At 59.3% G+C, this 230,686-nt stretch carries 201 protein-coding genes and 3 tRNA genes (2 of these 204 only partly in view); 106 read left to right on the top strand and 98 right to left on the bottom strand.

The annotated features are described in order from the left end of the window. Positions 1-955: the 5' portion of an SPFH domain-containing protein gene (locus E5J99_RS00245; protein WP_135495694.1), read on the bottom strand. Its footprint begins 86 nt before the window's first position; only the first 955 of its 1,041 coding nucleotides appear in the window; its start codon is at positions 953-955; the stop codon falls past the left edge of the window. Between the two features lie 323 nt (positions 956-1,278). Here E5J99_RS00245 and E5J99_RS00250 point away from each other — a divergent pair, with 323 nt between their 5' ends. From E5J99_RS00250 to E5J99_RS00260, 3 genes are read left to right on the top strand one after another with little or no spacing between them, the layout of a single operon-like run. Next, entirely contained in the window at positions 1,279-2,211 is a 933-nt protein-coding gene (locus tag E5J99_RS00250) for a flavin reductase family protein (RefSeq protein ID WP_135495696.1), read from the top strand. Positions 2,212-2,260: 49 nt separating this feature from the next. Further along, positions 2,261-2,746: a hypothetical protein gene (locus tag E5J99_RS00255; RefSeq protein WP_135495697.1), complete on the top strand. Its 486-nt coding sequence runs from the start codon at positions 2,261-2,263 to the stop codon at positions 2,744-2,746. A 13-nt stretch (positions 2,747-2,759) separates the two neighbouring features. After that, positions 2,760-3,224, top strand: a complete 465-nt coding sequence (locus E5J99_RS00260; RefSeq protein ID WP_135495699.1) for a hypothetical protein — start codon at positions 2,760-2,762, stop codon at positions 3,222-3,224. A 53-nt stretch (positions 3,225-3,277) separates the two neighbouring features. Here E5J99_RS00260 and E5J99_RS00265 read toward each other — a convergent pair whose 3' ends face one another. From E5J99_RS00265 to tsaE, 4 genes are all read right to left on the bottom strand, one after another. Beyond that, positions 3,278-3,679, bottom strand: coding sequence for a hypothetical protein (locus tag E5J99_RS00265; protein ID WP_135495700.1), 402 nt, complete (start codon positions 3,677-3,679; stop codon positions 3,278-3,280). A gap of 102 nt (positions 3,680-3,781) precedes the next feature. Then, a complete protein-coding gene (locus E5J99_RS00270; protein ID WP_135495702.1) occupies positions 3,782-4,240 on the bottom strand; it encodes a hypothetical protein in 459 nt (152 codons plus the stop codon). 109 nt (positions 4,241-4,349) lie between these two features. Further along, positions 4,350-5,576 (bottom strand): alanine dehydrogenase, encoded by a 1,227-nt coding sequence (locus E5J99_RS00275; RefSeq protein ID WP_135495703.1) that lies wholly within the window; start codon positions 5,574-5,576, stop codon positions 4,350-4,352. A 23-nt stretch (positions 5,577-5,599) separates the two neighbouring features. Next, positions 5,600-6,034, bottom strand: coding sequence for a tRNA (adenosine(37)-N6)-threonylcarbamoyltransferase complex ATPase subunit type 1 TsaE (tsaE, locus tag E5J99_RS00280; RefSeq protein ID WP_135495704.1), 435 nt, complete (start codon positions 6,032-6,034; stop codon positions 5,600-5,602). A 108-nt stretch (positions 6,035-6,142) separates the two neighbouring features. Here tsaE and E5J99_RS00285 point away from each other — a divergent pair, with 108 nt between their 5' ends. Then, on the top strand, positions 6,143-7,309 hold the full coding sequence (locus tag E5J99_RS00285) for a serine hydrolase domain-containing protein (RefSeq protein WP_135495706.1): 1,167 nt from the start codon (positions 6,143-6,145) through the stop codon (positions 7,307-7,309). Between the two features lie 1,212 nt (positions 7,310-8,521). Here the strand turns inward: E5J99_RS00285 and E5J99_RS00290 are convergent. After that, on the bottom strand, positions 8,522-9,052 hold the full coding sequence (locus tag E5J99_RS00290) for a hypothetical protein (protein WP_135495708.1): 531 nt from the start codon (positions 9,050-9,052) through the stop codon (positions 8,522-8,524). Positions 9,053-9,166: 114 nt separating this feature from the next. Here E5J99_RS00290 and E5J99_RS00295 point away from each other — a divergent pair, with 114 nt between their 5' ends. The 4 genes from E5J99_RS00295 (at position 9,167) to E5J99_RS00310 (ending at position 14,808) form a co-directional block, all read left to right on the top strand. Continuing rightward, complete coding sequence (locus E5J99_RS00295; RefSeq protein ID WP_135495709.1) at positions 9,167-9,616, top strand: MarR family winged helix-turn-helix transcriptional regulator; 450 nt, start codon at positions 9,167-9,169, stop codon at positions 9,614-9,616. Positions 9,617-9,850: 234 nt separating this feature from the next. Further along, entirely contained in the window at positions 9,851-12,364 is a 2,514-nt protein-coding gene (locus E5J99_RS00300; RefSeq protein ID WP_135495710.1) for a TonB-dependent receptor domain-containing protein, read from the top strand. Between the two features lie 570 nt (positions 12,365-12,934). Continuing rightward, positions 12,935-14,302, top strand: coding sequence for a sigma 54-interacting transcriptional regulator (locus tag E5J99_RS00305; protein ID WP_135495712.1), 1,368 nt, complete (start codon positions 12,935-12,937; stop codon positions 14,300-14,302). Positions 14,303-14,448: 146 nt separating this feature from the next. After that, positions 14,449-14,808, top strand: coding sequence for a hypothetical protein (locus E5J99_RS00310; RefSeq protein WP_135495713.1), 360 nt, complete (start codon positions 14,449-14,451; stop codon positions 14,806-14,808). 172 nt (positions 14,809-14,980) lie between these two features. Here the strand turns inward: E5J99_RS00310 and E5J99_RS00315 are convergent, their stop codons facing one another. The 3 genes from E5J99_RS00315 to E5J99_RS00325 all read right to left on the bottom strand — a co-directional run bounded on the left by E5J99_RS00315 (position 14,981) and on the right by E5J99_RS00325 (position 18,077). After that, a complete protein-coding gene (locus tag E5J99_RS00315) occupies positions 14,981-15,682 on the bottom strand; it encodes a LytR/AlgR family response regulator transcription factor (RefSeq protein ID WP_135495715.1) in 702 nt (233 codons plus the stop codon). Positions 15,683-15,806: 124 nt separating this feature from the next. Then, the gene (locus tag E5J99_RS00320; protein WP_135495717.1) at positions 15,807-16,964 is read right to left on the bottom strand and encodes a sensor histidine kinase; all 1,158 of its coding nucleotides are present in this window, start codon (positions 16,962-16,964) and stop codon (positions 15,807-15,809) included. 6 nt (positions 16,965-16,970) lie between these two features. Further along, positions 16,971-18,077 (bottom strand): sensor histidine kinase, encoded by a 1,107-nt coding sequence (locus E5J99_RS00325; RefSeq protein ID WP_135495718.1) that lies wholly within the window; start codon positions 18,075-18,077, stop codon positions 16,971-16,973. A gap of 126 nt (positions 18,078-18,203) precedes the next feature. Here E5J99_RS00325 and E5J99_RS00330 point away from each other — a divergent pair, with 126 nt between their 5' ends. Then, positions 18,204-19,475, top strand: coding sequence for a hypothetical protein (locus tag E5J99_RS00330; RefSeq protein ID WP_135495720.1), 1,272 nt, complete (start codon positions 18,204-18,206; stop codon positions 19,473-19,475). A gap of 801 nt (positions 19,476-20,276) precedes the next feature. After that, positions 20,277-22,718: an outer membrane beta-barrel protein gene (locus E5J99_RS00335; RefSeq protein WP_135495721.1), complete on the top strand. Its 2,442-nt coding sequence runs from the start codon at positions 20,277-20,279 to the stop codon at positions 22,716-22,718. Positions 22,719-22,981: 263 nt separating this feature from the next. Here the strand turns inward: E5J99_RS00335 and E5J99_RS00340 are convergent, their stop codons facing one another. From E5J99_RS00340 to E5J99_RS00370, 7 genes are all read right to left on the bottom strand, one after another. Further along, entirely contained in the window at positions 22,982-23,806 is an 825-nt protein-coding gene (locus E5J99_RS00340; RefSeq protein ID WP_135495723.1) for an amidohydrolase family protein, read from the bottom strand. A gap of 118 nt (positions 23,807-23,924) precedes the next feature. Next, a complete protein-coding gene (locus E5J99_RS00345; protein ID WP_135495724.1) occupies positions 23,925-25,229 on the bottom strand; it encodes a hypothetical protein in 1,305 nt (434 codons plus the stop codon). After that, entirely contained in the window at positions 25,207-26,322 is a 1,116-nt protein-coding gene (locus tag E5J99_RS00350; RefSeq protein ID WP_135495726.1) for an aminotransferase class I/II-fold pyridoxal phosphate-dependent enzyme, read from the bottom strand. The genes E5J99_RS00345 and E5J99_RS00350 overlap by 23 nt, the downstream gene beginning before the upstream one ends. A gap of 3 nt (positions 26,323-26,325) precedes the next feature. Next, positions 26,326-28,380 carry a hypothetical protein gene (locus tag E5J99_RS00355; protein ID WP_135495727.1) on the bottom strand — a complete coding sequence of 685 codons (2,055 nt, stop codon included), beginning with the start codon at positions 28,378-28,380 and terminating at the stop codon, positions 26,326-26,328. 12 nt (positions 28,381-28,392) lie between these two features. After that, complete coding sequence (locus E5J99_RS00360; protein ID WP_135495728.1) at positions 28,393-29,736, bottom strand: hypothetical protein; 1,344 nt, start codon at positions 29,734-29,736, stop codon at positions 28,393-28,395. Between the two features lie 3 nt (positions 29,737-29,739). Beyond that, complete coding sequence (locus E5J99_RS00365; protein ID WP_135495729.1) at positions 29,740-30,567, bottom strand: hypothetical protein; 828 nt, start codon at positions 30,565-30,567, stop codon at positions 29,740-29,742. Between the two features lie 66 nt (positions 30,568-30,633). Beyond that, a complete protein-coding gene (locus E5J99_RS00370) occupies positions 30,634-31,566 on the bottom strand; it encodes a hypothetical protein (protein ID WP_135495731.1) in 933 nt (310 codons plus the stop codon). Positions 31,567-32,203: 637 nt separating this feature from the next. On the opposite strand from E5J99_RS00370, the gene E5J99_RS00375 reads away from it, so the two are divergent. Next, complete coding sequence (locus tag E5J99_RS00375; protein ID WP_135495732.1) at positions 32,204-33,151, top strand: isoaspartyl peptidase/L-asparaginase family protein; 948 nt, start codon at positions 32,204-32,206, stop codon at positions 33,149-33,151. 4 nt (positions 33,152-33,155) lie between these two features. On the opposite strand, the gene E5J99_RS00380 is transcribed toward E5J99_RS00375, so the two are convergent. Both E5J99_RS00380 and porX read right to left on the bottom strand, forming a co-directional pair. Next, positions 33,156-33,851, bottom strand: coding sequence for an HAD family hydrolase (locus E5J99_RS00380; protein ID WP_135495733.1), 696 nt, complete (start codon positions 33,849-33,851; stop codon positions 33,156-33,158). Between the two features lie 449 nt (positions 33,852-34,300). Continuing rightward, positions 34,301-35,866: a T9SS response regulator signal transducer PorX gene (gene porX / locus E5J99_RS00385; protein ID WP_135495734.1), complete on the bottom strand. Its 1,566-nt coding sequence runs from the start codon at positions 35,864-35,866 to the stop codon at positions 34,301-34,303. A 358-nt stretch (positions 35,867-36,224) separates the two neighbouring features. Between porX and E5J99_RS00390 the strand changes: the two genes are divergently transcribed. From E5J99_RS00390 to E5J99_RS00415, 6 genes are all read left to right on the top strand, one after another. Beyond that, on the top strand, positions 36,225-37,457 hold the full coding sequence (locus E5J99_RS00390) for an HD domain-containing protein (protein ID WP_135495736.1): 1,233 nt from the start codon (positions 36,225-36,227) through the stop codon (positions 37,455-37,457). 134 nt (positions 37,458-37,591) lie between these two features. Continuing rightward, complete coding sequence (gene lpxD, locus E5J99_RS00395) at positions 37,592-38,632, top strand: UDP-3-O-(3-hydroxymyristoyl)glucosamine N-acyltransferase (protein ID WP_135495737.1); 1,041 nt, start codon at positions 37,592-37,594, stop codon at positions 38,630-38,632. Between the two features lie 133 nt (positions 38,633-38,765). Further along, on the top strand, positions 38,766-40,160 hold the full coding sequence (locus E5J99_RS00400) for a bifunctional UDP-3-O-[3-hydroxymyristoyl] N-acetylglucosamine deacetylase/3-hydroxyacyl-ACP dehydratase (RefSeq protein WP_135495738.1): 1,395 nt from the start codon (positions 38,766-38,768) through the stop codon (positions 40,158-40,160). Positions 40,161-40,272: 112 nt separating this feature from the next. Next, complete coding sequence (gene lpxA, locus E5J99_RS00405; RefSeq protein ID WP_135495739.1) at positions 40,273-41,070, top strand: acyl-ACP--UDP-N-acetylglucosamine O-acyltransferase; 798 nt, start codon at positions 40,273-40,275, stop codon at positions 41,068-41,070. Next, positions 41,060-41,692, top strand: a complete 633-nt coding sequence (locus E5J99_RS00410; RefSeq protein ID WP_135495740.1) for an ABC transporter ATP-binding protein — start codon at positions 41,060-41,062, stop codon at positions 41,690-41,692. The genes lpxA and E5J99_RS00410 overlap by 11 nt, the downstream gene beginning before the upstream one ends. A 290-nt stretch (positions 41,693-41,982) precedes the next feature. Further along, positions 41,983-42,336: a hypothetical protein gene (locus E5J99_RS00415; RefSeq protein ID WP_135495741.1), complete on the top strand. Its 354-nt coding sequence runs from the start codon at positions 41,983-41,985 to the stop codon at positions 42,334-42,336. A gap of 91 nt (positions 42,337-42,427) precedes the next feature. On the opposite strand, the gene E5J99_RS00420 is transcribed toward E5J99_RS00415, so the two are convergent. Both E5J99_RS00420 and E5J99_RS00425 read right to left on the bottom strand, forming a co-directional pair. Continuing rightward, positions 42,428-43,201 carry a DUF4197 domain-containing protein gene (locus tag E5J99_RS00420; protein WP_135495742.1) on the bottom strand — a complete coding sequence of 258 codons (774 nt, stop codon included), beginning with the start codon at positions 43,199-43,201 and terminating at the stop codon, positions 42,428-42,430. 158 nt (positions 43,202-43,359) lie between these two features. Continuing rightward, the gene (locus tag E5J99_RS00425; RefSeq protein ID WP_135495743.1) at positions 43,360-44,169 is read right to left on the bottom strand and encodes a DUF4197 domain-containing protein; all 810 of its coding nucleotides are present in this window, start codon (positions 44,167-44,169) and stop codon (positions 43,360-43,362) included. Between the two features lie 99 nt (positions 44,170-44,268). On the opposite strand from E5J99_RS00425, the gene E5J99_RS00430 reads away from it, so the two are divergent. The 3 genes from E5J99_RS00430 to E5J99_RS00440 all read left to right on the top strand — a co-directional run bounded on the left by E5J99_RS00430 (position 44,269) and on the right by E5J99_RS00440 (position 47,357). Further along, on the top strand, positions 44,269-45,522 hold the full coding sequence (locus E5J99_RS00430) for a competence/damage-inducible protein A (protein WP_135495744.1): 1,254 nt from the start codon (positions 44,269-44,271) through the stop codon (positions 45,520-45,522). A 155-nt stretch (positions 45,523-45,677) separates the two neighbouring features. Then, the gene (locus tag E5J99_RS00435) at positions 45,678-47,072 is read left to right on the top strand and encodes a dihydrolipoamide acetyltransferase family protein (protein WP_135495745.1); all 1,395 of its coding nucleotides are present in this window, start codon (positions 45,678-45,680) and stop codon (positions 47,070-47,072) included. Between the two features lie 78 nt (positions 47,073-47,150). Beyond that, positions 47,151-47,357, top strand: a complete 207-nt coding sequence (locus E5J99_RS00440; RefSeq protein ID WP_135495746.1) for a hypothetical protein — start codon at positions 47,151-47,153, stop codon at positions 47,355-47,357. A 109-nt stretch (positions 47,358-47,466) separates the two neighbouring features. Here E5J99_RS00440 and E5J99_RS00445 read toward each other — a convergent pair whose 3' ends face one another. Together E5J99_RS00445 and E5J99_RS00450 are read right to left on the bottom strand one after the other, a co-directional pair. After that, entirely contained in the window at positions 47,467-49,512 is a 2,046-nt protein-coding gene (locus E5J99_RS00445) for a S9 family peptidase (protein ID WP_135495747.1), read from the bottom strand. Positions 49,513-49,742: 230 nt separating this feature from the next. Next, on the bottom strand, positions 49,743-52,373 hold the full coding sequence (locus E5J99_RS00450; protein ID WP_135495748.1) for a valine--tRNA ligase: 2,631 nt from the start codon (positions 52,371-52,373) through the stop codon (positions 49,743-49,745). A 236-nt stretch (positions 52,374-52,609) separates the two neighbouring features. On the opposite strand from E5J99_RS00450, the gene E5J99_RS00455 reads away from it, so the two are divergent. Both E5J99_RS00455 and E5J99_RS00460 read left to right on the top strand, forming a co-directional pair. Then, positions 52,610-53,539: a carbon-nitrogen hydrolase family protein gene (locus E5J99_RS00455; RefSeq protein ID WP_135495749.1), complete on the top strand. Its 930-nt coding sequence runs from the start codon at positions 52,610-52,612 to the stop codon at positions 53,537-53,539. A 70-nt stretch (positions 53,540-53,609) separates the two neighbouring features. Then, complete coding sequence (locus tag E5J99_RS00460; protein WP_135495750.1) at positions 53,610-54,773, top strand: N-acetyl sugar amidotransferase; 1,164 nt, start codon at positions 53,610-53,612, stop codon at positions 54,771-54,773. A gap of 196 nt (positions 54,774-54,969) precedes the next feature. Here E5J99_RS00460 and E5J99_RS00465 read toward each other — a convergent pair whose 3' ends face one another. Then, a complete protein-coding gene (locus E5J99_RS00465) occupies positions 54,970-55,320 on the bottom strand; it encodes a 4Fe-4S binding protein (RefSeq protein ID WP_135495751.1) in 351 nt (116 codons plus the stop codon). Between the two features lie 200 nt (positions 55,321-55,520). Between E5J99_RS00465 and E5J99_RS00470 the strand changes: the two genes are divergently transcribed. Next, complete coding sequence (locus tag E5J99_RS00470; protein WP_135495752.1) at positions 55,521-56,534, top strand: acyl-CoA reductase; 1,014 nt, start codon at positions 55,521-55,523, stop codon at positions 56,532-56,534. A 113-nt stretch (positions 56,535-56,647) separates the two neighbouring features. After that, a complete protein-coding gene (locus E5J99_RS00475) occupies positions 56,648-56,947 on the top strand; it encodes a hypothetical protein (RefSeq protein WP_135495753.1) in 300 nt (99 codons plus the stop codon). Positions 56,948-57,110: 163 nt separating this feature from the next. Here the strand turns inward: E5J99_RS00475 and E5J99_RS00480 are convergent, their stop codons facing one another. From E5J99_RS00480 to E5J99_RS00515, 8 genes are all read right to left on the bottom strand, one after another. Next, positions 57,111-57,983: a nucleoside phosphorylase gene (locus tag E5J99_RS00480; protein WP_135495754.1), complete on the bottom strand. Its 873-nt coding sequence runs from the start codon at positions 57,981-57,983 to the stop codon at positions 57,111-57,113. Positions 57,984-58,139: 156 nt separating this feature from the next. Then, positions 58,140-59,093, bottom strand: coding sequence for an oxygen-dependent tRNA uridine(34) hydroxylase TrhO (gene trhO / locus E5J99_RS00485; RefSeq protein WP_135495755.1), 954 nt, complete (start codon positions 59,091-59,093; stop codon positions 58,140-58,142). A 107-nt stretch (positions 59,094-59,200) separates the two neighbouring features. After that, a complete protein-coding gene (locus E5J99_RS00490; protein WP_135495756.1) occupies positions 59,201-59,833 on the bottom strand; it encodes a NeuD/PglB/VioB family sugar acetyltransferase in 633 nt (210 codons plus the stop codon). Between the two features lie 95 nt (positions 59,834-59,928). Next, the gene (locus tag E5J99_RS00495) at positions 59,929-61,194 is read right to left on the bottom strand and encodes a hypothetical protein (RefSeq protein ID WP_135495757.1); all 1,266 of its coding nucleotides are present in this window, start codon (positions 61,192-61,194) and stop codon (positions 59,929-59,931) included. Next, positions 61,191-62,495 carry a DUF2851 family protein gene (locus E5J99_RS00500; RefSeq protein WP_167851910.1) on the bottom strand — a complete coding sequence of 435 codons (1,305 nt, stop codon included), beginning with the start codon at positions 62,493-62,495 and terminating at the stop codon, positions 61,191-61,193. The genes E5J99_RS00495 and E5J99_RS00500 overlap by 4 nt, the downstream gene beginning before the upstream one ends. 285 nt (positions 62,496-62,780) lie before the next feature. Further along, entirely contained in the window at positions 62,781-63,425 is a 645-nt protein-coding gene (locus E5J99_RS00505; RefSeq protein WP_135495759.1) for a LolA family protein, read from the bottom strand. A 115-nt stretch (positions 63,426-63,540) separates the two neighbouring features. Further along, positions 63,541-66,465 (bottom strand): FtsK/SpoIIIE family DNA translocase, encoded by a 2,925-nt coding sequence (locus E5J99_RS00510; protein ID WP_135495760.1) that lies wholly within the window; start codon positions 66,463-66,465, stop codon positions 63,541-63,543. 75 nt (positions 66,466-66,540) lie between these two features. Beyond that, positions 66,541-68,265 (bottom strand): DUF6044 family protein, encoded by a 1,725-nt coding sequence (locus E5J99_RS00515; protein WP_135495761.1) that lies wholly within the window; start codon positions 68,263-68,265, stop codon positions 66,541-66,543. 138 nt (positions 68,266-68,403) lie between these two features. On the opposite strand from E5J99_RS00515, the gene E5J99_RS00520 reads away from it, so the two are divergent. Next, entirely contained in the window at positions 68,404-68,841 is a 438-nt protein-coding gene (locus tag E5J99_RS00520; RefSeq protein ID WP_135495762.1) for a hypothetical protein, read from the top strand. A 61-nt stretch (positions 68,842-68,902) separates the two neighbouring features. Here E5J99_RS00520 and xerD read toward each other — a convergent pair whose 3' ends face one another. Together xerD and E5J99_RS00530 are read right to left on the bottom strand one after the other, a co-directional pair. Continuing rightward, the gene (gene xerD, locus E5J99_RS00525; RefSeq protein WP_135495763.1) at positions 68,903-69,805 is read right to left on the bottom strand and encodes a site-specific tyrosine recombinase XerD; all 903 of its coding nucleotides are present in this window, start codon (positions 69,803-69,805) and stop codon (positions 68,903-68,905) included. Positions 69,806-69,819: 14 nt separating this feature from the next. Further along, positions 69,820-70,365: a hypothetical protein gene (locus tag E5J99_RS00530; RefSeq protein WP_135495764.1), complete on the bottom strand. Its 546-nt coding sequence runs from the start codon at positions 70,363-70,365 to the stop codon at positions 69,820-69,822. Positions 70,366-70,536: 171 nt separating this feature from the next. Between E5J99_RS00530 and aroQ the strand changes: the two genes are divergently transcribed. From aroQ to E5J99_RS00565, 7 genes are all read left to right on the top strand, one after another. Then, positions 70,537-70,983: a type II 3-dehydroquinate dehydratase gene (aroQ, locus tag E5J99_RS00535; RefSeq protein WP_135495765.1), complete on the top strand. Its 447-nt coding sequence runs from the start codon at positions 70,537-70,539 to the stop codon at positions 70,981-70,983. Between the two features lie 151 nt (positions 70,984-71,134). Next, entirely contained in the window at positions 71,135-72,199 is a 1,065-nt protein-coding gene (locus E5J99_RS00540) for an aminotransferase class V-fold PLP-dependent enzyme (RefSeq protein ID WP_135495766.1), read from the top strand. 109 nt (positions 72,200-72,308) lie between these two features. After that, the gene (locus E5J99_RS00545) at positions 72,309-72,869 is read left to right on the top strand and encodes a MarC family protein (protein ID WP_135495767.1); all 561 of its coding nucleotides are present in this window, start codon (positions 72,309-72,311) and stop codon (positions 72,867-72,869) included. A 139-nt stretch (positions 72,870-73,008) separates the two neighbouring features. Continuing rightward, positions 73,009-73,473, top strand: a complete 465-nt coding sequence (gene rnhA, locus E5J99_RS00550) for a ribonuclease HI (protein ID WP_210114387.1) — start codon at positions 73,009-73,011, stop codon at positions 73,471-73,473. Beyond that, positions 73,470-74,582, top strand: coding sequence for an acyltransferase family protein (locus E5J99_RS00555; protein WP_135495769.1), 1,113 nt, complete (start codon positions 73,470-73,472; stop codon positions 74,580-74,582). Before rnhA ends, E5J99_RS00555 begins: the two co-directional genes overlap by 4 nt. Before the next feature lie 52 nt (positions 74,583-74,634). Then, positions 74,635-75,354, top strand: coding sequence for a hypothetical protein (locus E5J99_RS00560; protein WP_135495770.1), 720 nt, complete (start codon positions 74,635-74,637; stop codon positions 75,352-75,354). Positions 75,355-75,399: 45 nt separating this feature from the next. After that, positions 75,400-76,122 (top strand): tRNA1(Val) (adenine(37)-N6)-methyltransferase, encoded by a 723-nt coding sequence (locus E5J99_RS00565; RefSeq protein ID WP_245318651.1) that lies wholly within the window; start codon positions 75,400-75,402, stop codon positions 76,120-76,122. 12 nt (positions 76,123-76,134) lie between these two features. Here E5J99_RS00565 and E5J99_RS00570 read toward each other — a convergent pair whose 3' ends face one another. From E5J99_RS00570 to E5J99_RS00580, 3 genes are read right to left on the bottom strand one after another with little or no spacing between them, the layout of a single operon-like run. Continuing rightward, positions 76,135-76,848, bottom strand: coding sequence for an ATP-binding cassette domain-containing protein (locus E5J99_RS00570; RefSeq protein WP_135495771.1), 714 nt, complete (start codon positions 76,846-76,848; stop codon positions 76,135-76,137). Beyond that, on the bottom strand, positions 76,841-77,749 hold the full coding sequence (locus tag E5J99_RS00575; protein WP_210114388.1) for a hypothetical protein: 909 nt from the start codon (positions 77,747-77,749) through the stop codon (positions 76,841-76,843). Before E5J99_RS00575 ends, E5J99_RS00570 begins: the two co-directional genes overlap by 8 nt. A 51-nt stretch (positions 77,750-77,800) precedes the next feature. Then, positions 77,801-79,171, bottom strand: a complete 1,371-nt coding sequence (locus tag E5J99_RS00580) for a saccharopine dehydrogenase family protein (RefSeq protein ID WP_135495773.1) — start codon at positions 79,169-79,171, stop codon at positions 77,801-77,803. A gap of 224 nt (positions 79,172-79,395) precedes the next feature. Between E5J99_RS00580 and cdd the strand changes: the two genes are divergently transcribed. Together cdd and E5J99_RS00590 are read left to right on the top strand one after the other, a co-directional pair. Continuing rightward, on the top strand, positions 79,396-79,893 hold the full coding sequence (gene cdd / locus E5J99_RS00585; RefSeq protein WP_135495774.1) for a cytidine deaminase: 498 nt from the start codon (positions 79,396-79,398) through the stop codon (positions 79,891-79,893). Positions 79,894-79,985: 92 nt separating this feature from the next. After that, complete coding sequence (locus E5J99_RS00590; protein ID WP_135495775.1) at positions 79,986-80,651, top strand: alpha/beta hydrolase; 666 nt, start codon at positions 79,986-79,988, stop codon at positions 80,649-80,651. 57 nt (positions 80,652-80,708) lie between these two features. Here E5J99_RS00590 and E5J99_RS00595 read toward each other — a convergent pair whose 3' ends face one another. The 4 genes from E5J99_RS00595 to E5J99_RS00610 form a co-directional block, all read right to left on the bottom strand. Then, positions 80,709-81,458, bottom strand: a complete 750-nt coding sequence (locus E5J99_RS00595) for an SDR family NAD(P)-dependent oxidoreductase (RefSeq protein WP_135495776.1) — start codon at positions 81,456-81,458, stop codon at positions 80,709-80,711. Positions 81,459-81,488: 30 nt separating this feature from the next. Then, the gene (gene porT, locus E5J99_RS00600) at positions 81,489-82,292 is read right to left on the bottom strand and encodes a type IX secretion/gliding motility protein PorT/SprT (protein WP_135495777.1); all 804 of its coding nucleotides are present in this window, start codon (positions 82,290-82,292) and stop codon (positions 81,489-81,491) included. Beyond that, on the bottom strand, positions 82,241-82,966 hold the full coding sequence (gene ubiE, locus E5J99_RS00605) for a bifunctional demethylmenaquinone methyltransferase/2-methoxy-6-polyprenyl-1,4-benzoquinol methylase UbiE (protein ID WP_135495778.1): 726 nt from the start codon (positions 82,964-82,966) through the stop codon (positions 82,241-82,243). The genes porT and ubiE overlap by 52 nt, the downstream gene beginning before the upstream one ends. Before the next feature lie 128 nt (positions 82,967-83,094). Next, positions 83,095-85,200, bottom strand: a complete 2,106-nt coding sequence (locus tag E5J99_RS00610) for an OmpA family protein (RefSeq protein ID WP_245318652.1) — start codon at positions 85,198-85,200, stop codon at positions 83,095-83,097. A gap of 606 nt (positions 85,201-85,806) precedes the next feature. On the opposite strand from E5J99_RS00610, the gene yihA reads away from it, so the two are divergent. The 3 genes from yihA (at position 85,807) to E5J99_RS00625 (ending at position 87,681) form a co-directional block, all read left to right on the top strand. Further along, a complete protein-coding gene (gene yihA, locus E5J99_RS00615) occupies positions 85,807-86,424 on the top strand; it encodes a ribosome biogenesis GTP-binding protein YihA/YsxC (RefSeq protein ID WP_135495779.1) in 618 nt (205 codons plus the stop codon). Between the two features lie 74 nt (positions 86,425-86,498). Then, positions 86,499-86,990, top strand: coding sequence for an energy transducer TonB (locus E5J99_RS00620; RefSeq protein ID WP_135495780.1), 492 nt, complete (start codon positions 86,499-86,501; stop codon positions 86,988-86,990). Positions 86,991-87,021: 31 nt separating this feature from the next. Further along, positions 87,022-87,681, top strand: coding sequence for a DUF5606 family protein (locus tag E5J99_RS00625; RefSeq protein ID WP_135495781.1), 660 nt, complete (start codon positions 87,022-87,024; stop codon positions 87,679-87,681). Between the two features lie 87 nt (positions 87,682-87,768). On the opposite strand, the gene fbp is transcribed toward E5J99_RS00625, so the two are convergent. After that, the gene (gene fbp, locus E5J99_RS00630) at positions 87,769-88,791 is read right to left on the bottom strand and encodes a class 1 fructose-bisphosphatase (protein WP_135495782.1); all 1,023 of its coding nucleotides are present in this window, start codon (positions 88,789-88,791) and stop codon (positions 87,769-87,771) included. A gap of 83 nt (positions 88,792-88,874) precedes the next feature. On the opposite strand from fbp, the gene E5J99_RS00635 reads away from it, so the two are divergent. The 5 genes from E5J99_RS00635 (at position 88,875) to rsgA (ending at position 93,924) form a co-directional block, all read left to right on the top strand. Next, positions 88,875-90,182, top strand: a complete 1,308-nt coding sequence (locus tag E5J99_RS00635; RefSeq protein WP_135495783.1) for an aspartate kinase — start codon at positions 88,875-88,877, stop codon at positions 90,180-90,182. A 107-nt stretch (positions 90,183-90,289) separates the two neighbouring features. Further along, complete coding sequence (locus E5J99_RS00640) at positions 90,290-90,751, top strand: Fur family transcriptional regulator (RefSeq protein ID WP_167851912.1); 462 nt, start codon at positions 90,290-90,292, stop codon at positions 90,749-90,751. Positions 90,752-90,853: 102 nt separating this feature from the next. Next, a complete protein-coding gene (locus E5J99_RS00645) occupies positions 90,854-91,492 on the top strand; it encodes a peroxiredoxin (protein ID WP_135495785.1) in 639 nt (212 codons plus the stop codon). Between the two features lie 122 nt (positions 91,493-91,614). Beyond that, a complete protein-coding gene (locus E5J99_RS00650; RefSeq protein WP_135495786.1) occupies positions 91,615-92,883 on the top strand; it encodes a 3-deoxy-D-manno-octulosonic acid transferase in 1,269 nt (422 codons plus the stop codon). 114 nt (positions 92,884-92,997) lie between these two features. Further along, positions 92,998-93,924: a ribosome small subunit-dependent GTPase A gene (gene rsgA, locus E5J99_RS00655; RefSeq protein ID WP_135495787.1), complete on the top strand. Its 927-nt coding sequence runs from the start codon at positions 92,998-93,000 to the stop codon at positions 93,922-93,924. 350 nt (positions 93,925-94,274) lie between these two features. Here rsgA and E5J99_RS00660 read toward each other — a convergent pair whose 3' ends face one another. Then, on the bottom strand, positions 94,275-94,907 hold the full coding sequence (locus E5J99_RS00660; RefSeq protein WP_135495788.1) for a fasciclin domain-containing protein: 633 nt from the start codon (positions 94,905-94,907) through the stop codon (positions 94,275-94,277). A 195-nt stretch (positions 94,908-95,102) separates the two neighbouring features. Here E5J99_RS00660 and E5J99_RS00665 point away from each other — a divergent pair, with 195 nt between their 5' ends. After that, positions 95,103-95,561, top strand: a complete 459-nt coding sequence (locus E5J99_RS00665; protein WP_135495789.1) for a peptidylprolyl isomerase — start codon at positions 95,103-95,105, stop codon at positions 95,559-95,561. Positions 95,562-96,085: 524 nt separating this feature from the next. Here the strand turns inward: E5J99_RS00665 and E5J99_RS21105 are convergent. The 3 genes from E5J99_RS21105 to E5J99_RS00675 form a co-directional block, all read right to left on the bottom strand. Continuing rightward, a complete protein-coding gene (locus E5J99_RS21105; protein ID WP_167851913.1) occupies positions 96,086-96,253 on the bottom strand; it encodes a hypothetical protein in 168 nt (55 codons plus the stop codon). Between the two features lie 459 nt (positions 96,254-96,712). Further along, a complete protein-coding gene (locus E5J99_RS00670; protein WP_135495790.1) occupies positions 96,713-97,132 on the bottom strand; it encodes a hypothetical protein in 420 nt (139 codons plus the stop codon). A gap of 102 nt (positions 97,133-97,234) precedes the next feature. Beyond that, positions 97,235-97,822, bottom strand: coding sequence for a helix-turn-helix domain-containing protein (locus E5J99_RS00675; RefSeq protein WP_135495791.1), 588 nt, complete (start codon positions 97,820-97,822; stop codon positions 97,235-97,237). Between the two features lie 148 nt (positions 97,823-97,970). Here E5J99_RS00675 and E5J99_RS00680 point away from each other — a divergent pair, with 148 nt between their 5' ends. After that, a complete protein-coding gene (locus tag E5J99_RS00680; RefSeq protein WP_135495792.1) occupies positions 97,971-101,306 on the top strand; it encodes a type ISP restriction/modification enzyme in 3,336 nt (1,111 codons plus the stop codon). A 311-nt stretch (positions 101,307-101,617) separates the two neighbouring features. Here E5J99_RS00680 and E5J99_RS21965 read toward each other — a convergent pair whose 3' ends face one another. The 3 genes from E5J99_RS21965 to E5J99_RS00690 form a co-directional block, all read right to left on the bottom strand. Beyond that, the gene (locus tag E5J99_RS21965) at positions 101,618-101,740 is read right to left on the bottom strand and encodes a hypothetical protein (RefSeq protein WP_262712954.1); all 123 of its coding nucleotides are present in this window, start codon (positions 101,738-101,740) and stop codon (positions 101,618-101,620) included. 127 nt (positions 101,741-101,867) lie between these two features. Beyond that, positions 101,868-103,412 (bottom strand): sigma 54-interacting transcriptional regulator, encoded by a 1,545-nt coding sequence (locus E5J99_RS00685; protein ID WP_135495793.1) that lies wholly within the window; start codon positions 103,410-103,412, stop codon positions 101,868-101,870. A gap of 272 nt (positions 103,413-103,684) precedes the next feature. Then, a complete protein-coding gene (locus E5J99_RS00690; RefSeq protein ID WP_135495794.1) occupies positions 103,685-104,797 on the bottom strand; it encodes a vWA domain-containing protein in 1,113 nt (370 codons plus the stop codon). 180 nt (positions 104,798-104,977) lie between these two features. On the opposite strand from E5J99_RS00690, the gene E5J99_RS00695 reads away from it, so the two are divergent. The 3 genes from E5J99_RS00695 to E5J99_RS00705 all read left to right on the top strand — a co-directional run bounded on the left by E5J99_RS00695 (position 104,978) and on the right by E5J99_RS00705 (position 107,073). Further along, the gene (locus E5J99_RS00695) at positions 104,978-105,259 is read left to right on the top strand and encodes a DUF427 domain-containing protein (protein WP_135495795.1); all 282 of its coding nucleotides are present in this window, start codon (positions 104,978-104,980) and stop codon (positions 105,257-105,259) included. Positions 105,260-105,320: 61 nt separating this feature from the next. Continuing rightward, complete coding sequence (locus E5J99_RS00700) at positions 105,321-105,953, top strand: hypothetical protein (protein ID WP_135495796.1); 633 nt, start codon at positions 105,321-105,323, stop codon at positions 105,951-105,953. Between the two features lie 283 nt (positions 105,954-106,236). Continuing rightward, positions 106,237-107,073, top strand: a complete 837-nt coding sequence (locus tag E5J99_RS00705) for a bifunctional transcriptional activator/DNA repair enzyme AdaA (protein WP_135495797.1) — start codon at positions 106,237-106,239, stop codon at positions 107,071-107,073. Positions 107,074-107,307: 234 nt separating this feature from the next. On the opposite strand, the gene E5J99_RS00710 is transcribed toward E5J99_RS00705, so the two are convergent. Continuing rightward, positions 107,308-108,285 (bottom strand): acyl-ACP desaturase, encoded by a 978-nt coding sequence (locus tag E5J99_RS00710; protein ID WP_135495798.1) that lies wholly within the window; start codon positions 108,283-108,285, stop codon positions 107,308-107,310. A gap of 105 nt (positions 108,286-108,390) precedes the next feature. Next, complete coding sequence (locus E5J99_RS00715; RefSeq protein ID WP_135495799.1) at positions 108,391-110,010, bottom strand: hypothetical protein; 1,620 nt, start codon at positions 110,008-110,010, stop codon at positions 108,391-108,393. Positions 110,011-110,157: 147 nt separating this feature from the next. Here E5J99_RS00715 and E5J99_RS00720 point away from each other — a divergent pair, with 147 nt between their 5' ends. Continuing rightward, the gene (locus E5J99_RS00720; protein WP_167851914.1) at positions 110,158-111,813 is read left to right on the top strand and encodes a glycosyltransferase family 39 protein; all 1,656 of its coding nucleotides are present in this window, start codon (positions 110,158-110,160) and stop codon (positions 111,811-111,813) included. 92 nt (positions 111,814-111,905) lie between these two features. Here E5J99_RS00720 and E5J99_RS00725 read toward each other — a convergent pair whose 3' ends face one another. From E5J99_RS00725 to E5J99_RS00740, 4 genes are all read right to left on the bottom strand, one after another. After that, the gene (locus E5J99_RS00725; protein WP_167851915.1) at positions 111,906-113,723 is read right to left on the bottom strand and encodes a GEVED domain-containing protein; all 1,818 of its coding nucleotides are present in this window, start codon (positions 113,721-113,723) and stop codon (positions 111,906-111,908) included. 657 nt (positions 113,724-114,380) lie between these two features. Continuing rightward, entirely contained in the window at positions 114,381-115,358 is a 978-nt protein-coding gene (locus E5J99_RS00730) for a glycosyltransferase family 2 protein (RefSeq protein ID WP_135495802.1), read from the bottom strand. Positions 115,359-115,364: 6 nt separating this feature from the next. Next, positions 115,365-116,660, bottom strand: a complete 1,296-nt coding sequence (locus E5J99_RS00735; RefSeq protein WP_135495803.1) for an MATE family efflux transporter — start codon at positions 116,658-116,660, stop codon at positions 115,365-115,367. A gap of 156 nt (positions 116,661-116,816) precedes the next feature. Continuing rightward, positions 116,817-117,815: a hypothetical protein gene (locus E5J99_RS00740; RefSeq protein ID WP_135495804.1), complete on the bottom strand. Its 999-nt coding sequence runs from the start codon at positions 117,813-117,815 to the stop codon at positions 116,817-116,819. 143 nt (positions 117,816-117,958) lie between these two features. On the opposite strand from E5J99_RS00740, the gene E5J99_RS00745 reads away from it, so the two are divergent. Further along, on the top strand, positions 117,959-118,870 hold the full coding sequence (locus tag E5J99_RS00745) for a hypothetical protein (RefSeq protein WP_135495805.1): 912 nt from the start codon (positions 117,959-117,961) through the stop codon (positions 118,868-118,870). A 257-nt stretch (positions 118,871-119,127) separates the two neighbouring features. Further along, on the top strand, positions 119,128-120,330 hold the full coding sequence (gene corA / locus E5J99_RS00750; RefSeq protein WP_245318653.1) for a magnesium/cobalt transporter CorA: 1,203 nt from the start codon (positions 119,128-119,130) through the stop codon (positions 120,328-120,330). Positions 120,331-120,540: 210 nt separating this feature from the next. Here corA and E5J99_RS00755 read toward each other — a convergent pair whose 3' ends face one another. Both E5J99_RS00755 and E5J99_RS00760 read right to left on the bottom strand, forming a co-directional pair. Continuing rightward, positions 120,541-123,273 carry a PQQ-binding-like beta-propeller repeat protein gene (locus E5J99_RS00755; RefSeq protein ID WP_135495806.1) on the bottom strand — a complete coding sequence of 911 codons (2,733 nt, stop codon included), beginning with the start codon at positions 123,271-123,273 and terminating at the stop codon, positions 120,541-120,543. 36 nt (positions 123,274-123,309) lie between these two features. After that, a complete protein-coding gene (locus E5J99_RS00760) occupies positions 123,310-123,861 on the bottom strand; it encodes a hypothetical protein (RefSeq protein ID WP_135495807.1) in 552 nt (183 codons plus the stop codon). A gap of 240 nt (positions 123,862-124,101) precedes the next feature. Between E5J99_RS00760 and E5J99_RS00765 the strand changes: the two genes are divergently transcribed. After that, positions 124,102-124,641, top strand: a complete 540-nt coding sequence (locus tag E5J99_RS00765; RefSeq protein WP_135495808.1) for a hypothetical protein — start codon at positions 124,102-124,104, stop codon at positions 124,639-124,641. A 58-nt stretch (positions 124,642-124,699) separates the two neighbouring features. Continuing rightward, positions 124,700-125,260 (top strand): hypothetical protein, encoded by a 561-nt coding sequence (locus tag E5J99_RS00770; protein ID WP_135495809.1) that lies wholly within the window; start codon positions 124,700-124,702, stop codon positions 125,258-125,260. 231 nt (positions 125,261-125,491) lie between these two features. Here E5J99_RS00770 and E5J99_RS00775 read toward each other — a convergent pair whose 3' ends face one another. Continuing rightward, a complete protein-coding gene (locus E5J99_RS00775) occupies positions 125,492-126,433 on the bottom strand; it encodes a hypothetical protein (protein ID WP_135495810.1) in 942 nt (313 codons plus the stop codon). A 323-nt stretch (positions 126,434-126,756) separates the two neighbouring features. On the opposite strand from E5J99_RS00775, the gene E5J99_RS00780 reads away from it, so the two are divergent. Next, positions 126,757-128,256 (top strand): APC family permease, encoded by a 1,500-nt coding sequence (locus tag E5J99_RS00780; RefSeq protein WP_135495811.1) that lies wholly within the window; start codon positions 126,757-126,759, stop codon positions 128,254-128,256. A 91-nt stretch (positions 128,257-128,347) separates the two neighbouring features. Here the strand turns inward: E5J99_RS00780 and E5J99_RS00785 are convergent, their stop codons facing one another. The 4 genes from E5J99_RS00785 to E5J99_RS00800 form a co-directional block, all read right to left on the bottom strand. Then, the gene (locus E5J99_RS00785; protein ID WP_167851916.1) at positions 128,348-129,046 is read right to left on the bottom strand and encodes a carboxypeptidase-like regulatory domain-containing protein; all 699 of its coding nucleotides are present in this window, start codon (positions 129,044-129,046) and stop codon (positions 128,348-128,350) included. Positions 129,047-129,276: 230 nt separating this feature from the next. Then, positions 129,277-129,861, bottom strand: coding sequence for a methyltransferase family protein (locus E5J99_RS00790; protein ID WP_135495813.1), 585 nt, complete (start codon positions 129,859-129,861; stop codon positions 129,277-129,279). 115 nt (positions 129,862-129,976) lie between these two features. Continuing rightward, a complete protein-coding gene (locus tag E5J99_RS00795; RefSeq protein WP_245318654.1) occupies positions 129,977-130,354 on the bottom strand; it encodes a hypothetical protein in 378 nt (125 codons plus the stop codon). A gap of 68 nt (positions 130,355-130,422) precedes the next feature. Beyond that, on the bottom strand, positions 130,423-131,163 hold the full coding sequence (locus E5J99_RS00800; protein ID WP_167851917.1) for a DUF547 domain-containing protein: 741 nt from the start codon (positions 131,161-131,163) through the stop codon (positions 130,423-130,425). 210 nt (positions 131,164-131,373) lie between these two features. Between E5J99_RS00800 and E5J99_RS00805 the strand changes: the two genes are divergently transcribed. The 4 genes from E5J99_RS00805 (at position 131,374) to E5J99_RS00820 (ending at position 135,721) form a co-directional block, all read left to right on the top strand. Then, positions 131,374-132,702 carry an NAD(P)/FAD-dependent oxidoreductase gene (locus E5J99_RS00805; RefSeq protein ID WP_135495815.1) on the top strand — a complete coding sequence of 443 codons (1,329 nt, stop codon included), beginning with the start codon at positions 131,374-131,376 and terminating at the stop codon, positions 132,700-132,702. A 107-nt stretch (positions 132,703-132,809) separates the two neighbouring features. Next, entirely contained in the window at positions 132,810-133,037 is a 228-nt protein-coding gene (locus tag E5J99_RS00810; protein ID WP_135495816.1) for a hypothetical protein, read from the top strand. A gap of 84 nt (positions 133,038-133,121) precedes the next feature. Then, positions 133,122-134,507 carry a 4Fe-4S binding protein gene (locus E5J99_RS00815; RefSeq protein ID WP_135495817.1) on the top strand — a complete coding sequence of 462 codons (1,386 nt, stop codon included), beginning with the start codon at positions 133,122-133,124 and terminating at the stop codon, positions 134,505-134,507. Between the two features lie 5 nt (positions 134,508-134,512). After that, a complete protein-coding gene (locus E5J99_RS00820; protein WP_135495818.1) occupies positions 134,513-135,721 on the top strand; it encodes a formylglycine-generating enzyme family protein in 1,209 nt (402 codons plus the stop codon). Between the two features lie 150 nt (positions 135,722-135,871). Here E5J99_RS00820 and E5J99_RS00825 read toward each other — a convergent pair whose 3' ends face one another. Both E5J99_RS00825 and E5J99_RS00830 read right to left on the bottom strand, forming a co-directional pair. Further along, positions 135,872-136,849: an alpha/beta fold hydrolase gene (locus E5J99_RS00825; protein WP_135495819.1), complete on the bottom strand. Its 978-nt coding sequence runs from the start codon at positions 136,847-136,849 to the stop codon at positions 135,872-135,874. A 145-nt stretch (positions 136,850-136,994) separates the two neighbouring features. Next, positions 136,995-137,453, bottom strand: coding sequence for a peroxiredoxin (locus tag E5J99_RS00830; RefSeq protein WP_135495820.1), 459 nt, complete (start codon positions 137,451-137,453; stop codon positions 136,995-136,997). A 192-nt stretch (positions 137,454-137,645) separates the two neighbouring features. Here E5J99_RS00830 and E5J99_RS00835 point away from each other — a divergent pair, with 192 nt between their 5' ends. From E5J99_RS00835 to E5J99_RS00845, 3 genes are read left to right on the top strand one after another with little or no spacing between them, the layout of a single operon-like run. After that, positions 137,646-138,353 carry a glycosyltransferase family 2 protein gene (locus E5J99_RS00835; protein WP_135495821.1) on the top strand — a complete coding sequence of 236 codons (708 nt, stop codon included), beginning with the start codon at positions 137,646-137,648 and terminating at the stop codon, positions 138,351-138,353. A gap of 49 nt (positions 138,354-138,402) precedes the next feature. Next, positions 138,403-139,878 carry a cellulose synthase family protein gene (locus E5J99_RS00840; RefSeq protein WP_135495822.1) on the top strand — a complete coding sequence of 492 codons (1,476 nt, stop codon included), beginning with the start codon at positions 138,403-138,405 and terminating at the stop codon, positions 139,876-139,878. After that, positions 139,875-141,236, top strand: coding sequence for a hypothetical protein (locus E5J99_RS00845; protein WP_135495823.1), 1,362 nt, complete (start codon positions 139,875-139,877; stop codon positions 141,234-141,236). The genes E5J99_RS00840 and E5J99_RS00845 overlap by 4 nt, the downstream gene beginning before the upstream one ends. Before the next feature lie 53 nt (positions 141,237-141,289). Here E5J99_RS00845 and E5J99_RS00850 read toward each other — a convergent pair whose 3' ends face one another. The 9 genes from E5J99_RS00850 to E5J99_RS00885 form a co-directional block, all read right to left on the bottom strand. Further along, positions 141,290-142,138 carry a hypothetical protein gene (locus tag E5J99_RS00850; protein ID WP_135495824.1) on the bottom strand — a complete coding sequence of 283 codons (849 nt, stop codon included), beginning with the start codon at positions 142,136-142,138 and terminating at the stop codon, positions 141,290-141,292. Positions 142,139-142,265: 127 nt separating this feature from the next. Then, positions 142,266-142,859, bottom strand: coding sequence for a TIGR04282 family arsenosugar biosynthesis glycosyltransferase (locus E5J99_RS00855; protein WP_135495825.1), 594 nt, complete (start codon positions 142,857-142,859; stop codon positions 142,266-142,268). Positions 142,860-142,900: 41 nt separating this feature from the next. Beyond that, positions 142,901-143,419: a rhodanese-like domain-containing protein gene (locus E5J99_RS00860; RefSeq protein WP_135495826.1), complete on the bottom strand. Its 519-nt coding sequence runs from the start codon at positions 143,417-143,419 to the stop codon at positions 142,901-142,903. A 24-nt stretch (positions 143,420-143,443) separates the two neighbouring features. Beyond that, positions 143,444-144,493 (bottom strand): arsenosugar biosynthesis radical SAM (seleno)protein ArsS, encoded by a 1,050-nt coding sequence (gene arsS / locus E5J99_RS00865; protein ID WP_135495827.1) that lies wholly within the window; start codon positions 144,491-144,493, stop codon positions 143,444-143,446. A gap of 108 nt (positions 144,494-144,601) precedes the next feature. Beyond that, entirely contained in the window at positions 144,602-144,940 is a 339-nt protein-coding gene (locus E5J99_RS00870) for an arsenosugar biosynthesis-associated peroxidase-like protein (RefSeq protein WP_135495828.1), read from the bottom strand. A 240-nt stretch (positions 144,941-145,180) separates the two neighbouring features. Further along, positions 145,181-145,588 (bottom strand): heme NO-binding domain-containing protein, encoded by a 408-nt coding sequence (locus E5J99_RS00875; RefSeq protein ID WP_135495829.1) that lies wholly within the window; start codon positions 145,586-145,588, stop codon positions 145,181-145,183. A gap of 12 nt (positions 145,589-145,600) precedes the next feature. After that, entirely contained in the window at positions 145,601-145,726 is a 126-nt protein-coding gene (locus E5J99_RS21970; RefSeq protein WP_262712955.1) for a hypothetical protein, read from the bottom strand. Positions 145,727-145,869: 143 nt separating this feature from the next. Then, positions 145,870-146,727: an anti-sigma factor gene (locus tag E5J99_RS00880; RefSeq protein ID WP_135495830.1), complete on the bottom strand. Its 858-nt coding sequence runs from the start codon at positions 146,725-146,727 to the stop codon at positions 145,870-145,872. Between the two features lie 2 nt (positions 146,728-146,729). Further along, a complete protein-coding gene (locus E5J99_RS00885) occupies positions 146,730-147,287 on the bottom strand; it encodes an RNA polymerase sigma factor (RefSeq protein WP_317128807.1) in 558 nt (185 codons plus the stop codon). 237 nt (positions 147,288-147,524) lie between these two features. Between E5J99_RS00885 and E5J99_RS00890 the strand changes: the two genes are divergently transcribed. After that, positions 147,525-148,922 carry an NAD-dependent succinate-semialdehyde dehydrogenase gene (locus E5J99_RS00890; RefSeq protein WP_135495831.1) on the top strand — a complete coding sequence of 466 codons (1,398 nt, stop codon included), beginning with the start codon at positions 147,525-147,527 and terminating at the stop codon, positions 148,920-148,922. A gap of 541 nt (positions 148,923-149,463) precedes the next feature. Here E5J99_RS00890 and E5J99_RS00895 read toward each other — a convergent pair. The 3 genes from E5J99_RS00895 to E5J99_RS00905 all read right to left on the bottom strand — a co-directional run bounded on the left by E5J99_RS00895 (position 149,464) and on the right by E5J99_RS00905 (position 152,870). Continuing rightward, on the bottom strand, positions 149,464-150,198 hold the full coding sequence (locus E5J99_RS00895) for a YdcF family protein (protein ID WP_167851918.1): 735 nt from the start codon (positions 150,196-150,198) through the stop codon (positions 149,464-149,466). A gap of 399 nt (positions 150,199-150,597) precedes the next feature. Further along, positions 150,598-150,954 (bottom strand): thioredoxin domain-containing protein, encoded by a 357-nt coding sequence (locus E5J99_RS00900; RefSeq protein ID WP_135495833.1) that lies wholly within the window; start codon positions 150,952-150,954, stop codon positions 150,598-150,600. A gap of 131 nt (positions 150,955-151,085) precedes the next feature. Beyond that, positions 151,086-152,870, bottom strand: a complete 1,785-nt coding sequence (locus E5J99_RS00905; RefSeq protein ID WP_135495834.1) for a DUF885 domain-containing protein — start codon at positions 152,868-152,870, stop codon at positions 151,086-151,088. A gap of 283 nt (positions 152,871-153,153) precedes the next feature. Here E5J99_RS00905 and E5J99_RS00910 point away from each other — a divergent pair, with 283 nt between their 5' ends. The 6 genes from E5J99_RS00910 to E5J99_RS00935 all read left to right on the top strand — a co-directional run bounded on the left by E5J99_RS00910 (position 153,154) and on the right by E5J99_RS00935 (position 158,075). Next, a complete protein-coding gene (locus E5J99_RS00910; RefSeq protein ID WP_135495835.1) occupies positions 153,154-153,717 on the top strand; it encodes a helix-turn-helix domain-containing protein in 564 nt (187 codons plus the stop codon). A 35-nt stretch (positions 153,718-153,752) separates the two neighbouring features. Further along, the gene (locus E5J99_RS21715; protein ID WP_135495836.1) at positions 153,753-155,192 is read left to right on the top strand and encodes a DNA/RNA non-specific endonuclease; all 1,440 of its coding nucleotides are present in this window, start codon (positions 153,753-153,755) and stop codon (positions 155,190-155,192) included. Between the two features lie 335 nt (positions 155,193-155,527). Next, positions 155,528-156,088 (top strand): cupin domain-containing protein, encoded by a 561-nt coding sequence (locus tag E5J99_RS00920; RefSeq protein ID WP_135495837.1) that lies wholly within the window; start codon positions 155,528-155,530, stop codon positions 156,086-156,088. 334 nt (positions 156,089-156,422) lie between these two features. Then, positions 156,423-156,914 (top strand): nuclear transport factor 2 family protein, encoded by a 492-nt coding sequence (locus E5J99_RS00925; RefSeq protein ID WP_135495838.1) that lies wholly within the window; start codon positions 156,423-156,425, stop codon positions 156,912-156,914. 125 nt (positions 156,915-157,039) lie between these two features. Continuing rightward, on the top strand, positions 157,040-157,405 hold the full coding sequence (locus E5J99_RS00930) for a hypothetical protein (protein WP_135495839.1): 366 nt from the start codon (positions 157,040-157,042) through the stop codon (positions 157,403-157,405). Between the two features lie 199 nt (positions 157,406-157,604). Further along, positions 157,605-158,075 (top strand): hypothetical protein, encoded by a 471-nt coding sequence (locus E5J99_RS00935; protein WP_135495840.1) that lies wholly within the window; start codon positions 157,605-157,607, stop codon positions 158,073-158,075. Positions 158,076-158,793: 718 nt separating this feature from the next. Here the strand turns inward: E5J99_RS00935 and E5J99_RS22120 are convergent. From E5J99_RS22120 to rsmA, 5 genes are all read right to left on the bottom strand, one after another. Then, positions 158,794-159,675, bottom strand: a complete 882-nt coding sequence (locus E5J99_RS22120) for a nuclease A inhibitor family protein (RefSeq protein WP_135495841.1) — start codon at positions 159,673-159,675, stop codon at positions 158,794-158,796. 142 nt (positions 159,676-159,817) lie between these two features. Further along, entirely contained in the window at positions 159,818-160,291 is a 474-nt protein-coding gene (gene greA, locus E5J99_RS00945) for a transcription elongation factor GreA (RefSeq protein ID WP_135495842.1), read from the bottom strand. A 101-nt stretch (positions 160,292-160,392) separates the two neighbouring features. After that, a complete protein-coding gene (locus E5J99_RS00950) occupies positions 160,393-161,349 on the bottom strand; it encodes an NAD(P)-dependent oxidoreductase (RefSeq protein WP_135495843.1) in 957 nt (318 codons plus the stop codon). A 13-nt stretch (positions 161,350-161,362) separates the two neighbouring features. Continuing rightward, positions 161,363-161,770 (bottom strand): hypothetical protein, encoded by a 408-nt coding sequence (locus tag E5J99_RS00955; RefSeq protein WP_135495844.1) that lies wholly within the window; start codon positions 161,768-161,770, stop codon positions 161,363-161,365. Positions 161,771-161,785: 15 nt separating this feature from the next. Next, positions 161,786-162,643: a 16S rRNA (adenine(1518)-N(6)/adenine(1519)-N(6))-dimethyltransferase RsmA gene (rsmA, locus tag E5J99_RS00960; RefSeq protein WP_135495920.1), complete on the bottom strand. Its 858-nt coding sequence runs from the start codon at positions 162,641-162,643 to the stop codon at positions 161,786-161,788. Positions 162,644-162,831: 188 nt separating this feature from the next. Between rsmA and E5J99_RS00965 the strand changes: the two genes are divergently transcribed. From E5J99_RS00965 to E5J99_RS01020, 12 genes are all read left to right on the top strand, one after another. Continuing rightward, positions 162,832-164,286, top strand: coding sequence for a leucyl aminopeptidase family protein (locus tag E5J99_RS00965; protein ID WP_135495845.1), 1,455 nt, complete (start codon positions 162,832-162,834; stop codon positions 164,284-164,286). Between the two features lie 144 nt (positions 164,287-164,430). Beyond that, entirely contained in the window at positions 164,431-165,492 is a 1,062-nt protein-coding gene (pdxA, locus tag E5J99_RS00970; protein WP_135495846.1) for a 4-hydroxythreonine-4-phosphate dehydrogenase PdxA, read from the top strand. Between the two features lie 129 nt (positions 165,493-165,621). After that, a complete protein-coding gene (locus E5J99_RS00975; protein WP_135495847.1) occupies positions 165,622-165,990 on the top strand; it encodes a helix-turn-helix domain-containing protein in 369 nt (122 codons plus the stop codon). Between the two features lie 100 nt (positions 165,991-166,090). Beyond that, positions 166,091-166,600, top strand: a complete 510-nt coding sequence (locus tag E5J99_RS00980) for a YceD family protein (RefSeq protein ID WP_245318655.1) — start codon at positions 166,091-166,093, stop codon at positions 166,598-166,600. A gap of 49 nt (positions 166,601-166,649) precedes the next feature. Beyond that, complete coding sequence (gene rpmF, locus E5J99_RS00985) at positions 166,650-166,871, top strand: 50S ribosomal protein L32 (protein WP_135495849.1); 222 nt, start codon at positions 166,650-166,652, stop codon at positions 166,869-166,871. Between the two features lie 61 nt (positions 166,872-166,932). Then, positions 166,933-167,874, top strand: a complete 942-nt coding sequence (gene plsX / locus E5J99_RS00990) for a phosphate acyltransferase PlsX (RefSeq protein WP_135495850.1) — start codon at positions 166,933-166,935, stop codon at positions 167,872-167,874. Positions 167,875-167,931: 57 nt separating this feature from the next. After that, complete coding sequence (locus E5J99_RS00995) at positions 167,932-168,945, top strand: beta-ketoacyl-ACP synthase III (protein ID WP_135495851.1); 1,014 nt, start codon at positions 167,932-167,934, stop codon at positions 168,943-168,945. 188 nt (positions 168,946-169,133) lie between these two features. Further along, entirely contained in the window at positions 169,134-169,697 is a 564-nt protein-coding gene (gene efp / locus E5J99_RS01000) for an elongation factor P (protein WP_135495852.1), read from the top strand. A 28-nt stretch (positions 169,698-169,725) separates the two neighbouring features. Further along, a complete protein-coding gene (gene accB / locus E5J99_RS01005; protein ID WP_135495853.1) occupies positions 169,726-170,202 on the top strand; it encodes an acetyl-CoA carboxylase biotin carboxyl carrier protein in 477 nt (158 codons plus the stop codon). A gap of 120 nt (positions 170,203-170,322) precedes the next feature. After that, positions 170,323-171,669 (top strand): acetyl-CoA carboxylase biotin carboxylase subunit, encoded by a 1,347-nt coding sequence (gene accC / locus E5J99_RS01010; protein ID WP_135495854.1) that lies wholly within the window; start codon positions 170,323-170,325, stop codon positions 171,667-171,669. Positions 171,670-172,333: 664 nt separating this feature from the next. Further along, complete coding sequence (locus E5J99_RS01015; RefSeq protein ID WP_135495855.1) at positions 172,334-172,753, top strand: ADP-ribosylglycohydrolase family protein; 420 nt, start codon at positions 172,334-172,336, stop codon at positions 172,751-172,753. Positions 172,754-173,173: 420 nt separating this feature from the next. Then, on the top strand, positions 173,174-174,979 hold the full coding sequence (locus E5J99_RS01020; protein ID WP_167851919.1) for an alpha-amylase: 1,806 nt from the start codon (positions 173,174-173,176) through the stop codon (positions 174,977-174,979). A gap of 424 nt (positions 174,980-175,403) precedes the next feature. Here the strand turns inward: E5J99_RS01020 and E5J99_RS01025 are convergent, their stop codons facing one another. Continuing rightward, positions 175,404-176,504: an ISAs1 family transposase gene (locus E5J99_RS01025; protein WP_135495856.1), complete on the bottom strand. Its 1,101-nt coding sequence runs from the start codon at positions 176,502-176,504 to the stop codon at positions 175,404-175,406. Positions 176,505-176,888: 384 nt separating this feature from the next. After that, positions 176,889-177,470: a DUF3109 family protein gene (locus E5J99_RS01030; protein ID WP_135495857.1), complete on the bottom strand. Its 582-nt coding sequence runs from the start codon at positions 177,468-177,470 to the stop codon at positions 176,889-176,891. 213 nt (positions 177,471-177,683) lie between these two features. On the opposite strand from E5J99_RS01030, the gene E5J99_RS01035 reads away from it, so the two are divergent. The 3 genes from E5J99_RS01035 (at position 177,684) to murA (ending at position 182,129) form a co-directional block, all read left to right on the top strand. Beyond that, the gene (locus tag E5J99_RS01035; protein WP_135495858.1) at positions 177,684-179,930 is read left to right on the top strand and encodes an ATP-dependent helicase; all 2,247 of its coding nucleotides are present in this window, start codon (positions 177,684-177,686) and stop codon (positions 179,928-179,930) included. A gap of 147 nt (positions 179,931-180,077) precedes the next feature. Further along, positions 180,078-180,815 carry a DUF4290 domain-containing protein gene (locus E5J99_RS01040; protein ID WP_135495859.1) on the top strand — a complete coding sequence of 246 codons (738 nt, stop codon included), beginning with the start codon at positions 180,078-180,080 and terminating at the stop codon, positions 180,813-180,815. 9 nt (positions 180,816-180,824) lie between these two features. After that, the gene (gene murA / locus E5J99_RS01045; RefSeq protein WP_135495860.1) at positions 180,825-182,129 is read left to right on the top strand and encodes a UDP-N-acetylglucosamine 1-carboxyvinyltransferase; all 1,305 of its coding nucleotides are present in this window, start codon (positions 180,825-180,827) and stop codon (positions 182,127-182,129) included. Positions 182,130-182,296: 167 nt separating this feature from the next. Here the strand turns inward: murA and E5J99_RS01050 are convergent, their stop codons facing one another. The 8 genes from E5J99_RS01050 to E5J99_RS01085 all read right to left on the bottom strand — a co-directional run bounded on the left by E5J99_RS01050 (position 182,297) and on the right by E5J99_RS01085 (position 192,785). Further along, complete coding sequence (locus E5J99_RS01050; RefSeq protein WP_135495861.1) at positions 182,297-182,632, bottom strand: phage holin family protein; 336 nt, start codon at positions 182,630-182,632, stop codon at positions 182,297-182,299. A 93-nt stretch (positions 182,633-182,725) separates the two neighbouring features. Then, positions 182,726-183,820: an agmatinase family protein gene (locus tag E5J99_RS01055; protein ID WP_135495862.1), complete on the bottom strand. Its 1,095-nt coding sequence runs from the start codon at positions 183,818-183,820 to the stop codon at positions 182,726-182,728. A 135-nt stretch (positions 183,821-183,955) separates the two neighbouring features. Further along, positions 183,956-184,588: a chemotaxis protein CheC gene (locus E5J99_RS01060; protein ID WP_135495863.1), complete on the bottom strand. Its 633-nt coding sequence runs from the start codon at positions 184,586-184,588 to the stop codon at positions 183,956-183,958. Between the two features lie 75 nt (positions 184,589-184,663). Beyond that, positions 184,664-186,301 carry a chemotaxis protein CheA gene (locus tag E5J99_RS01065; RefSeq protein WP_135495864.1) on the bottom strand — a complete coding sequence of 546 codons (1,638 nt, stop codon included), beginning with the start codon at positions 186,299-186,301 and terminating at the stop codon, positions 184,664-184,666. Further along, positions 186,298-187,374: a chemotaxis protein CheB gene (locus tag E5J99_RS01070; protein ID WP_135495865.1), complete on the bottom strand. Its 1,077-nt coding sequence runs from the start codon at positions 187,372-187,374 to the stop codon at positions 186,298-186,300. Before E5J99_RS01070 ends, E5J99_RS01065 begins: the two co-directional genes overlap by 4 nt. A gap of 68 nt (positions 187,375-187,442) precedes the next feature. Then, complete coding sequence (locus E5J99_RS01075; RefSeq protein WP_135495866.1) at positions 187,443-187,826, bottom strand: response regulator; 384 nt, start codon at positions 187,824-187,826, stop codon at positions 187,443-187,445. 46 nt (positions 187,827-187,872) lie between these two features. Then, a complete protein-coding gene (locus E5J99_RS01080; protein ID WP_135495867.1) occupies positions 187,873-188,415 on the bottom strand; it encodes a chemotaxis protein CheW in 543 nt (180 codons plus the stop codon). A gap of 80 nt (positions 188,416-188,495) precedes the next feature. Next, complete coding sequence (locus E5J99_RS01085) at positions 188,496-192,785, bottom strand: methyl-accepting chemotaxis protein (RefSeq protein WP_245318656.1); 4,290 nt, start codon at positions 192,783-192,785, stop codon at positions 188,496-188,498. 475 nt (positions 192,786-193,260) lie between these two features. On the opposite strand from E5J99_RS01085, the gene topA reads away from it, so the two are divergent. The 10 genes from topA (at position 193,261) to E5J99_RS01135 (ending at position 207,734) form a co-directional block, all read left to right on the top strand. Continuing rightward, a complete protein-coding gene (topA, locus tag E5J99_RS01090; RefSeq protein WP_135495868.1) occupies positions 193,261-195,741 on the top strand; it encodes a type I DNA topoisomerase in 2,481 nt (826 codons plus the stop codon). A 156-nt stretch (positions 195,742-195,897) separates the two neighbouring features. Continuing rightward, entirely contained in the window at positions 195,898-196,803 is a 906-nt protein-coding gene (locus E5J99_RS01095; protein WP_135495869.1) for a DUF4846 domain-containing protein, read from the top strand. A gap of 1,090 nt (positions 196,804-197,893) precedes the next feature. Beyond that, a complete protein-coding gene (locus E5J99_RS01100; RefSeq protein ID WP_135495870.1) occupies positions 197,894-198,283 on the top strand; it encodes a hypothetical protein in 390 nt (129 codons plus the stop codon). Positions 198,284-198,409: 126 nt separating this feature from the next. Next, positions 198,410-198,652, top strand: coding sequence for a hypothetical protein (locus tag E5J99_RS01105; protein WP_135495871.1), 243 nt, complete (start codon positions 198,410-198,412; stop codon positions 198,650-198,652). Continuing rightward, positions 198,653-199,282: an RNA polymerase sigma factor gene (locus E5J99_RS01110; RefSeq protein WP_245318657.1), complete on the top strand. Its 630-nt coding sequence runs from the start codon at positions 198,653-198,655 to the stop codon at positions 199,280-199,282. A 97-nt stretch (positions 199,283-199,379) separates the two neighbouring features. Next, on the top strand, positions 199,380-201,464 hold the full coding sequence (locus tag E5J99_RS01115; RefSeq protein ID WP_135495872.1) for a TonB-dependent receptor: 2,085 nt from the start codon (positions 199,380-199,382) through the stop codon (positions 201,462-201,464). 42 nt (positions 201,465-201,506) lie between these two features. Further along, on the top strand, positions 201,507-202,199 hold the full coding sequence (locus E5J99_RS01120) for a DUF4198 domain-containing protein (protein ID WP_135495873.1): 693 nt from the start codon (positions 201,507-201,509) through the stop codon (positions 202,197-202,199). A 446-nt stretch (positions 202,200-202,645) separates the two neighbouring features. Then, positions 202,646-203,344, top strand: a complete 699-nt coding sequence (locus E5J99_RS01125) for an SIR2 family NAD-dependent protein deacylase (protein WP_135495874.1) — start codon at positions 202,646-202,648, stop codon at positions 203,342-203,344. A 38-nt stretch (positions 203,345-203,382) separates the two neighbouring features. Then, complete coding sequence (locus tag E5J99_RS01130) at positions 203,383-203,934, top strand: metal-dependent hydrolase (protein ID WP_135495875.1); 552 nt, start codon at positions 203,383-203,385, stop codon at positions 203,932-203,934. 65 nt (positions 203,935-203,999) lie between these two features. Beyond that, positions 204,000-207,734, top strand: coding sequence for a hypothetical protein (locus E5J99_RS01135; RefSeq protein WP_135495876.1), 3,735 nt, complete (start codon positions 204,000-204,002; stop codon positions 207,732-207,734). A gap of 48 nt (positions 207,735-207,782) precedes the next feature. Here E5J99_RS01135 and E5J99_RS01140 read toward each other — a convergent pair whose 3' ends face one another. Beyond that, positions 207,783-208,514: a hypothetical protein gene (locus tag E5J99_RS01140; protein WP_135495877.1), complete on the bottom strand. Its 732-nt coding sequence runs from the start codon at positions 208,512-208,514 to the stop codon at positions 207,783-207,785. A gap of 205 nt (positions 208,515-208,719) precedes the next feature. Here E5J99_RS01140 and E5J99_RS01145 point away from each other — a divergent pair, with 205 nt between their 5' ends. From E5J99_RS01145 to E5J99_RS01165, 6 genes are all read left to right on the top strand, one after another. Further along, positions 208,720-211,110: a TonB-dependent receptor gene (locus E5J99_RS01145; RefSeq protein WP_135495878.1), complete on the top strand. Its 2,391-nt coding sequence runs from the start codon at positions 208,720-208,722 to the stop codon at positions 211,108-211,110. Between the two features lie 59 nt (positions 211,111-211,169). Beyond that, positions 211,170-211,445 carry a hypothetical protein gene (locus tag E5J99_RS01150; RefSeq protein ID WP_135495879.1) on the top strand — a complete coding sequence of 92 codons (276 nt, stop codon included), beginning with the start codon at positions 211,170-211,172 and terminating at the stop codon, positions 211,443-211,445. A gap of 147 nt (positions 211,446-211,592) precedes the next feature. Then, complete coding sequence (locus tag E5J99_RS21730; protein ID WP_245318658.1) at positions 211,593-212,009, top strand: hypothetical protein; 417 nt, start codon at positions 211,593-211,595, stop codon at positions 212,007-212,009. A gap of 15 nt (positions 212,010-212,024) precedes the next feature. After that, entirely contained in the window at positions 212,025-212,564 is a 540-nt protein-coding gene (locus E5J99_RS21735) for a sensor histidine kinase (RefSeq protein ID WP_262712956.1), read from the top strand. A 139-nt stretch (positions 212,565-212,703) separates the two neighbouring features. After that, positions 212,704-213,507 (top strand): LytR/AlgR family response regulator transcription factor, encoded by an 804-nt coding sequence (locus E5J99_RS01160; RefSeq protein WP_135495880.1) that lies wholly within the window; start codon positions 212,704-212,706, stop codon positions 213,505-213,507. A gap of 84 nt (positions 213,508-213,591) precedes the next feature. Beyond that, positions 213,592-214,578, top strand: a complete 987-nt coding sequence (locus E5J99_RS01165; protein WP_210114389.1) for a Ppx/GppA phosphatase family protein — start codon at positions 213,592-213,594, stop codon at positions 214,576-214,578. Positions 214,579-214,635: 57 nt separating this feature from the next. Here the strand turns inward: E5J99_RS01165 and ppk1 are convergent, their stop codons facing one another. The 3 genes from ppk1 to gyrB all read right to left on the bottom strand — a co-directional run bounded on the left by ppk1 (position 214,636) and on the right by gyrB (position 219,596). After that, positions 214,636-216,966 (bottom strand): polyphosphate kinase 1, encoded by a 2,331-nt coding sequence (ppk1, locus tag E5J99_RS01170; RefSeq protein ID WP_245318659.1) that lies wholly within the window; start codon positions 216,964-216,966, stop codon positions 214,636-214,638. Between the two features lie 60 nt (positions 216,967-217,026). Continuing rightward, the gene (locus E5J99_RS01175) at positions 217,027-217,404 is read right to left on the bottom strand and encodes a RidA family protein (RefSeq protein ID WP_135495881.1); all 378 of its coding nucleotides are present in this window, start codon (positions 217,402-217,404) and stop codon (positions 217,027-217,029) included. Between the two features lie 215 nt (positions 217,405-217,619). After that, positions 217,620-219,596 carry a DNA topoisomerase (ATP-hydrolyzing) subunit B gene (gene gyrB / locus E5J99_RS01180; RefSeq protein ID WP_135495882.1) on the bottom strand — a complete coding sequence of 659 codons (1,977 nt, stop codon included), beginning with the start codon at positions 219,594-219,596 and terminating at the stop codon, positions 217,620-217,622. A gap of 60 nt (positions 219,597-219,656) precedes the next feature. On the opposite strand from gyrB, the gene E5J99_RS21110 reads away from it, so the two are divergent. Continuing rightward, on the top strand, positions 219,657-220,001 hold the full coding sequence (locus E5J99_RS21110) for a hypothetical protein (protein WP_167851920.1): 345 nt from the start codon (positions 219,657-219,659) through the stop codon (positions 219,999-220,001). A 7-nt stretch (positions 220,002-220,008) separates the two neighbouring features. On the opposite strand, the gene E5J99_RS01185 is transcribed toward E5J99_RS21110, so the two are convergent. From E5J99_RS01185 to E5J99_RS01200, 4 genes are all read right to left on the bottom strand, one after another. Next, the gene (locus tag E5J99_RS01185; protein ID WP_135495883.1) at positions 220,009-221,379 is read right to left on the bottom strand and encodes a T9SS type A sorting domain-containing protein; all 1,371 of its coding nucleotides are present in this window, start codon (positions 221,377-221,379) and stop codon (positions 220,009-220,011) included. A 334-nt stretch (positions 221,380-221,713) separates the two neighbouring features. After that, a tRNA-Arg gene (locus E5J99_RS01190) sits at positions 221,714-221,787 on the bottom strand. A 109-nt stretch (positions 221,788-221,896) separates the two neighbouring features. Continuing rightward, positions 221,897-221,970, bottom strand: a tRNA-Pro gene (locus tag E5J99_RS01195). An 89-nt stretch (positions 221,971-222,059) separates the two neighbouring features. Then, positions 222,060-222,150 (bottom strand) — tRNA-Ser (locus E5J99_RS01200). A gap of 259 nt (positions 222,151-222,409) precedes the next feature. Here E5J99_RS01200 and E5J99_RS01205 point away from each other — a divergent pair. The 7 genes from E5J99_RS01205 to E5J99_RS01235 all read left to right on the top strand — a co-directional run. Then, a complete protein-coding gene (locus E5J99_RS01205) occupies positions 222,410-223,321 on the top strand; it encodes a vWA domain-containing protein (protein WP_167851921.1) in 912 nt (303 codons plus the stop codon). After that, positions 223,318-224,301: a tetratricopeptide repeat protein gene (locus tag E5J99_RS01210; protein ID WP_135495885.1), complete on the top strand. Its 984-nt coding sequence runs from the start codon at positions 223,318-223,320 to the stop codon at positions 224,299-224,301. Before E5J99_RS01205 ends, E5J99_RS01210 begins: the two co-directional genes overlap by 4 nt. Positions 224,302-224,475: 174 nt before the next feature. Continuing rightward, entirely contained in the window at positions 224,476-225,657 is a 1,182-nt protein-coding gene (locus E5J99_RS01215; protein WP_210114390.1) for an acetyl-CoA C-acyltransferase, read from the top strand. 191 nt (positions 225,658-225,848) lie between these two features. After that, on the top strand, positions 225,849-227,264 hold the full coding sequence (locus tag E5J99_RS01220) for a toxin-antitoxin system YwqK family antitoxin (RefSeq protein WP_135495886.1): 1,416 nt from the start codon (positions 225,849-225,851) through the stop codon (positions 227,262-227,264). A gap of 579 nt (positions 227,265-227,843) precedes the next feature. Then, positions 227,844-228,245, top strand: a complete 402-nt coding sequence (locus tag E5J99_RS01225) for a carboxypeptidase regulatory-like domain-containing protein (protein WP_135495887.1) — start codon at positions 227,844-227,846, stop codon at positions 228,243-228,245. Between the two features lie 155 nt (positions 228,246-228,400). Beyond that, the gene (locus E5J99_RS01230) at positions 228,401-228,778 is read left to right on the top strand and encodes a hypothetical protein (RefSeq protein WP_135495888.1); all 378 of its coding nucleotides are present in this window, start codon (positions 228,401-228,403) and stop codon (positions 228,776-228,778) included. 459 nt (positions 228,779-229,237) lie between these two features. Beyond that, positions 229,238-230,686, top strand: partial view of an outer membrane beta-barrel family protein gene (locus E5J99_RS01235; RefSeq protein WP_135495889.1) — the 5' portion only. The gene runs 1,011 nt beyond the window's last position; only the first 1,449 of its 2,460 coding nucleotides appear in the window; its start codon is at positions 229,238-229,240; the stop codon falls past the right edge of the window.

The following is a 230,686-nucleotide window of genomic DNA, read 5'->3' on the forward strand; positions in this document are numbered from 1 at the left end:
CGATTTTGGCGGCGTTTTCGGCCAGCTCGCGGAAGGCCAGGGCAATGTTGAACTTGGGGTCGGGGTTGTTGCTGAGGGCCACCAGCAGCTTCCAGTCCATGTCTTTGTAGGGCCGCAGGGTGGTTTCGAGCACGTAGCCGCGGGTATCGGCCTCGCGGCGCTGGTTTTCGGCGTTCTGCTCGATCAGCAATTTGCGCTGCTCTTCCACGGCAATATCGGCCTGCACCTTCATTTCGCGCAGCTTGCGGGTGCTGTCGGCCTGCTGCATCTGCCCCTCGATTTTCTTTTCGGCAATCTGCTTGTTCTTTTCCTCCACCGCAATTTCGGTGTTCAGCTCGCTTTCCTTGATTTTACGCTCCTGCTCCACGGCGAAGTTGCGGCGCTCAAAAATGGCCTGGTCGGCTTCCTGCTGCAGCTTTTCGCGGGTTTCGGTTTCCAGCGCCCGACCCATCTCGGGCGTGGCCTTCACGGCCAGAATATTCACGCCCAGCACCTCGATGCCCAGCAGCCCCACGGCCTTCGACGCGGCCAGCCCCTCCACGATGTTCACCTCAATGGCCTTGGCCGCCCGCATGGCATCCTTCAGCGTGAGGCTCTGCACGAAGGTGGCCGTGGCGGTCTGGGCCTCGTTGATAATGCGCTGGTGGAGCTTTTCCAGGTCGTTTTTCTTGTACACGCCCCGGCTGTCGACGGTGAAATCGAGCACCTCGGCCAGCTGCTTGGGGTTGCCGGCCTTGTAGGTTATCTGGCCCTGAATGGAGACGGTCTGGTAGTCGCGGGTGGTTTCGTTGAAGATGAAGGGCAGGTCGTTGCTACCCATCGGGATGGCCACGATGGAGCTGTTTGGCCCAAAATAATAGAACGACAAACCCCGCCCCTCCTTCACAATGCTGCCATTCTTGTAGTGAATGGCGTAGGTCATCGAATCGAACTGGATATGGTTTATTCCGAACATAGTAGGTGTGGTGAGGAAAGTGGCGCGGCGGTAAAAGTATCCATAGTTGCGAATAGTGTGGGGGTGAGTGCCTGATGAAGAACGTCATGCTGAGCGAAGTCGAAGCATCTCTACCGCTTCGTTGCAGTGCCAATGATTACCACTGCGGTGGAGATGCTTCGACTACGCTTGATGCGCGGAACGCTCAGCATGATGGCCTTTTTCCAACAACGTCAGCACGCGCGATTCCTCAGCTTCGCTCGGAATGACGTCCTGTGACGTTCTGCCAAACAACTATTTGCCTATAAACCCTGAACTTCGCCCGCCAAACCCAGCCCCGCACCATGCCCACTACGCCCACCCCGTTCCGCACCATCGACCCCGCCCTGATCAAGCCCAGCGAGCTGCACCCGTTTCTGGTGGGCGCGGTGGCCCCGCGGCCGGTGGCGTTTGCCAGCACCATCTCGGCCGATGGCAGCGTGAACCTGAGCCCCTACAGCTTCTTCAACTGCTTCGGCTCCAACCCGCCGATTCTGGTGTTTTCGCCCGCCAACCGGGTGCGCGACAACTCGCAGAAGCACACGCTGCAAAACGTGCGCGAGGTGCCCGAAGTCGTCATCCATATCTGCGACTACGCCATGGTCGAGCAGATGTCGCTGGCCAGCACCGAGTACGCAAAGGGCGTGAATGAGTTCGTGAAGGCCGGTTTTACGGAAATACCGAGCCAACGGGTACAGCCGCCGCGCGTGGCCGAAGCCCCCGCCGCCTTCGAGTGCGTGGTGGAGCAAATCATCGAGCTGGGCCAGAACAACGGGGCCGGCAACCTGATTATCTGCCGGGTCGTGCTGGCCCATTTCCGCGAGGATATCGTGCTGCCCAGCGGCCTGGGCATCGACCCGTTCCGGCTCGACGCCATTGCCCGCCTCGGCGGCGACTGGTACTGCCGGGCCTCGGGCAGCAGCCTGTTTGAGGTACCCAAGCCCAATCGCAACATGGGCATCGGCTACGACCAGCTGCCCGCGCACATCCGCAATTCCGACCTGCTCACGGGCAACAACCTGGGCCGCCTGGGCAACATCGAGCACGAAGCCCTGCCCACACCCGCGCAAGTGGAAGCCTTCCGCACCGAGCCGCTGGTAGCCTACACGTTGCATAAATACCGCGAAACTCCTGCGGAGCTGAAGAAGCAGCTGACGCTGCTGGGCCAGCAGCTGCTGGAGCAAGGCAAGCTGCTCGAAGCCTGGAAAGTGCTGCTGCTGGCGGCCGGGACCCAATAGCCGGCTGCTCTGCTGCCTCCTCACCCCATGCCCATCCTCCGCCGATAACATGACCCTGTCGCCCCTGATCCGTCGCAAAGTATGCCTGCTGCTGCTCCTGGTGGCACTCGGGTGCGGCGTGCGCGGCTGTCGCTGGTTTAAGACGCCGGCCCAGCTGTACCGGTTGTTTCTTCACCTGGAGATACCGGCCGAAGCCACGCATTTCGAGGGCAAGGGCAATGATAATCCGCTGCTCGACTTTATGAGCTGGGGTTACTTCACCTACGACCTGGATCGGGTCGCCTGGCAAGAACTGCTCCGGCACAAACAGTTCGCGGCAGCTTCGCCCTGGAACCGGGGGTTCACCCGCATTTCGCCCAAGGATGTTGATGCCTGGCACCTGAAGTACTACAGCGACCTGATTCGCCGCCCCATCACCATCAGCCCGCAGCACACCGTGGCGTACCGGGCCACGTTCTTTCCCTACATTCATACGCTGGTGTATGATTCCACCACGCAGCACGTTCAGCACTTTGTGGCCGGCATGCGCGATTAATAGTGATTGTTCGATGCGCTGGTCGTTTCTGATTGGTCTGCCCCTGTTCAGCAGCTGTACGCCGGCAGCGCCGCACGGGCCGGCCCAGGCTCCCTGTCAGAATGCCACCCTGGCCGGGGACTGGCAGCGGCAAAACCTGCTGCAGTGCCTGTGCCGGAGCATGGGGCCGGCCTGGGTAGCGGACTTCGCGGCCGGACACGGCCAGCTGGTGCTGTATGTGGCGGTGGACCGCAACAGCCGTTTCTACGCCATCGAAAGCTTCTACAGCACATCCGACTCGGCCCGGATAGCTTCCTCCGGCTTTTTGCGGCAGTACCAGGAAAGCCAGGCCACCCCGGCTGCCTGCTGGCCGGCCCCGCAGGGCGCTATCCAGAATACCTACGACACGCTGCGCCTGGATGGCCGCCGCCAGTTGGTCCGGCACTTTACGATACCACTGTTCTGTACTTCAGAAAAACCGTGCGACTGTAGCCAGTAGAAACCTGATTTGGCCGAATGCGTGGACTGAGCAGACGCGACCGGGACAGCTGGCTAGCGCACAATCGTATAGGGCACCCGCACGCGCAGGGTCTGGTAGTAGTCCTCCGTTATCTGCACGGTCACTTTCCCATCCCAGAAAGCGGCGAGGCTGTCCTGCCCCGCCGGAAGCTGGCGGGCCACCGGAAAGCGCACTTTCCCCCGCCCGTCGGAGCTAACCGGAATGGTATCCCCATTTACCTGCATCCATAGGCCTTGCTTCCGGCTGTAACCCGACACCAACAGCAGGTCGGCACTGTAGAGGCCGCCCGCCCGCACGATGCTGGATGCAGGAACGGCCAGCGCCTGTAACCGGTAAAAGTTATCGACTATGCCCCCCACTTTCAGCCGCTCATTCAGCAACGCCTCCACCCCCAGCCGCACGGCCCCGGCCTCCTGCTGGGCTAGGGCGGCCAAAGCTTCGGCAACGGTGGCATCGGCAAACAGGAAGTCCCGGTAGGCACCCTGGCCGGCGGGCAGCAGCCGGGTAGTGCTGGGCTCCCTGACGGCGGCCGGCAGCTAGTCCAACGGGTCCGAAAAGTCTGCGGCTAATGGTTGAGTATAAGCAATGAAGCACCTCAGATGACCATACAAACTATCGGCAGAAGCCGGACCGGCTGCGGCCAGCAGCACGTCGCGCACTGACTGCGGGTCGGCTAGGTTGTCGGGCTCCGTTGCAGCATTGGACTGGTCAAGCAGGGCGGTGCGCATGGCCCGTATCCGCGCCGAAACCGCGTGTGTCCGGGCCAGAATAACCCGCGCCTGCGCCAGCACCTCCAGGTCGCGCGCTTGGTTCCTGTTTTTAACAGCCTCACCCTCAATAGCCCGCACAATTCCTTCCGCTTGCCGCAACAGCCGGTCGTTGGCGCGCTGCTGGGTATCGGCCAACAGCTTAAGGCGCAGCGTGCGCGGGTGGGATCCGGAATGGCAGGAGGCCAGCAGTGTCAATACAATCAGGAGCAGGAAGTGAATACGCATAGCCAGCAAACGATAAAAGCCCACACGAAAGTGCAGGCTCCTAAACTTACCCAATCGTCCCCAAAATCCGACCAGTCCGATAAATCCGGCCGAATCCGTGGTTCAGAATCTAATTCCGCACCGCAATCATCAATCCCAGCTCCTTATACCGCATGTTAAATTTCTTGGCAATGGCGGCATTGGTCAGCGACCCTTTGTAGACGTACACACCGGAGCGGAAATGCTCGTTGGTAAACAGCACCTCGTTGATGCCGCCGTGCTGGCTGATTTCCTGCAGAATAGGCGTGAAGATGTTGCTCAGCGCGTTGGTGGCCGTGCGCGGCACCCGGGAGGCAATGTTGGGCACGCAATAGTGTACTACGTCGTATTTGCGGAACACGGGCTTGCTGTGGCTCGTCATCTCCGAGGTTTCGAAGCAGCCGCCCTGGTCGATGCTGACGTCGATAATGACCGAGCCGGGTGCCATGGAGGCTACTACGCTTTCGGGTACCATAAAGGGAATGCGGCCTTCTTCAGCATTCAATGCTCCAATCACCACATCGGCGCGGCGGATCTGCTGGTTGAGCACGAAGGTGTCGAGCGTACTGGTGTAGAGCGTGGTGCCTAAATTCTGCTTCAGCCGCCGCAGCTTATACAAATGATTATCAAATACTTTCACTTCCGCACCCAGCCCGGTAGCGGCGCGGGCCGCGTACTCGGCCACGGTGCCCGCTCCCAGAATCACGACCTGCGACGGCGGCACCCCCGTGATGCCGCCCAGAATGACACCTTTGCCCTCGTTGGAGCGGGCCAGGTATTCGGCCGCTACCAGCATCACCGTCGAGCCCGCTATTTCGCTCATGGCCCGCACCACCGGCTTGGCCCCCGAGGGGTCCTTAATCAGCTCGAAGCTGATGGCATTCACCTTTTTGCGCAGAATGGACGTTATATATTCCGAGGTCAGGGAGCCGAACTGCAAGGCCGAAATCAGCGTCTGGTTGGACTTGAGGTACTCGATTTCCTCCTGCGTGGGCGGGGCCACTTTCAGGATAATGTCGGCCTCGTAGACCTCTTTCGCAGAGTACGCAATGGTGGCCCCGGCTTCGGAATAGTCGTGGTCGGAGTATTTGCTGGGCTCCCCGGCCCCGCTTTCTATCACCACCTCGTGGCCCTCGTTCACGAGGTGCTTCACGGCTTCGGGCGTCAGGCAGATGCGGTTTTCCTGCAGCGAGGTTTCGCGGGGCAAGCCAATAAAGAGCTTGCGCTTGCGCGTTTCCACGGCCAGCATCGATTCCTGCGTGTAAAACGCGCGGCTGGTCGCCAGCGACTCAAATCCGGGGGGTATTGCTTCGGGCATTGGGCGGATAGTGGTTCAGCGGCTCAGGCTAGCAGCGGCTCCAGACGCAGCAAGCGCGACTCGGGGCCAGTGACGGTGAGCGTGACGAGTAGCCTCTTCGGGGGCAAAAGCGCCTCCACGCGGCTTGGCCACTCTATCAGGCAAAGATAGCCAGAATCGAAGTACTCTAGCGCCCCAATGTTTTCGGCTTCTTCTACATCCTCAATCCGGTAGAAATCGAAGTGGTAGATGGGCTGGTCGCGGGCGTCGCGGTATTCATTCACTAGGGCGAAGGTGGGGCTGCTCACGTCGTCGGGGGCACCCAGCACGGCGCACAAGGCTTTGATGAACGTAGTTTTGCCCGCCCCCATCTCGCCCTCAAGCAAAATGATGGAATGGCCCGCCAGCAGCGGGGCCACCTGCGCGGCCACGGTCGGCAGGGCGGCCAGGGAAGAAATCGGAAATTCGGTCACGGACATGGCAACTGGGTTTAGCGGCCGCAAGTTTAGCATTCCGCGCCGGCTGTACCCAGCTTTCGGCTTCGTAGCTTTAGCGACACGTCGAACGTCCGCTATTCTTTTCGCTCCATGCGCCTGTCCCAAACCCACCTCCTGCTCCTGCTGCTGCCTTTTCTGGCCTGCTCCCGCCTCCCCCAACCCACCGGCCCGGCCGCCACGGCCACGGCGTACTATCCGGGGCCCGGCACCGACTGGCAGCGCCGCTCCCCCGAGCAGGCGGGCCTCGATGCCACCCGGCTCCAGGAGGCCGTCACGTTTGCCCAGCAGCAGGAAACCACCCAGATGACTCCGAATTTCTCCACACAAGAGGAAATATTTGGCAAGCTGCTCGGCCCCATGCCTACCAGCCGGGCCGCCACCAACGGCCTGATTCTGCGCCACGGCTACATCGTGGCCGAGTGGGGCGACACCCAGCGCCCCGACCCTACCTACAGCGTGGCCAAAAGCGTGCTGTCGACGCTGCTGGGCGTGACCATCGAGCGGGGCCTGATCAAGAACATGCAGGACCCCGTGGCCCGCTACATCCACGACGGCGGCTACGATTCGGAGCAGAACCGCACCGTAACCTGGGAGCACCACGCCCGCCAGACCAGTGAGTGGGAAGGCGAGCTATGGGGCAAAAACGCGGATTTTGTAGGTAAGCAAGCATTTGGCAACGGGGAGCGAAAACCCCGCGCCCTCCAGCAGCCCGGCTCCTTCTACGAGTACAACGACGTGCGCGTCAACCGGTTTTCCCTTTCCCTGCTCCAGCTCTGGCGCAAGCCGCTGCCGGAAGTATTCCGCGACGAAATCATGAACCCCATCGGCGCTTCCGACTCCTGGAAGTGGGTGCCCTACACCAACTCCACCGCCCTGATTGACGGCAAGCCCATGGCCTCGGTCAGCGGTGGCACCCGCTGGGGCGGCGGCCTCTGGATCAATGCCCGCGACGAGGCCCGGTTTGGCTACCTGTTTTTGCGCCAGGGCCGGTGGCAAAACCGCCAGCTAGTGCCCAAAACCTGGGTGCAGCAGGCCACCACGCCCGGCCCCGTCGGCCCCGACTACGGCTACCTCTGGTGGCTCAACACCCAGCGCAAAGCCTGGCCCGACGCGCCGGCCAGCAGCTACGCCGCCCTGGGAGCCGGCTCCAACACCATCTGGGTCGACCCCGAACACGACCTCGTTATTGTGTGGCGCTGGCACAACGGCAACCCCAACGAGCTGATTAAGCGGGTGCTGGCGGCGGTGAAGAACTGAGCGCGTGCTCGGGTTTCCGGCCTCCTGCTTAATCTGGCGTCTGCCTATCGACGCATCTCCACCGCCAAACTAAGCGCGCGTCTGGGAATTGGTGGAAACCTCGCTTGCGTCCTGCTGAGCTTGTCGAAGCATCTCTCCCGCTTTGCAGGAGTCGTTCAACAATGCAGTAGAGGTGCTTCGGTAAGCTCAGCAGGACGGTCTTTAGACTTCCTAGACAGCTTCGTTATCTAGTCCTTGTGATGGCCTTAAAGAATCTTTTTATGAAGCATTCTTTCTATGAGAAGCTGAAGCTGTTTAGAAAGTCGGTTCGCCGATGTAGAGACGCATAGTTGCGTCTCGTCGTTGAACGGAAACTGCGGGTATCACCCAACGACGAGACGCAACTATGCGTCTCTACGCCGTTCTGGCGACTTTCTAAACAGCTTTGCTACTAGCCACAGGTAGTATAGCATACCATATACTCCGCCTCCAAATCCAAAACTTAAAACATCAATTACCCTGGATGTGCCGAAAATGGGAAACTCAGTGACAATAGGAAAGTAAATTAAACATGAAGTAATGACCATAGCAACAGTAACTCCTAAAGCAGTCGACACCATCCAATTTGGGCATAAATGCCTGAATACATATTCGTGAATTTTCATAAAAGGAATGTACGCCCACCATCCATACACTAGTATTATAAAAAATGAGTATATGAAATAGGAATAAACTCTCCCTGATTCAGATCCTCTTGAAAAACCCAATAGCAAACAAGACATTGCTAACGCAATATATACCAGCAAAAGGAATTTGAAGAAAAATTTCATAGTACTACATCCAATCTATTATCGACATAGTTTCAGGCTCGCATCAAATGCGGCTCTAGAACAAATCGTTAACCGAGCTACTATTCTATTCACCATGGTTTATGCATTCAACGACTCCTGTAGCCCCAACGCCTAAGCATATATTATCGGACGCAAACGGGTGCGCAGGATAGATATAAATCACACCACTTCCATCCCGAGATTTTAATTTTTGCTTAGCCGGCCCCATGATCTTAAACGCTTGCTGTAACGTCATACCAGGCTGCACTAAATAAGACTGTTGTTGATTGTGCTTGCCCACTCGGGCAGCTGGGCTGAGCCAGGCAAGGCAAGGCAGCAAAAACCTAATAAGACACTAAGAGCCAACCCTGTGACTGCTAATAAAGTTTTGCGCATAATAATATTATGGACAGCGTTGATTTATTAGGCAAGGGTTGGAATTACGGGAACGTTTATTAGGGTCCATGAGAAATTCTTGAAGTAATTCTATAAAACGCGGCCACTTGGAAGTAAGACTGGTGCCATAGTAGTAAAAAAAATCGTAACCCATTTGATTAGAGAAATAATCCTGATGATCATAAGCGCTTGGGTGAGCACCTGCTGCTTGAAAAACCTCTACAGTATTACCAACTCCCATTCCGTAGTAGGCTACTGCTAACATATGCCGACGGTCAATGATACTATCAGGATTCAACGGGTCACGAATATATCTTATCGTCGGTCTCATAGCCAAATTTACTCCAGGCATAATATTCTGATAACCCCGCTGGCCAATCACCTCACAACGGTTCTGTCCCGCGTTGGCTGCCACAAAAGATGCAAGAGTACCAGGAGTGCCTTGTTGGATTTGATCATCAGAATGGATATTCCGGAGTTGTGTACAGTCGTAGGTTGTACACAACTCCGGAGGTGTAGGAGCCGCAGTAAATGCCACAGTAAGGTCGATGTATTCGTAGAGTATGCCACTGCCACTGCCACCATTTTTTCCTTACCGGGCAACCTTCATGATATATCATACATTCATCCATTACTTCTGCTTCATTTGCCCATGCTCTCCCATATTCTATTCTACTCGCTCGACAAAGCCATCAAGCAGTATCGGCGCTTTGCCCAGGCCAACATCGACCGGGCGGGCATTGCCATTACGATTGACCAGTGGCTGGTGCTGCGCGTGATACTGGAGAAGGACGACCTGACCCAAACCGATATCGGGGAGCGGGTATTCAAAGACCAGGCGTCGGTGGCGCGCATCATTCGGTTGCTTACCCAGCGCGGGCTGCTGGCAGCCGAGAGCCTGCCCCACGATGGCCGACGCACCCGGTTGCGCGTCACAGAGGAAGGACAGCGGACTCTGGAGGCCGTGCAGCCTATCGTGCTCAGCAACCGCCAACTAGCCTTGCAAGGCCTGACGGAAGCGGATCAGGCGCTGCTGAGCCAGCTTCTGGACCGCATTTACGTGAACTGCTCCCCTGCTTCAGATTCGGACAACCAGGCGTAAACCGAAAAATACTAATTGAGTAATTTGAATATACGAAATCATTCGTATGTTTGCTACGAAACAATTCGTATTCATTCATATGCTTGCCCGTTGGCCGTGGGCAAGCAGCGGCTTGGGTGAGTTGCCGGGCATTTCGCATGCCTTTTTCCCCTGCCTGGGTGCGGCGCTAATAGCTACCGGCACTGGGTTCCTGACTCGTTTTTGTCCGCGTTAGCCTCTCATTTCTCCTCCCCTATGATACCCTCCGAATCCGGACGGCCACTGCGCCGGTCCTTGCTGCTGCTGTTTGGGCTCCTGTTGCTGGCCCTTCCCACGCTGGCCCAAACCCGGCCGGCCGTGACGGGCCAGCTGACGGCGGCTACCGGCGCGCCCATCGACTTCGCCACCGTGACGCTGCACCGCGCCGCCGACTCGACGGTGGTAAAATCGGAGTTCAGCGACGAGAAAGGCACGTTTCGCTTCGAGCAAACCAGCGCGGGCACCTACCTGGTTTCGGGCGCGCAGGTAGGCTTTGTGCGCACCTGGAGCAAGGCTTTTGCCGTGGGAGCCGAGGTGGTGGCCCTGCCGGTGCTGACGCTGTCGGCCAGCGGCGCTACAACCCTGAAGGAGGTGAAAGTGGTGGGCCAGAAGCCGCTGTTTGAGCGCGAAGCCGACCGCACCATCGTGAACGTGGAAGGCTCGACGCTGGCGGCGGGCAACACGAGCCTGGACGTGCTCAGCCGCTCGCCGGGTGTCACGATAGATGGCAATGACAACATTGGGCTGCGCGGGCGGCAGGGCGTGCTGGTGCTCATTGATGGCAAGCGCCAGCCCATGACGGGCATCGAGTTGGCCGACTACCTGCGGGCGCTGCCGGCCGAACAGCTCAAAAGCATCGAGCTGATTACCAACCCGCCGGCCAAATACGAGGCCCAGGGCAGCGCGGGCATTATTGCCATCAACCTCAAAAAAGACCAGCGCGTGGGCACCAATGGCAGCCTGAGCAGCAGCTACGGGCGGGGCCGCTTCGGCAAGTTCACCTCGGGCCTGACGATGAACCACCGCACCAGGAAAACCAACACCTTCGGCTCCTATACCTACGCCAACCGCCGCAACTACGGGGCCCTGACCATTCACCGCGACTTTTACCGGCCCAGCGATTTGGGCAAGGTCTACGATGGCAGCACCGACCAGGACAACTACAGCGTGGGCCACAACCAGTCGCACAGCTGGAAAGCGGGGCTCGACTACAGCCTTTCGGAGCGCACAGTGCTGGGTGCCACGGCGAACGGACTACAAACGCGCAGCCTCCAGGAAGGCACCAACGTGACTACCCAGACCGATGCCGCCGGCAACCCGCTACGGGGCTATAACTCCACCAACGACCGGGACGCGTCGTTTCCGAACGTGGCGGGCAACCTCAACTTCAAGCACACTTTCAACGACTCGGTGGGCAACCGGGAGCTGACGGCCGACGCCGACTACGCCCGCTACAGCACGCGCCGCCTGCAGTTTCTGGATACCTACTACGACCGAAGTCCTGTGGAGCAGTTCTTTAAGCGCTACGGCAACCAGGATGGGCTGCTCACGATTCAGTCGGTGAAGGCCGACTACACCCACCCCGTGCGCAAGCAGACGCGCCTGGAGGCCGGGGCCAAAGTGAGCTGGGTGTATTCCGACAACGACGTGGAGTTTCGGACACCGTTTGAGCGTGCTGATAAGACGCTGGATCTGAGCACGCTGGCGCGGGACCCGAACACCTCCAACCGCTTCCGCTACGACGAAAACATCAACGCGGCGTATATCAACGTCAACCACACGCTGCCCAAATGGACGCTGCAGGCGGGCCTGCGCGGGGAGCAAACCAGGGGCGTGGGCCGGCAGCATGCGGTGCAGCAGGATGTAAACGCCAACTTCACCCGCAACTACTTCCAGCTGTTTCCCAGCGCGGCCCTGAAGCACACGTTTTCGGACAAGCACGAAACCTCCGCTTCGCTGAGCCGCCGCATCGACCGGCCTTCCTACGGCCAGCTCAACCCGTTCCGCTCCTACATCGACGCGACGACCTACGGCTCGGGCAACCCCGAGCTGCGCCCCCAAACCAGCTACAACGCGGAGCTGACGCACACCTACCACCAGAAATACAGCGTGGGCCTGAGCTACAGCCGCACCGATAACCCCATTGTGGGCACCGTGCAGCCCGATACGGTCAATAGCCGCATTGTGAAATCGACGAGCCAGAACCTGGGCACCCAGCACTACTATGCCCTCACCCTGACGGCCCCCGTGGAGCTGGCCCCGTGGTGGAACGTGTACAACAACGGCATATTCTACTACAGCCGCTTCGTGGGCAGCGTGGCCGGCACCACGCTGGGCAGCAACAATGCGAAGCCGGCTTTCACGCTCAGCAGCAACAGCACCTTCACGCTGGGCAAAGGCTGGGGCGCCGATCTGAACGCGGAGTACCAGTCGCGGGAGCTCTACACCTTCTTCGATACCCGGCCGCGGGGCGAGCTGGCATTTGGAATTCAAAAAAGCCTCTGGGAACGAAAAGGCAACCTGAAGCTGAACGTGACGGATGTTTTCTACACCGGGGCCATCCGGGCCACCTCCACCTACGACAACTACGTGGAGCGCTTCTACCAGCGCGGCGACTTTCGGGTAGCAACGCTGGCCTTCACCTACCGCTTCGGCAACGATAAGCTGGCGCCGTCGCGCCGCCGCAACGGCGGGGCCGAAGACGAGAAGCGCCGGGCCGGCGGCTCCTAGCACCGCTCGCAACGGTTTGTAGGCTTAATTAAGCCATAGACGGAAAATGCCTCAACGGTCATGCTGAGCTTGCCGAAGCATCTCTACCGCTTCGCTTGGTTCCTTCAACGAAGCGAAGCGGTAGAGATGCTTCGGCAAGCTCAGCATGACCGTTTTTTGTCAGTGGGTTTATTTTTCGGATAGACTCTAAGCAAGCCGTAGCCGGAACTATAGAACGTCATGTCGAGCCATAGCGAGACGTGACGTTCGAAGAAGGCCCACCCCCCCAAAACACTATTGACCACAGACCTGGGAAAACCGCAAGCAAGCTGAACGCTGCCCAACACGCTTCTCAGTAGCGTTGGCCCGCTACCACATATTTATGTTACGCTATATGCAGCCCTAATTTCGTATCTTCCTTCTCCCTATTCCGCCACTCCCATCCCCTGCCTTCACGAGTGTTTGTCGCTTGTTGTAAGCAACAAACACCATTTTTAGAAGGCTCCTTGCTGCCCTATTGCAAAGAATGCCGACGGCGGCTGCCGTCGGTGTTGGGTTGGTACGATTTCGTGCCGCTACATCACCTTTGCCATGGCTGAATTCTCTGTGTGGTTCAAACCCTTTACCAGTCAGCCGGCGCGACTGGTAGATATTATCGATGCCCTCGAGTGCGTCGGCATCGACTTGCAGGCCCTGCACCTGGGCGACATGCCTACCGGCGCGGGCATCATTTTCCTGGACCATGAGGCGCCCCTGCCCGAAATACTGGAGAGCCTGGACGCCTTTTCGCTGTACGCCGACACTAGGATTATTGCCGTGGCCGTGGGGCCGCTGCCTACTTCTACCACCTGGGCCTTACTGCGCAGCGGGGTAGTAGAGGTTTTTTCGTGGTTTGAGGTGGAAAAGCCGGTGCAGATTATTCTGTCTCGCCTACGCTACTGGGAAGTAGTAGAGGAGAAAGTAGCCTATCTGCAGCGGCGCATGGTGGGCAACAGCCGGTGTTGGCTGAATACGCTGCGCCAAGTGGTAGACATGGCCCTTTCCAACTGCCAGGTGCTGATAATGGGCGAAAGCGGCACCGGCAAGGAGCTGGTGGCCCAGGAAATTCACCAGCTCGACCCGCGCCCCGACAAGCGCGACTGTGTGGTGGTGGACTGCACCAACCTGATTCCGGGGCTGTCGGGCTCAGAGCTGTTTGGGCACGAAAAGGGCGCTTTCACCAACGCCATCAGCACCCGCGACGGAGCCCTGGCGCTGGCCCACGAGGGCACACTGTTCCTGGACGAGCTGGGCGAGCTGCCGCTGCCGCTGCAGGCCGAGCTGCTGCGGGCCCTGCAGGAAGGCACCTACAAGCGCGTGGGCAGCAACACCTGGCGCAAGGCCCGTTTCCGGCTGGTGAGTGCCACCAACCGCGACCTGCTGGCCGAAGTGCACAAGGGCACCTTTCGCCAGGATTTGTACTACCGCATTTCGGGCTGGACGTGCCAGCTGCCGCCCCTGCGCGAGCGGAAAGAGGACATCGTGGTGCTGGCCGAGCACTTCTTCCGCCAGCAGCACCACATTCAGCAGCCCGTGGACCGGCAGGTGTACGACTTCCTACTCCTGCGCGACTACCCCGGCAACGTGCGCGAATTGCAGCAGCTCATCAACCGTATTGCCAACAAGCACCTCGGCGAAGGCCCCATCACCATCGGCGACATTCCGCGCTCCGACTGGCCCGACTTCGCCCAGCTTGGCTCCACTGTGCCCGGCAGCGAACTGGAAGCCGGCGTAAAGCGCCTGATCTACCAGGGGTTGGGGCTCAAGGAAATAAAGGACCAAGTGACGGAAATAGCCAAGAAAGTAGCGATTCACCACGAAAACGGCAACCTCAAAATGGCCGCCCACCGGCTGGGCTGCAGCGAGAGAATATTGCAGATGCACATGCGCGGCGAGCCGGAAATGACGGTGCAGGAGTAGTGGTTGTTCGCACCAGAGAAGGTCTAGCATGAGCGAACACACTGCACAGTTTTAAAAGTGTCAAGCGGCACTTTTTCACTCTAAAAAATAATGTCATGAAGATTTACACACATCAGATGCGGCATTTTTCATTAGCTCTGCTAGTCATGACTACTTCTTATTGCTCTAATGATAAAATTACTGATGGCGAATATGCTGGCACAGGCACAGAACCATCTCCACCGACATCCAATCCAGAACCCTCAGAGATAATAAAACTCGAAAGGAAATTGGAAAGAGTCAAGGCTTTAATCATGATGAAAGAAAGAGAATACCGAAGCTTTGTAGGCGATGCAAGTATGGCTACTATGCTGGCGACTAACCCCGAATCAAGTTCTGAAGACATAGAACTTGCTCAAGAGAGAGCTCAGTTGTCCTTGAAAGCTGCCGAAGAATGCAAAGCTGAAATGAATAAATTAGAGAAGGAGAAAGAAGAAGTTGAGGAAAATACTCTCACCTTAAAATAAATCAATTACCCCCTAGCACACCATAAAGTTATTTTACTTTCTATTTATAATTATTCAAAAATAACATTGTTCTAATTCCCCAATAAGCTATGAGCACCCAACTTGTTCAGGCCAAGTAGTCACGACCGCAGTAGAGATGCTTCGGCAAGCTCAGCATGACACGCCTACACTTCTAGCTCAGCCCAAAACGCCCCAGCAGCGCCTCCTTGTGCTGCTTACCGATGGGCAGCTTTTCGGGCAAATCGTAAAGTTCCGCCTCGTTGCCGCTGATGGCTTTGATGGCGTCCATGCGCACGATGTAGGACTTCTGGATGCGGGTGAAGCGCTCGGCCGGTAGCTGATCTTCGACGCGGCTCATGCGCAGGCAGGTGATGATGATGCGGTTTTTGAGGATGATTTTGATGTAGTCCTTCATACCCTCGATGTAGTAGATTTCGTCGAACAGCACCCGCTGCAGCGAGTGGCCTTCCTTCACGAACAGGAACTGCGGAGCGACCGGCACCGGGGCGGCCGGGCGGCTGTTGATAATGAGCTGGGCCTTGTTGACGGCTTTCAGGAAGCGCGGAAACGAGACGGGTTTCACGATGTAGTCCAAGGCATCGAGCTCGAAGCCTTCGAGGGCGAAGTTGGGAAAGGCCGTGACAAACACCACGTAGGGCGGATTGTGCAGCGACTTAATGAACTCGATACCGTTGACCTGGGGCATGTTGATGTCGGAGAAAATCAGGTCGACTTTCTGCTGCTGCAGCACCTCCAGCGCCTCGAAGACGTGCTCGCAACTGGCCAGCAGGCTGAGGCTGGGAATCTGGGCAATGTAGCCTTCGAGCAGCTCGCGGGCGAAGGGCTCATCATCGATAATCAGGCAGTTAATCATGAACGTGGGGTGGGTATGCTGTTATAAAAGAATGTCATGCTTCATCTGTCACCCTGAGCAGAGCGAAGGACCTTCCTGCCCTACCCTCCTATGCAGCTTTTGCCAATGAAGCTGTTGAGGAAGTCTAGCTGAACCTATCAGACCGTCCGGCTGACTTCCTCAACAGCTTCATTGGCAAATTTAAGCGGGGTACAGGCGCAGGGCGAGGGCGACGCGGTAGGATTGGTCCTTGGGGTCGAGAGTAAGGTCGTAGTCGGTGGCGGCGTAGTGCAGGGCCAGACGCTTCTGCACGTTGGCAATACCGACGCCGCCAAAGGCCCGGCCCGGTGGGCGTCAGGCTGTTGCTGACTTCAAAGTGCAGCCGCCCGTCGTGTACGGCCAGCGTGATGTGCACCCAGGAAGCGTCGAGGCTGCTGTCGACGCCGTGCTTGAAAGCGTTTTCGACGAAGGGAAAGAACAGCAGCGGCGTGATGCGGTAGTGCGCCAGCGGCCCGGTTTTCTGGTACGTAATACTGACTTTCCGGCCGTAGCGCAGCCGCTCCAGCTCCAGGTAGGCCTCCAGAAACTCGACCTCCTTGCCCAGCGGCACCTGCGCCGCATCCGACTCGTACACCGTGTAGTGCATCAGGTTGGTGAGGTGCTGCACCATGTCGGGGGCGCGCGCATCCTGCTTCACCACCATCGTGTAGATGTTATTGAGCGTGTTGAAGAGAAAGTGCGGGTTGACCTGGGCTTTGAGGAAGCTGACTTCCAGGTTCAGGTTTTCGCGCTGCAAGCGCAGGCTTTGGTTGCTGCTGGTGAGCAAAAACCGGATGAAGCGCACCAGAATCGGGGGCAGGATGGTGACGGAAAAGTCGCTGATGCCCATGCTCACGGCCCGCCACGAAAACACCCCGCCCCAGAGGCCGTAGTCGATGACGCGGTGCATATAGTCGTGGGCGTTGGGCGAAATCAGGCCGTAGGCAGCCAGGCCGGAGTAGTAGAGGTAGGAAATCAGCCCCCAGCCGTAGTAAATAGCCAGCAGCCCCAGGGCCGTGAGCAGCCAGCGGCGGCGCAGCAGCAAGTGGGGCAGCACTACCAGGGAGAAAAAGTAGTAGCCCAGCATGGTAGCCGCCAGGTCCTTCGCCACGAAGCCCCAGGTCACGATGGCCGTTTCCTGCCAGCCGCTGAAAGCCACATATTCGAAAATGACAAACAAGCCCCACCAGAACAGGGGCACCAGCACGCGGCGCAGCGTCGGCGGAAAACCGGGAAAGCGCCAGCCAGAAGCAGTATTTTCCATAGAAAGCTAGGCTAGCACGAGGGTAAGATGAACGTGAACCTGCCCTTCGGCTTCGGTTAGCCGCAACGTATGCTGTCCGGGATACTGCAGCTGCAGGCGCCGCCGGGCAGCGACAATAGCGGGGTCGGTTTCGTAGGGCTGGGGCCAGGGCGCGCCGCTGACGCGGGCCAGGATCAGTTGTAACTCAGTGGCACTGATGCGAATACTACTGCCAATGACTACCGGGCCGGCCGGGGCAGCCTCAACACCCGCAAACAGCCGCTCCAGAAACGGGTGCAGCAGCAGGGGCGCTAGTTGCTGGGTGGTAGCTTCCCCCACCACTTCGTGGGCAATGGTAGTGGTGGCCGGGCTGCGCAGGCGCTCCAGGGCCAGGTAGTCGTCGAGAAACTCCAGCTCCCGGCTCAGCAGTACGCGCTCCGCGTCGGTTTCGTAGAGCGTGTAGCGCATCAGATCGGCCAGGTGCAGCACCACGTCGCCGGCCCGTTTGTCGTGGGTGCGGGTCATGGTAGTGAGGCTGCCGAGCGTGTTGAAGAGAAAGTGCGGGTTGATCTGGGCTTTCAGATAGCTGCGCTCCAGTCGCAGGTAGTCGCGCTCCAGGGCCAGCCGCCGCCGGTCGACGACCAGCGCGTACACCAGGAAGCTCACGATGAGCGGAAAAAGCATGGGGGCCAGCATGCCCACAAACGAGTTCAGCATGCCCGTGAAGCCGGTCAGGTCCTGCCACAGCGTCTCGACGTAGTAGCCGTGCAGTGTGCGCCGCATCACCGGGTCGAGGGCCACGTAGGTTTCGGCGAGGCGGGCGCCGGCATACATCCAGAGGCGAAAGCCATACACCAGCAGCAGGCCGCCGCCCAAGGCCTGCCAGGTGCGCCCCCGCAGCAGCCAGCGCGGAATAATGAGGTAGGTGAGGCTGTTGAAGAGCACGATGGCAAAGCCGATCTGCATCAGCACCAGAGGCCAGATGGGGCCTTCGAAATGGTAGTTGGGGCGGCTGTTCCAGAGAATGTAGAAGGCGCACAGCAGCGCCCACAGCAGCAGCTGCAGCAGCACGGCGGCGGTGCGGGCGCTCAGGTGGTGCCAGCCGGAAGTAAGCCTGGAAGTGCGTTCAGACATAAAAAAAAGCAGACCACTCCGTGCTTTGGTGGTGTGGGGCGAGTACTTGGTCGAATAAACTTCCGACCCTTAAAGCTGCGCAATTTCTTTGTTCCAGATTCTACCACCAACCAAAGAAACCGCCTCATGCTTCGCTCCGCTTCCACCAACCGCCCTGCTTCTGCCGCTTCCTTTACCACTGCTTGCCGCCTGGTGCTGGCCGGCGTGGCGAGCCTGCTGACGAGTGCCACCGCTCAGGCCCAGGACAGCACTATGACGCGCCTGATCCAGAAAAACCAGTTTCCGCTGGTGCAGACCGGGCCGCAGTTTTCGGGCACGGGCTGGGACCAGCTGCAGCAGGAAGTAGCCAAAAGCCAGTTTGTGATGGTGGGCGAAATGCACGGCACGGCCCAGATTCCGCAGTTTACCGGTGCCCTGGCCCAGGTGCTGCAGCCCAAGATCTTCGTGTCCGAAATTGACCGCTACCAGGCCCAGGACCTGAGCCAGCTGGTGGCCCAGCCCGGCGCGCCGGCGGCGTATCTGCAGCAGTACCCGATGAGTTTGTCGTTCTACAGCTGGGCCGAGGAATTTGCCCTGGCCCGCCAGCTGCACGCCCAAAAAGTGCAGCTGCTGGGTATCGACCAGGTGAATGGCTTCACGGTGGGCCGCTTCTACACCCGCCTGGCCGAGCAGAGCAAGCGCAAAGCCACCAAAACCTACCTCCTGCAGCGCGCCGCCGCCTACCAGGCCACCGACCGGGTTGAGATGACGAGCAAGGACCAGAAAATGACGATGATGCACCAGCCCCCATCGGCCCTCGACAGCCTGGTGGCGATGACGCGGCAGGAAAGCCCGGCCGTGCAGCGCATGGTGCAGGAATACGTGAGCAGCATCCGGATTTACCAGACCTCCGCCCAGGCCAGCACGGGCCTGCAGAGCCACAAGGAGCGCATCGGCATGATGAAGCGCAATTTGATGCAGGACCTGCGCCCCTACCAGCCCACGGGCACCGAGGCCCTGCCCAAAATGCTGCTCAAATTCGGCGCGGAGCACGGGGCGCGCAATCTGAGCTTTATCGGCGTGTTCGACGTGGGCAACCTGGTGACGAACCTGGCCGATATGCAAAACCACAAAAGCCTGCACGTAATGGTGCTCGGCAAACAGGGCACCACCACGGCGGGGTTCGACTCCGACATCCGCAAAAACACCCACGCCTACCAGCCCGATGCCGACAATGCCTACAAGCTTTTCTACGACCAGACCACGGCCAGCGCCTGGAACGTGGTTGACCTGCGGCCCCTGCGCCGGGCCCTGCTCGGCCGCAAGCTGCAGGTAGCCGATCTGAAGCTGGAACGGACTATTCTGGGCTACGATTACCTGGTTATCATTCCCCAAACGACTGCCAACCCCGCGTTTTAGCCCCGAAACCAGCACCGCCTTTAGCAGTAGCCCCGATTCGTACCGCGACTATTCTTAGAGTGTGTCTGGAATTTTTCAAACAAGCCAATTCCGTCATGCTGAGCCTGTCGAAGCATCTCTATTGCAATAGTAGACCAGAATTACTTTGGCGGTAGAGATGCTTCGACTTCGCTCAGCATGACACGAAAAGTAAAATCCCAAACACGTTCTTAGCCCGTTATGTATCCCTGAAGCCCGGCCGGACAGCTCATTTGTCCGGCCGGGCTTCAGGACTTGTAGCCTTCAGGCGTAGGCAGAATCCTGCTTCTCGGGTCATGCCTGATCTGGCGTACGCTTGTCGAAGCATCTCTACCGCCGTAGTAATCATCTACTATTGCACGCGAGATGCTTCGACTTCGCTCAGCATGACCCGAGAAACGAAATTCCAAACCCACTGCTAAGAGACTGTTTGAGTTAGTGCTAGAACGGTGTAGAGGCGCATACTCGCGTCTCGTTGTTCGCGCCGCGAGGCCGGTTTTTGTTCAACGACGAGACGCAAGTATGCGTCTCTACCTCGTTTTGGCAGCTCCTGCGCTAACTCAAACCCACTGCTAAGAGCACGGACCACAATGCCGCGCCGGCCGGAACCGAACCCTCACAGCGGCCGTGGTGGGTCGCTGAAGCCCTAAACTCCCGCCCAAAGTGCGGAACAACTCGCGCTTTGGTGGTGCGCGACTTGCACTTGGTCGAATAAACTTCCGGCCGGGCCGGGCCCGCAGTTCCTTTGGTTCAGATTCTTCGCTACCCCAACCGAACCGGCCCATGCTTCACTCCTGCCTCCCCTCCACCGTTGCTGCCGCCGCCCGCCGCTGCGCCCTGCTCGTGCTGGCCGTTCTGCTGACCGCTACCGCCGCCCTGGCCCAGGCCACGCTCACCGGCCAGGCACTCGACCAGCCCACGCGGGAGGCGCTGAGCTTTGCTACCGTCGTGCTGAAAACCACTGACGCGCAGGCTCAGGTACTCCAGTCGGGGCTGGCCGATGCGCAGGGGCGCTTCGCGCTGAAGGCCGTGCAGCCCGGCAGCTACCAGCTCCACATCCTGATGCTGGGCTACGCCACCCATACCCAGGCGGTGACAGTGACGGGGCCGGCGGCCGTGGAGCTGGGCAGCATCGGGCTGGCTCCCAGCACCCAGCACCTGCAGGAAGTAACCGTGACGGGCCAGCGCCAGCTCATCCAGCAGAAGCCCGACCGCGTGGTGATGAACGTGGGCGAAAGCCTGCTCGGGGCCGGCAACGACGCCTACAGCGTTCTGGCCATGGCTCCCTCGGTGCAGCTCATTGAGGGTAAGCTTAGCTTCCGGGGCAAGGGTAACGTGCTCATTCTGCTCAACGGCAAGCGCCTGCCCGGAGCCAACCTGGAAACCGTGCTGGCCAGCATTCCCGGCGACCAGATCGACCGCATCGAGCTGATCAGCAACCCCTCGGCCAAGTACGATGCCGACGCTTCGGGCGGGGTTATCGAGATTTATACCAAGCGCAGCCAGACGCTGGGCTGGACGGCAACCCTGGGCGGCAACCTCAGCCAGGGCCAGCGCACGGGCAGCGGCCTCACCGGCAGCCTGCGCCTGAGTACGCCCAAGCTCGACGTTACCGCCAGCGGCAGCTTCGCTGGCAAAGGCGGCTTCGAGCGCGGCGACTATCAGCGCACGCTCTACCTGGGCAGCACGCCGCAGGCCAGCCTCACGCAGCAGAATGACTTGTCCAAAACCATTCGCGACAACAGCCTCAACACCAGCACTAACTACCACCTTAACCCCGCCGCCACCCTTGGCCTCGACGTGGACCTAAGCCAGAGTAGCCTGACCGGAACGGGCTGGACGCGGGCCGCGCTGACGGAGGCCACCGGCCTCACCCGCAGCCGCGTGGACGAAGACGTGCTGCTGAGCGACGCGTTTTCGAGCTCTACCCTCTTCTACAAGCGCACCCTCGACAGCCTGGGCTCGGCACTGCTGGTCAGCGGCAACTACGCCCGCTTCGACAGCCGCCAGCAGCAAACCTTCCACCAGCGCGTGCAGGGCCCGTGCGACTCGGCCGAAACGGCCACCAGCTTCCAGAATTACATTCCGGCCTCGTACCACATCTACACTGCGGCCACGGACTATACCAAGGTCTGGAATGCCAAAACGCGCCTGGAAGCGGGTTTCAAATACACCGACACCCGCAACGAGAGCCGCCAGCACACCCAGCGGTGGCAGCACGGCGAGTGGCAGGCTCAGGCCGGTAATCAGTTTTCGCAGCTCGGCTACCAGGAGCGCATCGGGGCCGTCTACTTCAGCCTGAACCACAGCATCGGCAAGCTCAGCCTGCAAGCCGGACTGCGGGCCGAACACACGCGCTACCAGGTGCTGCACGGCACCGATTCGAGCTATTTCAACCTATTTCCCAACCTGCGGGCCGACTATCAGGTGTCGGATGCTTACTCCACCTCCCTGGCGTACGCCGAAAACATTCAGCGCCCGGCCTACGAGAGCCTGATTCCGTTTGAGCGGCTGCTGGACAACTACACCTCCTACAAAGGCAACGCCGCGCTGCAGCCCGAATATGCCCGCAGCCTAAGCTGGAACCACTTGTACAACGGCTACGGCCTACAGGTGCAGCATACCGCTACTGCCAACCCCATTTCGTCGGTCTACCTTAATGACGCGCCCAACCAGCGGCTGGTCCAAACCATGCAGAACGTGCGCCAGCGCCACCTGACCAGCGCTACGCTCACCGCGCCACTCGCGCCCGCCAAGGGGTGGAGCATGAGCAACAGCGGCAGCCTCTACCGGCAGGCGCTGCGCTTCCCCAACCCGCTCGACAACGCCGCGCAGTACCACAAACGCCAAACTTACTTCAGCCTCAGCTCCGACAATACCCTGACCCTGGGCCAGGGCTGGACGGCCCGGGTGTACGCGCTCTACAACTCGCCCTCCTTCAGTGGCCTGAACGACTTCGACTCGTATTCCTACGTGTCGGTGGGGGTAAAAAAGGCGTTCTGGGACAAGAAAGCGTCGCTCAAGCTGGATGTCAGCGACTTGTTCTATGGTCTCAATTTCCGGGTATCGTCGAACGTAGTGCCGGTGGTAAACGACGTCATCACCTACAACGATTCGCGGCGCGTACGGCTGTCGTTCACCTACAATTTTGGCAAAACCGACCTCAAGAGCAAGCGCGTCGAAACCTCAGGCAACGCCGCCGAGCGCAGCCGCCTGGGCATGTAGCCAGCCGCCTAAAAACGGAAGAATGGCCGGGCCATGCTGAGCCTACCGAAGCCTCCCTACCGCTGCGTTTTTTAGCCTTCATCTGGCACACGCACAGCAAAGAACCTTTCGCACCTACTCCAACAGCCGCTGCACTCCGCTCGTTGTCGTGAGGCGGCAACGAGCGGAGTGCAGCGGCTTTGGGTTTTTATTAACGTAGCGGAAGTTGCCTCGTGATAGTCAGAATAACCGGCGAGTGAATTTACACCCCGGTCAACCACCCCTCACGTCCGCACCAGCCACGGGTCGCGCCACTCCTGGCGCAGGTCAGCCGCGGGCACCGACACGCGCTGCACCGCCGTGGCCTGCGGCTGCCGGCGCACCTTATCGAGCAGCCCCAGCAGGTTGCCGGCCAGCACCAGCCGGGCCTCCTCGGGGCGCAGGTGCAGGGCCTCAATTTTGGCCAGCTCCACGCCGGGGTGCAGCCAGGGACCATCGGAGCCGAAGAGAAACTTGTGGGCCCCGGCCCGCGCCACGGCCCGCTGCAGAATGTCGAAGCGCCGCACCCCGCTGGTATCGGCGTAGATGTTGGGAAACCGCACCAAATGGTCGATGAGGCCGGCCTGGGCGCGCCAGTCGTCGGAGAAGCTGCCCAGGTGCGGAATGATGAAGCTCACGTCGGGGTACTGCTCGCCCAGCAGCTCCACCACCGATATTTCGCCCACCACATCGTAGAGCACCGGCAGCCGGAACGCGCGGGCCACGTCGCAGATTTCGCGGCTAATGCGCGCATCGAAGCGGTGGCACTTGATACCGCAGAACCCGTACTCCTGCACGGCCGTGGTGACCATTTCCAGCACCCGGCCCCGGTCGCGCTGGGCATGTACGAAGGCAAAGCCGTAGAACCGCTCGGGCTGGGCGTGCACCAAGTGGGCTACCTGGCGGTTGGCCACGGCGTAGTCGGAGTGAAAGGCGGCAAAGAGCACGGTGCGCTGAATGCCTGCCTGCTCGGCCCAGGCCAGGTAGGGCTTCAGCGGCGCGTCGGTGTCCCAGGGGCCGGTGAGGCCGTCGCCTTTGCCGGCGTGGCAGTGGCAGTCGATGATGAGCATGGCTAAGGGCAGGTAGAAAAATCAGGAAGAAACCGGGCGTAGCGCCAGCGGGTAGTTGTAGCGGAGCAGCCTTGCGAACGACATTCGCCACGCCCATCCGAATGCAAGCCGACCACCCTCACAAGGGCCGACCATAGACCCCACGCGGCACCACGGCCAGCGGCAACGACCATGCTACCAGCAACGCCTCATCCAGCCGCCTCGGGTTGTTGCGGATGGACTCCCGAAACACCAGCATTGGGGCTTCGGCGGGGTCATCCAGTTTCGTGCTATCGTCTCCAGGCGTAAGAATCTGCCACCACCCCAGGCCCTGGCGGCGGGCCCGCAGCGCAGGCGCCCGTTGGTTTTCGATGAATACGCCCCGCAAACGCCCCGCGCGCACTTCCGTCAGAATGTTCACGGCCGCGTCCCGGTAGAACGAGTCGGCGCTGCGCGCCATGCGCAGCAGCGCCCGCTGGGCGTGCACATCGAGGTTAGGATGAAGCAGCGCCTGCGGTGTCAGGTCCCGCGCCGTTAGCGGGGCGGCGGGCGGCACCGGCAACATTGGCACCGCGTGTTCCAGCTCGTAGCCTTTGCGCAGGTGGCGGCGCTGGCGGCCTTCCGCTTTGTTGGCCCGAGCCCCGTGCCACTCCGTCCGGTACTGGCTGTAGCTGGTAGCTGGGTCGGGGCCGGGGTAAGCAGTGAGGCGGTCATAGGCGGGGGCTGTAGGCCGGTCCTTCTTTTGGGTACGAATGGGCTGTTTGCCATAAAAGAAGTGACCGGAAATCTGCCGCCCCTGCTCGTCGATGACGTGATAGTGAGGCGCGTCGAGCGGCTGCTTAGCGCCGTGGTGGGCCACCCGGAAACGAAACCGGGCGTTGCTTCTGGTACTGGCGGCATTGCGCCGGGCCGCTTCGGCGGCGGCGGCTCGCTGGGCGGCCCCAGCCGTGGCGTGCAGACTGTTGCCCGTGGAAGGCCGCTGCCCGTCGCCCTCGGGAATACCCGGCGAAGGCAGTGGCGGCCACAACGGCGCGCCGGGCGGCGTTTCGCCCAGCAGCTCATCGAGCACCAGGCTGCCGCCCTCTTCTGCCCGCGACTGGCACCGGTGGCAACCACAGCCGCTCTTGGGACCAGCCGTCAGCTGCCGCAGTTTCTTGCCCAAGTGGTAGCGGCTCAGAAATCGAACCAGTGCCTGCTGGCACGGCCGGCACCCACCCGCAGTAGTAATCAGCAGCATACTACGCACCCGCACCGGAAAGCCCGGCTCGGCGGCAGCCTGGCGGCTGAACCAGCGCATCAGCTGCTGCTCCGGGTGCCCCGCACAGCCGGGGCCGGCCGGCGCGCGGCGCAAGGGCACCCGCAGGGTTTGTCCGCCTTTGGTGTACACGGTGGCAACGGCACTGGCCAAAGCGGGGCCGGCACTACGGGTGAGCGTCATTTTCATGGCCGATGGGAGAAGTAATAGAGGACGAAAACCAGCGGGTGTGGCGCGCCAGAGCAGCAACGCACTCGGTAACGGCTCGGATATCGGCGGCCGAGTGGTCGGCGCGCAGGCAGAACGCCACCTGGGGCACGGTGGGCCGGTGCGTATCGGCCAGCAGTAGCGTCTCAATTCCATGTTGGCGTAGCTGCTGCTGCATACTCAAGGCGGCCGTAGTGCAGGGCAGCAGCAGTTTCTGCACCGGAAACAGGCCGCCCTGCGGGCAAATTCCGGCCGCTGCCAGTGCCCCCCGAAACTGCCTGATGCGCTGGCCAAGGCGCTGCCGGGCTTCGTCGCCGTGGCAGGCATCGTGGCGCAGGGCAGCCCGGGCGACCCAGGCGTGCAGGTTCGAAACCGGACTGGTGTGCACCCGCACGTCGCTGCGCCGCTCGTAGCGGGCCAGCCGGCTGGCGCTACCGGCCAGCACGGCCACCGGCACCCCCAGGCCTTTTGCCAAGGAAGTAATGGTTAGGAGTTTAGCACTCCGCACGCCCACAAACGGCAGGCAGCCCCCGCCCCCGTGGCCCAGCGGGAGCCGGCCAGTGGGAGCGGCACCCAGCACGCCGAATGCCTGCGTGTCATCGAGCAGCAATACGCCGTCGGGGTAAGGCTCAAGCAGGGCCAGATAGTGCGCCAGCGGAGCCGCCCTGGCGGCAGTCAGGTTCCAGCCATCGGTCACGAGCCAGGGTATTTTGCCGCCCTGGCAGTGCGTGTGCAGCAAGTGGAGGAGCTGGGGCAGGTTGTCGGCGGCAAACGGCACCACTGCCAGCCCCCGCAGCAGGGCCCGGGCGCTGCCCCAGTGCCCCACCGGGTACATGTTTCGGTCGATAAAAATAACGGTGGAGCGGGACGGCAGCCGAAACACGTCCCAGAACAGGTGCAGCGTCGACGGGGCCAGCAGGCCGGTTTCCAGGCCCTGCCGCCGGGCTACTTCCCGGGCCACGGCGCGCTGCCAGCACGGCTCGTGCAACGCCGCCGGCTTGCCGAACGTGAGCGGCAAGCCGGCGGGAATCGTCACGGACCGCTCCCCCAGGTACAAGGCGGAGGTAAAGTCCACGGCTTACTCCAGGTAGCCATTGTGGCGGGGCAGCGGCACCCGGCCGGGCAGGGGCTGCCCAAAACCAGGAGACACCAGCGGCCCACTCAGCTGCCGGTTGCGGTGCAGCTGCTGTTGCTGCAACGCCGTTTGGCGCTCAATGAGCTGGGCTGGCTGCAGGTAGCGCTCCTCGTTGTCGGGCATGTTCAGGCGGGCGTCCACGATGTCGGAAGCCAGATCAACGCCGGTCACGGCCTTGTAGGCGTGGATGTAGCGCTGAATTTCCTCGCGCCAGTAGTAGGCCCAGTTGGCGGCATTGGTAGCGCCGGTGGTCGGGCTGTTCCAGGCCCCGTAGCGGATGGAGAGCAGCAGCTGCTCGCCGAAAGCGCCCAGGTCGTGGAAGTGGCTGACGTTGGCCGGATTCCAGCCCTGCAGCTGCTTCATGTTGTCGACGCGGTCCATCCAGGGCTCGGTGTAGGGCACCATGATGCGGCCGCCCAAGAATTCGCGCACCTCGGGCCGGGCCAGCAGCCACTGCTGAGTCAGCATCTCGGCGCGGGCCGTCCAGGGCAGGTCGCCGTACTGGTTGTGGGCTCCCTCGGCCAGCACGAGGTGTACTTCGCGCAGGTGGTTGAGCACCGGGAAGCCGTCGGGAATGACGGTGGTGTAGTTGGCCTGCTGGTAAAACTCCGTGGCGGCCCGCAGCAGACTGTGGAAGCCGCGCAGGAAAAAGGTGCGGTGCTCGGCCACCGGAATGCTTTGCACGGCCCGCCCGATGAGCCCGATACCGTACTCATACTGGTACTCCAGGTTGCGACGGTTCAGCGTCAGGCGGTTGCGCTCATCCTCAATGTAGCCCCACATCAGGTTGCTGAGCGGGCGCAGCGGGTCCAGGTTCAGATTGGCCAGCGGGTCGCCGTGGCCGTTGCCCTGGCGCACGTTCTGAAACCGCAGGCTCAGGGCATTCATCGTCTGCACCAGCCCGCCCTCCTCGTGCCAATACGACCAGATAAGCTCCAGCAGCGGCGGCGCCTGCAGCTTCGACTTCAGAATGCCGTAGCACACATCCACCTGGCTGCCGCCGAAGTCGCTCAGATTCTTGAGCGGCACCTCCGACAGCTTCTCCCGAATCAGCTTGAAATAGGGCAGCACCCGGCCTTCTTCCAGCTCCAGCTGCTCCAGGTATTCCTCGCGCATCTCATTGAGGCTGTTAGCCCCGCCGGGCCCCAGCCGCCGGGCCTCCTCCAGGTTGCGCCGGCGGGAGCTTTTGTTCAGGTTTTTGCTGGTGCCGCTTGCCGGGTTGCCATTCTGAAAATCAGAAGCACTCAGGGCCAGCCCCGACTCCTGCATCAGGTACATCTCGGTGGCATGCTTCAGCATGGCGTAAGAAGCCAGCCGGTTGAACGGCGCAATCGAGGTGGGAGGGGCAGAAAAGTCACCTCTATTGACAGGCTGGGGCCGTTGCACGCACAGGACGCTGTCGACGAAGGCGCGGTAGTGGTTGAAATTGAGCGCCCGATTGCGGATGAGCCCCCACAAGCCCTGGTCGGCGGTTTCTTCCCGCTTGGCCTCGTTCATGGTTACCCGCACCGGCTGCTCCACTTCGCCGTCGCTCACCACCAGCCTGGCCGGTCCAAAATCCAACTGCACGCCATTCGGAACATCCTTCTTATACACGTTACCTTTCACCAGAAAGACCCCCTCCTCTTCCCATTCTTCCGCCTGCCACTGTATCTCAATAACATCTGTGTTGGCGAGCGGGAAGGTAATAGTTGCACCAGGTGTTGTAACATCCGTTAAAACTCCATTCTTGAGAAACATCAGCCTCTCAAACGAGGTGTCATCGTTCCCGGGTATAACCTTTGGCGTGAGCGTAAAAACATTGCCCACAATGGTATACGTGAAGGTAAACACCTGCGCAGCACTGCCTTTTCTCTGATGATCAAAGATCAGATCAATGGAATCAGTATCGCGTAACTCAGCTTCCAGGCTCGATGTCTCGGCACGCAGCTCCAGGGCCAGCACGGCGTTGTCGCCGAGCGAAATCTGGTGGGCGTCAAATCGTATTTCGCGGTTCATGGTCTTTGAGGATTAAGAGGGTGAGAGAAAGCCGCTTCGGCGCGTGGGTGGGTGGCGGCGGGGCGCGGGCGACAGGGCGGGCGCGGGGCGGGCCAGGCAGTAGTTGCGGGCCCGGTTCAGGGCCCAGCGGGTGAGCAGCTGGGTAAGCACCCGCGACTCCTCGCCGGCCGTCATCCGGCCGTCGGCCTTAGCCTGGCCGATGACGGCAAACACCAGCGAAGGGGCGCACTCGTCGCGCAGCGCGGGCCGCACCTGCCATTCCCCGAACAGGGCCTGCAGGTGCTCCGGCTGCCGCTCGGCCACCGGAAACAGATCGGCCAGCGGCTGCCCGCGCAAGGTGGGCGAGCGGTGCCGAACAACCAGCTGCGCAAACTCCGGCAGCAGCGCCAGCAGGGTAGTGATAAGCTGCTGCTTGCCCGCCGGCAGCCCCGTAATCGGGTAGAGCGCCGACCATTGCTCCGTCAGGTCCGTCCACTGCGGATGCGGGTACAGGGCCTCGCCCAGGGCAATGCTCAGACGCACCCGAATCCAGGGAAACGGGTGGGGCCCGTCGGTGCTGATGCGGAACACAAAATAGCTGGGCAGGCTCACCACGCTCATCAGCCCGTAGGTGGCCCCGATGCCGAGGTGGGCCAGGGCCCAGAAGTCCGACAGGATTTCGTTTAGCCAGCGGCTCAGCAGCTGCCAGCCCACCTGCTCGGGCCCGCCCTCTGCCACCCGCTGGTCGATTTCGGCCCGGATGGTGGTGGTCAGGTTTAGCAGCTCGGAGCCCTGGTGGCCCACTTCGTGAATGAGCGACGAGGCAATGCCGCTGCCCACCATTCGCTCCCGCGGAATCTGAATGACCCCCACCGGGTTGTCGTCGCCGCCGGGCAGGCGGGTGCGGGCCCGGCGGATGGCGGCCCCGTGGCCCCGTTCCAGAAAGCACATCAGGGGCGGCGGCTCGTAGTAGTCGCCGGGCAGGTGCAGGGCGTCTTCGGCCAGCACATCGAGGCCGGCCAGCCAGGTGCCCGTGCCGTGCTCCCCGCGCTGGCTGAGCACGTCGGCGAAGATGTCAAACTGGTCGAGCAGGCTGTTGAAGCGCAGCTTAAGCAGCACGTAGCGGGCCTGCGAATGCTCGGCATCCACGCCCTGGCTTTCGGGACTGCGCACCCACTCGATGAAGGTTTTCAGCTTCCGACGCAGGTCGAAGGCGACGTGGGCCAGGTGGCTATTGATGGCTGCCTGCGCCGGGGCCGACACGGCCGCCGCCAGTACCATGGGCGTGCTGAGCGCGAAGGAGCGGACGGTTTGGAGCCGGGTCAGCAGGGCCTGTGCCTCATTGACCAGAAACTGCGTGTCGGCGGCGCGGCGCATCACCTAGAGCTGAATGATAAGCGTGCGGCCCCGGCGCGTCCACATGCCCTGGGCTGCGCCCACGCCATCGTCGTCGTGGCCGTATACATTCTGGCCGAAGCCGTTGCCGTTGGCCCCAAAGTCGGGCTCACTGCCGTTGGCTTCCTGCGGCGCGTAGCCATTGCCGGCATAGCCCCGTGGGGCTGCTCCATAACCGCCGCCGCGCTGGCCGCCGCGCCGCCGCAAGAGCCCTGGTGCGTGCTGGCGGGCGGCTTGCCCAACGGCGTTGCGCAGCAGCATGCGCGGCGCTATTCCCGGCTGCCGACGCTGCATACTGGCTGCCCGGCTCGCGGCCGAGTTAGCAAAGCGCACGTAGGCGCGGGCCATTTCAAACTCCTGATCCTCGGGGCTCAGGCCTTCCAGCTCCAGCTCAAACAGGTTGCTGGCGGCTGAGCCCAGCTTATTGCCTATCATGCCACCCAGGGGCCCGCCGACTAACGAGCCCAACGCGCCGCCGGCAATAGGCAGCGCTTTTTTAGCCACGGTTTTAAGAATATTCCCCAGTCCCCGCCCGACAGATGAGCGGGCAAACCCGCCGATGGCCTTGCCGGCCCCTTTGATGAGCTTGCCCAGAAACATGTTCAGCTCTTGCTCATTGCTGACTTCGAGCAGCTCGTGAGCCAGCTCCATTTCCTGGGTTTCGTTGAGCTCCTGCTCGCCGTTCATTTCGAAGGTTTCGCCGTTCAGCTCACCCATAAATTCGGGGTTGAACTCGTACGTTTCGTTGGAGCCGTACTCCTGCTCCTGGCCGAGACTGGCCTCAAATTCCTGCGCAAATTCGTTGTTATACATGGCTGTGAGATGAGTAGAGGATGGAGAATACTAAGAAAAGAGCCCCGCTCAACGGCGGCCCACCCCTCAGGCGTTGCGCAGCACAATGGCGTTGCCGCGCCGTATCCAGGTGCCGCTGGTAGGGCGCGGCCGACCATTCGGGCCGGCACCCGCAGGACTGGCGGCCACGCGCGCACGTCCGTTGGCGCTGCCAGCGGCAGCCGGCTTGGCACCCTGCGTCAGCAAGCCGGGCGCAAGCTTGGGCACGGAGGCACTGAGCACCTGCTGGCCCAGCTCACCCAGGCTCAGGCCGGGATTCTGCCGCACGGCCTGCTGGGCCCGGCGGGTGACGTCGGTGGCGAAGCGAACGTAGGAGCGCGCTATTTCCAGCTCCTGATTTTCGGGGCTCAGGGTTTCCAGCTCCAGGTTGAAGATGCGCTGGGCATTGTCGGCCACCCAGTTGCCGGCCTGGGTGCCGGCCCAGCCGCCCGCTTTCTGCCCAGCCCAGCTGCCCGCCTTCTGGCCCGCCCAGTTGCCGAGCTTGGCACCAGTGGCTCCAAAGCGCCCCCCCAAAGCCGAGCCCACCTTTCCTCCGACGGAGCCGCCGGCCTGGCCACCGTACTGACTGGCCAGCTGCGGCAGGGTTTTCTTACCAAAGTTGACCAAGTACTGCCCCACGCTGCGGCCCGCCGGTGAGCCGACGAAGCGCGAAGCCGCCCCACCCACGGCTCCCGCCGCCCGGCTCATCAGGCCGCCCAGAAACTGGTTCAGCTCCTGCTCATTGCTGACTTCGAGCAGCTGGTAGGCCATTTCCAGCTCCAGGTTTTCGCCCTGGCTGGCTTCGAATTCCTGGCTGTACTCCTGCCCGAATTCGCCGCTGTATTCCTGGCCGAACTCCTGGCCGAATTCCATTTCCTGGCCGTACTCGCCTTGAGCGCTGTATTCGTAGCCATTTTCGTATTCCCCGGTCAGCAGCGGGCCAGATTCCAGCTCCTGCAAAGTTCGATCGATGTTGTGCATGACTGACAAGTAGTTAGGATGAGAGAAGTATCGACCTCTTAGTATCCAAACCCGGTGCCAGCCTATTCGAAGCCGTTTCCAGCCCGCTGGGGCCAGTGCCGCCGAAACGGGTTTCGCGAAGCCGGAAATCGGACGGACTTTAGCGAAAAGAATTTCGCCGAAGCCCAGCGTGCCGTCCTGTGCCGTAGAGGTACTTGGAGCGGGTTTGGGATTTTACTTTTTGTGTCCTGCTCATCTGGCGTCCGCTTGTCGAAGCATCTCTACCGCAATGCTAAATGGCGTTGTTCCCGAACACAGAGAAAGTGGATTTGGCCGTCATGCTTAGCCTGTCGAAGCATCTCTACCGCTAAACTAACCTGATTACTTTGGCGGTAGAGATGCTTCGACAGGCTCAGCATGACGTTCTTTTTTTATGTCATTTCTAGTTCAGGAACAAGTCTAATGATTACTAGCCCGGTAGAAATGCTTCGACAAGCGGACGCCAGATGAAGCAAGACGCAAACGGGGTTTTTACCAATTCCCAAACACGCTCTTAGTCTCGGCAGTCGCGCCGTCGCCCGGTTTTCAGTTGGAAAAATGTGCGGGTATTCAGACGCATATTTGCGTTTCTCCAGACCTCTCTCATCTACTTCACGCTATGCCCTCAGCCCCGCCTTTCACTATTCTTGTTCATGGCGGCTCGGGCCGACTCTATCCCGAGCCCATGCCGGCGGCTAAAGCAGCGGCGTATTCGGCTAAGCTCACCGAAGCAGCTCAGGCCGGCTACGCGCTTCTCGAGCAAGGCGGTAGCAGCGTGGCAGCCGTGGAAGCCAGCCTCCGTATTCTGGAAGACTCTCCCCTGTTCAATGCCGGGCGGGGCGCGGTATTCTCCCACGACGAAGTGAACGAGCTGGATGCCTCTGTTATGGACGGGGCCACGCTCCGGGCCGGCGCGGTAGCCGGCGTCCGGACCGTGCGCAACCCGATTTCGGCGGCCCGTGCCGTCATGGAGCAGTCGGCTCACGTGCTGCTGACCGGCAGCGGGGCCGACGCCTTCGCGGCGCAGGCCGGCCTGGAAATCGTGGACCCCAGCTGGTTTCGGATTGAGGAACGCTGGGAACAGATCCAACGGGTGAAACAAGCCGAACGACAGCGGGCAGCGGAGCAGCCCGGCCCGCCGCCCGCCAAATACGGCACCGTGGGCGCGGTGGCCCTCGACAAAGCTGGCAACCTAGCGGCGGGCACCTCCACCGGCGGCATGCTCAACAAGAAGTTCGGCCGCGTCGGCGACTCGCCCCTTATCGGGGCCGGCACGTATGCCAACCACTGCTGCGCGGTATCGGGCACCGGCCACGGCGAGTTTTTCATCCGCCACGCCGTGGCCCACGACATTGCCGCGCTGGTCGAATATAAAGGGCTGCCGGTGGCAGAAGCCGCCGCGCTGGTGATGCAGAAAGTAGCCGCAGCCGGCGGAGTAGGCGGCGTAATTGCCCTCGATGCCCAGGGAAATATAGCCATGCCCCACAGCACGGAAGGCTTGTTCTGGGCGTATCGAAAAGCGGATGGCCAAACGCAGGTGAACGTCTGCCACATGATTATCGAGTAGCAGCTTACTGCGCCACCAGCTGCGCCACGCCGGCGCGCAGGGCCGGAATATCCAGCAACCGGCTCACGGTATGCGTAGGCCGCAGCGCCCGGCACTGGTCGTCGTCGCCGAAGCCGAAGGAGACCCAGCAGGAATCGATGCCGCTATTGCGGGCAAACTCCAGGTCGGCGGGCGTATCACCTACCATCAGGATTCGGTGAGCGGGTACCTGCGGAAACCGGGGCTGCACCACGGCGTGGAATACCATGGGGTCGGGCTTTTTGGCTAGCTGCTTTTCCGGCAGGCTGCCGTCGCCGATAACCAGGGCTACGAAGGGCCGCAAGCCGAGTTGCGTCAGCGAGGCTTCGAGCACGGCCGCGCCTTTGTTGCTCAGCACCGCAATGAGAGTGCCCTGCGCGGCAAGCTGGCGAAACAGGGCCAGGGCCCCGGGAAACGGCATCACCAGCGCCTCGGCTTCGTGGACGTAGATACTGCGGTAGGTAATGACCCACTCGGCTACTTCGGCCGTCGGGCGCTCGGGCAATAGTTCCTGCAGCATATCGCCCAGCACCAGGCCCCGGTTTATCATCGTCTGCAGCACCTCGGGCGCGGGGCGCGGCACCTGGTAGTGGTCGAAGGTGCGCTCGAAGCTGTAGGTAATGGCGCGGCGCGTGTCGCAGAGCGTACCGTCGTAATCGAAGAGAAACAGGGAATACGGCATGAAGCTGGGCTACGGGTAAAAGCTTCGTAAGCTACGACGAGCGGGCGGATTGCGGGCTGTGAACACAATTACTTCACTGAACCTGGCTTACGCTACCTTGCTGCCTTGATAGGTACTTGGCCTCGCAAGCTCATATCACTTACACCGCGACATACTGAATCTTGCAGGAAAGTGTACGACTAAGACAGCATTATTTTGCGCTGGAGGGCTCCGATAATTGGAGCGTACCTGCTTTTAAAACCTCGGAAAAGTGGAAGGCGGTACTGGCGTTGGCTGACCATATACGTAAGCTGAATCTACCGCAGCAGTAAACACAACAGCGGCGGGCCTCCGAAGAAACCCGCCGCTGCGAATGTGTCTGTTTAGAAAGTTGCCTGAAATAATCTAAAACGTCATGTCTCCCTGTGGTCGACATGACGTTCTGTTTTACTAAAAATCCTACTCCCGCCCTACGCCTTCGAGGTGAGCGTGATGAACGGGATAATCACCTCTTCGAGCGAGATGCCACCGTGCTGGAACGTGTCCTTGTAGTAGTTCACGTAGTAATTGTAGTTGTTGGGGTAGGCGAAGAAATAGTCGCCGAGCGTAAATACATACGCGGTGCTCACGTTTTCGCGGGGCAGGAAAATGCGCTCCGGCTTGCGCACCACGTACACGTCCTTGTCGGTGAAGCCCAGGTTTTTGCCGTGCTTGTAGCGCAGGTTGGTGTTGGTGTTCCGGTCGCCCACGATTTTGAAGGGGCGCTTCACCCGAATCGTGCCGTGGTCGGTGGTGATGATGAGCTTGCCCTTTTTCTCGGCAATGGTCTGCAGCATCTCATACAAGGGCGAGTGCAGAAACCACGAGCGGGTGATAGAGCGGTACGCCGACTCATCGGCGGCCAGCTCCCGAATCATGGCCATGTCGGTGCGGGCGTGCGAGAGCATATCCACGAAGTTGTAGACGATGACGTTGCACTTATAATTGTTGTGCAGGTTGCTCATCTTGCCCAGCAAGTCTTTGCCGGCCTGCAGGTTGGTCACCTTGTGGTAGCTGAACTTGTGCTTCTGGTTGGCCTTCTGGAACATAATTTCCATGAACTCCGCCTCGTTCAGGTTCTTGCCCTCGTCGTCGTCGTCCGTCACCCACAGGTTGGGGTACTTCTTCTGGATGTCGCCGGGCATCATGCCCGAAAAAATGGCATTGCGGGCGTAGGCCGTGGTAGTGGGCAAGATGGAGTAGTACATTTCCTCCTGGTCCACGGTAAAGAGCTCGGCAATAATGGGCTCCAGAATCTTCCACTGGTCGTAGCGCAGGTTGTCAATCAGCAGGAAGTAGACGGGCGTGTCGCCGGTTTCCTTCAGCAGCGGAAACACGCGCTTCTGAAACAGCTCGTGCGACATCATGGGCGCGTCGTCGGCCTCGTTGTTCACCCACTCCTCGTAGTTCTCCATAATGAACTTACAGAAGTAGTTGTTGGCCTCGTCCTTCTGCATGTTGAAGACTTCGGCCATGCTCTTGCCTTCTGTCTCATCGATTTCCAGCTCCCAGTACACAAGCTTCTTGTACACATCGGCCCACTCGCTCGGGCTCAGCCGGTCGCCGAGCTGCATGCCGAGCTGGCGGAAGTCGCGCTGGTAGCTGCTGTTGGTTTTCTCTGAAATCAGGCGCTTGTTGTCCAGCACCTTTTTCACGGAAAGCAGAATCTGGTTCGGGTTAACGGGCTTGATGAGGTAATCGGCAATCTTGGAGCCGATGGCGTCCTCCATGATGTGCTCCTCCTCACTCTTGGTAATCATGATGACGGGCAGCGTGGGCTTCACGGCCTTGATTTCCGTCAGGGTTTCCAGGCCGGTGAGGCCGGGCATGTTCTCGTCCAGGAACACAATATCGAAGTTCTGCTCCTGCACCTGCTCAATGGCATCGGCCCCGGAGTTGACCCCGGTTACGTCGTAGCCTTTTTCGGTCAGGAAGAGAATATGGGGTTTCAGGAGGTCGATTTCGTCGTCGGCCCAGAGAATGGAGTACCGTTGCATATGGGGATTTTGGGGACTTAAAAAGATAGCGCCAAGCGCTGAGCCAGGCGGTTCAACGAAGCAGCACTCGGCTATAGCCGCTGCCGTCACCGAGTGGACTCCAAAGAGTCCTGGTGGCGCAAGCAGGTTGCAACTGGCGTTTCGTAAGTAGCTTTACTCCCAATCCCTGGTTTTTGGTTCTGAAAAATTACGGCAATCCGATATTCGGCCGCCTAACTCCGCCGTAAAGAAGCCGAAAAATGTTGGTTTGAGTTCCGTTTGTGCGTTTCACGAAGTGCTGCTTCGCGCTTTTGCACCCTATACTATCCTCCCATTCAACGACTCACGAAGTACAGCTTCGCGGTATAGCCTCGCTCCTTTGAACAAAAAGAAAATCTTCAACGACCCGGTGTACGGCTTCGTCACGGTGCCCACCGAGTTGCTGTTCGACCTGATTGAGCACCCTTACTTTCAGCGCCTGCGCCGCATTCAGCAGCTCGGCCTCACCGGTTTCGTATATCCCGGGGCTCTGCACACGCGTTTCCACCACGCCCTGGGTGCCATGCACCTCATGACGCTGGCCCTGCGCACGCTCAAGGACAAAGGCGTCAAGATTTCGGCCAAAGAAGGCGAAGCGGCCCTGATTGCCATCCTGCTCCACGACATTGGCCACGGCCCGCTCTCCCACGCCCTGGAAACGGCCATTTTTCACGAAGTGCCCCACGAGCAGCTCAGCCTGTACCTGATGCAGAAGCTCAACGCCGAGCACGTCGGCCTGCTCGATCTGGCCATCCGCATCTTTCAGGGCAGCTACGAGCGGCCGTTTTTCCACCAGCTCGTGAGCAGCCAGCTCGATATGGATCGGCTCGACTACCTCAACCGTGACTCCTTCTACACCGGCGTGCAGGAAGGCCGCCCCGGTGCCGACCGCCTCATTAAGATGCTCACGGTGGTGGACGAAAAGCTGGTGCTGGAGGAAAAAGCCGTGTACAGCATCGAGAACTTTCTGGTGAGCCGCCGCCTGATGTACTGGCAGGTATACTTGCACAAAACCGTGACCAGCGCCGAGCAGATGATTATCCGCATCGTGCAGCGGGCCCGCGACCTGGTGCGCTCCGGCCACGAGGTGCCCGCCTCCCCCGATCTGCACTTCTTCCTCTCCAAACCCGTCAGCATCCTCGATTTCGAGCAGGATGACACCATTCTGCAGCGCTTCGTGCAGCTCGACGATTCCGACGTGTGGAGCGCCGTGAAAATGTGGGCCACCAACCCCGACAAAGTACTCAGCTACATGTCGCGCAGCATCCTGGACCGTAAGCTGTTCAAGATCATCCTCCAAACCGACCCGTTCGACGACGACTTGGGCCTGGGCATTATCGAATTGATTGCCGAGAAGTTCGACCTCTCTCCCCAGGACGCCAGCCAGCTCATGCTTTCGGGCCGCATCAGCAACAATGCCTACGATGCCGACGGCAAAGACACGATTGACGTGCTGACCAAGGGCGGCCGGGTTATCAACGTGGCCGAAGCCTCCGACCTGCCCAATATCCGGGCTCTGGGCCAGCGCGTCGAGAAGCATTATATCTGCTACCCCAAGGAAATTGCGAGCTAGGACTATAAAAACGTCATTCCTCGACTTCGCTCGGAATGGCGTTCTACTTTTTCTAACTGATTCGCCAGCCACGCTTTGGCTTGCCTTATTTCCCCTGGCATTACCAACAAGGGATATTTCTCTACTTTTGCGCAATGGAATTTACGGTAGGCCAGATTGCGGAAGTGCTGCAGGGTGTCGTCGAGGGCGACGCCACGCCACGCATCGACCGATTGGCAAAAATCGAAGAAGCACAGGCCGGAGCCCTCTCCTTCCTGTCGAATCTGAAGTATGAGGCCCACCTCTACACAACCGGGGCCTCAGCCGTCATCGTGAGCAAGACGCTGGTCGTGAAGCACCCCGTAAGCGCGGCCCTTATTCGCGTCGACGACCCCTATTCCAGCTTTACCACGCTGCTCGAATTCTACCAGCAAGCCACCCGCACCGGCCGGCGCGGCGTAGAGGAGCCCGCTTTTATGGGCAGCAACTCCCACATTGGCGACAACCACTACCGCGGCGCTTTCTCCTATATCGGCCAGAACTGCCGGATCGGCCGCGACGTGGTCATTTTCCCGCAAGCCTACATCGGCGACCGGTGCGTTATCGGCGACGGCACCATTATCTATGCCGGGGCCAAAATTTACGCCGAAACTATCATTGGCGCGCGCTGCACCATCCATGCCGGGGCCGTTATCGGCTCCGACGGCTTCGGTTTCGCCCCCCAGCCCGACGGCTCCTACCGCACCATTCCCCAGATCGGCAACGTGGTGCTGGAAGATAACGTGAGCATCGGGGCCAACACCACCATCGACTGCGCCACGATGGGCTCGACCATTATCCGCGAAGGAGCCAAAATCGACAACCTCGTGCAGGTGGCCCACAACGTCGAAATCGGCCGCCACACGGTGGTAGCGGCCCAAACCGGCATTTCGGGCTCCACCAAAATCGGCGACTTCTGCGTGCTGGCGGGCCAGGCGGGTATTGCCGGTCATCTCACGCTGGCCAACCGCACCACCGTCACGGCCCAGTCGGGCGTGGGCAAGTCGATCAAGGCGGAAGGCATTCTGCTGCAAGGCTCGCCGGCCTTCAGCCTGCGCGACAGTCTGCGGGCCAATGCCGTTTTTCGCCACCTGCCGGAAATGGAGCGCCGCCTGGCCGAACTGGAGCGTGCCGCATCCATGCCGGAAAAGTCCTAGCTTTGCGCCTTGAAAAGCTGCTGGCATTTGGCTGTTAGCTAAAGCCCGCAGCTTTTTTGTTACCGCTGTTTCCCATTATCGACGTTTCCGCCCGTTAGCTAGCAGCTTCCCGCTTGCAGCTCACAGCCCCCCAATGAACGACAAGCAACACACCATTAAGGCCCCTGTGACCGTGAGCGGCATTGGCCTGCACACCGGCGTTTCGGCTACCATGACCTTCTGCCCCGCGCCGGTCAATCATGGCTACAAGTTTCAGCGCATCGATTTGCCCGGCCAGCCCGTTGTCGATGCCGACGTCGACAATGTGGTGGATTTGTCCCGTGGCACCACCATTGAGCAGAACGGCGCCCGCGTGAACACCGTGGAGCACACGCTGGCCGCGCTGGTGGGCTTGCAGCTCGATAACGTGATGATTCAGCTTGATGGTCCCGAGCCGCCCATTATGGATGGCTCGTCCTACGAATTCATCAAAGCTATTCAGGAAGTGGGCCTGCTGGAGCAGAATGCGTTGCGCAACTACTTCGAGATTCCCTCCGAAATACGCTACGTGGATCATGCCCGGGCCGTGGAAATTGCCGCCCTGCCCCTGAACGACTACCGCCTCACGGTGATGGTGGACTACAATTCGCCCGTGCTGGGCTCCCAGCACGCCTCCCTGACGGATATCACCCAGTTTACGGCCGAAATTTCTTCGTCGCGCACCTTTTGCTTTTTGCACGAGCTGGAAGCCCTCTATAAGTCCAACCTCATCAAGGGCGGCGATTTGAGCAATGCCATCGTGGTCGTGGACCGGGTGGTGAGCGACGAGGAGCTGACGGATCTGGCCACCATGCTGGGCAAGCCCAAAGTGGCCGTCAAGAAAGAAGGCATTCTCAACAATGTGGACCTGCGCTACAAGAACGAGCCCGCCCGCCACAAGCTGCTCGACCTGGTAGGTGATCTGGCCCTGGTGGGCCGGCCGCTGAAAGGCCAGATTCTGGCGGCCCGCCCCGGCCACGCGGCCAACGTGGCCTTCGCCAAGAAGATCAAGAAGAAGATGATGGAGGCCAACACCTCCCCCGTGCCGAGCTACGACCCTAGCCGGGAACCAGTGCTGGATATCAACCAGATCAGTCAGATTCTGCCCCACCGCTACCCGTTTCTGCTCATCGACAAGGTGATTCATCTTGATGCCAACACCGTGACGAGCATCAAGAACGTGACCATCAATGAGCCGTTTTTTCCCGGCCATTTCCCCGGCAACCCGGTAATGCCCGGCGTGCTCCAGATTGAGGCCATGGCCCAGACCGGCGGCATTCTGGTGCTCAATACCGTGCCCGATCCGGAGAACTACTGGACTTACTTTTTGGGCATCGAAAACTGTCGCTTCCGCAAGAAAGTTGTGCCCGGCGACACTATCATTTTCCGCTGCCACCTGTTGTCCCCCATCAAGCGCGGCATTGCCAAAATGAAAGGCCAGGCCTTCGTCAACGGCAAAATCGTGATGGAAGCGGAGATGAGCGCGGCCATTGTTCGCAAAGACGCTTAATATTCAGTTAGTAATTAATACGTAAGAATGCATACTTCTCTGACGAAAGGCAGCCCCCGCAACGTTGAGGAAATTCTGGAGTATTAATTCTTGATTACTAATTACCCAACGAATGAACCAGCCGCTCGCCTATATACACCCCGAAGCCAAAATCGCCCAGAACGTGGTAGTGGAGCCTTTCACCACCATCGACAAGGACGTGGAAATCGGGGAAGGCACCTGGATTGGCCCCAATGTGACCATCATGTCGGGAGCCCGCATTGGTAAAAACTGCAAGATTTTCCCTGGGGCCGTCATCGCTGCTATGCCGCAGGACCTCAAGTTTGCGGGGGAGCGCACCACCGTTTATATCGGCGACAACACCGTTATCCGGGAGTGCGTGACCGTGAACCGCGGCACCGTGGACCGGCTCAAGACCGTGGTGGGTGCCAATTGCCTGCTGATGGCCTACGTGCACGTGGCCCACGACTGCGTGATTGGCAACAACTGCGTGCTGGCCAACGGCGTGCAGCTGGCGGGCCATGTCGAAATCGGCGACCATGCCATTATCGGGGGCACCTCCGCCGTGCACCAGTTCGTGAAAGTGGGGCAGCACGCCATGATTTCGGGCGGCTCCCTGATTCGCAAAGACGTGCCGCCGTTCGTGAAGGCGGGCCGGGAGCCGCTGACGTACAGCGGTATCAACTCCATCGGTCTGCGCCGCCGGGGCTTCTCCGACCAGAAGATCAGTGAGATTCAGCAGCTTTACCGGTTGCTGTTCCTGAGTGGGCTCAACAACAACGATGCCCTGGATAAAATTGAGCTGGAGCTGTTGCCTTCCCCGGAGCGCGACGAGGTCGTAAATTTCGTGCGCAACTCGGGTCGGGGTATCATCAAGGGCTACTCCCGCAACGGCAACGGTGCGGATTGAGGCGACCAAGCTCGGGAAGCGCTTCCACCGCGAGTGGATCTTCCGGGGCCTGAACCACACTTTTCACCCCGGTACCGCCACGGCGGTGCTGGGCCCGAACGGCTCGGGCAAAAGCACGCTGCTCAACACCCTCTCCGGCCAGATTCTGCCCACGGAGGGTAGCTTGGTCTATTCTTTTCAGGGTCAGCCGGTAGCGGTAGAGGACGTGCCGCGCCGCTTGGCCTATTGTGCTCCTTACCTGGAGCTGATTGAGGAGCTGACGCTGAGTGAGCTATTGCACTTTCACACCCGCTTCAAGCCGCTACGTCCTGGCATCACTCCAGCCCAGCTGATTGAGCGGATGTACCTGGAGAAGTCACGCCACAAGCTGGTACGCGACTTTTCGTCCGGCATGAAGCAACGACTCAAGCTGGGCCTGGCGCTGTACGCCGATTCGCCCCTGCTGCTGCTCGACGAGCCTACCACAAACCTCGACCGTGCTGGCGTTGCCTGGTACCAGGAGCACGTGCAGGCTACCGTGGCCGGCCGGTTGGTCATCGTCAGCTCCAATGTGCCGGAAGAGTACGCCTTCTGCCAGCACCAGATCAGCGTCACTGATTTCGGTGCCCAGGCTGCCCGCTAAGGGTGTGTGTGAGACGTTTCGGGGTGTTTGCGTGACGGTAGCAGACAATTGGCCTTCCCGCAACTATCAGGGTCAGGCAGCGGTAGAAGTGCTGCCGTTTCCGGGCCCGGAACTTCCATTTGCGCTGATGCAGCACGGGCTGTATGTGCTACTAAGATTTTTTTGAGGCCGGCGGGCAACTTATTTTCTGCCTCAGCAATTAACCCCAAGCGGGTTCCCGCGTATCTTTGCAGCCGAAACCCGCGCGTTTGCCTCTTTCATTTTTTCACTTTTACCGCCCTCGCAAGGCTATGAAACAATACGACGACCTCGACGATGACGACCTGCTCGGTGATGATGACGAGCTGGATACATTCGCCAAAACGGGCGGCAGCAAAACCCGCGGCAACGACGAAGACCGCCTCAGTGCCAAGTATGCCGACTACCTGATGTGGCGCGATACAGGCTCCTCCCACGATGAGGCCCTGGACCTGGCCAGCATGACGGAGGATGAATATACTACCGCCGAAGCGGCCGAAGACCCTGATGGCAGCGGCTTTGCCAGCCTCGACGACGATGACGACTTCGCCGACGACGATGACGACGACTCCTATGGCAGCAGCCGAGGCAGCCGAAGCTCCCGCTATTCTGAAGACGACTACTAAACGCGTTTACACGCCTTAATCACACCCACAAAAAAGCCCCGCTGGTATTTCCGGCGGGGCTTTTTTGTGGGTGTGATTAAGGCGTGTAGCTTCAAGATTTATTGCCGCCGAATACCCGGCGCAACAACTCAGTGGTGCGCGCTACCGGGTTTTCCCGGATGTTTACTTCTTCCTGCGCAATAAGCGTGAACAGACCGCCAATGGCTTTGTCGGTGGCATATTGGGTCAAATCGGTGTTCACCGGCTTCACCATCGGAATCATGTTGTAGCGCGTAGTAAGGTCGGAGTAGTAGCGCGTGGCGTTTACCTTCTCTAACGACTGCCGAATGATGGGCTGGAAGGCCGAGGTGAGTTGGGTAGTGGTAGTACGCTTGAGGTAGGTGGTAGCGGCGTCCTTTTCCCCCGTCAGAATGCCCCAGACGTCTTTAAACGTCAGGCTCTTGATGGCTGACAGGAAAATGGGCTTGGCGCTGCGGGCCGCGTCTTCAGCCCCCCGGTTCAGGGAAAGCTCAAACTTATCGACTTGGGCCCCGAGGCCGATAGCGCGCAGGGAAGTGGCCACGCGCTGGGCATCCGGCGGAAACGGAATCCGAATCAGCCGGTTCAGATAGAAGCCATCCTGTTTGGAGGCTTGGTCCGAGCCTTTCGTAATTCCTTGGCTCAATGCTTCCTTCAGACCCATGGCGGCCTCGTTCTGACTAACGGCTCCGGTTGTTCTGCCGGTCGGTATGGTACCAACTCCGGTGGAGGAGCCAGGCCGGGATTTTAAAATATCCTCCAGCTTGGGAAGGCGAAATTGCGCGGAAGCCGTGAAGCTGACGGCCGTAAGAGCCAGGGTCAACAAAAGAGAATGAGTCTTTTTCATAGAGGTGGAGGAGCAAGAAACCCGGCCAACCCGGCCGACAGTAGCGGCAAGGCACAAACCAGACCAAATTGTTCCGGGCGGGCTTTTTCCCTTTCAGGCACGAAAAAGCCCGCCGGCGGGATGCACCAAGCGGGCTTTTGCAAAATCAGGTGGTTCTTTTACTTGCCGAACGCGCGCTTCAGCGCAGCTGAGCCCCGAGCCGCCGCATTGAGCCGGATACGACCTTCTTCCTCGGCCATGAGTGTGAAGATACCATCCGAGGTTTTCTGGGTGGCATAAGTCGTCAGGTCCGTGTTGATGGCCGTCATCATCGGAATCTTGTTGTAGCGGGCCACCATTTCGCCGTAGAGCTTGGTGGCCCCGGTTTGCTCCAGCGACTGTTGCACGATGGGTTTTAGGGCTGCTACCAACTGGGCTTCGGTGTTGGTGTGCAGATAGAGCGTGGCCGCGTCGGGCTCCCGGGTTGTCACCAGGGCCATAGCGTCGGCGAAGCTCAGATTCTGGATAGCCGTCAGAAATATAGGTTTGGCCTGCAGGGCGGCGGCTTCGGCACCACGGTTCAGAGCGACTTCAAACCGGTCGACCAACGCCCCCAGGCGCAAGCCCCGCAGCGTAGTAGAGACCAGCTCGGCCTCGGGCGGAAACGGGATACGAATGTCGGCGTTGGCATTGAAGCCATCGGCCGAGCCAGCCACCTCGGTAGCGCGGGTGATGCTCTGCGTGAGGGCCTCGCGCAGACCGGTGGTGGCCTCGGGCAGCGTGAGCGGCACGGGAGCCACCACCACAGGCGCAGTTACTTTGGTGGTGGCCTTCACCGTGGTTTTAACCGGCGCTTTGGTTGTTTTTTTGGTCGTGGTTTTCGCTTTGGTAGTGGTAGTTTTGGGCTTGGGTTTGGTTTGAGCCCAAACCACCTGCGAACCTGCCAGACTTACAACCAACGCGGCGACGAGAATACGAAAACGAAGCATAGAGTAGAAAAAGCGAAAAACCTGTCGCCCATAGTGAGCGTCTTATTCGCATTGGCCCCAAATTGCACCAAATTCCCTCTCCTTCCTAACTCCCGGTCCATGTCCCACACTCCAGACGCAGAAATTATCACCATTGGCGACGAGCTCCTGTACGGTCAGGTCGTGGATACCAACTCCGCATTCATGGGCCAGGAGTTGGGCAAGCTCGGCGTGCGGGTACGGCAGATAACCAGCGTTTCCGACCGGGCCGACGAAATCGTGCAGGCCCTGGACGCGGCCCGGCAGCGCGCCCAGGTGGTGCTGATTACCGGCGGCCTGGGCCCGACCAAAGACGACCTTACCAAGAACATTCTGACCGACTACTTCCACACGGAGCTGGTGCTGCACGAAGCTTCTCTGCGCGACGTGGAAGCCATATTTGCCCGCTTCAACCGGCCCATGATGGAAGTGAATCGCCAGCAGGCCTTTCTGCCGGCCACCTGCACGCCGGTGCGCAATGCCGTAGGCACTGCCCCCGGCATGTGGTTCGAAGACCAGGGCGTGGTATTCGTGTCGATGCCTGGCGTGCCCTTCGAGATGAAGCGCATGATGACCGATACGGTGCTACCCCGCCTGAAGCGCCATTTCCAGACGCCACCCATCGAGCATATCGTGGTGCAGACGGTAGGCCTGGGCGAGTCGTTTCTGGCTGATAAAATAGCGGCCTGGGAAGATGCGCTACCAGCCCACATGAAGCTGGCCTATCTGCCGTATCTGGGTGGTGTGCGCCTGCGCCTCACCGGCTCCGATGATGGCCGGCCCGACCTGCGCGGCCGCATGGAAGCCCTGCTACCCGAGCTCCGAGCGCTGCTCGGCGACTATATTTTTGCGGAAGGAGAAGTACCGCTCGAAGCCGCCGTGGGCCAGCTTTTGCGGGAGCATGGCCTCACTCTCGGGACGGCCGAGAGCTGCACCGGCGGCTACATTGCCCACCGGCTGACCAGCGTGGCGGGTAGCTCGGGCTACTTTTTGGGCAGCATTATTTCCTATCATAACGACATCAAGATCAAAGAGCTAGGTGTATCGCCTGAATCTATTGCTACACATGGAGCGGTGAGTGAGGAAGTGGTGCGCCAGATGGCCGAAGGAGCCCGCCAGCGCCTGGGCGTGGATGTTGCCGTTGCTACCAGCGGCATAGCCGGCCCCGACGGCGGCAGCGAGGAAAAACCCGTCGGTACATTCTGGCTGGCCTATGCCGATGCGCACCAGACCATAGCCCGCAAAATCACTTTTAACCGGGGCCGCCAGCTCAACATCGAGTACGCTACTACCAGCGTACTGAACCTGCTACGCCAGAGCTTGCCTAAGCTGTAGAGACAGGCTCGTTCATAGCCCACCGCAGTCTTTTTTCGCCCACCGCTTTATCCGGCTCCTGGTATCTGGCCCTGCTGCCGCGTTCGGCTTAGTGGTTTCTGTTACCTTTGAGGCCTCAATCTCCCACCCAACAACCCCCAACAACCCAATACCGCATGGCACGAGTGGAAATGGTGATGCCCAAAATGGGCGAAAGCATTATGGAAGGCACCGTCCTGAAATGGCTCAAGCAAGTCGGCGACGCCATTGAGCAGGACGAATCGGTGCTGGAAGTGGCAACGGACAAAGTTGATACCGAAGTGCCCGCCATTTATGCTGGGGTATTGCAGGAAATTCTGGTGCAGGAAGGCCAAGTGGTAGCTGTGGGCTCTCCCATTGCTGTTATCGAAACCGAGGCGGCTAGCGCTGGTGCGCCCGCTCCGACGGCCGCCCCGGCCGCTCCCCAGCAAACGCCCGCGCCTTCGTTGAATGGGGCTGAAACAAGCGTACCCTACCTGCCCGAGCTGCACGACCCACAGGCCACGGCCGTGGCCCAGCCCGGCCGCTTCTACTCGCCGCTGGTTCTCAATATTGCCCGCCAGGAAGGAATTTCGATGGGTGATCTGGAGTATCTGCCCGGCACCGGCAAAGAAGGCCGCGTAACCAAGCAGGATATTCTGGCCTACGTGGAAGGCGGCAAAAAGCCCCTGACGCAGGCTGCCCCAGCCACCGTTGCGGCCGCCCCTCAGCCCGCTCCCGCTGCCCCGGCCGTAGCAGCCCCAATACCAGCCGCCGCACCCGCCGCACCCGCCGCGCAACCGGCTGCCACGCCCGCCAGCAAGCCAGCGCCATCCGTGAGCGGCAACAACGAGCTGGTTGAAATGGACCGCATGCGCAAGATGATTGCCCAGCGCATGGTAGACTCAGTTCGTATCTCGCCCCACGTTACTTCTTTCGTGGAAGCCGACGTGACCGAAATCGTCAACTGGCGCAACAAGCACAAGGATGCCTACAAGAAGCGCGAGGGCGAAAATCTGACCTTCACGCCCATCTTCATTCAGGCCGTGGCCCGCGCCATTCAGGACTTTCCGAACATCAACGTATCGGTCGATGGTGACTACATCATCAAGAAGCGCGACATCAACATTGGGGTAGCCGTAGCGTTGCCCTCCGGCAACCTTATCGTACCCGTGATTCACAATGCCGACCAGCTTAACCTCAATGGTCTGAGCAAGCGGATGAACGACCTGGCTACGCGGGCCCGGGCCAACAAGCTTAAGCCGGAAGACCTGGAAGGCGGCACCTACACGCTGAGCAACGTGGGCTCATTCGGCAACGTGATGGGCACGCCCATCATCATGCAGCCCCAGGTCGCCATCATGGCCGTGGGCGCTATCAAGAAGAAGCCAGCCGTCATCGAAACACCACAGGGCGACCTGATCGGCATTCGGCACTTTATGTTCCTCTCGCATAGCTACGACCACCGCGTGGTCGATGGCTCATTGGGCGGTATGTTCGTGCGCAAAGTGGCCGACTACCTGGAGCAGTTCGACCCGAACACAGCTATCTAAGCAGCGCGGGCTACCCCTACCTTTACCGGAACAAGCCCATCAGATTGATGGGCTTTTCTTTTTGATTTTCAGAATTTTATGAAGAACGCTGCTTTCCTCGTTGCCCTCGTGGTATCCCTGGGCCTCATCCTCTACCTCTACCAACAGACTACCCGGTTGGAAGAAGCGCTGCAAATGTCGGAGAAGCGCTTCGCCGACTGTGAGCAGGTCACATTTCAGCTCCAAATGAAGGCCAATGGCAGTGCGCCACGCGGCGCGGCCTCCGATAGGGAGTCCAGAAAATAACCAGTGAACTAACCGAGGCTTCCTATTTTCTGCCCCAGCTGGCAACTACCGAAAAGACCCGCTATAGTCCGTAGCGGGTCTTTTTGGTGAGGCAAAATGAAGAGTATAGCTACGCCTTCGTGCCCAGCAGCAGCAGCATAAAGGCGAACTGCCGGGCCACGTCGTTGATGGACTTGAAGCGGCCCGAGGCGCCGCCGTGCCCGGCGGACATGTCGGTATGCAGCAGCAGCAGGTTGTGGTCGGTCTTCACGGTGCGCAGCTTGGCCACCCACTTGGCGGGCTCGAAGTACTGCACCTGCGAGTCGTGCAGGCCGGTCGTGACGAGCATGTTGGGGTAGGCCTGAGGGCGCACCTGGTCGTAGGGCGAGTAGGAGAGCATGTACTCGTAATACTCCTGCTGGCCGGGGTTGCCCCATTCGTCATACTCGCCGGTCGTGAGCGGGATGCTGGCGTCCATCATCGTCGTCACCACATCCACGAACGGCACCGCGGCCACCACGCCCCGGTAGTACTCGGGGTGCAGATTGACGACGGCCCCCATGAGCAGCCCGCCCGCCGAGCCGCCCAAGGCAAAGAGCTTTTGCGCGGAGGTGTAGTGCTGGTCAAGCAGAAATTTGGCGCAGTCGGTGAAGTCGGTGAAGGTGTTCATCTTCTTGAGCTTCTTGCCGTCTTCGTACCACTGCCGGCCCATTTCCTGCCCGCCCCGGATGTGGCAGATTACGTAGGCAAAGCCGCGGTCGAGCAAGCTCAGACGGGCCGAGCTGAAGGTGGCATCCATAGACAAGCCATAGGAGCCGTAGGCGTACTGCAGCAGCGGAGCGGTGCCATCCTTCTTGAAACCCTTTTTATAGACGATGGACATCGGAATCTTAGTGCCATCGGCGGCAGTAGCCTGCACGCGCTCCGTCACGTAGTCTTCCTTCCGAAAGCTGCCCAGCACGGTCTGCTCCTTCAGCAGCTGCTTGGTGCGGGCGGCCATGCCGTAGTCGTAGGTGGAAGCGGGCGTGGTGAGCGACGTGTAGCCGTAGCGCAGCACGGGCGTATCGAACTCGGGGTTGATGCCGATGCTGGCCGTATAGGTTGGCTCGCCGAAGTTGAGGTAGTGCTCCTGCTTGTCTTGCCAGTGGATGACGCGGAGCTGCAACAGCCCTTCCTGCCGCTCGCCCAGCACGAGGTAGTCTTTGAAGAACTCCATCTGCTCCAGAAATACCGTGGGCCGGTGCGCTATTACCTCCTGCCACGCCGTTTTGGCCGTCTGGGTCACGGGCGTTTTGAGCAGGCGGAAGTTGGGAGCCCCGGCGTTGGAGCGCACATAGAAGTCGGAGCCAAAATGCTCGATGTCGTAGAGGTGGTCGGCTTCGCGGGGCAGAAACACGGTGAAGGCCGCCAGCGGGTTGGCCGCCGCCAGAAACCGGGTTTCCGACGACATGGTGCTACTCACGCTCAGGAAGATGTACTGACGGGACTTGGAACGACTTACACCGGTATAAAACGTGTTGTCCTCTTCCTCATACACCAGCACATCCTGCTCGGGGTCGGTGCCGATGGTATGCCGATACACTCGGTAAGGCAGCAGCGTGGCGGGGTCTTTTGTGGTGTAGAATACCGTTTTGTTGTCGGCAGCCCACACGGCGTCGCCGCTGGCGTTGGCAATCTTTTCGGGATAAAGCTCACCGGTTTTCAGGTTGCGGAAGCGGAGCGTGTAGAGACGGCGGCTTACGGTATCGACGGCGTAGGCCAGTGTCTGGTTGTCGTCGCTCACCTCGTAGCCGCCAATCTGAAAATAGGTTTCACCCTTGCCCATCTCATTGCCGTTGAGCAGCACTTCCTCCGGAGCCGTCAGGTGGCCTTGCTTGCGGCAATAAATCGGGTATTCGCCGCCCTGTTCGTAGCGGGTGTAGTAGTAATAGCCATTGTCGCGGTAGGGCACTGACTCGTCCTGCTCCTTGATGCGGCCCTTTATTTCCTGAAACAACGTGGCCTGCAAGTCTTTCACAGAAGCCAGCTGCTGCTCAGAGTACGCATTTTCGGCGTTCAGGTAGCTGAGCACTTCCGGGTTTTCGCGCTCATTGAGCCAGTAGTAGTTATCGGTGCGCGTGCCGAAAGGCGACACCAGCAGCCTGGGCTTGCTGGCCGCCACGGGGGGCTTGGTCATAGTCGGTTGGGGTGTGGAGGTAGAAGGGTGTGCTTCGGCAATTCCCAGTGCAACAAAACAGCGGCCCGCCAGCCAGGGTTTCAGGTGGTGCATACCAGCAGGCCCTGAGGATGTAGATACACTACTATACCAGTAAAAACATCTGCCGGCGAACCGAAATAGTCGGTGTTCTTCAGAAAGAAAAAGACCGTCCTTGGGCCGGACGGTCTTTTCTACTGTTGGCGTTGTGGCTACAGCGCGGCCAAGCTCTGCTCCAGCGCAAGAATTTTCGCTTCGGCGTCGGTCTGTTTCTGCCGCTCCCGCTCCAGCACATCGACTTTAGCGTTCTGTACAAACTTCTCGTTGCTGAGCTTTTTCACCACTGTGTCGCGGAAGCCCCGGGTATATTCCAGCTCCTTTTCGAGGCGTACTTTCTCGGCACCCAGGTCAATCTGACCTTCCAGCGGCACAAAAAACTCCACCCCACCGGCTATAAAGCCAACCGAGGCGGCCGGAGCTTCCGGCACGAAGCTGATTTCCGACAAGGCGGACAGCTTCCGAATGATGCCGTCATAGTCCTGCAGCAATTCCTTGTCGTCGGTTTTGGCCGCCAGCGTCAGGGGCTTGTTAGGCCCCAGGCCTTTCTGGTTACGAATATTGCGCACCCCGGCCACAATATCCAGGGCCTTCTCCATGCGGGCGAGCAGGTCGGCGCTGCCGGCTACGGGAGCCAGCTTGGGCCAAGACGTCACGCACACGTACTCTTTCGGGCCACGCTCTTTCAGCTCATGCCATATCTCTTCGGTGATGAAGGGCATGAACGGGTGCAGCAGCTTGAGCAGCGTTTCGAGGTAGCCGATGGTGTGCTTCAGCGTTTCGGCATCGATGGGCTGCTGATACACGGGCTTCACCATTTCGAGGTACACCGAGCAGAAATCGTCCCACACCAGCTTGTACACCGTCATCAGCGCGTCGCTCATCCGGAACTTGGCGAAGTGCTCATCCAGCTCGACTACCGTCGCCTGAAGCTTGGCCCCAAACCACTCCACGGCTTTGGCCGAGGCAAACGGCAGGGCAGCATCCACTTCCCAGCCCTGCGTCAGACGGAAGGCGTTCCAGAGCTTGTTGGTGAAGTTGCGGCCCTGCTCCACCAGCTTGATGTCGAAGAGCAGGTCGTTGCCGGCCGGCGACGAAAACAGCATGCCCGTACGCACGCCATCGGCCCCATACTGCGCAATCAGGTCGAGCGGATCGGGCGAGTTGCCGAGCTGCTTGCTCATCTTGCGGCCCTGGTCGTCGCGCACGATACCCGTGAGATACACGTTGCGGAAGGGCACTTCCTTGCGATATTCCAGGCCGGCCATAATCATGCGGGCCACCCAGAAAAACAGGATTTCGGGAGCCGTTACGAGGTCGTTGGTCGGGTAGAAATAGTTGATATCGGCATTGTCGGGGTCCTTGAAGCCATCGAACACCGAAATAGGCCACAGCCACGACGAAAACCAGGTATCGAGCACATCTTCGTCCTGGCGCAGGTCGGTGAGTTGCAGCTCGGCATTGCCGCTTTGCGCGCGGGCCTGCAGCAGCGCCTGTTCCTCGTCCAGGGCCACCACGAACGAGCCATCGGGCAGGTAGTAGGCCGGAATGCGCTGGCCCCACCATAGCTGGCGCGAAATGCACCAGTCGCGCACGTTCTCCATCCACACCCGGTACATGTTCTTGAACTTGGGCGGGTGCAGCTTTATTTCGTCGTTTTCGACCACCTCCAGGGCCTTTTTGGCCATGTGGTCCATCTTGCAGAACCACTGCAGGCTCAGCTTGGGCTCAATCACCGCGCCGGTCCGCTCCGAGGTTTGCAGAATACTGTTGTAGTCCTCGATTTTATCGAGCAGCCCGGCTTCCTGCAAATCCTTGGCAATCTGCTTGCGCACGGCAAAGCGGTCCTGCCCCACGTAGAGCCGGGCGTTGTCGTTGAGCGTGCCGTCGTCGTTGAGTATGTCGATAACGGGCAGGTTGTGCTTCAGCCCCAGCTCGTAGTCGTTCAAATCGTGGGCTGGTGTCACCTTCAGGCCGCCCGTCCCGAAGTCCATCGTCACGTACTCATCCGTGATAATCGGGATTTCGCGGCCCAATAGCGGAATGCGCACGTTCTGCCCGTGCAGGTGCCGGTACCGCTCATCGTTCGGGTTCACGGCCACGGCTACGTCGGCCATAATTGTTTCGGGCCGCGAGGTAGCAATGGTAATAAACTGGTCCTCCTGCCCTACCACGGCATAACGCAGGTAGTACATCTTGGCCAGGGTGTCCTTAGCAATGACTTCCTCATCGGAAATAGCGGTGCGGCCCTGCGGGTCCCAGTTCACCATGCGCACCCCCCGGTAGATCTGGCCTTTCTGGTACAAGTCCACGAACACGCGCAGCACGGCCTGGGTAAGCTCGGGCTCCATCGTGAAGCGCGTCCGGTCCCAGTCGCAGGAAGCACCCAGCTTCTTGAGCTGCTCCAGAATAATACCGCCATATTTCTCCTTCCAGCTCCAGGCATGGGCCAAAAACTGCTCCCGCGTCAGGTCGCGCTTCTCGATGCCCTGCTCCTTGAGCAAAGCAACTACCTTTGCTTCGGTGGCAATGGAGGCGTGGTCGGTGCCGGGCACCCAGCAGGCTTCCTTGCCCTGCATGCGGGCCCGGCGCACCAGCACATCCTGAATCGTATTGTTGAGCATGTGGCCCATATGCAGCACGCCCGTCACGTTGGGCGGCGGAATTACGACCGAGTAGGCGGGCTTGCGCGGGTTGGGCTTGGCTTTGAAAAAGCCCTGCTCCTGCCAGCGCTGATACCATTTGGCTTCGACGTCGGCAGGCGTATAGGTTTTGGCGATGGACATCGTCAAGGGGAAAAGGCGGTTCGGAATAGGGGCAAAAGTAGGAAATTCAAGTTGGGAGGTGAAATTCCCATCGTATATAGTCGGTCGGCGGGCTAAGGTGTTGGCCGGCATTAATATGGTTTTAATCCGTTATGTATATGATTCAAGTTACCTTTGGGGGCGACAAAAAAACCAGGTGAAGGTTTAATCAGATTTTGTTAACTTCTGATAATTTCCCCACTGCCTTCATTGTTTCTATGGCCAAGCTCTTCTCTTTCCTGCACTCCAGGAAGCCAGCGCCAGCGCCAGCTCCTACTGCTCCCCCAACTATCTCTTCCTCAACCGCTACCGTCCGCATTGGCCTGGGTCAGCTGCTGGTCGAGGGCGGGGAGCCGCACCGCAACCTGGAGCGGGCCGCCCAGATGATTGCTGACGCCGCCCATCAAGGCTGCGACCTGATTCTGCTGCCCGAAACCCTGGATTTTGGCTGGACCCACCCCAGCGCCCTGGACGAAGCCCAACCCATTCCCGGCGTCTTCAGCGACCTGCTCTGCCAGGAAGCGCTGCGCAACAACATCATGGTGTGCGCCGGCCTCACCGAGCGCCTCAACGGCCGCACCTACAACGCCGCCATCCTGATCAGCGCCCAGGGCGAAATCCTGACGAAGTACCATAAAATCAACCTGCTTACCGTCGAGCAGCCGTTTTACGCGGTGGGGCAAACGCTGAATGTGGTAGATACGCCGCTGGGTAAAATCGGAGTCAACGTGTGCGCCGACAACTACATCGACGGCCTGTCTATTGGCCACACGCTGGCCCGCATGGGAGCCGAGTTCATCATTGCTCCCGCTTCCTGGACCGTCGATTACTCTATTACGGAAGAAAACGACCCGTATAAGGAGAAATGGATTCGGCCCTTTTCCATTCTGGCCCGGCTCTACAATGTGGCCGTTCTTAGCACTACATCGGTAGGCTACATCGTGGGGGGGCCGTATGAGGGCAAGAAAAGCATCGGCTGCTCCCTGGCCGTCGACGCCTCGGGCGTACGGGCACAGGGGAGTTTCAACGAATTCGCGAGTCAGCTCATCGTGACCGACATTCCACGGCCCGTGCGGCCAGAGCAGGGCACGGCTATCAGCGACATGCTGCGCCGCAAAGGCTACCGTTTCGACGAGCTGCCAGCTTAAGCCGGTCTTTTTTCGTTTCTATCCGTTTCCCACCCAACGCTGTCCTATTGCCTCCACTCTACTCTTTCGTATGACTGACAGCTCCCAACGCTGCACCCGCTGTATTATGGACACTACTGTACCCGGCATCCGCTTCGATGACCAGGGAGAGTGTAATTTTTGCTTACTGCACGACAAAATGGACCGCGCGTTTCCCTTGGGCGACGCTGGGCGGGAGAAAGTGCAGGAAATAGCTGCCGACATCAAGCGCGTGGGCCGGGGCCGGAAGTATGACTGCGTGCTGGGCGTAAGCGGCGGCCGCGACAGCTCGTTTACGCTCTGGTATTGCGTCACGCAGCTGGGGCTGCGCCCGCTGGCGGTGCATTTCAACGACGGCTTCGGCAACCCCGTGGCGGGGGAGAACATGCTGAAGGCCTGCCGGAAGCTGGGCGTCGAAATGCGCACCATCACCTCCGACTGGCGCGAATCCAAAGATTTGAAGATTGCCTTCCTCAAAGCTTCTACGCCCGATATGGAAGAAGGCACCGATGTGGGCATCGCCACGGCCCTCTATGGCGTGGCGGCCAAAGAAGGCGTGCAGCGCATTATCATCGGGCAGTCGTTTCGTACCGAAGGCATCGCGCCACTTTCGTGGAACTACCTCGACGGCAAATACCTCAAAGCCGTGCACAGCCGCTTCGGCTCGGTGCCGCTGCGGCCCTGGTCGCCGGCTGACCCGGGCTTCAATCTGGGCATCAAGGAAATGTTCTACTACGCTTTCGTGCGGCGCATCAAAACCGTGACCCTGCTCTACCACGTCGATTACGTCCGGAGTGAGGTAGACGAGCTGCTGGCCCGGGAGCTGGAGTGGCAGAACCCCGGGGCGCACTACTTCGACGACCTCTACCAAAGCGTTATCTATTACCTGAACCGGACCAAATTCAACATCGACCGGCGTCTGTTCAATTATTCCGCGCTGGTTCGCTCGGGGCAGATGAGCCGCGAAACTGCCCTGAGCCGCACAACCAAAATCAACTCCATCGAAGACCCGCGGGTGATTGAGCTGTGCATCAAGCGCTTGGGTCTCACACGGCCGGAATTCGACCAGATCGTGGCGACTCCGCCCCGCACTTTCCACGACTATCCCAACAACTACCGCCTCATTCGCCGCCTGCGCTGGCCGATCCGGACGCTGAGCCGCATGAACCTGATTCCGGAGTCAGCCTACGACAAGTACTTCAACTGCGGCACGTAACCACACATCATGCTACGCATCGAGCAGCAACGAAGCACTCCACGGACGGCGCGGTTCATTCATCTTCTGCAACTCATTTGACACGGTTGAAGCAGAAAGCCCTTTTTCGTCGCGACGAAAAAGGGCTTTCTGGCTACAGGCTACTGGCCGCTGCACGGAAGACAAATTACGACCTACCTCGCACTAGCACAGATGCTTATGCACCAGCATGCAGCCACTCTTTCTTAGTCAGCAGCTTATCCTGACTTTCGCGGTAGTCGGGGTCGTCGACGCAGCAGTCGACAGGACAAACGGCGGCGCACTGAGGTTCTTCGTGGAAGCCCACGCACTCGGTGCACTTATCTGAGACGATGTAATAATACTCATCCGAAACGGGCGTCTGGGGCGCTGTGCCGGCTACCACTGCGCCGCCATCTACTTGCACCTGTTTCAGCGTGGTGCCGTCGGCCCAGCGCCATTGGGCGCCGCCTTCGTAAATAGCAGTGTTGGGGCATTCTGGTTCGCAGGCACCACAGTTGATGCACTCGTCGGTTATCATGATGGCCATAGCCGTGGTCCTCTGGGTTGGGTGATGCCGTTACTGGCTGTCTGTACTGTACGCAGAAACCGCGTGGGGAGTAAGCCGTACCGACACTGCAAAAGTAGAAACTAACCCGTACTCTTGCGAGTTTTTTAGTTATTCCCTCGCCCGGCCCGGTTTTGCTTCGGCCAGCCCGCCCCGATTCGCTTTTTCTTTGCCTTCCTTCTATGAATCATTCCGACCGCCTGGCCGCGTTTGTGGCCTTGGGCCAGCGCCTGCGCCACCTTTCTGCCGATGAGTTGACCACCCTGGCTTCCCGGGCCCGCAACACCAACAACTGGTTCGACGAGCCCAACGTCACGGCTGCCGTGCGGGGCGTGGCCCAGCTGCTGGCCGAAGACACGCTGCGCACCTGGGCGGGCCGCTACGCCCCCGAGCCCGCCCAGCCCCGGCGCGTAGGCGTGGTGATGGCCGGCAATATCCCGCTCGTAGGCTTCCACGATCTGCTGTGCGTGCTGCTCAGTGGCCACCACCTACTCGCCAAGCCCAGCGCCGACGACAAAGTGCTCATGACCTGGATTGCGCAGGAGCTGACCACGCTGGAGCCGCGCTTTGCCGAGCGTATTGCCTTCGTGGAGCGCCTGAACGAGGCCGACGCCTTCATTGCTACCGGCTCCAATAATACGGCCCGCTACTTCGAATACTACTTCGGCAAGAAGCCAAACCTGATCCGACGCAGCCGCACCAGCCTGGCAATTCTGACGGGCGAGGAAACGCCCGACACGCTGGCCGCTCTAGGTCGCGACATCTTTCAGTACTACGGGCTGGGCTGCCGCAATGTGTCGAAGCTCTACGTGCCCGCCGGCTATTCCTTTACGCCCCTGCTCGATGCGCTGGAGCCCTGGCACACGGTGCTGCAGCACAACCGCTACCAGAACAACTATGACTACAACAAAAGCCTGCTGCTGGTAAACCGCGTGCCACACTTCGACAATGGCTTCCTGCTCGTCACGGAAGGCGGAGCCCTGGTTTCGGCCATTTCGGTACTACACTACGGCACCTACAGCAGCGAGGTCGACCTTATGGACCAGCTAACGGACGTAGCCGAGCAGATCCAATGCATCGTTTCCGACGAGGGACGCTACGCGGGCAGCTTTGCCTTCGGGCAGGCCCAGTCGCCCAAGGTTACCGACTACGCGGATGGCACTGATACTATGGCATTTATGGCGGAAATAGGCTGATTGAAACAGCCGGTAGAACTATAGCAACAACTTGCGTTTTTTTCGTTGATTTTAATTGCATTATTCAAACCATTTCACCAAGTTGAGAGAGTACTTCTCACTCCCCGACCTATATGCACGCGCTTGTACAATCTCCGGAAATCGTAGCCAAGGAAATAATTGGCAGCCTACGCTTCTCTGCCCACGACGTTCTTTCCCTTCCTGCGCAGCAACAGTGGCGGCGCTACGAAGCCGAACGGGCCACTACGCTGGGCAACGGCTACCACAGCAAGGTTGATATTTATTTTCAAACCGCTGATGGTGAGACGAAACGGGTATACACAACGGTGTGGGCCTGCGATGCTGAATACCTGACGCTTAAATCCGGGGCTTCGCTGCCATTGCGCGCCGTAGTAGGCTTTGATTTCTACTAACCGCAGATCATATACCAACTCCAGCGAATATTCACTGCTGCAACAGTTTTCGCTAATAGCACAAAATAAAGCCCCAACCTATACAGGCCGGGGCTTTATTTTGCGAAGTTAATTCACTTTACCAGTAAGGCATACTTGAATTATTCTGCTAATACACTACTCTCTAAATACGGTCGAGCGTCTTCATGATCAAGTCGTTCACGGTGGCTTCGGCATTGGTGGCGAATTCGCCGGTGGCGCGGTTGGCCACAATAGCGTTGAGCGACACTACCTCGTGGCCGAGCATACGGCCCAAAGCATAATAGCCGGCGGTTTCCATTTCAAAGTTGGTGAGGCGGAACTCCCCTTCGGCGCTTTGATGGCGGAAATTCTGAAAGCGGCTGATCAGGTCGGACTGGCGTAGGTCGAGGCGCAGCACGCGGCCCTGCGGCCCATAGAAGCCCGGGCAGGTAAGCGTATTGCCTACCACCATGCCCTGGCCCAGCTGCTCGCGCAGCAAATCGGTGCCGCGCACGCAGTACGGGCGGTAGCTCAGGTCGAGGCTGTGCTGAATGCCCGTGGCAACTTCAATTTCCAGCCCGGTTTCGACGAGCGGATAAAATTGCATCAGCGAGTCGAGGCCCACGGCATGCTCGGTTACCAGGTGCGAGCCAACCGGAATATCGGCCTGCAAGGCACCACTAGTGCCCACGCGCACGATGCGCAGGGTGATGCGCTCTTCCAGGGGGCGCGCCTCCCGGGTGATGAAGTCAATATTGACCAGCGCATCCAGCTCATTGAGCAGAATATCGATGTTGTCGGTGCCCATACCGGTGGAAATTACGGTCAGGCGCTTGCCTTTGTAGTAGCCAACGTGGGTAACAAATTCGCGCTTATGAATCTGGGTTTCGATGGAATCGAAGTGCTGGCTGATCAACGGCACGCGCTCCGGGTCGCCGACGGTGATGATGGTCTCGGAGATATGGTCGGGCAGCAGGTTGAGATGATATACGCTGCCGTCGCGGTTGATGATCAGCTCCGACTCGGGAATAGGCATGGGAAAAAAATTAGGGTGGGAGAATTTGAACGCTAGCCCGGCTCGTCCTCCGGGGTGGAATGCGGGGCGCTGCTTATAACGAAAGAAGCCGGAAACTAGCTAGCAAGCTTCCGGCCTTTTCACTGCGATGCGCCGCAGCATGAATTTTAGGGGGAATTACGCGCTTGGTGGTCGGTACGACAGCAGGCCCTGCTCGGGATTGTAATGGTTGCTGAGCTTAGGATACGTGCCGGTACCATCATACGCCCGTTTTTCCGGGTGTTCGTGGCAGACCGGAGAACAGGCTCCGGCGAGCTGGTGGCTACAGGATTCGCACAGGGCCACGTGGGCATTGCAGTGCGGGTTGGCGCAGTTAATCATGCGGTCGGAAGGCGTGCTGCAGTGGTGGCACTGGCTGATAACGCTCGGGTTGACCCGATTTACGTCGACCGTCACGCGGTTGTCGAACACGTAGCACTTGCCGTCGAAATCTTCCCCGCCGGCTTCGATGCCGTATTTTATAATACCGCCGTGCAGCTGGTACACGTTTTCAAACCCTTGCTCGAGCAGGTAAGCACTGGCTTTTTCGCACTTCACGCCGCCCGTGCAATACGTCAGAATCTTCTTGTCCTTGAACTCCTTCAGTTTTTCGAGCCGCTCGGGAAAGTCCCGAAAGTTCTCCATATCGAGCGTCACGGCATTTTTGAAGCGGCCTACATTGTACTCATAGTCGGAGCGCACGTCCACGACGACGACATCGTCGCGGTCCTTGAGCTCCTTGAATTCCTGAGGCGACAGATGCTGACCGGTCTTTTCGTGGGGCCGCACATGGTGCAGGCTGCTGTGCACGATTTCGGGCTTCACCCGCACATGCAGCTTCTGGAAAGTATGCGCCGGAGCTTCGTCTACTTTGAATTCGAGGGCGGCAAAGCGTGGATCAGCTTTTACCAACTGCATATATTCATCACAGTCAGCCGCGAGGCCCGATACGGTTCCGTTCAGGCCCTCCTGCGCGACAATGACACGCCCAAGCAGCCGCAGCCGCAGGCACAGGCGGTGGTGCTCGTCGCGGAATGCTTCCGGGTCGGAGATGGGCGAGTAGCAGTAGTAGAGTAGAACGCGGTAATCCATCTTTCTTTCAAGTAAGAATCAAGAAGTAGTACATAAGAATTGAAACTGGCCGATTTGCGCGGTGCTGGTTGTCTGCCAAGTATTCATTCCTACTTGTTAGTTCTCAATTAAACCTTAACAGCGGGGTTGCCAAACACCGTCTGGTTGGCGGGCACGTCGGCCACGACTACCGAGCCGGCACCCACGCGGGCCTTGGCTCCTATTTTGACGCCGGCCACCACAATGGCTCCGGAACCGATGAAAGCCTGCTCCTCCACTTTAGCGCCCGAGTTGATGATGGCTCCGGCCCCGATCTGCACGTAGTCGGCTAGCTCGGCCCCTACTTCCACCACGGCGTTGGCCCCAATTAGGCAGCCGTTGCCCAGCTTGGCGTTGCTGGCCACTACCGCGCCAGCACTCACCAGATTGCCGTGGCCCAGCCAGGCGTGTTCGGCCACGCTGGCCCGGGCATGAATAGCATTGACGGGCACAGCCTCGTATTCTTCGCGCAGCATGTTGGTGAGGCTGCGGCGGCTGGCAGTGTCTTCGGTAGCCACGAATACCTCGCACTTCTTACCCAGCAGCTTCAGCAGCTGCTTATCGTCGGTGCTGCCCATCACGGGCACGGTATTCAGCTCCGAGTTCTGCAGCTTGGCATCGTCGTCGAGCAGGCAATAGACGACTACATCATTGCTGGTAAAGGCATCAAGAGCCGTGGTGCCGAGGCTTTGCGCCCCCAGAATAATGACAGGATTTTCCATGAGACAAGTAAGAGCCCGAGGGCTGTGGGGCTGTTAACCAAACCGCAAAGATACAACGACCAGGGAGCCGCAGCAAGCCACCAGCAACCCCAGCGCTACAAACTAAGGTGCCGCAGCCAGCGGGCCGCCACCGGGTTTTGCAAGGCTAGCCACAGCAGGTAAGGCAGCATCACGGAGCGGTAGCGGTTGAGGGTTCCCAGATTAGGCGTACTCAGGCCCAGCAAAGCCGCCAGCGCCAGGCAGTAGAAGCCCAGCACGAGCACCAGGGCGAAAGGCACCTGCCCCGGCTGGCCGCGCGCCACAGCCACGGCCCCACCAACCAGCACCAGCACCAGCAGGATATTTTCCAGCCCGGCCGCCACGTACATCGGAGACAATTCTTCCCACGGCATAGGCCGCACCACGGTGCTTACGATGGCCTTGGGGGTATTTCGCAGGATACTTTCTGCGGTGGGAGCCAAATCGGCATACTCAATGTGGGGCCGGAGCCGGGAGCCCTCGCGCAGGTCAGCGTAGGTACGAATCAGTTGGCCGGTAAACTTATTGAACCGAAAAACCGGACTAATTTCCTGCACGACAGATACCCCGGCTATAAGTAAGGCAGCAAATAAAACCACCTGTAGCCAGCGGCGCCGGGCCCCGCCCAACTGCTGCACCAAGCGGATAAGAGCTAAGCCGCCAATAGCGGCAAAAAGCATAACGGCGAAGAAAAAGCGCATTTTGAAGTGCAGAAATGCCAGCAGCAGCGCTCCTACCACGGTGCCCACCCGGGGAATCTCGGAGCCGTAGAGCCAGCGAATGACCAAGGCGAACAGCCAGGCCCCGCTACCCAGCAAGAGGCATTCTTTGGTCAGGCCGGCGGTCCAATAAACGACCGTAGGCCATAGCAGAAAGGCGACGACTGCGGCTCCCTGGGGCGTTTGCGGAAGCGCCCGGGCTACGGCCGTAGCCAGCTCCCAGGCCCCTATAAACCCGAACAGCGTCACATACAACGCATTCAGCAGCAAGCTACCCAACGAGGCCAGATTCAGTACCGAAAGGACTTTGATGATAAAGAAGGTGTTGGAGTAGCCATGGAAAGTCAGCTCCTGATGCTTGTGCCAGAAAGCATCGCCCGCCAGCGTTAGCAGCCACCGGCCAGGAATATCCCACAGCTGAGAAGTCAGCGCCACCGACCAGCGCTGAAAGTAGTCCGCGTCGTCGCTGAGCAGCAGGCAGCCCACCACGCCGGCTACCATCTTCAACCCCAGCAACGGCAGCAGCAGACGGCCCAGGGGAGAACTATGGTACTGACGGCGGCCCCAGGCCAGCGCCAGCGCCAGCAGCAGCAGATTTAACCCAACGGCGACGACAATTTTCACCGCACCACCAGATTTTGCTGCAAAATGCGGCTGCCAATAGCACAGCGCACACAATGCCGGGGCTGGCAATACGCCCGGCTTAAAGACAGCAGGCCCTGCGAGTCGGCGGCGGAACGGTGGGCAAAGCCTACTGCTTCGTACTGGTCGGTCAGGTAGTTGTGTTCGGCGGGCAACTGCTCCAGAAGGGCCACGGCAGATTCGATAAGCTCGGGTTGGCCCACGTAGCGCGCATAAGCGACGCGCAGGGGCACCACGACGTTGGCAATCAGCAAATGTACGCTGCCGCGACCAAGCGCGGGCACCTTTCCCGGCCGCCCCGGCTGATAATGCTGCCGCCAATAGTCGGAAACGGGCGCGGCGAAGAACTGCTCCAGCACCTGCACGCTGCCGGCCGTGAGCAGGGCATTGAAGAGCACGGGCCGGGCATGCAGTACCGCCGCCAGCTGCGCCAGCCGCACCGTCGGGAAGTTGGCGGGCCGGAGCCGCAGAAAATTCCATTCGTGCGCGGGCAGCGCCGTGGCCGCCAGCTGGTATTTGTGCCGCAAAAACTCGTATTCCCGCCGTAGCTCCTGGATATAGTCGTCAGTGGCCGTGGCTTCGGTTTCGGCCAGAAACCCGGCCTGCCCGAACACCAGCGCTTCCAGCGGGCGCACCTCGTGGCGGTGCCGGCGCACGACGGCCAGCGGCAGGGCTTTGGCCAGCCGGGCCAGCGGCTCACTGTTTTTCTTGAACCCAAAGCCCGCCGCCAGCGCATGGTAGGCCGTGGCCTCCCAGTCATCGCCAAGCTGCGCGTGCACAGCGGTCATAGCGTCGGCTTTCTGCTCCACCCGTTCCAGCAGTGCCCGTTCTACCATCATTGTGCGGGTGATGACGGGCACCTGACTCAGCAGCGCGGCGCAGGGCAACGTAGCCGAAGCAGCCGGCAGCTCCACTAAGTTCCGGTAGGAGTTGACCAGCGACAGGGCAATACGCGGCGCCAAAGCCAGCGTCGGAATACCGGAGCCGTTGGTGCGCTGAATTGCTTGGTCGGCGGTGTAGACAACGTGCAGAATTACCTGGTCATATTTCTTATCGGTCTGGTGCTGGTGGCGCAGCCAGTCGGAGGCCCGCAGGTGAATTTCGACCGCGCCGTTCCACTCTACCTCACCAATCTGGAGGCGGGCATTCAGGAAATCGGGGCCGGCATCGGCGTTGCGGTGGCCGGGCTTGAGCACAGTTATCAGCTCACCGGTTTCCGTGCGCAGGTCGTTTTTGTCGAAATACTGGTGCTGCCAGACATAGTGGAGGAATTCCTCTTTCATAGCGGATTCGTAGGATACAGTAGGACAGGCAACAATCAGAGCATCATGCCTGATCTGGTGTGCGTGCAGCCTGGGCATCTTGCAGGCTGGCATTGCCAAACTAGAGTGTCATTTTAAGCAGCCTCTGCTGACCAGAAACCGCTATTTAGGGAAAGTACTCATTCCCCGGACATCTCCTGCAGGCTTCCCCTGAACCTGCACCATAAAATATACCCCAAACGCAAACCGGCCCGCCCCTGCACGAAGCAGAAGCGGGCCGGACATTTCGGCAGACAGAGCTGGTAGTTAGCGCAAGTCAATCACTTTGACACCTTTATACTTGGCTTTGTCGAAGTTGAAGCTCATGGCGTCCAGCGGCGGATTGGGCTGGAACTTGCGGATGGTGTAGGTGTAGCGGTTGCCGTTCTTCTTAAACATCTTCCAGCTTTTCACCGACTTATCCACCTTACTAACCGTCAAACGCACCTTGAACACCGGATTATCCTTGTTGTCAGGCGACAGCTCGATGACGTCGCACGCTTCCCCGGCCTCTTTGGTTTCCTGGATGTAGGCGTATTTATAACCCTTTTTGTAGAGCGTAAAAATCTGGGTCGGCGAAACCTCCTGCTCCTCGGGGTCAAAATCCGAGATGTTCACCTCGTTTTCGGCCTTCATGTAGGTCCACATGGTCTGGCCGTTGTTGATGACTTCCTGACCGTTGAGCTTGAGGCGGAATTTCTGGCCGCTCACGGTAATATCACCGCTTAGATTCTCTTTTACCTTGGCCGCGTCGTTTTCCAGAGTCTGGGTAAAATTGGCTTTAAAGCCTTTCAGTGCCTGGTATTTGGCACTCATCTGATCCAGAATCTTGCCCGCTTTGGGGTCCTGCTGAGCCGAGGCTGCGTGTACCAGCGTAACCGAGAAGGCGAGCAGGGCGAATACTTTTTTCATTAGGGGAGGGTGGTGTCTTGCTTGAGGGAAGTTAGACGCGAATAGCGGAATTAGGTTTAAGCAGCTCTGCGGAATCATAACCGCGAGGATGCAGCTTTTGTCACACCAGCGCGCACTAACTTTTGGGGAGGCTATTCAACAACTGTTCCAAACTGTATTCATCCGGAATTAACACCTCCCGGGCCTTGCTTCCTTCGAAGGGCCCCACGATGCCGGCATGCTCCAGCTGATCGATGAGGCGGCCAGCACGGTTGTAGCCCAGCTTTAGGCGGCGCTGCAGCAGCGAGGTACTTCCCTGCTGATGGGTCACAATCACGCGGGCGGCTTCCTCAAACATACTGTCGCGTGAGGCGGCGTCGAAGTCTTCCGCGTCGCCGCTGCCGCCGCCGCTCTCCCCTACCACTTCCGGCAGCAGATACGCATCCGGATAGCCTTGCTGCTCACCGATGTAGTCGCAGAGGCGGTCTACTTCGGGCGTGTCGATAAAGGCGCACTGCACCCGGATAATGTCGGAGCCCTGCGAAATCAGCATGTCGCCCTGGCCCACGAGCTGGTCGGCTCCGCCAGCGTCAAGAATCGTGCGCGAGTCAATCTTGGAAGTCACCTTGAAGGAAATCCGGCACGGGAAGTTGGCCTTGATGATACCGGTAATCACGTTGACCGAAGGGCGCTGGGTGGCCACAATCAAGTGAATACCAATGGCCCGGGCCAGCTGGGCGAGACGCGCAATCGGGGTTTCGACTTCCTTGCCGGCCGTCATCATCAGGTCGGCCAGCTCGTCAATTACTAACACGATGAAGGGCATGAAGCGGTGGCCCTTCTTGGGGTTCAGGCGGCGCTCAACGAACTTACGGTTGTACTCCTTCAGATTGCGGCAGCCCGCATCCTTCAGCAAATCGTAGCGCTTGTCCATTTCCATGCACAGCGAGTTGAGCGTATTCACCACCTTTTTAGTATCGGTGATAATGGCTTCCTCGGTATCGGGCAGCTTGGCCAGGAAGTGGCGCTCAATCTTGTTGAAGATGCTCAATTCAACCTTTTTGGGGTCAACGAGCACAAATTTGAGCTGGGCCGGGTGGCGCTTATAGAGCAGCGAAGCCAGAATTACGTTCAGGCCCACCGACTTGCCCTGGCCCGTAGCACCCGCCATGAGCAGGTGGGGCATCTTGGCCAGATCAACTACAAAAACCTCGTTGGTGATGGTGCGGCCGAAGGCAATGGGCAAGTCCATTTCGGTGTTGGCAAACTTCTCGGTGGCGAAAACCGACCGGATGCTCACCATCTCCTTCTTGGTATTGGGCACTTCAATACCGATAGTGCCCTTGCCCGGAATCGGGGCAATGATGCGGATGCCCAACGCGGCCAGGCTCAGGGCAATATCATCTTCCAGACTCTTGATTTTAGAAATACGCACCCCAGCATCGGGCACGATTTCGTAGAGGGTAACCGTGGGCCCGATGGTCGCTTTAATGCTGGCGATATTGATGCCATAGTGCCCCAGCGTCTCCACGATGCGGTCTTTGTTGGCTTCCAACTCTTCTTTGCTGACCTGGGCTTTGGCCACGCCGTAGTCGTTGAGTAGCTCCAGTGTGGGATATTGGTAGCGCGAGAGGTCCAGCGTGGGGTCGTAGTTGACGGCGGGCATGGTTTCCGCATCCTCGTCGTCGTCGGCAATGGCGGCCATATCGGCCCCGGCGGCGGGGTCCAGCTCACCGGGCTTGCTCTGGATCTGCAACGCGGGCACGGCTGTTTCGCGCGGGGCGGGCAAGGGCAGTGTGGCCGGCAGCGGCGCATCATCGTTGGCCAGGTCAGCCATCGATAAGGGCGTAGGAATAGAAGAAGGAGCCATGGACAGGGGCTCCGGGTCGGTGGGCGTTTCAAAGGAGAAGCTCGGACCTTTAGCGGTGCCGCTGGCGGCCGCGCCAGCGGCGGCTACGGTAGCCGAAGCGCTGGCCAGGCCAGCGGCCGCCGGGGCCACCGTAAGCGCCACGGCAGCCGGCGCAGCCCCGAATGCGGGAACCGGCGTGTTGATCGGGCCCGCGGTGACTATGGCGGGCTCCGGCTCGTCATCGTATTCCGGCTCGGTTTCTACTGGCTCGGACTGGGCAGCGGCCACGCCAGGGGTGGCAACCGGGCCGGTGCGGCGCAACGTCATGGCTGGAGCGGGCTCCTCTTCTTCCTCGTCAAACGACGTTTCCGGAGCGGCGGCATACGAGCCACGCTCGTATGCGTTGGCTTGACGACCAGCAACAGGCGCTTCTTCTGGCTCTTCTAGCTCGCTGCGGCGCAGGTTCAGGCTAGTAACGTTGAAGAAATACACCACGAAGGATATCAGCAGGAAGGCCAGCAGCAGCACCGTGCCCCAGCCGATGAGACTATCGAGCCACAGGGCGGCTTCGTAGCCCACGCCACCGCTCAGAAAATCGAGGCTGTGCGCCATGCCGGGGTCGGCATCGGGTGCCTCCAGCGACAGCACCACATAGCCCAGCAGCATGCTCAGCCAGACCATCGAAAACAGGCACAGGGCCAGCACGTAGCTCAGCGAAACCTCGGCACGCCGGAACACGATTTTGTAGCCCAGAAAGAAGACAATGGGAATTACGGCGAAAGCCGCTACGCCGAAGCCTTTGTAAATCAGCAGCTGCGCCACCATGGCCCCCACAAGACCGAGCCAGTTGCCGGATTCCTGACCGGCTTCCTTCACGGGCGTCGTGCTGAGGCCCTCCACTACGCTCTGGTCGGCGTGCCCGGTGAACAGGAACGACACGAAGGCAATGGTGAGGTAGATAGAGCTGAGCAGGAAAAAGAACCCCAGAAACAGCTGAAAGCGCCGGTCGCGCAGGAAGCCAAACACATTGCCCAGCTTGATAGACGGCAGTTTCACGGCCCGGCCCGGAATTTTGGGGGCTGCTTTGGGCGCACTGCGACGCGGCTCGGCGGCCGGCTCAGCGGCCGCACGCGACGGATTGCGCGCCGGCCGGGGCTCATTGCCACGGCCCGGAGCGACGGGAGTAGTTTGCTTGTATGTATTCTTTGCCATTATCCCGCTCTAAAAGGCCAAATCTAGGGAATTTCAGCGGTTGTATGCCTCGCTACGGCCGGACGCGTGCGTTTGCTAGAGCTGCACTTCGTAAAGATACAGGTGCCAGTACGCGTTCCTAGCCGAAAACTCCTGGCGCAAGGCCAATCCGCTACGGGCCGGGCGAACCAGCCGCGCCGCCGACAGCACGTAGCGTCCGCCCAACTGCCGGAAGGCCACCGCATCGAAGGCAAAATCCTCCACGAACCGCGCTGGAAACGCGCCCACCCGAAAATTCTTGCCCAGCTCTGCCGAAAACAGGTAGCACCGATTGCCCCAGGCGTCGAAATAGGACCGTAGCAGCGGGCTTTTGGCCAGCTCGCCGGCAATCAGAGGGCGGAAGGCTTTCTTGTAAGCCAGCGGGTAGTTGTTCTGGTAGCTGTCGAGCGTGTAGAAACCGTTGAGCTGCGCGATGCCAGGCGGAAACCCCAGGCAAGCCAGCCGGGAGCCAGCAATTGGCTGGCCACTGAGCCGCTGCACCGCCACGCCGACTTGCGCAAACAGCGCCGGAGCCACGTAGGCCTGGTAATTGGGTTCCGTAGCCTTTGGGCGGCCCACCAGCTCCCGCATCGTATTGAGCCACTCCGTATTCATGCCCAGGCCAATGAGCAGCTGCAAGGCCACCAGCGCCAGGCGCAGCTTTTTCTGCGGCAACACCTGCAGGCTCAGGGCCAGCACCACAAACCAGAGCAAAGGCGTCAGGAAATGAAACCGGCTCAGGTTGAAGGTGCGCAGCGCCGGAATCGAATCCTGCACCAGCGTCAGCAGCTGCGGATAGAAGCCGCAAAACAGCGCCAGCCCGGCCAGCGCAAGGAGCAGCACCCCCACCTCGCGCCGCCAGCGGTTGCGCGGCCCGTAGGCCAGAGCGGCACCTGCTGCCAGCAGCGCGGCCCCATGAAAGAAGCGGCTGGCGTGATATTGCCCCATAAAGAAATACTGCGCCGACGCTTTCAGACCGGCCATCGTTCCCTGCGGCCCCAGCTGGCTCAGGTCAAACTCCAGGCGGTGCGCCACGAACTGCCTGGCTACCAGCAAGGAATAGAACAGCGGGTATTCGACCACCAGATATACGCCCAGCAGCACCGCCACGCCGCCCACCACGGGCCACGACCAGCGGCGGCCCCGCGCCACATCCCACAGCAGTAGTGTGCCCAATGCCACGGCCACAAACGGCCCCACAAACACGAACATCGACCAGAGGGGAAATGCCGCAATCAGCAGCCAGTCGGGCCAGCGGCCGGCCCCGCGCCGTAAGTTCAGGAAGGCATGCAGCAGCCAGGGCTGGCCCAGAAGGGTGAGCCCATACATGGAATACACCGGCAGCACAGCCCACGCCAAGGCCAGCCCGGCGGCCAGCCGCCGTTCGGAGCGGGCCGGCAGCAGGTGGCGGCGCAGCAGCGCATACATGCCCAAGAGCCCCAGCAGCCGCACCAGCGCCTGTTGCAGCAGATAGGCCGGCAACGGCTCCAGCAGCCCAAACAGCAGAACGGTGCCGCTCAGGCCGGGACGCAGGGCATTGCGCGGCAGCCCATTCATGATGGGGGCCACCACGGTTGTGGCGCGGTAGTCGAGGGCCACGTGGTGGCGGGTGAGCAGGTAGGGAATGGTCAGCTCCACGTCGAGGTTATCGTCGATGGTGACGTAGCTGTGCTCCCGCAGCAGGGCAAACGGCAGCAGAAACAACAGCAGGCCCAGCAGCGCCCAGCCCAACGGACCCGGTAAACGACGAAAAGGATTCGGTGTAGGTGTAGGCGTAGGCATGAGCAGGAAAGGCAGGCCGCAAAAATAGGGGCTGGCTTCTCCCCTCGCGCACCAAACTTTTTTTGGCAACTCCTGTATTTACAAAAGACTATACTTGTTCTAGGGCAAGTACAGCTGCTTGCCCTAGAAATTCAGCGCATGGCCAAGGCTCACGTTTCGCTTACTTCCAGCACCCAAGAGGTGTACTGCGTCGCGCAGTATGAGCCCGCCCGGCAGTGGTTTCGGATTAGCTGGAGCGGCTTCGTCATCAACGATAATGGCGTGACGGGTGCCACGGCGTATCTGGAGCTGTTGCAGGGCATCAACTGCGCACTGCTGCTCAACGACAACAGCCGCGTAACCGGCCCCTGGTTCGACTCCGTCGACTGGCTTCAGCGCATTTGGGCACCACAGGCCGTAGCACTGGGCCTGCGCTACGTGGCTCATGTGCTGCCGGCCAACGATTTCCCCTCGGTGCTACCCGACCCCGACGCCTTCGCCGACCAGTTTGAGCTGCAGATTTTCAGCACCGTAGCCGACGCCGAGCAGTGGCTGGATGCCTGCCACAATTCGCTGCAACAGAACCTCGTAGCCTAGCTGCACTTTATAAAAGCTGGCGATTTCACTCTGGCTTCCGCCCCCTTGTGCGGTGACCCGGCTAACTGCGCGGGTGAAACTCGGTGATAACCTGGCGCAGATAGTCCCGGTCGAGGTGGGTGTAGATTTCAGTGGTGGTGATGCTTTCGTGGCCCAGCATTTCCTGCACGGCCCGCAGGTCGGCCCCGCCTTCGATGAGGTGGGTGGCAAAGCTGTGGCGAAACGTGTGCGGACTTACCGTTTTCTGCACCCCGGCCTTCTCGACCACATCTTTGATGATATTGAAAATCATGACGCGGGACAGATGGGCACCGCGCCGGTTCAGAAACACGAAATCTTCGTGGCCGGGCTGAATATCGAGGTGGCAGCGCACCCCGCTCAGGTAGAAGCCAATGTGCTTCAGCGCGTCGCGGCCAATAGGTACCAGACGCTCCTTGTTGCCCTTGCCCGTCACGCGCACAAAGCCCTGATCGACGTAGAGGTTCGACAGGCGCAGATCGGTCAGCTCCGACACGCGCAGGCCCGAGGAGTAGAGCGTTTCCAGGATGGCGCGGTTGCGGGTGCCTTCGTTGGTGCTCATATCCACGGCTTCCAGCACCAGCGTTACTTCCTCGTAGCTGAGCGTATCGGGCAGCTTGCGACCGGTTTTGGGCGCCTCCAGCGTATCGGTGGGGTCGAGCGTGAGCAGGTCCTCCATAATCAGGAAGCTGTAGAAGGCCTTGATGCCCGACAGCGTGCGGGCCTGCGAGGTGGCGCTCATGCCCAGCTCGCCGAGCCAGGCCAGAAAGTCGCGCAGCAGGCGGGTGGTCACCTGCGTGGGGCGGGCGGGCAGCTTCGAGAGTTCCAGGTACTGGCGCAGCTTGCCGATGTCGCGCACGTAGGCTTCGACGGAGTTGGGCGACAGGGATTTTTCGAGCTGGAGGTAGCCCTCAAACTGCTTGATACTGACAGACCAGGTGGACATTAGCAGAAGGCTGGTTATTTGGCGCGGGCGTCGAAGCGGCCATCTTTCACCCTGATGGTCTTCCCATTGAGCGAAGTAGCCGTAAAGGTGAACGTGCCCGCCACGATGGTAAAATACGTGGTGCTGTTGTTAATAGTAGAGGAACCCTGGCCAACTTTGGTAATCGTAATACTGCCCGACGAGGCCGTATACGCCTCTTTCATGTCGCCGTAGGTTGCCTTGAACCCGCTGCCCACAGCATAAGTACCGGGTTGAATAACGGGCTGGGTGAGGTCAAAGTCAAACCGCGTTTGGAAATTGTCGTCCTCTTGCTCGGCCGAGAGCCGGAAGCTGGTAGTACTGTAGGTGGCCTCCATTTTATCGTCCAGCAAGTGGTCGGTGTAGGGTGTCCAAACTTTATCATCGACCAAACAGCCGAAGGTTTGCTTGCCTTCCTGAGTAGCTTCGGGCAGCTTTATGGCAACCAATTCTTCGGCTTTCTTGCAGCCGGCCCCACCGAGCAGCACCGCCGCCCACAATACCCCAATAAGCCGATAACACATCTGTGGCTGTTTTTTCATAGTACCGCAAGATAGCCCACATACCTGCAGCTTGGCGCCAGCGGCGCACAAAACCCACGAATAGTCCGCTGGTATGCTCCTAAATTGGTTGTGTAATCAGCTTTTCCTGCTGCTTTTTCCCACCTTCGCCGGCCCATTATCCCGCCAACTCTCTTTCGTCTGCCCTGCCACATGCACATTCTGATCCTCAACGGCCCCAACCTCAACCTGCTCGGCCGCCGCGAGCCGGGCATCTACGGCACTCGCTCCTTCGACGACTACTTGCCCGAGCTGCGCGCCGCCTTCCCGGATTTTACGCTGGAGTATTTTCAGTCGAACCACGAAGGAGAGCTGCTCGACAAAATTCACGAGGTGGGCTTCACCTACTACGGCATCGTGTTCAATGCCGGAGCCTACACCCACACCAGCATTGCCCTGGCCGACGCGCTGGCCGCCATCAACACGCCCGTGGTGGAAGTGCACCTATCGAACGTAGCGGCCCGGGAAGAATTTCGGCACAAAAGCCTGATTGGCCGGCACTGCATTGGCAGCATCAGCGGTTTCAAGCTGGATAGCTACCGCTTGGCCCTGCACTACTTCGAAGGCCTGAAGCCCAAGCGCGTCGGCTTCAAGCGGTAGCCTGCAGCCGACGCGAGATGATAAGGTAGCAGGCTGCCGCTTGAAGCCGACGCGCTTGGGCTTCAGGCCCGAGCCGACGTTACCGCGCGTCGGCTGGCCTTCCTGCTCTCTCCTTTCCTACCTTTGCAGCTTCCCTAGCCTCTTTCCACCTATGTATACATTCAATCCTGGCCCGGCGCAGGTGTATCCGGAGCTGCGCGGCTACCTGCAAGATGCCTTCGACGAGGGCTGGCTCTCGGTGCCCCACCGCGGCGAGCGGTTCACGGGCCTGATGCGCCAGACGGTAGCCGACCTGAAAACCAAGCTCAATATCCCGCAGGACTACACGGTCTACTTTCTGAGCTCAGCCACCGAGTGCTGGGAAGTGCTGGCCCAGAGCCTGACACCGAACAAGAGTTTTCACCTGTATAGCGGCGCTTTCGGCGAGAAATGGTTCGAGTATGCCAAAGCGTTGCGCCCGGCCAGCACCAGCCAGCACTTTGGCCTCAACGAGCTGCCGGAAGTGTACACGCTGCCCGTGCCCGCCGATGACACCGACCTGGTCTGCATCACCCAGAACGAAACCTCCAATGCCACGCAGCTGCGCGACGGCTTCATTCTGAACCTTTACAACCGGCTCGGCAACGCCCTGCTGGCCGTAGATGCCACTTCGTCGCTGGGCGGCATTCAGCTCAAATACATCAAGGCCGATATCTGGTTCGGGTCGGTGCAGAAGTGCTTCGGCCTGCCCGCTGGCCTGGGCCTGATGGTGCTGTCGCCGAGAGCCGTGGCGCGCTTCCGCCAGATCAATGAGCGCAGCCATTACAATAGCCTGGTGAGCCAGTACGAAAAGATGCTCAACTTCCAGACCACGCACACGCCCAACGTGCTCGGCATTTATCTACTGAGCCGCGTGCTGCAGGACCGGGAGCCCATCAAGGCCGTGCACCAGCACCTGCTCGACCGCGCCACCAAGCTCTACGACTACTTCGACCAGGCCACCCAGCTCACGCCGCTGGTGCAAAACGCCGAAACCCGCTCCACCACCGTTATCGGCCTGCAGGGTCCGCCGGCGCTGATTGACGAGGTGAAGCGCCGCGCCCTGGCCCAGGGCCTGCAGCTGGGCAACGGCTACGGCACCTGGAAGGCCAGCTCGCTGCGCATCGCTAACTTCCCGGCCATTCCCGACGCGGCCTACGAGCAGCTGGTCCAGTTTTTTGCCCGCGAGTTTGCCTAGCAGCCCGCTGGTGAGCGAGTAACCTATGCTGCGATTCGAGCTGCGGTCTGCCGAACCACTACCCCGCCTGGCGCATCAAGTTGCCGCTTCCACCGTTTCAGCATGTCCCATGTTCAGCCTCAAAGAAATATTTTCGGTTACGCTCACGCTGTTTGCCGTGATTGATATTCTGGGCTCTATCCCGATTATCATTCAGATCCGGCAGCGCGAGGGGAAGATTCACTCCGAAAAAGCCACGCTGGTGGCCGGGATGCTGATGGTGGTGTTTCTGTTTCTGGGCCAGAGCATTCTGAGTTTGTTCGGCGTCGATTACCAGTCGTTTGCCTTGGCGGGTGCCGTTATCATCTTCCTCATCGGCATGGAAATGGTGCTGGGCGTGGAGCTGTTTAAGCACAACCCGGTGGCCGCCAGCGGCTCCATTGTGCCGCTGGCTTTCCCACTCATCGTGGGGGCCGGCACCATGACCACGCTGCTGTCGTTGCGGGCCGCCTACTCGCTGCCCAACGTGCTGGTGGGCATTGGCCTGAACCTGGTGTTCGTATTCATGGTGCTGAAAAGCAGCGCCTGGATTGAGCGCAAGCTGGGCAAAGCCGGCGAAGACATTCTGCGCCGCGTGTTTGGCGTGATCTTGCTGGCCATTGCCATCAAGCTGTTTAAAAGCAATTTCTAATATTTAATCGTCTGTCATGCCGAGCTTGCCGAAGCATCTCTACCGCACTAGTATTTGATTACTAATGCCCACGAAATACTTCGATTGCGCGGGCACTAGAGCAAGCATGACGCTCCTTTCTCCCTTTCTCCTTTCTCCCTTGATTCAGCTTTTTACCGACGGCTCCTCGCGCGGCAACCCCGGCCCCGGCGGCTACGGCGCTATTTTGCGCTACGGCCCCCACGAAAAGGAAATTTCCCAGGGCTTCCGCCTCACCACCAACAACCGCATGGAGCTGCTGGCCGTGATAGTGGGTCTGGAGGCCGTGACGCGCCCCGAAATCCCGGTCCTGGTCACCACCGACTCGAAATACGTGGTCGATGCGGTGGAGAAGAAATGGGTGTTCGGCTGGGTGACTAAGCCCGATTTCGGCAAGAAAGCCAACGAGGACCTCTGGCGGCGATTTCTGAAAATATACCGGCAGCGCACGGTGCAGTTTCGCTGGGTGCGGGGTCACAACGGCCACGCCGAAAACGAGCGGTGCGACCAGCTGGCCGTCTACAGCGCCCTGAACGGCCCGCTGCTGACCGATGAAGGCTACGAGGCCGCCATGGGGCGCGCATGAAACCCACCGCCTATTTCCCCGCCCTCACGGGTTTGCGGGCCGTAGCCGCCTACTGCGTGTTTCTATTTCACTTTCCGCCCCTCGAAGCCACCGGCTCGGAAACGGCGCGGGTGCTGCACGCCGCGTTTCGGGAAGGGCATATCGGCGTTTCCCTGTTCTTTACCCTCAGCGGCTTTCTGATTTGCCAGCGCTACTACCAGCAGTGCTTCACGCGGCAGCAGCTGGTAGCCTACGCCGTGCGGCGCTGGGCCCGGATTTATCCGGTGTTTCTGCTCGTGACCACCATCACGTTTTTCGTGAGCAAGCTCTATGTGGCCGAAAACGCCCTGGAGCTATACGTGGCCAACAGTACGCTGCTCAAAGGCTTTTCGGAGCGGCTGGCTTTCACGGGCATTGTGCAGACGTGGTCGTTGACGGTGGAGGAATGCTTTTATCTGCTGGCGCCGCTGCTGTTTTGGCTGGGTCGCCGCTTCTCGCCCCGCGTGTGGATTGGGGTGGTGGCGGGCTTATTGGCGCTGGGTTGGGCCGGGTATTGCCTGGTGCCGGGGCAACCACTCAGCTTCCAGGCGGGTCATTTTATGCTCGTGGCCACCATTTTCGGGCGCAGCGCGGAGTTTGTGATTGGGGCGGCATTTGCCTTAGCCGTGCGCCCGCGCTCTGGCGGCCGGGCCACGCTGGCCGGCGGCGGGTTGCTGCTGCTGGTCGTGGGGCTGCTCACGGCTATTCAGCTGTATACCGGCAAAGTCAGTATCGACACGCTGCCGGGCGTAGCGGCGAACCACTTGCTGCTGCCGGCAGCTACGGGGCTGCTGCTGGTTGGCCTCACCACGGAAGCCAGCGGGCTACAGCGGTTTCTGAGCACTTCCTCGTTGCAGGTGCTGGGCAAAGCCTCCTATTGCTTCTATCTGATTCACATGGGCATCTGGCACGATTGGCTGACTACCTGGCTGCCCACGGATTTGCCCGCCATGTTGCGCTACAGCGGTATTTTCTCGCTTACCGTGGCCGCTTCCATCGGGCTGTATTATCTGGTTGAAAAGCCCTTGCACCAGCTTATTCTGCGCAAAACGGGCCTTGTCGCTGCCACCCGGCAGCCTGTTCTCTCCTGATGGCCTGCTGCTGCGGTGCCGAGTAGCGGGCTTTTCGTATACTGTCTCCACTATGAAGTATCTTCTTTCGCCGGCGCTGCTGGCCGTATTCGGGTTGGCGGCGTGCCAGCAACAGTTAGAGGCCTCCACACCGGCCCAGGGCCAGCGCATGCCTGTGCAGCGGGCCACAGTGGCGTGCAGCTGCCCGGCCGAAGTACCGATGGCCACCACCGAGCCCGATAGTGTATTCGTGTTTTCTGCCGGCCCGGCGCTGTCGGTGTGTGGCTACAAGGAAACCCGCAAGCGGCAGGAGTTTTTCTCCGAGTTTGCCGTTTCCACCTGCCAGCCCCGCAAAGTCCTGAAGTACTGGGATATCCGGGAGCGGTGCCGCCTGGTTTTCCGCAACGACACGCTGACGGTAGAATCCTTAAAGAACCTGCCGGCGGGCAAAAACTTTACCTATGAGTTCGTCCGCTTCCGCATCGACCAGTTCTACACCGCTCAGGGCCAAGTGCGGCACCAGTCGTTTCTGAACAGGAACCTGCGCCCTTACACGCCGGAAGAAATAGCGCGCGTGAAGCAGGACTACGAAAAAGCTCCGGCGCTGAAAGCAGAAAAGAGCATAGAGCTGGCCAACCGCCTGCTGCTCAGCGCCCTCAGCGGCGACCAGCAGGCGGCCGTTTATTTCCGGCAATTCCCGGGCAAGTTTCCCCTGCCAAGCGCTTACGAAGAAGAATACGCCGACCTGCAGCGCATGCTCCGCGACTGGAACCGGCAGGCCGCTCCCCGCTAAGCCAGGCCCGCTCCTATTCCCGATTTCTACTCGTTCCGCTGCGTATTGGCTACTTCTTATTTCCGCTTCAAGCAGTTTACCATCGAGCAGGACCACTGCGCCATGAAGGTGTGTACCGATGCCTGCGTGCTCGGAGCCGCCGCCGAGCTGGCCGCTGCCACCCGCATTCTGGACGTTGGCACCGGCACCGGTCTGCTCGCCCTGATGGCGGCCCAGCGCAACGCCACGGCCCACATGGAGGCGGTGGAGCTCGAACCCCAGGCAGCGGCCCAGGCGGCAGCCAACGCCGCCCGCAGCCCCTGGGCCGACCGGGTGCGGATACATGCGCTAAGCCTAGCCGCGTTTGCTGCCACAGCGCCCGCACCCTTCGACCATATTCTCTGCAATCCGCCCTTCTTCCGCCATTCCCTTCGCTCGCCCGACGCGGCCCGCACCACCGCCCGCCATGCCGCCCCCGATACACTCTCCTTCGGCGAGCTGGCCGCGTTTGCCGCTACGTTTCTGACTCCCGACGGGCAGCTCACGGTGCTGCTGCCGCCCCCGGAAATGCAGCATTTTGAGCGAGAAGCCTCCCTGGCCGGCTTGTTTGTCGCGTCCCGCCTGATTTTGTGCCACCGCCCTGGCAGCAAGCCGCTACGCCACGTCACCCGCTTCAGCCGCGCAGCCACTGCGGCCCTATCCCAACCTCTACCCATTCACGAAGAGGCGAGTGAGGCGTATTCCGCGCCGTTCCGGGACTTGCTGCGGGACTTTTATCTGGCTTTCTAATAGTAGGCTGGCTTAACTCCGACTTACCGCCGCTGGCAGCAGTTCGGCTACCTGTGCCAGCTTACCCTGGTAGAGTGAATCGAGCAAGTCGGTAGCCAGGGTAGCAAACTCGGTAGCCTGGTAGTGGCGCTGCACCGTACCGCCGGCCAGCAGCGTGATTTCGTCGCAGGTTTCCGTGAGCGTACCTAGTAAGTGGGACGTCAGCAGAATACCGCGCCCCTGCCCGCGCAGGCGCAGCAGAATTTCCTTCAGCAGCAGGTTGGTGCCCATATCGAGGCCATTAAAGGGCTCATCCAGGATGAGGTAGCGAAAATCCTGCACCAGCAGGGCCAGCAAGGCCAGCTTCTTTTTCATGCCCGCCGAATACTCGTCGGCGTACTGATCGAGCGGTAGCTCCAGGAGCGTGTTCCAGGCCGTGAAATCGACCAGCGGGCGGTGGCGGGCCTGCAGGCAAAACTCCAGGTATTCGCGGCCGGTCAGGCGCGGGTAGTAGTAGGGTTCGTAGGGCAGCACGCCCGTATGTTCCCGAATGGCTAGGCCGGTCGTTTCCGTAATCTGGCCGGTGTAGTCCGTCAGCAGCCCGTAGAGGCAATGCAGCAGCGTGGTTTTGCCGGCTCCATTGGCTCCCACCAGCCCGTGAATTGTGCCCGGCCGCAGCTCCAGATTCACTGCTCTTAGCACCTGATGGGCCCCAAAAGCCTTCCCTACTCCCCGAATGCTAAGCATGCCAGTATATTTTTATCTGTTGGTGGCTTTTCCAGATCAAACCCAGGAAAACCGCTACGCTGATGGGGGCATACGCCGCGTTGAGCAGCGGCAACACTGCCACCAGCACGACGCCGCCCTGCGTAAGCCGCACGAGCGTGGGCTGCGGATAAAACGCGTATTTGGCCATTACACCCATCAAAATCACCAATATCCCCCATACCAGCAGGCCCACGCCCCCGGCCCAGCCAGCGGAACCCGCAACGACCAGCGCGAAAAATGGGGCCGCCGTCAGCAGGTACAGCCCCACGGCCAGGCCCAGCTTGCGCCACCGGAAACGCGCCGCGCCGCGCCCGTAAATCGTCACCATCGGCAGCGGCTCGGGAGTGGCGTAGCAGGCAGTTATAAACAGGCTCCAGCCGCCCAGCACCACGGCGGGCACTACCGTGGTGTGCTGCCACAGTGCCCCGGTCAAACCCGCGCTCCATAGCCCCCAGGCCCCCGTTTGCCGGAAGCCACTTACCCATTCGAAGGCTTCGCTGCGGAACACGCTCCGGCGCTGGCGCACAGCCGTAGCAGGCTGCCACAGCGGCACATACGGCACCAGAGCAGTAGCGCCCACCATTGCCAGCGCCGCCGCGAAGTGCCCGAGCCCGAGCAGCATACCCCAGAAAGGCAACAGCCACAAAACGTATTCCACGGACAGCCATTGCCGGAACTCTGGCGAGGCAGTCTGCAAAAAGACCAGATCGGCGCGCTGCCGGTGCCCCGACCAGCACACGAGGGCCCCGGCTACCGGCCACGCCCACTGTAGCGTGGGCCGCGCCAGAAGCAGCTCCAGCACCTTGCCCATTGCCACTACCGCCAGCGCGCCCAGCAGCAACAGCCGCAGCCACCCTACCTCGGCCAGTAAACGGCCCACTACTTTTCGTCGCAACAGTAAATATGCCCGCACACTTTTTGGTCGCTACAGCTACACCTTAGCCTCAGCCGCTGGCTCCAGGCTCACCTCGTGCTCCGTGAAACGGATATCGTAGTGCAGCGCCAGCTCCGCCAGAATGGGCTCATATAGGCTGGCTTGCGTCGGGATAATGACGCCGCGCTCGGCCACCTGCCCCCGCGCCAGCCGCCGCACGGCCATAGCCACCGGCAGACCCACGGTTTTGGCCATGGCCGTATGCCGGGCATCATCGCCGAGCACAACCAGGGAAGAAGTACGCCGGAAATGGGCACCGTTGACCTCAAAATCGAACAGGTGCTGCATCACAATCATATCGTGGTCATCTTCCCGCAGTGCCCATTTCGTAGTAAGCAGGCGCTCCAGCAGCTGGGCCGGCGTGGCGTCGGCCAGGCCGACGGGCGTCGTGGTGAACAGCCCTAACCACGTCAGGCGCTGCATTTCGGCTCCGTCGGCTTCCAAGCCCAAGTATTCTGCCAGCTGTAGCGGTAGGCTCTTGGACCCTTCCACCACCGGCAGATACGACTCCAGAAGCTGTGCCCACGTCATAGTCGCCGCGTTGCCCAGATGCACCGAATCGTCGGTGAGGCCCAGGCGCACCAGGGCCTGCCAGGCGGCGCAATAGCCGGGCCGACGTAGCGTGCCGCGCAACATAGTAGGAACAGCATCGAGGCCGTAGGGCGCGCGGTAGCTGAGCGAATCACGGTTGGCGTAGCCTTCAAACTGACCGTAGCCCGGCACAGTCAGCAGCTCGGGGCGGGCAAATAGCTGTTGGTAGGGAATAAAGCGCGGGTGGCCATTTTCGAGGTATTTGGCGGTGCTCTGGCCCGCTAGCACCACGTTGCGCGGGTTCCAGGTGAACTTGTAGCGCCACGGATTGTCGCCCTCCGAATCGGGAGCCAGCAGGCCGCCGCAGTACGACCGGAAGGCGGTGAGCCGCCCGCCCCGCGCCCGGATATCGGCCAGCGCCTGCATGGCCGACATGTGGTCGAGGCCGGGGTCGAGGCCGCATTCCATCAAAATCAGCACATCGGCTGCTTGCGCTTCTGCATCCAGCAGCCTGATTTCTTCACTCACGTAGCTGGCCGTCACCAAGTGGCGGCCGTGGCGCACACAAGCCCGGGCTACGGGCAGGTGAAACAAGGCCGGCAGCATCGAAATAACGATATCGGCCTGAGCTACCAGCTCGTCCAGCAACTCTTCGCGCTGCATATCGAAGGGCACGGCGCGGGCATATTCGGTATGCGCCGCCAGCACCGGGGCCAAATGGGCCGGATTTACGTCGGCCACCGTGAGCTGCCAGCCCTCAGTAGGCGCATGCTGCAGTAAGTAGTGAATCAGGGAAGAAGCCGAGCGGCCGGCACCAAGCAGCAGAAGACGGGACATACGAGCGGATGGGTGGGGAGGTAAGTCGGCACGAAACTAGGGGTTTGCGCCGCTACTGCCAGAATTTATTCCGCTATTCGCAACGGTCTGTTATCCGGTACCACCACTGATCCGGCCGGAGCTTGACGAATTGCATTCGATAAAAGATAATTGTAGTACATTCACCGCCCCTTCTTTCTCCGGGGCCGCCATTCGGCTTCGGATCTGTTTCTTTTCCTCGCCCGATGGCCTATCCGCTCCATCTGACCATCACCGTAGAGGTGTTGGATTCCGAAGCTGAACTTTCTCCCGCCGAAGCAACCGTCTGGCAACAGGCCCGCGCCGCCACCGACCATTCCTATGCTCCCTACTCCCACTTCCACGTGGGGGCGGCGCTGCTGCTCGACGATGGCAGCGTATTCCGGGGCACAAACCAGGAAAACGCGGCTTATCCTTCCGGCCTCTGCGCCGAGCGGACTGCCCTGTTCGGCCTAGCCGTCAACCAGCCCGAGCGCCACATTGTGGGCATGGCCGTAGCGGCCCGCCCCGCTACTGGCACCTTTGGGCCCGCCATGCCCTGCGGAGCCTGCCGCCAGGTGATGACGGAGTACGAAAACCGCCAGGGCCGCCCCATTCCGTTGCTGTTGCCCGGCCCCGATGGTAGCATCTACCGCTTCCACTCTCTGGCCGACCTGCTCCCCTTCCAGTTCAACGCCGACGATTTACCGAAGACAAAATTGTAAGCAGACGGACTGCTGCAGGTGCTGTTTGGGGCGCGAAACCCGCTTACAGCACCCGGCTTCCACTAGTTGCTTTTGCCCCATTTCTTGTCTTTATGCCAGAATCAGAAGAGCACCAACTGACGGTGAGCCGCACGGCGCGCTACTACCAATCGGGGCAGCTCACGGCCGCTACCCGGCACGTCTGGTTCGTGTGCCACGGCTACGGGCAGTTGGCGGGCTACTTTATCCGCCATTTCCATATCCTGACGCGGCATCATCCGGAAACGGTTGTTGTAGCGCCCGAAGGACTTTCACGCTTTTATCTGAACGGCACCGGCGGCCGTATCGGGGCTACCTGGATGACGCGGGAAGACCGGCTGGCTGAAATCGAAGACTACATAGCTTTCCTCAATCAGCTGGCCGATACCACACTGGCCGCCTGCGCCGCCGATGTACGCGTCACGGTGCTGGGCTTCTCACAAGGAGCCGCTACCGTAAGCCGGTGGCTGGCGCGGGCCCATTTTCGGCCATTGCGCCTCATTCTCTGGGCCGGGGCCTTCCCTGCCGACATGGATTTCACCGTCGCCACTCACTTAGTGCACCAGTTTCCGATTGTGCTCGTTTGCGGCGACCAAGATGAATTCATCAGCGCGGCCGAACTGGCGAAGCAACAGGCTTTTCTACAGCGGCTAGGTGTCGAGCCGGAGCTAATTTACTTCGCTGGCAAGCATGAGCTGAACGCGGCCACATTGCAGTGTTTGCAGCAAGCTGCGCCATAAGAAAGAGCCTCCCCAGCAAATGGAGAGGCTCTGTGGTAGTAAGCACCGTGATAAAAGCTAGTCGCGCCTGATCAATGTAGCGGCTCCCTGCGCCCCGGCAAAAATCGTGACTTCGGCAATGTGAACGTTGGCCGGGCGCGTCACCATGAACTGAATAACTTCGGCAATATCTTCCGGCTTCAGCGGGTCGAAGCCTTGGTATACCTTCGCCGCCCGCTCAGTGTCGCCTTTGAAGCGCACCTGCGAAAATTCAGTTTCCACAGCTCCCGGGTTTACTTCGGCTACCCGAATGTTCAGAGGCAGTAAATCGATGCGCATGGCTTTAGACAGCGCTGCTACGGCCGCTTTGGACGCACAGTATACATTGCCATTGGCATACACCTCGTGCCCGGCAATAGAGCCGATGTTGATGATATGCCCCTGCCGACGCTGCGTCATGCCCGGCAGTATCGCTTGGCTCACATTCAGCAGACCCTTCACATTACTATCCAGCATCGTATCCCAGTCGTGCGGGTCACCTTCCTGAATCGGCCCCAGACCGTGGGCCCCACCCGCGTTGTTCACCAGCACGTCAATCGATTGAAACATGACGGGTAAGCTGGCAACTGCCGCGTCGACGGCAGCCCGGTCGCGCACATCAAAGGTGAGCAGATGCGTGGGCGTGGGAGCGAGCTGCTCGGCCAGCTCCTGCAGCCGCTCACGGCGGCGGCCAGTCAATATCAGCTGAAAACCTACTTGCGCCAAGGCTACGGCCGTGGCCCGGCCAATACCGGAAGAAGCCCCAGTAACAAAGGCGGTGCGAATCATAAAAACTAGCTAGGCCGGTATTGCTACCAGCTATTCGAAATTCAGATACAGCGTCACCGTGTTGCTTTTCATGCTTTGCAAGCTGCGGCTGTATACGTCCTTGTTAGGTTGCAACAGGTTAGAGAGGCCGTTGGAAAAGCGCAGCTCCGGGGCAAACTTGAACAAAGGGTAAAACAGGTCGAGGCCAACGCCATACTCGATAGCAAAGTCGCCGGAAGTCGCCTGTAGCTGGTTGCGCAACGGGTCTTTGCGGCGGTTGCCGACGCTGACGCTCGACTTTACGCCGCCTACCACATACACCCGCGCATTGCGCCGTCGGTCCGACTTGAACTTCACCAGCAGCGGCAAATCAATCTGCGTGCCGCCAATTTCCTGAGTCTGAATAGAGTCGGCGGGCTGGTAGCCGAAGGGTTTAAATTCCACTCGCCGGGTCAGAAAGCTCACTCCCGGCGTAAGCCGCAGGTTGAAATTATCAGCCAGCCGAACATCTCCAATAAAGCCTACCGACAAGCCCGGACTGACCACCGAATTAGCCGATATAGCCGTTCCGTTCTGAATAGCCTGCACGTAAGCCGCCGACTGTTCAATTTTGTAGCGCGAGAAGTTGGGCGCGATATAAAACCCGGGGTGAAACCACTTGTCATCGTAGCCCGGCAGGTTGTTCACCGTAATGGATTTTACCTGCCCGCGACTTCCCCGGCTGGCTCCGGTTTTACTGTTTTTTTGCGCCAGCACCGCCGTGGGCAGCAGGCCAGCCACCAGGGTAGCCACCGCCAGCGCCGCTACTTTTGGGCCGTGTAAATTGAGCTTATACCGAATGTGAGGGGTTGCCATGTAGGATGTTTAAAGCCAACCTGCGTTAGAATGGTCATAAAGCTCTGACCATCCGGAAAGGCCTGCACCGACTCGGGTAGATAGGTGTAGGCAGCGCGGTCCTTGGAAATCAGTTTGCCGAATACCGGCAGAATCTGCTGAAAATAGAAGTTATACGCCTGCTTCATCGGAAAGGCCGTAGGCTTGGAAAATTCCAGAATAACGACTTTGCCGCCCGGGCGCAACACCCGCTGCATCTCAGCCAGCCCCTTCTGTAGGTTCTCGAAGTTACGGACTCCAAACGAAGCCGTGACGGCATCAAAGTGATTATCGGGAAAAGGTAGATTTTCCGAATCACCGAGTTCCAATTGAATCCGGTTCGTCAGCCCTTTCTGCGTCAGCTTGCGCCGCCCTACTTCCAGCATGCCTTCCGAAATATCAACCCCCGTTACGGTCGTTTCCGGCGACAGCCGCAGGCTTTCGATGGCAAAGTCGGCAGTGCCGGTGGCAATATCCAGAATGCGCGCCGGCCGCAAGGCTTGCAGCTCATTCACGGCCTTGCGCCGCCAGTAGATATCGGTACCGGCACTGAGGAAATGATTCAGGAAGTCATATTTACCAGCTATGCTGTTAAACATCTGGGCTACCTGCGACTTTTTGCCGGCAGCATCATCTTTGTAGGGAACAACGGACATACTTCTGTAACGCAGAACGAAGACTTAAAGGCAGAATTGCCCAAACATAACGCTATGCGCCGCATTATGTTGAAAAAAAACGGGCCGGGCAAAATGCCCGGCCCGTTTTGCTCTGTACGCGAAGCGGCTTAGTCGTTGTCCGTCTTCACTTTGGTCTTTTCGCCGTTGGCATCTTTGGTTTTGGCGTCGATCGTACCTTCTTTCGTTTTGGTCTTCGATTCTTCGCCGGCGCTGCCTTTGGTTTTCACTTTTACTTTGTCGCTGTCCTCGTCCACTTTGGTTTTCACCTTCGTGCCGTCGGCCATCTTCACCTTGCTTTTGCCAGGCTGCAACGGAGCGGCTGTGCCCGTGGTAGTAGTACTAGTTGCGCCAGTGCCGGGGCTCATGCCCGCACCGCTACCGGATGTTGTACCACCGCCCGTGTTCATCTTGGGCATGGCTTCACCTTCCTTCAGAATCACTCGGAACTCAACGCGGCGGTTGAGCTGCATGTTCTCGGGCGAGTCGTTGGTAGCATCCGGACGACGCTCACCGTAGCTTACGGTCGTCATGCGGGTTTCAGTAATGCCGTTTTTCTTCAGGTAGTTATACGCTGCATCAGCCCGGTTCTGACCCAATACTACGTTGTACTCATCCGTGTTGCGTGAGTCGCAATGGCCCTCAATCGAGATGTTAACGCCGGGGTTAGACTTCAGAATACCGCTGATGTTGTTCAGCTCCTTGATGGACTCCGGCCGCAGCTTATACTTATCGGTATCGAAGTAAATCTTTTTGAAGGCAAACATGCCGGCACTGGTAGTGTCAACATACGGCACATAGAAGTTCTTCTCGATAATAGTCGAGTCGCTCGTCGATACGGGTACGGCGAATTCTTCAGTCGTGATGTTGGCGCCATCTTTCGAAACCGCTACCTGGTAAGTGCGGCCCGAAAGCACGCTTACCTGATAGTCGCCGGTTTCGGGCTTGGTAACGTCGCGGTAGCTCAGCGCCGTTTTATCGGCCTGCGTACCCGAGAATACCAGCTCTACCCCAGGGATGATGGTGCTGTCGCGCTGCGAGTACACCTTGCCCCGGATGATGGCATTCTTGATGTAGTTGATGGTGTAGATATCTTTTTCGCCGTAGCCACCGATGCGGTAGCTGGACAAATAAGCGTAGCTGCCGTCAGGGCTCAGGCGGTAGTACGTGTCATCATCGGGCGTATTGATGGGGTAACCCATGTTCTCCGGACGGCCCCAGGTGCGGCCTACCGAATCGTACTCCGATTTGAAGATGTCGTAGCCACCCATCGTGTTATGACCACGCGAGCTGAAATACAGTGTTTTGCCGTCCTTGCTCAAGTAGGGGCTGTCGTCGTCGAACGCAGTATTTACCACGCCTCCCAACGACTTAGGAGTACCCCAATCGCCGCCGGCCTGGCGGGTGGCGTAGTAGATATCCAGCGTGTTCAGTTCCGAGAACTTGCTGGTCGAGAAGTAGATGGTCAGGCCGTCGGGCGTGATATAGGCATCCGACTCGAAGGCTTTCGAGTTGATGTTGTTGTTCAATTTCTTAGGCTCGGCCCAGTCGCCACCGGCCTTTTCAGCATAGAAAATGTCGCCATTCTCATCCTGCCGATACATCAGCATCTTGGTGTCATTGTCAAACACCTGAATCGACGCGTCGTGCCCTTTACCATTCAGAGCGCCGCTCAACGAGCGTGGCTTCTCCCAGTTTTCGTCGTCGACGCGCTTGGCTTCGAAAATATCTTCGTAGTACTCACCATCGGCGGCAACGCTCTTGTTCTTCGGGTTGGCCGTGGAGCCAGTAGCACCCGTTACGTTCTCACCGCGGGAGGTGAAGAGCAGCAGCTTGTCATCGTTGGAAATCACGGGGCTGTGCTCCGAGAAAGCCGTGTTGATCGTCGGGCCCAAGTTCTTCACGAAGATATCCTTAGGGCTGTTGAACTGGATTTTTGCGTTTTTGCTGTGCTGAATCAATTGTGCCAGCGAGGCTTTACGCGTATCCTTCTTCTTCAACGTGGTATTGTAGGCCTGAAAGTGGGCAATAGCCTCGTCGAAGTTGTAGTTCAGGTGGTCGACCCGGCCGAGCCAGTACTCCACGTCTTTCGACACCTTAGGTTTGAGCCGCTGCGCCTTATAGATATAGTCGCTGGCTTTTTCCTTATCGAAGGACATGTAAGAGATACCAGCCCGAAACAGGGCCAGTGCGTTGTTCGGCTCCTTAGCCAACACCTGCTCGTAGAAAGGGATGGATGCCCGATAGTTCTCTTGGTCAAAGAACTTGTTTGCAGTCTTTAGCGTCTTGCGAGAGCTCTGGGCCAGCGCAGGCTGGGCCACGGCTGCGGCAAGAGCGAAGGTGCAAGAGGCTTTCAATAACCTTCTGACTAAGTTGTCCATTGTAGGAGGGGTTTGAGAATATAAGGAGTTGCAGGGAGGTTTTGCAGAAAAAGGGCCGCCTGCTGCGGCTGCAAATTTTCAAGAGTTGCCTCTTATACTGAAAACCTGTTCCAGGGTTAAGCCTGCCCGCCGATTTTTCTGGCCAGCAGCGCTAAAAAGTGGCATTAACGCTTTCCAGGAACCAGCTTTGTACTACGGAACTAGGCAAGCTGGGGGCAAAGATAGAAATTTTATAATACGACCTTAGCCGTATCCAATTGTAAAGAAGTTTTACATAATCCTTTGCAAGAAATGACAGCCTCCACGCCGCAATCGGTTAGGGAGCAAAGCGCGCAAATATAGTTGTGCTTTGTAGATTACAAGGATTTATCGTAAAAATTTATGGTCGGTGCGGCCCGCCCAGATCTGCTACCTTTGTAGCCACACCCTAGTTTTTGGCTTATGATTATCCGCGAGGCGAAATTCATGATGAGTAATTCGCGCGTCGACCAGTGTCCGCCGCCGACCTTACCGGAATACGCTTTTATTGGCCGCTCCAATGTTGGGAAGTCATCCTTAATTAATATGCTGACGGAGCACAAGGGGTTGGCTAAAACCTCTTCCTCGCCCGGTAAAACCCAATTAATCAACCACTTCTTAATTAACGAGGATTGGTATTTGGTGGATTTACCCGGTTACGGCTACGCCAAGGTTAGCAAAGATGCCCGCGCAACCTGGGGCAAAATGATTAATTTCTACATGCGTCACCGGGAAAATCTGGCGTGTGTTTTTGTACTCATTGATTCTCGTCACGCGCCTTTGGCTCCCGATTTGGAGTTTATGGAGATGCTCGGCGCGGAAAGCATTCCGTTCGTGCTCGTTTTCACGAAAGCCGATAAGCAGTCTTCTTCCCGCACGCAGCAGAATATCACGGCCTACATTCGGAAGATGCAGGAAAGCTGGGACGAGTTGCCGCGCCATTTTATTACGTCGGCGGAGGAAAAAACAGGCCGCGACGAGGTGCTGAATTTCATTGATGAAATAAACCAGCAATTAGCCCAACAAGCGGATAATGCGTAGATTGGCCCTGTAATTGCCCTGCTCGCCGGCCACCAATTTGTGTGTTACCCTTCTTCTTTTCTTCGGTTTTTTCCATGAAAAAAATCTCATTTATTGTAGTCCTTGGTCTGCTCGCCGGTACCAGCACGGCCTTCGCCCAAAAAACTAAGGTTAAAGTCAAGACCGAGGCTGCAGCACCAGAGCTGGTAGCCCCGGCGGCCGAAGCCACTCCAGCCCCTGCGCCCGCCCCGGGCCACGTCGGCAGAACGATTCCGGTAGCAGAATACTATGAAGGTGGCCAGGAAGGACTGTACACCTTCATTGAAAAAGAGCTGAAGTATCCGATTATGGCGCGCCGCAACCGGATTCAGGGCACCTGCATCGTGAGCTTTACTCTGAATACCGATGGCACTATGGCCGGCATCAAGCTGGTGAAAAATATCGGGGGGGGCTGCGGCGAAGAAGCATTGCGCGTGGTGCGGCTGCTGAAATTTAAAAAGCCCGATTACGCCATCCTGACCAGCCTGCCCATCGTATTTAAGCTTCCGACCCCAGGGCAGGCCGCCGCCGCGGCTGCCACCGAGTAACTTCTGATTTTCTTACCCAACCCTTTTTTCTATGCCCTACGACCTCAAGGAAATTGCCGCTATCAGTGGAATGCCCGGTCTCTATCGGCTGGTGCGTCCTACCCGTGCCGGCGTCATTGTAGAGTCGCTTGATGAGCGCGGCACCCGCTCCGTCGCTTCGGCGCGCAACAAAGTTTCGCTGCTGCACGAAATCTCCATTTACACCCAGGACTACGACCAGACGGTTCCGCTGACGGAGGTATTTGACCGGATCTACCAGAAATTCGGCACTGATCTGACCGTGACCAACAAATCGGAAGACCGGGACCTGGCTACGTTTATGGGCGAGATTATTCCGGACTATGACCGGCAGCGTGTATACATGTCTGATATCAAAAAGCTGGTATCGTGGTACAAGGTCGTGAGCAGCCGCCTAGACTATCAGACGGCCTCAGCTGAAACCGAGCAGCCCGAGGCTGCCCCGGAAGCTGGGGTTGCTGTGGCGGAGTCAGAAGCAAAGCCCAAGGCGTCGAAGAAAACCGCCACGAAAGAATCGACGGAAGCTGGTACGCAACAGGATACCGCCGCCGCTGATGAGACCTTGAGCACTGCTGGGATTATTCCGGCCGAGCAGGAATCTACCGAGCCTATCAACCCTGAGATTACGCAGGATTCAGCTTCGACAAAAAAGTCTAAAAAGAAAGCTGAGTAAGGTTTTATAAGGACCTTACGAGCACAGAAAAGCCCGGCTGATGTATATCGGCCGGGCTTTTCTGTGTGGCGCTGAGAGCTAAGCGGGTTACAGCGCGGCTACCACATCAGAGTACTCAGCGGCCAAAAACTCCTCTGCTTTTTCTACCAGCTCCGTCGAGCCGATAAATAGAGGGCTGCGTTCGTGCATGCCTTTGGGCTCAAGCTCCATGGTGCGGTTGCGGCCGTCGCTCGATTTACCACCGGCCTGCTCTACGATGAAGGCCAGTGAATTGCACTCGTACATGAGGCGCAATTTGCCTTTCGGCGCTTTTTTGGTAGCCGGATACATGTAGATGCCGCCTTTAAGCAGGTTGCGGTGAAAATCGGCAACCAAAGAGCCAATGTAGCGGGCCGAATAGTTCTGCTGCTTGCAGTAGGCGACAAAGGCGGTGGTGCCTTCGGAAAAATGGTCGGAGCTGCCTTCGTTGATGGAGTAGATGGCGCCGGTTTTGGGCGTGGTAATGTGGGGGTGCGAGAGAAAGAACTCGCCCAGCGACGCTTCGTAGGTGAAGCCATTGACGCCATTGCCGGTTGTATAAACCAGCATGGTACTGGAGCCATAAATGACGTAGCCCGCCGCCACCTGATGCGTACCCGTTTGGAGGCAGTCCCGCTCCGTACCCTCGGTGCCTGTCGGCGATACACGACGGTAGATACTGAAGATGGTGCCGATGCTGACGTTGACATCAATATTGGAGGAGCCGTCGAGCGGGTCGATGGCCACTACGTATTTGCCTTGGTTGTTGCCGGTCTGAATCATCTCCTCGTCTTCCTCCGAAATGATGGTGCAGACCTCGCCGCCGTTGCGCAGCGCCCGGATGAAGCGGATGTTGGCAATGACATCGAGCTTCTGCTGGTCTTCGCCCTGCACGTTCTGGCTACCATACGCGCCGGCAATATCAATAAGGCCGGAGCGGTTGATTTCCCGGTTTACAATCTTGGCGGCCAGGGCAATATCGCGCAGCAGCTGCGACAGTTCCCCGGTGGCGTAGGGAAAGTCTTCCTGCTTGCGCATAATAAATCGGTCGAGGGTGGTACCGACGGGCAGAGCCAGTTTATTGTGATCCATGGGGTGGGTGGGTGAGCAGTTGTTTGGGCTTACAAAACTAAGGTTTTTCGCCACATCTGCCGCTGGCTGCCTACTTTTGACCCATGCAGAAACAGCTTCCCCTACACGTGTATAAGTTTGGTGGCGCGTCGACGAAAGACGCGGCAGCCCTTCGCAATCTGGTTCAAATCGTGCGGCAGCATGGCCGCAAAGGCCCATTGCTTATCGTGGTATCGGCCATGGGCAAAACCACCAACGCCCTGGAGGAAATATTTCAGCTGGCTTACACTAGACAAGCGTACGACTCACCGCTGGCTAGTCTGGAGACGTTCCACCGCACGGTTGCACAGGAGCTGTCCTCTGGCTTCGGGCTCCACACGGCAGCCGATATCAAGCAGAAATTCGATGAGACATTCCAGGAGTTGGGCCAGTATTTGGCTGCTGTCGGCCCGAGCCAGGAGTATGATAAGCAATACGACCAAATAGTGAGCTTTGGGGAGCTGCTGTCTTCGCTGTTCATTTCCCTTGTCTTGAACGATACTCAGCCGACGCAGTGGCTGGATTGCCGCCCACTGCTGCGCACTGATGACTGCTGGCGGGAGGGCCGCATCGACTGGGCCCTGACGGAAAGCAGCTTACGCGCCGCAGTGCTGCCCATGCTACAGGGGACAAGCGTAGTAGTCACGCAGGGCTTTTTGGGTGGCACGGCCAACGGCCAGACCACCACGCTAGGCCGGGAAGGCTCCGACTACACCGCCGCCATCTTTGCCTACTGCCTGCGGGCCGAGGCCGTTACCATTTGGAAAGACGTGGCGGGCCTGCTCAACGCGGACCCCAAATTCTTCGCCGACACGGTGCGCTATCCAGAAATCAGCTACCAGGAAACCATCGAAATGGCGTACTACGGCGCTTCCGTCATTCACCCCAAAACCATCAAGCCGCTGGCCGTGCGCCGCATTCCGCTCTTTGTAAAGTCGTTTCTGGACCCGGCGGCGGAAGGCACCCGCATCGGGGACTGCCAGCATGGGCTGCTGGCCCCGGCTTTCATCCGCAAGGACGGACAGTGCCTGATTTCCTTCGAGTCGAAAGACCTGACCTTTATTTCGGAGGAAAACCTGGAGGTAATTTTTGGGGTGCTGGCTCAGGTGCGGCTCAAAATCAATATGATGCAGAACTCGGCCATTTCCTTTTCGGTCTGTACCGACTTTTCGCCCTACCGGCTGGATCGGTTGTTGGAGCAGCTGCGCGACCAGTTCACAATCCGCTACAACAGTAATTTAGAGCTGTATACCATAAAAAATTATGACCACGCCAGCATCCGGCGGCTGACCGAAGGGCGCGAGCTGCTACTGGAGCAGCGCACCCGCCAGACCCTCCAGTTTGTGTGCCGGAACATGGAAACAGGGCAGTAAATCGGGCGTATGTGGCGGAAGCCCAGCACGGGATTTTTTCGGGTTTCTAAACCTTTTTGCCGGGCTATGGCTTCTCCGGTTACTTTTGTGGAGAATCATTCTTACCTGTGACACCTTCTTCTGACCATCTTCATCCCGCTGTCAGCCGGCCCGAGCCGGCTGTTTTGCAGCAGCGTCTGGCCGCAGCGGGGCTGCGGGCCACCCACCAGCGCATCCTGATTCTAGAGAGCCTATTGGTGCTACCCGGCCACCCCACGGCCGAGCAAGTACACCGGCAGGTAATGGCCAACACGCCTACCGTTTCGCTGGGCACGGTGTACAAAACCCTGGATAGCTTCGTGGAAGTGGGCCTGACCAAACGGGTAGCTTCGGCCGATGCCCAGTGCCGGCGCTACGATTCCGATTGCTCGGAACATCACCACCTGTACTGCACGGATACCAAGGAAATCATCGACTATTGCAACCCGCAGCTCGATGCGCTGATTCGCGACTTTTTCGCCAAGCAGGGGCTTGAGAATTTCCAGCCCCACTCCTTCTCGCTACACATCGCCGGCACCCGCGTTTCCTGATAAACCCTGACAAGACGTGCCACTGCGGAGCGGACTTTTCTGCTTCGCAGTGGCCTATTTTTTAATTTTACTCTCCCTTTTCCACTTTTTACTTTTCAACTAATGGCAGTTCTCGTTGGCAAGCGTGCTCCTTCTTTCAAGGCTACGGCCGTAATCGACAGCGAATTTGAGGAGGATTTTTCCCTCGACCGCTACCTGGGCAAGAAGCACGTCATTTTCTATTTCTATCCCGCTGACTTCACCTTCGTGTGCCCCACGGAAATCATTGCGTTTCAGGACCGGCTGGCTGATTTTGAAGCCAAAGGCGTAGCCGTAGTCGGCTGCTCGACCGATACGCACTTCTCCCACTTTGCCTGGCTGCAAACGCCCCGCGACAACGGCGGCATCGAGGGTGTAACTTACCCGCTGGTGGCCGATGCAACCAAAACCATTGCCTCGAACTACGACGTACTGGGCGGTCATTACGATTACAACGAAGTCGGCGAAATGACTTTCGTGGGTTCGCCCCTGGCCTACCGTGGCCTGTTCCTGATTGATAAAGACGGCATTGTGCGCCACCAAGTGGTGAACGACGGTCCACTGGGCCGCAGCATCGACGAAGCCATGCGCATGGTCGACGCGCTGCAGTACTTCGAGGTGAAAGGCGAGGTGTGCCCCGCCAACTGGGAAGAAGGCAAAGAAGGCATGAGCGCCACCCGCGAGGGCGTAGCCAACTACCTGAGCAAGCAGTCGGGGCACTAGCAGCCCTTGCTCACGTGCTGCTCCCTACAAAAGCTCCGGCCCCTGGGTCGGGGCTTTTTTGTGGGGTGTGCGGGAAACCAGCCGGAAGCGGCTAATTTTGCGCCTCATTGATCCTGATCTAGTTGCTTTTCCTCTATACCATTGGCCTTCACCTCTACGCTCTGCTGCTGCGGCTGGTAGCGCCCTTCGTGCCCAAAGCTGCGCAGTGGGTGGCCGGGCGCCGGGGCCTGCTGGCTCACATCCAGCGCACGCTGCAGGCGGATACCGCGCCCCGCGTGTGGTTTCACTGCGCCTCGTTGGGTGAATTTGAGCAGGGTCGCCCGCTGATGGAAGCGTACGCCCAGCGGCACCCGGACCATAAAATCGTGCTGACGTTCTTCTCGCCTTCGGGCTATAGCGTGCGCCAGGGCTGGCCGGGGGCGGCTTACGTCTTCTATCTGCCCCTCGACACCCGCCGCAATGCCCAGGAGTTTCTGGACATTGTGAGGCCCCGGCTGGCGGTGTTCGTGAAGTATGAGTTCTGGCACTATCTGCTGGCGGGCCTGCGGCAGCGCGGCATTCCCACGATCTGCGTATCGGCTATTTTCCGACCCAATCAGGTATTTTTCAAACCCTGGGGTGGTTTCTACCGCCGCATGTTGGGCTGCTTCACGCACCTGTTTACCCAGAACGAGGCGTCGACGCGGCTGCTGGCCCACATCGGGATAACGCAAGCCAGCGTGGCCGGCGACACGCGCTTCGACACGGTGGTGCGCACAGCCCTGGCTGCTCCCGCAGCACTGCCGCTCCTGGAGGCCTTCGTAGCCGATGGTGCCCCGGTGTTCATTATTGGCAGCAGTTGGCCCGACGACCTGCCGATCCTCGCCCCGCTGGTGCAGCGCTACCACGGCCAGCTGCGCTTTGTGGTAGCCACTCACGAAATCAGCGAGGCGAACCTGCGGCTGGTAGAAGCGATGCTGCCCGACCAGGTGGTACGCTACTCGAGGGCTACAGCCACCACGGTAGCCACGCAGCGCGTGCTGCTTATAGACAACGTGGGACTGTTGTCGCAGCTCTACCGCTTTGGCTCCTATGGCTACATCGGGGGGGCTTTTGGCAAAGGACTCCACAACACGCTGGAAGCCGCTGCCTTCGGGCTGCCACTGTTCTTTGGCCCCGCCTACGGTAAGTTTCAGGAAGCTATTGACTTAGTGGAGCTGGGCTGCGCCTTCCCGGTGCGGTCGGGGAAGGAGTTGCAAGCTGCCTTTGCCCGCCTCTACCACGATGAAGTGGCCCGCCTGCGGGTGCAGGACCTCAGCCTGGAGTATGTGCACCAAAAAGCCGGCGCCACCACCCGCATCATGCGGTGGCTGGACGCACAAGTACTGCACCCGGACCGGCTACCTTCGTAAGCCTGCCCGGCATGCTATGTTTAGTTACACTTCAGCCCACGTGGTGAGGCCAGACCTTCGCAGAATCAGCCTACTGGACGAAGGCCTCACCGCACCATTTTCATCCCCTCACTTATGACCGGTATTGTCGTCAAATCAACGGGCTCGTGGTACCTGGTGCGGGAGCCTGGCACGGGCCAGCTGCACCGCTGCCGGCTGCGGGGCAAGTTCAAAAACAAAGGGCTGAAGGTGAGCAATCCGCTGGCGGTGGGCGACCAGGTGGAGTTTACGGTGGAAGAGCAGACCGAAGGCGCGGGCGTGATTCACCACATCGAGCCGCGCCGCAACTACATCATCCGCCGCTCGGTGCACAAGGCCGAGCACGCCCACATCGTGGCCGCCAACCTCGACCAGGCATTGCTGGTCGTGACGCTGGTGTCGCCGGCCACTTCGTTCGGGTTCATCGACCGGTTTCTGGTGACGGCCGAAGCCTACAGCATTCCGGTGACGCTCATTTTCAACAAGACCGACCTCTACGACGCCGACTTATCCGACTACCAGGATCAGATTCTGAAGATGTACCAGCGCACGGGCTACCCCGGCCTGCGCTGCTCGGCGCACTCGGGCGAAGGTATAGCCGAGGTCGATGCCCTGCTCGATGGCAAGGTGTCACTGCTGTCGGGACACTCGGGGGTGGGCAAAAGCACGCTCATCAACGTACTGGTGCCGGATCTGGATATCAAAACGGCGGAAATCAGCGAGTTTTCGGACAAGGGCGTGCACACAACTACGTTCGCCGAAATGCTGGAAGTACGGCCCGGCACTTACCTCATCGACACGCCCGGCATCAAGGAGCTGGGCCTGGTTGATATTCCGCCGGATCAGCTGGCGCACTTCTTCCCCGAGATGCGCGCCCTGCTCAACCAATGCCGCTATCACAACTGCCAGCACGTGCACGAGCCCGACTGCGCCGTGCGCGAAGCCGTGGAAAAAGGCAAGATTGCCTTGCCCCGCTACGACAGCTACGTGAGCATGCTCACGAATGATGATAACCGGCATTAGCCACAGGGTCGGTATTAAAAAAGAACGTCATGTCGACCAACGGTTAGGCTGGCCCGAAACGGTGAAGCTGTTTAGGAAGCCTGGAAATTGACTCTTGAACGTCATGCTGAGCTTGTCGAAGCATCTCGCGTGCACTGGTAATTTGAGTACTACTGCACGCGAGCTGCTTCGACAAGCTCAGCATGACATTTGATAGACTTCCTAAACAGCTTCGGCAGCAAAACAGAACGTCATGTCGACCAACGGGAGACATCTTGCGTGCAATAGTAAAATAATTACTACTCCACGCGAGATGTCTCCCGTTGGTCGACATGACGTTCTGTTTGAGCGGTTGTAGGGCCGCGCCAGGCTTACATGGCCGGAGCGGGCGGCAGCAATACCTGGTCGATAACGTGGGTGACGCCGTTGCTGGAAATAACGTCAGGAATCTGGATGGTAGCGTTGTTGACCATGATTTTACCACCCTTCACCGACACCTTCATTTTTTCGCCGTTCACCGTCGTCAGCTCCTGGCCGTCTTTGAGGTCGGAGGCTACGAGGCGGCCGGCAATTACGTGGTAGGTCAGCACGCCTTTGAGCTTCTCTTTGCTTTCGGGCTTCATAAGGCCGGCCAACGCGCCCTTGGGCAGCTGGATAAAGGCTGAGTTGGTGGGCGCAAATACCGTGAACGGGCCCGGGCCGCTGAGCGTACCGCCCAGGTCGGCCGCCGACACGGCCCGCACCAGCGTGCTGACGCTGGAGGCCTGCACCGCGTTTTGCACGATGTTCTTGTCGGGGGTCATGGCTACGCCGTCTACCATTACGCCCTCGGGCTTGCCCATGCGGGCCGAGTCGGTCATCATGGCGGCCGAGTCGACGGTGGCAATAGCCTCGGTTTCGGCCGTGGCATTCTCGGTGGTTTTGGCGTCGCCGCAGCTGCTCAGGCTGGTAGCCAGTACGGCAGCGCTCAGGGCGAACGAGGCAGAACGAAGGATCTTTTTCATCGGAAAGGGAACGGGGTTAGGGATTGGTTGAGGAAAGTGCGGGAGCAATATCGAAATATTCGTCTTCTACCATAGTTGGCGTGCGTACCAAACCCTGGCAGTAGGCCGGATGTTTAGCCCCTTCCAGAATTGGCTACCTTTGGCCCGGCGCGGCCTGCCGCGCCATTCTCTGTCCACCCATTTACGTTCCGCCGCATGAAAACTGCCGAAATCCACACCAGCAAAGGTGTCATGAAAGTCGAGTTCTTCGAACAAGACGCTCCCAACACCGTGAAAAACTTCACCGACCTGGCCCAGAAAGGCTTCTACGATGGCCTGAAGTTCCACCGCGTCATTCCCAACTTCGTGATTCAGGGCGGCTGCCCCAACTCCCGCGACGGTGCCAAGGGCACGCCCGGCACCGGCGGCCCCGGCTACAAAATTGACTGTGAGCTGAAGGGCGGCAACCAGTACCACGACAAAGGCGTGCTGAGCATGGCCCACGCCGGTCGCAACTCCGGCGGCAGCCAGTTCTTCATCGTCCATAGCCGTGAAAACACTGCCCACCTCGACCGCAACCACACCGTGTTCGGCAAAGTGGTAGAGGGCCTCGACATCATCGACCAGATCAAAGCCAACGACGAGATTCAGAAAATCGTAGTGGCCGAAGCTTAAGAAGCTTTTTGAGTTATTAGAAACGGTCATGCTGAGCTTGCCGAAGCATCTCGCGTGCAATGGTAACTTGATTACTCCTGCACGCGAGATGCTTCGACAAGCTCAGCATGACGTTCTTTTGACTTTCTAAACAGCTTCTACGCTAACAGCGGCTGGTTCAAAGCACCAGATCAAGGAGGATACCCGAACCAGAAAAGCCCGAACCCCTCCCTCCTTCACACAAGAAAGCCGGTCAGTGATGACCGGCTTTCTTGTGTGTTGCAGATAGCGTGTGAAGAAGACTATGGGCCGAAGCCGCTGGCGGGAAAGCCAGGCAGGCTAAAGCGTGAGTACAAGTAGCGGGCAGAGGCGTCAAAAGATTGTAACGCGAAGCGCTGCTTCGCGACCGTTCGCGCTACTTGCCCGGCAAGTGTTGGTACGCGACGTGCTAACGGTCGCGAAGCAGCGCTTCGCGCTACCAGTCATCGCTTGTCCTCAGGCAGGCCCTAGTGTTTCTGAAAAAACCACCGGTTGCCCGCCGCGCTCTACGATTTGTAGGTGGGCCGGTGCACGTGCGGACGACCTTTGGCAACCGACCGGGCATACGGCCGGCGGCCCGACGAAGCGGCTACGGCCGTGGCCCCGGGAGCCAACAAAGCCAAAAACAACACAAGCGAAACAATGCGGCGAACGAAGGCGGAGGCAGTAGACATGGCAGACGACAGCAAAGGAAGCAGAGCGGTTGGGGTAGAAGCATCGGTGGGCCGTGTTGCCTTTCCGATGCTACAAAGCAACACCAGCGTGCCCCGCCGTTTCGCACATGTTGCCCAATAGCCTGTTTTGCTGGCTGAATAAACGGCTTTCGTCTCCGGCCCCGCCCCGGCCCCGCCCCGGCCCCGGCTTGCCCCAGCCAGCCCCCCCCCCCGAACGCAGCAAGGCCTCCCTGCTTGCGCCGGGAGGCCTTGGAGTGTTGCGGATAGGTAGTAGACTTGTTCCTGAATAAAGCGAAACGAAAAAAGAACGTCATGCTGAGCTTGTCGAAGCATCTCGCGTGCAGGAGTACTTATTTTACCAGTGCACGCGAGATGCTTCGACAAGCTCAGCATGACAGCCAAATTTTAGCATCGGCTCCTAATTCAGGAACAAGTCTATAGCGTAACGGGGTGGTGGGGCTAGGCGGCCAGGGTGGCGCGGCGCTCCGTCACTTTGGTTTGGGCGCTGGTAAGCACTGCCACCTGGGCATCTACCTGCTCGGCGTCTACGGCGGCCAGGAAGCGTTCCGCATTGCTGCGGGCGCTGCCCTGGTCGTTGAGGTTGGCGCGGCGGAAAGTGGCGCGGCGCAGCTTGGTTTCGTTCTGCTTGCGCACGTTTTCCGGCAGGTCTGCGGTAGCCAGGATGGTGGTAAAGGCCGTGATTTCGGCTTCTACCCCGGCCAGCAGCGCCTTTACTTTTGCCTTCACCTGCTCGGAGCGGGTATCGGCGTAGTCCAGGTTGGTGTCGCGGTTCTGGTAGCTGGCCAGCTCAGCGGTGAGGTCGTCGAGTACTTCGCCGCACTCGGCTTGGGTGGTGAGGATGCTCAGATCGAGAGCCATAAGGATATAGGTTAAAAGGTGAACTGTGTCAGCCCAGAACGGAGGCGGGCGCTGAATATTAGAAATCGCCTATAAATATTTTTTTGGCCTTGCGCTACCCTTTTAGCTACCCTGCTGCCCCAGCAGCGCGGCCAGGGCAGCGGCTTCTGTTTCCAGGGCCTCCGCCCGCAGGCGCAGCAGGTGGTAGCGGGCCACGTCGGGAGCGTGGTGCAGGGTGGCGTGGGCCTGCTGCTGCCGCTCCAGCAGCCACTGCCGGGTGTGGGCGGCTTCGGCGGGGGTGGTGAGCACGGCGGGCAGGCCGGGGGCCGCCAGCAGGCCCGGCAGCACCGCCTGCCAGCGCCGCGCCTGGGCGTGGATGGCGGCCAGCTTGCCCAGCTCCCGGCGCAGCTTGCCGGCCTGGTGGCGGCAGGCCCGCAGCCGCTCGGTGAGCAGGGCCTCGTCAGGGCTGCCCGGTGGGGCCACCTCGGGCGCGGGGGCAGCGGGCCGGGCCGGGGCCTCGGCGGGCAGCAGCACGGCCAGCGGGTTGAGGCGCAGCAGCACCCGGCCGGTGAGCACCCGGCGGCCAGCTTCGATATCGGCTACGTAGGGTCGGCTGATGCCCAGGTAAGCGGCTAGCTCCTGCTGGTCGAGGCCGAAATACTTGCGCACTTGGGCTATAAGGGTGGTAGAAGGAATGGACTTGCGGGGCACAGGTCAGGGAATTTTTGCAGCTTATTTTTCAAAATGTAAAAAATAAGCTGCAAAACCCACTGGCCTAATAGTCTTTTTTCAGTAAACGTGCACTCCTTGATTCCTTAATGAGGCTGGTAAATGTAGCTTGCAGCTCCACTTTACTATTATGCTTGTGCTCGCTACTTACCTCCACGCTTTGGCTACCATTCGGGCCACCGGCGCTGCTACTCCCGAAACATCATATTATACGCCCCTCGAAAACCTATTCAACGCGGTGGGGGCTGGCCTGAAACCTACCGTGCGGGCCGTGTTTCAGCTCAGCGACCTGGGCGCGGGGCGGCCCGATTTCGGCCTGTTCGCGGCCGGGCAGTTTGAGCGGCCCGCCGATGGCGTATCGTCGCCCGAACGCCGGGCCGGGGCCCTGCCCGAGCGCGGGGCCGGCGAGGTGAAAGGACCCGGCGAGGCGCTGGACAAGCTATTAGCTGGAAAGCAGGTGAGCAAGTATTGGGATAAGTACCGGCAGGTGCTCGTGACTAATCTGCGCCAGTTTGCCTTCGTGGCCGAACTCGATGGTAAACCCCTGCTGCTCGACTCCTTCGAGCTGGCCAAAAATGAGGCCGAGTTCTGGACGATGTGCCACGCGTCCACGCCGCCCCCACCAGCGGTAGCGGCCAGCTTCACGGCATTTTTGGAGCGCTGCCTGCGCCACGCCGCGCCCCTCGACGAGCCCAAGGACCTAGCCTGGTTCCTGGCCGCCTTCGCCCGCGAGGCCCGCCAGCGCCTGGAGCTGGCCGACCCCGCCCACCTTCAGCCCCTGCGCACGGCCCTGGAAGAAACCCTGGGCGTGCGCTTCGACGGCGAAAAGGGCGCCCGCTTCCTGCGCGCCACCGTGGTCCAGACCCTGTTCTATGGCGTGTTCAGCGCCTGGGTGCTCTGGCACCGCGACACGGCCGACGACCCCGAGGCCGCGCCCTTTGCCTGGCGCAACGCCCCCGACTACCTCCAGCTGCCCGTGATGCAGGTGCTCTTTGAGCAGGTGGGCACCACGTCCTTCCTCAAAAACGTGAAGCTGCGCGACCTGCTCGACCGCACCGACCTGGTGCTGGCCCGCGTGAACCGCGCCCGCTTCTTCGGCAAGTTTGCCGAGACCGAGGCCATCCAGTACTTCTACGAGCCCTTTCTGGAAGCCTACGACCCGCAGCTGCGCAAGGAGCTAGGCGTGTGGTACACCCCGCCCGAGGTGGTGCGCTACATGGTGGCCCGCGTAGACTGGGCTCTGCGCACCCAGCTGAATATCCCCGACGGCTTGGCCGATGAGCGCGTGGTGGTGCTGGACCCCTGCTGTGGCACCGGCACCTTCCTGGTAGAGGTGCTGCGCCACCTGGCCGCCGCCCTGGAGGCCCAGGGAGCCGGGGCCCTGCGCGCCGAGCAGCTGCGCAAAGCCGCCACCGAGCGCCTGTTCGGCTTCGAAATCCTCACCGCGCCCTTCGTGGTGGCCCACTTGCAGCTGGGGCTCGCCCTGCGCGAGTTCGGCGCGCCCCTGCCCCCCGAGGCCCGTGCGGCCGTGTACCTCACCAACGCCCTCACCGGCTGGGACCCCGCCAAGCACGAGAAGCAGCTTACTACCTACCCCGCGCTGCGCAAGGAAGCCGAGGCCGCCCGCCACGTTAAGCGCGACGAGCGCATCGTCGTCATCCTGGGCAACCCGCCTTATGATGGCTACGCCGGCCTCAGCGCCGGGGGCTCGGAGGAGGACCGCCTAGCCGAGGCCTACCGCCACCCGCGCCGCACGGCCCCGCCCCAGGGCCAGGGCCTGAACGACCTGTACGTGCGGTTTTTTCGGATGGCCGAGCGCCAGATTGCCGAGCGCACCCGCCAGGGCCTGGTCTGCTTTGTGGCCAACTACTCCTGGCTCGATGGCCTGAGCCACCCCGGCCTGCGCGAGCGGTTTCTGGAAGCCTTCGACGGCATCTGGATTGACAACCTCAACGGCGACAAGTACGCCACCGGCAAAACCACGCCCGACGGCCGCCCCGACCCCAGCGTGTTCAGCACGCCCTTCAACCGCGAGGGCATTCAGGTGGGGGCCGCCGTGTCGCTGCTCGTGCGCGCCCACGACCGCCCCGAGGCCGACGGCGCCGCGCCCGCGTCCGATGCCGTGGTGCACTACCGCGACTTCTGGGGTAAGGACAAGCGCGCCGAGCTGGCCGCCATCGCCGCCGCGCCCGAGCCCACCACCGGCCCCGCCTACCTCGCCCTGCTGCCCAACCCCGCCCTGGGCCTGCCCTTCAAGCCCCGCGCCGTCGCGGATGAATACCTGACGTGGCCCACGCTGCCGCAGGTGTTCCCGGCCAGCTTTCCAGGAGTGAAAACAAGCCGCGACGAGGCTTTGGTGAGCATTGACCGGGCAGAATTGGAAGCGCGAATGCAGCGGTATTTCGACCCGGCCGTGACGGATGCGCAGTTGGAAGCGGAACATTCGCCACTGATGGCTTCCGGCACTGATTTCAATGCAACAAACACTCGTCGGCAACTGCTGCCGCGTGGCTTTCGGCCTGAAAGCGTGATTCCGTTTATGTACCGGCCGCTTGATGTGCGGTGGTTGTATTGGGAAAACGAAACCAAGTTGTTAGACCGAAGCAGACCAGAATATCAGGAGCATATTTTAGAGGGTAACCCTTGGCTTTTCACCACTGCTCGCACTCGCAAGAGTATTGAGCCGCCCATTTATTCTGAGGCGTTGACCGACCTTAACTTGATGGACAGCGGCGCACGCGGCATCCCTCTCTACCTCGCCCCCGACATGCTTTCCGCCGGGGAGCGCCGCCCGAACCTGAGCCACCGGGCCAGCGAGTACCTCACGGCGCTGGGGGCCCCGCCCGAAACCCTGTTCTACCACGCCCTGGCGGTGCTGCACGCCCCCACCTACCGCGAGCAGAACGCCGGGGCCCTGCGCCAGGACTGGCCCCGCCTGCCCCTGCCCGCTTCCCTGGCTGCCCTCGACGCCTCGGCCGCCCTGGGCCGCGAAGTAGCGGCCCTGCTCGACGTGCGCCGGCCGGTGCCCACCGTCACGCACGGCGCCATCCGGCCCGAGCTGCGTGCCATCGGCGCCCCCCAGCGCCGCCCCGGTGCCCCCGATACCGGCCTGCACCCCGCCGAGGGCCATTTCGGCCTGCGCGCCCGCTGGGGCACCCGCTCCAACGGCACCGTGGTGCCCGGCGCCGGCCGCACCACCCCCACCCCCGACCAGCCCGACCACCTCGATATCTGGCTGAATGACGAAGCCTGCTGGGCCGCCGTGCCTGCCGCCGTGTGGGCCACCACCCTCGGCGGCTACCCGGTGCTCAAAAAGTGGCTCAGCTACCGCGCCGCCCCCGTGCTGGGCCGAGACCTCACGATGGATGAGGTGCAGGAGTTCATGCGTTTAGTACGCCGCCTTGCCGCCCTTCTGGCTTTATCGCCCTCACTCAATGCAGCATATAATGCCAGCACTAAAAACTAATAGAAGTTTTGCAGCTTATTTTTTAGCTTTTGAAAAATAAGCTGCAAAAATCTCAGCCTCTCTACACACGCAAACGCCCCGCGCACCTTTCGGTATGCGGGGCGTTTGTAGTAGAACAGTGTAGAGACGCGTATTCGCGTCTCAATCGTTGAATGACAACCGTTCGAACGGCGCGGATGCTGAGACGCAAGTATGCGTCTCTACACGCGTTTAGCTTCGCGCTGCTTATAACCCGAACCTGGCCCGGCCCCAAGCTAAAAGAGCCCGGAACGTCAGACGTTCCGGGCTCTTTTGGCTTGTTGCTGAAGCAGCTATTTCTTCTGCGTTTTCACGGTCTTGCCCGAGGGCTTGTCCTTGATTTCAGTTTCGTTTTCCTTCTCCTTGGCTTTGGTAGCAGGGTCGGTATGCTTCGGAGTGCTGGTGGTATTGGCCATAATATGGAGGTTCTGGTTGTGAAAGAATACCCCATGTACGGCTGCCAAGCCACAATGGCTATGCGTCGGCGGCTATTTTTGGCGGTGGCCACGCGCAGTAGCGCGAAGCAGAGCTTTGTGCTACTACCTACCGGCGCTTGCGGGGCCGCTCCTCTTCCTCATCATCCTCATCCCCTCCGAAGCTGGGCATGGTAAACATCGACGAGAGCAGGTCCTTGAACTGAGTACCGGCTGTGACGCGGTTGCGCGAAATCAGGCTGTGCTCGGCCAGGCCGTGCAGGCAGAACTCCATCAGGAAGAAGGTGGTGTCCTTGTCTTCCTTGGGGTGCAGGAAGCTCACGATGCCGCGCAGGCCGGGCACCTGCTCCAGGGCCTGGTGGTAGTCCTGGTCGGAGCCGTCGTTGAGGACGTCCACGGTGTTGCCGGCCCCAAACCAATCCTGCACCTCTTTGTAGGGGTTCGGGATGGTCTTCTTTTTCTTCTGCTTATCGGGGTCGGGGAAGTAGGTCAGGAAGAGCGTGCGGATGGCTTTGCCCATCAGCTTCTCGGCCACGATGCCGGCTCCCTCCTGCTCGCCTTCGTAGACCAGCTCCACCTTGCCGGTTAGGGCGGGCACGGCGGCCAGGAAGTCGGCAATGCGGACGTAGGTTTTCTTCTCGCCATTGAGCAGGGCGCGCCGTTCGGCCGCGCTGATCAGGCTTTCGTAGGCCGCAATGGTCAGGCGGGCCGATACGCCGCTTTTAGCATCCACGAACTCCGAGGCGCGGGCCTCCACGGCCACTTGCTCCACGAGGTCGTGCATGATTTCGTTGCTCACCACCATGCCCTTTTGCTCGGGCTTGATGCGGGCCTCCTGCTTGGTGATGCGCTTGCCCACCTCGATGCTCTTGGGATAGTGCGTGATGATCTGGGAGTCGATGCGGTCCTTGAGCGGGGTCACGATGGAGCCCCGGTTGGTGTAGTCCTCGGGGTTGGCCGTGAACACAAACTGGATGTCGAGCGGCAGGCGCACCTTGAAGCCCCGAATCTGGATGTCGCCTTCCTGCAGGATGTTGAAGAGCGACACCTGAATGCGGGCCTGCAAGTCGGGCAGCTCGTTAATAACGAATATGCCCCGGTGCGAGCGAGGAATCAGGCCGAAGTGAATGACGCGCTCATCGGAGTAGGGCAGCTTCAGCGTAGCGGCCTTGATGGGGTCAGCGTCGCCGATGAGGTCGGCCACCGATACGTCGGGCGTGGCCAGCTTCTCGGTGTAGCGGTCCGAGCGGTGCATCCAGGCCACGGGCGTGTCGTCGCCTTTTTCGGCAATCAGGGTTTTGGCGAAAATGCTCAGCGGCTGCAGCGGGTCGTCGTTCAGCTCCGAGCCGGCCACCACGGGAATGTACTCGTCGAGCAGGTCCACCATCAGGCGGGCGATGCGCGTTTTGGCCTGTCCGCGCAAGCCCAGCAGGTTGATGTGGTGCATGCTCAGAATAGCGCGCTGCAAGTCCGGAATAACGGTTTCCTCGTAGCCGTAGATGCCGGGAAACACGTCTTCCTTGGCCTGGAGCTTCGCAATCAGGTTGTCGCGCAGCTCCTGCTTCACGGAGCGCGACACGTACCCGGCTTTTTTCAGGGCACCCAGGGTGGTGATAGCCAGTAGTTCGGTGGTCGAGAGCTTGTAATAAGCCATACAGATGGTCAAGGGGAAAATCAGATGAAATACATGTCAACAGGCCGCAGTGCGGAAGGGCCGAGGCTAAAAAATCCGGGCTGTGCTGTCATGCTGAGCTTGTCGAAGCATCTCTACCGCTATGGTATATGATTACTACGGCGGTAGAGATGCTTCGACAAGCTCAGCATGACGTTCAAGAGTCAATTCACAGACTTCCTGAACAGCTTCGACTGCGCGCAGCATGACAGCCTTTCGGGAAAGTCAGTAGCAGCCAGCAGCCCGCGCCGGGGCTACAGCGTTTTGCGGCGATTCTTTTTGTAGTCTTCGAAAATCAGGTGGCCCAGCCCCTTCAGGCCGCTGAAGTAGGCTTTGCCTTGGTTCACCTGCGTAAACTCCTCCACGAACTGCTGTAGATACGGGTCGGAGGCAATCATGAAGGTGGTAATCGGAATTTTGAGGCGGCGGGCAGCGGCGGCCAGGTTCAGCGTCTTGTTCACCACTTTGCGGTCGAGGCCGAAGCTGTTTTTGTAGTAGCCGTTGCCTTCCTTCAGGCAGGTGGGCTTGCCGTCCGTTATCATGAAAATCTGCTTGTTGGCCGTTTTGCGCTTGCGCAGCAGGTCCATGGCCAGCTCCAGGCCCGCCACCGTGTTGGTGTGGTAGGGCCCCACTTCCAGATACGGCAAGTCCTTGACCTTGATTTCCCAGGCGTCGTTGCCAAACACAATCACGTCCAGAAAATCCTTGGGGTACTTCTGCTTCACCAGCTCGGCCAGGGCCATGGCTACCTTCTTGGCGGGCGTGATGCGGTCCTCGCCGTAGAGAATCATGGAGTGCGAGATGTCAATCATCAGCACGGTGCTGGTCTGGGTTTTGTGCTCGGTTTCGCGCACTTCCAGGTCGCCCTCGGCCAGCATAAAGTCGTCGCCACTCTCGCCGAAGCCGTGGTTGAGCTGGGCGTTGCGGATGCTTTCCGTCATCGAAATCTGGTCGAGCGAGTCGCCGAAGCGGAAGTCGCGGATATCGGTGCTCAGCTCGTCGCCCTGGCCGGTCTGGGGCGTGCGGTGGTTGCCGGAGTTACCCTTTTTGAGCTTGCCGAAGATTTCCTCCAGCGCACTCTTGCGGATACCCTGCTCGGTTTTGGGCGTAATCTTAAACGAGCCCAGTTCCTGCTCATTCTCATCGATGTAGCCCTTTTTCTTCAGGTCGTCGATGAAGTTGCCCATCCCGTAGTCGTTATCGGTCAGGCCGTATTGTTTGTCCAGCTCATTGAGCCAGGAAAGGGCCTCCGCCACGTCGCCGGACGTGATGGTGACCAGTTGCATGAATAGTTTAAACAGTGTCTCGAAGCCTTTCTCGGACGACTCTTCGGGCACGAAATCCCGGAAACGAAAACCTGCAGACATATACGTTGGGATTGAAGCGTGATAACAATAGGGCGGGCGGCAATGTTCATTGGGGAGATTTCCGAGCTCAATGCCTGGGTTTTGTACTTCCCAAGTGGCTATTATTGCCCCCTGGGTGCCTACCAAGGCCCTGCATTTTCCGTTCTCAGCTCTTTGTTCTCACCTCTCAGCTCTATTCTTATGAAAGCCATCTGGAACGATACGGTAATTGCCGAAAGTACCGATACGGTTGTTGTCGAAAACAACCACTATTTTCCTGCCGACGCCATCAAGCGCGAATTCTTCGAGGATAGCATTGCCCAGACTTCCTGCCCCTGGAAAGGCCGGGCCAGCTACTATTCGGTGCGCGTAAACGGCGAGCTGAACAAAGATGCCGCCTGGTACTACCCCGAGCCCAAAGACGCGGCCCAGGAAATCAGGAACCGCGTAGCGTTCTGGAAAGGCGTAAAGGTGGTGGAGTAAGCGGCGCTATCTTTAACGGCGCAGTCGCCGTATAGCGCACACATTCCTCTTTCCGCTTTTCATGCCTAGTTTTTCCCGCATCCTGCTGGCTGCTTTTCTGCTAACCAGCGCCGCCAGCTGCGACAGTACCCGCGAAACCACCACCGGCCAGCCCAATCCCACGGCTAGCACTACTCCTGCTCCCACTCCGCCGCCCGGCTTCCGCAAAGCGCTGACGGCCGCCCCCTACACGTTCATCGTCAGCTCCTCGGGGCCGCTGGGGCAGCGCCAGCTACAGGTGCGGGCCGAGCAGGATGGCCAGGAACTGACCACAGCCCAGGATACGATTCTGGGTGAGGTGACCGACGCCCGCCTGGTGAAGCTCACGGCCGGCTCCGGCCACGAGCTGTTGGTGTTTGTGCAGGGGGCGGGCAGCGGCTCCTACGGGGAAGTACGCGGCTATTGGTTCGGGGGCCAGGATTGGGAACGACTAACCGTGCCCCCGCTGTCGGCAACGGCCGCCCGTGGCTACCAGGGCCAGGATACGTACCGGGTTCAGGGCCGCGAGCTGGTGCGCTCCTTCCCTATCTATGCCGCCAGCGACGCCAACTGCTGCCCCAGCGGCGGCACCCGCACCATGCGCTACGTGCTGCCCGAGCAAAGCCTCACCTTCCGGCAAGCCAGCCTGGTGAACGAAGCCCCGGCAGCGCTATAGTGCAGGATATGGCCTGCACTTCGGTGTCATGCCCGGTCCGGCAGCCGCCTGTCAAAATACTGCGTGTGCTGACATTACGGAGAAAACGACGTCCTGCTGCTCGTGTTGAAGCACCTCTACCGCCACAGTAATTATATTCTGGCGGTAGAGGTGTTTCAACTACGCAGACGCAAGGATAAGCAGGACACTGCCGCTACTTCTCACCAGGCCGCATAAGTGCGCAAGATTCGGGTGTGGGTGGGCGGGCTACGGGTGTAGCTTTGGCTACTAATCCGCTTCAGCCATGACCGATTACCAACGCATTGCCGCCGCTATCGGCTACATTCAGCAGCACTTCCGGGAACAGCCCAGCTTGGAACAGATGGCCGAGCAAGCTCACTGGAGCCCGTTTCACTTCCAGCGCAAATTTCAGGAATGGGCGGGCGTGAGCCCCAAGAAATTCTTGCAGTACGTGAGTGTGGAATACGCCAAAAAGCTACTCCGGCAGCAGCTTTCCGTGGCTGAGGCCACGCATGAAACCGGCCTTTCGGGCACCAGCCGCCTCCACGACCTGTTCGTGACGCTGGAGGCTATGACGCCGGGCGAATACCGCCAAGGCGGCGCGGCCCTCACTATCACCTACAGCTTTGGCGAAAGCCAGTTCGGGCCGTATCTGGTGGCCTCCACGCCCAAAGGAATCTGCTGCCTGCACTTCGCCGACGATGCCGACCTAGCCCTGGCCGAGCTGCGTCAGGAATGGCCGCAGGCCACGCTGCTGGCTGAAATGACAGCGGAGCATACGCAGGTAGCCCGATTCTTTGCCCGCGAGGTTGGCCCCGGCGACCGGCTGCACTTACATCTGAAAGGCACCGATTTCCAGCTGAAAGTGTGGAAATCCCTGCTGCGTATTCCCGAGGGCCGGCTTGCCACCTACGCCGGGCTGGCTGCCGAGGCTGGCCACGGCCCGGCGGTGCGGGCCGTGGGCACGGCCATCGGGGCCAACCCGGTAGGCTACCTGATTCCCTGCCACCGCGTGATTCGCAACACTGGAGACCTGGGCCAGTACCGCTGGGGCCCGACGCGCAAAGCCGCGCTGTTAGGCTGGGAAGCGGCCCGGACTAGTTCGTTGACACTTATTTAAGAGCGTGTTTGGGAATTGTCATGCTGAGCTTGTCGAAGCATCTCTACCGCAGTAGTAATCAATTTACTGTGGCGGTAGAGATGCTTCGGCAAGCTCAGCATGACGTTCTGACGACTTCCTAAACAGCTTCAAGGTCACCGATCAGAACAAAGAAAGGCCCGACGGAAATTTCCGTCGGGCCTTTCTTTGTTCTGATCGGTGGTTGAGTGTTGCGCAGCAAATTGCTGGTTACTGTTACTCAATCCACTTGAACTTGTATTCCAGCTTGGGCACCGGCATGCGGTCGGCTACGCGACGCAGGCGGTTGGGCAGGGCCATGATATAGTCGCGGGCTTTCTCGGCGGCTCCGTTCAGGTCCGATACCTGGTCGAGCTTCCAAGTGGTAATGAGGCTCTCCAGAATGTCGGTATAATCCTGACTGGTGTAGACGCCCAGGCGCTGAGCGGCGTCGGTGAAGTGGCCAAAGGTTTTGCCCATTTCCACGCCCATCTCGCGCATGTAGTGCGCCGGCATCACGATTTTCTTGCGCATCATGTCCTCGAAGGCCAGCATCATTTCCGAAGGATCAACCTCGAAAATCTTGTCAACGAAGGTCTGATACACGCGGGCATGCCGGGCTTCGTCGCCGGCAATCATGCCGCAGATTTTGGACAGCTGCGCGTCGCCCGCTTTGCGGGCCAGCGTCCCCACGCGACGATGCGAGAGGTTGGTGGCCGCTTCCTGGTAGCTGGTGTAAATGAAGGCCCGATACGGGTCGTGGGCAGTACCCAAGTCAAAGCCGTCGGCAATCAGGTAATGGGTGCTGACCTCGAACTCGCGCATGTTCACGCGGCCCGACAGGTACAAGTAGCGGTTGAGCAGGTCGCCGTGGCGATTCTCCTCCGCCGTCCAGCCCCTGATCCACTGAGCCCAGCCGTTGTCAGGGTCGCGGTTCAGATCGTCGAGTTGGTGAAACCAAGCTTCGTAATTAGGCAGTGCTTCCTCTGTGATAGTGTCGCCAATGAGCACTGCTAACAGGTCGTAGCTCAGCCCTTTCGCGCTTTCGCGCAAGTCCCGGACTTCGTCAAAGAATGTATCGGAGCGGGAGTCAGGAAGAAAATCGGTGGGTTGCCAGCTGTCGTCTACCTTTTTGAGAAAGCCGTCAATATTTTCTTTTAGAAAGGATTCGAGATGCTGGAGCACCTCCGAGCGGGAGGCCACAGTTGCAATCATAGGAGGAGGAAAGAAGGGATTTCGGGGTCAAATGTAGGCATTCGACAAGCACAGATACGTAAAACAGACTCGCTTGGCTGCTTATAAAATTTTGGCATTTTACCTTTATTCCAGCCGCTCGATATTTATCGTGTACTGTTGAGGTAGATAGCCACTCGTCTGCGCGGTGGCAGCCACGGGCCGAATAATGACTCGCCAGCCTCTGGAAGCCAGATACGCCGATAGCCACGGCACAACCCCGGGGGTAAGCCACCACTGCGTTTGGCCACGGGCAGCCAAGTGGGCTAATGCCGGGGCCAAAGCGGACGTACCGGTGAGCTGCCGGCGCAAAACACGCTGCGAAGGGTCGAGGGTGGGCCAGCCGGTGAGAGACAGCACCGAATGCGGAGCCAGATGCACCACCGTGAAAGGCGACTGCGATTTATAGGCACCCTCCAGTCCGGCTACAACCAGTAGCTGCCCGCGCCGCGTGGCTGCTTCTACTTGCCGCAGCACTGCCTGGCCACGCGCCTGCTCCTGCCGCAGCACCTGCACCCGGTGCGTCGTTTTGAACGCGTAGGCGATTAGCAACAAGGTCAGAATGCCGAATACCAGAGGCGACAGGCGCGGCAGCTGCCGCCGCGTATCCCGCAGCAGGTAAATCAACGTGCTGAGGGCCCAAAGGCTGCAAAGCGGCATCCCGAGCCGGGGCGGCAGCTTGAGAACAATGCCCAACCCAAGGAGCAGCCCCAGAAAAAACAGCTGAACCAGCCAAAAGCCGCGCCGGTGCGGATAGCGCTGACTGCGCGCTACCAGCAGCCATGCCACCGCCTGCAGCATAAGCAGGGCGAAATAGTCGCGGCCGAGCAAGCTAGCCCAGGCGCGCAGCTTGCCCGGCAGCACTTCGCGCAGTAAGTAGCCAGGGTTCACCCGCGTGGCGCGCCGAAACAACGCTTCATTGACGACGGTAGAATCGCCGAAGGCCCAGTGACCGATGGCTTGGATACCGAGGCGGTCGGCAGCCGTTTGGGGAGCAGGCTGGTAGAGCTGGTAGTCGTTGAGGTTGGACTTGAGCACGTCGAGCGTCTGGTAGGTGGCAGCGGCCGGACCACGGGTGAGCACCAGCAGCACGCTGGCCGCGCTCAGCAGCAGCAGTGCCCCCCCGACTAGCGAGGCCCCGCGCCGCCCGGCCAGCCACAAGGCGCCCGGGGCAGCCGCCAGAACACCCAGCCCGGCAGCACTGGGCCGAATCATCCAGGCCAGCGCCAGGGCCAGCAGCGCTACGGCCAGCACCCGACGGCGGCCGGTGCGCTGGGCCGCCAGCAGCAAGCCGGTGCCGGCCAGCAACACCGGCACCCGCACGTAGCTAAACCACAACGCGTGCTCCACCCACGCCAGGGCGTAAAACCCGACCAGCACCAGCACAATCGGGCCGCCGGGCAGCCGCCCGCGCAACAGCTTGTCGAGCACGGCGAAGGCCAGCACGGTGGCGGCGTAGAGCAGGCCGTAGAGGCTCAGGCCATACCAGGGCAGGGCCGGAAACTGCTGGTACAAACCAGCCAGCAGCGGGGCCAGCCCGTGAAAGTAGAGGTGCAGATCGGTGACGGGTGCCACGGCGGTGCTGCCTTGCAGCAGCAGCGTGATGCTGAGGTCGTCGTTGGTTTCGAAGTAGCAGCCCAGTCCAAGGCTTGCCAGCAGCAGCAGCGCCGGCAATACGATAACGCGGAGGAAGCGGGAGTCAAGCATCGGCGGCCAGCAGGCCAGACTAGAACGGCGTGGCTGGCGGGGTAAAGATGGGCAAACGAAAGATGGTTTGGGCGCGGCGCGGCCGGTGGGGCTGGCAACGGAGCCCACCAAGTGGTCTGTTCATTCTAAATCGGTTGCTTTGCAGTTGTGAAGCCTCTCTCCTCCCGCCTGCCCGACCTGACGCTGGTTTTCGTGGTGCTGCTAACCCTAGCCTACTTCTTCCTGACCCACGAAGGGCTGTATGATCTGGACGATTATTTCTACGCCCGCTACGCCCACCAGCTAGCCAGTGGCACCTTTGCGGTGGTGCCCGACCCGCAGGGTCTGCTCCACGACCCACTGAAAGAGCGGTGGCTAATTTTCGGGCCGGTGGCGGCAGTGTACACCATCTTCGGCATCAACAGTATCACGAGTACTCTGTGGCCGCTGCTGTGCACACTGGGGTGCGCCGGGGTTATCTGGGGGGTATACCGGCACCGGGAGCCCGTGGTGGCCGCCGCCGCCATGCTGCTGCTGGGGCTGCATTATTTCACACTTAATCTGACCAATTATCTTTACCCAGATAATATACTGATGTTCTGGTGCTTGTGCTGCGCACTCAGCTTGCTTCTGGGTCGGCAGACGTACCGCGACCAACTGGTGTGGGGGGCGGGATTTGCCGCGCTCAACTTCGCCGCTCTGCTCAGCAAAGAGACGATTGTGTACTACCTGCCGTTCTATTTGGGCGTGCTAACCCTTGATATGTATCGGCAGCGCAACACCCGATTCTGGGTAGCGGCGGTGGCACTCGGGGTCTGTCTGCTGGGAGCTTACCTGGCCTTCTACCAGCTGTATACTCATGACGCGCTATACCGCCTTCACCTGATCGAGCAGACCAACGAATACCTGAAAGAGGGCAATTTTCTGGCCGGTAACCGGACCGCGCTGGTGGCGCGCATCACCTACCAACCCGTGGTTTTTCTGGTGGGCACCGGCTTGGGAGTGGCACTGCTTCTGGCGGGCGCGGCCGCGCTGTATAGCCGGCGCAGACCCACTGCGGACGCGGGCTTTTGGCTGGGACTAACGTTTACTACGCTGGCTTTTTACTGGCTGGGCAGCACTTCCCTCAGCCACTACAACCCCATTACGCTGGTGCCGCGCATGGCTACCCCACTGCTGCCACCTCTGTGTGTGGCGGCGGGCTTTGGGCTCCGCGACTTTGTGGCCAACGGTCGGGGTGGCTATTGGCTGGCCCTATTGCTGCTGGCCGGTGCGGGCTGGCTACACAACAGCTTATCGGTGCTGTACATGGTGCCGGCCTTGTATTTTGCTCTAGCTACCTGGTGGACCAATCCGGCGGCGACCAGCCCGTGGCGGCGGCCCGGCACGGAGCATTTCGCAGCGCTGGCACTCGGGGCGCTGGTGCTGGCGCTGAGCATCCGGCCGCTGTATTTCATGCAAAAGCCCAGCGTATCGGCACACCGTGCCCAGCAGCAGCTTATGCGGGAGCGGCTGCAGGCGCCAGCCCGGGGTGTGGTCTTCGTCGACGATTTCCTCATCGGCAACTATGACTTCTACTACGGCTTCCAGGTGCCCCCCGACCTGCGGTTTCGGCGCTTTGCCGCCGCCGACTCGGTGCGACTGGCTCCGGGCGAAAAAGCCTGGCTGCTGCTCAACCGTAGCACGCTGACCAACCCCGAGCTGACGCGCAAGCTTATTCGCTATCAGGAGCCCGAGGTGCTGGCGCGTTTTCCCGAGCGTCGCTCCGTGGCCCAGGCCGGTACTGTGGAGCTTTTCGAGGTGCTGCTAAATGCACCCAAGTAATAGCGCCTGCTTGTGCAGGCCCTTTGGCGACTACAGTGCTCAGCATATTCTTCTTACTGAAAGCCTCCTTACCCCAAAGGTCAGCCTCCACCCTATTCGACTACGAGCCGGGCCGTAGAACTGCTCAGCCGTAGCAGATACAGGCCTGCTGGAAAGCCCGTTAGATCTACCGTAGTTTGCGTCGCCGAGGCGGCTATTGTATAGCGCCGAATCTCCCGGCCCAGCCTATCGAGCACATACAAGGTTTCGGGCTTGGTACGGGTAGCAGACAGGTGCACCGTGGCTTGGCCAGCTGCTGGGTTGGGCAGCACTGTCAGCGCCGGCTGCCGAGCCGGTGAAACAGTAGACAAGGCAGTACCAAAAAGCACTGGATAATCCTGGGTTTCACCGTACACCAACGGAGCGCAGGAACTAGTTATGGAGCCTAAACTCACGTATTGCGTACGGACCCGCAGCGCGCCGCACCCGTTAGCGACACCCGGCGGCAGCGTAAAGGTGGCCGCATACGATACAGCTGGCTGGGTACTCTGAAAAAGCAGCTCATTGGGCTCCGCGAAAGAGCCGTTTTGGTTCAGATCGAGCCACACGCTTACATGCTGCGGGTAATAGTAGCCGTTGTTGAAGGTGAATAGTTTTACGTCCAGAGAATAACTCGTACTGGGCAGCAGCCGGGCATACTCCGTAGGAAAACTTGAGGCTGAAGGCCCGCAGCTGGTAGTGCTGTGCGCCAGAATGATCGTTTGGCCCTGCCGCAGAGTCACGGAGCCCAGACCGAAAGCCTCCTCCGGTTTGTCGGTGCAGGTGTTGGGAGTATTATGCGCAGCCCGGCAATACATGCGGGCAGTCGTGAGGCCGACCACATTACTGAAAGAGGCTGCCGCATTAATGGGCTTCACCCGGTATTGCACCGCCGTGAAGCCGGGGATACTCTGGTCTACGTACGACGTGGCGCCCACTTCTACGGCCGCAATAGCCGCAAAGTCGCTGCTGCCGGAAGCCCGTTCGATGAAATACCCCACGGCCGCCGGGCCAGATACCGGATTACGCCAACTCAGGCGGGTTTGGCCCAGACAACTGCCCGACGTCACTGCAAGACCCGTGGGAGCGGCGGCGGCCGGGCGGCTACACGTCAGGTTGGCCTGGCTGGTCATGCGGTTGGCCTGCATGTAGGCATACTGAAAAGGCGTGTACTCGCTGCCACAGAACCAGTAGCTCATCACGTTGCGCATATCGGGCACAAAAAGACTGCCCTGCGCATCAGTGGCGGTGCCAGTATACACGCAGTTGTCGCTGGTAGATCCGGGCAGGCCGTAGGGGTCGGCGGGAGTATCGCAGATAAAGTCGCCGGCCGAGTTGCAGTTGGTGCGCGCCACCAGCTCCCGGTTAGCAAAGTTGAAGCTGTTGTTATTGTTAAAAGTATGCAGCAAGCCGAAGGTATGGCCCAGCTCGTGCGCCAGTGGCCCGACGCCAGCCAGAAACACCTTGCGCTCCCCAGGGCCCGGGTTAACGTATGCGTAGCCCCCTACGCTGCTGTTGCCGTTGCGATTAATCGAGTTGACGAAGTACAGGTTGATCTGGTTGCTGTCGTAGTTTGCACCACTGGACAAGGCTCCCTCGTTCTGACTATTGAAGTTGAACCAAGCCGTATTGTCGATGTAGTTAGGCGCGCCGCACACGTAGAGTTGGGTATTCGACTGCACAAACTGACTGTTGGTTTCGGCAATGCTCTGGTAGACAGCGGCTACATCAACTCCTCCTGTGCCATCCGTTCGCCGCACAATGTGGATCCTCAGGGGCACGTAAGTCACAGGGCCGGCGGGCTGGCGGGCGTGTAGCGGGTGGGCCACCTGGGCCAGCGTTGCCAGCTCGGCCGGGGTGGGTTCCGGCGTGCCGCAACGCAGTACTGGCATGGTCTGGGCCTGCGCTATGCTTGCGAAAACAAGGAAAGCCAGTAGACAGCTAACTTGTTGGCACCGGCGAAAAAACGACGAAAGTAGGTGTGTAGCCATGGGCAGATGAAGAAAAAAGCAGCGTTTTATGTAATCTGGTGGTCCTTAATTTCGCACTGCCAGTCGCCCCGCCCTACCACGCACCTCGCGCTGCCACCACCGCCTTCCGCACATAGTGCCACAGTGCTCTAGAAGCAGTTGTCAGGCCAAGAAATCCTCCTGAAACCTCCAAAAAACAAACAAGTGACGACCGTAGTGCTGGGCTGCGTAGTCTATGATGGGTGGCGTTTTGTTTCACGAAGCAGCCCGACGTTACCGTTGAGCTTGTCTGCAGCGGCTTATCTTATCAGTTCCGGGTCAGTAGGATGACGCAAGGCTTTAATTTACTATAATTTACTACTTTATCTAAAATATATGCAAATTTTACCATGCATTTGGTTACCAGTACTGCTCTATGGTTGTGCGGCCTTTGCGCTACACTGCATTTCTACTAGCCGCACATGGAGGCCGAAAACTTTGCTTCTCTTAAGTTCACCGCGAATTGACGTAGCCAAACAGCGCACAAAACACCGCTTCGAATACGCTCAGAAGTACCTCACCAACGACCCGGCGCGGCGGCTACCTGCTGCGCCAGGCGCTCCAGGTGCCCAAGGCCCAATCCAGAATAGTGGTTGCCCCTACGGCTCGCAGCAGCCCAAACAGCTCATGCGCTTCGCGGAAATTACCCCAGCGCACTGCTTGGCGCAGCTCCCAGCGCAGGCGCACGCCCAGCGCGGCCTGCTCGGCGGGGGTGCGGCACAGGCCTAAGGCCTTGCGGCATACCTGAATAGTGGAAGCCAGAAATGGGTCGTTGGGCCGGTAGCCCCGGCGCGACATGGCAGCCGGATGCAGTCGTTTTTGGGTCGTTACTTCATCCAGAAAATAGAAGCGAAAGTTGCGGGCGGCCCGCACCCAGAAATCGAAGTCCTCGTAGGCCAGGGTTTCGTCGTAGCCCCGCAACTGTTCGAGCACCGTGCGGCGCATCAGCATGGTGGGCGTGCTGATGAAGTAGCGGCGGAGCACATCGGCGAAAACGTCTCCCGAAGCTGGGCGCGGGTGTAGCTGCTGGTGGGCAGCGCGGCGGTAGTGGTAGCGCACGTGCCGCGAGGCTTCATCAATCAGCTCGGCATCGGAATACACCACACCGTAGTCGGCGGGCAGCTGCTGAAAGCAAGCTACCTGCTGGGCTACGCGCTGGGGCAAGAGCACATCATCGGTGGCGAAATCAATAAAAAAATCCCCTTGCGCCCGCCGGAACGCCTGGTTGAAAGCACGGCAGTTGCCTTGGTTGCGAGGTAGAAAAATGGTTTGCCAGCCGGGATGCGCTGCCGCATACCGCCGCAGAATCGGCAGGCTGGCGTCCGTGCTGGCATCGTCGACGAGAATCACTTCCAGGTTCGGGTAGGTCTGGGCCAGGATGGAATCGAGGGCTTCGGCCAGAAACGGGGCGTGGTTGTAGCACAGCGCCACAATTGTGACCAGTGGCACAGCCACCGAAGGCGTGCCAGTACCCGGTTGGGAGCCGGTGCCGGGAGTCGTGGAAATCGGTTCTGTCATTGCCAATCAGCGCCAATACGAGCGAAAGTAAACCAGGCAGCCCAGCAGCAGAATACCAAAGCGGGCCGCGTGCGCCAGCGGCGCCCCCAGCAGGCCGTAGCGCGGCAGCAGCACAGCCAGCAGGGCCACGTAAAGCGCCGCCGAGCCCGCCTGCACGGCCACGTAGCGGCCCACGTGCGCTTTAGCCATCAGCAGAAACAGAAACGTCCAGGTTAGAAATTTGGCCCAGTCGCCCACAAACTGCGGGGCCAGCAGGTCGCGGGCGGCCAGAAACTGCGGATCGAATAGCAAGGGCAGCAGCCAGTCGCGCAGCAGGTAGAGCAGGCCCAGCCCCAGCGCTACTACCGGGGCCAGCACCAGCAGCACGGTACGCACGTAGCCACGCGCCGCCACCGGCTGCCCCACCACCGCCGCCAGGCGCGGGTAATACACGCTGCCCATCACGGCTGAAAATACCATCGTGTAGTTGTCCGAGAGCTTGGCTACCGCCTGCCACATCCCGGTTTGGGCCAGGCTGAAAGAGCGAATCAGTACGTCGCGCAGCACGAAGTCCACGATTTTACTGAACAGCAGCACGCTCACGGCCATCAGCACAAACCGCCCCATGCCCCGCAGCGCCGCCCGGCTGACCGGTCCGCGCAGGGGCATGAGCAAGCCGTGCCGGGCACAGACCACGAGCGTAGGCACCAGCGTGCAGCCCTGGGCCAGCAAATAGGCCAGCAGCACCTTTTCCACGGCCAGCCCGCTGTACAATGCGCCGGCCACGCCCGCCACGCCCGCCGCACTCAGCACCGTGGTTAGCCACACATAGGGCCGCAGCCGGCCCGCAGCCAGCAGCACCGCTCCCCCGAACGTATTGCCAGTGAGCAGCCCAATACCCGCCGCAAACAACGCCACCCAGGCGGCAGAAGGCCGAAAAACGCCCACCAGCGACTGTCGGCCCAGGAGCAGCACGGCGGTGCCGACCAACAAGGCCAACCCATTGAGCACCAGCCCCGCGCCCAGCCAGGCCCGGTACCGACCGGCACCGGCCCGCAGCGGAGCCAGGTATTTCACAATGCCCACGTGTACGCCCTCATTGGGCAGCGTCGTGAACAGGGCCATCAGATTCTGGAAGTGGGCCAGCAGCGTGAGGCCGCTGGGGCCGCCATACACGGCCATCAGCTTATTGAGCAGCAGCGCGCCGGCCGTGCGGGCCCCTACGGCAATGCCCGAGCTGAACGCACCCCGCAGAAAACGGCTTATGCCGCCCACCAGAGGCGCGGAAGACGGTGACGTGGCAGAAGAGTCGTCGGGCTGCATGCCCGGCAAAAGTAGCGGATGTTAGAGCGTGTTTGGCATAGTGTCATCTTTGCCCGGCTGAACTCGTGCAAGTACTTAGCGCGCAAATGCCGCTGCTGCTTCCCGTACTACGGCTGCGCCCAGCGCAGCCCCGCTCCTGCCACGCATTCCGGCGGCCTACCGCTCAAACGTCAGCTTCAGACTGGGCACACCGCCCAGATGGCGCTTGAATTGTAGCAACGACTGATTGAGACCTTCGGGCAAGGTGGAGGTGCCCAAGTCGAGCAGCTGCTGCCCATTGGCCCGCCCAAAGGCGTGCAAGCCTTCGTTGAGCAGCACGACGGGGCTAAACGTATTGTACGCCAAGGGGCTGGCCGGGTAGAAGTTGTAGAGCACCCGACTGTTTACCCGAATGGCAACCGTCAGCGCCGCCCAGTTGCCGGCCTGGTCGCGCACCGAGAACAGGAAGTAATCCTGCGGGAACTGGCTGAACAGCTCCTGCAGCCGCTCTAGACTCAGGGAAAGCTCCTGGCCTTTTTCCCGGCGGCAGCGGCGCAGAAACTCGTAGGCCAGCGGCAAGAACAAGGGCGTTTCCTGCTCAAAAACGAAGCCTTGGTGCTGGCATTTCTTCAGGCGGCGGCGCTCTGAGGGGTGCAGCCGCGCCCGGAAGTCGGCGGCCAGCGGCAGATGGTTATTGATTTCGGCCAGTGGTATGGCGTAGCCCAGCTGTTGCAATACGTGGGTGAGCAAGGCGCTGCCCGCCGGGTCGTAGGCGAAGGGGTAGCTGCGCAGGCGCAGGTGGGCCAAGCCTTGCGCGGCCAGCTGGGCGTGCACTACTTCCAAAAAAGCCCGCAGCGCCACTGCCGCTACCGCCGCCAGCTGCACTGCCCCAAACGGAGCCTGCCACGGACTCTGCGCGGTGCCGCCACCGGCCTCGCCGGCTACGTGCAGCTGCGCCACCGTGAGCTGGCGGTCCTGGTCTTCGAGGTAGAAGGAGAGCAGCAGCCCGGCGTGACGCTGCAGGCGCAGGTGGGCAGGCGTGAGATACAGAAAGGGCTCAAACGCCAGGGGCAGCGTGGGGTCGGCTACCTGCCCGGCCGGCCCCACGTGGAGCCGCACCACGTACTGGTCGCCTTCCAGCGGCAAAGGCAGCAAACAGGACGAAGCAGCGGGCATGCGGAAATTAAAAAGGCTACGAACGGGGCAGGAACGGCGAAAGTACAAGTAAAATCGGGGCGCGGGCGGCAAACGACGGCGCGGCATCGTATTTTTGCGGCCCTTTTGGCGTTTCCCTCTTCCTTCATTCTGTCGTTGCCCGCATGCTTGCCTTATTCCTCTCGGTTCTGTTCTCGGTTACTATCGTTTTCATTTTCAAATACTTTTCCCGCTTCGGCGTCGACACATTTCAGGCGCTGATTGTCAATTATATCACCTGCGTGGTGGTGGGCTGGCTGGCCTCCGGGGCCCCGTCGCTGGAGCCGCTGCGGGCCGGTGGGGCCTGGCTGGTAGCGGCTGTGGCCTTAGGCGGGCTGTTTATCGGCACATTCTATCTGGTGGCCATCACGGCCCAGCGCGTGGGCGTCAGTGCCGCGTCGGTGGCCAATAAGATGTCGCTCATTCTGCCCGTGCTCTTCAATCTGCTGGTGCTTCGGTTGTCGCAGCGGCCCTATACGTTTATCAACTACGCGGGTATGGCCCTGGCGCTGCTGGCCATTTTGCTCACGGCCCTGCCCCGCCGCTCCACCGCCGCCGCTCCTGATGGCACGGCACCGGCGGCGGCCTGGTGGCTGCCGCTGCTGCTCTTCGTTTCCAGCGGGGCCGGCGACTCCCTGCTGAACTTTGCCAGCTCCACGCTGCTGCCCGACGCGGCTACCCGCACGCTGTTTCCGCTGGTCACGTTCGCCACGGCCGGCACCATTGGCCTGCTCATTCTGCTGAGCCGCGTAGCGAAGGGCGGGCAGCAATTTGCCGCTAAAAATGTACTGGCCGGCATTATTCTGGGCATTCCCAACTACTTCTCCATCTATTTCCTCATCAAAGCCCTGGGCAATTTCGGCAACGATGGCGCGTTCGTGTACCCCATTGCCAACGTAGCCACCATTTTGCTGGGAGCCGTGGGGGCCGCATTTCTATTTCGGGAGCAGCTGGGGGCGCGGGGCCGCGTGGGGCTGGCTACGGCCGTGGTGGCACTGGTCCTCATTTCGTACCAGGAAATCGTAGCGGCCTTCTGATGGCGCTGGCGGCGGGGCCCTGCCAGCGAGTAGCGCCGTAGGGTAAAAACCGAACGGCCCGATGTGGACCACGGCGTGAAGCCGGCGTCGCGTGGTGCATAGAATTCGGCGCGTCATTTTCTTTTGAGCCGACGACAAGCAAGTAGCGGCGCGGCTGCTAGCGGGAAGCTCCTTAGCTTGGCCTATTGCCCCAGCGCCCAAACGCTTTTGTAGCATCGCCACGTACAAGCCTCGCGCTCTTACTTCTGCCCGCCCCCATGACTGCTGCTACTGCTTCCCCCGACCTCCCGCTTGCGCCCCCTGTGGTGCCGGCACCCGCCGATGAGCCTGTCCGCTCGGGTGTTTCCGACCGCGCCGCTACCCAACAGGCCCGGGAGCAGCAGGTGGGCCAGCGCCCCGGCACGCTCACCATCCGGGAAGGCTCCCTGGTGCCGCGCCTCTTCCTGATTTCCTACGACGATACCGTTTTTGAGGAACAGGAATACACCAGCTACGACGAGCTATGGGCCTATTTTCAGGCCAACCCGCAGTTGAAGCACTGGATTGACGTGCGCGGCTACAACGACCTGGCCCTGATGCAGCGCCTCATGCAGGACTTCCGTATTCATGCCCTGCACATGGAAGACGTGCTGGGCGACTACCAGCGGGCCAAAGTAGATGTGTTCGACGAGAATCGTCTCTTCCTGGTGTCGCGCATGACGGAGTTCACCTCCCTGCTCGAAATCGACGACGACCAGCTGTCCCTCGTCACGGGCCCGAACTACGTCCTCTCCTTTCAGGATGACTACGACGACTGCCTCGACTCGGTGCGCAACCGGCTCCGCTCGGGCTTCAGCATGATCCGCCACAAGTCGTCGGTGTACTTGGCCTACGCGCTTACCGACGTGGTGCTCGACCACTACTATCCTACGATGGCCGCCATCGGCGACTATATTGAGGTGCTCGAAGACCGGATTTTTCAGGGCCGGCCCAACCGCCACCTGCTCAGCCGCATTTTGCAGATCAAAAAGGATATCGTGCGTTTCCGCCGCCTCGTGTATCCGGAGCGCGAGAAGATTGCCGAAATCCTGCGCATGCCCGATGCCGTGGTATCGGAGGAAACCAAGGTCTTTTTCAAGGACTGCTACGACCATGCCATCCAGGCCATGGATCTGGCCGAGAGCTACCGCGAATCCATCAGCAGCCTCATGGACCTGTACCTCTCCGACCAGAGCAACCGCATGAACGAGGTAATGAAAGTGCTGACCATTATCAGCAGCATCTTCATTCCCCTGAGCTTCGTGGTGGGCCTCTACGGCATGAATTTCCAGCGTGAAAACCCTGACGGCTCCATCAATCACCTGAACATGCCCGAGCTGTATGAGCCCTGGGGCTACCCGGTACTAATGGCCATACTAGCGCTCATCGTCACGGGCCAGCTCATCTACTTCTACCGCAAAGGCTGGCTCACGAACCGGTAGGCTGGTTTTTGGTTTTTGGTTTTTGGTTTTTGGTTTTTGGTTTTTGGTTTTTGGTTTTTGGTTTTTGGTTTTTAGAAAAGAACGTCATTCCGAGCGAAGCGAGGAATCTCGCGTGCTGACATTGCCAAAGTAATCTGATTACCGTGGCACGCGAGATGTCTCACTGCGTTCGACATGACGTTGTTTGCTTAACAACTAACCAACACACACTCAATTCATCTTCAAAGCGGTGCGGCGCAGCTCGTTGCCGATGACGCGGTAGAGCTGATAGGTGTTGGTGCTGCTGTCGTAGTCTAGGCCCACGGTTGGGAGGCTGCTGTCGAAGGGCTGGCCACCGACCAGGCGCCCCTGGGAGTCGTAGATGTAGGCCTTGCGCGGGCCGGGCTCGGTGAGCACGTAAGCGCGGCGGGCCGGGCCAAAGTTGAGATACTGCACTGATTTGGGGCCGGACGTCACAAAGCGCTGGCTCAGCAGCAGCCGGCCCGTGGCCCCAAACAAGCTTAGGCGGCCGCCATCTTCGCGGGCCACCACGTAGTCGCGCTGGTTTTGGTCGGGAATAAGCTGAAACACCGAGTTACGGCTCCAGGTGGCGACCCGGCTGCGCTCCACAATGTCGCCGCTCAGGTTGAAGCTCACCCGCTCGCCGTGCTGGGTAATGACGCTCAGGCGGGTACGGCGCAGTGTGGGGCCACTCTCCACAAAAGCGCCCGAATGCAGGCGCGCGCCCATGCTAATGGGAAAACCCGGATACACGCTGCCCTGCTCATCGTAGGCATACACGTAGCCATTATCCAGCAGCACCACAATCACGTCGCGCCCCCCCACCACGAGGTAGTGCGGCGGCGCGGCCAGGCCAAACTCCATCTGCTTCGGCTGCCAGCCGGGATACGCCCGCCCGTTGGTATCGTAGAGAAACAGGTTGCTGCCCCCGCCCCCCACCAGCAGCCGCGCGGCCGTTCGGCCGCTCCCCGGCGACACCGTAAGCGAAGTAGCCCGCACGCTGTCGGGCAAATTCAGCGGAAAGTTGGGCTGCTCCCGGCCGCTTTCGTCCAGGGCATGAATCTGGGTGGGCGTAGCAAACAAATAGCCCCCCGAACCGCCCGCCGCCCGGCTGATGCGGCCTACCACTGGCCCCGGCAGCGAATCGGACCAGGCCACTACGTTGTCGGGCGTCACGTAGTGCAGCACCTGCTGGTCGTCCTGCACCACCACGCCCGCTACCCGCGTCCCGATGACTGGTACAAGCGTGGGTGCGCTGGTCAGCGGCGTTTTGAAAGCCAGGGCCCCACCCGTGCCATTTGCCGATTGCGGCTTGGCCACGGCCGGCCCAATGGCAGGGTGGCGCAACACGAGTTGGGTGAAATATTGCGCGCCGGGTTCTCCTTCGTTGGTAGCGGGCACAAATTGCAGCGCTATCTGCGGGAAGCGCTTAAACAGCGTCTCATTGCGCAGCAACCCGGCGCGGCGCTCTTCTACCAGGGCACGCAGCAGCACGTTCCAGCTGTTGCGGGTATCGATAAGCACGCGCATGCGGGCCAACGGCTGGGTTTCCTGCAAAAAGGCAACCTGCGTGGGAGAGCGGCTCCAGACTTCGCCCGCCACCACGTCGGTCAGCCAGAGGCGGAGGGCTTCGGCATCTTCCCCAAAAGCCACATAGTCGCCGACTTGTACCACGGCGGGCGGGCCAAAGCCAGTGAACATGGGGCCTAGCAAGCGGGCAGGCAGGTCGGGCACACCGGTTTGATACAGTTGATACGGCCCGACCCGCTCAAAAGCCGGACTGGCCCCGCTCAGCCGCCGCAACTGCCCAAGCAGCACCGCCGTTCTGGCCGGGTTGGCACAGTAGGCCAGCGCCAGCCGGGCCGGCTTAGTGCGCGCCGAGGGTGTGGCCAGGTAGCACAACGCCACTTCCTGCATGAGGCCAGCGGCCAGGCTATCGACCAACGGCGCGGTGCGCAGGCTCAGCGAGTCGGCAGCGGCGGGGCGGACGGACCGCAGCACTTGCACCGGCCCCAGCCCCAGGTGCACCACTATAGCGCTGCGCAACGACAGCACGTCGGCCATTCGTAGCCGCTGGGCGGGCTGCTGGCGCAGGCGCTGGTGCAGGGCGTCGCGGGCGGGTTCGGGGTTGGCAAAGCCGTTGAAGACGACCTTATTTCCTGCCAGCTTCATTTCAAACTGCCCATTGCGGGCCAGGCTGCTTACGGCCGCGAGGTCAGGCCCCGAATCGGCCCGGAAAAATACGCTCATGAACTGCGGCAGCCGCCGGTAATTAATCAGCAGCGTAGCATCCACATCCTTGAGCTGCAGGAAGTCGGTGCTCTGAAAATCGGCGGCTACTGATGGCAACCCTGGGTGCTGCAAGCGCCGCACCACGGCTTCCACCAGGTCCGCGTTGGCACTCATAATAAGGCGGTTGCGATAGTTGAAGAAGGTAACACCCTGCTCGGTAGCCCGCTCACGCACGTTCGTCAGCTGCTCGCCCTGGTAGTCGCGGCTCAGCACCTGGTAGCGGGGGTCGCGGCCCAGGCCATCGACGAGCGTACGCACCTGCCGGTATTCGCGCACACTCCCGATGGGCACCTGGAAGAGCACATCGAAAGCTTGCGGGCCGGTGACATGCACCGATGTCAGCACTTTTTTCGTGCCCAAAAAACGCAGTACCGCGTTGCGAGTGCCCGTGAGGCTATCGACCAGCGTGACGTGCTCCTCCACCTGCTGGAAGTAGCGCACGGCCGTTAGGTTGTCCCAAAGCTGCGTTTCCTTGAGATGGCGCACCAATGTGGCATGGTCGCGGGTGGCGGCCACAAACACGGCATCATCGGGCACCAGCGCCCACGCATCGACGGGCACACTGGCCACGACGCGCCGGTAATAGATATAGGAGCCCAGGGCCGAAACCAGCAGCAGGCCAAGCAGAAACACCAGAAGCTTATGCGACATTACGCGGTGGCGGGGAGTAGCGGGGGCCAAAAATAGCTATTCGGCACCCAACTGCGCTACCGGCAGCCGGGCAGGCTCCACATGCACACGTACGAGGTTGCTGACGAGGCGCACCCGGGGCACCCGTTGCAGCTGCTGGCGAACCGCTTCCCGGTGCCGTTTGGTGCGAGCCCGCCACTCTTCCTGCGTTACATCCGGCGGCAGGCTGCTCCAGCCCATCCATCGCTCCTGCTGGGGTTCCAGGGTTGAATAGTGAAAGCGAATAGCGTAGTCGCCGGCCGGCAGAGTCGGGTAAATTTGGCTGATTTTGAAGGAGTACTTTGCCTCTTTCTCCAACGGGTCGAAGCTAGCTCGCGGCGGTAATCTGATAAAATCCGTTGAGTCGATGTCGTTGAGGCAGATGCACCGCCCGGGTTCCTGCTGCAGCAAGCCCGGCGTTAGCTGCTGGGCACTAAAGTAGGCCGCTGGCACCCGCAACAGCCCATCGGAGCCATCCAAGGCATACACCAGAGTTACGGCCGAATCAGCTGTATTCCCGATGCGCACCCGAAAGAGAATCGGCTCGCCCGCATAGGCAGTCGTTTGCACAGGCTCGATGGTACAGGCCAGCACACGCGCCGCAAGCCGTGGCCGCGCCAATTGCTGAGCCGTGCCAGGCAAAGCGACAATACCTAACAGAAATAGCAGCAGAAACAACCAACAACGGCGCATCGGGCGGGGAGCGAAAGAAACCAGCCACCTTGCGTGCGGCTGGTCCGGGTACGAATCGTATCTTCGACAAGATACATTCTTTCGAATTCCATGCTTCGTCGTTGGCTTCAGTTGCTTTTGCCTTCTCTGCTGTGCGCGGCTTGCTTCCAGATTCGGGAGCCCGAGCCCGCCGATGCCGTCAGCGACTGGATTACGCCCACCCAGATTGATATTCTACTGACCAACTTCACCACCGCCGTGCAGCGACCCAACGTGACGAACTACGAGCGCTGCTTCAGCGGCGCGGGCTACCGCTTCGTGCCCGACCCCACGGCGGCGGGCACGGCCGCTTCGCTGTTTGCCAACTGGAGCGTGAGCGAAGAGCGCGACTATTTCAACAGCCTACGCCGCCGCACGGCCCCATCGGCCCAGAACCAGCTCATCTTCACCGACCGGCGCGACCAGTTCTTTACGGCTGACTCGGCGGAGGTATCGGCTTTGTATCAGCTGCGGGTCGTACAGCAGGACACGGCGTTTCGCCCGGCGCTGCTGGCCGGCAACATTCGGCTGCTGGTGCGGCGGCGCAACAACGAGTGGAAAATAGCCGGCTGGCGCGACCAGCGCACGTCGGCCAGCGCCAGCTGGACCGATTTGAAAAAGTATTTCATCACTCGCTAACTTCCCCCACCTCAGGCAGTTATTTTGCCGACCGCTACTTCCTTCTAACGTATTCCGCATGCTGCCCTGGCTATCGTCTGCTTTTTCCTCGCCTGCCCGCCGCTTCCGGAGCGGGGTGGTGGCCGTGGTGGGCGGCGCGGCGGTGCTGGCGGCCTGCAACCCATTCGCGCCCGCCCTCGACGATGTGCCCACCGACCCAAACCAGCTGCTGGGCAACCCCGTGACCGTGCGCGGCTTTTTTGAGCGGTTTCGGGCCAGCTACCAGCTGCGCGACTCCACGCTGTACGGGCAGCTGCTGGACCGCCGCTTCACCTTCACTTTCCGCGACTTCGCTAACAACGTGGACCGTTCCTGGAACCGCGACGTGGAAGTGAATACGACATACCGCCTTTTCCGGGCCGCCCGCACCGCCAATCTGCAGTGGACCCAGTACCTACCCACTTCCGACACGGCTTTTTCCGATACGCTGGCCTACGTCGAGCGGTCTTTCAGCCTCACCATCGAGCAGCGCGACAACCAGACCTTTACCGGAGCCGGTAGTGCCCGCCTCGTACTGGTGCGCAAAAACCGTATGGACCCCTGGCGCATGCGCAGCTGGTACGACCGTAGCGAGTTCTGAGCGGTTGCTGTAATGAGCGCCATACGAACGGGCTCAGGCTTTTACGAAACCCGTGTACCCGGCCGGCCTGATCTGGTAGTGGCTTGCTGAAACAGACCTCTTCTCCAGCTCTCTTCTAAACGAAAAAAGGGGCGAAACAGAATCTATCTGTTTCGCCCCTTTTTATACTTATAAATAACTAATAATCAACCTATAAAAATCAACTACTCAACTATAGAATTAACTGATAAATCAACGCTTAAAGCATAGATAGATATAATCGCCACCGGCACCTTTGTTGAGGTCGACGCCGACCCGCTCCCAGCCTGCGGGCGGCTGCACCGTCGAGCTATTGCTGGCTACCACGCCCACTTCCCGAACCGGCGACCCGAAGCCTACATGCCGCGACACGTAGGAATAGATGTAGTCGCCGCCGGCACCCTCGTTCAGGTCCAGCTGCCCGACATAGGGAGAGTTAGTGGTATTCTGAGCGTACCACAGCGGCTCATGGTCGGCGGGCACGGATGGATTTGCGGGGTTGGTGCTGCGGGTTTTGATGCTGAACTGCCGCAAGGGTCTGCCGTCAGCAAACTGCACCCAGTAGGGCTCCCGGGTGAAGGTGAAGTAGATGTATCGGCCGCCGGCTCCTTTGTTCAGATCCAGGTTCAGCATGGTGTAGCCCGGAAACTGCCAGCTCGCCCAGTTATTGTCAATCAGCTTCATGTCCAGAATGTAGCCATCGGGATTATTAGGCGAGCCCCCGATGTTTTCGCTGCTGACAAAAGTGTACGTAGGAGGCGTGTAGCCGCCCCCGCCGCACCCGTCGCAGGGCTCTTCTATCACTGGATATCTAGCGCCTACCGAACTTCCGCCGGCTCCTATTCCGCCTTTGCCGGCCGTCAGCACAAAGTCGCGCTTGGGACGTGTAATACGCACATCTCCGGTGCTGGCCACTTGGGTAGTTTTGCTGACGTACTGACCAAAGGCGTCTGCTTGCCGACCGGCTTCCACGTCAGCCGTAAATTTCTGCCAGTTGAGCTGTTGCGCAGTCAGGCTGGCGCCCACGGCTTGTTGGGTAGTGGCGGCGGCTTTGGGAGCAACCTCCTGCGTATCTTCCTTGCTGCAGCTGAACAAGCTGCTCAACGCGCCCATAGCCAGGGCGGTAATACCGAATCGTAGAGTTGAGAATTGCATAGATAGGTACGGATGAAAGTGAGAAACAACAGAATTGGACAACCACTGAAGCGCGGCCAAACAGCCGCCGCGACAACCAGACAAGGCTGCTGTGCTTATCGTTGAAGCAAAGGTAGACCGGCTAGGGAAGCTGGAAATAATACTACACCAACCGGGCGTTGCCCGGGACCAACTTCTGGTTCGGGCCGTAATTCGTGGCCGATGAGCCCCTACGCAGGCTACCAGCCACGGGGCGGCTTATGGGTTGGAGTTGGCGCTGCAGCAGCTAAAGCAGGAGTTTTCTTTTCTATCTTCCGGCCCTCAAACTCCCTGACTTCTGCTTTATGCCCGAACAACAAGGCCACTTTCAGCGCGCCATCACCCTTTTCGACGCCGTCATGATCGTGACCGGTAGCATGATTGGCTCCGGTATTTTCATTGTTTCAGCCGACATCTCCCGGCAGGTGGGCTCCAGCGGCTGGCTGCTGGTGGTGTGGCTGCTAACGGGCGTTATCACCCTGGCCGGGGCCGTGAGCTACGGCGAGTTGGCCTCCATGTTCCCCAAAGTGGGCGGGCAGTATGTCTATTTGCGCGAAGCCTACAACAAGCTGGTGGCTTTCCTCTATGGCTGGACGCTGTTTCTGGTAATTCAGACCGGTGTAATTGCGGCCGTGGCCGTGGCCTTTGCCAAGTTTACCGGCGTGCTGGTACCGTGGTTCAGCGTCAAAAACCTGTTGATTCGGGCCGAGCCCGTGTCGTTGCCGCTGGTTGGCGACTACACCTTCGAGTTCAGCAGCGTGCAGTTGCTGGCCATCATTCTGATTATCGGCATCACGGCCATCAACGCCCGGGGCGTACGGGCCGGCAAGCTCATTCAGAACGTATTGAGCAGCACCAAGCTGGTAGCCCTGGCGCTGCTCATCATCGGAGGGCTTACCCTGGGCTTGAACGCCGAGGCAGTGCAGGCCAACTTCGGGGATATGTGGACCGCCGTGCGCTTCCCCGCGCCCGGCCTCACGGCCGCGCCCCTGCCTCTGAGTCTGAGCGGCTTGGTTGTGGCCGTCGGCATGGCCATGACGGGTTCCCTGTTTTCGTCGGACTCCTGGAACAACATCGGTTTTGCGGGCGAGGAAATCGTGAACCCGGAGCGCACACTGGTGCGCAGCATGGCCATTGGCACGGCCATCGTTACGGTGTTGTATATCCTCTCCAACGTGGTATATCTGCTGGTGCTGCCTCTGCAGGGCTCCCCCGATGCCACCACACTGGCTGGGCGCGGCATCATGTATGCCACCGATGACCGGGTGGCTACTGCCGTAGCCGAGCACGTACTCGGGCCAGCCGGGGCCGTAGTGCTCGCCGTATTGATTATGCTCAGCACGTTCGGGGCCAACAATGGCATTATTTTGTCGGGGGCGCGGGCTTACTTTGCCATGGCCAAAGACGGCGTATTTTTTCCCGGCCTGGCGCGCCTGAACACGGCCGGTGTTCCGGCCCGGGCGCTGTGGGCCCAGTGCCTGTGGGCCTGCTTGCTGTGTCTGAGCGGCTCGTATGGGCAGTTGCTCAACTACGTTATGTTTTCCGTAATTCTGTTCTATGTCATCACCATCATCGGCATCTTCGTGCTGCGCCGCACGCGCCCCGAGGCGCACCGCCCCTACCGGGCCTGGGGCTACCCAGTGCTGCCGGCCATTTATATCGTGCTGGCTTCGGTTTTCTGCATCATCCTGCTGGTAGCGGAAGACACCGCATTGTTTTCGCGCCGGGGCCTGATGCTGGTGGCGTTGGGCATCCCCGTCTATTTCCTCTTTGGCAAACGCTTCGCTGGGAATTCGAGCAAGTAGAGTCTCAACCCGACAGCCACCCACACACAAAGGGCTTCCCAATAACTGGGAAGCCCTTTGTGTGTGGGTTTTACTGAGCAAGTAGCACCGCTTACCGCCGCCGCTTTTTGCCGCCTTCCGAAGGCGTGAGCGTTACGTTGACCGGCTGAGCACCCCGGGCCCGAATCTCTTGGTCCTGATAGCCGCCGTAGCCATATACCAGCGTGTTTTCGCCCGCTGGCACTTCCATCGTGTAGTTGCCATTGGCATCGGTGCCCGTGCCTTTGCGCGAACCTTTCACCAGCACGGTGGCGCCTGCCAGGGGCCGACCATTCTCATCCAGAATACGACCCGAAAGCGTGATGGAAGCCGGCTCGGCCGGAGCAGCCGGAGCGGTAGCCACTGCCTCGGGCTCAGGGGCGGCTTCGGGCTGGGCGGCTTCGGTAGACTGCACCGGCTGGGCGGCTACCACGGCGGTAGCGGCAGTCGGGCGAACTACGGGCTTAGCTACGGCAGCCGCTGCTGCGGTGGCTTCATCCTCTTCAGGAGTAGTGGTTTCTTTGGCCTTCTCCTCCACCGGCCGGCTGCCAGTCACGGTAGCATCGCCGAGGATAATAGACGGCATAACGCTGGAAATGGCGGATTTTGCCGTTTGAACGGGCACGAAGGCGTAGCCCAGGCCAGCTAACAGCACTAGAGCTCCCACAATTATTGCTAGGCGGCCATTACCGGACGAATAATCCTCTTCCTCGCTGGCAAGCAAGGCGGCATCGTCTTTTTCTGGTTCATTAGAGGGGGTAGATGTACTCATAGGTGTGGAAATTGGGGGGTTGAAGAGATGAGCGGTTAGCCTGATATAAAGCAGCAAGCAAGCCTGTAATAACAACCTTTTAGTTGTAGCTTTAATTAGGGTTGATAAAGATATAGAAATACTCATTCAACGTCCTAACATTTCCGTAACCTCACTGCTGATTTTCCCGTACTTGCCCCGCCATTTCCTAACCCGCTCCTGTAGAGACAGATACTGTCAGTGGCCCACCGCTACGCTATGCGAGGTAACAATTGCGGCACGCGCTGCTGGTAGCGAACGTACGCGGCCCCGAAGCGCCGCAGCAGCTTACGCTCCTCCAGCCGGGTTCCGAGCAGAATATACAGAACCGCGCAGCCGACGAAAACACTCCCGGTAGTGGTGGGCAGCAACAGCCAGATTCCGGCCAGCAGCAGCAGCAGGCCCAGGTATAAGGGGTGGCGCACCACGCGGTTCAGGCCCTCAACCTGCAATGGGGTGTCGGCGGCCCCGGCTCCGTGCCGTACGTAGCGCCAACCCGCAAATTCACCTACGTCGTACCCGCGAATTGCCAGTACGGCTACGGCTACGCCAGCGGCCAGCAGCACGCCGCCCAGCACCAGTAGCGCAGGGTGGTAGGGCAGCAGCCGCAACGCCGGCAGACTCAGCTGATACCGCACAATAGCCATGAACAGCCAGACCGACAGCTGATTGTAGCCAAGGCGGTAGAAGCGAAAAGCCCGGGGCCAGCGCTGGGCCACCCGGTTTTTCACCCACAGCGTAGCCAGCAGGCTGTGCAGCATGTAATACAGAATCCAGAGTACGGCCAGTACTACCATAGGTAAGGTTGAGGTATGAACGCAGCTACAGCCATCAGTGGATTCCTGGGGCGCTGGCAGCCACAAAAAAGCCTCGTGCAAAGTGGCACGAGGCTTCCAAACGGTTTATAATATGCTAGTCGCGGGGCGTCTGGGGCGGGCCGCTGAGACCTTTTTCGCCAAACTTCTGCTCGCGGGTGCGCAGGTCCATATCCTTCTCCACGCTGCCCTCCGATTCGAAGCCCGGGCCCTGGGCCTGCTCGCCGGCGTTGGTGTGGTCGTTGGCACCGTGCGGAGTCAGGTCGTCGCCGCCGATGTGCAGGTTTTCGAGCTGGTCTTTCTGGTCGCTGCGCTGGGTGTAGCCATTGGCGCCGGTGTTGCGGGCTGCCGAAGGGTCATTGGCCTGCTTGCCGTTGCTTTCGCCGGCTTTGTATTCCTTCTCCTTTTCGAGGCGCTCGTTTTTGCTGATGGCCCCGTTTTGGGTGATGTCTTCGTTTTCGTTATCAGTAGCCATGATGGGTGGTGCTTAGAGTACTACACTAGATGTACTAGCTGCTTACGCACCACCGGCGGCGAGGTTGGCTACCGCCCGCTGTCATTGAGCGTCCAGTCGTAGGTATAGTAGTCAGTGGTGAAGCCAGCCGGAATCAGCTGACGGCCCCGAAACTGGTTGATGTAGGCCACCGTGGACTTACCAGTGGCCTTAAAATCGGCGTCGTACCATTTGAAAATCTCGGAGAGCTGCACCTTTTTCGTGCTTTCCTCGACCCGGATAAACTTCGGATTCCGGAGCACGCGCTGGGCCTGCGCCGTGAGTTGGGCTTCGACCTTCGCGGGCGTGTAGGCTTCCCGGCTGAGCTGCGGGCAGCCCTTGGCGGCGCACACCAGCGCGAAATGCACGCGTGGGTCGTTGTAGGGCTTGCGGAGCTTGTTGGTTTCGAGCTCGTTCAGCGTCATTTTCTCGCCGGCTACCGTCAGCTGCTTCTTGTCGAAAAACCCCGGCAGCTTCATGACCGACGTCAGAGGGTAGCTTTCCAGTACCGCCCCAATGACCAGCACATTATACGCGTTCAGGTAAAATGCCTTTTTCTCGGCGGGCGTCAGGCTCTGCACGGCCATCGTCTGCACTTGCTGGACCAGCGTGTTCAGCTGGGCGGGGCTGCTTTTGACGGCCCGGTAGTTCACGTTGCCTTCGGGGCTGACGTACTTTTTTAGGAACGTATCAGTAGCCGCTGCCAGGGCTTTTACATCGGCCGCCGCAACTGCATGGGGCGTGGGCACGGCTCTAGCCATGGCCACGCTGGCCACCGGTGCCGTGAGCATACCACAAGCCACCAGGTAAGTCCCGATATAACGCTTACATCCAAACATGAGCAGAAAAAGTAAGTTTTAGTGACAACGACGAAGCCCACAGGCAAACCTTACGCCACAAACGTAACACCCCAGCAACCGGATTGTGTGATTTGCCGGTTACATTTGATTTCCCCAGGTTTACTAGGAGCTTTTTCCTGCTTTTCGTGCTTTCCCCCTCGTATGCGCCTTCTCATTATTGGTAATGGCATTACCGGCGTTACGGCCGCCCTGACGGCGCGGCGGCTACAGCCTGAGGCTCAGATTACCCTTGTTTCGGACGAAAGTGAGCACCATTACTCCCGCACGGCGCTCATGTACGTGTACATGGGCCACATGCGCTACCAGGATATCAAGCCGTACGAGGACTGGTTTTGGCGCGAAAACCGTCTGACACTGCTGCAAGCTACCGCCACTCACTTTGACGCCGAGCAGCAGCACGTGGAGCTTAGTACTGGCCAACTTCTGCCGTATGATAAGCTGCTGCTGGCCACCGGGTCGGTGAGCCGCGTAGCCGACTGGCCGGGGCAGCACCTGCGCGGTGTGCAGGGCCTCTATAGCCTGCCCGACCTGGCACGCATGGAACAAGACACGCAAGGCATCGGGCAGGCGGTGGTGGTGGGCGGCGGCCTGATTGGCGTAGAGCTGGCCGAAATGCTGCATTCGCGCGGCATACAGACCACCGTGCTGGTGCGCGACGCGCATTACTGGGGCTCCGTGCTGCCCGCGCCCGAAGCCCGGATGGTCGATCAGCAATTCACGGAAAACCACGTAGCCGTGCAGTACCAAACCGAGCTGGCCGAAATTCTGGGCGATGCCGATGGCCGGGTGAGGGCCGTGCGCACCACCACGGGCGAGGAAATTGCCTGCCAATGGGTGGGCCTGGCCACGGGCGTCACGCCGAACGTCGGCTTTGCTCAGGCGTCGGGCGTGGAAACCGACCGGGGCATTCTGGTGGATAAGCTGCTGCAAACCAACGTCCCGAATGTATATGCCGCCGGCGACTGTGCCCAGCATCGCCAGCCCGGCACCAATGAAGTACCCATCGAGCAGCTTTGGTACACGGGGCGCATGCAAGGCGAAACGGTGGCCCACACCCTATGTGGCACGCCCCAGCCCTACCAACGCGGCGTGTGGTTCAACTCGGCCAAGTTTTTTCACCTCGAATACCAGACCTACGGCCGCGTGCCCGCCCAGCCCGAAGCCGGCACCGACAGCTTCTACTGGGAGCATGAAAGCGGCCACCACGGCCTGCGCATCAACTTCGAAAACGCTCCGGGCTACGCCGTCACGGGCTTCAATGCCCTGGGTCTGCGGTTGCGCCACACCGTGTGTGAGCACTGGATTCAGGCCCGCACTCCGATTCGGGAGGTAGTGGCGGCGCTGGGCGCCGCCAACTTCGACCCCGAGTTTTATCGCCAGCACGAAGCCGATATGGTGCGGCAGTTCAATCAGCAGTTTCCGCAGCACGCGGCCGTATTGCAACGCCGCAAAGGTCTTTTTTCGCGGTAACTGCTGGGCGAAAGCAGATTTGCCTGCAGGTTCTTTCCTTGGGGCGCTGCTGAATTATTTTGCCCGGTTTCCGCTTCTTGTATCGTCTCTTTTTTCTGCCACTACCCATGGATTTCTCCAAGCTCTACCGCCCCAGCGCCCTGAACAGCTACCAGTTTATTGCCTTCACGGGCCTGATAATGAGCGGAGCGGCGCACCTGATTCTACTCTATTTCGTGCACCGCCTGCCTGAGGGCTTTTCCTGGCTCTACCTGTGCTGGGCGGGGCTGTACCTCGTTGGCTCGCTGATGAATCTGTTTGGCAAGCCCAGTGAGGATCCTCACCATCACCATTAATCTGGGGCGGCGGCGTACTTCCTTACCGCCAATAACTTATATTACTGCTCTATTTCCGCTCTTCCAACTCGCCGCCTCTTTCTGATGCCCTCTTCCCCCGCTGCTGACAGCCTGTCGCTGACCCAGCCGCCCCTAACCGACATCTCGCTTGCGGAGAAAAGCACGCTGGCAGTCATAGGAGGCGGATTTCTGGCTTTGCTGGTAGCTGCTTCCGACGCCGATGCCTGGCGGGCCCGGCTTAGCCTCTACGCGGCCTTAACGCTTATCAGCGGCGGCACCCTGGCCTGGGCATGGTACAAATTCGGTCGCAAGCCCGCTGGCGTGCAGCAAGACAACCTGTGGCTGCGCGGCAGCACCAGTCGCGGCGCGTTGGCGTGGGTCACGGCCGTTGTGCTGACCGGCTTTTACGTGCTGCTGTACTGGTATAGCTCGCCCGACGACAAAGGCAACTTTGGGCTGCTCAACGGCCTCGTGCACACGCTGGACCCCTCCAGCCAAGCCTTACGCCAGCGCCCCGCCGACCAGTGGTTTCTCTACGGCACCTTCTACACGCTGGCTATTCTGCTGATGGGAGGCCGCGCCCTCTGGAAATACCGGCAGTCGCCTTACCAGCTGATCCGGACTGGCTCGGTGATGTTTTTTCAGCTGGCCTTTGCCTTTCTGTTGCCGGGGCTGCTGCTGTTCTTTCAGCAGCCCGAGTTCTATTTCACCTATTTCTGGCCCCTGAAATACGACTACCTGTTTCCCGGCACCATCGACTACTTGGTGAAGGATGGGCAGGCGCTGGGCGTGTTTATGGTGTTTTGGGGCGCGGTGATGTCGTTTCTGGCTACCCCGGTGCTCACCTACTTCTACGGCAAGCGCTGGTACTGCTCGTGGGTGTGCGGCTGTGGCGGCCTGGCCGAAACGGCCGGTGACCCCTACCGCCAGCTTTCCGACAAAAGCCGCGCAGCCTGGCGTTGGGAAGTACGCATCATCTACCCCGTTCTGGGGCTTATTATTCTGGTCACGGCTGCTATGTGGCTCAATCAGGTGCTGCACGGCGCACTGCTGGGAGCGGCGGCCGACGGTCTCTACCGGTTCTACGGCTTCTTTATCGGGGCGGTATTTTCCGGCGTAGTTGGCGTAGGGTTCTACCCTATTATGGGCAGCCGGGTATGGTGCCGCTTCGGCTGCCCTATGGCGGCCTATCTGGGCTTGCTGCAAAAGCATTTTTCCCGCTTTCGTATTACCACGAACGGCGGGCAGTGCATTTCCTGCGGCAACTGCTCCAACGTGTGCGAAATGGGCATCGACGTGAAGCAATATGCCCAGCGGGGCGAGCCGATCATTCGGGCCTCCTGCGTGGGGTGCGGCATGTGCAGCACGGCCTGCCCGCGCGGGGTGCTCAACCTGGAAAACGGCCCCCGCGACGGCCGCTACCAGAGCTCAACGCTGATTCACGCCGATAGCCTCCGGATCTTATCCTAGCCTTCATGCGACGCTTTAAGTATATACGGTTTGTGCTGCTGGTGGTGCTGGGCGGACTTGCGGGCTGCCAGGCTGCCCTCATTCGCTACCAATTTCCCGCGCCCTCGCTCGGCACCTTGCCAACCAGCGCCCACCCTGGTACCTACAGCGCCCAGACCGCCGTACCCGTGCAGTACTGGAGTGCCGAGCAGCTGCAACAACTCCTCGACGCCGACGCCGATGGCACCGCCGCCCGCCCCGTGGGCCCGCCCCGCCCCGCCTTGCCCTACCGGGGGTTTTCCGATGCCCGAGTGGTTGGACTCAGGTTTGCGGCCGATACGGCTACCGTGGCCCTGGCCCGCCTGAACGCGCTGCCGCTGCCCAGCCCCAAGATTCAGCAGGCCGAAAATGAAGGCGTGATTCCGCCGGGTGTCGTCTGGATCGGGGACCGGTTTCAGATGGATGAGGTGGAAGTGCCCAACGTAGAATGGCAGACCTTTTTGCACAGCCTGGAACAGACTGCCGCCGCCCCCGATATCAAACTTTACTTGCCCGACTCGACGGTGCAGCCTGTGCGCGGCTATTTCACCAATCCGTTTTACCGCCTGTATCCCGTGGTAGGCATCAGCTACGAGCAGGTGCTGGAATACTGCCGCTGGCGCAGCCGCACCGTCACCAAGATTCTAAATGACAGCCGGGGCATCCGCAGTCCGAAAGACCCCGACTATGTGCGCGCCACGTACCGCCTGCCAACCGAAGCCGAATGGGAATTCGCGGCCCGCTACGGCACCCGGCTGCCCTACGGCTACGAGGTTTCGACGGCAGAGGTGAACGTGAATCCGCAAGCGGCCGACTATCTGCGGCAGCGGTCGGGCAGTCCGAATTCGGTGGCTCAGATCCGTAAAGACATTCAGGCTTTCAACCGGCAGCGGTCCGAAATCGTGATGTTTAACTGCCGCCGCGAAGCTCCTTATTTCCTGGCGGCTTCTACGCCCAGCTACGTCTACGATTTGCCCGTCAACGGCCTGGGGCTCTACCACATCACCGGCAACGTAGCCGAGCTGGTGCAGGAACAGGGCATTACCAAGGGCGGCAGCTACCAGGACCGGCTGTCGGCGTGCGCTATTCAGGAGTGCGGCAGCTACCAGGGCCCGGCCGCTCACATCGGTTTCCGGGCCGTTTGCGACCTGGAGTTCCCGAATCAGGCTCCGCTGGCTTCATCGCGCAAACCGTAAAACCACCAGCTTTACCTACTCATCTATCCGAACAGCAGCAGTTTACACCTGCATCCATGCGCTTTAGCTTACTGTGCTGTTTGTGAAGCTGTGTAGGAAGTCCGTCGAACGTCCTGCTCATCTGGCGTCCGCGCAGCAGTCGGTTAACTTTTACCTTAGAAACGCCAGCAAGGCTTTATAGAACTGCGCCGGTGCTTCCAGGTGCGGAATATGACCGACCTTCTCCAACGACACCAGCTTGGCACCTTTAATCTGGGCGGCGGTGCGGCGGCCCAGCTCCGGATACTGGCCCATCGTAGCTACTATTTTAGGATCTTTAATCAACCCTTTGCCGACCACCGTGCGGTCGGCCTGCCCGATAATGAGCAGCGTGGGCACCTGCAGCCGACTGAACTCGTAGCGCACGGGCTGCTGGTAAATCATGTCGAAAGTCAGGGCATTGGCGCGGGCTACGGTAGCAAAGTCGGGGCTTTTGGCTTGGGCGGCCAGTGGTAGCAGCCACTCATCATGGGCCAGGGGGTAGCCGTTGGGATAATAGGTGGCGTGGTATTTCCGGATGCTTTCCTCAGTGCTTTTGCGCTCGGTGGCCTCCGCCTGGTCGATGGTCTGGAAGGGTACGCCCATCCGGTAGTCTTCCAGGCCAATCGGATTTTCGAGGACTAACTTTTCGGTGGCTTCGGGGTAGAGCAGCGCAAAGCGTGTGGCCAGCATACCGCCCATGCTATGCCCCACGATGATGGCCTTGCGCACGCCCAACGTGTCGAGCAGGTGCTTGGTGTGGCGGGCCAGCTGGTGAAAAGAATAGTGCAGATCCGGCTTGTCGGATTTACCAAACCCCACCTGATCGGGAACCACCACGCGGAAGCCCGCCGCCGCCAGCACCTTGATAGTTTCGCGCCAGTACGCCCCAAAGAAGTTTTTGCCATGCAGCAGCACCGCCGTGCGGCCGTTGCCGGGTGCCGTGGCCGGTACATCCATGTAGGCCATGCGCACGACCTGCCCTTCCTGCTTCAGCGGCAGATACTGCACCGGAAACGGGTACTCGTACCCGTCGAGCGTGGCGTTGCGGGTGGTTTGCGCCAAGACCGGAGCCGAAACGAACAGCGTAAGCAGCAGCAGAATTCTCATAACGACTTATCCGGTTAGGCTTGCTGCGCGAACAGCTAAAAAACTTTTACACAGCGTAGAGACACGACGCGCAAACCAGGAATACGGCTGTAAAAGCGTGTTTGGCGTTCTGACGCATGCGTCAGAACGCCAAACACGCTCGTAGCTACTCAGCCAATCCCTGCAATACTTTTTTGGCGTTGCTCACGTGGTCGGTAGCGCCGCCCAGCGAGTTGAAAATGTACTGAATGACGCCGTTTTTGTCAATCACGAACGTGACGCGGCCGGGTAGTATTCCTAACAGCGCCCGGGGTACCTCGTAGAGCTTGCGCACCCGCCCGCCAATGTCGGCCAGCAGGGGAAACGGCAGCCGATGCTTCTGCGTGAACTTCTGATGCGACGACTCCGAGTCGGAGCTGACGCCCACGACTTCCGCGCCCAGATCCTGAAAATCCTCGTACTGGTCGCGGAACGAGCAGGCTTCGGCCGTGCACCCGGGCGTGTCGTCTTTGGGATAGAAATAGAGCACGATACTGCGCTGCCCCCGCTGGTCGGCGAGGCGAAAGGTGTCGCCGGAGGTAGTTTTGAGAGTAAAATCGGGAGCTTGGTCGCCAACTTGAAGCATGAACGTAGGAGTAAGAGGAAGATGAAAACAGCCAGTAAACAATTCGGCCGGCCGAAAGGTAGAACAGCGGCGGCTTCTTAAACGGATAACCGCGCCGATGGTGCATCTTTGCACTCAGTTTAGTACTCTGCTGCTGTAGCGGCTTTTCCCTTTTCGGGTTGTCGCGGCGCTGCCGTGCTTCCTACCTGCTTCATGCCCGATTCCTCCGCGCCGCTCATTCACGTCATCATCCCGGCCTACAACGAAGAACAGTCCATTGCGCACGTTCTGGCCGAAATTCCGGTGGGGCTGGTGGCGGAAGTCATCGTGGTCGACAACAACTCCGGCGACAAAACCGCAGAGGTGGCCCGGGCCGCCGGGGCCACGGTGCTGCGCGAAAACCGGCCCGGCTATGGCTACGCCTGCCTCTGCGGCATGACCTACAGCTTCGACCGGCCGCTGGCCGAGCAACCCGCCATCATCGTGTTTCTCGACGGCGACTATTCCGATTACCCGGCCGAAATGCGGGCCGTAGTAGCACCCTTGCTGCGCGATGAGGCCGATATGGTGATTGGCTCCCGGGCACTGGGCGAGCGGGAAAGCGGCTCGATGATGCCTCAGCAAATCTTTGGCAACTGGCTGGCCACCAACCTACTGAACCGCCTCTATGGCGTGCGCTACACCGACTTGGGTCCGTTTCGAGCCATTCGGGCGGAGGCGCTGAAAAAACTGCGGATGGAGGATAAAACGTATGGCTGGACCGTGGAAATGCAGCTTAAGGCCGCCAAGCACCACCTCCGAACCCAGGAAGTGCCCGTCCGCTACCGCCGCCGCATCGGCGTCTCGAAAGTATCGGGCACAGTAAAGGGCACACTAGGTGCCGGCTACAAGATTTTGTGGACGATTTTCAAGTATTTGTAGCCCACGCTACGCGCTTCGCTTTGACTAGTACCTTGCCTTCGTATTTCGCATGAGAGAGCTGGAAATCCTGCTTCTGGTTCTCTATGGCCTGTGCCTCGTTTTTATTCTGGGTTTCAGCCTCACGCAGCTGCACCTCACCCGCCTGGCCCGGCGCGCCTACCAGCGCCCAACGGCCCCGCCGCCCGCCGCCCCGCTCCACTGGCCCCGCGTGACGGTGCAGCTCCCCATCTACAACGAAATGTATGTGGTGGAGCGCATCATTGCGGCCGCCGCCCGCCTCGACTACCCGGCCAACAGGCTGCATATCCAGGTGCTCGACGACTCGACCGACGAAACCGTGGCGCTGGCCGCCGCCCAAGTAGCGCACTTTCGCCGCCTGGGTCTGCGCATCGACCATGTGCGCCGCCCTACCCGTGAGGGCTATAAGGCCGGCGCCCTGGCCCACGGCCTGCAGGAAACCGATGGTGAGTTCGTGGCCATCTTCGACGCCGACTTCGTACCCGAGCCTGATTTCCTGCGGCGCACCATTCCCCATTTCACATCCCCGAAAACCGGAGTGGTCCAAACCCGCTGGACTCACCTGAACGAAGACTACTCGCTGCTCACCGAGCTGCAGGCCTTCGGGCTGAACGCCCACTTTCTCATCGAGCAGGTAGGCCGTAGTCTGGGTGGGCATTTTATCAACTTCAATGGTACCGGAGGCGTGTGGCGGCAGCAGTGCATCGAGGATGCCGGGGGCTGGCAGGCCGACACCCTTACCGAGGACCTCGACCTGAGCTACCGGGCCCAGCTCCGGGGCTGGCAGTTCACCTACTTACCCTTCGTGCAGGCTCCCGCCGAGCTGCCCGCCGCCCTGGACGCCCTGAAGTCGCAGCAGTACCGCTGGACCAAGGGCGCGGCCGAAACAGCCCGCAAGCATTTGGGCAAGGTGGTGCGCTCCGAGCAGAAGTTCAGCACCAAGCTGCACGCGGTATTTCATTTGCTCAACAGCACCGTGTTTGTAGCCATCTTGCTAATGGCGGTGCTGAGTGTGCCGCTGGTCTTTATCCGGGAGTACATTCCTGAATTCAAGCCTGTTTTCCGGTTAGCTTCCGTCTGCATTCTGGGCTTTCTGCCGCTGACGTACTACTTCTACACCGCCTGGCGGCTCGACCACCCCACGACACCCGTAGTACACTTCCTGCCCCGGTTTGTGCTGTTTCTGGCCGTTTCGATGGGTCTGTCGCTGCATAATACCCGTGCGGTGCTGGCAGGACTGGCCCGGAAGCCCTCCGCTTTCATCCGGACCCCCAAAACCGGGGTGCTTCGGGGCCAGCGCAACGGGGCAGGTATTCGCCGCTACCGCACCGGTGGCCTCACGGGTTTCACTATCGTGGAAGGATTGCTGGCGCTTTACTTCCTGTTTGGCCTGGGCACCGGCGTGTATTTTGGCAACTACGGGCTGCTGCCATTTCATGGCCTGCTCACGCTTGGCTTCGGCTTCGTGTTCTATTATTCTCTCCGGCACCGCCGCGCCGCGCCATGAAACCCCGGCCTTCCGCCGCCCAGCTCACGGCCATCCTCGTTAGTCTTGGGGCATATGGGCTGCTGGCCTATGCCACGCCCCGCCAGCACTTTGGGGCACTCATTTGTCTGTACTCCCTGGCTTTCGGCGGCTATTTCTGGCTGCTGTGGCGGCCACTGCCGCTACGCTATGGCCTGGCCCTGGCTCTGGCAGGCCGCTTGCTGTGGCTCCCGGCGCTACCGGCGCTATCCGACGACTACTTTCGGTTTCGCTGGGACGGCACGCTGGTAGCCGCGGGCCACAATCCGTACCTGCACCGCCCCGATGAATTGGTAGCGGCCCAGCCCCGAGCAAATGCAGACACGGTACCCCTTGGCTCCTTATCAGCCGCCGCCACCGGACAGCTGTATGCGCGACTGAATTCGCCACACTATTATTCGGTGTATCCGCCGGTTTGCCAAGCGCTGTTCGGTGTAGCCAGCGCGCTGGCTTCCGGCAGTGAAAGAGGATTTGTGCTGGTACTGCGCTTATTGCTGCTGGCCGCCGAAGCGGCCACGGCCGCACTACTTCTGGCGTTGCTGCGGCGTTTTGGCCTGCCCGCCCAACGGGCGCTGTGGTATATCCTCAATCCGCTGGTTATCATTGAGCTGACGGGCAATCTACATTTCGAGGCCGTGGTTATTTGCGGAATCCTGGCGGCTTTTTGGGGGTTAGCGCACCACTACCGGGCGCTTTCGGCCGGAGCCCTGGCCGGAGCCGTAGCTACCAAGTTCCTGCCATTGCTGCTGCTGCCGCTGCTTATTCGGCGGCTGGGCTGGCGGCGGTTTTTGCACTACGGCGCTGTGCTGGCACTGGTGCTGGCAGCGCTTTTCGCGCCGTTTCTTTCCGCCGCTCTGCTTCACAACCTGGGCGCTAGCCTGGAGCTGTATTTCCACACCTTCGAGTTCAACGCCAGCCTGTATTACCTGCTGCGGGCCGGGGGCTACTGGCTCACGGGCTACAACCAGATTGCGCGGCTGGGCACGGCGCTGGCCGCCGCTACGGCTGTGTATGCCCTGGCAGTGGCGGCAGTGGAAAATCGCCCGACCCTGGCCACGCTGCCCCGGGCCCTGCTGTTCACGCTCACGGGCTATTTCGCCTTCGCTACCACCGTGCACCCCTGGTATCTGACGACGCTGGTGGCGCTGAGCGTTTTCACCCGCTACCGCTACGTGCTGGTCTGGTCGGCCCTGATTCCGTTGTCGTACGCTACGTATCAAACTGCAGCGTACACGGAAAACCTGTGGCTGACGGGCCTGGAATACGGCCTTGTAGCAGCTGTGCTGCTGTGGGAGCTACGCCGGCCAACGGCTAGGCTGGCTCTACCAACGCAGCCTTAAAGCCTATCCACACAGGCTAAATAAGAACGGTCATGCTTTATCTGGATAGCCTCTTAGTGCGTCCAGTAGGCATAGCGCCGCACCGTTTTAAGCTGCAGCGTACGGCCGTCCCAGGTCGTTTGTCGGAGCAACACGTTGGGGTACTTACGGGCAAACCAGTAGGTATTTTTCTTCTGCTTGTCCAAGGTCACACTCACGCGCCAAGCCGGTTGCGCAGTTTCTGAGGCTGTTGCTTCCGCCACCCGCACCTGAGCCTGGTAGCTCGCGGGCACCGCCGCTTTGCTGGTTTGCTGCAGCTCGAAAATGGTAGCAGCAAAGGTCGGCTTGGCTTCGAAGCGCAGAGCCCGCAGCGTATAGGGTAGCGCATCCTCAAACAGGGCATCACGGCGCAGCTGCCGCTGCCCGGCTCCCTGCCCATCCCAGTACGAGTTATAGGTTTGGCTATACTGTTCGCCATCGTCGGCAAGGGCTTTAAAGGTAGCGCCGCACCACTCCTGCGAGGAAGTGGTGAGCTTGTGCAGGGCTACGGGCTGGTCGCGGCGGAAAAACAGCGACGTCAGAAAATGATAGGGATACTGGTCGGTGGGAATGCGGCAAAACTGGTTGACCTTCATCACCGGAAACATATCGGGGCGCTGGTAGCTGTCGGTTTTTACGTTGAACTCCTGGTTGAATTCCTCCTTTACCGTTATCTGGGTGTAGTCGAAGCGGCGCTTCTTCGCATAGATAACCCGCTCAGCCTCATAGGTCGCTACCTCCGCCAAACCATCTTCCCAAAGCTTATCCATGGCCCATTGTGGATTGAAATGGGGTTGCAAGCCACTCAGGGCATTCGAAAACGACTGGCCGGCCTTCGCTGCGCCCCGCTTCGGCTCATCTTGGGAAGAGCAGTCTGGCAGCATAAGTAACGCCCCGGCTAACAGCGGCAAAAGGACGGGTTTTCTGAAAGGAAGCACGGGCATGAGTCGGGGTGGAGTGAACAAGCGCTACAATATGGGCAAACGTCGGCCATGTTTCCGCCATTCCGCTTTAGTGCCCGGCCCGCCAGGCCGCCAGGTCGGCCGCCGTGTCGATGTCCCGCAGCCGGGGCAGCTGGTGCACCCGCAGATTCAGCCGCCGGGCGTCGGCCAGCAGCTCAGCCAGCACGGAAGCCGTGCTCCAAATCTTATCCTGGAAAAACGCGGCGTGCAACTTCTGCATCCCGAGCAGATAGTAGCCGCCATCGGCCGCCGGACCCACTACCACGTCGTGCGTCTGGAGTGTTTCGAATGCTTGGGTTAGATGGTCGGCGGCTAAATCGGGACAGTCGGTGCCGATGATGACGGCGGCAGTGGCTCCATGGGCGAAGCTGTGCGCGAAGGCCGCCTGCATCCTGGCTCCCAGGTCGGAGCCATTTTGCAGGTGCTGCGCGTAGCCGGGCCAGAATTCCGGGTTGGCCTCGGGCTGTGCTTCAGCCAGCCACACCGCTTTGTGCACGGGCAGGGCAGCGGTAGCCGCGTGCGTGTGGGCCAGCAGCTCGACGTACACCGCCAGGGCAGCCGGGTCGCCGATGGTCTGAGCCAGCCGGGTCTTCACGCGGCCAAGCTCCGGGTGCCGGGCGAAAATAAGCAGGTGCTGATCCAAGCGCTACTAGTGGATACGAGCTGGCACGTAAGCAGCTCCGGTTACTGATACACTTTGTTTCCCCGCGTCAGCCACGGGCTCCACAAAGCGGAATACGGATGTACGTTCTGGGTTTTGCCGTGGTGGTTGTACACCGTCCGGCCTTCGTTTACCCACTGAAAAATGCCGCCATACAGGTTCCGGACGTTCTTGAACCCCAGCGCCTGCAGCCGCTCGCCCACCCGCTCACTGCGGTAGCCTACCGAACAGTATACTACCACTTTCCGGTCGCGTGGCACGTCGGCAAACGTGGCCTGCTCATACTGGTCGAAGTCGACAAAGCGGGCTCCGCGCAAGTGACTCACGCCGTACTCAGCCGGCGTGCGGGTGTCGAGCAGCAGAATAGTACTGGGGCTTTTGCGCAGCTCCTGCGCCAGCGTGGCCGGCTGAACGGTAGGCACCGTTTCGCGGTACAGGGTGCGCAGCAGCTGGTCGTAGGCCGGGCTTTGCCCCGCCGGAGCATCCTGGCCGCAGGCCGACAGCGTGAACAGCCACAATATACCACTAGCGAATCGTTTCATGCGTTATCAGAATTATCCGAGTGCTCAGGTGGTAGCACCGCCGCAGCTGGAGCCCGCGCCCGCCGTGCAGCCGTAGCAGTGCTGATTGACGACAATGGACCGCTCGTTGAGCGCCGCCAGGTCGAAGTCGCGGATGTGTTGCGGGGCCCGGCCGTCTACCAGCAGATCCAGCTGCTGGTTGAAGTCGCAGTCGTAGAGCTGCCCGTCCCAGCCGATGGAAAGTGTGCTGCGGCACATTACATTAGCCGCCGCCACCGGGTTGTAGGCCTGCACGAGCTTATCCAGATAGGATTCGTAATTGCCGCTGTCGAGCAGATATTCCAGGAAGCGGCTGATGGGCAGGTTGGTAATGGTCAGCAGGCTGTTGAACACCACGCCGTGCTCCCGCACCAGTCGCTGCTTGAACTCCCGCTCCAGCGCCGCCTGATTGCCCGGCAAAAAGGCTCCCGAAGGATTATACACCAAGTCCAGCGACAAGCCCGTACCCTCTACGCCGTAGCCCGCCTCATTCAGCATGCGCAGCGCCTTGATAGAGCGGCCAAATACGCCTTCGCCCCGCTGGGCATCGGTGCGCACGGCCGAGAAGTGCGGCAGCGACGACACTACCCGCACCCGGTGCCGGGCAAAAAATTCGGGCAGGTCGTAATACTTGGGGTTGGCCACGATAATGGTCAGATTGCAGCGCACGATTACTTCGCGGCCCAAGGCCGAAATCTGCTCGACAAACCAGCGGAAATCCGGGTTCATCTCCGGGGCGCCACCCGTCAGATCTACCACCTCAATAGGTGTTTGCCGCAACGCATCCAGGCACTGCTGCATGGTGGCGCGGGTCATAATCTCGGTGCGGTCGGGGCCGGCATCGACGTGGCAGTGCCGGCAGGTCTGGTTGCACATCTTACCCACGTTCACCTGCATCACCGTAATGCCCGTGGGCCGCAAAGGCAACAGCCCTGCTTCGCGCAGACGCGTGGCAAATAGCGGCTGGTGCGCGCCTTCCACTTCGGCCTGGGTAAGCACGGTAAGCTGGTAGCCGGTATCGGCCAACGGGTGGTGCTGAGCGTGCAGGGATTTCATACGCGGAGTCAGTGAGTAGCTTGGTGGAGGCGTGGTTCAGTGCAGCTGGTAAGTTACTGCCCGGTGGCAAGCAAAAGCACCGAACCACGCCCTCACAAAAGCACCGATTTACATAGATAATTCTTTGGCTTTGTTCATCATCTGCACACTGTGTACCAGCGCTGCCCCACCCTTGATGGCGGCGGCTACATGCACCGCTTCCATCATCTGGGCTTCGTCGGCACCTTTTTGGAGCGAATCAGTGGTGTAGGCGTCAATGCAATACGGGCACTGCACGGCGTGTGCCACGGCCAAAGCAATCAGGGACTTTTCGCGCTCGGTCAGGGCGCCGTCCTTGAACACTTCGCCGTAGTAATCGAAGAACTTACGGCCCATTTCGGGCTGCCATTCCGTGATGTTGCCAAACTTGGCCAGGTCGGCGGGATTGTAATACGTTGCTTTTTCCATGGTGGCACAAAGGTAAATCGGACCAGAGCCGGCCCGAAACGGTACAACAAACAAAGACAGGAAATACTGGTCAGAAACTCTTTCGCATCGACTTCTAGAGCAGCTTTCAGGTTGGTGTACGAATTGTAGAGACGCGACCCTTCGCGTCTCCTGTTCGCGCCGGGCAACGAGTGTCGTGCAACGCGGAGACGTGAAGGGTCGCGTCTCTACAGCACCCCGTATAGCAACTTGCGAACCACTCTAGATGGAGCACTGCCGCACCCGGATAACGACTTTTTCCTCGTTCTCGCTGGTTAGCGGCTCCACTTCAATTTCTCCGGCTTGGTCAAAATAAACGGCCAGGCCCCGAATAATACCTACCGCCAAGGCCCCCATGCGGCGCTCCGACTCGTAGCGCACCTCCAACTCCGTGGCTGACAGCCGCGTGACGTGCAGCACGGGTGGACGCGTGCCGAGGGCATCGCGCCGTACGGCACCGTGCATGGCTTCCTCAGTGTGCTCTATCATTTCCAGCGTGCCCCATTCGGGGCGCACATAGCGCTTGTACACCAGCATCAGGTCGGGTACCAGAAACTCGCCGAATGCCTCCTGTAATTGCCCGGCCGCACTACCCGTCATGGCGGCTGCCTGCCCTATTAGCGCGTACATGTCGTCGTCGGGCTACACCTCGCCCATGTCGAAGTCGGCACTGCGCAGGCCGGAAAGCTCGGTCAGCTTGAGCCAGGTACTATAGTCGTAGCGAGTTTGAACGAAACGCTTCAGCAGATTGAAGATGGAGCCGTGCACGGGAGAGGTAAAAAGAGTTGCTGCTACCAATACAACCAGAACAGAGTTTGAGTTACCTCTTGTTCATATTTGTAGTGGTAGCAGCAAGGCACCGGCAAAAACCGGCTTCTTCTATTTTCTTGCAACCAGGGTACAGTCGCCGCTTAGAATTTTCCTAATACAGTCATCGTCGACAGAGTAGGATTTTCACTGCCCCCGGCGGGCTCTATCGTCATGGCGAAGGCCTCGGCGCTGGCAATGTCCTTCATTTGCTGCAGACTGTCGCCGGCGGTAGTGGTGGTGGCCAGCATGCCGGCATCCACGGGCTTGCCTTTGTCCAAGGCCCAGAGCTGATACTGCTTGCCTTCGGGCAGGGTGGGCAGGTTGCGCACATCCACATACACGGCCTTCGTGGCCTTGTTGTAAAATATACGAGCTTTAGCTTCGGGCGCAGCCGGAGTACCGGCCAGCTCGAGGGCGCTGAACTGCTCGTTGCGTAGCACGGCCAGCTCCTGCGTGCGGGTGTCAAGCCGCTTTTCTACGGCCTGCATCGTGGTAGCCACCCGCGACTGATCGGCTTGTATAGCAACCAGCTGCGTTTCACTTTGCTGCCAGCGGTTGTACAATATCAGGTTGGCGGCGGCGCTTAGCACCAGAAGGGCTACCGAAGCCGCCATCATCCAATTGAATCGGGATTCTGCTGCTTCTTCGGGCGCTGCAGCCGACGCAATGGACCGTACTACGGCTTCCGGCGCGGCAGCTGCCAGTACTGGCGCAGCTGCGGGAGTTTCCCGGATAGCCGCCTGCCAGCCCGACAGCACCCGTTCGCGCATCCCGGCGGGTGGCGTTTGGGTGTGCGCTTCGGCATACGCCTCCAGCCCTTGTTGAATAAAGGTTAGCTCCTGCCGAACTTCTGGATGTTCGGCAGCGTAGCGTTCTACTGCGGCGCACTGTGCCTCATCGAGTACGCCTAAGGCGTATTCTTCCAGAATACCGGATTCGATATATTCCTGCGTGTTCACGGCTATCGAATCAATTTTGCAAGTACTTTGATGGCCGCCCGGGCCCGGGTTTTCACCGTACCCAGCGGCAGGTTGAGTTCTTCAGCCACTTCGCTTTGTGTAAATCCGCCAAAATAAAGCAGGTCAATGATTTGCTTCTGCTCAGGGTTGAGCTTGTTCGTCATTTCCTGCAGACCAATGTGCTCAGGGCGGAACGTGGGTGTCGCGGCCTGGCGCAGCGCGGCACTTTCCTCTAGTGGCTGCGTGCGACTACCTACGCGGTACTGTCGAGACCGGATTTTGTCGATTGCTAAATTGCGCGAAACATTTAGTACCCAGGTAAAAAGCCGGCCTTTATCAGCGTCATACGACTGAAAAGAGTTCCAGATTTTGACCAGGCTTTCCTGCAGCACGTCTTCGGCAATTTCCTCCCGCTTCACGATACGTAGGATGACGCCATATAATGCCGTTGCATACTTGTCGTAAAACAACGTCATGGCTGACTCATCCCGGTCGCGCAGCCGCTGCACGAGCAACTCTTCGGAGGTGGATGTCGGTGATTCAGGAGTGGTGTGAGACACAGAGAACAACTATGGAAAGGCCGACAGCACGCTGTCTACGCGCCAAGGATGGGACGAAAGTACACTATAAACCTTATTTCATGGCAACCCGCTTTCTTGGTCGGGCGAGCAGAAGCTACGGCAACCACCCGGTGAGCGTGAAATTGCCCCTTGCTTCCGTAGATCGAAAACCTTGTTGTGCGTAACAGTAGGCACTGCCCGTTGTTTATCCCTCTTCCCCCCTCCTTTTGCTTTTCTATGGCCATCGAATCAATCAATCCTTATACCGGCCGGGTACTGCGGCGCTTTCGGGCTTTCTCCTGGGCCAAAACCGAGCGAATTCTGGCGCAGGCGTCCCGGGCGGCAACCTCCTGGCCCCGAACCACTTTCGCGGAGCGCAGCAGTCTGATGCACCGCGCCGCCGCCCTGCTGCGCGAGCGGCAGGACGAGCTGGCCCGCCTTATGGCCCTGGAAATGGGCAAGCCCGTAGCTGATGGACGGGCTGAAATCGAGAAGTGCGCCCTCACCTGCGACTATTATGCCGACCACGCCGCCGAGTTTTTGCGGGATGAGGAAGTCAGCACGGTGGCCCGGCGCAGCTTTATTGCCTACGAGCCCCTGGGCGTGGTGCTGGCCATTATGCCCTGGAACTTCCCGTTCTGGCAGGTTATCCGGTTTGCCGCCCCGGCCCTGATGGCTGGTAATGTGGCCTTGCTCAAGCACGCCTCCAACGTGCCCCAGTGCGCGCTGGCGCTGGAAAGCATCTTTCACGACGCCGGATTCCCACCCGCCACATTCCGAACCCTGCTCATTGGCTCCGACCTGGTAGAAAAGCTGCTGCAGGACGACCGGGTAATGGCCGCCACCCTCACCGGCAGCGAGCTGGCGGGCTCCAAAGTAGCCGCCACGGCGGGAGCCAACATCAAGAAAACCGTGTTGGAGCTGGGCGGCTCCGACCCATTTGTGGTGCTGGCGGATGCGGACCTGGAGCTGGCAGCCAAAACGGCGGCCCAGGCCCGCATGGTCAACGCGGGGCAAAGCTGCATTGCGGCCAAGCGCTTCATTGTTCACAAGTCCATCGTAAAGCCGTTTATCAGCCAGCTCAAAACCCACCTGCTGGCCCTGCGCACCGGCGACCCGCTCGACGCAGCCACCCAGTACGGCCCGCTGGCCCGCCCCGACCTGGCCGACGAGCTGACCAAGCAGGTAGAGGACTCGGTGAAGGCCGGCGCGAAAATAGAGTTGCACGGCGGGCAGTCGAAGCCGGGTACGGCCCTGTTTCGGCCCATGATTATTTCGGGGGTGAAGCCCAACCAGCCCGCGTACCACGAAGAGTTGTTCGGTCCCGTGGCCATTGTTCTGGAAGCCCGCGACGACGACGAGGCCGTGCGCCTGGCCAACGACTCGCGCTTCGGCCTGGGCGCTGCCATCTGGACGCGGGACCTTGCGCGCGGCGAAGCCCTGGCCCGCCGTATTGCGGCCGGAGCTGTGTTCGTGAATTCGATGGTGAAGTCGTCGCCCGAAATGCCGTTTGGCGGCATTAAGAAGTCGGGCTACGGCCGGGAGCTGTCTTACCTCGGCATCCGGGAGTTCGTCAACCAGAAAAGCGTCTGGATTGGTGGTGACGCGCCTGTGGCCAAGACAAAGGTGGAGTAGCCCGCAGCGGTGCCGGCACGACGCGGCCAACTGGTTTACCAGTAAGCCTGTTGATCCTGTAGAAATACACACAAATAGCACTGCTGAGCGCAGCCGAAATATCTCGCGTGCCCTAAGAGCCTGTGGACAGTAATCGGAAAAGCAGTCCTAAATGCTTGTTGAACGTCATGCTGAGCGAAGTCGAAGCATCTCGCGTGCGGTCGTTAGGTTACTACTCCTACGGCAGCACGCGAGATGCTTCGACTTCGCTCAGCAGGACGGCCTTTTTTCTTGCTCTCCACGCAGCCTAGTATATGACTACTCCTGCGGCAGAGAGGCCTCAACAAGCGGACGCTGGAGCAAGCAGGACAACCACCTCATGAAATACTCTAAAGACTTGTTCCTGAATTAGGAACCGATGCTAAAATTCGGCTGTCATGCTCATCTGGCGTCCGCTTGTCGAAGCATCTCTACCGCAATGCTACTTACCACTGCGGTAGAGATGCTTCGACTTTGCTCAGCATGACGTTCTTTTTCGTGTCGCTTTATTCAGGAACGAGTCTTAACAGTACCCCAGCAGCTTATACGTCAGGTAGCCGGTCAGCTCGTGCAGCAGATGGCTCCAGCGGCCGAAGGCTCCGGCATCGGGCAGCCAGTAGTCGAGCGTGCGGCGGCGGTGGTCGTTGGTTCGGAAGTCGGCGGGAAAGGCGGTGGGCAGCAGGCCGGCCTTCCGGAAGCAGCCCAGGGCCCGCCGCTGATGAAAGGCGGAGGTGATGAGCACCAGCGTCTTTATTTCCGGGTGCCGGGCCAGCAGCAGCTTCGTGTTGAGCGCGTTTTCACGCGTATTGCGGCTGCGCTCTTCCACCAGAATGTGGCGGGCCGGCACGCCCGAAAGCCGCAGCAGCGTGGCAATATCCTGGGCCTCGGTATGGGCTACGGCGCGCAGTGAGCCCGAACCGCCACTGATGATAATGGACTTGATGCGGCCCGCCCGGTAGAGCCAGAGCGTATGCGTCACCCGGTCGGCTCCCTCGGCCAGGTACACCCGGTCGTGGGGCGACTTCTGGGTGCGGGTGACGCCGGTGAGCAGCACGCCCGCGTCGTGGGGCGGCAGGGTGCGCAGCGCTACCGGCGGCAGCTCCCACGCCAGATAGGCCTCATTGATCAGGCCGCCATTGGTACCGATCAGCATCAGCACCAGCGCGGCGACGATAAAGCCGCGCTGACGGCCGGGGTGGCGCTGGCTCAGCAGGGCGGCACCGAGCAGCGCCAGTAGCCACACGGCAGGCTCCAGCACAAATGGGAGGAGTTTGGAGAGAAAGAAAAACACGGCGCGAAGCTAGGGAAATTTGCCGGGCACCGTACCCCACCTAGGGTGTGTGGACAGTGACCGAAAGGGCTGTTTTGTTCCGTATAGCACGTCATGCTGAGCGAAGTCGAAGCATCTCGCGTGCCATGGTAAATGATTACTGTGGCACGCGAGATGCTTCGACTTCGCTCAGCATGACCTTCTTTCTGTTTACTGTCCACACTTCCTAATTTAGGCAGGTAGTGTTAGCACATCGTTGTGCTGCGCGCGGGAGTAGCGCATGCTACCCCCAGTCGGCAAAAAACGCCTAAAACAGCAGAAATAGCAGCCCGAACGTGAGCAGCACGGTTAGCAGGGCCCACATGTCTTTGTGAAGACGCAGGCGCACTAGCTGGTGTGGGGCTGAAACTGCCGCAGGCGCTGGAGTGTCGCCAGTACTTCGGCTTCCGTAGTCAGCGTGTCGCACTCCAGGATGCAGCCCTGGCAGTAGCTCACGAAAAACGGCGCCACTTTCTGCTGCATCAGCTTTTTAGCCACCGGGCTTTCTTCCGAGGACAGCCGCAGAAACAGGACGGCGGCAAACGGCTCGTCGGCAGCAGACTGGGCAAAGGGCGTTGCCAGTTGGGCACAGATGGGACAATCATCTGCCGTGAACATGGCCAACACCTTCAGATGGTCGTGGATATAGCGGCGCAGCCCTTCGTCGTTGGTATCGTGGACGCGCTGGCGGGTAGACTCTTTCATAAAAACAGACAAAAATGGGGAAATAGTGCCCAGGCAGCAAACCGGATGTAGCTACGCAGACACGAAAGCCGACCCAGAAACTCTTTCTGTGACAGCTTCTTTTGCACCATATGGCAATTACCGCTAGTACGTTACGCTTTCTTCAGCATCATGGTCCGGATGTAGCGCACCGGGGCGCTGCCGTAGCTCAGAAACTGCTCGTTGAAGGTCTTCAGATCGAACTTGCTGGCCTGCTGCTGCTTCAGCTCCTGGCGCAGGTCGTAGATTTCGGTGTAGCCTGTGAAGTAGCTGCTCAGCTGCACCTGGCTCAGGGTGGCGCGCCGCCACTTGTTGCGGGCCTCGGAATCTTCCTGGAACCCGTCGCGGGTGAGCTGGGCCACAATGCTGGCCTCGGAGGCGTTGTTGACCTGGATTTCGTGGTCGATGATGGCGTTGATGGTCACGCGCATGTTCCACTTGTCCCACATCAGCCAGATTTCATCGGTGTTGTTGCCGTAGCCGCTTTCCAGCATCATGCGCTCGGCATACACGGCCCAGCCCTCAATCATGGCTCCGTTGCCGAAGATGGACTTAATGAGCGAAGGGCTGCGGTTGGCGTACACCAGCTGCGTGTAGTGGCCCGGAATGGCCTCGTGGATATTCAGAATCTGGAGGGTGTACTCGTTGTACTCGCGCAGGTAGCTTTCGGCCTTGGGCGCGGGCTGGCCGTCGAGGGGCTCCACGTTATAATAGGTGTTGGCAGCCGTGTCGTAGGGGCCGGGGGCCGATACGGAGGCGCCGGCCCCGCTGCCGCGCATATACAGCGGCGTTTCGCGCACTACCAGCGGCTTGGTCGGGTCCTGGGTCAGCAGCTTCTTGTCATTCACGAACTTCACCAGCGCCGGAATCTGGGCCTGCACGGCGGCCACAAACCCTTGCTGGGTGGCGTGGTTCTGCGAGAGTTTGCTGATTACCTGCTTCACGGCAGCCAGCGAGTCGGTGGGCAGCGGCTGACCGGCAAAATACTTCGGCCAGAGCCGCACGGCCCGCTTTTTCATATCGTGCAGCAGCTCGGCTTTGTGCTGCTGCGCCTTTTGGTACACCTGGTCGGCCGAGTAGCCGCTCTGGATATCGAAGGCAAACTTCCGGTCGTAGAGGGCCTTGCCCAGGCGGAAGCTGCGGAAGTTGCCGGCCGGCAGCACTTCTTTTTGTAAGAAGGCGATATAGTTTTCGAGCACCAGCGTGGTGGTCGTCAGCCGGTCGCGGAAGTCCTTTTTCTCGCGCTCCGAAAGGCGCGAGCGGCTCAGCGAATCCAGCAGCGCCGGGCCAAATACCGCCAGTGCGCCCTGGGTTTGCAGAATCGCCAGCTCAGTGTGCTCCCGGGTGGGCTTTTGGATGTTGTCCTCCGCCGCCGCGTAGTAATCGGCCGCGCGCGACATTTTCAGGGAAATGCTGCGTAGCCGCCGGTCGAGGGGCTGGTAGCGGCCGTTCAGGATTTCGGCTACCGACGAGCCCAGGTTGTAGGTGGCCGGGTTCCACTGCCACTCCTTCAGCGTGTCGGCATACCAGCGCGAGCTGTTCAGGTAGTTCTCAATCAGCCGAAAATCGGTCTGGTTATTCACCGACAGATCGGCCACCGCAAATGCACCGAGCTGCTTGCGCACCCGCCCCTGGGCCGCCGCCTCGGTTTGCCGCCGGCCGGCATTGGGCACCACCAGCAGCGAGTCGTAGCGGTGGTAGCCCTGGCTGCTGGCCCACTCGGGGTTGTAGTACCAGAGCGAATCGATGAACTGCGCCTTGAATTGGTCGAAGTTGGCGTCGGCAGTGGGCGTTTCGGTGGTGCCGGCCTGCTGCCCGGAGTCGCAGCTGCCCAGCCACAGAGCCGTGGCGCAGCCGGCAGCGAGCAGCAGGAGTTTGGGAGTAGAAGTTGTGGTCATGCAGTGGTTAGCAGTGGAAATACTGGTCAAGAACAGAATGGGAAGCAAGGTAGGCTACAATGACCCGATTTCCCGCACGGCGTTGCCTACCAAGGGCTGGCGGCGGTGGCTGGTATTCTCACCGTCACAGGTACGCACGATTAAATCTGGTTGTGACGGCGGGTGTCACACTTCTTGCTGTCACATTATTATTTGTGACAGCAAGAAGTGTGACACCCGCCGTCACAACTAGTAGCTTATTCGACATCTTTGTGACACCTCCTCCGCTATTCCTCCTTTCCTTATGTCGTCGGATACCTTACCGGGCCAAGTGCGAATGCTCCTGGGGCTTACGCAGCTGGAGCTGGCCGTTCATTTGCGCCTGTCCCGCGAGCGGCTGGCCCAGGTCGAGATTGGTCGGCGTAGCTTGCCGCTGGAGGCTATGCAACGCCTGCTGCCGTTTCTTGAACCGCTGTATGGCGCCACTACCGAGCCCCCGCTGGCTACCACGGAAACGGAGCCGCCGCCTGCCGACCTGGAGGCCGTGCGGTGGCGGCTCACCGTCTGCCGTCATGAAGCCGTGAATGCCCGCTACCAGCTCACGCTCCTGCAACAGAAGACCCAACCGCTTCGGCGGCGGCTGGTAGTGCTGTCCCCGCTGCTGGCCGCCCTGCCCCCGCCTCCCCCCGATGGCCGCCCCGACCCCGATGCCCGCGACCGGCGCTGGTACACCGACTGCCTGGCGGCAGCCACCGATGCGCTGGCCCGCTTCGGGGCGGTGCCCCAGGGGTTGCTCGACGCCCGGATTCAGGCCCTGGACGCTGAAATTGCGGCCTTAACGCGCCTGCTGCCTCCCGTGGCCGGCTAGTACGCCGCCTTCCTCCTATCGAATACCTTCGCCCCATGATCCGCCTCTTCTTCATCCTGCCCGTAGCGTTGCTGGCCTGCTCCCAGCCCCAACCCGAAACCACCCGCACCGACGTGCCCGAGGGGCCGCCCGCCATTGCGGTGCAGTCGGCTGCCAGCCTGGCGCAGGTGGCCGGCCGGTTTCCCGAAACGTTTGAGGCGGGCAGCAAAGGGGCCTACTCCCCCGCCGATGAAACCTTGGGGACCGGCTCCTGGCACTTCGAAGATGCCCTGATCGGCTCTTCGGACCAGGACCACAAAAACGGGCAGCACGCGGCCCGCCTGCGCGGCCAGGGCCGGCTGCGCATGAACTTCGATGCCCCGGCCGGGGTACGTAGCATCCGCATCAGCGCGGCCAGCTACGGCTCCGACGCGACCAGCACCTGGGAGCTGTGGGGCAGCATAGATGGTGGGCGCACGTTTCGGCGCATCGGCCGGCCGGTACGCACACAGGGGCCGCGCCTCGTGGCCACGGCCTTCGAGGGCGGCACTACCGGGCCGCTACGCCTCGAAATCCGCAAGACTGATACCGGGAGCGGGCGCTTGAATATCGACGATGTGACGCTGGCCACCGCCGCGGGCGGCGTGGTAGGGAGCGGTGCAGAAGCCGATACGCAGGCCCCCACGGGGACGTCGCTGCCGCCTGCCACTACGCGCCAGGCCACGGCCGTCGTCACCAGCCGCGACGACCACATGACCCTGGGCAACCCCAGCGGGGCCAGCACCAGCCCCGCCAACGCCAACAACTACCTCCTCAGCAAGCCGCAGTTTGTGCTGAGCTACCACGCCGGCCGGGGCATTCCGAACTGGGTGAGCTGGCACCTGAACCGCGCCTGGCGCGGGTCCGCGCCGCGTCAGGACGACTTCCGCCCCGACCCGGCCCTGCCTCGGCAGTTCTACCAGGTCACGCCGCGCAGCTACAGCAGCTCGGGCTTCGATAAGGGCCACAACTGCCCCAGCGCCGACCGCACCACCGACCTCGACGACAACTCGGCCACTTTCCTGATGACCAATATGATTCCGCAGGCCCCCAACAACAACCAGCGCACCTGGAGCAGCCTCGAAGAATACGGCCGCGCCTTGGTGGAGCGGGGCCAGGAAGTATACGTCATCATGGGCAGCTACGGCAAGGGCGGCACCGGCTCCAAAGGCTTCGCCACCACCCTCGACGGCGGCCGCGTGACGGTGCCCAGCCGGGTATGGAAAGTGCTGGTTATCCTGCCCGAAGGCTCCGACGACCTGCGCCGCATCCCCGCCCAGGCCCGTATCCTGGCCGTGGACACGCCCAACGACAACGCCGTGAGCCCCGACTGGAGCCAGTACCGCGTGTCGGTCGACGCCATTGAAAACGCCACCGGCCTAGACTTGCTCAGCAAGCTACCCGTGGACGTGCAGGCCCGGTTGGAAGCCCAGGTGGATCAGGGCCCGACGCGGTAAGCTGGATGCAGGACCGGTACTTTATCGAAGAAGGTGTAGCACTACCCCAGCCGGAAAAGATGGCTGCACTGTTGCGGGAATACCGCCAGGTCGGTTTTAGAAGCTGTTTAGCAGGTCGCTGAAATCAAATAGAACGTCCTGAACAGCTTCAAAATCATTTTACCTCTTGGCCAAGTGGGGAATCCTGACGCAGTTGGATTCGGCGCGGGACGACAGAAACCTGATTGCCGACTAAAGCCAGCTGGCGCGGGGCGCAGCCGTGTGCCAACAATCTTAAAAAATCTATATTTAGAGAAGCCCTACCGCTCCCGCCTCCACCTCTAACCTATCTGGCTATGCAGCGCAGAAGATTTGTTCAGACCACCCTGGCCGCTCTGCCCTTCGTGGCCGCGGCTCCCGCCCGCTTCCTGGCCGACCAGCCCGCCAAGGGGTTCAAAGTCGGTGCCGGGGAAGGGCGTCTGCACGGCCACATGCAGCTGAAAGGCGTCAACTCAAATATTCTGGACTTGAAGGTGTCGGGCCTGGATACGAACGGCGGCCTGGCCATCTTCGAGCAAACGAGCATCTCGCCGGGTCGCGGCACTCCATTGCACGTACATCTGGCCCAGGACGAAGTGTTTTACGTGCTCGACGGCGAGTACTATTTCCAGGTCGGTGACGACAAGTTTCGACTCCAAACCGGCGACAGTATCTTCCTGCCCCGACAAGTTCCCCACGCCTGGACCCAGGTCAGCGCGAAAGGAAAAATGACCGTGACTTTCCAGCCCGCCGGGAAGATGGAGGAATTCTTTGCCACGATGGCTGCTCGCAAAACGGAGCCTACGCCGGAGGAAATAACCAAGCTATTTGCGGCCTGCGAGATGAAAGTGGTAGGGCCGCCCTTGACGGTGGAGTAGTTTTTCGATCCGCAGTTATTTTTACAAACCCTGTTGATAAACAGAGGTGCATACGTGTGGTAAATGGCCCCACGGTAAGCTATAGCGGTTTCGCAAACCGTAAATATCCGCTGTAGAGACGCGTATTCGCGTCCCGTCGGTGAACGAAACCGGGCAGGCGGCACGAACGACGAGACGCGAATACGCGTCTCTACAGCAGCCGGGTTGCACCGTTCACAAAACCGCTATAACGCCTGAAAAACCGCCTTGGGCACTTGTACTCAGTTCGGTTAGTCAACTACTGACAGTAGTAACCGAGCTACTTCCTACCTTCCCGGCTTCAACCCCGAAGCTGATGAAACTCCTGCTCCTCGCCGCGCTGCCCCTGGCGGGCACCTTTGCCTGTACTACGGCCAAACCCGCCGTGCCCGCCGCGGCGGCTCCCCGGTCGCCGGCCGCGCAGGAGCTCTATACCACCATTGCCCGGCAAGACAGCCTCATGTTCGTGGCCTTCAACCGCCACGACCTCGCCCAGCTGCAAACCTTCTTTGCCGAAGACCTCGAGTTCTACCACGACCGGGGCGGCCTGGCGAATTACCAGCAGTCGATGGACGGCTTCCGGCGCATGTTTGAGCAAAACAAAACCACCGGCCTCAACCGCCAGCTGGTGCCCGGCACCCTGGAAGTGTACCCCATTAAGGACTATGGCGCGGTAGAAACTTACCAGCACCGGTTCTGCCACGTCGAAAACGGCAAGGACGACTGCGGCACGTTCAAGAACACCATGCTCTGGCGCCTTAAGGACGGGCAGTGGAAAGTAACCCGGGTCATCAGCTACGACCACTGAGCGGCGCCTGGCCGGTTGGCGAAGCGCTAGTACTCACCTTCTAGGCTCCCCCCATGCAGCCCCACGTAGCGGTTCAAAATCAGTATTCTTTTGATTCAATCAGAGCAAACTTCTCGATAATAGCTATGTCCGCAAACGATTCCTTCAACGAGTCATTTTACTCATATTTGGAAGCTCATCTGGAAAGGACTTTCGCTCATTCCAACCAAGAGCGAATCCAAACGCTATGGTGTGATGGTATTCGACCGCCCATTATCGAAAGTCAGCTCACAAAGAAGAGCGTCGACGATTCCCGGCAGATAGTCACCAAGGCTTTTATTGGCCATTCGCCAACAGCTGATGCATATGACTTAACGATTCTGTTTGGCAAGTATTCCCTAAGAAGGTATGCCAAAGGGGCCAGCTTGATAGACTGTATTCCGGATTCGGAATCAACGGATTGGATGGAAATTGATACGGCTAGTCACACCATTCAAATCCAGTTGAAGTAGTAGCTACCTGTATCGGGCTATGCCACCGAAAAAACCCACCCCTTCCCTACCGCGTCTGCTTCAACGCCCCAACTGAAGCTGATGAAATTCCCGCTCCTGACAGTGCGTGAATAACGTTGAGCTTAGTGAAGCGTCTTTTCTGTCGGAGCAATTGAAGGTTGTCTTTTCCCTTGCCTCTACCATACCTATTGTTTGAAATATGAGTCACAAGCTTTATGATATAGCTCTATACTATGAGCCGATGGATGAACAGTCTACCATTTTCGCTCGGAGGCAGAATGCAATTTCAGCCTTATATGTGTATAACCTCAACGGTTACAAACCTCAATCTACCTCACGTATTTCTGTAACTCTGGCTGATAAAGATCTAATTATCGGATATATGAGCAGTAGCGTACTTTCCGTATATGCGCACTTCGACAAGTTTGCTTACTGGCAAAAAAGTGCAGAGGAACAGAACCTGATTATAATCGATACTATTCACCGTATTGCGCTTGCAAGCGCCGAAAAATATAATTGGAACAAAGAAATTCTTGAACAAGCTTATCAAAAGACTCTTGCAGCAAATTTCAAGTATGCAGAAGGCAAAATCAAGATATCAAAAGACAAAAAAACACAAAGCTTGTATCCTGCTAGAAATGGAAGCCGGTTTTTGTGTTATTTCCGCTAGATTTTATAATGCCGATAACCAACTAGTCCGAACTTCTGAGTTACTTAAAACATTACAACATGAAATGTTTTATGGCAAATTGATAAAAAACAATAAATGGTTTAGCCGCAGTAGCTTTGGTTTACACTCCAAGAATGAAGAACTGATTATCAAAGCATGTAGTGACCACGAAGGCTGTGAGGTGATTATTACCCCTAAATTTCATACACGGGAGTCTATAGAAGCTTATCTTCTACACATTACTAATGGAAAGCCTCCCTTCGAAGCTGGTCTATCCCTTTCGTCACCCGGCTACTAAGCGAAGATTACGGGCATCTGTACTTGGCTAAACCGTTTACCTGATGCACTCCAACGCGCTGGTTACCTCCAGTTAGGCGTAAATGAACCGCAGCCTCAATAAATAGCAGCGCCCTTGCCTACCTTCCCGGCCTCAACCCCGAAGCTGATGAAACTCCTGCTTCTTGCCGTGCTACACCTCGCGTGCCTTTCAACCCTCGCCCAGACGCCAGATGAGGTTTGGACGCAGTTTAATAGAGAGAGGGCGAAAAAACCGATGCCGCTTTCTACGTTGCTACCACACGACCAGAATAACTGGTAAATGGACGAGCTAGTGTGCCATCCGGCGGGGAGACTAAAAAATGCTGCCGACAAGAATGCCTGGCACGGGCATTCTTGTCGGCAGCATTCCAGCGTACGTTCAGAATTAATTGAGCGTCTCTTAGGTTTCCGTCAGCACGGTTTTGAAGCCGGCCAGCTTGCCTTCACCGGTTTTGCCCAGCGCAAAGGCCTGCACCTGCGGCCCGGTGCCGATACGGTAGACCTTAGTTTCCTGGAGCTCCTGCTTCATGAACATCTGCAGGGCTTTGTAGCGGTTGGCCAGCTCCGGGTCGCCCAGCACGCCGTCATCGGCGGTGTGGTTGCGCAGAAAGTGCATCAGCTCCTGGGTTTCGACTTTCGTGCCGGCTGGCTGGTCGGCGAGCTTCAGCAAAGCCGCATCGGTCAGAGCGCCGGCGGGGGCGTCGAAGCTGACTACCGTCAGCGGTGCCTCCGACTCGCTGACGAACTGCAGGCCGGTGGTGAGCTCCCGCAGCTGGGTGGAAACCGTATCGGTAGCGGCGGGTGCTTCGTTGGCTTCGGCCGTTTCTCGCTCGGCTTTGGTTTCCAGTGGTTTCGCGGCGGCACTATGGGCCTGGGCAGCCACAGTCTCGGGTACTTTGGCACCGATGGCGGCGGCCAGCTCATTCATGCGCCGCTCGTCCACCTTTATTTTGGGGTTAGCGAAATTCATGTCCGATACCTTGGTCATCGGAATGAGGTGAATGTGGGCGTGAGGAACTTCGAGCCCGATGACGGCCACGCCAACGCGCTTGCAGGGCACGGCCGCTTTCACGCCCGTGGCTACGCGCTGGGCAAACTGGTGCAAAGCCGCTAGCTCCTGCGGAGCCATATCGAAAATGTAGTCGACTTCACGCTTGGGAATTACCAGCGTGTGGCCTTCCACGAGCGGCGTAATATCCAGAAAAGCCAGGTGGTGCTCATCCTCAGCGACTTTATAAGCGGGCAGCTCGCCCGAAACGATGCGGGAAAAGAGGGAAGGCATAAGCGGAACTGGTGAGGGGTGAAAGTGGGAAGTAGCAGTTCAGCGCTAACGGAATTGCCGGGCCAAAGTACGGGCAAAACGCACAAGGGCGAAGCCATTGGCTTCGCCCTTGTGCGGAAATGAAAAACGGTCTGCGCTCCGGCTACCGGCTCACTTCCAGAATCTGGAACTGCAGCTTGCCGGCGGGTACGGTAATTTCGGCGGTGTCGCCGGCCGATTTGCCCAGCAGGCCCTTACCAATGGGAGACTTCACCGAAATCTTGCCCGCAGCCAGGTTGGCTTCTTCCTCGGCCACCAGCAGGTAGTCGAGCACCATGTTATTCTTCAGGTTCTTGAGCTTCACTTTACTCAGAATCAGCACCTTGGTAACGTCCATGTTGGTATCGTCGATAACGCGGGCGTTGCCGACAACTTCTTCCAGCTTGGATATTTTCAGCTCAGGCAGCCCCTGCGCATCCTTGGCGGCATCGTACTCGGCGTTTTCGCTCAGGTCGCCTTTGTCGCGGGCTTCGCGCAGGTCTTCCGCTGCTTTGGCCCGGCCGCGAATTTTGAGTTCCTGCAGCTCGTCTTTGAGTCTTTGTAGACCTTCAGGAGTATAATAATTGACGGAAGCCATGGAGGTGTAGGGTTTGCTAAAAAACAAGGAGAACGGTCGGCCGAGCCAACCGTTCTCCGAATAGGTTTGAGACAAATATACGAAACCCGGCGCAATTTCCCTTAGTACCCGGCGCGGGCGGTTCGCAGGAAAGCTCCGATTTTGTGGGCCAGCACTTCATTGATACGCTGGTAGGACTGAAAGCTCCAGCCGCCGATGTGGGGCGAAAACAGCACGCTGGGCGAGGCTTGCAGATACTCCAGGGTTGCCTGCTGCATGGGGGTCAGGGTGCCGAGCTTTTCGTTTTCGAGCACGTCCAGGGCCGCGCCGCGCACTTGCCCGCCGCGTAGGCCGCGGACCAGCGCCGCGTGGTCGAGCACTTCGCCCCGGGCCGTATTGAGCAGCCAGATAGGGTTTCGAAAACCGGCCAGCAGCTCATCGTTCACGAAGTGCCGGTTGGCTGCTACGTAAGGAATATGCACGCTCAGCACCTCGGCCCGCTCCTGCAGCTCCTGCAACGACACCATGATGGCGTGGTGGTCGCCTTGGTGGGCGGGGTCGATATCGTAGGCCAGCACCGTGCAGCCGAAGCTGCTCAGGCGGCGCGCAAACGCGGCTCCCATATTGCCATAGCCCAGAATTCCGATGGTTTTGCCGCCTATTTCTTCGCCCCGGTTGGCTTCGCGCCGCCAGCTGCCCTGGCGCACCTCGTGGTCGGCGCGGGCAATGTTGCGAAACAGGGCCAGCAGCAGGCCCAGCGTGTACTCGCCCACGGCGTCGCGGTTGCCCTCGGGCGCATTGAGCAGCGTTACGCCCGCCGCCGCCAGCGCCGCCTCGTCAATGTTATCGACGCCGGCCCCGGCTCGGGCCACGTAGCGCAGGTGCGGACCGTGGGCCAGCAGGGCCGAGTTTACGCGCAGCTTGCTGCGCACAATCAGGCCGTCGTAGGGCTGGGCGGCCAGGGCCGCCGGAATCTCGGTGGCCGTCAGATCGGGCCGGTAGTGCAGCACAATGCCCAGCGGCGCGAGCAGCTCGGGCAGCGAGGGGTGCATTTCATCGACACAAAGGCAAAGACTCATAGAATTTGTCAGTCTAGAAAGGTCCTACTTGGCGGAGTACCGTGTCTGCGGTAAGCTGGAGCAGCTTTTGGTTCAGCTCCTCTTTCAGGAAAGGGCCCCGGCGCTGGCGGCTGGCATCCTCCTGAGAAGTAGCAGACAACGGGTACAGAAAATAAAAATCAACGCCGGCGCGGGCAACCAGATACTTGCCGCTCATCCGGGTATCGTAAACCGGCTCCAACAGGGTTCCGCCGTATGGTGTAGATTCATTTTCATACCAGTGGAGCGCGTAGCCATTGTCCGAACCGGCCGTGTAATAGTGTCCTGCTAGATGAGTGATATTGTCCTCATCTAGCAAGCCGACTGCAAGAATATACCAAGCCCCCACAACGGCAGCTACGGCAGCTATTCCTTTGCAAAGAATCTGTAATGCTCGGGCCATTGTGGTCAGCTTAGCTTATTCCTCCTCGGTTTCTTCAGAAACTTCTTTTGCGCGTCTCGATTTAGCATTGTTCACCTGCGGCGGGGCCACTACGCGGTGTTGCTGCACGTGCTTGGTCAGCTCCACGAAATCGGCTACGCTCAGCTGCTCGGCACGCTTCTCGAAAATCGGGTCAGTGGTGGCTTCGGCGGGCATTCCAAATGGTTTCAGCGCATTGCGCAATGTTTTGCGCCGCGTCTGGAAGGCTTGCTTCACAACTTTAAAAAACAGCTTCTCGTCGCACGCCAACTGCTCGGTAGCGTTGCGCGTGAGGCGAATGACAGCCGACTGCACTTTGGGCGGCGGAATAAACACGTGGGGCGGCACCGTAAACAGCAGCTCGACGGTATAGAATGCCTGGAGCAGCACGCTCAGAATGCCGTAGGTTTTGGAGCCCGGCGGCTCGGCAATCCGGTCGGCCACTTCCTTCTGAATCATGCCCACCACCTCGCGCACCTGGTGACGGTGGGTGAGCACCTGAAAGAAAATCTGGCTGCTGATGTTGTAGGGAAAGTTGCCGATAATGCTCAGCGGCTGCGCCGGAAACAGCTGACCCAGATCCTGTTTCAGAAAGTCGGAGGAGATGATGCGCCCGTCCAGGGCCGGGAAATTGCGCTCCAGATACGCCACCGATTCGCGGTCAATTTCCACTACCGTAGTGCGGTATTCCGGGTGCTTCAGCAGGTCGCCGGTCAGTACGCCCATGCCGGGCCCTATTTCCAGCACCTCCGTTACGCTGTCGGGCAGGCGCAACGAATCCACGATGCGCCGCGCGATATTGGGGTCGGCCAAAAAGTGCTGGCCTAGGTGTTTTTTGGGGCTAACATGGTCCATCTTACTCATCGACATGGTGCGGGAGGGGAAGCGTATAAAGTTGCGGCTAGGGTGCCGTGCGGCACTTGTAGTATGATTCGGGCAAAGCAGAACGGTAGCCGTTGGCCCGTTCTTGGGGCGTGTATCTCAGTTCTACCAAAGGCTGCCTACCTTGCGCGCCCTAACTCGCCCCAAAGATACGTCCGTCTATGTCGATTCAACTAGCCCACTCCGCCACGCTACCCCAGCACGCCACAGCCGTCTTCCTGCTGCCCGCTGGTGCCAAGGAGCTGCCCGCCACCCTGCAGGACCTGCAAGCCGCCGCCCGTCAGTACGTTGCCGACCAACTGGCCGCCGATGCCAAGCTCATTACGGTCAACCACTTTTCACACCAGCACTACTTCGTTGTAGTGGCCGAAAAAGGTACTGCTGACCTCGTAGCCGAAGCTGTGCGCAAAAGTGGCCATCAGCTGCTGGCCCAGCTCAAAGCCGACAAGGTAGCCGAGCTGTTCGTGCAGGATTTGTCGGGGCACGCCACCGATCTGGCGTTGGCGCTGGCGGAGGGCATAGCGTTATCGGCCTATGAGTTTGCGGGCTACAAAACGGATGCAAAATCGAAGGAAGCCGCCAAGCTCACGCGCCTCACGGTAGTCGGCGAAGCCGTTTCGGAAGCCGAGCTGCAGGAGCTACACGGCGTGCTGCAAGGCGTATTCCTGGCCCGCGACCTAATAAATGCGCCTCTGAACAAGCTCAATGCCGTGCAGTTTGCCGAGCGCATGGCCGAAGCCGGCGAGGAAGCTGGCTACCGCACCGAAATCCTGGACCTGGTGCGCATCGAAGCCCTGCGCATGGGCGGTTTGCTGGCCGTAAACCAAGGCAGCCCCGAGCCGCCCACGTTCACCATCATGGAGTGGAAGCCCGAGGGTGCCACCAATGCCAAGCCCTACGTGCTGGTCGGCAAGGGCGTCGTGTTCGATACGGGCGGCTTGAGCCTCAAGCCCACCCCCAATTCGATGGACATGATGAAGTGTGACATGTCGGGCGGCGCGGCCGTTACCGGCGTGTTGTATGCCTTGGCCAAAAACAAGGTGCCGCTCCACGTTATCGGCCTGGTTCCGGCCACCGACAACCGTCCCGGCGGCCTGGCCTACGCTCCCGGCGATGTACTGACCATGTACAGTGGCCTGAGCGTGGAAGTGCTCAATACCGATGCCGAAGGCCGCCTGATCCTGGCCGACGCCCTGGCTTTCGCCAAGAAATATGAGCCGGAGTTTGTGGTCGATATTGCAACGCTCACCGGCTCGGCGGCCCGCGCCATTGGCAAGGAAGGCATCGTAGCAATGGGCACGGCCGACGAAACGCAGATGGCGGCGCTCAAAAAATCGGGCAACCGCGTGCATGAGCGCATCGTGGAGTTTCCGCTCTGGGATGAGTACGCCGAGCACGTCAAGTCCGACATTGCCGACCTCAACAACCTGGGCAAGGCCGAGGCTGGCGCTATTTCCGCCGGCAAGTTTCTGGAGCGCTTTGCCGTGGGCTACCCCTGGGTTCACCTCGATATTGCTGGTCCTGCCTATCTCACGGCCCCCGATTCTTACCGGGGCAAAGGCGGCACCGGCACCAGCGTGCGCCTGCTGTACGACTTTCTGAAAAACCAGGCTTAGCCGTTCGTCATTCCGAGCTTGCCGAGCAATCTCGCGTGCCATGCTAATAAGATTACTCTGCCAACATCAGCACGCGAGATTTCTTGGCAAGCTCGGAATGACGTTCTTTTTAATACAGCCCCTACGCTTCCCAAGCACCACACTATGAGTACTCTTCCCCGCCTCGGTATTTCAGTCGGCGACCTGGCCGGCATCGGCCCGGAAATCATTTATAAGACCCTGCTGGATAGCCGCCTGCTCAAATACTGCACGCCGGTGGTGTACGGCACGGCCACGGTGCTCTTCGACGATTTCCCGGTCGACAATCAGCAAAGCGCGCCGCTCACGTTCCGCCAGGTGCGCTCCGCCGCCGACATTGACCCCGGCAAGCCCAACGCCGTAACCTGCTGGGATGATGACTTCACGCTCACGCCCGGCCAGCCCACGGAGGCCTCGGGCCGCGCGGCGCGTGAGTCGTTGCTGGCCGCCGCCCGCGACCTGAAGGCTGGTCTGCTCGATGCCCTGGTCACGGCCCCCATCAGCAAGGAAAACACTCAGGCTGATGATTTCCGCTACCCCGGCCACACCGAGTTTCTGACCAGCTTCTTCGACGCTCCCGAAAGCCTGATGCTGCTGGCCAGCGAAGATCTGCGCGTGGCCACCGCTACGGGCCATATGCCCCTGAAAGACGTAGCCGGCCGGCTCACCAAAGCGCTGCTTACGGCCAAGCTGCGCATTCTGCTCAAGTCGCTACGCCAGGATTTTGGTATCGATAAGCCGCGGGTAGCCGTGCTGGGGCTCAATCCTCACGCCGGCGAAAAAGGGCTCCTGGGCTCCGAAGAGACCGAAATCGTGACGCCGGTTATCGAACAGCTACTCGGCGAAGGCCACCTCGTGTATGGCCCCTACCCCGCCGACGGCTACTTTGGCACTGGCCAGTTTCGCAAATTCGACGCCACCATGGCGCTATACCACGACCAGGGCCTGATTCCGTTCAAAACGCTTGCGTTTGAGCGGGGCGTCAACTTCACGGCTGGCCTGCCGGTGGTGCGCACCTCTCCCGACCACGGCACCGCCTATGGCCTGGCGGGCTCCTTCAAAGCGGATGAAACCTCGTTCCGGGAAGCCGTGTACATGGCCTGCGACCTTATTCGGCAGCGGCAGCTGTATGCCCATCTCAAACCTTTGATACCTGGCCCGGCTCCGCGCAGTGCCCGCCACGACTAGGGAGTTTCGTTTCAGAGTAGTTTCTTTCCGAAATCGAAATTTTGTTTGCGAGAGTAAAACTCTGTTGCTAGCTTTGCAGCGTTCGAGCTACAGCATGTTGCTGTTGCCGATTCCCTTTTATCCGGTTTCATGACCCTGCAAACTCCTGCTGACTATCGCACGGCGCTCCGCCGCCTCGATGCCCTGGCTGCAGCCGGTGTAGAGGGCAATGCGGTTCTGGAAGTGGAATTTCGGGCGCTTATCGTGGCTCTGGATGCCTACGAAGGACAGTTGGGTCTGCTCCCGATTCCTACTTTACCCACCTCACTAGCGGAGATGATAGAGTTGAAGCGGCAGCAGATGCGCTTGAAGCAGAAGGAATTGGCGGAGTTGCTGGAAGTACCGGCAGGGCGCCTTTCCCAGATTTTGAGCGGCAAGCGCCGCGTCACGCTCGACTTGGCCAAACGGCTTTATGAGCGGCTCAATATTCCTTCCGATTTCATTCTTAAACACGCCTGACCCAGCCTCCTATCCTTTCCTGTTTTTCTAAAACGGGGAAATATTTCTACTTTTGCCCCCTGCTACAAATTCACCCGTGAAGAAGGACTCTCAATTTGACTTGAACATTGCTAAACTGGCTCTGAAGACGCACCACTTTGCGTTTGAGCTGGACCGCGCTTTTTTTGAGCAGTTCGAGCAAAGCCTGATTCAGGACGGCCACCTCCACGCCGAGGTAGAGCTGACCAAAACGGATTTGCTGCTGACGCTGGACTTCCACATTCATGGCGCGCTACGCCTGATCTGCGACCGGAGCCTCGATGAGTTCGACCAGCCGATTGACGTGCGCCATACGATGCGCGTGCGCTTCGGCGACCAGAACCTGGAGCTGGACGACGACGTGCTGCAAATCACGCCCGACACCCAGATTCTGCCCATCGCGCAGCATTTGTTTGACTATATCGGCTTAGCCATTCCGATGAAGAAGCTGCATCCGCGCTTTCAGAATGAGCCCGATGAAAACCCCGATGCCGAAACCAAGCTCATCTTCACTACCCGCCAGCCCGGCGATGGTGCGGATGAAGACGAAGGCACCGACCCCCGTTGGGATGCCCTGCGCAACCTCAACTAACGACTTCACATTTTCGATTTTCCTTCGCTTTTTAATTTTCGATTGACCCATGGCACACCCCAAGCGCCGAACCTCCAAAACCCGCCGCGACAAACGCCGCACCCACGATAAACTGACCCCTAAAGCAATTACCATTTGCTCGAACACGGGTGAGCTGCACCTGCGCCACAAGGCGTACGTAGTGGATGGCGACCTGTACCTGCACGGCAAAGTAGCTATCAAAGACTATGCTCCCGTAGCTACCGCAGCACCTGCTTCCGAAGAAGAATAAGTGCCGCTAGCCGGCTCAGCCGGTCCGTCTTTCCGACTCCCTACCCCTTGACACCTCGTACATGAAGATAGCCCTGGACGCAATGGGAGGCGATTTCGCCCCTCAGGCTGCCGTGGACGGCGCCGTGTTGGCAGCCCAGAAGCTCGCCGGCGCGGCTCAGATTGTGCTCATTGGCCAAGAAGAAGCCGTCCGACCCCTGCTCCAGCAGCATGGGTCGGCGGCCGATGGCCTGCTGCTCGTAGCTGCTTCGCAGATTATCGAGATGGGTGAGCACCCTGCCAAAGCCTACCAGCAAAAGCAGGATTCCAGTATAGCCGTGGGCTACCGCATGTTGCACAACGGCGAAGTGGAAGCTTTTTGCTCCGCTGGCAACACCGGGGCCATGCTCGTAGGAGCCATGTTCAGCGTAAAGCCCGTTTCGGGTGTGATGCGCCCGGCCATTGCCAACTTCGTTCCGAAGTTGGAAGGTGGCTATGGCGTGTTGTTAGACGTGGGCGCTAATGCCGAGTGCAAGCCCGAGATGCTGGAGCAATTCGGCGAACTGGGCTCCCTCTATGCCCACTACGTGTTGGGTATTCCGCAGCCGAAAGTTGGGCTGATGAACCTGGGTGAAGAGGAAGGAAAAGGCACCAGCGTCACCCAGGCAGCCTACCAGCTGCTGAAAGTGAACCCGCACCTGCACTTTATCGGTAATATTGAGGGCCGCGACCTGTTCAACTCCAAAGCCGACGTTATCGTGTGCGACGGCTACACGGGCAACGTGGTGCTGAAGATGGCCGAGTCGGTGTACGAAATCATGGTTGAGAAAAAGATGCATGACCCCTTCTTCGACAACTTCAATTACGAGGCTGTTGGCGGCAGCCCCATTCTAGGTATCAATGACAACGCCATTATCGGGCACGGAGTGAGCACGCCGGAAGCCATTTGCAATATGCTGTTGCAAGGATACCAAATGGCTAAGTCAGGCATCGCCGACCAGATAAAAAATACTTTCAAGTCCTAGTGACTAAGTCCGGCTCCGGCCGGACTTTTTTTGCCGATTTTTTTCCTGTTTCCCCGAATGAACGTCACCGCCGCCATTACCGGAGTGGGTGCCTACGTGCCCGACTACGTGCTGACCAACAAGGAGCTCGAAACGCTGGTTGAGACCAACGAAGAGTGGATTGTGAGCCGTACAGGCATTCAGGAGCGACGCATTCTGAAGGGCGACAACCAGGGCACCTCTGTAATGGGTATCAAGGCGGTGCAGCAGCTACTGGCCAAAACCGGGGTGCGGGCCGACGAAATCGATTTGCTAATCTGCGCTACCACCACGCCCGATCTAGTGTTTCCGGCAACGGCCAATATTATCTCGGCAGCCATTGGAGCCACCAAGTCGTTTAGCTTTGATATGCAGGCGGCTTGCTCAGGCTTTATGTATGCGCTGGCCACGGGCGCCCAGTTTATCCAAACCGGAGCTTACAAAAAGGTAGTGGTGGTGGGGGCCGATAAGATGTCGAGCATTATCGATTACACTGACCGCGCGACCTGCATTATTTTCGGGGACGGTGCGGGCGCGGTGCTGCTCGAACCCAACGCGGAAGGCTTGGGTCTGCTGGACCAAGAGCTCCACTCGGATGGCAACGGCGAGCCATTTCTGCACCAGAAAGCGGGTGGCAGCCGCCGACCGCCATCGGCCGAAACGGTGGCCAATCGGGAGCACTACGTGCACCAGGAAGGGGCCACGGTATTTAAGTTTGCCGTTACCAACATGGCGGATGTAGCGGCTCAGGTGATGGAGCGCAACCACCTTACGGCCAATGATGTAGCCTGGCTGGTACCCCACCAGGCCAACAAGCGTATTATCGATGCTACGGCCCACCGCATGGGCGTAGGCCCAGAGAAGGTAATGCTCAATATTCAACGCTACGGCAACACGACCAACGGCACCATTCCGCTATGCCTAGCCGACTACGAGCAGCAGCTGCGTAAAGGAGACAACCTGATTATCGCGGCTTTTGGCGGCGGTTTTACCTGGGGCTCCTTGTATCTGAAATGGGCTTACGACCCAAAACCTGACCCGCAACAAGGCTAAATAGGCGGCTGAACGCGGAAAACTCCTATACTTGTACTCCCAACGTGCCGCCCCGCCACTCTCCGGGACGGCACGTTGCGTTTCCTCCCGGCTGCTGACTCACTGAAACTTAAGAAGTAAGACCGGGTAACGGGTTTCCGCTGCCGATTGCCTTACCCCACAGATTCCTCCTTTCAAAATTCCCAAGCATGGCCACCACCGCAGATTTTCGCAACGGGCTGGTACTCGAGTACAACAATGACCTCTACGTCATTACCGAATTCCAGCACGTAAAACCCGGAAAAGGTCCCGCCTTTGTGCGCACCAAGCTCCGTAACATCAAATCCGGCAAAGTTCTGGACAACACCTTCAACGCCGGTGTGAAAGTAACCACCGCCCGCGTGGAGCAGCGGCCGCACCAGTTTCTGTATAAGGATGACTACGGCTACACGTTCATGGACAATGCCACCTTCGAGCAGGTGTCGCTGCCCGAGGCTATGGTACCCTTCGCCGACCTGATGAAGGAAGGCCAGGAAGCCACTATCCTGTTTCATGCCGAAACTGAGCAGCCCCTCACCGCCGAGCTGCCGACGACCGTGGAACTCATGGTGACCTACACCGAGCCCGGCCTACGGGGCGATACGGCCACCAATACCCTCAAGCCAGCCACGGTAGAAACAGGAGCCCGCATTCAGGTACCCCTATTCATTGATACCGATACCAAAATTCGCGTCAAGACAAGCGACTACTCCTATGTCGAAAGAGTCAAATAAGCAGCCGAAACAGCCCACCGCCGCCGCCATGAAAGCCAAAGAACTACAGGACCTGATTGACTTTATTGCCAAGTCGGGTTTGAATAAAGTCAACATCGAAACCGAAGAGTTCAAGATTTCGGTACAGCGCGAGCCCAACTACAAACCGGTAGGCAGCGCCAGCGCACCGGCTCCTGTTGCCGCCGCACTGGCTCCCGCTCCGGTGGCTGCTCCGGCAGCTGCGCCCGCCGCGCCGGTGGCCGCCGCGCCCGAGGCTGCCAGCACGCACCAGCCGCTGAAAGCGCCAATGATTGGCACCTTTTACCGTAGCAGCAGCCCCGAAACACCGGTTTTCGTGAATGTAGGCGACATGGTAGAAAAAGGCCAGGTTATCTGTATCATCGAAGCCATGAAGCTCTTCAACGAGATTGAAGCCGAAGCATCGGGCCGCATCGTGAAGGCGCTGGTGGAGAATGCCACGCCCGTGGAGTACGACCAACCGCTGTTTCTGATTGAGCCGATGTAATTGGTTGGAGTCTTGAGGTCTTGGGAATGTAGAGTCTGGCCACCTTGTCAGCTCTAGGTTCGCAAGACCTTTTTCTTTGTAGGCAAGACCCCGAGCTTCTCAGACCCTAAGATCCCACTCATGTTTAAGAAAATACTGATTGCCAACCGGGGCGAAATTGCGCTGCGCATTATCCGTACCTGTAAGGAAATGGGCATCAAAACGGTGGCCGTGTACTCGACTGCCGATAAGGAAAGCCTGCACGTACGCTTCGCCGACGAGGCCGTGTGCATCGGGCCGCCCAGCAGCACACTTTCCTACCTGAATATTCCTACGCTGATTGCCGCCGCCGAAATCACCAACGCCGACGCCATTCACCCTGGTTACGGCTTCCTGTCGGAAAACGCGGAATTCTCGCGCACCTGCCAGGAAAACGGCATCAAGTTCATCGGGGCCTCGCCCGAGATGATCAACCAGATGGGCGACAAGGCTTCGGCCAAAGCCACGATGATTAAGGCCGGCGTGCCCTGCATTCCCGGCTCGGTGGGCCTGGTCGACTCGCTCCAGGACGCGCTGAAAATCGCCCACAAGATCAAGTACCCCGTTATTCTGAAGGCTACGGCCGGTGGCGGTGGGCGCGGCATGCGTGTAGCCCACAACGACGAAGAGCTGGAGAAAGGCTGGAACGACGCCCGCACCGAGGCCAAAGCTGCTTTTGGCAACGATGGTCTCTACCTGGAGAAGTTTGTGGTAGAGCCCCGCCACATCGAAATTCAGATTTGTGGCGACCAGTACGGCCACGTCTGCCACCTTTCGGAGCGTGACTGCAGCATTCAGCGCCGCCACCAGAAGCTGGTGGAGGAAGCCCCGTCACCCTTCATGACCGACGAGTTGCGCGAGAAGATGGGCAAAGCAGCCATTGCGGGTGCGGCGGCCATTAGCTACGAGGGTGTGGGCACTATCGAGTTTCTGGTAGATGCCAACCGGGATTTCTACTTCATGGAGATGAACACCCGTATTCAGGTGGAACATCCCGTGACGGAGGAAATCATCAACTATGACCTGATCAAGGAACAAATAAAAGTAGCGGCCGGCGTCCCGATTTCGGGCAATAGCTACTACCCGAAGATGCACGCCATGGAGTGCCGCATCAACGCCGAAGACCCTAAAAACGGCTTCCGACCTTCGCCCGGCAAAATCACGGTGCTACATATTCCCGGCGGCCACGGCGTGCGCGTGGATACGCACGTGTACGCGGGCTACACCATCCCGTCGAACTACGACTCAATGATTGCCAAGCTCATCACCGTGGCCCAGACCCGCGAGGAGTGCATCGTGAAAATGAAACGGGCGTTGTCGGAATTCGTGGTGGAAGGCGTGAAAACGACCATTCCGTTTCATTTGAAGCTGATGGACAACGCCGATTTCAAAGCCGGCAACTTCACCACCGCCTTCCTGGAAACCTCGTTCGACTTCTCGACGCTGTAGAATACTCAATTTGTATTACAGTATTTTATGCCCGTTTGACCTCGCTCAAACGGGCATTTTTCTTATGGACTTTATCGACTACTACGGGGTTATCCGAAATACATTGGGCTTGACCACTGCGGCAGCAGGTATAATTTGGTCGTATTTCGTGCTGGTATGTCTGAACCCAGTAACAGATATGTGCTTAAGAATAGGCTATTTAAGATTCTATGGATCACTGCCGCTACTGGCCTTACTCTCTTACTCATAGTAGGAGGTGCTATTGATACGTACTTACAGGCTAATTTCAGAAAGCACGTCAAAGCCACGGCGGCTACTACCCGCCAAGTGTGGGTAAACGGCAGGATGACTACAATGCCCTTCGGCTTCTTCACCGATTTACAGCATACTGTAGATAGAGTAGACGGCCGCAGCACGTTTCTGCCTGAATGCCTGACCACTATTGTTTTTCAGGATGGCGGCAGGCCTGACACCTTCCTATTCGGCCTGGATAGTCGCGACAGTTCACGTTACTGGATTCTGTATCCGCGCTACAAGATTATGCGGCAATACTAAATTGACCGTATTCAGACCTCGTATTTAGAGCATCTTTTGACTTCGTCCAAGTAGCCGCTGATGGTTCCTTACATCCCTCTCAATTACCTTATGACCGCATAAGACCAGTTTGCTGGCTGCATTTCTTGGCGGGGCCATCGGGGATGCCTGTGGCAGCAGTTATGAGCAGACCGCGCCCGAGCAACCTCAAGCCAGTACCTACTACCCTTTCGGGAAGCCAGTCGCCAAGCACTACTGGGCCATTACCAATGATACCCAACTGACGCTGGCGACCTGCGAAGCCATTGCCCAAAAGTTTCTCGTCTATTACCGGGCACGCCGGCTGACAGGCCTTGGAGGCAGCACCTGCAATGCGTTGCACGAACTGGAGGCCGGCGGCCATTGGAGTCAGGTTGGGCGGCAGGGCCAGTATGGGGCCGGCAACGGCGTGGCCATGCGTATCGCGCCGCTGGCCTTCGTATCCGACCCGGTGCTCCGGCAAACGGTGGAAGAAGTGTACCAACTGACGTATCAGCACCCCGAGGTTTAAGCCGGAGCTTTGGCCGTAATGCTCAGCCTTTGGGCGGGCGGCAGAGGCTACGCGAGTTTCTCTGGATTATTTGGTTCTGTACTGCAGAGTTAGCCCAGCAGCTTCATTCCCGAAGAAGGTTGTGGTACCAGAATAGAAAAGCACCAAAAGTGCACCCAGGCTCTTTTCATTGGTTTCAGCCATGTTTTCCGCTGTCATTAAGGAAGTTACACAAAACCAAGTTTCCCCAGGCAATTACTTGCATAGTTTATTACGATTCTTCCCGACACAGGAGCTCAATAACAGTTTAACTGGCTACTCATTACATATCATTTAACTAAAATGACTTTTCATTAAAAATATCGAAATAGTATAGCATAATTTATACAATATAGTTTTATACTTGCCCTATAATTCCGCTCCAACTACAATTCCCACAGTATGAACAAACTCTCAACCGCGGCCCTTTCGGGTCTGCTGGCCGCAAGCTTGCTTTTGCCATCCTGCACCAAGGACGCCGTGCAGCCCGGCACCACTAATGCGCCCGTAGCGGCTGCCACCACTAGCAATGCCGTAGCCGTAAACGGTGTGATGATGCAGGCCTTTTACTGGGATGTACCCCAGAACACGCCGGCTGGCTCGTGGTGGCAAAACCTAGGCAGCAAAGCCACGGAATTGAAGACTGCTGGCATTACGGCTTTATGGATTCCTCCGGCCTACAAGGGTGGCAGCGCCTCCGACGTAGGCTACGGCGTGTACGACCGCTACGATTTGGGCGAGTTCAACCAGAAAGGCACCGTGGCCACGCGCTACGGCACTATCGGGCAGCTGCAGGGCGCTATTACGTCGCTGCATGGCCAGGGCATTCAGGTGTACGAAGACATGGTGATGAATCACCTCACCTTTGCTGACAACCAGGAGCTGGCCAACAACCAGTATAACGTCTACACCAGCTTCACCTATCCTGGCCGCAACAATACCTACAGCTCCTACAAGTGGCACTGGTATAACTTCACGGCCACCCAGCAGGCTCCCAACAACGGTTGGTACCAGTGGGCGGCTTACGATTTCCAGCCCTACGCCAACAACGATGCCTACGACAATCTGCTGGGCTCGGAAATCCGCTACAACGACACCAACAACGCCAACGAAACCATCAGCTGGGGCAACTGGATTACCACCAAGCTCAGCCTCGACGGCTACCGGCTCGATGCCACCAAGCACATTCAGACGTCCTACGTGAACCGCTGGCTCGACAACGTGAGGGGCAGCCGCTTTGCCGTGAGTGAGGCGTGGTTCCGCAACCTGGCGGATATGAACAACTACGCCGCCGCCACCGGGGGCCGTACCAGCCTGTTTGATGTGCCGCTGCATTACACCTTTCAGGACATGAGCAACGGCAACGGCAACTGGGATATGCGCGGTTTGCAGTTTGCCGGCTTCACGGAGGCCAACGGCGCGCTGTCGGTTTCCTTCGTCGATAACCACGACACCGACCACCCCGGCGCGTTGTATTCGCCCGTCACCAACCTGAAGATGCTGGCCTACGCCTATATCCTGACCCGCGAAAAGGGCTACCCCTGCGTGTTCTACAAAGACTACTACAACTACGGCCTGGGCGCGCAAATCAAGAAGCTCATCGACATCCGCAAAGCCAATGCCTACGGCGCGGCCAACGAGTATACTTCCGTGAATGATGGCGACGTATATGCCTACTCCCGCGCCGGCGACGCTTCGCACCCCGGCCTGCTGGTGATGCTGAACGACGGCGGCACCGGCCGCTCCAAGACCATTACTACCCCGTTTAAAAATGCCACGCTGACCGACAAAACCGGCAACAGCACCGCCACCGTCGTTACCAATGCCAGCGGCGCAGGCACGTTCTCGGTCAATGCCCGCAGCTACTCGGTGTGGGTGCCCGGCACCGGCGGCACTACCCCACCACCGACCGGCGGCACCACGGCCGTTTCGTTTAACGTCACTTACAGCGGCACGGTCTCGGGCCAGGATGTGTACGTGCTGGGCAGCACCGCCCAGCTCGGCAGCTGGAACACGGCCAATGCCATCAAGCTCAGCGGCGCGGCGTATCCCGTGTGGAAAGGCACCATCAACCTGACCAGCGGCGCGGCAGTGCAGTACAAGTACATCCGCAAGGACGCGGCCGGCAACGTGCTCTACGAAGGCGGCACCAACCGCAGCTTCACGCCCAGCGGCACCAGCCAGACGCGCACGGAGAACTGGCAGTAAAGACGTTGGTTTAGTAAGGTGAATGTAAGAGGCCCGACTACCTTTAGTCGGGCCTCTTTTGGGTTGCTACATCTGCCGGCCACCGGCCACCCACGCCTTTTGCAGCCATTGTAAAGTTCTGCCAGTGGGTGGGTACTTGCGCCTCGATTCGGTGTTCCCGAAAGGAAGGGACTACCTTTACTGACTGGTACGTTTGGATTTTTGCCTGTTCCCGGTTTCAAAACCCGAATAATATTCGTCTTTACCTATCTATTACTCTTACTCAGGGCGCAGTAGGGTTTTCAGCCTTATACATACCCATCTTTTTCGCTGTTCGGATTTACAAGACGCTGAAATATTGGGGAGCTACGCACCACTTCCGCCTACATTATTACCGGCTTATTCCTGATAAGTAGTGTCGTGCTCTACGTCCAGATTAACCGCACTATGTAGCCGGGGCGCAGAGAGCGGCCAGCAGGCGTTCTAAAAAGGGTTCATCCCAGGCCAGGCGCTTGCGTTTATTCTTGATACTGCGCTTGGTCGGGTCCTGTTTGAGCAGGTTGAGGGCCATTTTGCGCACCAGGGTCAGGTTCTGGGCCGCGTGGTGTTCGCGCAAGTGGTGGCCGTCCTCGCCAAAGGTGACGTCGAGTTGCCAATGCAGCGCGTTTTCGATGGCCCAGTGCCCGCGCACCAAGCCATCGGCCTGTTCGGGCGTAAGGCCGGCCCGGCTGCTGAGGGAATAGCGGGTAGTGCTAACCGGTTCTTTGCCATCGGCATGCCTCGTTGTCTGCACCCGCACCAGCGTCGCCAGGCCCGGCCAGCGCCCGTCTTCGTCGACCCAGCGCAGGTCGGACTGGGTCCAGACCTGGTAGCGCAGTGGGGTGCGGTCGGCCGCGTACGCCCAGCGGGTAAAAGCCGCCGCCTCGGGCAAGGTCTGGGTGTGGCGCTCGACTTCGGCCAGCAGGCGGGGCTGGTTCGCTTTGAGGCCGAGCAAATAATCGCCGCCCTGCCCGATTATCTGCTCGGCAATGGCGGGCTGACAACTCAACGCATCCAGGCTCACCACGGCCCCGCGCAGGTCGAGCAAGGCCAGCAGCTCGGGTACGGCCCCGAGTTCCTGCCCTTTGCCGGTGCCCGCTACCTGGCCAAGGCTCAGGCCATTGGCACGGGCTACGGCCGACACCACGTGGAGCGGTTTGGGGCCGGAGCCGCGCAGCGTTTTGCCGTCGATACAAATCTGACCGACTTGCTCAGGCGGCAACACTTCCTGCATCCAGGCCATGAAGCAGGCATTGAATTGCGCCACGTCCAGGCGCTCAAACACGCGGCTAAAGGTATCGGCCGAGGGCGTGCCGTGAGGCAGAGACAGGTAGCGGCGCAACAGGGCTTCTTTTTGCTCCCCAAACAAGGCGATTTCTTCAAAGTCGTCCGCCCCGCACAACACGGCCAAGACGCTAATAGCCAATACATCGACCAAGAAGTGACGAAAGTTTTTGTTCTGACGACGGAACTCGGGTATCTGAGCTAAATGCGTTTGTAAGGACATCGGAAAAGCCAGGGAAAACCCGAATCTACCCCACTCGTCTCATAGTGCGGTTAATCTGGCTCTACGTCTTTGTACTGGACTATATTCTCCGAATATAGTATGGAATACTGTCGCTGTTTCTGCTGTGTATGTTTGCATTGGAGCACATTCTAACCAAAAATCGATACTGCTACAGTGTTAATGCGCCTTCAGGAAAAGGGGCATTCATGTTAAAGAAACCAGTGTGTGCCGCACAACGTGCTGTCCTTTCCATCTTCTAAACGGCCGACAACAGTACTAAAAAAGCGTTCCAGCCATGAGCCGGAACGCTTTAGAAAAGTTGGGTACGCCCGAGACTACATCGGCGGCGTAGCGGGGCCGACACTTGGCCTTTTCCTTTCCAGCTCACCCGTTCACCGGCGGGCTGTTGGTTTCGATTTCCGTGACCAATTCCGCATACCACTCCTCGCCGTACTTGCGCACCAGTGGCTCCTTCAGAAACTGATAGATGCGCACGCCCAAGTTGGCTCCGAAGCTGCAGGCTGGGTTGCAAATGTTCCACCGGTCGTAGTTCAGGGCTTCGAAGTCCTCGTACTTGGTGATGCGGATTGGGTACAGATGGCAGCTGATGGGCTTTTTGAACGTCGTAGCGCCGGCTAGGTAGGCCTGCTCGATGCCGCATTTCAGGATGCCTCGTTCATCATACAGCGCATAGGCGCACTCCCGGTCGTTAATGGTGGTAGTGCTGAAGTCGCCTTCCCAGTCTTTGATGTAGAGGCCCTGCTGCTCGATGGCCTGCTGGCCGGCTGCGGTGATGAAGGGCTTGATTTTGTCGTATTCCTGTTCCAGGATCTGCAGCTCGTGGGCTTCGAGCGGGGCGCCCAGGTCACCTTCCACGCAGCAGGCGCCTTTGCAGGCTTCCAGGTTGCAGACAAAGAAATTGTCGCGGATGTCATCGGAAATGACGGTATTCTGAATGATAATCATGGCATTGCAAACAAGCGAACCGCAAAGATACGTCAGGCGTTGGGAAGCCGTAGCGCGAAGTTCCCCTTCGCGGCCGGGCGCGCCGCCCCGAACAACCCACGCGGGTCGCGAAGGAGAACTTCGCCTTGTGCCCGAAACTCGCCTCCAGAGGCTGCAACTCCGCAGGCAAAGCCCTACCTTTGCCCTTAGCCGAGGCGCTGATTTACTTGACGAATGGCATTAGATTACCACAAACTTCTGAACCCCTCCCAGGCCGCCGCGGTCATGCAAACCGAAGGTCCCTGCATGATTATCGCCGGTGCCGGCTCGGGCAAAACGCGGGTGCTCACCTACCGGATTGCCAACCTGCTCGAACAAGGAGCCGACCCGTTCAATATTCTGGCGCTGACCTTTACCAATAAGGCCGCCAAGGAAATGCGCGCCCGGATTGAGAAAGTCGTGGGCGCGGAAGCCAAGAACGTGTGGATGGGCACTTTCCACTCCGTTTTTGCCAAAATATTGCGCTCCGAGGCCGACAAAATTGGCTTTCCGCGTCACTTCACCATCTACGACACCCAGGACTCGAAAACCCTACTGGGCCAGATTGTGAAGGAGTTGGACCTCGACGACAAGCTCTACAAGCCTAACATGGTGCTGGGCCGCATTTCGGCGGCCAAGAACAAGCTAATTTCGGTGCAGCAGTACCTCAACGACCCGGTGATTCGCCAGGATGATGAGGCCGCGCTACGCCCCAAAATCGGCGCCATTTACCAGCAATATGCCACGCGCTGCTTCAAAGCCGGCGCCATGGACTTCGACGATCTGCTCTTCAACACGAACGTGCTCTTCAAAGACCATCCCGATGTGCTGAACAAGTATCAGAACATCTTCAAGTTCGTGATGGTCGACGAGTATCAGGACACTAACTATTCGCAGTACCTGATTACGCGCAAGCTGGCGGCCAAAGAGCGGAATATTTGCGTGGTTGGCGACGATGCCCAGAGTATCTACGCCTTCCGGGGGGCCGACATCACCAACATTCTCAACTTCGAGAAGGACTACCCCGAGCTGCAGGTATTTAAGCTGGAGCAGAACTACCGCTCCACGAAGAACATCGTGAAGGCCGCCAACTCGGTCATCAAGAACAACAAGGCCCAGCTGCGCAAAGACGTTTTCTCCGACAACGAGGACGGCACCCTGATTGAGGTCATCAAAGCCGCTTCCGACAACGAGGAAGGCAAATTGGTGGCCAACAGCATCTACGAGGACAAGATGAACCAGCATCTGTCCTATGACAACTTTGCCATCCTGTACCGCACCAACGCCCAGAGCCGGGCTATGGAGGAGGCCCTGCGCAAGCTCAACATCAAGTACAAAATCGTTGGGGGTCTCTCCTTCTATCAGCGCAAGGAAATCAAGGATTTGGTGGCCTACCTGCGCCTGACGGTGAACCACAACGACGAGCAGGCCCTGCGCCGCGTCATCAACTACCCCAAGCGCGGCATCGGCGACACGACCATCAGCAAGCTGATCAACTCGGCCGAAGAAAGCAACCACACTCTCTGGGAAGTGGTCAGCAATGCCAATTCCTTCCTGACAACGCGCATTGCCAACCCAATTGAGGGATTTGCGGAGCAAATCAAGAGCTACGCGGTGCTGGCAGCTAAGGAAGATGCTTTTGAGGCAGCCAAGTTTATTGCCAAGAACTCAGGCATGGTGGAGGAGCTGTATGCCGATAAAAGCATCGAGGGCCTCTCCCGCTACGAAAACATTCAGGAACTGCTGAACGGCGTGAAGGCCTACACCGAGGACCCCGAGCGCGAGGATAAAACCCTGGCGGCCTTCCTACAGGATATTGCCCTGGTCACCGACGCCGACACCAAGGATGCCAAGGACGAGGGCGAATCGGTGACGATGATGACCATTCACTCGGCCAAGGGCCTGGAGTTCCGCAACGTCTACATCGTGGGCATGGAGGAAAACCTGTTTCCGAGCCAGATGATGATAACGTCGCGGGCCGATCTGGAGGAAGAGCGCCGACTGTTTTACGTGGCCATTACGCGGGCCGAGAAAAAGCTCACGCTCAGCTACGCTACCTCGCGCTACCAGTGGGGCAACCTGCGCAGCTGCGAGAAAAGCCGCTTTTTGGACGAAATCGACCCGCAGTTCGTCGACTTCAAATTCTCCTCGGCCGGCCCCGGCGAGTCCCCGTTTGGGCACGTGGTAGAGCGTCGCTCGAACCTGATTCCGCCCGCGCCGCGTAAGCTGGTGGCCAAGGGCTATACCCCGCCCGCCGATTTCCAGCCCAGCGACACGAGCAACCTACAAACCGGGCAGCGGGTGGAACATCCTAAGTTTGGCTTCGGCACAGTAACCAAGCTCGAAGTGCAGCAGGGCTCCACCAAGGCTATCATCGACTTCGAAGAAGTGGGTGAAAAGACGTTATTGCTGAGTTTTGCGAAATTGCGGGTGCTGAGCTAGGCGGAACCTCGTATCTTGACCAGCTTCCTGCCGTTGGCTTGCGTGGTAGTACCTGCGAGCCAAGCGCATCTGCCCGGACGACGGCCTCGTCGTCCTTCTTTTATCTGATTTGAACAGCTGCCCACCGTGCGGCTACGCCTTTTTCCAATGGCATTACCCTCCCCTTTTAAACACGAGCTGCTACTGCGCGAATACGGCCAGAGCACCTACGAGCTGATTCAGCAGATGCGCGCGATTGAAGATCGTGACGAGCGCACCAAACGGGCGCAGCAGATCGTTCAGCTTATCTTCCGCCTCAACCCCGCCCTGCGCGACCAGCCTGACGCCCAGCCGAAAGTGTGGAACCACATTTTCGAAATGACCGACGGCGAGTTGGATGTCGATAGCCCTTTTCCGCTGCATAAGCTCGATATTCTGGCCAAGCAGCCCGCGCGGGTGGCCTACCCCAGCAAGTCGCCCAAGCTCAAGCCCTACGGCCGCAGCGTGGAGGTAATGATTGAGCAGGCTATTGCCCTGGAAGACGCGGCCGAGCGTGAGCAAGCCACTATTGCCATCGGCCGCACGATGAAGTTCCTCTACCGCTCCTACAGCAAGGAAAACGCGAAGGACGTTACTATTCTCAAGCACCTCAAGGAGCTCTCGGGCGGTAAGCTGGAACTCGATCCGGCGCAGGTAGACGCAGATAACCTGTTCGAATTTGCCACTGCCACTGGCCGGCCGGCTCCCTTCGTCGTACCCCAGCCCCGCGCCGAGCGTTCGGAACGTGGTGAGCGAGGCGACCGAGGCGACCGGGAAGCCCGCCGGGGCGGCAATAACAACCGGCGCGACAAGCAGCGCCGCGGCGGCAAGAAAAGCCGCCAGGAACCTCAGCAACCTCCGCAGTAATTCACAAGCATGGCTTCATTTGAAGTAATCGGCGGTACTCCGCTGAAGGGCGAAATCGTGCCCCAGGGCGCCAAAAACGAAGCCCTCCAAATTTTATGTGCCGTGTTGCTCACGTCCGAGCCCGTCACCATCAGCAACATTCCCGACATCCGCGACGTCAATAAGCTTATCGAGCTGCTACGCGATATGGGGGTCAAAGTCGGTAAGCTCGCGGCGGACACCTACCGCTTTCAGGCCGACGCCGTGAATCTGGACTACCTCGATTCCGAGCAGTTCGTGGCCCAGGGTCGGGCCCTGCGCGGTTCCGTTATGATTCTGGGCCCCATGCTGACGCGCTTCGGCAAATGCCAGCTGCCTAAGCCGGGTGGTGACAAAATCGGCCGCCGGCCGATGGACACGCACTTTTTAGGGCTGGAAAAGCTGGGCGGCAAGCTTACCCTGGAAGGCACGGATTTCTACCGTATCAAAGCCGAAAACGGACTGCGGGGCACTCATATGCTGCTCGATGAGGCTTCCGTAACCGGCACGGCCAACATCGTAATGGCCGCGGTGCTGGCCGAAGGCGTCACTACTATCTATAACGCGGCCTGTGAGCCTTACCTGCAGCAGCTATGCAAAATGCTGGTGCGTATGGGGGCCACTATCAACGGTATTGGCTCCAATCTGCTCACCATAGAAGGCGTGGCAAGCTTGGGCGGCACCGACCACCGCATGTTGCCCGACATGATTGAAATCGGCTCTTTTATTGGCCTGGCCGCCATGACGGGCTCCGAAATCACCATCAAAGACTGCCAGATTACCGAGTTGGGCCTAATTCCGGACACGTTCCGCAAGCTGGGTATTCAGTTGGAGTTTCGTGGCGACGATATTTTTGTACCGGCGCAGGCCCACTACGAAATTGCCACTTACCTCGACGGCAGCATTCTGACGGTATCGGACCACACGTGGCCGGGTTTCACCCCCGACCTGCTCAGCATTGTGCTTGTGGTGGCTATTCAGGCTAAAGGCACCGTGCTGATCCACCAGAAGATGTTCGAGTCGCGGTTGTTTTTCGTCGATAAGCTCATCGATATGGGAGCCCAGATTACACTCTGCGACCCCCACCGAGCCATTGTCATCGGCCTCGACAAGCGCAATGCCCTGCGAGGCATCAGCATGACCTCGCCCGACATTCGGGCCGGCGTGGCCCTGCTCATTGCCGCGCTTTCGGCCGACGGCCGCAGCGTGATTGACAACGTGGAGCAGATCGACCGGGGCTATCAGTTCATCGATAAGCGGTTGAATGCCCTAGGCGCACAGATCAGACGGATCTGATGTGCTTATGAAGGCAGTATAAGAGCGGAATAGGCTGTATTTTATTAAACGCCCGGCCTTGGAAAAGACCGGGCGTTTTTGTGCACATACTCAAGTAGATCATGCGCTACCCAACAAAAAAGCCCAGTCCTGCGACCGGGCTTTTTTGTTGCGGCGTTATTGAACGGCTAATCCATCACCATGTCAATTACCGACGTAACCAACGACAGCACAATGCTGAACAGCAGCGCGGCCACGAAGCCGTCGAGCTTGAAGCCGGGCAGAATCCAGTCGGCCAGCAGCACGATGACGGCGTTGATAACCAGCAGGAACAACCCCAGTGTAAGGACCGTAATCGGGAAGCCCAGAATTTTCAGGATCGGCTTGAGCACGGCATTTAGTATGCCCAGCACCAGCACCAGCAAAAGAGCATCCGTAAAGCCATCCAGGTGTGCGCCGGGCAGGTAGTTCCCCAGCACGTAGGTGATGATGGCGCTCAGCAGCAATTTGAGAAGGAAACCCATGGAGTGTGTGGTTGCGGGTGAAATAGAAAAGGAAGAAAGAAAAGCCGACAATCAGGCTGCCTTACGAAAAAGGCCGACCAGCGTTGGTACAGCCTATTTTTCCGAAATGTGGGCCTTAATGCGTCCCTGCGAAACGCCCATCCAGTGCGCCATCTGAAACAGCAGGCGGGCTCCCACAATAGCATTCCACTCGGTGTCGCCGGGAGCTACTTCGTTTAGGTCGCACCCGATAATTTCGCGCCCCGACTCTACTATTGTCCGAATCAGGTACAGGGCTTCCTCAAACTCCAGGCCGCCGGGAACGGGCGTGCCGGTACCAGGGCACAGTTTGGGGTCGAGGCCATCAATATCGAAGCTCAGATATACTTTCGGCGGCAGCTGGGCAATGATTTTACCACAGACCTTCTTCCAGGATTTCTTGGCAAAGCGCTCATTCGACAAAAACCGGTTGTGGAACATCACCACCCGACCGCCCGACTGCGCTACCAGTTCAGCTTCCTGCTGACACAAATCCCGAATGCCCACCTGCACCAGCTTTTTCACCTGTGGCAGCTTCAGCGCATTATACATGATAGATGCGTGCGAGTACTCAAAGCCCTCGTAGGCCGGGCGCAGGTCGCAGTGGGCATCAATCTGGAGAATACCGAACTCCGCGTGCCGCTCGGCCAGCGCGTGCATGTAGCCCAGCGGGGTACTATGGTCGCCGCCCAGCACTACCACGCCCTTGCCGGCGTCGAGGTGAGCGCCGGTTTTCGCTTTTAGCCAATCGACCAGAAACTTACCCCGCGTGGTCACCTGCGCCGGAACCGTCGCGAAATCCCTGGCTTTATCGGCGGGCTGACCAGCTTCGAGCCAGCCGATGTACTCAGCGGCCAACGTGCGCAGGTTGCGGCTTTCGGCGGCAATCTTCTCGTCTTCTTCCTCCATTGCCAAGCCCATGCGCCAAGCTTCCGGAATATCGGGCTCGTAGAGGTCAACCTGCAGCGATGCCTCCCGAATAGCCGACGGCCCCTGCGCCGTACCGCCCCGGTACGAAACAGTAACTTCCCACGGCACGGGCACAATTACAACCTGCGCCTCCTCGACGCTGAAAGGCAAACCATACACGCCGCCCTCACTGTCACCCAAGGCGTTGGGGTCGAAAGAAGCTAGCTTCTGTTCCAGATTTTTGATGCTTGAAGATGCCATAGCAGGTGTCGATTGGGAATGAAAGCCGTCAAAACAGCGTTACAACAAAGCTGTCCTACCCGAGAGTGCGAAAGACTGGTGAGGAACTCAGACTTTGCAAGCGCTGGTAGGACAGCCAATAGATATGCGGGACAGTTAGCCCAGTGGGTTGCTTTCCGACCCACCCAGAAAATCGTAGGTCCGGATGATGTCCAGAATTTTCTCGAAGGTATTGCGGTCAAAAAACAGCATCAAGGGCAGCTCCACTGAGTTTTCTTTGTCCGAAAACTGGGTAGCAACCGAGAAAATCAGTGGCTGCACCTTGGGCTGACTCGCTATCAGGTTATGAAGCGAGTCGGCGATATTCCCCTTGGGGGCTTTGGGCGGCGCGCCGTAGATCTTGGCCTTGAGAATATTGGCCAGCTGCGTGACCAAAGCGCCGGTGATGATATTGCTAATTTCCAGCAACAGCGACTCCTGCATCTCATCAATCTCGATAGAATCGGCTACCGACATGCGCAGACATACCCGGGAAAGGCGCTGCACGTGCTGGCCGGAGAAGAACATCAGCGTGGTGCCATTGAACTCCCCCCGAATATCGGACTGAATGATGGCGTGCGTGCCTTCATATTCGTGCACCTTGTCCAGGATGTTGCTCCCGGGCATGATATCCAGATTCGGAACTTCCAGCAGCACCTTTTCCTGCGCGACAACTGCAAAGGAATCGGCCGCGCGGGCTAGTCCTATATTCAGAATTTCGCGGATAATATCACGCTCTAGTTCTGTCATGTGCAAATCCATAGGAGTCGGTCAAATGAAAGGGCTGCCTGTTGCCAGAGAACCCCGATTTCGCATTACGTTGAATTACGGTCGCTTGGCCAGAAAAAGTCGTGTGAGAGCCGGTACGTCAATCACCAGACATACCTGACCGCTGCCCAAAAGCGTAACGCCTCCGAACAAGTCAATCATATCCAGCGGTTTGCTCATGGGCTTGATAACAATGTCCTGCTGGCGCAGGAAACGGTCCACGATAAAGCCAAGCTTACGGTTATTGTAGTTTACGATGATGATATCCTGCCGGCCCTGTAACTCTGCTTTCACAGCAGGTAGCAGAACTCCGTCGCTGGCGCTGTGCAGCAACGTACGCAAGTCAACCACGGGTATGTTCTCGCTCAAGAGGCGGGCCATTAGAACGCCGCCCACCACGTGCAGCTGCTTAGGCTGTAACGAGACCACTGAGTCGGTGTGCATCAATGGTATAGCGTAGCTGCGCTCCTCCAATTCGAAGAGCAAAGCACCTTTTACAGCAATAGAAGTCGGTAGCACCAGCGTGAAGGTAGTCCCCTGCCCCAGCACTGAATCGACCCGAAGCTGGCCGCCCAGCGAGTCGATGGCAAGCTTCACGACATCGAGCCCAACGCCCCGACCGGAAATATCAGTCACTTCTTTGGCCATGGAAAAGCCGGGTTCAAACAAGAACCCTCGCACGGCGTTGGCATCCAACGATTTGGAAGCTTCCGCTGATACCAAGCCGCGCTCTACCGCCTTACGACGCACTTGCTCAACATCGATGCCCCGGCCATCATCAATTACCTGAATTAGTACATCATCCCGCTCCGTCTGCGCCGACAGAATCAGGTTACCCTGCTCCGGCTTGCCCTGCCGGCGGCGTTCCGTGGCGGTTTCCAGGCCGTGGCCAATGGCGTTGCGCACCAAGTGCAGAAGCGCATCGGTAATAATCTGCAGAATGTTACGGTCAATCTGAATATCCTGGCCGTTGATAGTCAGCTCAACCTCTTTGTTTTCGGCTACTGCTACGTCGCGCACTACCCGCGGAAACTTATTGAACAGCGAACCCACGTTTACCAGCCGCGCGTCCATAACACTGTATTGCAAATCGTCGGCAATGCGAAACAGGTGTGAGGCTGCAGTTTGTAGCGCTGGGTTACCTATTTCCTGGCTCAGTGTCAGAATCCGGTCCCGGTCGATGATAAGCTCCCCGACCAGATTAAGCAGGTGGTCGAGCTTTTTGATCTGGATATACACCAGATCGGATAATTCCAGCTTACGCGAAGCATCCTCATCAGCCGGTTTCTCTTCCGCTTCCAGGATGGGCTCTTCGCCAAGCACTAGCAGGTCGAGGTTACGCAGCAGTACGTCAGCATTGGGCACTTCTTCGTCCTGATCCACGGCCCGGATCATATTGCCCAGCGTATCGACGCCAGCGAATAAGACGGGGACCAAAGAGCCGGAGAATGTACGCTCTTTGCTGCGAATCAAACCGAAGATGGTTTCCATCTGATGGGCCACCTCGCCGATATCGTTGAAGCCCATGGCCCGGGCGTTAGCCTTCAGGTTGTGCATCAGCCGAAACAGCTCGTGCAAAGCCTTCTCGTCCGTAGGGTCTTTCTCCAGCTCGCTGATATGACGACTCATCGCATCGTAATACTCGAGCGCCTCCGCCATGAAAATCTCCCGGTACTCTTCTTCCCTTGATTTCATCGAGTGGCGAGTTGCGTTGACGATGCAAAAGAAGCCGCCCGATTATGCCGGAGTTGGGAGGCGAGCTGGCTTATGCGTTCCGCCATTTCGTTGAGCGGTAGCACACTGGTAGCAGCACCCGCTTCAATAACGGACTTGGGCATGCTGAATACTTGAGAAGAGGCTTCATCCTGGGCTATTACCGACCCGCCGTGCTGCCGTATGCTTTGCGCTCCTAGCGTGCCGTCGCGGCCCAAACCGGTCAGGACAAGCGCTAGGGCATGACGTCCCAGCGTACGAGCAACGGATTGCAACAGCAAGTCGATAGAAGGCTCATCCGGTACCGGGCTGGCCTCCGTAGTAAAATCGATATGCCACGAAAGCCACGGCCCACGCGATACGGAGCGCACTACCATATTTTGCCCACCGGGAGCCACAATAATTTTTCCCGCTTCCAGGATAGTACCCGGGCGGCCTACCACCACGGGCAAGGCAGTAGCCCGGCGCAAGCGCCGGACGAAGGATTCCGTGAAATGGAGCGGCAGGTGCACTGCCACCAACACCGCGCTGGTCAGCGTTGGTGGCAGTGCCCGCACAATGGTTTCCACAGCCTGCGCCCCACCCGTAGACCCACCGATGACGGCTACGCCACTGGGCGGCAGTGATATAACCGATTGTTTGCCGAGTGGGGAAGAGAAAAAAGGCATCCGCACAGAGCGAATCTTTTTCAGTAAGTACTGCCGATACGTGGTAAAATTCGGATGGTCTTTCCCTAGCAGCGGATGAATACAGTCATAGATTCCCAATTGCGCTGATTCGTGCGCTAAGGTTGCTAAAGCTGAAGTCGGGCTGTAGAGAAGCACCGGCACCGGCTGCTGACGGTTCAGCCGTTCCAGGCCTGCCAGTTGGTTTTCACTCGCAATAACCAAGGCTGGCCGTAAGCGCCGGGCCTTAGTCACCAGTTCGGTAGCACTGGCAGCGCAGCCGACAACCCGCAAATCGGGCTCGGCATGCAGCAACCTAGTCAACTCCAGCCGCACAAAGGTGGGCAAGTCGCCGAGCAATAAGGTGAAAGGAGTGGAAATTGTATGCACTGAGCGGATTAAAACGCGTGGGAGATTCGCGTTTTGGAGTTACTACTAATAAAGTAAACTAGGCGGAGTTAAGCTTCCGTCGAATCGGAGCTCTGCAACGCGCTACCTACAATCTCTAGTACCTTCTCTTCCGAGAAAGGCTTAACGATATAAGCCGTAGCGCCACTTTCCAGCGCCTCATTTACAATCACCTCCTGCCCCACGGCACTGCACATCACCACTTTTACGTCGGGCTGCTCCAGACGAATGCCCTTAAGCACATCCAAACCAGTGTTGTCGGGCAGAATTACATCTAGGGTAATAAGGTCGGGACGGGTAGCACTGGCCATTTCCAGGGCCTGCTGACCGTTGGCAGCTTCTCCCACGACTTCATAGCCAGCGTCAGTGAGCATATTCTTAAGCATCGTGCGCATGTAGAACGAGTCGTCTACGATGAGAATGCGGTTTTTCATACGAAGTAGATCAGTAAGTCAGAAGGAGAAAGTGGTAAGGGGAGAATCAAGCCCTTGTACGGGGTGCTGCCGCCGAAGATTCTATTTTCGGGTTCAACTGCATGATTTCTGCCGGGGAGAGCAGTTTGGGCATATCCAACACGATGATAATACGCCCATCTACCTTGGCAATCCCCTCAATGTACTTGTCATGGACATTAATGTCCTGAATGAATTCCGGGGTTTTCTCAATGATGGACATCGGAACCGACAACGGCTGGGGTACCTCCCGGACTACAATTCCAATGGTATAATCCTTGGCCTCGATAGCCAGCGTGTAGCTCATGGCTGGAAGCGGCTCATTAGCCGGGCGAAGCTTAAAGCGCTCCTCCAAGTCAATTACCGCAATGATGTCGCCGCGCAGATTGGCAATGCCTTTCACGAAGGAAGGCGTTTTGGGCATTTTGGCAATTTCGGGGGTTACGGTCACCTCCTTCACTTGCTCAATGCGAATTCCGTATTCTTCGTCGCCCAGGCGAAACACAATAAGCTGGATGAGCTTATCCTGCTTTATTGCCTTTTTCTCGCTGGTCGGTTCTATTTCAGCCATTCTGGAATAACTCTGGGCCTACAAGCCGAGCCAAGCCAATTGCTTGACACGACTTGTAGGCCGGTTAAATGAACAAGTCATTACTTAGATTTGGCCTTTGAGCGCGCTTTTGAAGTGGCCTTGCCGTTTTCATTTTCCGGGTGGTCGTTGGGCTTGGGTGTAGCCGGCCGGGTACGGCGTGTAGGTGCCTGCGACGTTTTCGGAGTGGGCGAGTCTACGGCGGTGAGCTTGGCAACGGCAGTTGCGTTGCGGTTGGCCGGTCGAACTGGCACGTCGGCCGCATTGCGCCGATTCGGTGCGGGTTGAGCAGCGCGACGCGATACCCTTTCCCGTGGCTCGGTAACAGACACGGCCCGAGCAGCCGGCTGCTGCGCGGCCCGCTGGGTACTGATGCGGCGCAACCCGCGCTGTAGTACTTCCGGTTCGGGCTCGGGCAGCATGTCGTCCATCAGCTGGAAGGCCGACAGCCCTACCTGCAAGTCGTCTGCAATGTCGGTCAGGTTCTGGCTCGAAGTCGTCAACTCCTGCATCGACGAAGATAGCTGCTTGGCGGTACTGGCCACTTGCTGCGTACCGGAGGCCGTTTGCTCAGCAATAGCTACCACTTCCTCTACGTACTTTACTACGTCGCCAATCGAGGTTTTCTGCACCTCGGTAGCCGTAAGAATGTCGCGGGAAGTACGGAGCGTTTCCCCGCTGGAAGTAGCAATGTTCTTAAAGGCGCTGGACGCTTCGAACGTAGCATTTTTTCCTTTCAGAACTCGGCCTTCCATAGTTGAAATAGCGGTGGCGGCCGAGGTCGTATCTTTCTTTACGTCTTCTACTAGCGTCGCGATTTCCGAAGCCGATTTACGGGAACCTTCGGCCAGCTTGCGAATTTCTTCGGCTACTACTGCGAAGCCACGGCCGGCTTCCCCGGCGCGGGCTGCTTCGATAGCGGCGTTCAGCGCCAGCAGGTTGGTCTGGGAGGCAATGTCGGTGATAACGCCCAGCGACTTGCTTATTTCCTGGGAGCGGGTGCTCAGTACTTCGATAGTTTTGCTGGTCTGGGCGGCAGCATTGGAGATTTCCTCCATGTTCTTTACCACTTCAGCCACCGTTTTCAGACCCAGCTGCGAGGTTTGCTCACCCAGAATAGCCGATTTGTTTACGATGTCAGCTTTACCGGCTGTTTCCTTCGTGGCTTGCATGATTTCTTCAATCAGCTTAAAGGCTTGGTCGGTTTTCAATGCCTGGTTCTGAGCCCCTTCAGCCATCTGCTGCATAGCCAGGGCTACGTCGACGGTTACGCGGCTCATCTCCTGACCTTTGGCGGCCATTTCCTCCGACGACTCCCCCACAATCTGCGACGAGTCATTGATTTCGCCGAGCAGCTCATTTAGGTTTTCAACGGCGATGTTCAAGGCATTCGACATAGCGAGAATGTCACCAGCCGTCTGAATCTCAACTTTCTGGGTCAAATCACCTTCCGAAATGGCACGTACTACGCGGGACACTTCGAGTACCGGCGAGGCAATAGATTCGATCAGGTCGTTGAGGGTATCCACGATTTCTTTCCAGGAACCCGATACCCCGCCTACCGTGGCGCGTTCCGTCAGCTTGCCTTCTACCCCGGCTACTTTCGCCACGCGGCTTACTTCCAGGGCGAGACGGTTCAGGTCATCCACCATTCGGTTGATAGTGTCGGCGAGTTCGGCTACTTCGCCTTTCGCTTCCAGCTTCAGCTTCTGGGTCAAGTCGCCCTGCGATACGCCGGTTACTACCTTCACAATGCCTCGTACCTGAGTCGTCAGGTTGGCGGCCATTGTGTTTACGTTATCCGTCAAGTCTTTCCAGATACCCGATACGTTGGGCACGTTGGCCTGGCCGCCAAGGCGACCTTCGGTACCTACTTCCTGCGCCACACGCGTTACCTCACCGGCGAAGATGTTCAAGGAGTCCACCATTCGGTTGATGTTGTCCTTTAGGTCAAGCAACTCGCCCTTAACATCTACCGATACTTTCTGGCTCAAGTCGCCGCGGGCAACAGCGGTTGTTACGTTAGCAATATCTCGTACCTGAGAGGTCAGCGAGGCTGCCATCGTGTTTACGTTGTCGGTCAGGTCCTTCCAGGTTCCGCGCACGTTGGGCACCACAGCCTGGCCGCCGAGGCGACCTTCCGTACCTACTTCGCGGGCCACGCGGGTTACTTCGTCGCCGAACGTGTTTAGCGAGTCCACCATCTGGTTGAGGTTTTCCTTCAGCTGCAACAGTTCGCCACGCACATTTACCGTCACCTTCTGGCTCAAGTCGCCACGGGCTACGGCAGTAGCCACATTGGCAATGTCCCGTACCTGACTCGTCAGGTTGGAGGCCATCGTGTTTACGTTGTCGGTGAGGTCTTTCCAGGTACCCGACACGCTCGGCACGTTGGCCTGACCGCCCAGAATACCTTCCGTACCTACTTCGCGAGCCACGCGGGTTACTTCGCCGGCAAAAATATTGAGCGAGTCCACCATCTGATTCAGGATGTTTTTCAGGTCGAGAATCTCGCCTTTCACATCTACTGTCATCTTCTGGGTCAGGTCACCTTTGGCTACGGCGGTAGCTACGTTGGCAATGTCTCGCACCTGACTCGTCAGGTTGGCGGCCATTGTATTTACGTTGTCCGTCAGCTCTTTCCAGGTACCACCTACGCGGGGCACGTTGGCCTGGCCACCCAGTTTCCCTTCGGTACCTACTTCACGGGCTACACGCGTTACTTCGTCACCGAAGATGTTGAGCGAGTCCACCATCTGGTTCAGGATGTTCTTGAGTTCCAAGATTTCACCCTTCACGTTTACCGTCATCTTCTGGCTCAAGTCGCCACGCGCTACGGCGGTAGCCACGTTGGCAATGTCCCGTACCTGACTCGTCAGGTTGGAGGCCATGTAGTTTACGTTGTCCGTCAGCTCCTTCCATACGCCGGCTACGTTCGGCACCGAGGCCTGACCACCGAGCTTGCCTTCGGTGCCTACTTCCTGGGCCACGCGCGTTACTTCGCCCGCAAACAGGTTGAGCGAGTCCACCATCTGGTTCAGGTTCTGCTTCAGCTGCAGAAGCTCCCCCTTTACATCAACCGTAATCTTCTGGCTTAGGTCGCCTCGTGCTACGGCGGTAGCCACGTTGGCAATGTCTCGCACCTGACTCGTCAGGTTGGAGGCCATGTAGTTTACGTTGTCCGTCAGCTCCTTCCACACACCGGCCACATTCGGCACGATGGCTTGGCCACCTAGGCGGCCTTCGGTGCCTACTTCCTGGGCCACGCGCGTTACTTCGCCCGCAAACAGGTTGAGCGAGTCCACCATCTGGTTCAGGTTCTGCTTCAGCTGCAGAAGCTCCCCCTTCACATCAACCGTGATTTTTTGCGACAAGTCGCCTTTTGCTACGGCCGTGGCGACGTTGGCAATGTCTCGAACTTGACTTGTCAAGTTCGAAGCCATGTTATTTACGTTGTCGGTCAAGTCTTTCCATACGCCCGATACGTTCGGAACCGAGGCCTGACCACCGAGCTTGCCTTCGGTGCCTACTTCCTGGGCCACGCGCGTTACTTCGCCCGCAAACAGGTTGAGCGAGTCCACCATCTGGTTCAGGTTCTGCTTCAGCTGCAGAAGCTCCCCCTTTACATCAACCGTGATTTTTTGGGTAAGGTCGCCTTTTGCTACCGCCGTGGCGACGTTGGCAATGTCTCGCACCTGACTCGTCAGGTTGGAGGCCATTGTGTTTACGTTATCCGTCAACTGCTTCCATACGCCACCCACGTTCGGTACACTGGCTTGGCCGCCGAGTTTACCCTCCGTGCCTACTTCCTGGGCCACGCGCGTTACTTCGCCCGCAAACAGGTTGAGGTTATCGATGGTCTTGTTAATGGTTTCGGCCATCACTTTGAAGTCGCCCGACACCGGAATCTGGAAGGTTTCGTCCAGGTTTCCTTTCGAGATGTTCTTCAGCACTTTGCCTACTTCCAATACCGGTACGGCGATGCTATCCACCAAGCCGTTGATATTATTGATCATGTCGCGCCAGAAGCCCGACGCGTTTTCAGCCGAAGCCCGTGCTTTCAAGTTGCCTTCCACCCCGGCCACTTTCGAAATGCGCGACACCTCGCCACCCACGCCGCCGATCATCTCTACCATCGAGTTGTAGGCTTCGGCAATTTCGGCGAAAATATCGTCGTTTTGCTTAGTTAGGCGCACCGACACGTCACCTTTCTTAAAGGCGTCGAGGGCGTAGAGCACCCGGTTGAGTTGGTCGTTGACATAGTCGGCCTCCTGGCTGTCTTCTGAGCCCCGGCCGCTCCCCCGCTTGCGGGTGATATCGGAACTGGTGCGGGCACCGGCCGGCCGTAGCATGGGGCTACGATCAGCAGCGGCCGGACTCCCGGAAGGGGTGGATGATGGAGACGGAGAGTTCTGCTCAAGAGCATTTTCTTCCGGCGTATTCGTATTCTTGATAGTCTTACCTGAAGCCATACAGGGGGGTAGGTTGCGAAGCCTGGGAGAGAAAGGCAATGCTGTAAACCGAGAGCTACTAAAAAGCAGTTCCTAATTTCACAAAGGTAGCAAATACGGCTTTTTTAACCACATTCTCGTGGCCATGCGCAAAACCTTTCCCAAACTCGCACTTGGTGAACTAGTTGCTGGAAGGGAGGCGTTAAAAAAGCAGAACGCCACGAGCTCACTCCCAGGCCTCGGCTAGCATATTTACGAGCGGCAGCGGTGGCACACCGGATTATTGCAGCATCTTTGCGGCAAAATTCAACTTTTCCCTTCCTTCGGCCGTTTCCTAAGCCGAGTCCTTTTTCTTTTCTGCCCTCTGATACCTTATATGGTCAAAAATCTAGTCATCGTAGAGTCCCCGGCCAAAGCCAAAACCATCGAAGGATATTTGGGCAAGGACTTTATCGTCAAATCCAGCTTCGGCCACGTTCGTGATTTACCCAAGGATAATAATGCCATTGATATTACCAATGGATTTAAGCCGACCTACGTTGTGTCGCCGGATAAGCGCGAGATTATCGCGCAGCTGAAAAAGCTGGCGAAAGAAGCGGACACCGTATGGTTAGCGAGTGACGATGACCGCGAGGGCGAGGCCATATCGTGGCATTTGGCGGAAACGTTGAACCTGAACAGCGCTAAGACCCGGCGGATCGTGTTTCGGGAGATTACCAAGAATGCCATTCTTACTGCTATTGAGAATCCGCGCGAAATTGACCTGAACCTGGTAAATGCCCAGCAGGCCCGCCGGGTACTCGACCGGTTAGTTGGCTTTGAGTTGAGCCCCGTGTTGTGGAAAAAGGTAAAAACCGGCCTTTCTGCCGGCCGCGTGCAGAGTGTCGCGGTGCGGTTTGTAGTAGAGCGGGAACGGGAAATCAACCACCACAAATCCTCTTCAGCTTACCGCGTCACGGCGCGGTTCGATGCGGGCCGTGGCACGGTGCTGGAAGCCGAGTTGCCGACGCGTTTCAAGGTGCAGAGCGAGGCGCAGCAGTTTCTGGAGCGTTGCGTGGGAGCGGCTTACACCATTGAAAACCTGGAGAAGAAGCCAGGCAAGCGCAGCCCCGCACCGCCTTTCACCACATCGACGCTGCAGCAGGAAGCATCCCGCAAGCTGGGCTTCTCGGTGGGCCAGACCATGAGCGTAGCCCAGAAGCTCTATGAGGCGGGTAAAATCAGCTATATGCGGACCGACTCGGTGAATCTGTCACAGGATGCGCTGGCGGCAGCTAAGGCTGAAATCAGCAGCGCCTACGGCCCCGAGTATGCCCACACGCGGCACTTCAAGACGAAGTCGGCTTCGGCACAGGAAGCCCACGAAGCTATTCGCCCGACCGACTTTGCGCTACTTAAAGCAGGAAGCGACTCGCAGGAGCAGCGCCTCTACGACCTGATCCGGAAGCGGGCCATGGCTTCGCAGATGGCCGATGCGACGATTGAGCGCACTGTGGCTACCATTGGCATCAGCACCCAACCCGGAACTCCGCTTATGGCTACGGGCGAGGTCATTACGTTCGAGGGCTTTTTGAAGGCTTACAGCGAGTCAAAAGACGAAGACGAACAGGATGAAGCGGGGACGGAATCGTCGTTTTCGCGGGGCTTGCCGCCGCTGAGCGTGGGTCAGGACATGCCGCTGCAGCTGTTGCGGGCTACGGAGCGCTACGCCTCGCCGGCGGCCCGCTACACGGAGGCTTCGCTGGTGAAAAAGCTGGAGGAAATGGGCATTGGCCGACCTTCTACCTACGCTCCTACCATCAGCACGATTCAGAAGCGCGGCTACGTGGAAAAAGACACCCGCGAAGGCAAGGAACGGAAGTTTCATGTGCTCACGCTGGAAGATAGCCAGGTGAAGGTGGAGGCTAAAACCGAAACCTACGGAGCCGATAAGGCGAAGCTCTTCCCGACCGATACGGCCATGGTGGTCAATGACTTCTTGGTCGAGCACTTCCCCATTATTATTGATTACCAGTTCACGGCCAAAGTTGAGGGTGAGTTTGACCTGATTGCCAACGGACAGGAGCAGTGGGGCAAGATGTTGGCCGATTTCTACGGTACGTTTCACGAAACCATTGAACGTGGCCAGGACATTGAGCGCAGTACGCTGGGCTCGACCCGCGAAATCGGTGTTCACCCGGAAACCGGCCAGAAAATGACGGCCCGTCTGGGGCGCTACGGTCCTTACGTGCAGATTGAACCCAAGGAAGGCGCGCCGGAGGGCGAAAAGGCCGTGTACGCCAGCCTGCGCAAAGGCCAGTTTATTGAGAATATAACTCTGGAAGAGGCGCTGGACCTCTTCAAGCTACCGCGTATCGTGGGGCAGTTTGAAGAGAAAGACATGACGGCGGCGCTGGGTCGGTTCGGGCCCTATATCCGGCACGACAGTAAGTTTTTCTCGCTTACCAAAGAGCAGGATCCGCATACCATCACGGCCTCGGAGGCTATTGATCTGGTTGAGAACAAGCGCAAAACCGACGCCGAGCGCCTAATTAAGAGCTTCCCCGAACGGGAGGATATTCAGGTTCTGAACGGCCGTTTTGGTCCCTACATTGTGGTGGGCAAGAAAAACGTGAAGATTCCGAAAGGCGAAGAGCCCGCCGACCTGACGCTGGAGCGCTGCATAGAGCTAGGCGACGCCACGCCGGACAAGCCGGCCAAAGGAGGACGCTTCGCCAAGAAGGCGGTTCCAGCGGCTGAAGACGCGGCCGATAAGCCCGCCAAGAAAAAGCCGGCCGCGAAGAAGCCAGCCGCCAAAAAGCCCGCTGCGAAGAAAGCAGCTCCCACGGCCAAGAAGCCAGCGGTGAAGGCAAAATAGACGCAACGAGTTGCTCAAAAAAGGCCCTGACTTAAAAATCAGGGCCTTTTTTTGTGTCCGTGCAGATGACCGACAATACCTACAACAGGCAAGATAATTTAGTACTGTTACTGCCGTTGTTCTGCTAACAGTAGGTCAAAAACTGTTTTTTCGTCTATGCGATATTGCGCCGGTGCTGCTGTAGCACTGCTTGCTATCTACACCAGCAACCCGACCGAGGCTGTCCAGGTCCAGGCCACCACGGCATCTGCCGCCGCTGCCACTCAGCGCACTACGGCGGCTCCCAGCCGCTACGCCTGGCTGCCAGCGCGCACCTACGATGCCCGGCGCAGCGTAGCCGCCCGGATTGCGCCCCCGCGTGGTTGCCAGCGCGTGGCGGTGGCACCAGGCTCGTTTGGGTATTGGCTACGCTATTTGCCGTTGCTGCCAGCGGGCACAGCCGTGCGGCTGCACAATGGAAAGTTGAAGGACCCGCAGGATGTGCATGCCGCCGTGCTCGACATTGACGTAGGTATTCGGGATTTGCAGCAGTGCGCCGATGCCGTTATTCGGCTGCGGGGCGAGTATTTGTTTGCGCAGAATCCGGCGCAAATCCATTTTCAGCTGACTAGCGGCGACGATATCCGATTCGCCGACTGGTGTGGTGGGCGGGGCTTCCAAGTGCGAGGCGACGCAGTAGTGTCCGTGCCGCGCCAGGCGGAGCAGCCTACTCACGCCGTTTTCCGCCGCTACCTCGACCATATTTTTACTTACGCCGGCACCCTATCGCTGGCCCGGGAACTGACGGCGGTGCCGCTGACGGACGTGCAGCCGGGCGACGTGCTGATTCGTGGGGGCTCGCCTGGGCACGCGGTTATCGTGCTGGACGTAGCAGTGGAGCCGGTTACCAGCCGCCGGTACGTGCTATTGGCTCAAAGCTACATGCCCGCCCAACAGATGCACGTGTTGCGCAATGTGTGGGGCGACGCGACGCTGGGCGCGTGGTTTGCCGTGAATCCGTGGGAAACCCGCTTTAGTACTCCGGAATGGACTTTTCGCAGTGATGAGTTGAAGCGGTTCTGAAAGGGGTAGCACAAGAGTAAGAACAGAAATTCCCGCTAAGAGTCGCGTGGCATTTTTTTAGGGGCACGAATGCAGAACACTGGGCAGGCAGCGTGGCCGTGCAGCGCATGCAACACTGAATGACTGCCGCCAAAGCCAGCGTCAGGCCACCAATAGCTACCAGCGCGGCCGATAGGCCCAGCGCATCGGCCAGAACGCCGGTGAGCAGCACCCCCACGGAGTAGCCCGCCTCGCGCCAGAGCCAGAAGATGCCGATGCTATGCGCCCGCTACGCCAGTAGCGCGTATCCGGCCACGGCTGCCAGAAAAGTAAGGTATACCAGGGCTGTTCCCGCGCCCAGCAGCCTGGCGAGCAGCACGGCTCCTTGCAGCAGCATACTCCATAAGAGTATTTTTTTTGCAGAACGGTCCGCCAGCGGGCCGTTCTGCCGCTGGCTCAGGTCCCACACGGCCGGGTATACGACCGCCACGGTGCCAATCTGGGTGAAGGAAACCCTTGGCCAGCCAGCAGGCCCCAGGCAATGGCATCTTTGAGGTTGTTGACCAGGCCCGCCTGCGTGACCGAGCCCAAGTTGGTATGGCACCAGCTTACGTCCCAGAAAGTCAACGGCGGGCCACCCGGACCAGTAATATCCTGCACCGCTTCCAGCGCCACATGGGGCTCTTGTAAAAGTTTGGTCCAAAAGTAAATCGGCTACAAGGAGAACATCAAAAAGTGTGGGGCAGTGGTGGTAAACCGCCGCTCAGGTCAACTTGGGAAGTCGTACTTGTCGGTGAAAGCGATGAGCCAATCAGCTGCCCCTTGCCCTCCTGCCGTGGCTACTGCCCAACTGCCCCACACTTTTTGGTCCTCTCCATCAATACGGCAGCAATCACCTGGACCTGGTTAGTCCGGCGTTTATCGCCCAGCATCACCCCACCAAAATGGGTGAGTGCCCAGCGGGTAGGCGAGCAGAAATCAGTGGCATTACACCCGTAGCCCAGCACAGTGCTTTGGAGTTGAATCCAAATCCCTTCCTTGCGCGTAGATGGGCGGGTAGCGCACTACGGTGCTGCCCGTACACCCGATTGCCCCACCCTTCCTTTTCGCTGTGACCCGTTCGCTGCTCGTTCTGCTCTTGCTGTGCAACTACCTGCTGGTAGTGGGTGCTGGCCTGGTGAACCGGCCGGAACAGTCGCGCTATTCGGCGAGCCATCCCTACGTACACAGCAGCACTTGCCAGCAACAGAACTACCTGCGCCTGGACTGCTTCGATACCTGCAACGGGGACCAGAGCCACCTGCTGCAACACAGCAAAAATAAGCCAACCCTTCAGCATCTGCTGAGCACGCTTAAAGCGCTGGACCTGCATTGTCTGGCCGAAACGGTGAATGTGGGGCGAATACCCTTCTCCGTTTCCTGCGCCGTGGTCCCCGCCTGCTTCGTGGCGGGGACCACGGATTTTCAGGGCGAAATCTACTCTCCTCCCCGTCGGGGATAATTCGACAGCCCGACTTCTAGTCCGGCTCCGGCCCGGGGCTTTGGTGCTCCGGCCCGTTTCGTTTTATCCATTGATTTGACGCGGCGGCGGCCGGTTGGGCCGACGCGCGTCACTTTCCCCGACGCTATGAATGCCCTGTCTTCTTTGATTCGTCCTGTGGCCGCTGCCGCGGACACGGGTGGCCCTACGCGCCTGCCCCAGTTTTCTACGGTGCCCACTTCGTCAGTCCACCGGCCCGGGCCCAGCACCGGCCAGCCCGGTCCAAAGCGCGACTACGCCACCCGGCAGCAGATGGCCAACCAAGCGGCCCGGGCCCAGCTGGCCGCGCGCAGCCGCCTAGTCATTCCCAGCTCCGCCAAGCGCTTCTAAGTGCTACCCCTTCTTCCCAGCCGGCTTCCTACGGAGCCGGCTGGGAGCGATGGTGCCCGCTTGTGCGCCCCACGTTCCCAGTTCTCGTCTGAATCTAACACGCCCGAGGCGGAAGCCTACCTGGTGCAGCAGCTCAGGGCCCGCAACCCGGCGGCCATGACGCACTTCTATACCGCCTACCGCCGGACGCTGTACAGCGTTATTCTGCGCATCGTGCCGCAGCCGGAGGTGGCCGAGGACGTGCTACAGGACAGCATGCTCAAAATCTGGGACGCCTTCCTGAGCTACGATGCGACGAAGGGCCGCCTGTTTACCTGGGCGCTGAACGTGTGCCGCAACACGGCGCTGGACCGCATCTGCACGCTTCACTACCGTTCCTGCAGCCGCACGCTGCCGCTGGAGGAAAGCCCGGCGTGGCGGCAGCCCGCCACGCCGTCGTTTCGGCCCGAGCACATCGGCTTGTGGGAGCTGACGCGCCGGCTGCGACCCGAGTACCGGGCCGTCATCGACCTGCTCTACTACGGCGGCTACACCCAGCAGGAGGCCTCCGACGAACTGGCCGTACCGCTGGGCACGGTCAAGACCCGCGCGCAGGCGGCCTTGCGGGAGCTGGGCCGGCAGATGCGCTAAAGAATCGCTCCGTCCCGGAGCACCCGATTTCAACCTTTTCTTCATCGGATAACTGCCGCGGCCGACTTCGGTGCGCTCTTGTCCTTTTCGGCTTTCTATGAACCACCCATACGCTTCACCATTCCTGGTTTCCACACTGCTCGGCCTGCTCGCGCCGGTTACGTTGCGGGCCCAGACGACTCCGGTCGATACGACCACACTGCGCAACCGCACCCAGCGCCTTTCCGGCGTGGAGGTAATCGGTGGGGCTACGCCGACGCGCAAAACGGAGCTGTCGGCGGAAGCCACGGCCAGCCCGGCCTCCGTTACGCTGGTGGGGCGCGACTACGTGGCCAAGCAGGCCGTCAACTCCTATGGCGACCTGCTGCGCCCGCTGGCCGGCGTCAATGTGAGCAACTACCAGCTCGGCGGCGTGGCCTACGGCATTCAGATGCGCGGCTACACCGTGGTGGAGCACGCCCGCGACGTGGCCTTTTCCATCGATGGGGCGCTGCAAAACCAGGGCTCGTCGCTCTCGGCCAACGGCTACGCCGACCTGAACCCGCTGATTCCCGAAACGGTGCGGCGCATTGAGGTGGTGCGCGGACCGTTCAGCCCGTTTTATGGCGACCATGCCCTGGGTGGCGTCATTCGCTTCGATACGGAGGACCGGCTGAACAGCAGCATGACGCTCTCGGGCGGCACGTTCGGGCAGGCGCGCGGGCTGGGCATCCTGGGCTTCGGCAAGCCGGAGAGCCCCGTGGGTGGCTACGTGGCCGTGGCCGCGACCCGCACCGACGGCTTTCGCGACAACAGTAAGGATAAGAGCCTGAACGGGCTGGCCAAGCTATCCTTCAAGATGCCCGGCGGCACGGCCTCCCTGCGGGTACAGGCCTACGCCGACAACCATAACTCGGCCAGCTACCTCAAGCGGGCCGACATTGACGCAGACCGCGTGGACCGACGCGACGCCGTAAACGGCACCGACGGCGGCTCCACCCGCCAGCAAAATGCCGTGTTCAACTACCAGGGCAGCGACCCGGCCCGCTACTTCAGCGCCACGCTCTACGCCCAGCACCACGACTTCATCCGCTTCCGCGATGGGGGCACGGGCCAGCGCCAGACCCGCGACAACCGCGTGTGGGGCGGCGGCGACGTGCGCTACACCCGCCTGACGAAGCTGGGCAGCCTACCCGCGCAGGTGGCTGCGGGCCTGAGCTTCCGCACCGACGACATCGAGGGCACCCGCTTTTCCACCGTGGCCCGGCAGCAGGTAAAGCAGGACCGGGAGCGGGATATTACTACCTCCACCCCCTCGGCTTACGCCCAGCTCCAGGTACGGCCCATTGAGCAGCTCAAGCTGACGGCCAGTGCCCGCTACGACCGGCTCTACTACCACGTCCGGGTGGGGGCCAACGATGTGGCGGCCCTGGCCAACACCCGTGTCAAGTCCCACCCCGATATCTTCAGTCCCAAAGTCGGGGCCGCGTTTAGCTTCACGCCCACGCTGAGCGTGTTTGCCAATGCCGCCCGCGGCTTCAAAAGCCCGGATGGCTTCGCTGAATTACCCGTGAACCCCGACCTGGGCGTGTCGAAGCTGGCCAGCTACGAAGTGGGTTTGAGTGCCGACGACGCCAGCGGCCGGCTACATGGCGTGCTGGCCGCCTACCAGTCGAACCAAACCAATGAGGTGCAGATTGACCCGCTGGGCCAGCTCAAAAACTTCGGTCGCACCCGCCGCCAGGGCGTGGAGGCCGAAGCCCGCGTGCGGCTGGTGGAAAATGTGGACGGCCCTACCGTGTTCGGCAATTATACCTACCTGAAAGCCCGCTTGCGCAACGGCGCTGATGCCACCGAGTACGTAACCGACACTCCCCAGTACCTGGGCACGCTGGGCCTGGACTGGACATTCGGCAGCAGCTCCAGCCTGCCGCACCGGCTCACGCTGAGCGTGTATGACCAGCTCATTGGCCCCAAGTACCTGAACTCGGATGGCAGCCTCGAAAGCAAGGCCTTCACACGTGTGGCCGGCAAGCTCATCTACACCCGCACCAGCTGGGCGGGCTTCCGCGTCTACGTCGAGTCGAGCTTCTACCCCGGCAGTGGCGCGCTGGATGAGGTCAGCTTCCTTTCGGGCCCCGACATTCTCACCTCGGCCCAGGCCCGGGCCACCGTCACGGGCGGCATCAAGGTTCCTTTCTAACCCGACACCATTCCTTTTTCCTTCTCCTAATCCCACTTCCCCATGAAAAAACAACTGACTCTGCTGGCCCTCGTTCTGGCCGCCGGCGGCCTGCGCGCCTTGGCGCACGACGCCTGGGTGGATGCCCTAGGCGGCCCCGTCTACAAGATTTTCTACGGTCATAAGCAGCCCGAACCCTATTCGGCCACCAAAGTGACGTCTATCAAAGTGCTGGATACGATGCAGAAGCCCATCAAGTACACCAAGGCCGAAATTCCTGGCGGTCTGGCGCTGACGCCCAGCACCAAGCCGGCTTTATTTGCGCTGGAATACGACAATGGCTACTGGGTGAAGGTGAACGGAGAAAGCCAGAATGTGCGTAAGTCGGCTATGCCCACCGGCACGGATGCCTCGCACCCCCTGAAATTCTCCAAAACCATGCTTAGCTGGGCCTCGTGGATGGCCAAGCCGCTGGGCCAGCGCATTGAGTTTGTGCCCGTGGGGCTGCGTGCCATGCCCAAAGCCGGCTCCACGATGAAGCTGCACTTGCTACTCGACGGCAAGCCGCTGGCCGGGCAGATGGTGGAAAACAACAGCAACGAGAAAGGGCCCAAAACCGACGCGAACGGCGACGTGACGGTGACCGTGCTCAAAGGCATTAACCGGTATGCCACCGACAAGGATATTATGCAGACCACCGACCCCGATGCCCAGCGGCTGAGTCTGACGGCGGCGCTGGTGTTTGTGGCCAAGTAGCGCTACCGTATATGCAGGAAGAGGCGGGCCTACGGTTCGCTCCGGGGCTCCCTTTCGGGGGCTTTTGGAGCAAACCCTAGGCCCGTTGTCTGTTTACGGCTTGCCCTTAGAGAGCATCAGAAAGTGTGGGGCAGTGGTGGTCAACTGCCTCTCATCATAACTTGAGAAGCCGGACTTGTTGGTGAAAGCCACGAGCCACTCAGCCGCCCCTTGCCCTGCTGCCTTGGCTGCTGCCCGACTGCCCCACACTTTCTGATGCTCTCCTGAAACGCCGGCCAGCCCGTTACGTTGTGGGCACATACCATTGTACGCCCGGCGCGGCAACCGACCGGCAGGAGCATTTTGTGCCCCCCTGCGAAACACGCTGAGTGGCTCTGCGGAAACCGCCGGTAGTATCTTTAGGACAGACTCTTCCCCCTACTCAGCTTTCAGGCTACCATCTGCTTATGAAAAAGAAAATTGTAGTACTGACCGGTGCGGGTATCAGTGCGGAGAGTGGACTGGCCACGTTTCGTGGCTCCGATGGATTGTGGGAAGGGCACCGCGTAGAAGACGTTGCCTCGCCGGAGGGTTGGCAGCGCAACCCGGCGTTGGTCTTGGATTTTTATAACCAGCGGCGCACTGCGGCCCGGGCCGCAGTGCCCAATGCGGGCCACCAAGCCTTGGTCGCACTGGAGCGGGAGTTCGAAGTAGTTATTATCACCCAAAACGTGGACGATCTGCACGAGCGGGCGGGCTCCCGCCATGTTATGCACCTACACGGCAAGCTGTTCGAAGCTCGTAGTACGCGCCACGAGAACCTGGTGTATCCGATGACTACTGACCGTATTGACCTGGGTGACCAGTGCGAGAAAGGGCACCAGCTCCGGCCCAATATCGTGTGGTTTGGCGAAGCCGTACCGCTGATGGAGCGAGCCATGGAAGAAACCGCCACGGCCGATATTTTTCTGGTCGTGGGCACGTCGCTGCAAGTCTATCCGGCCGCCAATCTGGTGCATTATACGCCTACGGGCTGCCCCACCTATATCATCGACCCTACTCAACCGCCGCTCATAGCCCGGCCGCATCTGCACCTTGTGCGGGAACCGGCTACCACCGGCGTGCCCCGCGTAGCCCGTGAATTACTGGCCAACGCCGACGTGTAGTGGCACTGTTTCTAGTGTAACACTTTTGAATTCTGAACATGGCCTCCGTTTTTGGACACGCGCTGCTAGGTGCCACGCTTGGCAAACTGCTGCTGCCTTCTCGCCCCGGCTGGCCGTGGTGGCTGCTGGCCGCCGCCTGCGCCGTGCTGCCCGATGCGGACGTGGTAGGATTTAAGCTTGGGGTGGCGTACGCGGACTTGTGGGGGCACCGTGGCCTGAGCCACTCGGTGGCGGCGGCAGCAGTGGTAGCGACGATTCTCGTGCTGCTAATCGGGTGGTTTCGGCGGGGCCAGCACGCAGCCAGTGGGCGGCTATGGGTGCTGCTGTTCCTGGCTACGGCCTCGCACGGCGTGCTCGATGCCATGACTACGGGCGGCTTGGGAGTGGCTTTTTGGAGCCCATTTGCGCCGGAGCGTTACTTTTTTGGCTTCCGCCCCATTCAGGTGTCACCTATCGGGGTGAGTCGGTTTGCGGGGGCGGCGGCGTGGCGTGTGTTGCGGAGCGAGGCCCTGTGGGTGGGCATGCCGTGTTTGCTACTGTGGTGGAGCCAAAGCCTGTGGCGTACTGCGGGGCGGCAAGGGTCGCGCTAACGCACCCTGTTGAGATTTCTTGCGTACAGGTGGGGATACTTCTATTCATACGATTTGCTCGCCTCATGCGAAAATCCTACCGCTTGCTTTTCGCAGCGCTGTTTACCACCGTATCCGCTCCGCTCTTTGCCCAAAATCAGCCGACTTCTCACTCCGTTTATCTGCTGGGCAACACCGCTGGTGACGCCGTTCCGGAAAGCCATTTGCGGGCTCTGCGCCAACAATTAGAGCAGCAAACCGGCCCTTTCACGGTAGTGCACCTCGGAGATATTGCCGCGAATAAAGGCCTGAAGAAAGAGCCCGAAGCCCAAACCACGGCCCGCATCGACCAGCTGATTGCCTTAGTGCAGGGCCTGCCCAATGGCCGCATCTACTTCGTGCCCGGCGACAAAGACTGGGACAACTCCGGCCCTGACGGGCTGAAGCGCGTGCGGCGGCTGGAAGAGTATATCGAGCAGAAACTACCCAAACAAAATGCCTTTTTGCCCACCGGCGGCTGCCCCGGTCCCGAAATAATTGACGTGGCTCCCAACGTGCGGCTGGTGGCCATCAACTCGCCCTGGTGGACGCACCCGTACGACCGGCCCGAAGCACCCGATACGGAGTGCAAAACCATGACCAAGGAAGAGTTTCGGGAACAGCTGCAGGATGTGCTGGACGAGACCAAGGGCAAGAACGTGCTGGTCGTGGGTCATCAGCCCGTGCTCAGCAACGGTGCCTACGGCGGCCGGATTCCGCTGAGCCGCCACCTCTTCCCCTTCGACAATGGCGTGCCGCTGCCGGTCGTGGGCTCGGTGTATGCCGCCTACCGCCAAAACGTGGGTACGCCGCGCGACATTGCCAATCCTGCCTACACGGATTTGCGCAAGAATCTGCTCAGCATCTTTAAGGAGAATCCCGGTGTCGTGTACGCCGCCGCCCACGATTTCAGCCTGCAGCTCACCCGCTTCGAAGACAACTACCACCTCGTATCGGGCAGCTTTGCCGAAAAAGAGCCGGTCGGTGCCGATGCACGAACGATGTATAATAAGTCGGCGGAGGGCTTTTCGAAGCTTGACTACTACACCGACGGTACGGTAAAGTCGTATTTCTACACCTTCTCCAAAGAAGGCGCCACGGCCCAGGAATCTTACGCGGCAACCTTGTTTCAGTCGGCGTGCACCGAGCCGCGCCTGCCAAACGTACCCGTCAATGCTTTCATTCCGGAGTGCCCCACGGCCGCCCGGGGCGTAGCCACTGCCAAGCCCGAGGTGCCCATGCAGCCCACGACTACCGTAACGCCAGGGGCGCAATACAAAGCGAGCCCCGGCAAGCGCGTCCTGATCGGGCCGTTGTACCGTAGTTCCTGGACGCAGCCCGTGGAGGTAAAAACGCTGGACCTCAGCACCGAGAAGGGCGGCCTGCGCATCTTCGGCAAAGGTGGCGGCCGGCAAACGACTTCCATCAAGCTGATTGCGGCCGACAGCTCGGAGTATGTATTTCGCTCCGTCGACAAGGACGTTACGCGCATTCTGCCCCCCGAGCTGCGCAACTCTATTGCCGCCGATGTGCTACGCGACATTACGCCCACGGCTCACCCCTACTCGGCCCTCGTCACCGGCTCCTTGCTCGACCAGACCGATATTCTGCACGCCCGGCCCCGCCTGTTCGTGCTGCCCGACAACAACCAGCTCGGCCCGTACCGGGAGAAATACGCGGGCCTGCTGGGCACGCTCGAAGACCGCCCCGTGGACCCCAAGCCCAACCTGCCCGGCTTCGGGGGAGCCGACGATGTGCGCCGCTCCTTCAGCTTTTTCCGGCAGCTCTATAAGGACCACGATAATCAGGTAGACGCCGTGGCGTTGGGCAAAGCCCGGGCCTTCGATATGCTGGTAGCCGACTTCGGCAAGCATGAGGACAACTGGAAATGGGCCGGCTACAAGCAGGGCAAGAAAACCATTTACCGCCCCATTCCGCGCGACCGGGACCAGAGCTTTACCCTTTGGAACGGCCTGCTTACCTACATTGCCAACCGCGAATGGGCCGTGCCCAGCATTGAGGATTTTCAGGAAGAATTCCATGATATGGAAAGCCTGAACTGGCCCGCCCGCCACCTCGACCGGTTTCTGTTGCAGTCGCTGACCCGCGAGCAGTGGCAGCAGGTGGCGAAGTACATGCAGGAAAAGCTGACGCCCGCCGCCATTGACCAGGCCACGGGGCAGCTGCCCAAAGAACTTCAGCCACTTTCCGGCTCCGATCTTAACCGCAAGCTCAAAGCCCGGATTCAGGAGTTGCCCAAAGCCCTGGATGAGTACTATCTGATGCTGGCCAAGCGCGTGGACGTGGTAGGCTCCAACAAAGCCGAAGTGTTTCAGGTGACGCGCCTCGACGATGGCCACGTGCGGGTGCAGATGTTCGACAAAGCCAAAGACTCCGACCAGATCAACGGCGAGGCTCTGTTCGACCGCACTTTCGACCCCAAGGAAACCGAGGAAGTCGCCATCTATGGCCTCGATGGCAAGGACGTATTTACCGTAACGGGCTCGGCGCGCAAGAGCGTGCTGGTGCGCGTTATCGGCGGCGACGGCAAAGACCGTATCACCGACGAGTCGAGCGTGGCAGGCCTGCGCACCAAAACTAAGGTGTATGACCTGCCCGACACGGAAATGAAGCTGAGCCGGGAGAGTGACAACCACACCTCGGAAAAGCTGACCGTGAACCGCTACGACCGGGAGCAATTTGAGTACGATGGCTACAACCCACGTGCCACGCTCATCTTCAACCAAAACGACGGGTTCGGCGCGGGCGCGGGGTTCGATGTGGTGCACCAGGGCTTCCGCAAGCCAGGTTACAAAAACCTGTATGGAGTTGATATTCAAGGCTCTACCAATGGAAACTTCCAAGTATCATTGAACATGCGCCACCGCCACGCCATCGGCAGCTGGGATATTGGGGCCCGCACCGAATACGGCAACTATTTCCAGTTCTACAACTTCTTTGGCTTGGGCAACGACTCCAAGAAAGACGAAGGCCTGTTCGATAACAACTTCTACAAAGCCCGGTATAAAGGCTACACGGCCAACGTATTCACCGAGCACGTATTCTTCGGCCGCAGCCTGTTCCGCTTTGGCCCCACGTACGAGCAGTACACGTCTAACTTCGCCGAAAACAGCCTGCTGGGGCAGAAAAACACGCAGCAGCCACTGCCCACCGACCGCCGGCCCAATACCGCTTTCCAGCGCCTGGTTGGCCTGAATACCTTGCTCGACATCGACCTGCGCGACCGGCAGACCTTTGCCCGCCGCGGCTTTCGCCTCCGCGCCCAGCACGACAGCTACTACCAGCTAAACCGCTCCAATGGCTTTGGCCTCACCCAGCTTTTCGGCGAATACTATGCTACGGCCCGCCTGGTCGTTCCCGTCACGTTTGTGGTGAAAGGCGGCGGGGCCAAAAACTACGGTGACGCCGACGAGATTCCGTTTTACAAATTCACCAGCCTGGGGCAGCGCGAAAACCTGCGGGGGTACTACCGCAACCGCTTCACCGGCGACGCCAGCGCCTACCTCAACACGGAGGTGCGGCTGGCGCTGGGCCGTGTGCAAACCAATTTCCTGCCCTTCTCCTACGGCGTTTTCGGTTTCTACGACCAGGGCCGGGTCTATTACAAAGGCAACTCGCCCGAGGGCTGGCACGCGGGCTACGGCGCGGGCTTCTACATTGCGCCGGTCACTGACCAGCTGGCTTTATCGGTTTCCTACCAGACCTCCAAAGAGCAAAGCGCGCTGTTGCAGTTCGGCGTCGGTTTCCGGATTGACCAGTAGAACCGGATTGTGCTACACCGAAAAGCCCCGCCGAAAGCGGGGCTTTTTTTATGTCGTCAAGCCACGTGGATAAGGGTGGGTCAGCAGTCGGCGCAACACTACCAGATGGGTAAAAGCTACCACGGGCACGATGAAAACCGGGAGCCACACGAACGGGAACCGTACTACGGCCACATTGGGCTGCTCGAAAGCCAGCTGCTGCAAAGGAGTAGGCGCCGCCAGCAGTGCCAGCACCACGATATTTAGCAGCAACGCCAAGGCTGCCAAGTGCCAGGCCACCATTCCCCGGCGTCCCAGTCGGCCCCGGGCGTAGGCGTAGGCGACCAGAGGTGCCGTCAGCCCGGCCAAAATATCAAAGTTGCGCCCGGCAAAGGTCATTAGCTCCGGCACCAAATACTGGCCAGCCAGCGCATAAAGCCCGATTTCGACCGGCACCCGCACCACGCTCAGTCCCGTGAGCGAAGCCGGACTGAGGCGGCTGGTCAGTTCCCGGCCGCGCCGGCTGAGCAGCAAATAGAGGATCACCAGCACCGTCGGCCCGATTCCGAACAGAACGATGCGCGGCGGCAGGGCTTGCAGTTGCTGGTAAAAGCCCGTCCGGGCCACTATTGCCTGCAGGGTCAGCCATAGTCCGATACCCAGCAGCCAGGGCGTAGTGCCTATACCTGCTCTTTGGACTGCGCGCACCAGCAATGCGGCGGTTAATACTGTGGTACCGATAAACAGAATACTGAGCCACGGCGCGGCCGGCGTGGTGAGATAGGAAAGATCAGGCGGCATAAGCGGAAGATGGATTGGTCGGAACAAGGTAGGGCGGCTTCCTTCTATCCCACCAAAAAATCATCCCGGAATCCCGGCTACCGCCCGACGGTTCGCGCAAAGCCAGCGCCGGTTCGGGTAGGGCAGACGACGGTTCACCCGGATTCCTGTTCCGCAGCCTGCCTTTGCGCATCACCTTTGGTCTATCACCTAACCGCCAAAGGCCATGCGACACCTCTTCTCCTTCTTCCTGACCCTGCTGCTGACCGCCACCGGCGGGTCTGCCGCCTGGGCCCAGTCGGCCACTCTCGCCACCCAGACCATCCGCGGCACCGTGCTCGACGACGCCGCCAAAGCCCCCGTGATTGGAGCCACCGTGGTGGTGCTGGGCGTGGAGCCCGTCCTGGGCGGCACCACCGACGCTGACGGCCGCTTCCGCCTGCCGGGCGTGCCGGTGGGCCGGGTGAAAGTGCGCGTCACCAGCATCGGCTACGAAGACCTGCTGCTGAACGAAGTGACCGTGACGGCCGGCAAGGAAGTGGTGCTCAATCTGAGCCTGACCGAGCGCCTGACGAAGCTCGACGAAGTGCAGGTGGTGTACCGGCGCAGCGAAGACCGCACCGTGCCCAACAACGAAATGGCTTCCGTCTCAGCCCGGCCCTTCTCCCCCATCGAAGCCAACCGCTACGCCGGCAGCCTCGGCGACCCGGCCCGCATGGCCCAGAACTTCGCCGGTGTGAGCGGGGCCAACGACACCCGCAACGACATTGTGGTGCGCGGCAACTCCCCGGCCTCCCTGCTCTGGCGCCTCGACGGCGTCAACATTCCCAACCCCAACCACTTCGGGGCCCAGGGCACCACGGGCGGACCGGTGAGTATGCTCAACAACAACCTGCTGGCCAAGTCCGACTTCCTGACCGGGGCCTTCCCGGCCGAGTACGCCAACGCCCTGGGCTCGGTGTTCGACCTGCGCCTGCGCAAGGGCAACGACGAAAAGCATGAGTATCTGGGCCAGCTTGGCTTCAATGGCCTGGAGCTGGGTGCGGAAGGTCCCTACAGCAAGAAGTCGAAGTCCTCGTACCTCGTCAACTACCGCTACTCCATCTTCTCGGTGCTCAAGGCCATGGGCTACGACATTGCCGGCACGCCCGAGTACCAGGACTTCACCTTCAAAACCGACGTTCCCGTGGGCCAGCGCGGCACCTTCAGCGCCTGGACCCTGGGCGGCCGCAGCAACATCACCTTCCTGGGCCAGGATGTAGACTCGACCAAGGCCGACGTGTACGGGGATGAGAACTCCAACTCCCGGCCCAAATTCTCGACCGGTATGGCCGCCGCGTCCTACGAGCACCGCCTCAGCGACCGGACCGTGGGCCGCCTCACGCTCTCGGCCTCGCGCACCACCCAGCGCTTCGACTCCGATACCATTCTGTACCGCACGGGCCGCAAGGTGCTGGCCGAAATTCCGGCCGAGCGCAACAAGTTCGTGCAGGATAAGATATCGGCCAACCTGCTGGTGAGCCATAAGCTCAGCGCCCGCGACAACGTGACGGCCGGGGCCATCGTGGATCTGCTCCAGTACGACTACCAAGGGGTACAGCTCTACCCCGTAGCCCAAACCGAGCGCGACGCCCGCGGCAGCACGGCCCTTTCCCAGCTCTACGCCCAGTGGAAGCACCGCTTCACGGACCAGCTCACCCTGAATGCCGGCCTGAGCGCCTCCCGCTTCGAGCTGAACGGCAGCACGGTAGTGGAGCCGCGCGCGGGGTTGCAGTACCAACTCACCCCGGCCAGCACCCTGAGCGCGGCCTACGGCCTGCACAGCTCATTGTCGCCACTGCTCACCTACTTCTACCAGAGTCGCCAGGCCGACGGCTCCTACGCCCTCACTAACCGGGGGTTGGGCTTCACCCGCAGCCACCACTTCGTGCTGGCCTACGACCGGCAGCTCACCGACAACCTGCGCCTGCGCACTGAGGGCTACTACCAGGCGCTGTTCGACGCGCCCGTGGAGCGCACGCCCAGCTACTTCTACGGCCTGACCGAAGGGGCTGACTTTGCCCCCACTAACAAGGGCAACCTCGTGAACGAGGGCACCGGCCGAAACTACGGCGTGGAGCTGACGCTGGAGCGCGCCTTTGCCCAGGGCTACTATTTCCTGCTCACTACCTCCATTTTCGACTCCAAGTACGAAGGCAGCGACGGAGTTGAGCGCAACACGCCCTTCAACACCCGGTACGTGGCCAATGCTTTGGTGGGCCGCGAGTTCCGGCTGGGCCAGCGGGGCAACACGTTTACCGTGAGCCTGAAAGCGGCCACCACCGGCGGACGCTACAGTACGCCCATCAACTTCGAAGCATCCAGCCAAAACCGCGCGGCGGTGTTCAGGTACGACCGGGCTTTCAGCCAGCAGCAGGACCAGTACTTCCGGGCCGACGTGAAGCTAGGCTACAAAATCAACCGTGCCCGGCTGACCCACGAAATAGCCGTGGATCTGCAGAACGTGTCGAACCGGGAGAACGTGTTTCAGCAGGCTTACAACCCGCGCACCAACCAGATCGGCACGGCTTACCAGCAGGGTTTCCTGCCGGTGCCCTTCTACCGGCTGACGTTCTAGCCGCCGGGCCCGCGTCCGGTGGCCGTCCCTTGCCTTTCCTCCCCGAAAGCCTCAGGCCCATGTATTCCACCCTTCAGCAGGCGCCCGGCGCCGCCCGGCAGCAGGTGCCGCGCCTCAGTAGCCGCCGCCCGGCCCGCCATTCGCGGCCCCGCGCGCCGCAGCGTGCCCGCGCCTTGCTTACCAGCCTGCTGGCCGACGCAGACCTCCTTGGGGCCGTGCTGCACCGCTTCAGCTTGCACTTGTTTGTGCCGGTGCCCATTCTCACCCCCGACGACCTACTGGACGATGCCCTGAATTACGCGCTGGACTATGCCGGGCGATTCGTCCGGTGCTGAATTTCAGGTGAATCCACAGAATTTTCGGAGCACAAGAATCGTCAGAGTACTATCTTTCCGTAGGCCCCCGGACCGGTCCGGGGGCCGCGCTTCCACCTGATTTTATTCGCCACGAACGACAAATGGTTACGCCTGATCGGCATTCCGGTGGTTGCCGTCATTATGCACGTGGTTTTCGATGGCTGGCCGCAGCGCTATGACTCGCTGCTGGGGCTGAATCTGCTGTTCGGGCTCTTTATTACGGTGCTGCTCTGGGAAGGCAACCGGGCCATTTTCGTGCTCATGCGCCGCCTATTTCCGCGCTACGACCAGACGACCTCCCGGCTGGTGGTGCAGACGCTGACCAGCACCATTTTCACGTTCCTGGCCACGGTATTCCTGAACGAGTTTCACCGCTTGATTTTTACGGTGCCGCTTTGCCCCAAGGGCGGAATTTTCAGCAGTTTTCTGCTCAAGATGGTGCCTACGCTCATGGTCACCTCGTTTTACGAGAGCATCTATTTTTTCGGGGAGTGGAAGAAAAACCTGCAGCGCTCGGAAGCCCTGGCCCGGGCCGGCATCTAGTCGGAGCTGGAAACGCTGCGCAGCCAGCTCGATCCGCACTTCCTGTTCAACTCCCTCAATACCCTGGCCGCCCTGATTGAGGACGACAACGAGCCGGCCCACACTTACCTCGAGCAGCTGGCCGACGTGTACCGCTACGTGCTGCTCAGCCGCGACAAAACCACCGTGCCCCTGTGTGAGGAAATGGCCTTCGTGGAGGCCTACCTGTACCTGAACAAAACCCGCTTCCGCGACGATCTGCAGGTGGAGCACCAGATTTCCGCGGCAGCCTACGCCACCAGCGTGGCCCCGCTGAGCCTGCAGATGCTGGTCGAAAACGCCATCAAGCACAACGTCATTTCCCCGGAAAGCCCCTTGTGCGTAACGCTCTACACCGAAACCGACGACACCTACGTGCGGGTGCAGAACAACGTGCAGCCCAAAACCGGCCTCGAGCAATCCACCAAAGTCGGGCTGCGCAACATCATCAGCCGCTACCGCCTGCTTTTCGAACACCCCGTGGAAGTGCTGCGCGAAAACGGCCTGTTCACCGTCCGCGTCCCGCTGCTGAGCTAATTTTTCTACTCTACTGCCATTCCGAGCTTGCCGAGGAATCTCGCGTGCCGACGTTGCAATGGCATTCAGACGAAGCGAGCGAGATGCTTCGGCAAGCTCAGCAGGACGGTCTGAGGATACTCGAAATTCAACCTGAAAAATGAGGCTTCTGCTGATTGAAGACGAATACCCCGCCGCCGAGCGGCTGCAGCGGCTGCTCCAGCAAGCTGCCCCCGGCGCCGAAGTGCTGGGCGTAGTACGCAGCGTAGCGGCGGGCCGGCAGTGGTTTGCCCGCAACCCCGCGCCCGACCTGATTCTGTCCGACATTCAGCTTGCCGATGGTCTGAGCTTCGAGATTTTCGACCAGGTGGGCCTCACCAGCCCCATCATTTTCACCACCAGCTACGACGAGTACGCCATCAAAGCATTCCGGGTGCGCAGCGTCGACTACCTGCTCAAGCCCATTAAGCTGGTAGACTTACGCACGGCGCTGGCCAAGTACCACGACCTGCGGGCAGCCTTTTCGCCGATTGAGGGCAGCCAGCGCCTGGAGCGCCTGCTCGACAGTCTGCCGCTGACGGGACGGCCCTACAAAACCCGGTTTCTGGTGGCCAGCGGCGAGCAGCTGCTTCCCCTCGATGTGGAGCAAGTGGCCTACTTCCAGTCCCGCCACGAGCTGGTCTACCTCGTGGGCCGCGACGGCCGCCGCTTCGTGCTCGACTACAGCCTGGAGCAGCTGGAGCGCCTGCTCGACCCGCAGCAGTTTTTCCGGGCCAGCCGCCAGCTGCTCACCCACCTGAGCGCCGTGCGCCGCCTGCACCCCTACTTCAACGGCAAGCTGAAGCTCGATCTGCACCCCGAGGCCCCGGAAGAAGTGCTCATCAGCCGGGAAAAGGCGGGCGCGTTCAAAAACTGGCTCGAAGGCGAGGTCATTGTGAGCAAAGCCGGACGAATAGGCGGGTAGTGGCCGGAGAAATTTGAAAAAAGGGAAGCTGCTTGCCGCAAACGGCTATCTTTGATTTCTCTTTCCATCTTTTCTGCCTTCCTAATGGAGTATCCTCTACTGAAACTGGCCGCTATTGACATTGGCTCCAATGCCGTCCGTTGCCAGATTTCAGCAGTTCTTCATTACGGCGACCGGTACCGCCTGAAGCGCGTGGAGTACGTGCGCTACCCATTGCGGCTGGGCGAAGATGTTTTCGCTACCGGCCGCATCTCAGCGCCCCGGGAAGAGAAATTCGTCAAATTCCTGCACGCCCTCAAACTGCTGATGGAAGTGCACGATGTGGCCCACTACCTAGTGTGTGCTACGTCGGCCATGCGCACGGCCACCAATGCAGCCGAAATCGTGGCCCGCGTGCAGAAGGAGCTCAATATGCCGATTCAGGTGATTGACGGGCAGGCGGAAGCCGGCTACATCAACCGTGTGATTGAGCATCTGCTGGAAGACAACAAACACTACCTCCACATCGACGTGGGCGGCGGCAGCACCGAATTCAACATCTACCACGACCGGCGCAAGGTGGCGTCCCAATCGTTCGAGGTCGGCTCCATCCGGCGCATGCAGCAGGAAGAATCCGGCCTGTCGAGCGAGGCGCTCAATGGCACCTGGCAGCGCATGGAAGAGTGGGTGAAGGAAAACGGCCGCAAGTACCACGTCACGCGCGCCATCGGCACCGGCGGCAACATCAACAAGCTCTACAGCCTCTCGCAAACTTCGCTCGACAAGCCCGTTACGCGCCGGCGCATGACCACCGTGCTCGATAAGCTGACCAGCATGACGATGGATGAGCGCGTGAACGTGGCCATGCTAAACCCCGACCGCGCCGACGTCATCGTGCCAGCCGGCCACATCTACTTATCGGCCATGGAATGGGCCAATATCAGCCAGATGATCGTGCCTGATATCGGCCTGAAAGACGGCATGCTTCAAACGTTATTCGAGCAGCATTTCGACGAAATCAGCCCGCTCAATAACGTGTCCGAGCATGTGCCGCTGGCATCCATACCCAGCCGCACCAACGGCATGGAATAAGCAAAAGGCCCGTAACACCTAGTGCTACGGGCCTTTTGCTTATTCCATGCCGGCAACTCAGGCATTCGCAAAGTCGACCTGGTCGTCGGGCTCCCCTTCTACCAGCGACTGCACGGCTGCCACTTCCTCCGCCGATTGATCGGTCAGCTCGTCGTGCTCGTCTTCCTGCAGGTCGCTGCACTCCTCGGGCAACTCATTGGTTTCTTCCTCTTTTGCAGCGGCGGCAGCCTCTTTCAGGTTGCGGCGGGTCAGCTCAAACAGCAGGTGCACCAATCCTTCCGGGGTAGCAGCGGCCAGGCGGTCTTCGTCGCGCCGGTAAAAGTCGCGGTGCACGCTCACAATCGGCTCGTCCACGGCGGGGCGGTTGCGCACGTACGCGCCGTCTTCCCGCATCAGGTAGGCATTCTGGTTGTCGAGCAGGTTGAGCATCAGAATGCTGATAGCCTCCCGCTTGAGCTGCGGATTCATAATCAGAAACAACGCCTCAATACGCCGGTCGAAGGAGCGCACCATAATGTCGGCCGAGCCGGCGTACACTTTCGGGTTGCCCGCCTGGTGGAAGTAAAATAGCCGCGAGTGTTCGAGCAGGTCGCCCACGATGCTGCGCACCTCAATGTTCTCGCTCAGCCCCGGGCGGCCGGGCCGCAGGCAGCAAATACCGCGCACCACAAACCGCACCGGCACGCCCGCCTTCGAGGCCTTATAAAACTCATCGATTATTTCCTTGTCCTCCAAGGAGTTCATCTTCATAACGATACCACTTGGCAGCCCCTTTTTGGCATTCCGAATTTCCTCCCGAATCAGGTGAATCAGCTGCTGGCGCATGTCTTTGGGCGCCGTAATCAGGTACTCGTAGTCGTCGGGCTGGGAGTGGCCGGTGATAACGTTGAAGAATTCCGACACGTCGTGCCCGTACACGTCATTGGTCGTAAGCAAACTTACGTCGGTGTAAATTTTGCTGGTTTGCTCGTTATAGTTGCCCGAGCCGATGTGCACGTAGCGCGTCACCTTCTCGCCTTCCTTACGGATAATCATGAGCATCTTGGTGTGCGTCTTGTACTTCGACACCCCATAAATCACGAAGCAGCCGGCTTTTTCCAGCCGCGAGCCTTCCCGGATGTTGCGCTCCTCATCAAAGCGGGCTTTCACCTCGAACAGTACCGACACGTGCTTGCCATTTTCGGCCGCCTTCAGCAGTGCCGCCGTCACGCGCGAGTCGTCGGCGAGGCGGTAAATGGTTTGCTTAATGCCCAGCACGTGCGGGTCTTCGGCGGCCTGCTCCAGCAGCCGCACCACCGGCTCGATGCTGTTGTAGGGATGATGCAGCAGCACATCGTGGTGCTTCAGAAACTCGAACAGGTTTTCCTCCGCGCCTTCCGGCAAGCTCAACGGCACCACCGGCACGGGCTGCCGCGTCGATTTGCCCCGGAAGTTAGGGTGCTTCAGAATCTGTAATAGGCCTTTCAGGTCGATGAGCGACGTGATGACGAAGACGTTGCCGTTGTCAATTTTCCAACGCTCCTTCAGCACGGCCATCATCACCGGCGAAGCGTCGTTTTCGACTTCTAACCGCACCACCCGGCCCTTCTTACGGGTTTTCAGGCCTACCTGAATTTCCTTGATAAAGTCCACGTCAATATCATCCGACTCTTCCAGCGTGAAGTCACCGTTGCGGGTGATGCGGAATAAGTCGGCCGATACGATTTCGACGTTCCGAAACAGCTTGGGCAGGTTAGCCCGCACTATTTCTTCAATCGGGACGAAGATGACCTTGTCTTTGCGGGTCAGTTCGAAGAAGCGCGACAGGTTCTGCGGAATCTGCACGAAGGTGAGCCGCTCGTGGCCGTTGTCCATCACGCTGTCGGGCCCGGTGCGCGTCACGACCCCGAAGATGAGCATCTGGTTCATCATCAGCGGGAAGCCGTGGTACGAGTCGTACACCATTGGGGTGAGCAACGGAAAAATGGTGTTCTTGAAGTAGCCCTCGGCTTTCCTCAGCTCCAGCTCCGTGAGCTCGTGCATGCGCATGATGTTGAAGCCGTTGCGCTCAAACTGCGGCTTCAACTCATTCTGGTAGGTCAGCGACTGATCGTTGATGAAGCGATGCGCAAAATCGAGCAGCTTGCGCCGGAAAGGCAGCTCCCGCAGCCCCGAGTAGTCGACCCGCTCCTTCCCGTAGTCCAGGTAGTTGTAGAGCGACCCGACGCGAATCATGAAGAATTCGTCGAGGTTGGAGGAGGTAATAGCCAGAAACCGCAGCCGGTCAAACAAGGTGCGGCTAGTGTCTTTGGCCATATCCAGCACCCGATAATTAAACCGCAGCCAGCTCAGGTCCCGGCTGATGTACTTGCTCTTGCGAATGAGGTCGGCAGATTTGAATAATTTCATGGCGAGGCGGTAATTCGGGCTAAGATACGCAGTACGGCCGCGCAATGGCCTAAAATAAGGTCAGGAAATAATGGCCGTAGCTTCAATTTCGACCAGCAGCCGGTCGTCGATTAGCGCCCGCACTTCGACCATTGTCGCGGCGGGTCTGATCTGGGCGAAGAATTCGCCGTGCGCCCGACCTATTTCTTCCCATTGGGTAATATCGGTGGTATAAATCCGGGTGCGTACCACGTCCGTCAGTGCGGCTCCGGCGGCGGCCAGCGCTTCGGCTATTTTCTCCAGCACCCGCTTGGTTTGCACGTAGGCTGTCGTGCCCGCCACCGAGTCGCCATCCTGCGCCGTGGTCCCGGCTACTTCCACCACATTGCCCACACGCACGGCCCGCGAGTAGCCGACGATACTTTCCCAGGGTGCCCCGGACGCAATATTTTGACGCATACTATTTCGGAAGAATTTTAGTAGACCGCCCTGCTTGACCTATCATCCGCTTACCGAAGCATCTCCACCGCCAAAGCAACCTTGATTACTACTGCACGCACGATGCTTCAATAAGTAGACGCCAGATACAGCATGCCCGTTAGTAGTGCCTGACATATTGGGGTAGGCACAATAAAAAAGCCCGTACGAAGCGGGCTTTTCTACTATTCAGCAATCTATACGTCCAGCTTGGCGTATTTGGCGTTTTTCTCAATGAAGTCGCGGCGGGGTGGCACCTCGTCGCCCATCAGCATGGCGAACAAGTGGTCGGCCTCGGCTCCCGACTCTACATCAACGCGCTTCAGGGAGCGGGTGGCCGGCTGCATGGTTGTCGTCCAGAGCTGCTCGGCGTTCATCTCACCCAAACCCTTGTAGCGCTGCACGTTCACGGTTTCTGGCTTACCACGGCCCAGATCCGCCTGAGCGGCAATACGCTCCTCTTCCGTCCAGCAGTAGCGCTCCTCTTTGCCACGCTTCACCAGGTACAGCGGCGGCAGGGCAATATAGATGTAGCCTTTGTCGATCAACTCGCGCATGTAGCGGAAGAAGAACGTCAGAATCAGCGTCCGGATGTGCGAGCCGTCAATGTCGGCATCAGTCATGATGATGACTTTGTGGTAGCGCAGTTTGTCGAGGTTCAGCGAGCGGGTGGTGCTGCCGTCGTCCTCGTCCGTCTTCTTCTCGAAGCTCACGCCGAGGGCGGTAATCATGTTCCGGATTTCCTCGTTCTCGTAGATGCGGTGCTCCTGGGCTTTCTCCACGTTCAGGATTTTGCCTCGTAGTGGCAGAATAGCCTGAAACGCCCGGTTACGGCCCTGCTTGGCAGTGCCACCAGCCGAGTCACCTTCCACCAGATACAGTTCGCAGATAGCCGGATCCGATTCCGAGCAGTCAGCCAGTTTGCCGGGCAGCGAGTTGGAGCCCAGCACGGTTTTGCGCTGCACCATCTCGCGGGCCTTGCGGGCCGCAATCCGGGCCCGGGCCGCCAGAATCACCTTTTCGATAATAATCCGGGCTTCCTTGGGGTTCTCTTCCAGGTACTGATTCAGGATTTCACCGACCACCGTATTCACCGCGCCGCTCACGTCGGAGTTGCCCAGCTTGGTTTTGGTCTGGCCTTCGAACTGCGGCTCCTGCACCTTCACCGAAATAACGGCAGTGAGGCCTTCGCGGAAATCATCACCCTGAATTTCCACCTTGGCCTTTTCCAGCATTCCCGATTTGTCGGCGTAGGCCTTCAGCGTGCGGGTCAGGGCCGAGCGGAAGCCCGCTACGTGCGTGCCACCCTCAATAGTATTGATGTTGTTGACGTAGCTGAAGATGTGCTCCTGATACGAGTCGTTGTACTGCAGCGCTACTTCTACCGGAGTGCCACCTTTCTCGCTCACGACGTGAATCGGGTTGGGCATCAGCACTTGCCGGCCGCTGTCGAGGTATTGCACGAACTCGCTCAGACCGCCCTGCGAGTAGAACTCCTCGCCCAGGAAAGTACCGTCGTCGTTTTTCTCACGCAGGTCGGTGAGCATGATGCGGATTCCCTTATTCAGGTAAGACAGCTCGCGCAAACGGTTAGCAATCGTGTCGTATTTGTAAACCGACTCGGTAAAAATCGAGCTATCGGGCAAAAACTCTACCTGCGTGCCATGCTCCTCCGTGTCCCCGATTTCCTTCACCGGGTACTGTGGAACGCCAATCTTGTATTCCTGCTGGTACACGTGCCCATTGCGGCGCACCGTCACCTTCAAATCCTGACTCAGCGCGTTTACGCAGCTTACGCCCACGCCGTGCAAGCCGCCGGATACCTTGTAGGAGTCCTTGTCGAACTTGCCGCCGGCGTGCAGCACCGTAAGTACTACTTCCAGCGCCGAGCGACCTTCCTTGTGGTGAAAATCCACGGGAATGCCGCGCCCGTTGTCGCGCACGGTAACGGAGTTATTCTCGTTGATGGTTACTTCAATTCGGTCGCAGTGGCCGGCGAGGGCTTCATCGATGGAGTTATCGACTACTTCCCACACCAAGTGGTGTAACCCTTTAACGCCCGTATCGCCGATATACATGGAGGGACGCTTACGTACTGCCTCAAGGCCTTCAAGCACCTGGATGCTATCGGCGGAGTACTGATCGTCGGCTCTTTTTTCTTTCGTTTCGCTCATGTAAGACGCTATTATTTCAGCTTTCTACTAACATCCAAAGGTACCTATTTTATCCGGTTTTTGCCAGCTTTCAGGCAGTTTTGGCTGGTTAAAACCCAGGTGCTACTCGCCGAAACCCAGAGCGTACCAATTGCTTTTTACTACTGGATTTTTGGAGCTTTGTTGCGCCTATCGTCCCGGCGTAACGAACATACTCATCCTGCAAAAAGGCTGACTGACGTATCACTCTTCCTACTGAACAGCCAAATATGGTTGCTCGGGGCCTTTAGCAGTAGTTGCTCCTTTATGGCCGAACAAAAGTATTCAACGGATCTTCTCAACAAGCTAGTCGCAGAAGTCATTTTGGTAGAGCCAAAAACCAAAAAAGCCCTTTCCATCGTGATGGAAAGGGCTTTTCTAGGGTAAAAGAGTGTTACTCAATCACCAGCTTCTGCTGAGCGACACCAGCGGCGGTGCGCAGCTCCAGCGTGTAGAGACCCGCTTTCTGCTTGCTCATGTCGATGGTAGCCAGCTGCGAGGCAACGGTGGTAGCATTCAACTGCTGATTCAGCACCTGACGGCCCAGCGCATCAAATACCCGCACGTCGGTACCGGCTTTGATGCCCGAGTTGAGCTTCAGCTGAAATACACCCGAAGCGCTGGGGTTAGGATATACTGATATTTCTTTCTGCAGCTCAGCATTGCGGTTGCCCAGGACAACCGTGGTGGCAGTAGCTTTGTACACGCCACCGGCACCATTCGCATCGGTTTGAGCGCCGGCATACCCCACCGTGCGGCTGATGAAGTCAACGGACGAACGATATTGACCACGGTCGATATCAATCCAGGTCGCGCCGTTATCAACGGAATAGGACGAGCCGTAGTCAGCGGCAGTCTGGGCAGTAGGAACGGACGAGCCAACGCTAACAATAGCATTGGTACCCGGTAAAGCTGAAATATCGAAGTGGTTGAAGTTACCCTTGTAGGATACAGTCTTCCAGGTTGCGCCGCCATCGGTGGTAGCAACAAGGTCACCACTGTTGAAGGCGATACCCTTGTTGGCATCAGTCATCGCAATATTGCTAACTGCTCCCAACAGCGGAGTCGGCGCCGAAGCCGTCCAGGTCAGGCCCCGGTTCGTAGACTTTAAGATACGTGCCGGTGACGAGCCATGGCTAGTTCCGGCCCAGATGGTATTGCCTATTGCTGTGTAAGAGCCAACGAGGCCATACTCCTCTGCATCCAGCGGAGTGGGCAAATTAGCGGCTGGAACGCGCGTCCAGATGGTACCACCATTGCTGGTTGTGAGCACCTCGAATGAGCCGTTGGTAGGGTCGCCGAGGGTAACGCCGTTGTTGGCGTCAAAGAAATACACCCAGTTGGCAAAGCCACCGGCCGCCGCTGGAAAATGGGTAGCATTAGTTGTTTTAGTCCAAGTAACCCCGCCATCAACGGTCTTCAGGATCTCACCACCACCGGAACCGAAATACTGGGCCACATAGGCAGTGGTTCCATTGATACCGTGAATGCTGGCGGCTTCATAATTAGGAGCACCGATAATGGAATTGAAAACCCACGTAGCACCACCATTCGAGGTCTTAGACAAGTTGGTGGCCGCAGAGCCCGCAGCGCCTTCCTGCAGAATTTGCCACGCTACTTGGTCGCTCACGGTGTGCATCTGCCGAGAGAAGTACTGTGGAGGAGTCTCGGGGTTGGTCGTATTCTGCAAGGTCCATTTGCTCTGCGCCTGGGCCGAGAGGCCTAGTCCGCAAAGGAAAGTCAGAGAGAGTAAGTGTCTTTTCATTTGAAAGGAAAAAATTAATTGTAAGTGAAAAAGTAAGGCCAAAACGGCCGGGGTGGTTTGTTTAGAGTGAAGATGAAACCCTCTTCACTGCCCAAGGTAACAGTTTTCGCAAAAAGATTCAACCAGAAGGCTGTTTGACCGGAAAACCACGCAGTAAGAACCTGTGCGACCAACACGGGTAGCAGTATGGATCTTCTACTTGTTGGACGTGCTATAAGAACAACGCTTTACAAGCAGTCAGGTTGCAGCTCGCTGTTTTTCTGTTTGATTTTCCTCTGATTGTTTGGATTTTCCCCAACAAAAAACCCGCCCGGCAACTGCCGTGGCGGGTGAGTACCCCGTAAGAGATTCGAACTCCTGGCCTACTGCTTAGAAGGCAGCCGCTCTATCCAACTGAGCTAACGAGGCAAATACAACTGATCCGGTAAAGGTACGGGACAACTACGTGCTTACAAAAAAGGCCTTCCGATAAAATCGGAAGGCCTTTTTTACTTCAGCAAGCCGAAGACAATTACTGTCGGGGTGGCAGGATTCGAACCTGCGGCCTCCTGCTCCCAAAGCAGGCGCGATACCGGGCTACGCTACACCCCGAGACATGCGGGGAATCGTTCTTCTCTTAAGAACAGCCCGATGAAGGGAAACTTTCAGAATTTCGGTTGCCCGAGGTTCTGAAAAACCTGTGGTGGAGAGAGGGGGATTCGAACCCCCGGTAACCTTTAGAGCTACGGCAGTTTAGCAAACTACTGGTTTCAGCCACTCACCCATCTCTCCTAGACAAGTGCCTTTCTGGTGAAAGGGTGTGCAAATATACGAGCAGAACGCAGAAACAAACTCTCCCGCCAAAAAATATCTTCACTTTTGACTCCGGCTCAAGAAAAGCTGGCAGCTTATCTTTGGGCGTTATCATAGCTTCTTTCCCGCGTTTCTATATGAATCCTAATCAGTTGAGTTTGGCGCTGACCGTATGAATTGGGCAAATTCGTTTTCTTGGATTGAGCTGCTGGGAGCTGTATTTTTTTTCGTTTTGTACGTGGGCTATACCTTACGCACCCGTCGTTTGGCCGCGCCGCTCGGTCAACGGGGCTGGCGGATCGGCTGGAAGCTGGGGCTACGGCTGGTGTATTTTCCGCTGCTGCTGCTGGCACTGCTGGGGCCGGCGTATGGTGTGACCCAACAACCGGTGCGAACTGCGGGGAAAGACGTGTGGCTGCTGGTCGACGTATCCCGGTCGATGGATGCGGCGGATGTGGCTCCTTCGCGGCTGCAAAAAGTAAAAGCCGAGCTAGGCGTGTTAGTCAACCGGTTTCAGGCCGACCGTATCGGCCTGATTGTTTTTGCCGGCGACGCCTTCGTGCAGTGCCCGCTTACCTACGACCAGAGTGCCCTGCAGCTCTTTCTGAATACGCTACGAACGAACTTGGTAGCGGCAGCCGGCACGGACCTCACGCCGGCCCTGGAGCTGGCCCTGGCCCGTATCGGGGCCACGCCGGTGGCCGTGGGCAGTCCACCCCGCGTTACGGCGGTAGTCGTTATCAGTGATGGGGAGGACTTTGGCGAAAATCTGGAGCCAACGCTGCGCGTGCTGACCCGCTCGGGGGTACGCCTGTTCGGCATGGGCGTAGGCACGCTCGAAGGAACCCGCTTGCCTCGCCCCTCCGGCGGTGGCTACTTGCGCGATGCCCGGGGCCAAGAGGTGATTAGCCGACTTAATCCGACAACTTTGCGCCGCTTGGCTGAACAGACGAACGGACAATACTTTGAGCTTTCAGAGCGCCGAAATGAATTTCCGCTCCTGGTGAATGCCCTCAACCGGATGGAAGGGCAAACCGATACGGTACGGACCATAGCAGTGGCTGATAACCGGTACCGGTATCCCCTTATTATGGCGTTGCTTCTGCTTGTCCTGGATATAGTGCTTACGACAAGAGTAATTCGACCGTGAGAACTCTGCTTCTACTACTGATGCTGGCGCTACCGGGCTGGACCAGCCTGACCCGCATTCGGGACCGTAACCTAGTGGTAGAGCAAGCCCAGGCGGCTTACCGGCAGGGCAACTTTGCAGGCGCGAGCCGCTTGTATCGGCGCGCTCTGCACGAACTGGGGGCTACCGACGAAGCCGTTGTTCTGAACCTGGGTCATGCCTATGCGCGGGCCGGTGATGCTTCGCAGGCCCGTGCTTACTATGGACGGCTGCTGACGAGCCAGGTGGCCGCCACTCGTAGCATAGCCCGGCAGCAGTTGGCAGTGCTGGCAGCTCAGGCAGGCGAGTATGCACAAGCGGTAAGCCTCTTGCGCCAGGCACTGCTGGCGGATGCAAGCAATGCCAAAGCCCGCTACAACTATGAAGTAGTGCGCGACTATCTGGCCCAGCATCCGAATGAGCCCCGCATACCGCCTGCCCCCAAGCCGCAAAACCAAGGTGCCGCCGCTGGCGCAAAAAATCCAGCCAACCAGCCGCGCCCACAGCCGGGCCCAGGCCGTCCGGGCCAACGCAACAACCCCAACCAGCCAGAAGATCCGCGCAGTGCCGCCGAGCAACGCCCAGACCCTTCGGGGCAGCGCCCGCCGACCGGACAACGCCTGCCCGAAGCCGGAATTCAGACAAACGAAACCTTTCAGTTGGGGCAGGGGGCGCGGCAGCGGGTGGCCCAGGGCAGCCAGCCCGGCACTACCCGCGGCATAAGCACGGCCGCCGATGACGCCGAAAAAACCGGTTCAGCCCAGCGCCAAGCTGGCACGGAACAGGCTTCGCTGGATGAAACCCACCTGCAAACGCAACGGGCGCGGCTACGGCAGATGAATCTGAGCGCGGGGCAGGCTCGGCAGCTGCTGGATGCCCTGCGAACCGCCGAAGAGCAGTATCTGCAGCAGCGTCCGCGCCGCGCTGGTCAGAAGGCAGACCCCAAAAAACCAACCTGGTAGGCACTCAGCTGCGGCAAACTCGCGGTAGTCAGGCCTGGTGGCCGGGCTGGCAATGGGCGCCGGGCTTGGGCTTGAGCCCGCCAAGCGGGGGCTCCGGAACGGGCTTGCTGGCTACAAGCGGCACAATTCGTACTTTTACTCGTCACTCACCCTTAACGCCCACCCTTCTCGCTTATGCAAATCAAAGAAGTATATATCATCTCGGCCGTGCGGACGCCAATTGGCAGCTTCGGTGGCAGTCTGGCCTCTGTGTCGGCTACTGACCTAGGCGCTATTGCCCTGAAAGGGGCGCTGGAGAAAGCCGGCGTCGACCCAAAGGAAGTCGAGCAGGTTATCATGGGCAACGTTATTTCGGCCAATCTGGGGCAGGCTCCGGCCCGTCAGGCCGCCAAGAAAGCCGGCTTGCCTGACACTGTTGAATGTACGACCGTTAATAAGGTCTGCGCTTCGGGCACCAAAGCCATTATGTTTGCGGCTCAGGCCATCATGCTGGGCCAGGCCGATGTGATTCTGGCCGGGGGCATGGAAAGCATGTCGAACGTGCCTTACTACCTCGACAAAGCCCGTTTTGGAGCCAAGTATGGCCACAGCCAGATGATAGACGGCCTGATGAAGGACGGCCTCTGGGACCCCTATAACGACTACGCTATGGGCAACGCGGCCGAGCATACGGCCAAGGAAATGGGCTTCACCCGCGAAGACCAGGATGCCTTTGCCATCGAGTCGTACACGCGGAGTGCCAAAGCGGCTAAAGAGGGCAAGAAGAAAAACGAAATCGTGCCCGTAACCATCGAGAGCCGGGGCAAGACCACCGTTATTGAAGACGATGAGGAATACCTGAAGGTAGATTTCTCGAAAGTGGCGGGCTTGCGTCCGGCCTTCACCAAAGACGGCACCGTGACGGCCGCCAACGCCTCGACCCTGAATGATGGCGCGGCGGCTATTCTGCTCATGAGCAAGGAAAAGGCCGAAGCCTTGGGCGTGAAGCCTATCGGCAAAATCCGGGGCTTCGCCGATGCCGAGCAGGCTCCCGAGTGGTTCACTACCTCGCCTTCCCTGGCTATTCCGAAAGCGCTGAAGCACGCGGGCATTGAAGCCAGTGAAGTGGATTTCTACGAAATAAACGAGGCTTTCTCGGTCGTTTCGCTGGCTAACAACAAGCTGCTGAACCTGGAGGGCACGAAGGTAAACGTGTACGGTGGAGCCGTATCGTTGGGCCACCCGCTGGGCGCTTCCGGCGCCCGCATCGTGACGACGCTCCTGAATGTGCTGCAGAACGAAGGCGGCAAAATCGGCGTTACCGGTATCTGCAACGGCGGCGGCGGCGCTTCGAGCATTGTAGTAGAAAGAATGTAATTCCGAATTTTCCGGCGGCACAGGTTTTCGGTGCTGCTTCCGGATGCGTAAAAAGCCGCTCTGTCCAGAGCGGCTTTTTATTTGCTATTTCGTTTTGGCAAACGAAAGTCGGCTGGCCTGGCGTTTGCAGCAGTGCGGTGGCTATTACCCCGTTTTCTGCTTTCTTTTTCTATTTCCTGACTACAGTGAAGATGTTGCTTTCTTTCCGTTTCTGGCTTTTCGCGGCCCTTCTACTACTGGTTGCCGAAGCCGCGCAGGCGCAGAAGCTACGCCGCCTGATTTCGTATTATGACTCTACCAACACCCGAAAGCGGGAAATTTACTCGGCGCTGGTGGCGGCCGATACCGTGCTGGAAGGCTCCTACAAGCGCCTGTACCGCTCGGGCAAGCTGGAGGCTCAAACGCGCTACGCGGGCGGCAAGCGCGACAGTGCCTACGTAGAGTTTCATCCCAGCGGCAAGCGTCGCCTGGAAGTCACCTATAGCCAGGGCGTGCGCCAGGGTCCGTTCAAAACGTATTACGAATCGGGGCAGGTGGCGCAGGAAGGCACCTACGAAGCCGACCAGCCCACCGGCATACTGCGCTACTACCACCCCAGCGGCGAGGTGAAGCTGGAAACAACGCTGGCCAACGGCCAGCCGGCCGGCGTGGTGCGCGAGCTATATGCTACGGGCAAGCCCAAAGCGGAAATAAGCTACGAAAACGGGCAGGCTAACGGCCCAGTGAAAACGTATTTTCCGAACGGGCAGCTACAAAGCGAAGCAACCTTCAGCCGGGGGCTGCTGGCGGGCCCCTACAAAACGTATTACGACAATGGCCAGGTAGAAACGGAAGTGCTGGCCGACCGCACTGGCCGGGGCAGCTACCACAGCTACTACCGCTCGGGCAAGCTCCGCACCGAAGGCACGTATGTGGCCTCCACGCTGAATGGGCGGGCCATCAAGAACCCACTGGGCGACGACCTCACGAAGCAGGCCCGGCAGATGGCCGGAGGCACGGCCAACCTGGAAGGGCCCGCCAAGGCTTACTATGAAAGCGGTGCCATTAAGAGCCGGATGACCTACCGCAACGGCGTGCTGAATGGCCCGCAGCAGGACTTTTATGAATCGGGAAAGCCGGAACAAACCATTGAGTACTCGAATCAGGCCCGGGACCGGAAGATTACACTGTATTTTGAGGACGGCTTGCCCAAAGCCGAGCAGCTTTATAAGAACGGACAGCCCAGCGGTACGTGGCGCACGTTTTTCCCCGGTGGCAAGCAGGTGCAAACCCAGGAATCGTATGTAAACGGCAAGCTTGGCGGCGACAAGCTGACGTATCATAACAACGGGGCGCTGCAGACGAAGCTGCTACACGAGAACGGACGGCCTACCGGCCTCGGTCAGGAGTTCTACAGTTCCGGCAAGCTAAAAGCCGAAACCACCTATGTGAAAGGCCTCAGGGCCGGTGCCTACCGCCAACTGCGCGAAGACGGCACCACGGAAATAAGCGGCGCCTTCCGCAACAACCGGGAAACGGGCGTGTGGCTCTACTATGGCGCCGATGGCAAGGCAGTGACTAAAAAAGTTACGTTTCGTAACGGGCAGGAGGTGAAAGCGGGCAAATAGCAGCCTTTGCTTGCCCTTGCGAGTCACACAGGCCGCAAGAAAAGACTCACAGTCTGGTGTTGAGCCAAGCTGTGAGTCTTTTTTTTGATATGTATACTATTGAATATCAGATATTTATTACAGCAGAGTAGGCACCACACAAAAATAATTGCGGCAGTAGGCAGCCCTTTGCCAGTAGCTGCCATCTTATTACCGTGATGCAAGCAATAGTGCAGTAAGGAGCATCCATACTCCTATTTTTACCCCATTTGCCCGTCGGAATGCAAGTAATTTCAGATAAATGAAATTAAATTTTAAAACTACCTTGCATCACATAGTACCATACAGTATCTTTGTTCTGTTCTTCTACTCCACCTAGCGGGAAGCGGGTCAAAAAGCCAGCTTCAGATTACCCGCTTCCCGGAGATGCCCTAGCCACCTGGGGCCTTGACCCACAAGCATTTGCATCGGCAACCGCTTTTTGGGCTTGACCTTCCCCCTTTTTTGCATCGACCGGCCTTGTACCCCGGAACAGACCCGCGGCTGTTTGGACGCGCACTGGCTGGCCTTTGCCCCTATTTTCCTCATTTTTTCCTTCTCATGAACTCTTCCCTTTTTCTCCGGGCCTTCGCTGCCCTGTCGCTCGTAGTCCTGCTGATTTCCGGCGTACAAGGTTCGGCCCCCGCTCCTCGCTATGCCACGCTAACCGGTGTTTTGCGGGACGCTGACACCCACGAACCCATACCGGGCACCAACGTGGTACTGGTCAGCAACGGTGGTAAAACACTGGTTTGCAGCGCCAAAACCCGCGCCGACGGTACTTTCCGCCTCACCAATATTCCCTTTGGCCGCTACACGTTTCATACTACCGTGCTGGGCTACCAAGCCACCCAGCCGCAGCTGACGTTCAGCGCCAAGCAAGCCACTGTAGCAATGGGCACGCTAAGTCTGCAGCCGCTGGGTGCTGCTCTGCTTGCCTACGCTCTGCCAGCAAAGCAATAGCCGCTCCGCTGTAGTCGGGCAGGAATGCAGCACACTACGGGCCACACCGCGCCCGGCCGGCTCCTACCCTATTTGATTTCCACTTGCTCACTTTCTCGTCGGTGGCTTCTGCCGCGACACTTTCAACGCTGTTTCACCCTGTCACTTTCTGCGCCATGAAAATTTCCTTGTTTTCCCGTTTGAGTTTGGTAGCCGTTCTATTTGGCCTGTCGGCTACGCTGGCAGTAGCTCAGCCTACCATCTACACCGAAGATGCCGCTGCTCCGGGCACGGGGTACTGGACAATTGAGACCGACCAGAGCCGGCGCGACTACAGCGTGGTGCGCTTCTACACGGCCCAGCACGAGAAAATCTACGAGGAGCGGCTGGCGGGCTTGTGCCTGGATCCGAGCCGGGGCACGGGACGGTGCCGGCGCACGGCCCAGCGGCTGAGTGCGGCCCTGGGGCAGGCCCAGCGGGCGACCAACACGTCGATGGTGGCCCACGGCCTCGGCCTGGACCGCCGCGCCCAGCGCCTCTACGCCAGCCGCTAAAACCCGCTCCCACCAGCGTATTGGCCCATTATTCGGGCAGAGTGCCACAGGCAGCGGAGCTTACTTTTTCCTAAGCTCCGCTGCCGCTTGGGGTCTTTTTAGTGCCAACGCCTCTATTACACTTCAAGGGCAAGGGGGCGATACTGGCGCAAGAAATTATTTTTTTTGCCTTAGTACCTTGCTTTGCATAGTACCTTCTTATATATTTGTTCTATCAAATAGCTTACCCCATTAGTCAACTGGGCGCTACTCCAGGATTACCGTTCCGCCACCGGCACACCGCAGCATATTCCTACAGGCTACGAGCGCCGGGGCCAATCGGCACCACAACCGACAATCTGACTTAGCAAGTCCTTTACACCCCTTGATTCAACCCCTGCACTAGGGAACCCCAGCGGCGCCGCGGCCGCCTGGAATGGCTCCCCATTGCCCGGTTTTTTCACCCACTTTCTCATTCGCATGAACTCCTCCTCTACTTTTCGCCGGGCACTGCGGTGCCTGGGGCTGCTCCTTACGCTCTTCCCACTAGGCGTGCAAGCGCAAAACGCGGCACCCGTAACAGGCTCATTATCGGGACTTTTGATGGATAAAGGAACGGGGCAGCCACTGCCGTTTGCCACCGTAGCGGTGTTGCGGGCTCAGGATTCTACTTTCGTCCAGGGGGGCCAGACCAGCGAGAATGGCACGTTCGATTTCTCTCGGCTGGGCTTTGGCACCTATATGCTGCGGGCTACGGTGCTGGGTTATAAGCCGCTGCGGCAGCCGGTAGCACTTTCGGCCGCTGCGCCGGTGGCGAAGTTGGGGGCTTTGCGGCTGATTTCAACCACTACTCAACTGGCGGGCGTTACGGTGCAGGGCGAGCGGGCCACCGTGGTCGATAACCTGGACAAGAAGGTGATTAATGTGGCGAAGGACCTCACCAGCGTAGGTGGCACTGCCCTGAACGTGCTGCAAAATGTGCCCTCGGTAGCCGTGGACCAGAACGGGACGGTGAGCATGCGTGGCAGCAGCAATATTACGGTGCTCATTGATGGCAAGCCTTCCGGGGCGGCCAATGGCGGCACCGGCACCCGGCTGGAGCAGATTCCGGCCAGCGCCATTGAGAAAGTGGAAATAGTAACGAATCCATCGGCCCGCTACGACGCGGGCGGCGCGGGCGGCGTCATCAATATTATTCTGAAAAAGCAGCGCCATGACGGCTGGAACGGGCAAGCCACAGCCAATGTAGGCAGCGCCGACAAGTACAACACTTCCCTGAGCCTGAACCGGCACCAGGGCAAAATGAATCTGTTTGGCAGCTACAACGCCCGCGACGACCGGTATCAGAACGAGAATACGGTTGACCAGACGGCGGTAGTAAAGGATGTACCTTTTCGGGTGTACCAGCAAGGCCGGGGACAGCGCCACAGTACTTCGCACGACGGCCGGGTGGGCTTCGATTACACCTTCAGCCCCGAGCAAAGTCTGACATTCACGGCCGAGCCGCAAATGAATCGTGGCAACAACAGCGCCACCCAGACGGCCCGCCTGAACGACGTGCCCCAACGCAACAGCCAGCGGGTGACTGAAGACGTAAAAACCCTGGACGTATCGTCGGACTACCGGCGTACCTGGGCCGCCCACAAAGGCCGGGAGCTGACGACCAACCTGGGCTATACCAACCTGTGGGCCAACGTGGTAGTGGGCCAGCAGCTGACCAGCAACGCCGTACCGGAACCCGAGTGGAAGCAGGATCTGGGGGTGCGTTTGCAGGCCGTGTATGGCCAGGCCGACTACACGCATCCCCTGGACTCGACCAGCCGCCTGGACCTGGGCTTGAAAGGCCAGTGGCAAACCAACAACGGTACCGACGACTACCTGCTGCAACGCACCGATCAGCCCACGGAATACGCGCGCGTCGACAGCCGC

Origin of the sequence: Hymenobacter elongatus, from assembly GCF_004745955.1 — a bacterium.
Classification (GTDB): Bacteria; Bacteroidota; Bacteroidia; order Cytophagales; family Hymenobacteraceae; genus Hymenobacter; species Hymenobacter elongatus.

Coding starts and splice junctions, on each gene's coding strand:
- E5J99_RS00540 (WP_135495766.1), top strand. CDS start 71,135: ATGTATACATTCAATCCTGGCCCGGCGCAGGTGTATCCGGAGCTGCGC.
- E5J99_RS00355 (WP_135495727.1), bottom strand. CDS start 28,380: ATGAACCGCGAAATACGATTTGACGCCCACCAGATTTCGCTCGGCGAC.
- E5J99_RS00730 (WP_135495802.1), bottom strand. CDS start 115,358: ATGACAGAACCGATTTCCACGACTCCCGGCACCGGCTCCCAACCGGGT.
- E5J99_RS00875 (WP_135495829.1), bottom strand. CDS start 145,588: ATGTACGCGCTAATAGGGCAGGCAGCCGCCATGACGGGTAGTGCGGCC.
- E5J99_RS00315 (WP_135495715.1), bottom strand. CDS start 15,682: ATGATTAACTGCCTGATTATCGATGATGAGCCCTTCGCCCGCGAGCTG.
- accB (WP_135495853.1), top strand. CDS start 169,726: ATGAAAGCCAAAGAACTACAGGACCTGATTGACTTTATTGCCAAGTCG.
- E5J99_RS00530 (WP_135495764.1), bottom strand. CDS start 70,365: ATGAAAAAACAGCCACAGATGTGTTATCGGCTTATTGGGGTATTGTGG.
- E5J99_RS00470 (WP_135495752.1), top strand. CDS start 55,521: ATGAATCATTCCGACCGCCTGGCCGCGTTTGTGGCCTTGGGCCAGCGC.
- E5J99_RS00435 (WP_135495745.1), top strand. CDS start 45,678: ATGGCACGAGTGGAAATGGTGATGCCCAAAATGGGCGAAAGCATTATG.
- accC (WP_135495854.1), top strand. CDS start 170,323: ATGTTTAAGAAAATACTGATTGCCAACCGGGGCGAAATTGCGCTGCGC.
- E5J99_RS00510 (WP_135495760.1), bottom strand. CDS start 66,465: ATGGCAAAGAATACATACAAGCAAACTACTCCCGTCGCTCCGGGCCGT.
- E5J99_RS00545 (WP_135495767.1), top strand. CDS start 72,309: ATGTTCAGCCTCAAAGAAATATTTTCGGTTACGCTCACGCTGTTTGCC.
- E5J99_RS01145 (WP_135495878.1), top strand. CDS start 208,720: ATGCGACACCTCTTCTCCTTCTTCCTGACCCTGCTGCTGACCGCCACC.
- xerD (WP_135495763.1), bottom strand. CDS start 69,805: ATGTCCACCTGGTCTGTCAGTATCAAGCAGTTTGAGGGCTACCTCCAG.
- E5J99_RS00815 (WP_135495817.1), top strand. CDS start 133,122: ATGCCCTCTTCCCCCGCTGCTGACAGCCTGTCGCTGACCCAGCCGCCC.
- ppk1 (WP_245318659.1), bottom strand. CDS start 216,966: ATGAAATTATTCAAATCTGCCGACCTCATTCGCAAGAGCAAGTACATC.
- E5J99_RS00830 (WP_135495820.1), bottom strand. CDS start 137,453: ATGCTTCAAGTTGGCGACCAAGCTCCCGATTTTACTCTCAAAACTACC.
- E5J99_RS00860 (WP_135495826.1), bottom strand. CDS start 143,419: ATGAAACGATTCGCTAGTGGTATATTGTGGCTGTTCACGCTGTCGGCC.
- E5J99_RS00320 (WP_135495717.1), bottom strand. CDS start 16,964: ATGGAAAATACTGCTTCTGGCTGGCGCTTTCCCGGTTTTCCGCCGACG.
- E5J99_RS01135 (WP_135495876.1), top strand. CDS start 204,000: ATGCGAAAATCCTACCGCTTGCTTTTCGCAGCGCTGTTTACCACCGTA.
- E5J99_RS00480 (WP_135495754.1), bottom strand. CDS start 57,983: ATGCCTATTCCCGAGTCGGAGCTGATCATCAACCGCGACGGCAGCGTA.
- E5J99_RS00930 (WP_135495839.1), top strand. CDS start 157,040: ATGTCCGCAAACGATTCCTTCAACGAGTCATTTTACTCATATTTGGAA.
- E5J99_RS00685 (WP_135495793.1), bottom strand. CDS start 103,412: ATGGCTTATTACAAGCTCTCGACCACCGAACTACTGGCTATCACCACC.
- E5J99_RS00370 (WP_135495731.1), bottom strand. CDS start 31,566: ATGCACAACATCGATCGAACTTTGCAGGAGCTGGAATCTGGCCCGCTG.
- E5J99_RS00440 (WP_135495746.1), top strand. CDS start 47,151: ATGAAGAACGCTGCTTTCCTCGTTGCCCTCGTGGTATCCCTGGGCCTC.
- E5J99_RS00725 (WP_167851915.1), bottom strand. CDS start 113,723: ATGCCAGTACTGCGTTGCGGCACGCCGGAACCCACCCCGGCCGAGCTG.
- E5J99_RS01140 (WP_135495877.1), bottom strand. CDS start 208,514: ATGCCGCCTGATCTTTCCTATCTCACCACGCCGGCCGCGCCGTGGCTC.
- E5J99_RS00850 (WP_135495824.1), bottom strand. CDS start 142,138: ATGCTGCCAGACTGCTCTTCCCAAGATGAGCCGAAGCGGGGCGCAGCG.
- E5J99_RS00260 (WP_135495699.1), top strand. CDS start 2,760: ATGCGCTGGTCGTTTCTGATTGGTCTGCCCCTGTTCAGCAGCTGTACG.
- E5J99_RS21715 (WP_135495836.1), top strand. CDS start 153,753: ATGATCCGCCTCTTCTTCATCCTGCCCGTAGCGTTGCTGGCCTGCTCC.
- E5J99_RS00380 (WP_135495733.1), bottom strand. CDS start 33,851: ATGCCGTATTCCCTGTTTCTCTTCGATTACGACGGTACGCTCTGCGAC.
- E5J99_RS00835 (WP_135495821.1), top strand. CDS start 137,646: ATGCCCGATTCCTCCGCGCCGCTCATTCACGTCATCATCCCGGCCTAC.
- fbp (WP_135495782.1), bottom strand. CDS start 88,791: ATGGATCACAATAAACTGGCTCTGCCCGTCGGTACCACCCTCGACCGA.
- E5J99_RS00415 (WP_135495741.1), top strand. CDS start 41,983: ATGAAACAATACGACGACCTCGACGATGACGACCTGCTCGGTGATGAT.
- E5J99_RS00425 (WP_135495743.1), bottom strand. CDS start 44,169: ATGCTTCGTTTTCGTATTCTCGTCGCCGCGTTGGTTGTAAGTCTGGCA.
- porT (WP_135495777.1), bottom strand. CDS start 82,292: ATGGCAACCCCTCACATTCGGTATAAGCTCAATTTACACGGCCCAAAA.
- E5J99_RS00490 (WP_135495756.1), bottom strand. CDS start 59,833: ATGGAAAATCCTGTCATTATTCTGGGGGCGCAAAGCCTCGGCACCACG.
- E5J99_RS00345 (WP_135495724.1), bottom strand. CDS start 25,229: ATGAAAATGACGCTCACCCGTAGTGCCGGCCCCGCTTTGGCCAGTGCC.
- E5J99_RS00295 (WP_135495709.1), top strand. CDS start 9,167: ATGCTCTCCCATATTCTATTCTACTCGCTCGACAAAGCCATCAAGCAG.
- tsaE (WP_135495704.1), bottom strand. CDS start 6,034: ATGTCCGTGACCGAATTTCCGATTTCTTCCCTGGCCGCCCTGCCGACC.
- porX (WP_135495734.1), bottom strand. CDS start 35,866: ATGCAACGGTACTCCATTCTCTGGGCCGACGACGAAATCGACCTCCTG.
- E5J99_RS00270 (WP_135495702.1), bottom strand. CDS start 4,240: ATGCGTATTCACTTCCTGCTCCTGATTGTATTGACACTGCTGGCCTCC.
- E5J99_RS00560 (WP_135495770.1), top strand. CDS start 74,635: ATGAAGTATCTTCTTTCGCCGGCGCTGCTGGCCGTATTCGGGTTGGCG.
- E5J99_RS00645 (WP_135495785.1), top strand. CDS start 90,854: ATGGCAGTTCTCGTTGGCAAGCGTGCTCCTTCTTTCAAGGCTACGGCC.
- E5J99_RS00590 (WP_135495775.1), top strand. CDS start 79,986: ATGCCAGAATCAGAAGAGCACCAACTGACGGTGAGCCGCACGGCGCGC.
- E5J99_RS00555 (WP_135495769.1), top strand. CDS start 73,470: ATGAAACCCACCGCCTATTTCCCCGCCCTCACGGGTTTGCGGGCCGTA.
- E5J99_RS00420 (WP_135495742.1), bottom strand. CDS start 43,201: ATGAAAAAGACTCATTCTCTTTTGTTGACCCTGGCTCTTACGGCCGTC.
- E5J99_RS01225 (WP_135495887.1), top strand. CDS start 227,844: ATGAACTCTTCCCTTTTTCTCCGGGCCTTCGCTGCCCTGTCGCTCGTA.
- greA (WP_135495842.1), bottom strand. CDS start 160,291: ATGGCTTCCGTCAATTATTATACTCCTGAAGGTCTACAAAGACTCAAA.
- E5J99_RS01065 (WP_135495864.1), bottom strand. CDS start 186,301: ATGAAATCAAGGGAAGAAGAGTACCGGGAGATTTTCATGGCGGAGGCG.
- E5J99_RS00920 (WP_135495837.1), top strand. CDS start 155,528: ATGCAGCGCAGAAGATTTGTTCAGACCACCCTGGCCGCTCTGCCCTTC.
- E5J99_RS00375 (WP_135495732.1), top strand. CDS start 32,204: ATGCCCTCAGCCCCGCCTTTCACTATTCTTGTTCATGGCGGCTCGGGC.
- E5J99_RS00335 (WP_135495721.1), top strand. CDS start 20,277: ATGCTTCACTCCTGCCTCCCCTCCACCGTTGCTGCCGCCGCCCGCCGC.
- E5J99_RS00965 (WP_135495845.1), top strand. CDS start 162,832: ATGTCGATTCAACTAGCCCACTCCGCCACGCTACCCCAGCACGCCACA.
- E5J99_RS00790 (WP_135495813.1), bottom strand. CDS start 129,861: ATGGTAGTACTGGCCGTACTCTGGATTCTGTATTACATGCTGCACAGC.
- ubiE (WP_135495778.1), bottom strand. CDS start 82,966: ATGTCCGTTGTTCCCTACAAAGATGATGCTGCCGGCAAAAAGTCGCAG.
- E5J99_RS00450 (WP_135495748.1), bottom strand. CDS start 52,373: ATGTCCATCGCCAAAACCTATACGCCTGCCGACGTCGAAGCCAAATGG.
- E5J99_RS00365 (WP_135495729.1), bottom strand. CDS start 30,567: ATGTATAACAACGAATTTGCGCAGGAATTTGAGGCCAGTCTCGGCCAG.
- E5J99_RS00330 (WP_135495720.1), top strand. CDS start 18,204: ATGCTTCGCTCCGCTTCCACCAACCGCCCTGCTTCTGCCGCTTCCTTT.
- E5J99_RS01120 (WP_135495873.1), top strand. CDS start 201,507: ATGAAAAAACAACTGACTCTGCTGGCCCTCGTTCTGGCCGCCGGCGGC.
- E5J99_RS00710 (WP_135495798.1), bottom strand. CDS start 108,285: ATGATTGCAACTGTGGCCTCCCGCTCGGAGGTGCTCCAGCATCTCGAA.
- E5J99_RS00625 (WP_135495781.1), top strand. CDS start 87,022: ATGCCCTACGACCTCAAGGAAATTGCCGCTATCAGTGGAATGCCCGGT.
- E5J99_RS00670 (WP_135495790.1), bottom strand. CDS start 97,132: ATGGCTCTCGATCTGAGCATCCTCACCACCCAAGCCGAGTGCGGCGAA.
- E5J99_RS00715 (WP_135495799.1), bottom strand. CDS start 110,010: ATGCTTGACTCCCGCTTCCTCCGCGTTATCGTATTGCCGGCGCTGCTG.
- E5J99_RS00505 (WP_135495759.1), bottom strand. CDS start 63,425: ATGAAAAAAGTATTCGCCCTGCTCGCCTTCTCGGTTACGCTGGTACAC.
- trhO (WP_135495755.1), bottom strand. CDS start 59,093: ATGGATTACCGCGTTCTACTCTACTACTGCTACTCGCCCATCTCCGAC.
- E5J99_RS00845 (WP_135495823.1), top strand. CDS start 139,875: ATGAAACCCCGGCCTTCCGCCGCCCAGCTCACGGCCATCCTCGTTAGT.
- E5J99_RS00805 (WP_135495815.1), top strand. CDS start 131,374: ATGCGCCTTCTCATTATTGGTAATGGCATTACCGGCGTTACGGCCGCC.
- E5J99_RS00910 (WP_135495835.1), top strand. CDS start 153,154: ATGTCGTCGGATACCTTACCGGGCCAAGTGCGAATGCTCCTGGGGCTT.
- E5J99_RS00275 (WP_135495703.1), bottom strand. CDS start 5,576: ATGCCCGAAGCAATACCCCCCGGATTTGAGTCGCTGGCGACCAGCCGC.
- E5J99_RS01025 (WP_135495856.1), bottom strand. CDS start 176,504: ATGTCCTTACAAACGCATTTAGCTCAGATACCCGAGTTCCGTCGTCAG.
- E5J99_RS00690 (WP_135495794.1), bottom strand. CDS start 104,797: ATGTCTGCAGGTTTTCGTTTCCGGGATTTCGTGCCCGAAGAGTCGTCC.
- E5J99_RS00580 (WP_135495773.1), bottom strand. CDS start 79,171: ATGTCCCGTCTTCTGCTGCTTGGTGCCGGCCGCTCGGCTTCTTCCCTG.
- E5J99_RS00465 (WP_135495751.1), bottom strand. CDS start 55,320: ATGGCCATCATGATAACCGACGAGTGCATCAACTGTGGTGCCTGCGAA.
- E5J99_RS00825 (WP_135495819.1), bottom strand. CDS start 136,849: ATGAGAATTCTGCTGCTGCTTACGCTGTTCGTTTCGGCTCCGGTCTTG.
- E5J99_RS00455 (WP_135495749.1), top strand. CDS start 52,610: ATGGCCAAGCTCTTCTCTTTCCTGCACTCCAGGAAGCCAGCGCCAGCG.
- E5J99_RS00250 (WP_135495696.1), top strand. CDS start 1,279: ATGCCCACTACGCCCACCCCGTTCCGCACCATCGACCCCGCCCTGATC.
- E5J99_RS00820 (WP_135495818.1), top strand. CDS start 134,513: ATGCGACGCTTTAAGTATATACGGTTTGTGCTGCTGGTGGTGCTGGGC.
- topA (WP_135495868.1), top strand. CDS start 193,261: ATGGTCAAAAATCTAGTCATCGTAGAGTCCCCGGCCAAAGCCAAAACC.
- E5J99_RS00775 (WP_135495810.1), bottom strand. CDS start 126,433: ATGCAATTCTCAACTCTACGATTCGGTATTACCGCCCTGGCTATGGGC.
- E5J99_RS00515 (WP_135495761.1), bottom strand. CDS start 68,265: ATGCCTACGCCTACACCTACACCGAATCCTTTTCGTCGTTTACCGGGT.
- E5J99_RS00570 (WP_135495771.1), bottom strand. CDS start 76,848: ATGCTTAGCATTCGGGGAGTAGGGAAGGCTTTTGGGGCCCATCAGGTG.
- E5J99_RS00735 (WP_135495803.1), bottom strand. CDS start 116,660: ATGCAGCCCGACGACTCTTCTGCCACGTCACCGTCTTCCGCGCCTCTG.
- E5J99_RS21105 (WP_167851913.1), bottom strand. CDS start 96,253: ATGTCTACTGCCTCCGCCTTCGTTCGCCGCATTGTTTCGCTTGTGTTG.
- E5J99_RS00400 (WP_135495738.1), top strand. CDS start 38,766: ATGAACGACAAGCAACACACCATTAAGGCCCCTGTGACCGTGAGCGGC.
- E5J99_RS00975 (WP_135495847.1), top strand. CDS start 165,622: ATGACCCTGCAAACTCCTGCTGACTATCGCACGGCGCTCCGCCGCCTC.
- E5J99_RS00285 (WP_135495706.1), top strand. CDS start 6,143: ATGCGCCTGTCCCAAACCCACCTCCTGCTCCTGCTGCTGCCTTTTCTG.
- E5J99_RS22120 (WP_135495841.1), bottom strand. CDS start 159,675: ATGCCTTCCCTCTTTTCCCGCATCGTTTCGGGCGAGCTGCCCGCTTAT.
- E5J99_RS00445 (WP_135495747.1), bottom strand. CDS start 49,512: ATGACCAAGCCCCCCGTGGCGGCCAGCAAGCCCAGGCTGCTGGTGTCG.
- E5J99_RS00680 (WP_135495792.1), top strand. CDS start 97,971: ATGCTTGTGCTCGCTACTTACCTCCACGCTTTGGCTACCATTCGGGCC.
- E5J99_RS01055 (WP_135495862.1), bottom strand. CDS start 183,820: ATGGCATCTTCAAGCATCAAAAATCTGGAACAGAAGCTAGCTTCTTTC.
- E5J99_RS01035 (WP_135495858.1), top strand. CDS start 177,684: ATGGCATTAGATTACCACAAACTTCTGAACCCCTCCCAGGCCGCCGCG.
- E5J99_RS00700 (WP_135495796.1), top strand. CDS start 105,321: ATGCCTAGTTTTTCCCGCATCCTGCTGGCTGCTTTTCTGCTAACCAGC.
- E5J99_RS01115 (WP_135495872.1), top strand. CDS start 199,380: ATGAACCACCCATACGCTTCACCATTCCTGGTTTCCACACTGCTCGGC.
- E5J99_RS00870 (WP_135495828.1), bottom strand. CDS start 144,940: ATGGAAAAAGCAACGTATTACAATCCCGCCGACCTGGCCAAGTTTGGC.
- E5J99_RS00950 (WP_135495843.1), bottom strand. CDS start 161,349: ATGAGTCTTTGCCTTTGTGTCGATGAAATGCACCCCTCGCTGCCCGAG.
- E5J99_RS00935 (WP_135495840.1), top strand. CDS start 157,605: ATGAGTCACAAGCTTTATGATATAGCTCTATACTATGAGCCGATGGAT.
- E5J99_RS00955 (WP_135495844.1), bottom strand. CDS start 161,770: ATGGCCCGAGCATTACAGATTCTTTGCAAAGGAATAGCTGCCGTAGCT.
- E5J99_RS00905 (WP_135495834.1), bottom strand. CDS start 152,870: ATGACCACAACTTCTACTCCCAAACTCCTGCTGCTCGCTGCCGGCTGC.
- E5J99_RS00310 (WP_135495713.1), top strand. CDS start 14,449: ATGACTACTTCTTATTGCTCTAATGATAAAATTACTGATGGCGAATAT.
- E5J99_RS00810 (WP_135495816.1), top strand. CDS start 132,810: ATGGATTTCTCCAAGCTCTACCGCCCCAGCGCCCTGAACAGCTACCAG.
- rsmA (WP_135495920.1), bottom strand. CDS start 162,643: ATGGACCATGTTAGCCCCAAAAAACACCTAGGCCAGCACTTTTTGGCC.
- E5J99_RS01175 (WP_135495881.1), bottom strand. CDS start 217,404: ATGCGTCAAAATATTGCGTCCGGGGCACCCTGGGAAAGTATCGTCGGC.
- yihA (WP_135495779.1), top strand. CDS start 85,807: ATGATTATCCGCGAGGCGAAATTCATGATGAGTAATTCGCGCGTCGAC.
- E5J99_RS00595 (WP_135495776.1), bottom strand. CDS start 81,458: ATGATTCGCACCGCCTTTGTTACTGGGGCTTCTTCCGGTATTGGCCGG.
- arsS (WP_135495827.1), bottom strand. CDS start 144,493: ATGAAATCCCTGCACGCTCAGCACCACCCGTTGGCCGATACCGGCTAC.
- E5J99_RS01125 (WP_135495874.1), top strand. CDS start 202,646: ATGAAAAAGAAAATTGTAGTACTGACCGGTGCGGGTATCAGTGCGGAG.
- E5J99_RS01085 (WP_245318656.1), bottom strand. CDS start 192,785: ATGCTACGGCCGGCCGGTGCCCGCACCAGTTCCGATATCACCCGCAAG.
- E5J99_RS00795 (WP_245318654.1), bottom strand. CDS start 130,354: ATGGCTACTGATAACGAAAACGAAGACATCACCCAAAACGGGGCCATC.
- E5J99_RS01080 (WP_135495867.1), bottom strand. CDS start 188,415: ATGGCTGAAATAGAACCGACCAGCGAGAAAAAGGCAATAAAGCAGGAT.
- E5J99_RS00665 (WP_135495789.1), top strand. CDS start 95,103: ATGAAAACTGCCGAAATCCACACCAGCAAAGGTGTCATGAAAGTCGAG.
- corA (WP_245318653.1), top strand. CDS start 119,128: ATGACTGCTGCTACTGCTTCCCCCGACCTCCCGCTTGCGCCCCCTGTG.
- E5J99_RS00325 (WP_135495718.1), bottom strand. CDS start 18,077: ATGTCTGAACGCACTTCCAGGCTTACTTCCGGCTGGCACCACCTGAGC.
- murA (WP_135495860.1), top strand. CDS start 180,825: ATGGCTTCATTTGAAGTAATCGGCGGTACTCCGCTGAAGGGCGAAATC.
- E5J99_RS00900 (WP_135495833.1), bottom strand. CDS start 150,954: ATGAAAGAGTCTACCCGCCAGCGCGTCCACGATACCAACGACGAAGGG.
- E5J99_RS00460 (WP_135495750.1), top strand. CDS start 53,610: ATGACTGACAGCTCCCAACGCTGCACCCGCTGTATTATGGACACTACT.
- lpxD (WP_135495737.1), top strand. CDS start 37,592: ATGGAATTTACGGTAGGCCAGATTGCGGAAGTGCTGCAGGGTGTCGTC.
- E5J99_RS01215 (WP_210114390.1), top strand. CDS start 224,476: ATGCAAATCAAAGAAGTATATATCATCTCGGCCGTGCGGACGCCAATT.
- plsX (WP_135495850.1), top strand. CDS start 166,933: ATGAAGATAGCCCTGGACGCAATGGGAGGCGATTTCGCCCCTCAGGCT.
- E5J99_RS00705 (WP_135495797.1), top strand. CDS start 106,237: ATGACCGATTACCAACGCATTGCCGCCGCTATCGGCTACATTCAGCAG.
- E5J99_RS01165 (WP_210114389.1), top strand. CDS start 213,592: ATGGAGTATCCTCTACTGAAACTGGCCGCTATTGACATTGGCTCCAAT.
- E5J99_RS01185 (WP_135495883.1), bottom strand. CDS start 221,379: ATGAAAAGACACTTACTCTCTCTGACTTTCCTTTGCGGACTAGGCCTC.
- E5J99_RS00740 (WP_135495804.1), bottom strand. CDS start 117,815: ATGCCCGCTGCTTCGTCCTGTTTGCTGCCTTTGCCGCTGGAAGGCGAC.
- E5J99_RS00780 (WP_135495811.1), top strand. CDS start 126,757: ATGCCCGAACAACAAGGCCACTTTCAGCGCGCCATCACCCTTTTCGAC.
- E5J99_RS01105 (WP_135495871.1), top strand. CDS start 198,410: ATGAATGCCCTGTCTTCTTTGATTCGTCCTGTGGCCGCTGCCGCGGAC.
- E5J99_RS00770 (WP_135495809.1), top strand. CDS start 124,700: ATGCTGCCCTGGCTATCGTCTGCTTTTTCCTCGCCTGCCCGCCGCTTC.
- E5J99_RS00800 (WP_167851917.1), bottom strand. CDS start 131,163: ATGCTCACGGCACCGGTGGCCAGCGTGGCCATGGCTAGAGCCGTGCCC.
- E5J99_RS00620 (WP_135495780.1), top strand. CDS start 86,499: ATGAAAAAAATCTCATTTATTGTAGTCCTTGGTCTGCTCGCCGGTACC.
- E5J99_RS00925 (WP_135495838.1), top strand. CDS start 156,423: ATGAAACTCCTGCTCCTCGCCGCGCTGCCCCTGGCGGGCACCTTTGCC.
- lpxA (WP_135495739.1), top strand. CDS start 40,273: ATGAACCAGCCGCTCGCCTATATACACCCCGAAGCCAAAATCGCCCAG.
- E5J99_RS01020 (WP_167851919.1), top strand. CDS start 173,174: ATGAACAAACTCTCAACCGCGGCCCTTTCGGGTCTGCTGGCCGCAAGC.
- E5J99_RS01040 (WP_135495859.1), top strand. CDS start 180,078: ATGGCATTACCCTCCCCTTTTAAACACGAGCTGCTACTGCGCGAATAC.
- E5J99_RS00755 (WP_135495806.1), bottom strand. CDS start 123,273: ATGTCGCATAAGCTTCTGGTGTTTCTGCTTGGCCTGCTGCTGGTTTCG.
- E5J99_RS01160 (WP_135495880.1), top strand. CDS start 212,704: ATGAGGCTTCTGCTGATTGAAGACGAATACCCCGCCGCCGAGCGGCTG.
- E5J99_RS00500 (WP_167851910.1), bottom strand. CDS start 62,495: ATGAAAGAGGAATTCCTCCACTATGTCTGGCAGCACCAGTATTTCGAC.
- efp (WP_135495852.1), top strand. CDS start 169,134: ATGGCCACCACCGCAGATTTTCGCAACGGGCTGGTACTCGAGTACAAC.
- E5J99_RS00785 (WP_167851916.1), bottom strand. CDS start 129,046: ATGAGTACATCTACCCCCTCTAATGAACCAGAAAAAGACGATGCCGCC.
- E5J99_RS01130 (WP_135495875.1), top strand. CDS start 203,383: ATGGCCTCCGTTTTTGGACACGCGCTGCTAGGTGCCACGCTTGGCAAA.
- E5J99_RS01030 (WP_135495857.1), bottom strand. CDS start 177,470: ATGATTATCATTCAGAATACCGTCATTTCCGATGACATCCGCGACAAT.
- E5J99_RS00635 (WP_135495783.1), top strand. CDS start 88,875: ATGCAGAAACAGCTTCCCCTACACGTGTATAAGTTTGGTGGCGCGTCG.
- E5J99_RS00660 (WP_135495788.1), bottom strand. CDS start 94,907: ATGAAAAAGATCCTTCGTTCTGCCTCGTTCGCCCTGAGCGCTGCCGTA.
- E5J99_RS00995 (WP_135495851.1), top strand. CDS start 167,932: ATGAACGTCACCGCCGCCATTACCGGAGTGGGTGCCTACGTGCCCGAC.
- E5J99_RS00840 (WP_135495822.1), top strand. CDS start 138,403: ATGAGAGAGCTGGAAATCCTGCTTCTGGTTCTCTATGGCCTGTGCCTC.
- E5J99_RS00430 (WP_135495744.1), top strand. CDS start 44,269: ATGTCCCACACTCCAGACGCAGAAATTATCACCATTGGCGACGAGCTC.
- E5J99_RS00520 (WP_135495762.1), top strand. CDS start 68,404: ATGGCCAAGGCTCACGTTTCGCTTACTTCCAGCACCCAAGAGGTGTAC.
- E5J99_RS01220 (WP_135495886.1), top strand. CDS start 225,849: ATGTTGCTTTCTTTCCGTTTCTGGCTTTTCGCGGCCCTTCTACTACTG.
- E5J99_RS00890 (WP_135495831.1), top strand. CDS start 147,525: ATGGCCATCGAATCAATCAATCCTTATACCGGCCGGGTACTGCGGCGC.
- E5J99_RS00340 (WP_135495723.1), bottom strand. CDS start 23,806: ATGCTCATCATCGACTGCCACTGCCACGCCGGCAAAGGCGACGGCCTC.
- E5J99_RS01150 (WP_135495879.1), top strand. CDS start 211,170: ATGTATTCCACCCTTCAGCAGGCGCCCGGCGCCGCCCGGCAGCAGGTG.
- E5J99_RS00745 (WP_135495805.1), top strand. CDS start 117,959: ATGCTTGCCTTATTCCTCTCGGTTCTGTTCTCGGTTACTATCGTTTTC.
- E5J99_RS00305 (WP_135495712.1), top strand. CDS start 12,935: ATGGCTGAATTCTCTGTGTGGTTCAAACCCTTTACCAGTCAGCCGGCG.
- E5J99_RS01230 (WP_135495888.1), top strand. CDS start 228,401: ATGAAAATTTCCTTGTTTTCCCGTTTGAGTTTGGTAGCCGTTCTATTT.
- E5J99_RS01095 (WP_135495869.1), top strand. CDS start 195,898: ATGCGATATTGCGCCGGTGCTGCTGTAGCACTGCTTGCTATCTACACC.
- E5J99_RS21965 (WP_262712954.1), bottom strand. CDS start 101,740: ATGGCCAATACCACCAGCACTCCGAAGCATACCGACCCTGCTACCAAA.
- rsgA (WP_135495787.1), top strand. CDS start 92,998: ATGACCGGTATTGTCGTCAAATCAACGGGCTCGTGGTACCTGGTGCGG.
- aroQ (WP_135495765.1), top strand. CDS start 70,537: ATGCACATTCTGATCCTCAACGGCCCCAACCTCAACCTGCTCGGCCGC.
- pdxA (WP_135495846.1), top strand. CDS start 164,431: ATGAGTACTCTTCCCCGCCTCGGTATTTCAGTCGGCGACCTGGCCGGC.
- E5J99_RS00695 (WP_135495795.1), top strand. CDS start 104,978: ATGAAAGCCATCTGGAACGATACGGTAATTGCCGAAAGTACCGATACG.
- E5J99_RS01050 (WP_135495861.1), bottom strand. CDS start 182,632: ATGGGTTTCCTTCTCAAATTGCTGCTGAGCGCCATCATCACCTACGTG.
- E5J99_RS00255 (WP_135495697.1), top strand. CDS start 2,261: ATGACCCTGTCGCCCCTGATCCGTCGCAAAGTATGCCTGCTGCTGCTC.
- E5J99_RS00475 (WP_135495753.1), top strand. CDS start 56,648: ATGCACGCGCTTGTACAATCTCCGGAAATCGTAGCCAAGGAAATAATT.
- E5J99_RS00360 (WP_135495728.1), bottom strand. CDS start 29,736: ATGCGCCGCGCCGCCGACACGCAGTTTCTGGTCAATGAGGCACAGGCC.
- rpmF (WP_135495849.1), top strand. CDS start 166,650: ATGGCACACCCCAAGCGCCGAACCTCCAAAACCCGCCGCGACAAACGC.
- E5J99_RS00300 (WP_135495710.1), top strand. CDS start 9,851: ATGATACCCTCCGAATCCGGACGGCCACTGCGCCGGTCCTTGCTGCTG.
- E5J99_RS01075 (WP_135495866.1), bottom strand. CDS start 187,826: ATGAAAAACCGCATTCTCATCGTAGACGACTCGTTCTACATGCGCACG.
- gyrB (WP_135495882.1), bottom strand. CDS start 219,596: ATGAGCGAAACGAAAGAAAAAAGAGCCGACGATCAGTACTCCGCCGAT.
- E5J99_RS01060 (WP_135495863.1), bottom strand. CDS start 184,588: ATGACAGAACTAGAGCGTGATATTATCCGCGAAATTCTGAATATAGGA.
- cdd (WP_135495774.1), top strand. CDS start 79,396: ATGGCCTATCCGCTCCATCTGACCATCACCGTAGAGGTGTTGGATTCC.